The 176,410-nt window shown below is 72.1% G+C and carries 150 protein-coding genes, 1 pseudogene and 1 riboswitch (1 of these 152 cut by a window edge); of the genes and pseudogenes, 98 read left to right on the forward strand and 53 right to left on the reverse strand.

Translation table 11 applies throughout. The features are described 5' to 3' along the window. Positions 1 to 2,419 carry the 3' portion of a M20/M25/M40 family metallo-hydrolase gene (locus tag ACZ6B8_RS28250; protein WP_471080921.1) on the forward strand. It extends 773 nt beyond the left edge of the window, so 2,419 of the gene's 3,192 nt are visible here — the last part of the coding sequence; the start codon falls outside the window, past its left edge; the stop codon is at positions 2,417 to 2,419. 117 nt (positions 2,420 to 2,536) lie between these two features. Here the strand turns inward: ACZ6B8_RS28250 and ACZ6B8_RS28255 are convergent, their stop codons facing one another. Beyond that, positions 2,537 to 4,204: a hypothetical protein gene (locus ACZ6B8_RS28255; protein ID WP_471081381.1), complete on the reverse strand. Its 1,668-nt coding sequence runs from the start codon at positions 4,202 to 4,204 to the stop codon at positions 2,537 to 2,539. A gap of 182 nt (positions 4,205 to 4,386) precedes the next feature. Continuing rightward, a complete protein-coding gene (locus ACZ6B8_RS28260) occupies positions 4,387 to 6,594 on the reverse strand; it encodes an elongation factor G-like protein EF-G2 (RefSeq protein ID WP_471080924.1) in 2,208 nt (735 codons plus the stop codon). 258 nt (positions 6,595 to 6,852) lie between these two features. On the opposite strand from ACZ6B8_RS28260, the gene pgsA reads away from it, so the two are divergent. The 15 genes from pgsA (at position 6,853) to ACZ6B8_RS28335 (ending at position 22,608) form a co-directional block, all read left to right on the forward strand. Then, positions 6,853 to 7,524 (forward strand): phosphatidylinositol phosphate synthase, encoded by a 672-nt coding sequence (gene pgsA / locus ACZ6B8_RS28265; RefSeq protein WP_471080927.1) that lies wholly within the window; start codon positions 6,853 to 6,855, stop codon positions 7,522 to 7,524. Further along, positions 7,521 to 8,441: a phosphatidylinositol mannoside acyltransferase gene (locus ACZ6B8_RS28270; protein ID WP_471609093.1), complete on the forward strand. Its 921-nt coding sequence runs from the start codon at positions 7,521 to 7,523 to the stop codon at positions 8,439 to 8,441. Before pgsA ends, ACZ6B8_RS28270 begins: the two co-directional genes overlap by 4 nt. Beyond that, positions 8,438 to 9,601, forward strand: a complete 1,164-nt coding sequence (locus ACZ6B8_RS28275) for a glycosyltransferase family 4 protein (protein ID WP_471080934.1) — start codon at positions 8,438 to 8,440, stop codon at positions 9,599 to 9,601. The genes ACZ6B8_RS28270 and ACZ6B8_RS28275 overlap by 4 nt, the downstream gene beginning before the upstream one ends. Positions 9,602 to 9,923: 322 nt before the next feature. Further along, complete coding sequence (locus ACZ6B8_RS28280; protein WP_471080937.1) at positions 9,924 to 10,469, forward strand: LemA family protein; 546 nt, start codon at positions 9,924 to 9,926, stop codon at positions 10,467 to 10,469. 155 nt (positions 10,470 to 10,624) lie between these two features. Continuing rightward, a complete protein-coding gene (gene pdxS, locus ACZ6B8_RS28285; protein ID WP_471080941.1) occupies positions 10,625 to 11,539 on the forward strand; it encodes a pyridoxal 5'-phosphate synthase lyase subunit PdxS in 915 nt (304 codons plus the stop codon). Next, positions 11,539 to 12,156, forward strand: a complete 618-nt coding sequence (gene pdxT / locus ACZ6B8_RS28290) for a pyridoxal 5'-phosphate synthase glutaminase subunit PdxT (protein ID WP_471609094.1) — start codon at positions 11,539 to 11,541, stop codon at positions 12,154 to 12,156. The genes pdxS and pdxT overlap by 1 nt, the downstream gene beginning before the upstream one ends. Positions 12,157 to 12,236: 80 nt before the next feature. Then, positions 12,237 to 12,989: a YebC/PmpR family DNA-binding transcriptional regulator gene (locus tag ACZ6B8_RS28295; RefSeq protein ID WP_469254177.1), complete on the forward strand. Its 753-nt coding sequence runs from the start codon at positions 12,237 to 12,239 to the stop codon at positions 12,987 to 12,989. 125 nt (positions 12,990 to 13,114) lie between these two features. Further along, positions 13,115 to 13,744: a crossover junction endodeoxyribonuclease RuvC gene (ruvC, locus tag ACZ6B8_RS28300; RefSeq protein ID WP_471609095.1), complete on the forward strand. Its 630-nt coding sequence runs from the start codon at positions 13,115 to 13,117 to the stop codon at positions 13,742 to 13,744. Then, complete coding sequence (gene ruvA, locus ACZ6B8_RS28305; protein ID WP_471080950.1) at positions 13,741 to 14,352, forward strand: Holliday junction branch migration protein RuvA; 612 nt, start codon at positions 13,741 to 13,743, stop codon at positions 14,350 to 14,352. Before ruvC ends, ruvA begins: the two co-directional genes overlap by 4 nt. Positions 14,353 to 14,406: 54 nt before the next feature. Beyond that, positions 14,407 to 15,504 (forward strand): Holliday junction branch migration DNA helicase RuvB, encoded by a 1,098-nt coding sequence (ruvB, locus tag ACZ6B8_RS28310; protein WP_471080953.1) that lies wholly within the window; start codon positions 14,407 to 14,409, stop codon positions 15,502 to 15,504. 197 nt (positions 15,505 to 15,701) lie between these two features. Then, positions 15,702 to 16,163: a preprotein translocase subunit YajC gene (gene yajC / locus ACZ6B8_RS28315; protein ID WP_471609096.1), complete on the forward strand. Its 462-nt coding sequence runs from the start codon at positions 15,702 to 15,704 to the stop codon at positions 16,161 to 16,163. Positions 16,164 to 16,325: 162 nt separating this feature from the next. Next, the gene (gene secD / locus ACZ6B8_RS28320; RefSeq protein WP_471609097.1) at positions 16,326 to 18,104 is read left to right on the forward strand and encodes a protein translocase subunit SecD; all 1,779 of its coding nucleotides are present in this window, start codon (positions 16,326 to 16,328) and stop codon (positions 18,102 to 18,104) included. Position 18,105: 1 nt separating this feature from the next. Beyond that, complete coding sequence (secF, locus tag ACZ6B8_RS28325) at positions 18,106 to 19,230, forward strand: protein translocase subunit SecF (protein ID WP_471080962.1); 1,125 nt, start codon at positions 18,106 to 18,108, stop codon at positions 19,228 to 19,230. Next, a complete protein-coding gene (locus tag ACZ6B8_RS28330) occupies positions 19,227 to 19,775 on the forward strand; it encodes an adenine phosphoribosyltransferase (RefSeq protein WP_362371590.1) in 549 nt (182 codons plus the stop codon). Before secF ends, ACZ6B8_RS28330 begins: the two co-directional genes overlap by 4 nt. Before the next feature lie 295 nt (positions 19,776 to 20,070). Next, positions 20,071 to 22,608 (forward strand): RelA/SpoT family protein, encoded by a 2,538-nt coding sequence (locus tag ACZ6B8_RS28335; protein WP_471080971.1) that lies wholly within the window; start codon positions 20,071 to 20,073, stop codon positions 22,606 to 22,608. Positions 22,609 to 22,678: 70 nt separating this feature from the next. Here the strand turns inward: ACZ6B8_RS28335 and ACZ6B8_RS28340 are convergent, their stop codons facing one another. Together ACZ6B8_RS28340 and ACZ6B8_RS28345 are read right to left on the reverse strand one after the other, a co-directional pair. Continuing rightward, positions 22,679 to 23,911, reverse strand: a complete 1,233-nt coding sequence (locus tag ACZ6B8_RS28340) for a DUF349 domain-containing protein (protein WP_471609098.1) — start codon at positions 23,909 to 23,911, stop codon at positions 22,679 to 22,681. A 134-nt stretch (positions 23,912 to 24,045) separates the two neighbouring features. Continuing rightward, a complete protein-coding gene (locus tag ACZ6B8_RS28345; protein WP_471609099.1) occupies positions 24,046 to 24,870 on the reverse strand; it encodes a peptidylprolyl isomerase in 825 nt (274 codons plus the stop codon). Between the two features lie 164 nt (positions 24,871 to 25,034). On the opposite strand from ACZ6B8_RS28345, the gene ACZ6B8_RS28350 reads away from it, so the two are divergent. From ACZ6B8_RS28350 to rpsD, 5 genes are all read left to right on the forward strand, one after another. Then, positions 25,035 to 25,748, forward strand: coding sequence for an MBL fold metallo-hydrolase (locus tag ACZ6B8_RS28350; protein WP_471080981.1), 714 nt, complete (start codon positions 25,035 to 25,037; stop codon positions 25,746 to 25,748). A 13-nt stretch (positions 25,749 to 25,761) separates the two neighbouring features. Beyond that, positions 25,762 to 27,024, forward strand: coding sequence for a histidine--tRNA ligase (hisS, locus tag ACZ6B8_RS28355; RefSeq protein WP_471609100.1), 1,263 nt, complete (start codon positions 25,762 to 25,764; stop codon positions 27,022 to 27,024). A 227-nt stretch (positions 27,025 to 27,251) separates the two neighbouring features. Continuing rightward, entirely contained in the window at positions 27,252 to 27,881 is a 630-nt protein-coding gene (locus ACZ6B8_RS28360; protein ID WP_471080987.1) for a vitamin K epoxide reductase family protein, read from the forward strand. A gap of 57 nt (positions 27,882 to 27,938) precedes the next feature. Then, positions 27,939 to 29,300: a replication-associated recombination protein A gene (locus tag ACZ6B8_RS28365; RefSeq protein ID WP_471609101.1), complete on the forward strand. Its 1,362-nt coding sequence runs from the start codon at positions 27,939 to 27,941 to the stop codon at positions 29,298 to 29,300. 359 nt (positions 29,301 to 29,659) lie between these two features. After that, positions 29,660 to 30,274 carry a 30S ribosomal protein S4 gene (gene rpsD / locus ACZ6B8_RS28370; RefSeq protein ID WP_355818996.1) on the forward strand — a complete coding sequence of 205 codons (615 nt, stop codon included), beginning with the start codon at positions 29,660 to 29,662 and terminating at the stop codon, positions 30,272 to 30,274. Here rpsD and ACZ6B8_RS28375 read toward each other — a convergent pair. Continuing rightward, positions 30,262 to 32,394: an ATP-binding protein gene (locus tag ACZ6B8_RS28375; protein ID WP_471080994.1), complete on the reverse strand. Its 2,133-nt coding sequence runs from the start codon at positions 32,392 to 32,394 to the stop codon at positions 30,262 to 30,264. The two genes, rpsD and ACZ6B8_RS28375, sit on opposite strands and share 13 nt — an antisense overlap. A gap of 185 nt (positions 32,395 to 32,579) precedes the next feature. Here ACZ6B8_RS28375 and ACZ6B8_RS28380 point away from each other — a divergent pair, with 185 nt between their 5' ends. The 10 genes from ACZ6B8_RS28380 (at position 32,580) to ACZ6B8_RS28425 (ending at position 43,446) form a co-directional block, all read left to right on the forward strand. After that, complete coding sequence (locus ACZ6B8_RS28380; protein ID WP_355818992.1) at positions 32,580 to 33,038, forward strand: DUF948 domain-containing protein; 459 nt, start codon at positions 32,580 to 32,582, stop codon at positions 33,036 to 33,038. Positions 33,039 to 33,045: 7 nt separating this feature from the next. Then, positions 33,046 to 33,405, forward strand: a complete 360-nt coding sequence (locus ACZ6B8_RS28385; RefSeq protein ID WP_362371617.1) for a DUF6167 family protein — start codon at positions 33,046 to 33,048, stop codon at positions 33,403 to 33,405. Beyond that, the gene (gene alaS, locus ACZ6B8_RS28390; protein WP_471081000.1) at positions 33,405 to 36,074 is read left to right on the forward strand and encodes an alanine--tRNA ligase; all 2,670 of its coding nucleotides are present in this window, start codon (positions 33,405 to 33,407) and stop codon (positions 36,072 to 36,074) included. The genes ACZ6B8_RS28385 and alaS overlap by 1 nt, the downstream gene beginning before the upstream one ends. An 11-nt stretch (positions 36,075 to 36,085) precedes the next feature. Next, the gene (ruvX, locus tag ACZ6B8_RS28395; protein ID WP_471081384.1) at positions 36,086 to 36,550 is read left to right on the forward strand and encodes a Holliday junction resolvase RuvX; all 465 of its coding nucleotides are present in this window, start codon (positions 36,086 to 36,088) and stop codon (positions 36,548 to 36,550) included. A gap of 124 nt (positions 36,551 to 36,674) precedes the next feature. Further along, on the forward strand, positions 36,675 to 38,393 hold the full coding sequence (mltG, locus tag ACZ6B8_RS28400; RefSeq protein WP_471609102.1) for an endolytic transglycosylase MltG: 1,719 nt from the start codon (positions 36,675 to 36,677) through the stop codon (positions 38,391 to 38,393). Beyond that, positions 38,390 to 39,220, forward strand: coding sequence for a shikimate dehydrogenase (locus tag ACZ6B8_RS28405; RefSeq protein WP_471609103.1), 831 nt, complete (start codon positions 38,390 to 38,392; stop codon positions 39,218 to 39,220). Before mltG ends, ACZ6B8_RS28405 begins: the two co-directional genes overlap by 4 nt. Positions 39,221 to 39,437: 217 nt before the next feature. Beyond that, positions 39,438 to 40,622: a chorismate synthase gene (gene aroC / locus ACZ6B8_RS28410; protein ID WP_471609104.1), complete on the forward strand. Its 1,185-nt coding sequence runs from the start codon at positions 39,438 to 39,440 to the stop codon at positions 40,620 to 40,622. 44 nt (positions 40,623 to 40,666) lie between these two features. Next, on the forward strand, positions 40,667 to 41,149 hold the full coding sequence (locus tag ACZ6B8_RS28415; RefSeq protein ID WP_471609173.1) for a shikimate kinase: 483 nt from the start codon (positions 40,667 to 40,669) through the stop codon (positions 41,147 to 41,149). Beyond that, complete coding sequence (gene aroB / locus ACZ6B8_RS28420) at positions 41,146 to 42,243, forward strand: 3-dehydroquinate synthase (protein ID WP_471081014.1); 1,098 nt, start codon at positions 41,146 to 41,148, stop codon at positions 42,241 to 42,243. The genes ACZ6B8_RS28415 and aroB overlap by 4 nt, the downstream gene beginning before the upstream one ends. A gap of 162 nt (positions 42,244 to 42,405) precedes the next feature. After that, entirely contained in the window at positions 42,406 to 43,446 is a 1,041-nt protein-coding gene (locus ACZ6B8_RS28425) for an AAA family ATPase (RefSeq protein ID WP_471609105.1), read from the forward strand. On the opposite strand, the pseudogene ACZ6B8_RS28430 reads toward ACZ6B8_RS28425, so the two are convergent. Further along, positions 43,355 to 43,585, reverse strand: a pseudogene (locus ACZ6B8_RS28430) (hypothetical protein); the annotation flags it as partial. The gene ACZ6B8_RS28425 and the pseudogene ACZ6B8_RS28430 sit on opposite strands and share 92 nt — an antisense overlap. 219 nt (positions 43,586 to 43,804) lie before the next feature. On the opposite strand from ACZ6B8_RS28430, the gene ACZ6B8_RS28435 reads away from it, so the two are divergent. Genes ACZ6B8_RS28435 through nusB form a run of 3 tightly spaced genes read left to right on the forward strand, consistent with a single transcriptional unit; the run spans position 43,805 to position 45,973 of the window. Next, entirely contained in the window at positions 43,805 to 44,911 is a 1,107-nt protein-coding gene (locus ACZ6B8_RS28435; protein ID WP_471081020.1) for an aminopeptidase P family protein, read from the forward strand. Positions 44,912 to 44,969: 58 nt separating this feature from the next. Next, the gene (gene efp / locus ACZ6B8_RS28440) at positions 44,970 to 45,536 is read left to right on the forward strand and encodes an elongation factor P (protein WP_471081023.1); all 567 of its coding nucleotides are present in this window, start codon (positions 44,970 to 44,972) and stop codon (positions 45,534 to 45,536) included. A gap of 2 nt (positions 45,537 to 45,538) precedes the next feature. Beyond that, entirely contained in the window at positions 45,539 to 45,973 is a 435-nt protein-coding gene (gene nusB, locus ACZ6B8_RS28445) for a transcription antitermination factor NusB (protein ID WP_361168907.1), read from the forward strand. A gap of 234 nt (positions 45,974 to 46,207) precedes the next feature. Here nusB and bldD read toward each other — a convergent pair whose 3' ends face one another. Continuing rightward, entirely contained in the window at positions 46,208 to 46,708 is a 501-nt protein-coding gene (bldD, locus tag ACZ6B8_RS28450; protein WP_030787240.1) for a transcriptional regulator BldD, read from the reverse strand. A 225-nt stretch (positions 46,709 to 46,933) separates the two neighbouring features. On the opposite strand from bldD, the gene pyrR reads away from it, so the two are divergent. From pyrR to ACZ6B8_RS28520, 14 genes are all read left to right on the forward strand, one after another. After that, entirely contained in the window at positions 46,934 to 47,506 is a 573-nt protein-coding gene (pyrR, locus tag ACZ6B8_RS28455) for a bifunctional pyr operon transcriptional regulator/uracil phosphoribosyltransferase PyrR (protein ID WP_471609106.1), read from the forward strand. 87 nt (positions 47,507 to 47,593) lie between these two features. Further along, positions 47,594 to 48,580: an aspartate carbamoyltransferase catalytic subunit gene (locus ACZ6B8_RS28460; RefSeq protein WP_471081029.1), complete on the forward strand. Its 987-nt coding sequence runs from the start codon at positions 47,594 to 47,596 to the stop codon at positions 48,578 to 48,580. A gap of 2 nt (positions 48,581 to 48,582) precedes the next feature. Next, positions 48,583 to 49,869, forward strand: a complete 1,287-nt coding sequence (locus ACZ6B8_RS28465) for a dihydroorotase (RefSeq protein WP_471609107.1) — start codon at positions 48,583 to 48,585, stop codon at positions 49,867 to 49,869. Continuing rightward, the gene (locus tag ACZ6B8_RS28470) at positions 49,866 to 50,438 is read left to right on the forward strand and encodes a PH-like domain-containing protein (RefSeq protein ID WP_471081035.1); all 573 of its coding nucleotides are present in this window, start codon (positions 49,866 to 49,868) and stop codon (positions 50,436 to 50,438) included. The genes ACZ6B8_RS28465 and ACZ6B8_RS28470 overlap by 4 nt, the downstream gene beginning before the upstream one ends. Then, positions 50,435 to 51,607 (forward strand): glutamine-hydrolyzing carbamoyl-phosphate synthase small subunit, encoded by a 1,173-nt coding sequence (gene carA, locus ACZ6B8_RS28475; RefSeq protein WP_471081037.1) that lies wholly within the window; start codon positions 50,435 to 50,437, stop codon positions 51,605 to 51,607. The genes ACZ6B8_RS28470 and carA overlap by 4 nt, the downstream gene beginning before the upstream one ends. Next, positions 51,600 to 54,908 (forward strand): carbamoyl-phosphate synthase large subunit, encoded by a 3,309-nt coding sequence (gene carB, locus ACZ6B8_RS28480; RefSeq protein WP_471081039.1) that lies wholly within the window; start codon positions 51,600 to 51,602, stop codon positions 54,906 to 54,908. The genes carA and carB overlap by 8 nt, the downstream gene beginning before the upstream one ends. A gap of 65 nt (positions 54,909 to 54,973) precedes the next feature. After that, a complete protein-coding gene (locus ACZ6B8_RS28485; RefSeq protein ID WP_471081042.1) occupies positions 54,974 to 56,080 on the forward strand; it encodes a quinone-dependent dihydroorotate dehydrogenase in 1,107 nt (368 codons plus the stop codon). Beyond that, complete coding sequence (gene pyrF, locus ACZ6B8_RS28490) at positions 56,077 to 56,922, forward strand: orotidine-5'-phosphate decarboxylase (RefSeq protein WP_471081045.1); 846 nt, start codon at positions 56,077 to 56,079, stop codon at positions 56,920 to 56,922. The genes ACZ6B8_RS28485 and pyrF overlap by 4 nt, the downstream gene beginning before the upstream one ends. A gap of 301 nt (positions 56,923 to 57,223) precedes the next feature. Then, entirely contained in the window at positions 57,224 to 57,550 is a 327-nt protein-coding gene (locus tag ACZ6B8_RS28495; protein WP_055564204.1) for an integration host factor, read from the forward strand. Positions 57,551 to 57,588: 38 nt separating this feature from the next. After that, a complete protein-coding gene (gene gmk, locus ACZ6B8_RS28500) occupies positions 57,589 to 58,182 on the forward strand; it encodes a guanylate kinase (RefSeq protein ID WP_355818942.1) in 594 nt (197 codons plus the stop codon). Between the two features lie 60 nt (positions 58,183 to 58,242). Continuing rightward, positions 58,243 to 58,515 (forward strand): DNA-directed RNA polymerase subunit omega, encoded by a 273-nt coding sequence (rpoZ, locus tag ACZ6B8_RS28505; RefSeq protein ID WP_005319902.1) that lies wholly within the window; start codon positions 58,243 to 58,245, stop codon positions 58,513 to 58,515. Positions 58,516 to 58,572: 57 nt separating this feature from the next. Then, positions 58,573 to 59,829, forward strand: coding sequence for a bifunctional phosphopantothenoylcysteine decarboxylase/phosphopantothenate--cysteine ligase CoaBC (gene coaBC / locus ACZ6B8_RS28510; RefSeq protein ID WP_471609108.1), 1,257 nt, complete (start codon positions 58,573 to 58,575; stop codon positions 59,827 to 59,829). Between the two features lie 396 nt (positions 59,830 to 60,225). Further along, positions 60,226 to 61,434 (forward strand): methionine adenosyltransferase, encoded by a 1,209-nt coding sequence (gene metK, locus ACZ6B8_RS28515; RefSeq protein WP_471609109.1) that lies wholly within the window; start codon positions 60,226 to 60,228, stop codon positions 61,432 to 61,434. A gap of 102 nt (positions 61,435 to 61,536) precedes the next feature. After that, complete coding sequence (locus tag ACZ6B8_RS28520; protein ID WP_471609110.1) at positions 61,537 to 63,705, forward strand: primosomal protein N'; 2,169 nt, start codon at positions 61,537 to 61,539, stop codon at positions 63,703 to 63,705. A 143-nt stretch (positions 63,706 to 63,848) separates the two neighbouring features. Here ACZ6B8_RS28520 and ACZ6B8_RS28525 read toward each other — a convergent pair whose 3' ends face one another. Next, complete coding sequence (locus tag ACZ6B8_RS28525) at positions 63,849 to 64,457, reverse strand: hypothetical protein (RefSeq protein WP_471609111.1); 609 nt, start codon at positions 64,455 to 64,457, stop codon at positions 63,849 to 63,851. Between the two features lie 291 nt (positions 64,458 to 64,748). Here ACZ6B8_RS28525 and fmt point away from each other — a divergent pair, with 291 nt between their 5' ends. Continuing rightward, the gene (gene fmt, locus ACZ6B8_RS28530) at positions 64,749 to 65,693 is read left to right on the forward strand and encodes a methionyl-tRNA formyltransferase (RefSeq protein WP_471609112.1); all 945 of its coding nucleotides are present in this window, start codon (positions 64,749 to 64,751) and stop codon (positions 65,691 to 65,693) included. A gap of 34 nt (positions 65,694 to 65,727) precedes the next feature. Beyond that, positions 65,728 to 67,182, forward strand: a complete 1,455-nt coding sequence (locus ACZ6B8_RS28535) for an RsmB/NOP family class I SAM-dependent RNA methyltransferase (RefSeq protein ID WP_471609113.1) — start codon at positions 65,728 to 65,730, stop codon at positions 67,180 to 67,182. A gap of 16 nt (positions 67,183 to 67,198) precedes the next feature. Here the strand turns inward: ACZ6B8_RS28535 and ACZ6B8_RS28540 are convergent, their stop codons facing one another. Further along, on the reverse strand, positions 67,199 to 69,346 hold the full coding sequence (locus tag ACZ6B8_RS28540; RefSeq protein ID WP_471609114.1) for an MMPL family transporter: 2,148 nt from the start codon (positions 69,344 to 69,346) through the stop codon (positions 67,199 to 67,201). Between the two features lie 134 nt (positions 69,347 to 69,480). Here ACZ6B8_RS28540 and rpe point away from each other — a divergent pair, with 134 nt between their 5' ends. The 9 genes from rpe (at position 69,481) to ACZ6B8_RS28585 (ending at position 79,019) form a co-directional block, all read left to right on the forward strand. Next, positions 69,481 to 70,167: a ribulose-phosphate 3-epimerase gene (rpe, locus tag ACZ6B8_RS28545; protein ID WP_471081077.1), complete on the forward strand. Its 687-nt coding sequence runs from the start codon at positions 69,481 to 69,483 to the stop codon at positions 70,165 to 70,167. A gap of 78 nt (positions 70,168 to 70,245) precedes the next feature. Beyond that, on the forward strand, positions 70,246 to 71,298 hold the full coding sequence (locus ACZ6B8_RS28550; RefSeq protein ID WP_471081080.1) for a sugar-binding transcriptional regulator: 1,053 nt from the start codon (positions 70,246 to 70,248) through the stop codon (positions 71,296 to 71,298). Positions 71,299 to 71,372: 74 nt separating this feature from the next. Next, on the forward strand, positions 71,373 to 71,765 hold the full coding sequence (locus tag ACZ6B8_RS28555) for a guanyl-specific ribonuclease (RefSeq protein WP_471609115.1): 393 nt from the start codon (positions 71,373 to 71,375) through the stop codon (positions 71,763 to 71,765). Next, positions 71,765 to 72,181, forward strand: coding sequence for a barstar family protein (locus ACZ6B8_RS28560; protein WP_471609116.1), 417 nt, complete (start codon positions 71,765 to 71,767; stop codon positions 72,179 to 72,181). Before ACZ6B8_RS28555 ends, ACZ6B8_RS28560 begins: the two co-directional genes overlap by 1 nt. Before the next feature lie 174 nt (positions 72,182 to 72,355). After that, the gene (locus tag ACZ6B8_RS28565; RefSeq protein ID WP_471081089.1) at positions 72,356 to 73,798 is read left to right on the forward strand and encodes a GuaB1 family IMP dehydrogenase-related protein; all 1,443 of its coding nucleotides are present in this window, start codon (positions 72,356 to 72,358) and stop codon (positions 73,796 to 73,798) included. A gap of 304 nt (positions 73,799 to 74,102) precedes the next feature. Continuing rightward, positions 74,103 to 75,572 carry an amino acid permease gene (locus tag ACZ6B8_RS28570; RefSeq protein ID WP_471081092.1) on the forward strand — a complete coding sequence of 490 codons (1,470 nt, stop codon included), beginning with the start codon at positions 74,103 to 74,105 and terminating at the stop codon, positions 75,570 to 75,572. 10 nt (positions 75,573 to 75,582) lie between these two features. Beyond that, on the forward strand, positions 75,583 to 76,038 hold the full coding sequence (locus tag ACZ6B8_RS28575) for an Lrp/AsnC family transcriptional regulator (RefSeq protein WP_356258781.1): 456 nt from the start codon (positions 75,583 to 75,585) through the stop codon (positions 76,036 to 76,038). Positions 76,039 to 76,455: 417 nt separating this feature from the next. Beyond that, positions 76,456 to 77,253, forward strand: a complete 798-nt coding sequence (locus ACZ6B8_RS28580) for a carbon-nitrogen hydrolase family protein (RefSeq protein ID WP_471609117.1) — start codon at positions 76,456 to 76,458, stop codon at positions 77,251 to 77,253. A gap of 56 nt (positions 77,254 to 77,309) precedes the next feature. Beyond that, a complete protein-coding gene (locus ACZ6B8_RS28585; protein WP_471081099.1) occupies positions 77,310 to 79,019 on the forward strand; it encodes a flavin monoamine oxidase family protein in 1,710 nt (569 codons plus the stop codon). A 105-nt stretch (positions 79,020 to 79,124) separates the two neighbouring features. Here ACZ6B8_RS28585 and ACZ6B8_RS28590 read toward each other — a convergent pair whose 3' ends face one another. The 5 genes from ACZ6B8_RS28590 to ACZ6B8_RS28610 all read right to left on the reverse strand — a co-directional run bounded on the left by ACZ6B8_RS28590 (position 79,125) and on the right by ACZ6B8_RS28610 (position 85,109). Continuing rightward, the gene (locus ACZ6B8_RS28590; protein WP_471609118.1) at positions 79,125 to 80,057 is read right to left on the reverse strand and encodes an LLM class F420-dependent oxidoreductase; all 933 of its coding nucleotides are present in this window, start codon (positions 80,055 to 80,057) and stop codon (positions 79,125 to 79,127) included. 142 nt (positions 80,058 to 80,199) lie between these two features. Beyond that, complete coding sequence (locus tag ACZ6B8_RS28595; RefSeq protein ID WP_471609119.1) at positions 80,200 to 80,904, reverse strand: DUF5995 family protein; 705 nt, start codon at positions 80,902 to 80,904, stop codon at positions 80,200 to 80,202. A 35-nt stretch (positions 80,905 to 80,939) separates the two neighbouring features. Continuing rightward, a complete protein-coding gene (locus ACZ6B8_RS28600) occupies positions 80,940 to 82,154 on the reverse strand; it encodes a Cmx/CmrA family chloramphenicol efflux MFS transporter (protein WP_471609120.1) in 1,215 nt (404 codons plus the stop codon). Positions 82,155 to 82,374: 220 nt separating this feature from the next. Next, complete coding sequence (locus ACZ6B8_RS28605) at positions 82,375 to 83,769, reverse strand: uracil-xanthine permease family protein (protein WP_471081112.1); 1,395 nt, start codon at positions 83,767 to 83,769, stop codon at positions 82,375 to 82,377. 128 nt (positions 83,770 to 83,897) lie between these two features. Further along, positions 83,898 to 85,109, reverse strand: a complete 1,212-nt coding sequence (locus ACZ6B8_RS28610) for an MFS transporter (RefSeq protein WP_471081115.1) — start codon at positions 85,107 to 85,109, stop codon at positions 83,898 to 83,900. Between the two features lie 95 nt (positions 85,110 to 85,204). On the opposite strand from ACZ6B8_RS28610, the gene ACZ6B8_RS28615 reads away from it, so the two are divergent. Continuing rightward, positions 85,205 to 86,380 (forward strand): ROK family transcriptional regulator, encoded by a 1,176-nt coding sequence (locus ACZ6B8_RS28615; protein ID WP_471609121.1) that lies wholly within the window; start codon positions 85,205 to 85,207, stop codon positions 86,378 to 86,380. A 29-nt stretch (positions 86,381 to 86,409) separates the two neighbouring features. Here the strand turns inward: ACZ6B8_RS28615 and ACZ6B8_RS28620 are convergent, their stop codons facing one another. The 3 genes from ACZ6B8_RS28620 to ACZ6B8_RS28630 are packed head-to-tail and all read right to left on the reverse strand — an operon-like array spanning position 86,410 to position 90,466. After that, positions 86,410 to 87,156 carry an SDR family oxidoreductase gene (locus ACZ6B8_RS28620; RefSeq protein ID WP_471609122.1) on the reverse strand — a complete coding sequence of 249 codons (747 nt, stop codon included), beginning with the start codon at positions 87,154 to 87,156 and terminating at the stop codon, positions 86,410 to 86,412. 41 nt (positions 87,157 to 87,197) lie between these two features. Beyond that, positions 87,198 to 88,088, reverse strand: a complete 891-nt coding sequence (locus ACZ6B8_RS28625) for an RNA polymerase sigma-70 factor (RefSeq protein ID WP_471081124.1) — start codon at positions 88,086 to 88,088, stop codon at positions 87,198 to 87,200. Positions 88,089 to 88,132: 44 nt separating this feature from the next. After that, positions 88,133 to 90,466 (reverse strand): chitinase C-terminal domain-containing protein, encoded by a 2,334-nt coding sequence (locus ACZ6B8_RS28630; RefSeq protein ID WP_471609123.1) that lies wholly within the window; start codon positions 90,464 to 90,466, stop codon positions 88,133 to 88,135. Positions 90,467 to 90,758: 292 nt separating this feature from the next. Next, positions 90,759 to 90,889, forward strand: a riboswitch (FMN riboswitch). 186 nt (positions 90,890 to 91,075) lie between these two features. Between ACZ6B8_RS28630 and ribD the strand changes: the two genes are divergently transcribed. The 10 genes from ribD (at position 91,076) to ACZ6B8_RS28680 (ending at position 99,591) form a co-directional block, all read left to right on the forward strand. Continuing rightward, the gene (gene ribD / locus ACZ6B8_RS28635) at positions 91,076 to 92,176 is read left to right on the forward strand and encodes a bifunctional diaminohydroxyphosphoribosylaminopyrimidine deaminase/5-amino-6-(5-phosphoribosylamino)uracil reductase RibD (RefSeq protein ID WP_471609124.1); all 1,101 of its coding nucleotides are present in this window, start codon (positions 91,076 to 91,078) and stop codon (positions 92,174 to 92,176) included. A gap of 1 nt (position 92,177) precedes the next feature. Further along, complete coding sequence (locus ACZ6B8_RS28640; RefSeq protein ID WP_471609125.1) at positions 92,178 to 92,798, forward strand: riboflavin synthase; 621 nt, start codon at positions 92,178 to 92,180, stop codon at positions 92,796 to 92,798. A gap of 56 nt (positions 92,799 to 92,854) precedes the next feature. Beyond that, positions 92,855 to 93,442: a nicotinamide mononucleotide transporter family protein gene (locus ACZ6B8_RS28645; RefSeq protein WP_355819574.1), complete on the forward strand. Its 588-nt coding sequence runs from the start codon at positions 92,855 to 92,857 to the stop codon at positions 93,440 to 93,442. After that, positions 93,439 to 94,728, forward strand: coding sequence for a bifunctional 3,4-dihydroxy-2-butanone-4-phosphate synthase/GTP cyclohydrolase II (locus tag ACZ6B8_RS28650; protein WP_471609126.1), 1,290 nt, complete (start codon positions 93,439 to 93,441; stop codon positions 94,726 to 94,728). The genes ACZ6B8_RS28645 and ACZ6B8_RS28650 overlap by 4 nt, the downstream gene beginning before the upstream one ends. A gap of 60 nt (positions 94,729 to 94,788) precedes the next feature. Beyond that, a complete protein-coding gene (ribH, locus tag ACZ6B8_RS28655) occupies positions 94,789 to 95,274 on the forward strand; it encodes a 6,7-dimethyl-8-ribityllumazine synthase (RefSeq protein ID WP_355819387.1) in 486 nt (161 codons plus the stop codon). Positions 95,275 to 95,309: 35 nt separating this feature from the next. After that, a complete protein-coding gene (locus ACZ6B8_RS28660; protein ID WP_355819390.1) occupies positions 95,310 to 95,582 on the forward strand; it encodes a phosphoribosyl-ATP diphosphatase in 273 nt (90 codons plus the stop codon). Between the two features lie 53 nt (positions 95,583 to 95,635). Further along, positions 95,636 to 96,484, forward strand: a complete 849-nt coding sequence (gene hisG / locus ACZ6B8_RS28665) for an ATP phosphoribosyltransferase (protein WP_471609127.1) — start codon at positions 95,636 to 95,638, stop codon at positions 96,482 to 96,484. Positions 96,485 to 96,505: 21 nt separating this feature from the next. Further along, on the forward strand, positions 96,506 to 96,955 hold the full coding sequence (locus ACZ6B8_RS28670; protein WP_471081142.1) for a PH domain-containing protein: 450 nt from the start codon (positions 96,506 to 96,508) through the stop codon (positions 96,953 to 96,955). A gap of 207 nt (positions 96,956 to 97,162) precedes the next feature. Continuing rightward, positions 97,163 to 98,509 (forward strand): hemolysin family protein, encoded by a 1,347-nt coding sequence (locus ACZ6B8_RS28675; protein ID WP_471609128.1) that lies wholly within the window; start codon positions 97,163 to 97,165, stop codon positions 98,507 to 98,509. After that, on the forward strand, positions 98,506 to 99,591 hold the full coding sequence (locus ACZ6B8_RS28680) for a hemolysin family protein (RefSeq protein ID WP_471609129.1): 1,086 nt from the start codon (positions 98,506 to 98,508) through the stop codon (positions 99,589 to 99,591). Before ACZ6B8_RS28675 ends, ACZ6B8_RS28680 begins: the two co-directional genes overlap by 4 nt. 40 nt (positions 99,592 to 99,631) lie before the next feature. Here ACZ6B8_RS28680 and ACZ6B8_RS28685 read toward each other — a convergent pair whose 3' ends face one another. After that, positions 99,632 to 101,578 carry an AAA family ATPase gene (locus ACZ6B8_RS28685; protein WP_471609130.1) on the reverse strand — a complete coding sequence of 649 codons (1,947 nt, stop codon included), beginning with the start codon at positions 101,576 to 101,578 and terminating at the stop codon, positions 99,632 to 99,634. Between the two features lie 508 nt (positions 101,579 to 102,086). After that, positions 102,087 to 102,737 carry a uridine kinase family protein gene (locus ACZ6B8_RS28690; protein ID WP_471609131.1) on the reverse strand — a complete coding sequence of 217 codons (651 nt, stop codon included), beginning with the start codon at positions 102,735 to 102,737 and terminating at the stop codon, positions 102,087 to 102,089. Positions 102,738 to 103,056: 319 nt separating this feature from the next. On the opposite strand from ACZ6B8_RS28690, the gene ACZ6B8_RS28695 reads away from it, so the two are divergent. After that, positions 103,057 to 104,421, forward strand: coding sequence for a peptidase C39 family protein (locus tag ACZ6B8_RS28695; protein WP_471609132.1), 1,365 nt, complete (start codon positions 103,057 to 103,059; stop codon positions 104,419 to 104,421). A 103-nt stretch (positions 104,422 to 104,524) separates the two neighbouring features. Here ACZ6B8_RS28695 and ACZ6B8_RS28700 read toward each other — a convergent pair whose 3' ends face one another. Next, complete coding sequence (locus ACZ6B8_RS28700; RefSeq protein WP_471081159.1) at positions 104,525 to 105,100, reverse strand: MmyB family transcriptional regulator; 576 nt, start codon at positions 105,098 to 105,100, stop codon at positions 104,525 to 104,527. A gap of 425 nt (positions 105,101 to 105,525) precedes the next feature. Here ACZ6B8_RS28700 and ACZ6B8_RS28705 point away from each other — a divergent pair, with 425 nt between their 5' ends. Continuing rightward, on the forward strand, positions 105,526 to 105,675 hold the full coding sequence (locus ACZ6B8_RS28705) for a hypothetical protein (RefSeq protein WP_471081162.1): 150 nt from the start codon (positions 105,526 to 105,528) through the stop codon (positions 105,673 to 105,675). 182 nt (positions 105,676 to 105,857) lie between these two features. Here ACZ6B8_RS28705 and ACZ6B8_RS28710 read toward each other — a convergent pair whose 3' ends face one another. Together ACZ6B8_RS28710 and ACZ6B8_RS28715 are read right to left on the reverse strand one after the other, a co-directional pair. After that, entirely contained in the window at positions 105,858 to 106,049 is a 192-nt protein-coding gene (locus ACZ6B8_RS28710) for a CsbD family protein (protein WP_471081165.1), read from the reverse strand. 79 nt (positions 106,050 to 106,128) lie between these two features. Next, on the reverse strand, positions 106,129 to 107,616 hold the full coding sequence (locus ACZ6B8_RS28715) for a M1 family metallopeptidase (RefSeq protein ID WP_471081168.1): 1,488 nt from the start codon (positions 107,614 to 107,616) through the stop codon (positions 106,129 to 106,131). 220 nt (positions 107,617 to 107,836) lie between these two features. Here ACZ6B8_RS28715 and ACZ6B8_RS28720 point away from each other — a divergent pair, with 220 nt between their 5' ends. Next, entirely contained in the window at positions 107,837 to 107,983 is a 147-nt protein-coding gene (locus ACZ6B8_RS28720; protein ID WP_355819425.1) for an SCO1431 family membrane protein, read from the forward strand. Here ACZ6B8_RS28720 and ACZ6B8_RS28725 read toward each other — a convergent pair. From ACZ6B8_RS28725 to ACZ6B8_RS28735, 3 genes are read right to left on the reverse strand one after another with little or no spacing between them, the layout of a single operon-like run. After that, positions 107,961 to 108,863, reverse strand: coding sequence for a hypothetical protein (locus tag ACZ6B8_RS28725; protein WP_471609133.1), 903 nt, complete (start codon positions 108,861 to 108,863; stop codon positions 107,961 to 107,963). The two genes, ACZ6B8_RS28720 and ACZ6B8_RS28725, sit on opposite strands and share 23 nt — an antisense overlap. Before the next feature lie 10 nt (positions 108,864 to 108,873). Next, entirely contained in the window at positions 108,874 to 109,854 is a 981-nt protein-coding gene (locus ACZ6B8_RS28730) for a DUF6114 domain-containing protein (RefSeq protein ID WP_471609134.1), read from the reverse strand. Next, positions 109,845 to 110,402: a DUF6230 family protein gene (locus tag ACZ6B8_RS28735; protein ID WP_471081176.1), complete on the reverse strand. Its 558-nt coding sequence runs from the start codon at positions 110,400 to 110,402 to the stop codon at positions 109,845 to 109,847. The genes ACZ6B8_RS28730 and ACZ6B8_RS28735 overlap by 10 nt, the downstream gene beginning before the upstream one ends. A gap of 199 nt (positions 110,403 to 110,601) precedes the next feature. Between ACZ6B8_RS28735 and ACZ6B8_RS28740 the strand changes: the two genes are divergently transcribed. After that, on the forward strand, positions 110,602 to 111,225 hold the full coding sequence (locus ACZ6B8_RS28740; protein ID WP_471609135.1) for a TetR/AcrR family transcriptional regulator: 624 nt from the start codon (positions 110,602 to 110,604) through the stop codon (positions 111,223 to 111,225). 63 nt (positions 111,226 to 111,288) lie between these two features. Here the strand turns inward: ACZ6B8_RS28740 and ACZ6B8_RS28745 are convergent, their stop codons facing one another. Then, positions 111,289 to 112,536 (reverse strand): glycoside hydrolase family 18 protein, encoded by a 1,248-nt coding sequence (locus ACZ6B8_RS28745; RefSeq protein ID WP_471609136.1) that lies wholly within the window; start codon positions 112,534 to 112,536, stop codon positions 111,289 to 111,291. 347 nt (positions 112,537 to 112,883) lie between these two features. Between ACZ6B8_RS28745 and ACZ6B8_RS28750 the strand changes: the two genes are divergently transcribed. Continuing rightward, positions 112,884 to 114,056, forward strand: coding sequence for an acyl-CoA dehydrogenase family protein (locus tag ACZ6B8_RS28750; protein ID WP_471081185.1), 1,173 nt, complete (start codon positions 112,884 to 112,886; stop codon positions 114,054 to 114,056). Here ACZ6B8_RS28750 and ACZ6B8_RS28755 read toward each other — a convergent pair. Further along, a complete protein-coding gene (locus ACZ6B8_RS28755; protein WP_471609137.1) occupies positions 114,019 to 114,504 on the reverse strand; it encodes a hypothetical protein in 486 nt (161 codons plus the stop codon). The two genes, ACZ6B8_RS28750 and ACZ6B8_RS28755, sit on opposite strands and share 38 nt — an antisense overlap. 235 nt (positions 114,505 to 114,739) lie before the next feature. Between ACZ6B8_RS28755 and ACZ6B8_RS28760 the strand changes: the two genes are divergently transcribed. Together ACZ6B8_RS28760 and ACZ6B8_RS28765 are read left to right on the forward strand one after the other, a co-directional pair. Then, positions 114,740 to 115,867, forward strand: a complete 1,128-nt coding sequence (locus ACZ6B8_RS28760; protein WP_471081191.1) for an Rv3169 family protein — start codon at positions 114,740 to 114,742, stop codon at positions 115,865 to 115,867. 29 nt (positions 115,868 to 115,896) lie between these two features. After that, a complete protein-coding gene (locus tag ACZ6B8_RS28765; RefSeq protein WP_471609138.1) occupies positions 115,897 to 116,997 on the forward strand; it encodes a phosphotransferase family protein in 1,101 nt (366 codons plus the stop codon). Between the two features lie 52 nt (positions 116,998 to 117,049). Here ACZ6B8_RS28765 and ACZ6B8_RS28770 read toward each other — a convergent pair whose 3' ends face one another. Beyond that, positions 117,050 to 117,478 (reverse strand): hypothetical protein, encoded by a 429-nt coding sequence (locus ACZ6B8_RS28770; protein ID WP_471081198.1) that lies wholly within the window; start codon positions 117,476 to 117,478, stop codon positions 117,050 to 117,052. 272 nt (positions 117,479 to 117,750) lie between these two features. Between ACZ6B8_RS28770 and ACZ6B8_RS28775 the strand changes: the two genes are divergently transcribed. From ACZ6B8_RS28775 to fxsA, 4 genes are all read left to right on the forward strand, one after another. After that, entirely contained in the window at positions 117,751 to 118,191 is a 441-nt protein-coding gene (locus ACZ6B8_RS28775) for an Lrp/AsnC family transcriptional regulator (RefSeq protein ID WP_030789227.1), read from the forward strand. Between the two features lie 42 nt (positions 118,192 to 118,233). Next, entirely contained in the window at positions 118,234 to 119,877 is a 1,644-nt protein-coding gene (locus ACZ6B8_RS28780; RefSeq protein WP_471609139.1) for an amidohydrolase, read from the forward strand. Between the two features lie 527 nt (positions 119,878 to 120,404). Beyond that, positions 120,405 to 121,220, forward strand: coding sequence for a polyprenol monophosphomannose synthase (locus ACZ6B8_RS28785; protein ID WP_471081394.1), 816 nt, complete (start codon positions 120,405 to 120,407; stop codon positions 121,218 to 121,220). 131 nt (positions 121,221 to 121,351) lie between these two features. Then, on the forward strand, positions 121,352 to 121,924 hold the full coding sequence (gene fxsA, locus ACZ6B8_RS28790; RefSeq protein ID WP_471609140.1) for an FxsA family membrane protein: 573 nt from the start codon (positions 121,352 to 121,354) through the stop codon (positions 121,922 to 121,924). Between the two features lie 119 nt (positions 121,925 to 122,043). On the opposite strand, the gene ACZ6B8_RS28795 is transcribed toward fxsA, so the two are convergent. The 4 genes from ACZ6B8_RS28795 to yczE form a co-directional block, all read right to left on the reverse strand. Next, positions 122,044 to 122,418, reverse strand: coding sequence for an RNA polymerase-binding protein RbpA (locus tag ACZ6B8_RS28795; RefSeq protein WP_030360404.1), 375 nt, complete (start codon positions 122,416 to 122,418; stop codon positions 122,044 to 122,046). Between the two features lie 256 nt (positions 122,419 to 122,674). Continuing rightward, entirely contained in the window at positions 122,675 to 124,027 is a 1,353-nt protein-coding gene (locus tag ACZ6B8_RS28800; protein WP_471609141.1) for an MFS transporter, read from the reverse strand. A 43-nt stretch (positions 124,028 to 124,070) separates the two neighbouring features. After that, positions 124,071 to 124,838 carry a glycerophosphodiester phosphodiesterase gene (locus ACZ6B8_RS28805; RefSeq protein WP_471081210.1) on the reverse strand — a complete coding sequence of 256 codons (768 nt, stop codon included), beginning with the start codon at positions 124,836 to 124,838 and terminating at the stop codon, positions 124,071 to 124,073. Then, positions 124,835 to 125,509 carry a membrane protein YczE gene (yczE, locus tag ACZ6B8_RS28810; RefSeq protein WP_471081213.1) on the reverse strand — a complete coding sequence of 225 codons (675 nt, stop codon included), beginning with the start codon at positions 125,507 to 125,509 and terminating at the stop codon, positions 124,835 to 124,837. Before yczE ends, ACZ6B8_RS28805 begins: the two co-directional genes overlap by 4 nt. Positions 125,510 to 125,611: 102 nt before the next feature. Here yczE and ACZ6B8_RS28815 point away from each other — a divergent pair, with 102 nt between their 5' ends. Then, positions 125,612 to 127,111, forward strand: coding sequence for an SCO1417 family PLP biosynthesis transcription factor (locus ACZ6B8_RS28815; RefSeq protein ID WP_471609142.1), 1,500 nt, complete (start codon positions 125,612 to 125,614; stop codon positions 127,109 to 127,111). Positions 127,112 to 127,141: 30 nt separating this feature from the next. On the opposite strand, the gene ACZ6B8_RS28820 is transcribed toward ACZ6B8_RS28815, so the two are convergent. Next, positions 127,142 to 128,821 carry a hypothetical protein gene (locus tag ACZ6B8_RS28820; protein ID WP_471081220.1) on the reverse strand — a complete coding sequence of 560 codons (1,680 nt, stop codon included), beginning with the start codon at positions 128,819 to 128,821 and terminating at the stop codon, positions 127,142 to 127,144. Positions 128,822 to 128,858: 37 nt separating this feature from the next. After that, positions 128,859 to 129,053, reverse strand: coding sequence for a hypothetical protein (locus ACZ6B8_RS28825; protein WP_160503705.1), 195 nt, complete (start codon positions 129,051 to 129,053; stop codon positions 128,859 to 128,861). 275 nt (positions 129,054 to 129,328) lie between these two features. Between ACZ6B8_RS28825 and ACZ6B8_RS28830 the strand changes: the two genes are divergently transcribed. Then, complete coding sequence (locus ACZ6B8_RS28830) at positions 129,329 to 129,721, forward strand: ankyrin repeat domain-containing protein (RefSeq protein ID WP_471081223.1); 393 nt, start codon at positions 129,329 to 129,331, stop codon at positions 129,719 to 129,721. Between the two features lie 301 nt (positions 129,722 to 130,022). Further along, positions 130,023 to 131,438, forward strand: coding sequence for a HEAT repeat domain-containing protein (locus ACZ6B8_RS28835; protein ID WP_471081224.1), 1,416 nt, complete (start codon positions 130,023 to 130,025; stop codon positions 131,436 to 131,438). Between the two features lie 58 nt (positions 131,439 to 131,496). Here the strand turns inward: ACZ6B8_RS28835 and ACZ6B8_RS28840 are convergent, their stop codons facing one another. From ACZ6B8_RS28840 to ACZ6B8_RS28860, 5 genes are all read right to left on the reverse strand, one after another. Then, positions 131,497 to 132,366 carry a 5-oxoprolinase subunit C family protein gene (locus ACZ6B8_RS28840; protein WP_471609143.1) on the reverse strand — a complete coding sequence of 290 codons (870 nt, stop codon included), beginning with the start codon at positions 132,364 to 132,366 and terminating at the stop codon, positions 131,497 to 131,499. After that, positions 132,363 to 133,073, reverse strand: a complete 711-nt coding sequence (locus tag ACZ6B8_RS28845; RefSeq protein WP_471609144.1) for a 5-oxoprolinase subunit B family protein — start codon at positions 133,071 to 133,073, stop codon at positions 132,363 to 132,365. The genes ACZ6B8_RS28840 and ACZ6B8_RS28845 overlap by 4 nt, the downstream gene beginning before the upstream one ends. After that, positions 133,070 to 133,834, reverse strand: a complete 765-nt coding sequence (locus ACZ6B8_RS28850; protein ID WP_471609145.1) for a LamB/YcsF family protein — start codon at positions 133,832 to 133,834, stop codon at positions 133,070 to 133,072. Before ACZ6B8_RS28850 ends, ACZ6B8_RS28845 begins: the two co-directional genes overlap by 4 nt. Positions 133,835 to 133,948: 114 nt before the next feature. Continuing rightward, on the reverse strand, positions 133,949 to 134,734 hold the full coding sequence (locus ACZ6B8_RS28855; RefSeq protein ID WP_471609146.1) for a putative hydro-lyase: 786 nt from the start codon (positions 134,732 to 134,734) through the stop codon (positions 133,949 to 133,951). Further along, a complete protein-coding gene (locus ACZ6B8_RS28860; RefSeq protein ID WP_471609147.1) occupies positions 134,731 to 136,032 on the reverse strand; it encodes an MFS transporter in 1,302 nt (433 codons plus the stop codon). The genes ACZ6B8_RS28855 and ACZ6B8_RS28860 overlap by 4 nt, the downstream gene beginning before the upstream one ends. 148 nt (positions 136,033 to 136,180) lie before the next feature. On the opposite strand from ACZ6B8_RS28860, the gene ACZ6B8_RS28865 reads away from it, so the two are divergent. The 4 genes from ACZ6B8_RS28865 to ACZ6B8_RS28880 all read left to right on the forward strand — a co-directional run bounded on the left by ACZ6B8_RS28865 (position 136,181) and on the right by ACZ6B8_RS28880 (position 144,231). Further along, positions 136,181 to 136,885: a GntR family transcriptional regulator gene (locus tag ACZ6B8_RS28865; RefSeq protein WP_471081239.1), complete on the forward strand. Its 705-nt coding sequence runs from the start codon at positions 136,181 to 136,183 to the stop codon at positions 136,883 to 136,885. 58 nt (positions 136,886 to 136,943) lie between these two features. After that, complete coding sequence (locus ACZ6B8_RS28870) at positions 136,944 to 138,470, forward strand: hypothetical protein (protein WP_471081242.1); 1,527 nt, start codon at positions 136,944 to 136,946, stop codon at positions 138,468 to 138,470. Positions 138,471 to 138,558: 88 nt separating this feature from the next. Further along, positions 138,559 to 139,452, forward strand: a complete 894-nt coding sequence (locus tag ACZ6B8_RS28875) for a hypothetical protein (protein ID WP_471081245.1) — start codon at positions 138,559 to 138,561, stop codon at positions 139,450 to 139,452. Between the two features lie 87 nt (positions 139,453 to 139,539). Next, complete coding sequence (locus tag ACZ6B8_RS28880) at positions 139,540 to 144,231, forward strand: hypothetical protein (protein ID WP_471609148.1); 4,692 nt, start codon at positions 139,540 to 139,542, stop codon at positions 144,229 to 144,231. Here the strand turns inward: ACZ6B8_RS28880 and ACZ6B8_RS28885 are convergent. The 5 genes from ACZ6B8_RS28885 to ACZ6B8_RS28905 form a co-directional block, all read right to left on the reverse strand. Then, positions 144,224 to 145,345, reverse strand: a complete 1,122-nt coding sequence (locus tag ACZ6B8_RS28885) for an aromatic ring-hydroxylating oxygenase subunit alpha (RefSeq protein WP_471609149.1) — start codon at positions 145,343 to 145,345, stop codon at positions 144,224 to 144,226. The genes ACZ6B8_RS28880 and ACZ6B8_RS28885 overlap by 8 nt on opposite strands. 34 nt (positions 145,346 to 145,379) lie before the next feature. After that, on the reverse strand, positions 145,380 to 146,534 hold the full coding sequence (gene solA, locus ACZ6B8_RS28890) for an N-methyl-L-tryptophan oxidase (RefSeq protein ID WP_471609150.1): 1,155 nt from the start codon (positions 146,532 to 146,534) through the stop codon (positions 145,380 to 145,382). A 16-nt stretch (positions 146,535 to 146,550) separates the two neighbouring features. Then, positions 146,551 to 148,995, reverse strand: a complete 2,445-nt coding sequence (locus tag ACZ6B8_RS28895; RefSeq protein WP_471609151.1) for a GcvT family protein — start codon at positions 148,993 to 148,995, stop codon at positions 146,551 to 146,553. Further along, positions 148,992 to 150,077, reverse strand: a complete 1,086-nt coding sequence (locus ACZ6B8_RS28900; protein WP_471609152.1) for an S-(hydroxymethyl)mycothiol dehydrogenase — start codon at positions 150,075 to 150,077, stop codon at positions 148,992 to 148,994. The genes ACZ6B8_RS28895 and ACZ6B8_RS28900 overlap by 4 nt, the downstream gene beginning before the upstream one ends. A 272-nt stretch (positions 150,078 to 150,349) precedes the next feature. Next, positions 150,350 to 151,180 (reverse strand): IclR family transcriptional regulator, encoded by an 831-nt coding sequence (locus tag ACZ6B8_RS28905; RefSeq protein ID WP_471609153.1) that lies wholly within the window; start codon positions 151,178 to 151,180, stop codon positions 150,350 to 150,352. A 189-nt stretch (positions 151,181 to 151,369) separates the two neighbouring features. Between ACZ6B8_RS28905 and ACZ6B8_RS28910 the strand changes: the two genes are divergently transcribed. Together ACZ6B8_RS28910 and ACZ6B8_RS28915 are read left to right on the forward strand one after the other, a co-directional pair. Beyond that, positions 151,370 to 151,747 carry a bifunctional 3-phenylpropionate/cinnamic acid dioxygenase ferredoxin subunit gene (locus ACZ6B8_RS28910; protein ID WP_471609154.1) on the forward strand — a complete coding sequence of 126 codons (378 nt, stop codon included), beginning with the start codon at positions 151,370 to 151,372 and terminating at the stop codon, positions 151,745 to 151,747. Continuing rightward, positions 151,744 to 152,952 (forward strand): NAD(P)/FAD-dependent oxidoreductase, encoded by a 1,209-nt coding sequence (locus ACZ6B8_RS28915; protein WP_471609155.1) that lies wholly within the window; start codon positions 151,744 to 151,746, stop codon positions 152,950 to 152,952. Before ACZ6B8_RS28910 ends, ACZ6B8_RS28915 begins: the two co-directional genes overlap by 4 nt. Positions 152,953 to 153,049: 97 nt before the next feature. Here ACZ6B8_RS28915 and ACZ6B8_RS28920 read toward each other — a convergent pair whose 3' ends face one another. Further along, the gene (locus tag ACZ6B8_RS28920) at positions 153,050 to 153,562 is read right to left on the reverse strand and encodes a hypothetical protein (protein ID WP_471081397.1); all 513 of its coding nucleotides are present in this window, start codon (positions 153,560 to 153,562) and stop codon (positions 153,050 to 153,052) included. A 420-nt stretch (positions 153,563 to 153,982) separates the two neighbouring features. Between ACZ6B8_RS28920 and ACZ6B8_RS28925 the strand changes: the two genes are divergently transcribed. From ACZ6B8_RS28925 to ACZ6B8_RS28945, 5 genes are read left to right on the forward strand one after another with little or no spacing between them, the layout of a single operon-like run. Beyond that, on the forward strand, positions 153,983 to 156,973 hold the full coding sequence (locus ACZ6B8_RS28925; RefSeq protein ID WP_471609156.1) for a sensor histidine kinase: 2,991 nt from the start codon (positions 153,983 to 153,985) through the stop codon (positions 156,971 to 156,973). After that, positions 156,970 to 157,410 carry a roadblock/LC7 domain-containing protein gene (locus ACZ6B8_RS28930; protein ID WP_471081278.1) on the forward strand — a complete coding sequence of 147 codons (441 nt, stop codon included), beginning with the start codon at positions 156,970 to 156,972 and terminating at the stop codon, positions 157,408 to 157,410. The genes ACZ6B8_RS28925 and ACZ6B8_RS28930 overlap by 4 nt, the downstream gene beginning before the upstream one ends. Before the next feature lie 9 nt (positions 157,411 to 157,419). Continuing rightward, positions 157,420 to 157,866 carry a DUF742 domain-containing protein gene (locus ACZ6B8_RS28935; RefSeq protein WP_471081281.1) on the forward strand — a complete coding sequence of 149 codons (447 nt, stop codon included), beginning with the start codon at positions 157,420 to 157,422 and terminating at the stop codon, positions 157,864 to 157,866. A gap of 25 nt (positions 157,867 to 157,891) precedes the next feature. Continuing rightward, positions 157,892 to 161,587, forward strand: a complete 3,696-nt coding sequence (locus tag ACZ6B8_RS28940; RefSeq protein WP_471609157.1) for a hydantoinase B/oxoprolinase family protein — start codon at positions 157,892 to 157,894, stop codon at positions 161,585 to 161,587. Next, a complete protein-coding gene (locus tag ACZ6B8_RS28945; protein ID WP_471081287.1) occupies positions 161,568 to 162,173 on the forward strand; it encodes a GTP-binding protein in 606 nt (201 codons plus the stop codon). The genes ACZ6B8_RS28940 and ACZ6B8_RS28945 overlap by 20 nt, the downstream gene beginning before the upstream one ends. 62 nt (positions 162,174 to 162,235) lie before the next feature. Here ACZ6B8_RS28945 and glpK read toward each other — a convergent pair whose 3' ends face one another. From glpK to ACZ6B8_RS28970, 5 genes are all read right to left on the reverse strand, one after another. Beyond that, positions 162,236 to 163,756: a glycerol kinase GlpK gene (gene glpK, locus ACZ6B8_RS28950; RefSeq protein WP_471609158.1), complete on the reverse strand. Its 1,521-nt coding sequence runs from the start codon at positions 163,754 to 163,756 to the stop codon at positions 162,236 to 162,238. 22 nt (positions 163,757 to 163,778) lie between these two features. After that, entirely contained in the window at positions 163,779 to 164,534 is a 756-nt protein-coding gene (locus ACZ6B8_RS28955; protein WP_471081294.1) for an MIP/aquaporin family protein, read from the reverse strand. 346 nt (positions 164,535 to 164,880) lie between these two features. Beyond that, positions 164,881 to 166,071, reverse strand: coding sequence for a lipid-transfer protein (locus ACZ6B8_RS28960; RefSeq protein ID WP_471081400.1), 1,191 nt, complete (start codon positions 166,069 to 166,071; stop codon positions 164,881 to 164,883). Further along, a complete protein-coding gene (locus ACZ6B8_RS28965) occupies positions 166,068 to 166,493 on the reverse strand; it encodes a Zn-ribbon domain-containing OB-fold protein (protein ID WP_471081403.1) in 426 nt (141 codons plus the stop codon). The genes ACZ6B8_RS28960 and ACZ6B8_RS28965 overlap by 4 nt, the downstream gene beginning before the upstream one ends. 225 nt (positions 166,494 to 166,718) lie before the next feature. After that, positions 166,719 to 167,525, reverse strand: a complete 807-nt coding sequence (locus ACZ6B8_RS28970; RefSeq protein ID WP_471609159.1) for a M15 family metallopeptidase — start codon at positions 167,523 to 167,525, stop codon at positions 166,719 to 166,721. A gap of 73 nt (positions 167,526 to 167,598) precedes the next feature. Here ACZ6B8_RS28970 and ACZ6B8_RS28975 point away from each other — a divergent pair, with 73 nt between their 5' ends. Next, a complete protein-coding gene (locus ACZ6B8_RS28975; protein WP_471081300.1) occupies positions 167,599 to 168,129 on the forward strand; it encodes an NUDIX domain-containing protein in 531 nt (176 codons plus the stop codon). 16 nt (positions 168,130 to 168,145) lie between these two features. On the opposite strand, the gene ACZ6B8_RS28980 is transcribed toward ACZ6B8_RS28975, so the two are convergent. Further along, positions 168,146 to 170,509: a glycoside hydrolase family 31 protein gene (locus ACZ6B8_RS28980; protein WP_471609160.1), complete on the reverse strand. Its 2,364-nt coding sequence runs from the start codon at positions 170,507 to 170,509 to the stop codon at positions 168,146 to 168,148. A 213-nt stretch (positions 170,510 to 170,722) separates the two neighbouring features. Between ACZ6B8_RS28980 and ACZ6B8_RS28985 the strand changes: the two genes are divergently transcribed. Together ACZ6B8_RS28985 and ACZ6B8_RS28990 are read left to right on the forward strand one after the other, a co-directional pair. Further along, entirely contained in the window at positions 170,723 to 172,708 is a 1,986-nt protein-coding gene (locus tag ACZ6B8_RS28985; protein ID WP_471609161.1) for an acetoacetate--CoA ligase, read from the forward strand. 87 nt (positions 172,709 to 172,795) lie between these two features. Beyond that, positions 172,796 to 173,686, forward strand: coding sequence for a hypothetical protein (locus ACZ6B8_RS28990; RefSeq protein WP_471081309.1), 891 nt, complete (start codon positions 172,796 to 172,798; stop codon positions 173,684 to 173,686). Positions 173,687 to 173,746: 60 nt separating this feature from the next. Here ACZ6B8_RS28990 and ptsP read toward each other — a convergent pair whose 3' ends face one another. Further along, positions 173,747 to 175,417, reverse strand: a complete 1,671-nt coding sequence (gene ptsP / locus ACZ6B8_RS28995; protein ID WP_471609162.1) for a phosphoenolpyruvate--protein phosphotransferase — start codon at positions 175,415 to 175,417, stop codon at positions 173,747 to 173,749. A 77-nt stretch (positions 175,418 to 175,494) separates the two neighbouring features. Continuing rightward, the gene (locus tag ACZ6B8_RS29000; RefSeq protein WP_471081315.1) at positions 175,495 to 175,944 is read right to left on the reverse strand and encodes a PTS sugar transporter subunit IIA; all 450 of its coding nucleotides are present in this window, start codon (positions 175,942 to 175,944) and stop codon (positions 175,495 to 175,497) included. Positions 175,945 to 176,410: the final 466 nt, after the last annotated feature.

The raw sequence follows: 176,410 nt of genomic DNA on the forward strand, positions 1-176,410 counted from the left end.
CCGCGAGACCGGCTGCGTCGACGTGATGTTCGCCGCGCAGAAGCAGTCGAACATGCTCAAGGAGTGGCTCGGCCGCAACGGACACAACGGCAACGGCGGCAGCTGGCCGGTGAGCGTGGGCCTCAACGACCTCAACGCCTACTGGGACGGCTCCTCCGTCACCATCGGGCACAACAGCGCCAACCAGTGGATCGCCGGAGTGGACGTCGTCGCCCACGAGTTCGGCCACGGCCTGGACTCCTTCACCCCCGGAGGCGCGAACCACGAGAGCGGCCTGGGCGAGGCGACCGGCGACATCATGGGCGCCCTGACCGAGGCGTACATCAACGAGCCCGCCCCGTACGACACCCCCGACTACACCGTCGGCGAGATGATCAACCTCCAGGGGCGCGGCCCGATCCGGAACATGTACGACCCGAGCCGGGTCAACAACGACCCCAACTGCTACTCCGCCTCGATCCCGAACACCGAGGAGCACAAGGCGGCCGGCCCCATGAACCACTGGTTCTATCTGCTCGCCGAGGGGTCCAACCCCGGCGGCGGCAAGCCCTCCAGCCCCACCTGCAACAACCAGCAGGTGACCGGCGTGGGAGCCAAGAACGCCGGCAAGATCTTCTACGGCGCCATGCTGCTGAAGACCAGCGGCATGACGTACAAGCGCTACCGCACCGCCACGCTCACCTCGGCGAAGAACCTGGACGCGAGCTGCGACCTGTTCAACGCCACCAAGGCCGCCTGGGACGCCATCAGCATCCCCGCCCAGAGCGGTGACCCGAGCTGCTCCGGGCAGCAGAACGACTTCTCCCTCGGCCTCAGCCCGGCCTCGGGCCAGGTCGACGCGGGCTCCTCGGCCACCGCCACGGTCACCACCACGACCGTCACCGGCAGCGCCCAGCAGGTCGCGCTGACCGCCGCGGGCGCGCCGACCGGCGTCACCGTCTCGTTCGACCCCGGCACCGTCACCTCCGGCGCCAGCTCCACGATGAAGATCAACACCTCGGCGTCCACCACGCCCGGCACTTACCCGATCACCGTCACGGGCACCGCGGGCACCAAGACCCACACTGTCCAGTACACGCTGACCGTGGGCGGGGGCGGCAACCCGACGCCCCCGCCGGACATCGACGTGGAGAAGGTGCGGGCGCACCTCGCGCAGTTCAACACCATCGCCTCGCAGAACGGCGGCAACCGCCGGGCCACCGGCGCCGGTTACCGGGCGTCCCTCGCGTACGTCAAGGGCAAGCTGGAGGCCGCCGGCTACCAGGTCACCGAGCAGAGCTGCGCCTCCGGCTGCTCCGCGGGCGCGGGCAACAACCTGATCGCCGAGTGGCCGCAGGGGGACGCGAACAACGTCCGGATGTTCGGCGCGCACCTCGACGGCGTCGCCGCCGGACCCGGCATCAACGACAACGGCTCCGGGTCCGCCACGATCCTGGAGGCCGCGCTGACCCTGGCGCAGAACAACCCCACCATGAAGAACCGCGTCCGTTTCGCCTGGTGGACCGACGAGGAGCAGGGCCTGAACGGCTCGGACTACTACGCCGGTTCGCTCTCGGCCGGTGACCGCGCCAAGATCAAGGCGTACTACAACTTCGACATGGTGGGCTCCAGCAACGCCGGGTACTTCATCAACAACCTGACCTCCACGGCCTCGGTGCCCCTGCGGGACTACTGGAACTCCCTCAACCTCGCGCCCCAGGAGAACGTCGAGGGGCAGGGACGCTCCGACGACGCCTCCTTCCAGCGCGTCGGCATCCCCACCTCCGGCTACGCCACCGGTGCCTCGGCCGTGAAGTCGGCGGCGGAGGCGGCGAAGTGGGGCGGCACCGCGGGCCGTGCGTACGACGCGTGCTACCACTCCGCCTGCGACACCACCGCCAACGTCAGCGCCACCTCGCTCGACCGCAGCGCGGACGGGGTCGCGTACGCGGTCTGGAAGACGGCCGTCGGCGACAAGCCCGCCCCGACGGACGACTTCTCGCTCTCGGCCGACCCGGCCTCGGGCACGGTCGAGCGCGGTTCCGCCGCGAAGGTCACCCTCGCCACCGCCACCACCAGTGGTACGGCGCAGAAGGTGGGGCTCACGGCCTCCGGCGCCCCGGCCGGGGTGAGCGTCTCCATCCGCCCGGAGTCGGTGCTCTCGGGCGAGTCCGCGACGGCCACCGTGGAGGTCGGGTCGGGCACCGCGCCCGGCACGTACACACTGACCTTCACCGGCAACGGGCAGGTCAGCCACACCACCACCTACACGCTCACCGTGCCGGGCGGCGGCGGTGAGACGACCTGGCAGCTCGGTGCCACCTACGCGGCGGGGGACGTGGTCACCTACGAAGGCGTCCGCTACCGCTGCATCCAGGGCCACACCGCGTATCCGGGCTGGGAGCCGCCGAACGTGCCCGCCCTGTGGCAGGCCATCTGATCGCCGGCCGGCACCGGTAGCCGCCCAGGCGCGGCAGGGGGGCCGGTGACGCACCCGGGGCGGTGGGCCGCACGCGGTCCACCGCCCTTCGCCGCGCGCGGCGGTGCCGGGCCCGCCTCACGCGTCGTACACGTCCGCCTTGCGCGGCGTCGGGTCCTGGATCGCCCCGCTGAGGAAGCCGGAACGGGCGCCGAACTTCTCCGTGTTCACGCCGTTCTCGTCGAGCACCTTGATCGCGGCGGAGTGCACCACGCGCAGCACCGGAGTGGCGGCGCGCAGCGCGTCGTCGGCCATGAAGCGGTGCCGCCACGGCTTGTCCGCCCACGCGTGCCGCAGGCCGAACGGCTCGGGCAGGACCAGCCTGCCGCCGAGGTGGTCGAGCAGCGGCGGGTACCAGGTGAAGGGGGCGCGGACCGCGAGCCGGACGACCTCGTCCGCGTCGATCAGCGGGAGGTTGCGGGTGGTGGTCTCCCAGAACTTGATCGGCTTGGTCACCGTCTTCGTCTTGGGGGAGGGCTTGGTGGTGAACAGCGGGTGCACCGGGCCCAGGGCGTGGCCGGTGACCTCGATGCGCAGCGTCTCGTGCAGCACGGTCACCGTGATCAGCATCGTGATGACCAACTGGCCGTCCCAGAGCGTGAACTGCACGCCCAGGTAGTGACGGTTGCCGCTGCCGAACTGCTGTTCGTTGCAGATGCGCTGTATCTCGTGGCCGCGGATCTGGAAGGCCTCGACGTCCGTGCCGGTCGGGCGGGAGACCGCCTTGGCGTTCTCCCCGATGGGGGAGACGATCCAGTGCTTTATGTCCGGGGTGGGGAAGCCGCCGGTGTGCAGCGGGCCACGCTCCAGCATGCGCAGCTGGTCGTGCACCGCGCGTATGACATCCCAGCTGCGGAAGGGGTGGATCTCCTTGTCGGGGTCGGCCGGCACCAGCTCCTCGGCCAGCTGCCAGCTGCCCCAGCGCGTGCCCATGCCCAATATGCCCTTGGGCCCGGCGTAGAACACGGAGTTGCTCTGCTGCTCCGCGGAGAGCCTGGCCAGGGCCTGGCGGAGCCGCTCGGCGGGCGTCTCGCCGGGGCTGCCGGGCACCGCCTCGGGGATCTTGGCGCCGATGCCGCCGCCCGCGAGCAGGCTCGACCAGCGCTCGCGCAGGTCCCGGGCGGTGCGCTCGGCGATCTGCTTGGCCCAGAACCAGCCCACCACCGGCAGCACGATCGCCGCGCGCAGATACCAGGCCCAGAAGCCGTCGAACGGCAGCTTGAGCACGGCGAGGGCGGCCAGCACGCCCACCGCGACCAGCACGGCCGTGGCGAGCGCGCCCGCCCGCTTGTCGTCGCTCTTGGCGACCTGCCGCCTGATGGTGAAGACGACCAGCCACAGCAGCAGCCCCGGCAGGAAGAGCACCCCGCACAGCACCGTCACCGCGGTCAGCCAGCTGTCGCGCTCCTTGCGGATGCGGCTCGCCGCGAGGCAGTGCTCGACGACGGCCTGCGGCTCCGTCCCGAACGACTGGATCAGCGGACTGCGGCCGCCGCCCAGCATCCGCACCTGCACGGTGCGCGCGAAGGCCTCGCCGAGATTCGGCCTGAACAGTTTGAAGAGGCCGGGCTTCACCTCGGACGTGTGCCACTCGGTGTTGGCCGCGAGGATGCCGTCCACGTCGCCGTCGCGATACGCGGCCGAGGCCAGGGCCTGGGTCGCCGCCGTCTGCCCAGCGGTGCCCGAGAGCGGGACCTGGGCCCCCGGCCTGAAGTCGAATACATCGTCCGCCACTGCCGCCCCCATCGCCGCGACGCCTTCGCTGCTGCGGCTCTTCCCGACTTCCTTGTCCGGCACACCTGTTGTCGACCGGCACATCCGTTGATCAGGTCATCAGCGTATCCGGGCGCACCGACATCCGTCAGGGGGCGGCCGAATGCCGCCCGCCCGCCGCGCGGCGAGCGGGCGGGCCCGCGTCGGTCCGTCAACTACGGGGTGCGCTGCGCCTGTTCGCGGATCTTCTCGGAGAGCTGCGCGGGCATCGGCTCGTGCCGCGCGTACGTACGGCTGAAACGCGCGGTGCCCTGCGACAGGGAGCGCAGATCCACCGCGTACCGGCCGATCTCGATCTCGGGGACCTCGGCCCGCACCAGGGTCCGCCCACCGGGCGCCTGCTCGGTGCCGAGCACCCGGCCGCGGCGGCCCGACAGATCGCTCAGCACCGCGCCGACATGGTCGTCGCCGACGAGCACCCGCACCTCGGCGACCGGTTCGAGCAGATGGATCTTCGCGCCGGCCGCGGCCTCGCGCAGCGCCAGCGCGCCCGCCGTCTGGAACGCGGCGTCGGAGGAGTCCACCGAGTGCGCCTTGCCGTCGAGCAGCGTGATCCGCACGTCGATCAGCGCGTACCCGGCGGCCACCCCCTTGGCCGCCTGGGCGCGCACGCCCTTCTCGACCGACGGGATGAACTGCCGCGGGACCGCGCCGCCGACGACCTTGTCGACGAACTCGATGCCGCTGCCGCCCGGCAGCGGTTCGACCTCGATCTCGCAGATCGCGTACTGGCCGTGCCCGCCGGACTGCTTCACATGACGGCCCCGGCCACCGGACCGGCCCGCGAACGTCTCCCGCAGGGAGACCCTGTGCGCCACCACGTCGACCTGCACGCCGTACCGGCTGCGCAGCCGCTCCAGGGCGACGTCGGCGTGGGCCTCGCCCAGGCACCACAGGACCACCTGGTGGGTGTCCTGGTCCTGTTCGAGCCGCATCGTCGGGTCCTCGGCGACGAGCCGCGCCAGGCCCTGCGACAGCTTGTCCTCGTCGGCCTTGCTGTGGGCCTGGATGGCCAGCGGAAGCAGCGGGTCGGGCATGTCCCAGGGCTCCATCAGGAGCGGGTCGTCCTTGGCGGAGAGGGTGTCGCCGGTCTCCGCGCGGTTCAGCTTGGCCACGCACGCCAGGTCGCCCGCGACGCAGTGGGTGAGCGTGCGCTGCTGCTTGCCGAAGGGGGAGGACAGCGCGCCGACCCGCTCGTCGACGTCGTGGTCCTCGTGGCCCCGGTCGGCCAGGCCGTGCCCGGAGACGTGGACGGTCTGGTCGGGGCGCAGGGTGCCGGAGAAGACCCGGACGAGCGAGATCCGGCCCACGTACGGGTCGGACGCGGTCTTCACGACCTCGGCCGCGAGCGGCCCTTCGGGATCGCAGCTCAGCGCGGGCCTGGGCTTGCCGTCCGGGGTGGTCACGGCCGGCGCCGGGTGTTCGAGCGGGGTCGGGAAGCCGCCGGTGATCAGTTCCAGGAGCTCGACGGTGCCGATGCCCTGCCGGGAGCCCTCGGCGGCGGGCGCCGCGGCGAGCACCGGGTGGAAGATGCCGCGGGCCACGGCCCGCTCCAGGTCGTCCACGAGGGTCGTGAAGTCGATGTCCTCGCCGCCGAGGTAACGGTCCATGAGGGACTCGTCCTCGCTCTCCGCGATGATCCCCTCGATCAGCTTGTTGCGCGCCTCCTCGATCAGCGGCAGCTGGTCCTCGCCCGGCTCGGACTCCTTGCGCTCCCCGGAGGCGTAGTCGAAGACCCGCTGCGACAGCAGCCCGATCAGCCCGGTCACCGGGGCGTGGCCGTCCGGCCCCTGCTCGCCGTGGAGCGGCAGATACAGCGGCAGCACGGCGTCGGGGTCGTCGCCGCCGAACGCCTGCGCGCAGGTGGCCGTCATCGCGGTGAAGTCGGCGCGGGCCGACTCCAGGTGGGTGATGACGATGGCCCGCGGCATGCCGACCGCCGCGCACTCCTCCCAGACCATGCGGGTCGCGCCGGTGATGCCCTCGGCGCCCTCCGCCGCCGAGACGACGAAGAGGGCCGCGTCCGCCGCGCGCAGACCGGCCCTCAGCTCCCCGACGAAGTCGGCGTATCCAGGTGTGTCCAACAGATTGATCTTGTGGTCGCCCCAGGTGACGGGGACCAGGGACAACTGCACCGAACGCTGCTGCCGGTGCTCGATCTCGTCGTAGTCGGAGACGGCCGTGCCGTCCTCGACGCGGCCCGCCCTGTTCACCGCCCCCGCGGTCAGCGCGAGGGCCTCCACCAGAGTCGTCTTGCCCGAACCGCTGTGGCCGACCAGCACCACATTCCTCAGGGACGCGGGGTGGTCGGCCGATGCTGCCCTGCCGGCGGCTCCGGGGTGTGCGTTCGCCTTGTCGCCCATGCCTTGCCTCCCGGTCACGTGCACGGTGAGGAGGCTCAGCCCCCTCGGGGATGCTGGCTGCTCGCGGACGCGTGGGGGCCGAGTGCGGGGCGGCACCGGCGGCGCCCGTCATGCATTCGAGCTTTCCACTCGGGTCACTGTGCGTCCATACGTCGTACGCGATCGTGAGGGGGCGAGCCGGGCGGTCAGGGGCGTGACTACGATGGGTCGGCCGGTGGCCAACGGGGCCACGCGGCGCACCGAGCCCTCGGGAAGGCCATGCTGAACAAGTACGCGCGTGCATTCTTCACGCGTGTCCTCACGCCGTTCGCCGCGTTTCTCATCCGCCGTGGGGTCAGCCCCGACGCGGTCACCTTCATCGGCACGGCCGGTGTGGTGGCGGGAGCGCTGGTCTTCTTCCCCCGCGGAGAGTTCTTCTGGGGCGTGATCGTCATCACGTCGTTCGTCTTCTCCGACCTCGTCGACGGCAACATGGCCCGCCAGCTGGGCCGTTCCAGCCGCTGGGGCGCCTTCCTCGACTCCACGCTCGACCGGGTGGCCGACAGCGCGATCTTCGGCGGCCTCGCCCTCTGGTACGCCGGATCGGGCGACGACAACATCCTCTGCGCCGTCTCCATCTTCTGTCTGGCGAGCGGTCAGGTCGTCTCGTACACGAAGGCGCGCGGCGAGGCCATCGGCCTGCCCGTCGCCGTCAACGGCCTGGTGGAGCGCGCCGAGCGCCTGGTGATCACCCTGGTCGCCGCAGGCCTCGCGGGTCTGCACAAGTTCGGTGTGCCCGGCATCCAGATCCTGCTGCCCATCGCCCTGTGGATCGTCGCGGCCGGCAGCATGGTGACACTCGTCCAGCGCGTCGTGACCGTGCGCCGGGAGTCCGCCGAGGCGGACGCCGCCGCGGCCGCCGGGGCGCAGGAGAGTGAGGCCGCGCAGTGAAGGACCGACTCACCGACGCGCTGTACGGCCTCGGCTGGAGCACCGTCAAGAAGCTGCCGGAGCCGGTCGCCGAGCGCCTGGGCCGCACCATCGCCGACACCGCGTGGAAGCGCCGCGGCAAGGGCGTGCTGCGCCTGGAGTCCAACCTCGCGCGCGTGGTGCCCGACGCGAGCCCGCAGCGCCTCGCGGAGCTCTCCAGGGCGGGCATGCGCTCCTACCTGCGGTACTGGATGGAGTCCTTCCGGCTGCCCTCCTGGAGCAGGGAGCGCATCAGGGACGGCTTCGACGTCAAGGACGTCCACCACCTCACCGACGGCCTCGCCGCCGGCAGGGGCGTGGTCCTCGCGCTGCCGCACCTCGGCAACTGGGACCTCGCGGGCGCCTGGGTCACCACGAAGCTGGAGACCCCCTTCACCACGGTCGCCGAGCGCCTCAAGCCCGAGACGCTGTACGACCGCTTCGTCGCCTACCGCGAGAGCCTCGGCATGGAGGTGCTCCCGCACGAGGGCGGCGCCGCCTTCGGCACGCTGGCCCGGCGGCTGCGCGCGGGCGGCCTGGTCTGTCTGGTCGCGGACCGGGACCTGTCGTCCTCCGGCGTCGAGGTGAAGTTCTTCGGGGACACCGCCCGGATGCCCGCGGGCCCCGCCCTGCTCGCCCAGCAGACCGGCGCGCTGCTGCTCCCCGTCACTCTGTGGTACGACGATTCCCCCGTCATGAAGGGCCGCGTCCACCCGCCCGTCGAGGTCTCCGAGACAGGTACCCGGGTGGAGAAGACGTCCGTCATGACACAGGCGCTGGCCGACGCCTTCGCCACCGGTATCGCCGACCACCCGGAGGACTGGCACATGCTGCAGCGTCTGTGGCTCGACGACCTGGAACCCCGCGCCGACCAGGGCCGGGCGGGGGAGTCCGCGTGAGGATCGGCATCGTCTGCCCGTACTCCTGGGACGTGCCGGGCGGCGTCCAGTTCCACATCCGCGACCTGGCGGAGCACCTCATCCGCCTGGGGCACGAGGTCTCCGTCCTCGCCCCGGCCGACGACGAGACCCCGCTGCCGTCGTACGTGGTGTCGGCGGGACGCGCCGTTCCCGTCCCGTACAACGGCTCGGTGGCCCGTCTCAACTTCGGCTTCCTGTCGGCCGCGCGGGTGCGGCGCTGGCTGCACGACGGCACCTTCGACGTCATCCACATCCACGAGCCGGCCTCGCCCTCGCTCGGCCTGCTCACCTGCTGGGCCGCGCAGGGCCCGATCGTCGCGACGTTCCACACGTCCAACCCGCGTTCGCGGGCGATGATCGCCGCGTACCCGATCCTGCAGCCCGCCCTGGAGAAGATCAGCGCGCGCATCGCGGTCAGCGAGTACGCGCGCCGTACCCTCGTCGAACACCTGGGCGGCGACGCGGTCGTCATCCCCAATGGCGTCGACGTCGACTTCTTCGCCGACGCCGAGCCGAGGCCCGAGTGGCAGGGGGAGACGATCGGCTTCATCGGCCGCATCGACGAGCCCCGCAAGGGCCTGCCGGTCCTCATGAAGGCGCTCCCGCAGATCTTCGCCGAACGCCCGAACGCCCGCCTGCTGGTGGCGGGCCGCGGCGACGAGGAGGAGGCGGTGGCCTCGCTCCCCGCCGAACTCCGCTCCCGGGTCGAGTTCCTCGGCATGGTCAGCGACGAGGACAAGGCGCGGCTGCTGCGCAGCGTCGACCTGTACATCGCGCCGAACACCGGCGGCGAGAGCTTCGGCATCATCCTGGTCGAGGCGATGTCCGCGGGCGCGCCGGTCCTCGCCAGCGACCTGGACGCCTTCGCCCAGGTCCTCGACCAGGGCGCGGCGGGAGACCTCTTCGGCAACGAGGACGCCGAGTCCCTCGCCAAGTCGGCGGTCCGCCTGCTCGCCGACCCGGAACGCCGCGAGGGCCTGCGCGAGCGCGGCAGCGCCCACGTACGCCGCTTCGACTGGACGACGGTCGGCGCGGACATCCTCGCGGTCTACGAAACGGTGACGGACGGCGCGGCTTCGGTGGCGGAGGACGACCGGACGGGCCTGCGGGCGAGGTTCGGGCTGGCGCAGCGGGGCTGAGCCGGGGCTCGGTGCGGGGCGCGCGCAACAAGCCCGTCCGGCGTTTGAGGACGAGCGCGGAGCGCGATCGCCGGTACGAGGACGGGTGCGGCGCGCGATGTCAGCCGGTCCGGCGCTTGAGGACGAGCGCGCAGCGCGATGGGTGGTACGGGGGCGGGTGGGCGCGCGATGTCAGCCCGTCCGGCGCTTGAGGACACGCGCGGAGCGCGCCAGGGGGCTCGGGGGCGAGGCCCCCGAAGACGGCACCTTAGACCACCGCGCCCCGAGACTCCCCAAGGCGCCCCCGCCCGCTAACGGCCCCCGCCCGTTAACCTTGCGGCCCGTGACCTCGACACTGATCTGGATCGCCGCCGCCCTCTTCGCGATCGGCCTCTACCTGAGCTGGACCGCCGGCCGGCTCGACCGCCTGCACGCCCGTATCGACGCGGCCCGCGCCGCCCTCGACGCGCAACTGCTGCGCCGCGCCTCGGTCGCCCAGGAGCTGGCCACCTCCGGAGTACTCGACCCCGCCGCCTCGATCGTGCTCTACGAGGCGGCGCACGCGGCCCGGCAGGCCGAGGAGGAGCACCGCGAGGTCGCCGAGAGCGAGCTCAGCCAGGCGCTGCGGGCCATCTTCGGCGAGGTCCAGCAGGTCGAGGCGGTACGCGAGGCGCCGGGCGGCGACGAGGCGGCCACCGAGCTCGCCGCGGCCGTACGCAGGGTCCCGATGGCCCGCCGCTTCCACAACGACGCCGTACGCGCCGCCCGCGCCCTGCGCCGCCACCGCACGGTGCGCTGGTTCCGGCTCGCCGGTCACGCGCCGTTCCCGCTGGCCTTCGAGATGGACGACGAGCCTCCGGTGGCCCTGGCCGACCGCGCGACCGGGTGACGCGCACCAGCCCCGAAACACCGGCCTGTACGGTCCTGACCTGCCACGTCCCGGAAAAATGAGCCACCGGTCATCCATTGGCCCTTGCTGTGGCCTGGTGCCCCGGCGTTTCCTCGGAGCTGCAGAAATCCTCTTCAGCGAGTGAGGTCAACTCCGTGTCCAGCACCCCCGCCAGCAGCAACCAGACGCCCGAGACCGGCACCGCACGCGTGAAGCGCGGCATGGCCGAGCAGCTCAAGGGCGGCGTGATCATGGACGTCGTCAACGCCGAGCAGGCGAAGATAGCCGAGGACGCCGGCGCGGTCGCCGTCATGGCGCTGGAGCGGGTGCCCGCCGACATCCGCAAGGACGGCGGCGTGGCCCGGATGTCCGACCCGAACATGATCGAAGAGATCATCGAGGCCGTCTCCATCCCGGTCATGGCCAAGTCCCGCATCGGCCACTTCGTCGAGGCCCAGGTCCTGCAGTCCCTCGGCGTCGACTACATCGACGAGTCCGAGGTCCTCACCCCGGCCGACGAGGTCAACCACAGCGACAAGTTCGCCTTCACGACCCCGTTCGTGTGCGGCGCCACCAACCTGGGCGAGGCCCTGCGCCGCATCGCCGAGGGCGCGGCCATGATCCGCTCCAAGGGCGAGGCCGGCACCGGCAATGTCGTCGAGGCCGTCCGCCACCTGCGCCAGATCAAGAACGAGATCGCCCGTCTGCGCGGCTACGACAACAACGAGCTGTACGCCGCCGCCAAGGAGCTCCGCGCCCCCTACGAGCTGGTCAAGGAGACCGCCGAGCTCGGCAAGCTCCCGGTGGTCCTCTTCTCCGCCGGTGGCGTCGCCACCCCGGCCGACGCCGCCCTGATGCGCCAGCTCGGCGCCGAGGGCGTCTTCGTCGGCTCCGGCATCTTCAAGTCCGGCGACCCGGCCGCGCGCGCCGCCGCCATCGTGAAGGCCACCACCTTCTTCGACGACCCGAAGGTCATCGCGGACGCCTCTCGCAACCTCGGCGAGGCCATGGTCGGCATCAACTGCGACACCCTGCCCGAGACCGAGCGCTACGCGAACCGGGGCTGGTGATGACCGCTCCCGGAACCACCCCCGTCGTGGGCGTCCTCGCCCTCCAGGGGGACGTACGGGAGCACCTGATCGCCCTGGCCTCGGCGGACGCCGTGGCCAGGCCGGTCCGGCGCCCCGAGGAGCTCGCCGAGGTCGACGGCCTGGTCATCCCCGGCGGCGAGTCCACCACCATCTCCAAGCTGGCCACCCTCTTCGGCCTGATGGAGCCCCTTCGCGCGCGCGTGCGTGACGGCATGCCCGTCTACGGCAGCTGCGCCGGCATGATCATGCTCGCCGACAAGATCCTCGACCCGCGCTCGGGCCAGGAGACGGTGGGCGGCATCGACATGATCGTGCGGCGCAACGCCTTCGGGCGGCAGAACGAGTCCTTCGAGGCGGCCGTCGACGTCACGGGCGTCGAGGGCGCCCCCGTGGAGGGCGTCTTCATCCGCGCGCCCTGGGTCGAGTCGGTCGGCGCCGAGGTCGAGGTGCTCGCCGAGCACGGGGGCCACATCGTCGCCGTGCGCCAGGGCAACGCGCTCGCCACCTCCTTCCACCCCGAACTGACGGGTGACCATCGCGTCCACGCCCTGTTCGTGGAGATGGCGCGGGGGAACGCGCGCGCGGGATCCTTGTAGGATCTCCGGGGATCCCCCCGGGGCCTTAAGGTCTGGGAGAGTTCTTACTGGTTGTTGGGTAACGCGAAGGAGACAGGCAGATGTCCGGCCACTCTAAATGGGCTACGACGAAGCACAAGAAGGCCGTGATCGACGCCAAGCGCGGCAAGCTCTTCGCGAAGATGATCAAGAACATCGAGGTGGCGGCCCGCACCGGCGGCGCCGACGTCTCGGGTAACCCGACCCTCTTCGACGCCATCCAGAAGGCCAAGAAGAGCTCGGTCCCGAACAAGAACATCGACTCCGCGGTCAAGCGCGGTGCCGGTCTCGAGGCCGGTGGCGCCGACTACGAGACGATCATGTACGAGGGTTACGGCCCGAACGGCGTCGCGGTGCTCATCGAGTGCCTCACCGACAACCGCAACCGTGCCGCCTCCGACGTCCGCGTCGCCATGACCCGCAACGGCGGCTCGATGGCCGACCCGGGCTCCGTCTCGTACCTGTTCCACCGCAAGGGCGTCGTGATCGTGCCCAAGGGCGAGCTGGGCGAGGACGACGTGCTCGGCGCTGTCCTGGACGCGGGCGCCGAAGAGGTCAACGACCTCGGCGACACCTTCGAGGTGCTCAGCGAGGCCACCGACCTGGTCGCGGTCCGCACCGCCCTCCAGGAGGCCGGCATCGACTACGACTCGGCCGACGCCAACTTCGTCCCGACCATGCAGGTCGAGCTGGACGAGGAGGGCGCCCGCAAGATCTTCAAGCTGATCGACGCCCTGGAGGACAGCGACGACGTGCAGAACGTCTTCGCCAACTTCGACGTCTCCGACGAGGTCATGGCGAAGGTCGACGCCTGAGCGCTCCGCACAGACCTGCGCCCCGTGCGGGGTGCGAACGGGCCGACGGGACACACCCCCGTCGGCCCGTCGCGTTGTCAGAGGGACCCGATAGCCTGCACGGACAGGCGATGGGAGGGGCTTACGTGCGCGTGCTGGGGGTCGACCCGGGACTCACCCGGTGCGGTGTCGGTATGGTCGAGGGAGTGGCGGGACGGCCGCTCGCGATGCGCGGCGTCGGCGTCGTCCGCACGCCCGCCGACGCGGAGTTGGGCCACCGGCTCGTCGCCATCGAGCAGGGCATCGAGCAGTGGCTCGACGAGCACCGGCCCGAAGTCGTCGCCGTGGAGCGCGTGTTCAGCCAGCACAACGTCCGTACGGTGATGGGCACCGCCCAGGCCAGCGCCGTCGCCATGCTCTGCGCGTCGCGCCGCGGCATCCCCGTCGCCCTGCACACCCCCAGCGAGGTCAAGGCCGCCGTCACCGGCAGCGGCCGCGCCGACAAGGCCCAGGTGGGCGCGATGGTCACCCGTCTCCTGCGGCTCGACGCGCCGCCCAAGCCCGCCGACGCCGCGGACGCCCTGGCCCTGGCCATCTGCCACATCTGGCGCGCCCCCGCGCAGAGCCGCCTGCAGCAGGCGGTCGCCCAGAACCGCCTCCAGCAGGCCGTGGCCCGGCACGCCGCGCAGACCGCCGGGACCACCCCCGCACCGAGCGCCCCCACCCGGAACCCCAGGGCCACCGCCCCGACAGCACAGAAAGGCCGTACCCCATGATCGCCTTCGTCAGCGGCCCGGTAGCCGCCCTCGCCCCCGATGCCGCGGTGGTCGAGGTCGGCGGCATCGGCATGGCCGTCCAGTGCACGCCGAACACGCTCTCCACCCTCCGCGTCGGCCGGCCGGCCAAGCTCGCCACCTCCCTGGTCGTCCGCGAGGACTCCCTCACCCTTTACGGCTTCGCGGACGACGACGAGCGCCAGACCTTCGAGCTGTTGCAGACCGCGAGCGGCGTCGGCCCGCGCCTGGCCCAGGCCATGCTCGCCGTGCACAGCCCGGACGCCCTGCGCCGCGCGGTCTCCACCGGAGACGAGAAGGCGCTCACCGCCGTGCCCGGCATCGGCAAGAAGGGCGCCCAGAAGCTTCTCCTGGAGTACAAGGACCGCCTCGGCGAGCCCCTCGGCACCGGCGGCCCCGCCATCGGAACGCCCGTGACCTCCGGCTGGCGCGAGCAGCTGCACGCCGCCCTGATCGGCCTCGGGTACGCCACGCGCGAGGCCGACGAGGCCGTCGCCGCCGTCACCCCCCAGGCCGAGGCCACCGAGGGCACCCCCCAGGTCGGCCAGCTCCTCAAGGCCGCGCTCCAGACCCTGAACCGCACCCGCTAGCCACCGGGCACGCACACCCGCCGGCCCCTAGAACCGCATCGCGAGGCACACCGCATGAACTGGGACGACACGACCGACGACGCCGGCGCCGCGGCCGACCGGCTCGTCGGGCCCGCCGCGGAGCGGCTGGTGGACTCCGTCGCCGGCGGCGAGGACCAGGCGGTCGAGGCCGCCCTGCGCCCCAAGGACCTGGGCGAGTTCATCGGCCAGGAGAAGGTCCGCGAACAGCTCGACCTGGTCCTGCGCGCGGCCCGCGCGCGCGGCGCCACCGCCGACCACGTGCTGCTCTCCGGTGCACCCGGCCTCGGCAAGACGACCCTCTCGATGATCATCGCCGCCGAGATGGGCGCCCCGATCCGCATCACCAGCGGCCCCGCCATCCAGCACGCGGGCGACCTCGCCGCGATCCTCTCCTCCCTCCAGGAGGGCGAGGTGCTCTTCCTCGACGAGATCCACCGGATGTCGCGGCCCGCCGAGGAGATGCTCTACATGGCCATGGAGGACTTCCGCGTCGACGTCATCGTCGGCAAGGGTCCCGGCGCCACCGCCATCCCCCTGGAGCTGCCGCCCTTCACCCTGGTCGGCGCCACCACGCGCGCGGGTCTGCTGCCCCCGCCGCTGCGCGACCGCTTCGGCTTCACCGCCCACATGGAGTTCTACGAACCGGCCGAGCTGGAGCGGGTCGTCCACCGCTCCGCCCAGCTGCTCGACGTGGAGATCGACACCGACGGCGCCGCCGAGATCGCGGGCCGCTCGCGCGGCACGCCCCGTATCGCCAACCGCCTGCTGCGTCGCGTCAGGGACTACGCCCAGGTCAAGGCCGACGGATCGATCAACAGGGAGATCGCGGGCGCCGCCCTCGCGGTCTACGAGGTCGACGGGCGCGGCCTGGACCGCCTCGACCGCGCCGTCCTGGAGGCGCTGCTCAAACTGTTCGGCGGCGGCCCCGTCGGCCTGTCGACGCTCGCGGTCGCGGTGGGGGAGGAGCGCGAGACGGTCGAGGAGGTGGCGGAGCCCTTCCTGGTACGGGAAGGACTGCTCGCCCGCACCCCGCGCGGCCGTGTCGGTACCCCCGCGGCGTGGGCGCATCTCGGCCTCGTCCCCCCGCCCCAGGCGGGGGGAAAGGGACAACAGGACCTGTTCGGGACGTGACAAGGACGCAAGGACACCGCGGGGGAGGGGCAACGGCGCGGAGAGTCGCCCCCTCAGGAACTGCGGTGCCATGCTGAGCGTTGTTCGTTAGGTGCGGACTCGCTTAGACTCCGCCGATGCCGCCCTTGCGGGTGGCGTACCCACCCCCATCCCAATGGCCGCTTACCTGCGCGGTCGTGCGAAGGAAACTCCGTCCCGTGAATATCGTGACCCTCCTCCCCTTCATCGTGCTCATCGGGGCCATGTTCCTGATGACCCGGTCTGCCAAGAAGAAGCAGCAGGCCGCCGCGCAGATGCGTAACGAAATGCATCCCGGCACCGGCATCCGCACGATCGGGGGCATGTACGCCACCGTCAAGGAGGTTCACGACGAAGCCGTCCTCCTTGAGGTGGCCCCCGGTGTCCACGCCGTTTACGCGAAGAACTCGATCGGTGCCGTCCTCGAGGACGACGAGTACAACCGCATCGTGCACGGCACCGAGGACGACCTGAAAGAGGACACCCCCGTCGTCCCGGACGACGCCTCTTCCCTGACCGAGACCGACGAGCCCGCCGGCGCTTCCGACGACTCGCCCATCGACCTCGGCAAGAAGGACGCGGCCGCCGGGGCCGACGACGCGGAGCCGAAGAAGACCGACGGCGAGTCCGACGCGAAGTAGTCACGACCGGGGCCCATGGGGTGCGCCGCTCGCGCTCCTCGGGCCCCGGATCACGTGCATTTCGCGCCGAATCTCGACACCACTTCATGGCCGCCCGCCCGGACCTCCGACGCTTACGGGGGAAGACCGGACGCCGGGCGGTTGGACAGGGAGAACGAGAAGGTGGCAGCACCGAAGAAGGGCCGAAGGCAGAGCGCCCCGGGCAAGCCGGGACGCTCTCTGGTCTTCATCCTGATCGCCCTCGTGGCGCTGACCGGGGGCATGTTCCTCTCCGGGCACACCACGCCGCGCCTGGGCATCGACCTCGCCGGCGGCACGAGCATCACGCTCGAGGCCAAGAACGAGCCGGGCCAGAAGGACGCGATCAACCCGACCAACATGAACACCGCGGTTGACATCATCAACAACCGCGTCAACGGTCTGGGTGTCTCCGAGGCCGAGGTTCAGACCCAGGGCGACAAGAACATCATCGTCAACATCCCCAAGGGTTCGAACGAGAAGCAGGCGCGCGAGCAGGTCGGCACGACCGCTCAGCTCTACTTCCGTCCGGTGATCACGCAGGCCCCCGGCCAGCCCACGCCCGACCCGTCCGCCAGCCCCTCGTCCGGTACGGACAAGGAGAAGGGCAAGGACAAGGGCAAGGACGAGGTCACCGACAAGGCCACGGACAAGGCGACCGACAAGGCGAACTCCCCGTCCGGCGACCCCTCGCCGCAGGGCCGCGCCGTCAGCGAGGCCCTGAAGGCCGACCCGACGCCGTCGGGCGAGGCCAAGGACGGCCAGGACGGCAAGAAGAACGACAAGGCGCCGACACCGGACCCGGCCACCGCCAAGCTGCAGGAGAAGTTCACCAAGCTCGACTGCACGGACAAGAAGGCCCGCGCCGAGGCCGGCCGCGGTGTGAAGCCCTCCGACCCGACGGTCGCCTGTGGCAAGAGCCCCGACGGCAAGACCTGGGACAAGTTCATCCTCGCCCCCGCCGAGCTCAACGGCAAGGACGTCGACGACGCCAAGGCGACGATCAACCAGCAGTCCGGTGCCTGGGTCGTCAACATGGAGTTCACGAAGGGTGGCTCCAAGAAGTTCTCCGAGGTCACCAGCAAGATCAAGACGCAGCAGCCGCCGCAGAACCAGTTCGCGATCGTCCTCGACGGCGAAGTGGCCTCGGCCCCCAGCGTCAGCACGACCCTGAACAGCAACGCCGAGATCTCCGGCAGCTTCGACCAGGAGTCGGCGAAGGACCTCGCCAACATCCTGTCGTACGGCGCCCTGCCCCTCACCTTCCACGAGCAGAGCGTCACGACCGTCAGCCCCGCACTCGGCGGCGAGCAGCTCCAGGCCGGCCTCATCGCGGGCGCCATCGGTCTCGCGCTCGTGATCATCTACCTCGTGGCCTACTACCGCGGCCTGTCGCTCATCGCCATCGCGAGCCTCCTGGTCTCCGCGGTGCTGACGTACGCGATCATGACGCTGCTCGGCCCGACGATTAAGTTCGCGCTGAACCTGCCCGCGGTGTGTGGTGCGATCGTCGCGATCGGCATCACGGCGGACTCGTTCATCGTGTTCTTCGAACGCATCCGTGACGAGATCCGCGAGGGCCGTACGCTGCGTCCCGCCGTCGAGCGGGCCTGGCCGCGCGCCCGGCGCACCATCCTAGTCTCCGACTTCGTGTCGTTCCTCGCCGCCGCCGTGCTCTTCGTCGTCACGGTCGGCAAGGTGCAGGGCTTCGCGTTCACACTCGGCCTGACCACGCTGCTCGACGTCGTCGTGGTGTTCTTCTTCACCAAGCCGCTGATGACGCTCATGGCCCGCAAGAAGTTCTTCGCGAGCGGCCACAAGTGGTCCGGCCTCGACCCGAAGCGGCTCGGAGCCAAGCCCCCGCTGCGCCGCTCCCGCCGCACCGCTCCCCCCGCCGGCCCTGTCGACCCGAAGGAGGCGTGAGATGTCGAAGCTCGGCAATCTCGGCGCCAGGCTCTACCGCGGTGAGGTCGGCTACGACTTCGTCGGCAAGCGCAAGATCTGGTACGGCATCTCGATACTGATCACCATCACGGCCATCGTCGGCCTGGCGGTGCGCGGCCTGAACATGGGCATCGAGTTCGAGGGCGGCGCCGTCTTCAACACCCCGAAGACCAGCGTCTCGGTGGCGCAGGCCGAGGAGTCGGCGGAGAAGGCGTCCGGTCACGACGCGATCGTCCAGAAGCTGGGCGGCGACAAGCTCCGCATCCAGATCGCGGGCGTGGACATCAAGAAGTCCGACCAGATCAAGAGGGCGCTGGCCGAGGACCTGGACGTCAAGGCCGGCGACATCGACGCCGACCTGGTGGGCCCCAGCTGGGGCGAGCAGATCGCCAACAAGGCCTGGCAGGGCCTGGCGATCTTCATGGTCCTCGTGGTGGTCTACCTGGCCATCGCCTTCGAGTGGCGCATGGCCCTGGCGGCGCTCATCGCGCTCATCCACGACATCACCATCACCGTGGGTGTGTACGCGCTGGTCGGATTCGAGGTCACCCCCGGCACGGTGATCGGTCTGCTGACCATCCTCGGTTACTCGCTCTACGACACGGTGGTGGTCTTCGACAGCTTGAAGGAGCAGTCGAAGGACATCACCAAGCAGACCAGGTACACCTACAGCGAACTGGCCAACCGCAGCATCAACGGCACCCTGGTGCGCTCCATCAACACCACGGTCGTCGCGCTGCTCCCGGTGGCCGGTCTGCTCTTCATCGGTGGCGGCGTCCTCGGCGCCGGCATGCTCAACGACATCTCGCTGTCGCTGTTCGTCGGCCTCGCGGCCGGTGCGTACTCCTCGATCTTCATCGCCACGCCACTCGTCGCCGACTTCAAGGAGCGCGAGCCGCAGATGAAGGCCCTCAAGAAGCGGGTGCTCGCCAAGCGCGCGGCGGCCGCGGCCAAGGGCGAGTCGGCGGAGGCGCCGGTGTCCGCCGGTGACGAGTACGCGCGGGACGAGGAGCCCGGCGACGCCGCTCCGGCGGTCGTCGGCCCCCGTACGCAGCCGCCGTCCCGCAACCGCGGCAAGGGCCGTCCCTCGGGGAAGCGCCGATGACCGAGCTCGCGGGCGTCACGGAGCTGCTCGTCAGCCGCATCCGTGACGTGCCGGACTACCCCAAGCCGGGCGTGATGTTCAAGGACATCACCCCGCTCCTTGCGGACCCGGCCGCGTTCTCGGCGCTCACGGACACGCTGGCCGACCTCAGCGTGCGGCACGGCGCCACGAAGATCGTCGGTCTGGAGGCCCGGGGCTTCATCCTCGGCGCCCCCGTCGCCGTCCGCGCCGGGCTCGGCTTCGTCCCCGTACGCAAGGCGGGCAAGCTCCCCGGAGCGACGCTCAAGCAGGCCTACGACCTGGAGTACGGCAGCGCCGAGATCGAGGTGCACGCCGAGGACCTGGCCGCGGGCGACCGCGTCATGGTCATCGACGACGTCCTCGCCACCGGCGGCACCGCGGCGGCCTCGGTGGAGCTGATCCGCCGCTCGGGCGCCGAGGTGGCCGGGGTCGCGGTCCTCATGGAGCTCGGCTTCCTCGACGGCCGGCAGCGGCTCGAGCCCGCCCTCGCCGGGGCGCCGCTGGAGGCGCTGATCACCGTCTGAGACGGCTCGTGACACGACGCGACGGGCGCCCCGGTACGGACCGGGGCGCCCGTCGTCGTTTCGGCCGGTTCCTGCTCTGGACCCGGCCCACGCGGGTACGCGGAGCGGGAGGGGGACCGCGCCGGGCGACCGACGGACGCCGACGGCGGCGACCGCGGGAATCCATGGATCGTCCCGCACGTTTCTCCAGTACAGGGGCGTCTCACCGGCCGGAGGCGACCCTGCGGCCCAGGATCGATACCATGGGCTCTTCGGGGCCTGACCGGAGGACCCGGATCGCGCACAGGGAGCGCTCTTGCCAGACGAGTCCCAGCCACTCACCGCCGCCAAGGCCGCCCAGAAGGCCCAGCAGGCCTCGGCGGGCTCCGCCGCGTCCGCGAACAAGGCAGACGGCGCGCAGGCCGGCACGTCCGCGCAGCGCGCCAAGGAAGAGGTCTCCCGGGGCGACAAGCCGGCCGAGCAGCCCCGCCCGAAGCAGCCCGCCGACGACCACCCGACGGCCCCCGCCGTCCGCCCCGCCACCGGCCAGCCCGCGCGCTCGGGCTCGTCCAACCGCGTGCGGGCCCGCCTCGCCCGGCTCGGCGTCCAGCGCTCCAACCCGTACAACCCGGTCCTGGAGCCCCTGCTGCGCATAGTGCGGAGCAACGACCCCAAGATCGAGACGGCGACGCTGCGCCAGATCGAGCGGGCCTACCAGGTCGCCGAGCGCTGGCACCGTGGCCAGAAGCGCAAGAGCGGCGACCCGTACATCACGCACCCGCTCGCCGTGACGACCATCCTCGCCGAGCTCGGCATGGACCCGGCCACCCTGATGGCCGGGCTCCTGCACGACACCGTCGAGGACACCGAGTACGGCCTGGACACCCTCAAGCGCGACTTCGGCGACCAGGTCGCCCTGCTCGTCGACGGCGTGACCAAGCTGGACAAGGTCAAGTTCGGCGAGGCCGCGCAGGCCGAGACCGTGCGCAAGATGGTCGTCGCGATGGCCAAGGACCCCCGCGTCCTGGTCATCAAGCTCGCCGACCGCCTGCACAACATGCGCACGATGCGCTACCTCAAGCGCGAGAAGCAGGAGAAGAAGGCCCGCGAGACCCTGGAGATCTACGCTCCGCTGGCGCACCGCCTGGGCATGAACACCATCAAGTGGGAGCTGGAGGACCTCGCCTTCGCGATCCTCTACCCCAAGATGTACGACGAGATCGTGCGCCTGGTCGCCGAGCGCGCCCCCAAGCGCGACGAGTACCTGGCCATAGTGACCGACGAGGTCCAGGCCGACCTGCGCGCCGCCCGCATCAAGGCCACCGTCACCGGACGCCCGAAGCACTACTACAGCGTCTACCAGAAGATGATCGTCCGCGGCCGCGACTTCGCGGAGATCTACGACCTGGTGGGCATCCGGGTCCTGGTCGACACGGTCCGCGACTGCTACGCCGCCCTCGGCACCGTGCACGCGCGATGGAACCCGGTCCCCGGCCGGTTCAAGGACTACATCGCGATGCCGAAGTTCAACATGTACCAGTCGCTGCACACGACGGTCATCGGCCCCAACGGCAAGCCCGTCGAGCTGCAGATCCGCACCTTCGACATGCACCGCCGCGCCGAGTACGGCATCGCCGCGCACTGGAAGTACAAGCAGGAGGCCGTCGCCGGCGCCTCCAAGGTGCGCACCGACGTGCCGAGGAAGACCGGCAAGGACGACCACCTCAACGACATGGCGTGGCTGCGCCAGCTGCTCGACTGGCAGAAGGAGACCGAGGACCCCAGCGAGTTCCTCGAATCGCTGCGCTTCGACCTGTCGCGCAACGAGGTCTTCGTCTTCACGCCGAAGGGCGACGTCATAGCGCTGCCCGCGGGCGCGACCCCGGTCGACTTCTCGTACGCGGTGCACACCGAGGTCGGCCACCGCACCATAGGCGCACGGGTCAACGGCCGCCTCGTACCGCTCGAATCCACCCTGGACAACGGCGACCTGGTGGAGGTCTTCACCTCCAAGGCGGCCGGCGCGGGCCCCTCCCGCGACTGGCTCGGCTTCGTCAAGTCGCCCCGGGCGCGCAACAAGATCCGCGCGTGGTTCTCCAAGGAGCGCCGCGACGAGGCGATCGAGCAGGGCAAGGACGCCATCGCGCGGGCCATGCGCAAGCAGAACCTGCCGATCCAGCGCATCCTCACCGGCGACTCCCTGGTCACCCTCGCGCACGAGATGCGCTACCCGGACATCTCCTCGCTCTACGCGGCGATCGGCGAGGGCCACGTCACCGCGCAGTCCGTCGTCCAGAAGCTCGTGCAGGCCCTCGGCGGCGAGGAGGCCGCCAACGAGGACATCGCCGAGAGCGCGCCGCCCTCGCGCGGGCGCAGCAAGCGCCGCTCCAACGCCGACCCGGGCGTCGTGGTCAAGGGTGTCGAGGACGTGTGGGTCAAGCTGGCCCGCTGCTGCACGCCCGTCCCCGGAGACCCCATCATCGGCTTCGTCACCCGCGGCAGCGGCGTATCGGTGCACCGCAGCGACTGTGTCAACGTGGACTCGCTCTCCCGCGAGCCCGAGCGGATCCTCGAGGTCGAGTGGGCGCCCACCCAGTCCTCGGTCTTCCTGGTCGCCATCCAGGTGGAGGCCCTGGACCGCTCGCGGCTGCTCTCCGACGTCACGCGCATCCTCTCGGACCAGCACGTGAACATCCTGTCGGCGGCCGTGCAGACCTCCCGCGACCGCGTCGCCACCTCCCGCTTCACCTTCGAGATGGGCGACCCCAAGCACCTGGGGCACGTCCTCAAGGCGGTCAGGGGAGTGGAGGGCGTGTACGACGTCTACCGGGTCACCTCGACGCGCAGGCCCTGACTCCTGTCACACATGGGTCCGCCCCCGGCGTTCGGCGCCGGGGGCGGACCCATGTGTCGTGAGGACCCGGTCAGCCGCCGAACTCGTGCAGACCCTTGAGGGCCTGGTCGAGAAGCGCCTGGCGGCCGTCGAGTTCCTTCTGGAGCTTGTCGGCCTTGGCGTCGTTGCCCGCGGCGCGAGCCTTCTCGATCTGCTCCGTCAGCTTGTCCACGGCCGCCTGCAGCTGACCGGTGAGCCCCTCGGCACGCGCGCGTGCCTCCGGGTTCGTACGGCGCCACTCGGCCTCCTCGGACTCCTGCAGCGCCCGCTCCACGGCGTGCATCCGGCCCTCGACCTTCGGGCGGGCGTCACGCGGGACGTGGCCGATGGCCTCCCAGCGCTCGTTGAGGGAACGGAACGCGGCACGGGCCGCCTTCAGATCCGTCACCGGGACGAGCTTCTCGGCCTCGTCGGCCAGCTCCTCCTTGAGCTTGAGGTTCTCGCCCTGCTCCGCGTCGCGCTCGGCGAAGACCGAGCTGCGCGCCGCGAAGAACACGTCCTGGGCGCCGCGGAAGCGGTTCCACAGGTCGTCCTCGTGCTCGCGCTGGGCACGGCCCGCGGCCTTCCAGTCGGCCATCAGCTCGCGGTAACGGGCCGCCGTCGGGCCCCAGTCCGTCGAGTTCGACAGCGCCTCGGCCTCGCCGACCAGCTTCTCCTTGGCCTTGCGGGCGTCCTCGCGCTGCGCGTCGAGGGACGCGAAGTGCGCCTTGCGCCGCTTGGAGAACGCCGAGCGGGCGTGCGAGAAGCGGTGCCACAGCTCGTCGTCCGACTTGCGGTCGAGGCGCGGCAGACCCTTCCAGGTGTCCACCAGGGCCCGCAGCCGCTCGCCGGCCGCCCGCCACTGCTCGCTCTGGGCCAGCTCCTCGGCCTCGGTGACCAGGGCCTCCTTGGCGTGCCGCGCCTCGTCGGACTGCTTGGCCTTTTGGACCTTGCGCTCCTCGCGGCGCGACTCGACGGTCTCCACGAGCTTGTCGAGCCGCTTGCTCAGCGCGTCCAGATCGCCGACGGCATGCGCCTCGTCCACCTGCTGGCGCAGATGGTCGATGGCGGTCATGGCGTCCTTGGCGGACAGGTCGGTCGTCTTCACCCGGCGCTCGAGAAGTCCGATCTCGACGACCAGACCGTCGTACTTGCGCTCGAAGTAGGCGAGGGCCTCGTCCGGAGATCCTGCCTGCCACGAACCGACCACTCGCTCGCCGCCGTCGGCCGTACGCACGTACACGGTCCCCGTCTCGTCGACGCGGCCCCACGGGTCGCTGCTCACAGCGCCTCCTCCACATGATGCCTGCGCAGGGCCGTCGGGCCCCCGGCATCGTCCACAGTTTCGTCACCGCCAACATAGGCGACCGGCGGGGCGGCTGTCCGCATCCAGCGCGTTTGAAGTTTGCCCACCGGGCCTCAGGATTTCGTGACGGTGGCCTTGTCGATGACGACCGTCGCGTTCGGTGCGCCGTCGCCCCGACCGCTGCTCTCGCCGGCGGCCGCGATCTTCTTCAGAACCTTCATCCCGGAATCGGAAATGGTCCCGAACGGTGTGTAGTCGGGCGGCAGCTGACTGTCCTGGTACACCAGGAAGAACTGGCTGCCACCGGTGTCGCGCCCCTTCTTCTTCCCGGCGTTGTACTGGTTCGCCATGGCCACCGTGCCGGCCGGATAGACGTTGCCCTTCAGGCGCTTGTCCTTGAGGTTCTCGTCCGGGATCGAGTAGCCGGGGCCGCCCTCGCCGGTGCCCTTGGGGTCACCGCACTGCAGGACGTAGATCCCGCCGGTGGTCAGGCGGTGGCACTTGGTGTGGTCGAGATAGCCCTTGTTCACCAAAAAGTTGAACGAGTTGACGGTGTGCGGGGCCTTCGCCGCGTCCAGGTCGAGGCCGATGTCGCCGCACGTCGTCTCGAGGTTCATCCGGTAGTCCGCCGACTTGTCGATGTCGAGCGCCGGCTCCTTCTTGAAGCTCAGCGGCTTCACGGCGCCGGGCGCCGCCTTCTCGCAGGGGTCCTTCGGCGCGCTGGTGGGCCGCGCTGCCGCGTCGTCCTTCGTCGACTCGTCGCCGTCGAAGGCGCCCGCCGCGTACGACACCGCGGCACCGGCCACGACCACCGCGAGCGCCCCCGCGATCACCGCGTTGCGCATCCGGGCCCGGCGCCGCGCGGCCTCCCGCCGCTCCTGCTGGCGCGCGAACTTCTCCCGGGCGAGCTGCCGCCGCCGCTGCTCGTTGCTGACCACCGGGTCTCTCCCCTTGTCCTGGGACCCATTCCGGGACCACCTGAATGTGCCCCGTACCGTATATGGGTTACCTGTGGAATCGGCAGCGCCGGTAGGCTCTGATCTGCCGCGTTCTCCCGCCGGGGACCGCGGTTCCCCCGCCGGACGACGAACGAAGGACGATCGTGCTCATTGCCGGGTTCCCCGCCGGGGCCTGGGGCACCAACTGCTATGTGGTCGCCCCCGCCGCAGGCGAGGAGTGCGTGATCATCGACCCGGGCCACCAGGCCGCCCAGGGAGTCGAGGACGCACTCGCCAAGCATCGGCTCAAGCCCGTCGCGGTCATCCTCACCCACGGCCACATCGACCATGTCGCCTCGGTCGTCCCGGTGTGCGGAGCGCACGACGTCCCCGCGTGGATCCACCCGTCCGACCGGTACATGATGAGCGACCCCGAGAAGGCGCTCGGGCGTTCCATCGGGATGCCGCTGATGGGCGAGCTGACCGTGGGGGAGCCCGACGACCTGCGGGAGCTGTCCGACGGCGCCGACCTGAAGCTGGCGGGCCTCGACTTCTCCGTCGCGCACGCGCCGGGCCATACGAAGGGGTCGGTGACCTTCCGGATGCCCGAGACGTCCGAGATCCCCTCGGTCTTCTTCTCGGGCGATCTGCTCTTCGCCGGCTCCATCGGACGCACCGACCTGCCCGGCGGCAGCCACACCGAGATCCTCGAGTCGCTGGGCCGCGTGTGCCTGCCGCTCGACGACTCGACCGTGGTGCTGTCCGGCCACGGCCCCCAGACATCCATCGGCCAGGAGCGCGCCACCAACCCGTATCTGCGGCAGGTGGCCGCCGGCTTGGGCGCGGACGACATGTCCGCCCCGCGACGAGGAATGTGACGAGAGAAATTCCGTGAGCACCTTCAAGGCCCCCAAGGGCACCTACGACCTGCTGCCGCCCGACTCCGCGAAGTTCCTCGCGGTGCGCGAGGCCATCGCGGCGCCGCTGCGTGACTCCGGCTACGGCTACGTCGAGACACCCGGGTTTGAGAACGTCGAGCTCTTCGCCCGCGGTGTCGGTGAGTCCACCGACATCGTCACCAAGGAGATGTACGCCTTCACCACCAAGGGCGGCGACGAACTCGCGCTGCGCCCCGAAGGCACCGCCTCCGTGCTGCGCGCCGCCCTGGAGGGCAACCTCCACAAGGCCGGCAACCTCCCGGTCAAGCTCTGGTACTCGGGCTCGTACTACCGCTACGAGCGCCCCCAGAAGGGCCGTTACCGCCACTTCTCCCAGGTGGGCGCCGAGGCCATCGGTGCCGAGGACCCGGCGCTCGACGCCGAGCTGATCATCCTGGCCGACCAGGCGTACCGCGCCCTGGGCCTGCGGAACTTCCGGATCCTGCTCAACTCGCTGGGCGACAAGGAGTGCCGTCCCGTCTACCGGGCCGCGCTGCAGGAGTTCCTGCGCGGGCTCGACCTGGACGAGGAGACACGTCGACGTATCGACATCAACCCGCTCCGCGTCCTCGACGACAAGCGTGCCGACGTCCAGAAGCAGCTGGTGGGCGCACCCTCGCTGCGCGACTACCTCTGCGACGCCTGCAAGGCGTACCACGAGGAGGTCCGCGAACTGATCACGGCGGCGGGCGTCGCCTTCGAGGACGACGAGAAGCTGGTCCGCGGCCTGGACTACTACACGCGCACCACCTTCGAGTTCGTCCACGACGGCCTCGGCTCGCAGTCCGCGGTGGGCGGCGGCGGCCGCTACGACGGCCTGTCCGAGATGATCGGCGGCCCCTCGCTGCCCTCGGTCGGCTGGGCGCTCGGCGTGGACCGCACGGTGCTGGCCCTGGAGGCGGAGGGCGTCGAGCTCGAACTCCCCGCGTCCACCAGCGTGTTCGCGGTACCGCTCGGCGAGGAGGCGCGCCGCGTCCTGTTCGCCAAGGTGACGGAGTTGCGCAAGGCCGGTATCGCGGCGGACTTCAGCTTCGGCGGCAAGGGCCTCAAGGGCGCGATGAAGAACGCCAACCGCAGCGGCGCGCGCTTCACGGTCGTCGCGGGCGAGCGCGACCTCGCCGAGGGCGTCGTCCAGCTCAAGGACATGGAGTCCGGCGAGCAGGACGCGGTCGCGGTGGACGAGCTGGTGCCGACGCTGAAGGCGAAGCTCAAGTAGGAGCGTCGCTGAGGCTCTTGGGGAGCGGGGCCCGGGGCAGGCGCCCCGCGACCTCGCTCCGGGGCGCAGCCGGGTCCAGAGCCGCAGAGTCCGGTTCCCGATGTCGGAGTTCACGCCCCCGTACGTGCCTCCTTATGTCCATCGAACGGTGGACACACAGGCGCGTGCGGCACAATGTGCGTGCCCGCGGCCACCACAAGCGACGGAACGGCGTGATGAGCAAAACGATGTCAGCGAAGGACGGCGCCCTGGACGGCCAGGAGCGCACGGGTTCTCCCGGTGCCGTCGGCGGCAGCCGTGCGCTCGCCCTGCTGCTGGTGATCACGGGCGCGGCCGGTCTGCTCGCCGCCTGGGTGATCACCCTCGACAAGTTCGAGCTCCTGAAGGACCCGAACTTCCAGCCCGGTTGCAGCATCAACCCCGTCGTGGCCTGCGGCAGCATCATGAAGAGCGAGCAGGCGGAGGCCTTCGGCTTCCCGAACCCGATGCTGGGCCTGGTCGCCTACGGCATCGTCATCTGCGTCGGCATGAGCCTGCTGGGCCGCGCCCGCTTCCCGCGCTGGTACTGGCTCACGTTCAACGCGGGCACGCTCTTCGGCGTCGGATTCTGCACCTGGCTGATGATCCAGTCGCTCTACCACATCAACGCGCTCTGCCTGTGGTGCTGCCTGGCCTGGGCGGCCACCATCATCATGTTCTGGTACGTGACGTCCGCCAACGTCCGCGCCGGCTTCCTGCCCGCGCCGAACTGGGCCAAGAGCTTCCTCGCGGACTTCACCTGGGCCCTGCCCGTGATGCACCTCGGCGTCGTCGCGATGCTGATCCTCACCCGCTGGGGTGCCGACCTCTGGGCCTGAGCGGGCGGAACCGCCTCCCCGGCGGGATTGTCAGTGGGGTGACATAGGGTTCTTGACGTGGAGCCCGACCTGTTCACCGCCGCAGCCGAAGACCGCCAGGAGAAGGACCCGTCCAGCAGTCCCCTGGCCGTCCGGATGCGCCCCCGCACCCTCGACGAAGTAGTCGGCCAGCAGCATCTGCTCAAGCCGGGCTCGCCCCTGCGCCGCCTGGTCGGCGAGGGCGGGGGAGGCCCCGCCGGACCCTCCTCGGTGTTCCTGTGGGGCCCGCCCGGCATCGGCAAGACCACTTTGGCGTACGTCGTCTCCAAGGCGACGAACAAGCGCTTCGTCGAGCTCTCCGCGATCACCGCGGGCGTTAAGGAGGTGCGCGCCGTCATCGACGGGGCGCGCCGGGCGATGGGTGGCCACGGCAAGGAGACCGTCCTCTTCCTCGACGAGATCCACCGTTTCAGCAAGGCCCAGCAGGACTCGCTGCTGCCCGCCGTCGAGAACCGCTGGGTGACGCTGATCGCGGCGACCACCGAGAACCCCTACTTCTCGATCATCTCCCCGCTGCTCTCGCGCTCCCTGCTGCTCACCCTCGAACCGCTCACCGACGACGACCTGCGCGGCCTGCTCCGCCGGGCGCTCGCCGACGAGCGGGGGCTCGGCGGCGCGGTCGAGCTGCCCGAAGAGGCCGAGGAACACCTGCTGCGCATCGCGGGCGGCGACGCCCGGCGCGCCCTCACCGCCCTGGAGGCGGGCGCGGGGTCGGCGCTCGCCCAGGGCGAGAAGACGATCACCCTCCAGACCCTGGAGGAGTCCGTCGACCGGGCCGCCGTGAAGTACGACCGGGACGGCGACCAGCACTACGACGTGGCGAGCGCCCTCATCAAGTCCATCCGCGGCTCGGACGTCGACGCGGCCCTGCACTACCTGGCCCGCATGATCGAGGCGGGCGAGGACCCCCGCTTCATCGCCCGACGCCTGATGATCTCCGCGAGCGAGGACATCGGCCTCGCCGACCCGACCGCCCTGCCCACCGCGGTCGCCGCGGCCCAGGCCGTCGCCATGATCGGCTTCCCGGAGGCCGCGCTCACCCTCAGCCACGCCACGATCGCCCTCGCCCTGGCCCCGAAGTCGAACGCCGCGACGATCGCGATCCAACAGGCCCAGGCCGACGTCCGCGGTGGACTCGCCGGCCCCGTTCCGCCCCACCTGTGCGACGGCCACTACAAGGGCGCGGCCAAGCTCGGCCACGCCCAGGGGTACGTGTACCCCCACGACGTCCCCGGCGGCATCGCCGCCCAGCAGTACGCGCCGGACACCATCGAGGGCAAGCGCTACTACCAGCCCACCCGGTACGGCGCCGAGGCGCGGTACGCCGACGTGGTCGACCGGGTCCGCGCCCGCCTCAAGGGCGACCAGCCCGAGGGGTAGGCCCCGCCGCGGAGCCGGGTGGGAGGCACCCCCGGCCACCCGGTACACTGGCCCGAAGCGCTGCGTCCCGTGCCGGTCCCGTACCGGCGCCACCAGATCGGGACATCCAGCCGGAACCCCACCGCCGTAAGGCACCGGGGATCCAGGAGCGTCGCGCACCGTCGAAGGTGTCGCGGGCAGCCCACCACCACCCGGAGCCCGGGAATCGGTCGGTGGGCCACTCGCGTGCTGCACATAGTGCCCAGACCAGGGAGCGGCTGCCTTGCGAGCCCATGGCTCACGAGGTTTCCCAGGCTGCGGATGCGACCTCCCCTAACCACTGGTGAAGCCGAATTCACAATGAACAGAGAGGTTGGTTCATGCCGAACCAGTCCCGCCCCAAGGTCAAGAAGTCGCGTGCCCTCGGCATCGCGCTGACCCCGAAGGCCGTCAAGTACTTCGAGGCCCGCCCCTACCCGCCGGGCGAGCACGGCCGTGGGCGCAAGCAGAACTCGGACTACAAGGTCCGTCTGCTCGAGAAGCAGCGTCTGCGCGCGCAGTACGACCTGTCCGAGCGCCAGCTCGTCCGTGCCTACGAGCGCGCGTCCAAGACGCAGCTCAAGACCGGTGAGGCCCTGGTCATCGAGCTGGAGCGTCGTCTCGACGCCCTGGTTCTGCGTTCGGGCATCGCCCGCACGATCTACCAGGCCCGTCAGATGGTCGTGCACGGCCACATCGAGGTCAACGGCGGCAAGGTCGACAAGCCGTCGTACCGCGTCCGTCCCGACGACGTCGTGATGGTCCGCGAGCGCAGCCGCGAGAAGCCGCTGTTCCAGGTCGCCCGCGAGGGTGGCTTCGCCGCCGACGGCGAGACCCCGCGCTACCTCCAGGTGAACCTGAAGGCCCTGGCCTTCCGCCTGGACCGCGACCCGAACCGCAAGGAGATCCCCGTGATCTGCGACGAGCAGCTCGTCGTCGAGTACTACGCCCGCTGACCCGGACGTAGCTCACCCTGCTTCAGCCCGTCGCCTCCCCGCCCCTCAGGGCGGGGCAGGCGGCGGGTTCGGTCGTTTCCGGGGCCGGTGCACAGCGCCCGCGCCACCGCCGCGTCCAGGTCGAGCCCGGCCCCCGCCCGGACGCACTCCTCGTACCGCTCGTCGCCGAGCGCCTCGCGGGCCCGCTCCTCGCACAGCGCGTGCGGTCCGCCGAAATGGGCCGAGCCGAACAGCGGCAGGCCCACCGACGGCCACACCCGGGCTGCCGCCCCCTGCAGCACCGCGGCCTCCGCGGGATCGCCCTCCGCCACGGTGAACAGCGCCAGCAGTTCGAGGGAGAGGACCGTGCCCAGCAGATCGTGGAAACGGTGGTCGAGAGCGAGCGCCTCGGCGAGCAGCTCGCGCGCGGTCCGCGCCTCACCGCGGATCCAGGCCGCGTAGCCGAGGACGTAGAGCGCGTACGCGAGGGCCCAGCGCTCCCCGTGGTCCTCGCAGACGAGGCGCACGTGCTCGCAGAGCTCCACCGCGTCCGCGAGCTCGCCGCGGAAGGCCAGTGCCATGGCGAGCTCGGCCTGCCCCATCAGGACGTTGCTGTTCAGCTCGCCGATCGTGCGGTAGCGGTCGAGCGCCGAGCGCAGCAGCGTCTCCGCGCGCGGCAGGTCGTCCGTCACCAGGGCCAGACAGCCGATGCGGTGCTCCGCGTACGCCGCCGCGACCGGGCTGCCCGCCTGTTCCGCGCCGTCCCGGCACTCGTGCAGAGCGGCGAGCGCCGCGACCGCGTCGCCCTGGAGCACCGCCACGTAACCGAGCACCCACAGCGCCTTGAGCCGCGAGTCGTCGTGGCCGCCGTCGAGCTCCAGGGCCCGGTCGAGCCAGTGCCTGCCCTCCGCGAGCCGCCCGCACCCCACCCAGTAGAACCAGAGCGTGCCCGCGAGGTACTGGCCGAGGTGGGCCTCGTCCGGCTCGGTCAGGCAGAACTCCAACGCGGCCCGCAGATTGGGCAGTTCCGCGTCGACGAGGGCGGCGACCTGCGGCTGGCGCGGCGAGAACCAGTCCAGCTCGCACCAGGTGGCGAGCCCCATGTACCAGTCGCGGTGCCTGCGCCGCATCCGCTCGCTCTCGCCCGCCGCCTCCAGCCAGTCGGCGCCGTACGCCCTGACCGTGTCGAGCATGCGGTAGCGCACCCCCGCGGGCCACTCCTCGCGGGTCACCACGGACTGCGCGAGGAGTTCGTCGAGTACGTCGAGCACCTCCTCGGCGCACAGGCCGTCCCCGGCGCAGATGTACTCGGCCGCCTCCAGGTCGAACTGGCCCGCGAACACCGTGAGCCGCGACCACAGCAGCCGTTCCCGCGGCGCGCACAGCTCGTGGCTCCAGCCGATGGCGGTGCGCAGCGTCTGATGGCGCGGCGGCGCGTCGCGCCGGACGCCGGTGAGCACTCGGAACCGGTCGTCGAGCCGGGCGAGCAGCTGCGCGGGGGAGAGCGCCCGCAGCCGGCCCGCGGCCAGCTCCACGGCGAGCGGGATCCCCTCCAGGCGGCGGCACAGCTCCATGACGTCCGCGCGGTTGCCGTCGTCGACGACGAAACCGGGCAGGCCGCCCGCCGCCCGCTCGGTGAAGAGCGCCGCCGCGTCCGGCCCCGGCAGCGGCGCGAGCGGCAGGAGCCGTTCACCCCCGGTCTCCAGCGGCCGGCGCCCCACGGCGAGCACCCGCAGCCCGGGGGAGTGCGCCAGGAGCTCGCGCACCAGACAGGCGCAGGCGTCGACGAGGTGCTCGAAACCGTCGACGACGAGGAGGAGCTCCCGCTCCACGAGGTGCCCGAGCAGCACCTGGCGCGGCGGCCGGCGCGTGTGGTCGGTGAGCTCCAGCGCCTCGGCGACCGCGTGCTCCAGGAGGTCGGGGTCGCGCAGCGTCGTGAGATCCACCAGCCAGGCGCCGTCGCGCAGCCGGGTGCGGGCCGCGGCCCGCAGGGCGAGGCGCGACTTGCCGACCCCGCCGACCCCGGTCACCGTGACCAGCCGCCCGGCCTCCAACGCCGTGGCCAGCTCGGCGAGTTCGGTCTCGCGCCCGACGAAGGAGCTCAGTTCCAGGGGGAGATTCCCGGGCGGAAGTGGTCGCATGGGGTACGGAGCGTACTCATTCGTATGCGGTCCGTACAATCACTTCGCGCAACTCCTGTGACGGCGACGGGGAATGCGGTACGGAGCGGAGCCCCCGGCGCGATAGGGTCGGAGGACGACTTTTCGATGTTCGGGTACGAAGTCAGGTACGAAGTTCAGGGACGAGATTCAGGGAGCGGTGCCAAGTGTCCGGTGGAGAGGTTGCCGGGGTCCTGGTGGCCGTCTTCTGGGCGATCCTGGTCTCCTTCCTCGCGGTGGCACTGGCGAGGCTGGCCCAGACGCTCAGGGCGACCACCAAGCTCGTCGCGGACGTGACCGAGCAGGCGGTCCCCCTCCTGGCCGACGCCTCCACCGCGGTGCGCTCCGCGCAGACCCAGATCGACCGGGTCGACGCCATCGCCTCCGACGTCCAGGAGGTCACGTCGAACGCCTCGGCGCTGTCCACCACGGTCGCCTCGACCTTCGGCGGCCCCCTCGTGAAGGTGGCCGCGTTCGGCTACGGCGTGCGCCGGGCCATCAGCCGCAAGGCGGCGCCCGAAGCAAAGGAAATGCCCAGCAAGCAGCCCCGTCGTACGGTGATCGTGGGTCGCACCGTCCCGTCCGCGCGGCGGACCAAGCGGGCCAACCGGAGTAAGAGGGACTGACGCAGCGATGTTCCGCCGTACGTTCTGGTTCACCGCGGGCGCAGCCGCCGGCGTATGGGCCACCACCAAGGTCAACCGGAAGCTCAAGCAGCTGACCCCCGAGAGCCTCGCCGCGCAGGCCGCGAACAAGGCGATCGAGACGGGGCACCGCCTGAAGGACTTCGCGCTCGACATCCGCGACGGCATGGCCGAGCGCGAGGCGGAGCTGGGCGAGGCGCTGGGCCTGCAGGACCACCCCGACGCCGAGCTCCCCGCACCGCGGCGTTTCGCGGTCATCGAGAACCACAGCAGCAACAAGTACGACACGAAGAAGACGCAGTACGTCGAGAACCCGGCGCACTCGTACAACCGGAATGAGGACCACTGATGGAGTCGGCTGAAATCCGCCGCCGCTGGCTGAGCTTCTTCGAGGAGCGCGGGCACACCGTCGTCCCTTCGGCGTCGCTCATCGCGGACGACCCGACTCTGCTGCTCGTCCCCGCCGGCATGGTGCCCTTCAAGCCCTACTTCCTGGGTGAGGTCAAGCCGCCCGCGCCGCGCGTCACCAGCGTGCAGAAGTGCGTGCGCACGCCCGACATCGAAGAGGTCGGCAAGACCACCCGGCACGGCACGTTCTTCCAGATGTGCGGCAACTTCTCCTTCGGCGACTACTTCAAGGAGGGCGCCATCACGCTCTCCTGGGAGCTGCTGACCAGCCCGGTGGAGAAGGGCGGCTTCGGCCTCGACCCCGAGCGCCTGTGGATCACGGTCTACCTCGACGACGACGAGGCCGAGCAGATCTGGCGCGAGAAGGTCGGCGTCCCGGCCGAGCGCATCCAGCGCCTGGGCAAGAAGGACAACTTCTGGTCCATGGGCGTGCCCGGACCCTGCGGCCCGTGTTCCGAGATCAACTACGACCGTGGCCCGGAGTTCGGTGAAGAGGGCGGCCCGGCCGTCAACGACGAGCGGTACGTGGAGATCTGGAACCTGGTCTTCATGCAGTTCGAGCGCGGCGCGGGCGACGGCAAGGAGGACTTCCCGATCCTCGGCGAGCTCCCGTCGAAGAACATCGACACGGGCCTCGGCCTGGAACGCCTCGCCATGATCCTGCAGGGCGTACAGAACATGTACGAGACGGACACCCTGCGCGTCGTCATGGACAAGGCCACCGAGCTCACCGGCGTGCGCTACGGCGCCGAGCACGGCTCGGACGTCTCCCTGCGCGTGGTCGCCGACCACATCCGTACGTCCGCGATGCTCATCGGCGACGGCGTCACCCCCGGCAACGAGGGCCGTGGCTACGTCCTGCGCCGCATCATGCGCCGCGCCATCCGCAACATGCGGCTGCTCGGCGCGACCGGCCCGGTCGTCCTCGACCTCATCGGCGTCGTCATCGACACGATGGGTCAGCAGTACCCGGAGCTCGTCACCGACCGCAAGCGCATCGAGACCGTCGCCCTCGCCGAGGAGGCCGCGTTCCTCAAGGCCCTCAAGGGTGGCACCAACATCCTCGACACCGCCGTCACCGAGACCAAGGCCGCGGGCGGCCAGGTCCTCTCCGGCGACAAGGCGTTCCTGCTGCACGACACGTGGGGCTTCCCCATCGACCTCACCCTGGAGATGGCGGCCGAGCAGGGCCTCTCCGTGGACGAGGACGGCTTCCGCCGCCTGATGAAGGAGCAGCGCGACCGCGCCAAGGCGGATGCCAGGGCCAAGAAGACCGGCCACGCCGACCTGCACGCCTACCGCGAGATCGCCGACGCCTCCGGCGCCACCGACTTCACCGGCTACTCCCTCACGGAGAACGAGGCGCAGATCGTCGGCCTGCTGGTCAACGGCGTCTCCTCGCCCGCGGCCACCGAGGGCGACGAGGTCGAGATCGTCCTCGACCGCACGCCCTTCTACGCGGAGGGCGGCGGCCAGATCGGCGACACCGGCCGCATCCGCCTGGACAGCGGCGCGATCGTCGAGATCCGCGACGTGCAGAAGCCGGTGCCCGGCGTGCACGTGCACAAGGGTGTCGTCCAGGTCGGCGAGATCACCGTCGGCGCCCCGGTCTGGGCCTCGATCGACGCCCACCGCCGCCGCGCCATCGCCCGCGCCCACTCCGCCACACACCTCACCCACCAGGCGCTGCGCGACGCGCTCGGCCCGACGGCCGCCCAGGCCGGTTCGGAGAACCAGCCCGGCCGCTTCCGCTTCGACTTCGGCTCGCCCTCCGCCGTGCCCACGGCCGTGATGACGGACGTCGAACAGAAGATCAACGAGGTCCTGGCGCACGAGCTGGACGTGCAGGCCGAGGTCATGTCGATCGACGAGGCGAAGAAGCAGGGCGCCATCGCCGAGTTCGGCGAGAAGTACGGCGAGCGGGTCCGCGTCGTCACCATCGGCGACTTCTCCAAGGAGCTGTGCGGCGGCACGCACGTGCACAACACCGCCCAGCTGGGCCTGGTGAAGCTGCTCGGCGAGTCCTCCATCGGCTCCGGTGTGCGGCGCATCGAGGCGCTGGTCGGTGTGGACGCGTACAACTTCCTCGCCAAGGAGCACACGGTGGTCGCCCAGCTCCAGGAGCTGGTCAAGGGGCGCTCCGAGGAGCTCCCCGAGAAGATCTCCGGCATGCTCGCCAAGCTGAAGGACGCCGAGAAGGAGATCGAGAAGTTCCGCGCGGAGAAGGTCCTCCAGGCCGCCGCCGGTCTCGTCGACTCCGCCAAGGACGTCCGCGGCGTCGCCCTCGTCACCGGTCAGGTGCCGGACGGCACGGGCGCCGACGACCTGCGCAGGCTGGTCCTCGACGTGCGCGGCCGCATCCCCGGCGACCGCCCGGCCGTCGTCGCGCTCTTCACCACGGCGAACGGCCGCCCGCTGACGGTCATCGCCACCAACGAGGCCGCCCGTGAGCGCGGTCTCAAGGCGGGCGAGCTGGTCCGTACCGCCGCCAAGACCCTCGGCGGCGGTGGCGGCGGCAAGCCGGACGTCGCCCAGGGCGGCGGTCAGAACGCGGCCGCCGTGCCCGAGGCGATCGCCGCGGTCGAGCGCCTCGTCACCGAGACGGCCTGATGTCCGCAGGAATGCGCAGGGGCCGGCGTCTGGCAGTCGACGTCGGTGACGCCCGGATCGGGGTCGCCTCGTGCGACCCCGACGGGATCCTCGCCACGCCGGTGGAGACGGTGCCGGGTCGGGACGTCCCGGCGGCCCAGCGCCGGCTGAAGCAGCTCGTCGAGGAGTACGAACCGATCGAGATCGTCGTCGGCCTTCCTCGTTCCCTGAACGGGGGCGAGGGCCCGGCGGCCGCCAAGATCCGTGCCTTCACCCAGGAGCTCGCCCGCATGGTCGCCCCCATTTCGGTGAGGCTGGTGGACGAGAGGATGACCACAGTGACGGCCAGTCAGGGGCTGCGCGCCTCCGGTGTGAAGTCCAAAAAGGGCAGGTCCGTCATCGATCAGGCCGCGGCCGTGATCATTCTTCAGCAGGCCTTGGAGTCCGAACGGGCGTCAGGTAATGCTCCCGGCGAGGGCGTCGAAGTGGTCATCTGATCGCGATACGGTAACGTTCCGCGCGATGCGGCGGTGTTCGAACAGCTGCCGCACAGCATCAAGAGGCGGAACGGTTGCCCGGCCATCCAGACGGCGGCCCCGCCTCGCGGCATGTAGGGGATCGATGACTGAGTATGGCCGGGGCCCAGGCTCCGAACCGTGGCATCCGGAGGACCCGTTGTACGGGGACAGCGGATGGGGAGGACAGGCGCCCGCGACCGGCACGTCCACCTACGGCGGCCAGGGGCAGTACGACCCTCAGCAGCCGCACCAGCATCAGCCGCCGCACCAGTCGGGTTACGGCGGTGACTGGAGCACCGGCCGGCAGCAGACCTACGACCAGCAGCAGTCGTACGGCGGGCAGCAGCAGTTCCACGGGGACCCGGGACAGGGGTACCACGGCGATTCCGCTCAGGGGTACGGCGACGGTGCCGGCCAGGGCTACAACGGTGGCTGGGACACCGGTGGCCAGGGTCAGGTCCCCTACGGCGGCGATCCGATGGACCCCTACGCCGGCCAGCAGAGCGGCTACGGCGCGGAGAACCACGACTACTACGCGACTCCGGACGCCTACGCGCCGCCGGAGCCGCCGACCCGTCGCCGTACCGCGAACCCCGATTCCGAGGCAGAGAGGCAGGACTGGGACCCGGGCCCCGACCAGGGAGAACACGCGTTCTTCGCGGGCGGCGACGGTGACGAGGACGACGATCACGGGCCCGGCGGGCGCGGTGGCCGAGGCGACCGGCGCGGCGGCCGCGGCGGGAAGAAGTCCAAGAAGCGCCGCAGCGGCTGTGCCTGTCTGGTCGTCACCATGGTCTTCGGCGGAGGGCTGGCAGGAGTCGGCTATTTCGGCTACCAGTTCTACCAGGATCGTTTCGGCACGGCCCCGGACTACGCGGGCGAGGGCTCCGGGACGGCCACTGTCGACATCCCGAAGGACTCCGGCGGTTACGCGATCGGGCAGAAGCTCAAGGAAGCCGGCGTCGTCAAGAGTGTGGACGCCTTCGTGTCCGCTCAGGGAAAGCATCCGCAGGGCCAGTCCATTCAGGCGGGCGTCTATGTGCTGAAGAAGCACATGTCCGCCCAGGCCGCCGTCGATTTGATGCTCAGCCCGAAGAGCCGCAACAACCTCATCATTCCCGAGGGCATGCGGAACGCCTCGGTCTACAAAATGATCGACAAGCGTCTTCACCTGGACAAGGGCACCACCGAAAACGTCGCCAAGACGCAATGGAAGAGTCTCGGACTTCCCTCCTGGGCGAATACGAACAAGGACATCAAGGACCCGCTGGAAGGCTTCCTCTTCCCGGCCAGCTATCCCGTCGCCAAGGGCCAGAAGCCCGAGGACGTCCTCAAGAAGATGGTCGCCCAGGCCAATGAGAAGTACGACGAGATGGGCCTCAAGTCGAAGGCCAGGGAACTCAATCTGAAGGACCCGCTGCAGGTCCTCACGGTGGCCAGCCTCGTCCAGGCCGAAGGCAAGTACAAGCACGACTTCGAGAAGGTCGCGACCGTCGTCTACAACCGTCTGAAGCCCAACAACACCGAGACGTACGGTCTTCTGGACTTCGACTCGACGGTCAACTACCTGCGTGGCGAGTCCAAGCTGGGCACCGGTACGGTCGATGAACTGCGCAAGCTCAACGACCCGTACAACACCTACAAGATCAAGGGTCTGCCGCCCGGACCGATCAGCAACCCGGGCGAGGTGGCGCTGAACTCGGCGCTGCAGCCCGCAAAGGGCGACTGGTACTACTTCGTCTCCATCGACGACAAGACGTTGTTCGCCGAGACCAACGAAGAGCAGAACCGGAACCGCGAGAAATACCTGAAGGGGCAATGAGCGCGCAGAAGCGACGAGCCGCGGTCCTCGGCTCACCGATCGCCCATTCCCTCTCCCCGGCGCTGCATCGCGCGGCATACGAGGAGCTGGGACTGAGCGACTGGTCCTACGACCGATTCGAGATCGACGAGGCGGCGCTGCCCGGATTCATCGGGGAGCTCGGTCCGGAATGGGCGGGACTCTCGCTGACGATGCCGTTGAAGCGGGCGATCATTCCGCTGCTCGACGAGATCAGCGGGACAGCGGCGTCCGTCGAGGCCGTCAACACCGTGGTCTTCCGGGAGGACGGCAGGAAGGTCGGTGACAACACCGACGTGCCCGGCATGGTCGCCGCGCTCCGCGAACGCGGCATCGAGCAGGTCGAGTCCGCCGCGATCCTCGGCGCCGGCGCCACCGCGTCGTCGGCGCTCGCCGCCCTGGCGCGCATCTGTACCGGCGAGGTCGTCGCGTACGTACGCAGCGACACCCGCGCCGCCGAGATGCGGCAGTGGGGCGAGCGGCTCGACGTGGAGGTCAGGACCGAGGCCTGGGAGGACGCGCGCGAGGCGCTGGAGGCCCCCCTGGTGATCGCCACGACCCCGGCGGGCACCACCGACGCGCTGTCCGCCCTGGTCCCCGAGCGCCCGGCCACCCTCTTCGACGTGCTGTACGACCCGTGGCCGACCGAGCTCGCGGCCCGCTGGTCGGCGTACGGCGGCGCCGTCGTCAGTGGCCTCGACCTGCTCGTGCACCAGGCGGTGCTGCAGGTCGAGCAGATGACGGGCCACGGCCCGGCGCCGCTCGACGCGATGCGCAAGGCCGGGGAGCACGCGCTCGCCGCCCGCTAGGGCCTTCCACCCTCCGGGCAGGCCCCGCGCAGCCCCGGGCCGCAGGTCGCGCCCCGGTCGCGGCCCGGTGGAGGAAGCGGTCCGAGCCGTCCGCCAGATGGACCGGACACCGGATCGCGTCCCGGGTCGTGGGAGGATCAGGGTGGCGGGCCAGGGCCGCGCACCCGGCCGCGCCGTCGAAGACCGCAGTTCGAGGCGCGAGCATGAGGAGCATCCGTTGAGCAGGTTGCGTTGGCTGACCGCGGGGGAGTCGCACGGACCCGCGCTTGTCGCGACGTTGGAGGGTCTTCCCGCCGGCGTGCCGGTCACGACGGAGATGGTGGCCGACCATCTGGCGCGGCGGCGGTTGGGGTATGGCCGTGGTGCGCGGATGAAGTTCGAGCGTGATGAGGTCACGTTCCTGGGTGGTGTGCGGCACGGTCTGAGCATGGGCTCGCCGATCGCGGTCATGGTGGGGAACACGGAGTGGCCGAAGTGGGAGCAGGTGATGTCGGCCGATCCGGTGGACCCGGATGTGCTGGCCGATCTGGCCCGCAACGCCCCGCTGACCCGTCCGCGTCCCGGTCACGCGGACTTGGCGGGGATGCAGAAGTACGGGTTCGACGAGGCCCGTCCGATCCTGGAGCGTGCCTCGGCGCGTGAGACGGCGGCGCGCGTGGCGCTGGGCGCCGTCGCCCGGTCGTACCTGAAGGAGACGGCGGGGATCGAGGTCGTCTCGCATGTCACGGAGCTGGCGGGGGCGAAGGCGCCGTACGGGGTGTACCCGACGCCGGCGGATGTCGAGAAGCTGGACGCGGATCCGGTGCGGTGCCTGGACGCGGACGCGTCGAAGGCGATGGTCGCGGAGATCGACCAGGCTCACAAGGACGGCGACACGCTGGGTGGTGTCGTCGAGGTCCTCGCCTACGGGGTGCCGGTGGGCCTCGGCTCGCACGTGCACTGGGACCGGCGGCTGGACGCGCGGCTGGCTGCCGCGCTGATGGGTATTCAGGCGATCAAGGGTGTCGAGGTCGGTGACGGCTTCGATCTGGCCCGGGTGCCTGGATCGAAGGCGCACGACGAGATCGTCACCACGGATGACGGCATCAAGCGCACCTCCGGCCGCTCCGGTGGTACCGAGGGCGGCCTGACCACCGGCGAGCTGCTGCGCGTACGCGCCGCGATGAAGCCCATCGCGACCGTGCCGCGCGCCCTGGCCACCATCGACGTGGCCACCGGCGAGGCCGCCAAGGCGCACCACCAGCGCTCCGACGTGTGCGCCGTGCCGGCCGCCGGGATCGTCGCGGAGGCGATGGTGGCGCTGGTCCTCGCGGACGCGGTGGCGGAGAAGTTCGGGGGCGACAGCGTGCCCGAGACGCGCCGCAATGTGCGGTCCTACCTCGACAACCTGCAGATCCGGTGACCGGGACCGGTACCGAAGGCCCCCGCGTCGTCCTGGTGGGCCCGATGGGCGTGGGCAAGACGACGGTCGGAGAGCTGCTGGCCGAACGGCTCGGCGTCTCGTTCCGGGACACCGACGCCGACATCGTGGCCGCTCAGGGCCGCGAGATCTCGGACATCTTCGTCGATGAGGGTGAGCCGTACTTCCGTGCGCTGGAGAAGGCCGCCGTCGCCACGGCCCTCGCCGAGCACACCGGGATCCTCGCCCTCGGCGGCGGCGCCGTCCTGGACGCGTCGACGCGCACGCTGCTCGCCGAGCACTCCGTCGTCTGTCTGTCGATGGACGTCGAGGAGGCCGTCAAGCGCACCGGCCTCAACCAGGCGCGCCCCCTGCTCGCGGTCAACCCCCGCAAGCAGTGGCGCGAGCTGATGGACGCCCGCCGGCATCTCTACGCCGAAGTCGCCCGCGCGGTCGTCGCCACCGACGGCCGCACCCCCGATGAGGTCGCGCAAGCGGTCCTCGACGCACTGGAGTTGAAGGAAGCATGACGGCTGAGCAGACCCCCACCCGTATCCACGTCGGCGGCACCGCCGGCTCGGATCCGTACGAGGTCCTGGTCGGTCGGCAGCTCCTCGGCGAGCTGCCCGGCCTCATCGGCGACCAGGCCAAGCGGGTCGCCGTGATCCACCCCGAGGCGCTCGCCGAGACCGGTGAGGCGCTCCGCCAGGACCTCGCCGACCAGGGGTACGAGGCGGTCGCCATCCAGGTGCCGAACGCCGAGGAGGCCAAGACGGCCGAGGTCGCCGCGTACTGCTGGAAGGCGCTCGGCCAGTCCGGCTTCACGCGCAGCGACGTCATCGTCGGTGTCGGCGGCGGTGCCTCCACCGACCTCGCCGGGTTCGTGGCCGCGACCTGGCTGCGCGGGGTGCGGTGGATCGCCGTGCCGACCACGGTGCTCGGCATGGTGGACGCGGCGGTCGGCGGCAAGACCGGCATCAACACCGCCGAGGGCAAGAACCTCGTCGGGTCCTTCCACCCGCCGGCCGGTGTCCTGTGCGACCTCGCGGCGCTCGAATCGCTCCCGGTGAACGACTACGTCTCCGGGCTCGCGGAGATCATCAAGGCCGGCTTCATCGCCGACCCGGCGATCCTCGAACTCATCGAGGCGGACCCGCAGGCGGCCCGTACGCCCGCGGGACCGCACACCGCCGAGCTCATCGAGCGCTCCATCAGGGTCAAGGCCGAGGTCGTCTCCGGCGACCTCAAGGAGGCGGGCCTGCGCGAGATCCTCAACTACGGGCACACCCTCGCGCACGCCATCGAGAAGAACGAGCGCTACAAGTGGCGGCACGGCGCCGCGGTGTCCGTGGGCATGCACTTCGCGGCCGAACTCGGCCGTCTGGCGGGCCGTCTCGACGACGCCACCGCGGACCGGCACCGCACCATCCTCGAATCGGTCGGCCTGCCCCTGACGTACCGCTACGACCAGTGGCCCAAGCTTCTGGAGACCATGAAGGTCGACAAGAAGTCCCGCGGCGACCTGCTGCGCTTCATCGTCCTCGACGGCCTCGGCAAGCCGACCGTCCTGGAGGGGCCCGACCCGGCCGTGCTGCTCGCCGCGTACGGCGAAGTGGGCCAGTAGTCCCGATAGGGCACGTTTTACGTGGTCGAGGAATCCGGCCATGGGCACGTCTCGGCCTCCCCGGCCGTTCACACAACGGCGGCCGGGGACGGTACCGTTCGGTAACGGGCGGCTCGGCTGCCGTCCGACCAGCGTCAGTCGCACGAGACGGAGTGGCACCGGATGCAGCACGCAGTGGGATCTCCGCTGCCGCCGCCCCACCAGCCGGGGCACGGACCGGCCTCCGGCTGGTCGCCGGCCGCACACCACCCGAGCGCTCCGCACCCCGGAGCGCCGGCCCAGGGAGCGGTGGCCGCCGTTCCCGTTCCCGGTTTCGCGGAGGCTCCCGGCCCGCACGCGCCGGGACAGCCACCGCAGGCCGCCCACGCGCCGGGCCGGCCCCCGATGCCGCAGGCGCCCGCGGCCCCGCAGCCGCAGCCTCCGGGGCACGCGCACCCGGCACAAGCGCCGCAGCCCGCGCAACCGGCGCCCCCGGTTCCGCCCGCGCAGCCCGCTCAGCCGGCCCAGAACGGTCAGCCGCATCAGGTCCCGGGGCCCGCCCCCGTGCCCCCGCCGCCGGAGAGTACGGGCCACGTCCAGCTGCCGCCGGGCGGCCCCGTCGGGATGCCCAGCCCACCGCAGGGCGCGGCACCCGCGGACACGGGCGCCACCACCCTCGCCGTGCTGCTCATCGGCCCGGCCGGGGCGGGCAAGACCAGCGTCGCCAAATACTGGGCCGAGCACCGGTGCGTGCCGACGGCCCACATCAGCCTCGACGACGTACGGGAATGGGTGCGCTCGGGGTTCGCCGACCCCCAGTCGGGGTGGAACGACCACTCCGAGGCGCAGTACCGCCTGGCCCGCCGCACCTGCGGCTTCGCCGCGCGCAACTTCCTGGCCAACGGCATCTCCTGCATCCTCGACGACGCGGTCTTCCCCGACCGCCCGGTCGTCGGCCTCGGCGGCTGGAAGCGGCACGTAGGCCCCGGCCTGCTGCCCGTGGTCCTGCTCCCCGGCCTCGAGGTCGTCCTGGAGCGCAACGCCGAGCGCAGCGGCAACCGCCGCCTGACCGACGAGGAAGTGGCCCGCATCCACGGCCGCATGGCGGGTTGGTACGGCTCGGGCCTGCCCATCATCGACAACTCCCAACTGGACGTCCCCGCCACCGCCCGCGTCCTCGACGAGGTCCTGGCCCGCGCCATCGCGAGCCCGCCGAAGTGGTAGTCCGGACCGTCGGTCGCGGTTGAGACACCGCATCCCCGAACCGCCTCCACACCACCGCCACCGGGTCTACGGTCATGCCCCTGGGCATCGCCCGGTGGAGGTGCCTGCCGTAGCCGGGTTCGCCGCGATGGATCGGGGCGGCGCCGGCGGCGCGTGCCTCGGAGCAGTTCGCGTAGGAGACGGAGCCGCCCCCCGCCGGACCCGGAACCGCCGCCCGGGCCGCCGTTGTCGACGGGCGACGGGGTCGGCTGCGACAGCTGAGCGCCGAGCGGGGGGCCGGCGCGGGCCCGGCGCTGGGGACCGCCCGGTCGGACGCGCCCGCCGGGCCGTGCGGCCGTCGCGCTCGTAGGCTCGGGCCATGTCAGAGGTGTACGCGGTCCGCAGGGAACGGGTCAGGGAGCGCTGTGCCGCCGGTGGTGGCGCCGCGGCGTTGGTCTCCCGGCCCGCCAACGTCCGCTATCTCGCCGGTGCCGCGCCCGCCGGCGCCGTACTTCTCGTCGGCAAGGACGAGGACGTACTGCTGTGCGGACGCCCGCCCGGCGACCAGGAGTGCGAGGGGCGGCCCGACGAGGCGCTGCGGGTGCAGCAACTGCCCACACCGGGCGCCGACCCGGCCGTCGCCGGCGCGGGCCTGGCCGCTTCCCAGGGAGCCGAGGCGCTCTCCGTCGAGGAGCACCACCTGACCGTCGCCCGGCACCGCGCGCTCGCCTCGGTCGCGCCGCGGCTGCGGCTGACGGATCTCGGGACGGCCGTCGAGCAGCTGCGCCTGGTCAAGGACACCGACGAGCTCTCCTGTCTGCGGATCGCCGCCGAGATCGCCGACCAGGCCCTGAGCGAGCTGCTCGAATCCATTCTCGTGGGGCGTACGGAACGGCATCTCGCGCTGGAGCTGGAGCGGCGGCTCATCGATCACGGGGCGGACGGCCCCGCGTTCCCGACCTCGGTCGGCACCGGCCCGAACTCCGGCAAGGGCGGCCACCGGCCCTCGGACCGCCGGGTGGAGGAGGGGGACTTCCTCTCCGTCTGCCTGGGGGCGAGCTACCGGGGATACCGCTGTGAGATCGGCCGTACCTTCGTCATCGGCACCTCGCCCGCCGACTGGCAGATCGAGCTGTACGACCTCGTCTTCGCCGCCCAACGGGCGGGCCGGGAGGCGCTCGTACCGGGTGCGGCCTGCCGCGACGTGGACCGCGCGGCACGTCAGGTGCTCGACTCCGCGGGCTATGTGGAAGGGCTCTCTCCGGTCACCGGACATGGGGTCGGGCTCGAAATCGACGAGGACCCGCAGTTGGCGCCCGCGGCCATGGGTAAACTGGATGCCTGCGTGCCGGTCACCGTCGAGCCGGGGGTTCACCTCCCGGGCAGGGGCGGTGTCCGGATCGATGACACGCTCGTCGTGCGCCCCGAGGCGGACGGCGGACCCGAGCTACTCACCATCACGACCAAGGAGCTGCTCGCGCTCTAGCTTTCCGCTGTGCGCGTGCGCCGGGGTCGTCCACGTCAGTCCAGGAGATTCCGCAACCGTGGCTTCCACGAACGACCTCAAGAACGGCCTGGTGCTCAAGCTCGAAGGCGGCCAGCTCTGGTCCGTCGTCGAGTTCCAGCACGTCAAGCCCGGCAAGGGCCCGGCCTTCGTGCGCACCAAGCTCAAGAACGTGCTCTCCGGCAAGGTCGTCGACAAGACGTTCAACGCCGGCGTCAAGGTCGACACGGCCACGATCGACAAGCGCGACATGCAGTTCTCCTACATGGACGGCGACTACTTCGTCTTCATGGACATGGAGACGTACGACCAGCTGCACGTCGACAAGAAGGCCGTCGGCGACGCCGCCAACTTCCTGATCGAGGGCTTCACCGCCTCCGTCGCGCAGCACGAGGGCGAGGTGCTCTACGTGGAGCTGCCGGCCGCCGTCGAGCTCACCATCCAGGAGACCGAGCCGGGCGTCCAGGGCGACCGCTCCACCGGTGGCACCAAGCCCGCCATCCTGGAGACCGGCCACCAGATCCAGGTGCCGCTCTTCATCACCACGGGCGAGAAGATCAAGGTCGACACCCGTGACAGCGGCTACCTCGGCCGGGTGAACAGCTAACCGTGGCTGCTCGTAACACGGCCCGCAAGCGCGCCTTCCAGATCCTCTTCGAGGCAGACCAGCGCGGTACCGACGTCCTGACGGTCCTCGCGGACTGGGTGCGCCACTCGCGGTCCGACACCCGGCAGCCGCCGGTGAGCGAGTACACGATGGAGCTCGTCGAGGGCTACGCCGAGCATGAGCGCCGCATCGACGAACTCATCGCCCAGTACGCCGTCGGGTGGACCCTGGACCGCATGCCGGTCGTCGACCGCAACATCCTGCGGCTCGGCGCCTACGAGCTCGTCTGGGTCGACGGGACGCCGGACGCCGTGGTGCTCGACGAGGCGGTCCAGCTCGCCAAGGAGTTCTCCACGGACGAGTCGCCGTCCTTCGTCAACGGCCTGCTCGGACGCTTCAAGGACCTGAAGCCGTCCCTGCGCCGGGACGAGGCGTAAGGCGTCGTCGTACGTCATCGGAGGGCCCGCAGCGATCCGCTGCGGGCCCTCCGATTTTTTCCCGTACCCGGCCCCCTTGAGGCGTGCGCCCTCCGTCGTGCGGAGAAAGGCGCCGGGGGCGAAACGCTCTCAGGGGCAAATGGGCCGGGAATACGAAAAACCGCCGGGGTGGCCGCGCCTTTCGGCTGCGGCCACCCCGGCGGCACGTTTCTTCTGATGTCGTCCGCGGCGGGATCAGACCTCTTCGTGGGCGACGGCCCGGCGGGCGTCCGCGTCCAGGACGCCCCAGCTGATCAGCTGCTCGGTCAGGACCGAGGGGGACTGGTCATAGATCACGGCGAGGGTGCGCAGATCGTCCTGACGGATCGAGAGCACCTTGCCGTTGTAGTCGCCGCGCTGGGACTGGATCGTCGCCGCGTAACGCTGCAGGGGGCCCGCCTTCTCCTGCGGGACGTGGGCGAGACGCTCCAGGTCGAGGACGAGCTTCGGCGGGGGCTCGGCGGCACCGCCGGGAGCCGTACCCGGAAGGAGCTCCTGCACCGGGACGCCGTAGAAGTCCGCCAGCTCGGCGAGGCGCTGCACGGTCACGGCACGGTCACCGCGCTCGTACGACCCCACGACGACCGCCTTCCAGCGTCCCTGGGACTTCTCCTCGACACCGTGGAGGGAAAGGCCCTGCTGGGTACGGATCGCGCGGAGCTTGGCCCCGAGCTGCTTGGCGTATTCGCTGGACATATAGCTCCCCGGACGCTGCGACAATCATGCGGCTCCGCCGCGTGGCTGGTAACTCACTGTGAGGTTACGCAGCGTTACTTGCCTGCGTCAAGCCGAATGGTCCTTACCGCCCCATCGGTGGAGCCCGATGACGTGCCAGGTCACAGGTGCTGGTACTGTGGATGGCGCAATTTCGACGTCCTTTAACGTCCGTCCTGTGAGGCGGAGAAGGAGGTCCGTTTTCATATGGACACGCAGGAACCGAAAGACTCCGCTGTCGCGCGCCCCGTGCTCGAGGGGCCCGACATCGCGCGGGTGCTGACCCGCATCGCCCACGAGATCGTCGAGCGCGCCAAGGGCGCCGACGACGTGGTTCTGCTCGGCATCCCCACCCGAGGCGTCTTCCTCGCCCGCCGGCTCGCCGAGAAGCTCGAAGAGATCACCGGACGCGCGATCCCGGTCGGCTCCCTCGACATCACCATGTACCGCGACGACCTGCGCATGCACCCGCCGCGCGCACTCGCCCGCACCGAGATCCCCGGTGACGGCGTCGACGGCCGCCTGGTCGTCCTCGTCGACGACGTGCTCTTCTCCGGCCGCACCATCCGCGCCGCCCTCGACGCGCTGAACGACATCGGGCGCCCGCGCGCGGTGCAGCTCGCCGTGCTCGTCGACCGCGGCCACCGCGAACTGCCCATCCGTGCCGACTACGTGGGCAAGAACCTCCCCACGTCGCTGCGGGAGACGGTCAAGGTGCAGCTCGCCGAGGAGGACGGCCGGGACGCCGTGCTGCTCGGCGCCAAGCCCGCCTCCGCCTAGCCGGACCCGTCTCCTCCCCCACGGGCCCGGGGCACACCCCTGCGCGCCCGCGCGCCCGCAGACCTCCACACACCGGAGTACACGCAGATGATGCGACACCTCATCTCGGCCGCCGACCTCTCCCGCGACGACGCCGTCCTCATCCTCGACACGGCCGAGGAGATGGCGCGCGTCGCCGACCGGCCGATCAAGAAGCTGCCCGCCCTGCGCGGCCGCACCGTGGTCAACCTCTTCTTCGAGGACTCCACGCGGACCCGGATCTCCTTCGAGGCGGCCGAGAAGCGCCTCTCCGCCGACGTCATCAACTTCGCCGCCAAGGGCTCCTCGGTCTCCAAGGGCGAGTCCCTCAAGGACACCGCGCAGACCCTGGAGGCGATGGGCGTCGACGCCGTCGTCATCCGGCACGGCGCCTCCGGCGCCCCCTACCGCCTGGCGACCTCCGGCTGGATCGACGCCGCCGTCATCAACGCCGGCGACGGCACCCACCAGCACCCCACCCAGGCCCTGCTCGACGCCTTCACCATGCGGCGCCGCCTCGTCGGCCCGGACGCCGGGCTCGGCCAGGACCTCGCGGGCCGGCACATCACCCTCGTCGGCGACATCCTGCACAGCCGCGTCGCCCGCTCCAACGTCGACCTGCTGCACACCCTCGGCGCCGAGGTCACCCTCGTCGCCCCGCCCACGCTGGTGCCGGTCGGTGTCGAGCAGTGGCCCTGTGAGGTCAGCTACGACCTCGACCGGGTGCTGCCCAAGTCCGACGCCGTGATGATGCTGCGCGTGCAGCGCGAGCGGATGAACGCCGCGTTCTTCCCCACCGAGCGCGAGTACTCGCGCCGCTACGGCCTGGACGGCGAGCGGATGGCGAAGATGCCCGAGCACGCCATCGTCATGCACCCGGGACCGATGGTCCGCGGCATGGAGATCACCGCCGAGGTCGCCGACTCCGACCGCTGCACGGTCGTCGAGCAGGTCGCCAACGGCGTCTCCATCCGCATGGCCGTCCTCTACCTGCTGCTGGGCGGCAACGAACCCGCCGTCACCCACACCCGCCCCACCGATTCGGAGACCAAGTAACCATGAGCAAGATCCTGATCCGCGGTGCGAAGGTGCTCGGTGGCGAGGCGCGGGACGTCCTGATCGACGGCGGGACCATCGAGGCCGTCGGCACGGACCTCTCCGCCGAGGGCGCCGACGTCGTCGAGGCCGGCGGCAAGGTCCTCCTGCCGGGCCTCGTCGACCTCCACACCCATCTGCGGGAGCCGGGCCGCGAGGACTCCGAGACCGTCCTGACCGGCACCCGCGCCGCCGCCTCCGGCGGCTTCACCGCCGTCTTCGCCATGGCCAACACCTTCCCGGTCGCCGACACCGCCGGCGTCGTCGAGCAGGTCTACCGGCTCGGCAAGGAGTCCGGGTACTGCGACGTGCAGCCCATCGGCGCCGTCACCGTCGGCCTGGAGGGCAAGAAGCTCGCCGAGCTCGGCGCCATGCACGAGTCCGCCGCCGGGGTGACCGTCTTCTCCGACGACGGCAAGTGCGTCGACGACGCCGTGATCATGCGCCGCGCCCTGGAGTACGTGAAGGCCTTCGGCGGCGTCGTCGCCCAGCACGCGCAGGAGCCCCGCCTCACCGAGGGCGCCCAGATGAACGAGGGCGTTGTCTCCGCGGAGCTGGGCCTCGGCGGCTGGCCCGCCGTCGCCGAGGAGTCGATCATCGCGCGTGACGTGCTGCTCGCCGAGCACGTCGGGTCGCGGGTGCACATCTGCCACCTGTCGACCGCGGGCTCCGTGGAGATCGTCCGCTGGGCCAAGTCGCGCGGCATCGACGTCACCGCCGAGGTCACCCCGCACCACCTCCTCCTCACGGATGAGCTGGTCCGCTCCTACAACCCCGTCTACAAGGTCAACCCGCCGCTGCGCACCGAGCGCGACGTCATGGCGCTGCGCGAGGCCCTCGCCGACGGCACCATCGACATCGTCGCCACCGACCACGCCCCGCACCCGCACGAGGACAAGGACTGCGAGTGGGCCGCGGCGGCCATGGGCATGGTCGGCCTGGAGACCGCGCTCTCCGTCGTCCAGCAGACGATGGTCGAGACCGGCCTGCTGACCTGGGAAGCCGTCGCCGACCGGATGTCCTTCAAGCCCGCGCAGATCGGCGGGGCCACCGGCCACGGCCGCCCCGTCTCGGCAGGTGAGCCCGCGAACCTCGTCTTGGTCGACGCCGATTACCGTGGGGCAGTGGACCCCGCGGGCTTCGCCTCGCGCAGCCGCAACACTCCCTACGAGGGCCGTGAGCTGCCGGGCCGCGTCACGCACACGTGGCTCCGGGGTCGGGCCACGCTCGTCGACGGGAAGCTCACGTGACATCACTCCTGGAACTGGCCGCCGAGAAGGAATCGGCGGAAGTGACCGACTGGGCCGCACGGCTCGGCTGGGTCGTCGGTCTGCTGCTCTTCATCGCGCTCGTCTACTGGCTGATGCGCGAGGGCTGGAAGTGGCGCGGCACGCTCCAGGGCGACCTGCCCGAGCTGCCCGCCGCGCCGACCGAGCCGGGTCCGGCGAGACTTGAGCTGAGCGGCCGCTACCACGGCTCCACCACGGCGGGACAGTGGCTCGACCGCATCGTGGCGCACGGCCTGGGCACCCGCAGCCGTGTCGAGCTGACGCTCACCGACGCGGGCCTGGACGTCGTACGCCCCGGCGCGCACGACTTCTTCATCCCGGCCGCACAGCTGCGCGAAGCCCGCCTCGACAAGGGCATCGCCGGAAAGGTCCTCACCGAGGGCGGTCTGCTGATCGTCACGTGGGAACACGGCGGCAAGCTCCTCGACTCCGGTTTCCGCTCGGACCACGCGGCCGAGCAGGCGGAGTGGGTCGAGACGCTCAACAACATGATCGACACGAACAGCACTACGGAAGGCACCGCACGATGACGACCTCCAATCAGGGGAGCCCCTCGAAGAGGACACAGGTGCTTTCCGCCGTACTCGTCCTGGAGGACGGCCGCGTCTTCCGCGGGCGCGCCTACGGGGCCGTGGGGGAGACCTTCGGCGAAGCGGTGTTCTCCACCGGCATGACCGGCTACCAGGAGACCCTCACCGACCCCTCGTACGCCCACCAGATCGTGGTCGCCACCGCTCCCCAGATCGGCAACACGGGCTGGAACGACGAGGACGACGAGTCGGCCCGCATCTGGGTCTCCGGCTACGTGGTCCGCGACCCCGCCCGCATCCCCTCCAACTGGCGCTCCGCCCGCCCGCTCGACGACGAGCTGGTGCGCCAGGGCGTCGTCGGTATCTCCGGCATCGACACCCGCGCCCTCACCCGCCACCTGCGCGAGCGCGGCTCCATGCGCTCCGGCATCTTCTCCGGCGAGACGCTCCCGTCCGACGCCGAGCTCGTCGAGCGCGTCAAGGCGCAGCCCTCGATGAAGGGCCTGAGCCTGTACGAGGAGGTCGCCACCAAGGAGGCCTACGTGGTCCCCGCGGTCGGCGAGAAGAAGTTCACCGTCGCCGCCATCGACCTCGGCATCAAGGGCATGACCCCGCACCGCATGGCCGAGCGCGGCATCGAGGTGCACGTGCTGCCCGCCACCGCCACCGAGGAGGACGTGTACGCCGTCGCCCCCGACGGTGTCTTCTTCTCCAACGGCCCCGGCGACCCGGCCACCGCCGAAGGACCGGTCGCGCTGATGACCGCCGTCCTCAAGCGGAAGACCCCGCTCTTCGGCATCTGCTTCGGCAACCAGATCCTCGGCCGCGCCCTCGGCTTCGGCACGTACAAGCTGAAGTACGGCCACCGCGGCATCAACCAGCCGGTGCAGGACCGCACCACCGGCAAGGTCGAGGTCACCGCGCACAACCACGGGTTCGCCGTGGACGCGCCGCTGGACAAGGTCAGCGACACCCCCTTCGGCCGCGCCGAGGTCTCCCACGTCTGCCTGAACGACCAGGTCGTCGAGGGTCTCCAGCTGCTCGACCAGCCGGCCTTCTCCGTCCAGTACCACCCCGAGGCGGCTGCGGGCCCGCACGACGCCGCGTATCTGTTCGACCGCTTCACGTCTTTGATGAACACCGCTTCGATGGAGGGCCAGCGTGCCTAAGCGCACCGATATCCAGTCCGTCCTGGTCATCGGCTCCGGCCCGATCGTCATCGGCCAGGCCGCCGAGTTCGACTACTCCGGCACCCAGGCGTGCCGCGTCCTCAAGTCCGAGGGCCTGCGCGTCATCCTCGTCAACTCCAACCCCGCGACGATCATGACCGACCCGGAGATCGCCGACGCCACGTACGTCGAGCCGATCACCCCCGAGTTCGTCGAGAAGATCATCGCCAAGGAGCGCCCCGACGCGCTCCTGCCCACCCTGGGCGGCCAGACGGCCCTCAACACGGCGATCTCCATGCACGAGCAGGGCGTGCTGGAGAAGTACGGCGTGGAGCTCATCGGCGCCAACGTCGAGGCCATCAACAAGGGCGAGGACCGCGACCTCTTCAAGGGCGTCGTCGAAGAGGTCAAGAAGAAGATCGGGCACGGCGAGTCCGCCCGCTCCTACATCTGCCACTCCATGGACGACGTCCTCAAGGGCGTCGACGAGCTCGGCGGCTACCCCGTCGTCGTGCGCCCCTCCTTCACCATGGGCGGCGCCGGCTCCGGCTTCGCGCACGACGAGGAGGAGCTGCGCCGCATCGCAGGCCAGGGCCTCACCCTCTCGCCGACCACCGAGGTGCTCCTTGAGGAGTCCATCCTCGGCTGGAAGGAGTACGAGCTGGAGCTGATGCGCGACAAGAACGACAACGTCGTGGTCGTCTGCTCCATCGAGAACTTCGACCCGATGGGCGTGCACACCGGTGACTCGATCACCGTCGCCCCGTCGATGACCCTGACCGACCGCGAGTACCAGATCCTGCGCGACGTCGGCATCGCGATCATCCGCGAGGTCGGTGTCGACACCGGCGGCTGCAACATCCAGTTCGCGGTGAACCCCGAGGACGGCCGGGTCATCGTCATCGAGATGAACCCCCGTGTCTCGCGCTCCTCCGCCCTCGCCTCCAAGGCCACCGGCTTCCCGATCGCGAAGATCGCCGCGAAGCTGGCCGTCGGCTACACGCTGGACGAGATCCCGAACGACATCACCGAGAAGACCCCGGCCTCCTTCGAGCCGACCCTCGACTACGTCGTGGTCAAGGCCCCGCGCTTCGCCTTCGAGAAGTTCCCCTCGGCGGACTCGACCCTGACGACGACCATGAAGTCGGTCGGCGAGGCCATGGCCATCGGCCGCAACTTCACCGAGGCGCTGCAGAAGGCGCTGCGCTCGCTGGAGAAGAAGGGCTCGCAGTTCACCTTCGTCGGCGAGCCCGGCGACAAGACCGAGCTGCTCGCTGAGGCGATCCGGCCGACCGACGGCCGCATCAACTCCGTCATGCAGGCGATCCGGGCCGGCGCCACCCCCGAGGAGGTCTTCGACGCCACGAAGATCGACCCGTGGTTCGTCGACCAGCTCTTCCTGATCAAGGAGACCGCCGACGAGCTGGCCGCCGTCGAGCGCCTGGACGCCGGCCTGCTGGCCGAGGCCAAGCGGCACGGCTTCTCCGACGCCCAGATCGCCGAGATCCGCGGCCTGCGCGAGGACGTCGTACGCGAGGTCCGCCAGGCCCTCGGCGTCCGCCCGGTCTACAAGACGGTCGACACCTGCGCCGCCGAGTTCGCCGCGAAGACGCCGTACTTCTACTCCTCCTACGACGAGGAGTCCGAGGTCGCGCCCCGCGAGAAGCCCGCGGTCATCATCCTGGGCTCCGGCCCGAACCGCATCGGCCAGGGCATCGAGTTCGACTACTCCTGCGTCCACGCCTCCTTCGCGCTGAGCGAGGCGGGCTACGAGACCGTGATGGTCAACTGCAACCCCGAGACCGTCTCCACGGACTACGACACCTCCGACCGGCTCTACTTCGAGCCGCTCACCCTTGAGGACGTCCTGGAGATCGTGCACGCCGAGGCGCAGGCAGGACCGATCGCGGGCGTCATCGTCCAGCTCGGCGGCCAGACCCCGCTCGGCCTCGCGCAGGCGCTCAAGGACAACGGCGTGCCCGTCGTCGGCACCTCCCCGGAGGCCATCCACGCCGCCGAGGACCGCGGCGCCTTCGGCCGCGTGCTCGCCGAGGCCGGCCTGCCCGCGCCCAAGCACGGCACCGCCACCACCTTCGCCGAGGCCAAGGCCATCGCCGACGAGATCGGCTACCCGGTCCTGGTCCGCCCCTCGTACGTGCTCGGCGGGCGCGGCATGGAGATCGTCTACGACGAGACCCGGCTGTCCGCGTACATCGAGGAGTCGACCGAGATCAGCCCCTCGCGGCCGGTCCTCGTCGACCGCTTCCTCGACGACGCCATCGAGATCGACGTCGACGCGCTCTACGACGGCGAGGAGCTCTACCTCGGCGGCGTGATGGAGCACATCGAGGAGGCCGGCATCCACTCCGGCGACTCGGCGTGCGCGCTGCCCCCGATCACCCTCGGCGGCTTCGACATCAAGCGGCTGCGGGCCTCCACCGAGGGCATCGCCAAGGGCGTCGGCGTGCGTGGCCTCATCAACATCCAGTTCGCGATGGCGGGTGACATCCTCTACGTCCTGGAGGCCAACCCGCGCGCCTCGCGCACCGTCCCCTTCACCTCGAAGGCGACCGCGGTGCCGCTGGCCAAGGCCGCCGCGCGCATCTCGCTCGGCGCGACCGTCGCCGAGCTGCGCGCCGAGGGCATGCTCCCGGCCGTCGGCGACGGCGGCACGCTCCCGATGGACGCGCCGATCTCCGTCAAGGAGGCCGTCATGCCGTGGTCGCGCTTCCGCGACATCCACGGCCGCGGCGTCGACACCGTCCTCGGTCCGGAGATGCGCTCCACCGGCGAAGTCATGGGCATCGACTCGGTGTTCGGCACCGCGTACGCCAAGTCGCAGGCGGGCGCCTACGGTCCGCTGCCGACCAAGGGCCGCGCCTTCATCTCCGTCGCCAACCGCGACAAGCGCTCGATGATCTTCCCGGCGCGTGAACTGGTCGCGCACGGCTTCGAGTTGTTCGCCACGTCCGGCACGGCCGAGGTGCTCAAGCGCAACGGCATCAACGCCACGATCGTGCGCAAGCAGTCCGAGGGCGAGGGTCCGAACGGCGAGAAGACCATCGTCCAGCTCATCCACGACGGTGGCGTCGACCTCATCGTCAACACCCCGTACGGCACCGGCGGCCGTCTCGACGGCTACGAGATCCGCACGGCCGCCGTGTCGCGCTCCGTGCCGTGCCTGACGACGGTCCAGGCGCTCGCCGCGGCCGTCCAGGGCATCGACGCGCTGGGCCGCGGGGACGTGGGCGTCCGATCGCTCCAGGAACACGCGGAACACCTGACCGCGAACCGCGACTAGCAGCCCACAAGGGGGACACCGAGGACACGGTGTCCCCCTTCTGGTGAGCACACCTGAGGACCCACATGTACAAGCTGTTCTTCAACCTCGTCTTCAAGCGCATGGACCCGGAGCGGGCCCACTACGCGGCCTTCCGCTGGATCCGGCTCGCCGCCCGCGTCCCGGTCCTGCGCACCTTCGTCGCCGCCGTCCTGGCGCCGCGCCACAAGGAACTGCGCACCGAGGCCCTCGGGCTGCGGATGCACGGACCCTTCGGGCTCGCGGCCGGCTTCGACAAGAACGCCGTCGCGATCGATGGAATGTCGATGCTCGGCTTCGACCACATCGAGATCGGCACCGTCACGGGCGAGCCGCAGCCCGGCAACCCCAAGAAGCGGCTCTTCCGCCTCGTGCAGGACCGCGCGCTGATCAACCGCATGGGCTTCAACAACGAGGGCTCCGCGGCCGTGGCCGCCCGCCTGGGGGCCCGCAAGGCCGTCTTCAGGACGGTCGTCGGCGTGAACATCGGCAAGACCAAGGTCGTTCCCGAGGAGGAGGCCGCCGCCGACTACGTGAAGTCGACCGAGCGGCTCGCCCGGCACGCCGACTACCTCGTGGTCAACGTCTCCTCGCCGAACACCCCGGGACTGCGCAACCTCCAGGCCACCGAGTCGCTGCGGCCACTGCTGACCGCCGTGCGCGAGGCCGCCGACCGCAGCGTCGAGGGCCGCCGGGTCCCGCTGCTCGTCAAGATCGCCCCGGACCTGGCCGACGAGGACGTCGACGCGGTCGCCGACCTCGCCGTCGAGCTGGGCCTGGACGGCATCATCGCCACCAACACCACCATCGCGCGCGAGGGCCTCGGCCTGACCTCCGACCCGGCCCTCGTCAAGGAGACCGGCGGCCTGTCCGGCGCCCCCCTCAAGGACCGCTCCCTGGAGGTCCTGCGCCGCCTCTACGCGCGCGTGGGCGACCGGATCACGCTCGTGGGCGTCGGCGGCGTCGAGAACGCCGAGGACGCCTGGCAGCGCATCCTCGCGGGCGCCACCCTGGTCCAGGGCTACAGCGCCTTCATCTACGAAGGGCCCTTCTGGGGCCGCGCGATCCACAAGGGCCTCGCCGCACGCCTGCGCACCAGCCCGTACGCCACCCTCGCCGACGCGGTCGGCGCCGACGTGAGGAAGCCCGCATGAGCCCCTTCGAGCCCTTCGGCACGCGCCTGCGCCAGGCCATGGACGAGCGCGGTCCGCTCTGCGTCGGCATCGACCCGCACGCCTCCCTGCTGTCCGCCTGGGGCCTGACCGACGACATCGCGGGCCTGGAGCGGTTCACGCGGACCGTGGTGGAGGCACTGGCCGGTACCGTCGCCGTGGTCAAGCCGCAGAGCGCCTTCTTCGAGCGCTTCGGCTCGCGCGGCATCGCCGTCCTGGAGAAGGCGGTCGAGGAGGTCCGCGCGGCGGGCGCCCTGGTCGTCATGGACGCCAAGCGCGGCGACATCGGCTCGACCATGGCCGCGTACGCCGAGACCTTCCTGCACAAGGACTCGCCGCTGTTCAGCGACGCGCTCACCGTCTCGCCCTACCTGGGGTACGGCTCCTTGAAGCCGGCCGTCGACCTCGCCCGCGAGAACGGCGCCGGACTCTTCGTGCTCGCCCTCACCTCCAACCCCGAGGGCGCCGAGGTGCAGCACGCGGTCCGCGGGGACGGCCGCACGGTCGCGGCCACCGTCCTCGGCCACCTCGCCGCGGAGAACGCCGGGCAGACGCCGCTGGGCTCCTTCGGCGCGGTCGTCGGCGCGACGCTGGGCGACCTGTCCTCGTACGACCTCGGGATCAACGGCCCGCTGCTCGCCCCCGGCATCGGGGCGCAGGGCGCGACGCCCGCGGACCTTCCCGGCGTCTTCGGCGCCGCCGTGCGCAACGTGGTGCCGAACGTCAGCCGCGGCGTGCTCCGCCACGGACCCGACGTCACGGGCCTGCGGGACGCCGCGGAGCGCTTCGCGGACGAGATCAGGGCAGCCGTCGAAGCGGCCTGAGCGGGGCAACCCACCTCGCGCGCGCACTCCGTTGACGGCCCGCCGACAGTCCACCGGCCCAAATCCGGGGAGAAATGCCCGATATGTACGGCTCGACAGAGGCTGACCAGGACTTTTCGTCTGTTCTCGCTGACTCCGGCGGCCATGCCCGCTAGTCTCCGTCGAGTGGGGGGAACCCCCACACCCTGTAGTTAGTGGGGGGACGACGGGCAAGCGCGTTGCACGTTGCTCCCCAGGTGTGGGGCGACTAGGTTCCTCACCGGTCCGTATCCGACAGTTCGACATCCGAGGTGACGTAGGCGTGGCTCTTCCGCCCCTTACCCCTGAACAGCGCGCAGCCGCGCTCGAAAAGGCCGCCGCGGCTCGCCGGGAGCGGGCCGAGGTCAAGAATCGACTCAAGCACTCCGGCGCCTCGCTTCACGAGGTCATCAAGCAGGGTCAGGAGAACGATGTCATCGGCAAGATGAAGGTCTCCGCCCTCCTGGAGTCGCTGCCTGGCGTGGGCAAGGTCCGCGCCAAGCAGATCATGGAGCGTCTTGGCATCTCCGAGAGCCGCCGTGTGCGCGGTCTCGGCTCCAACCAGATCGCGTCGCTCGAGCGAGAGTTCGGTGGCGGTGCCGCCGGCTGATGTTCTCGGGCACTCCTGAGAACCTGGATAATCGCTGCATGGCTGCAACACCCCGGGGGACGTCCCCCGTACCCCCGGACGTACGTCCGCGGCTGACCGTGCTCTCCGGCCCCTCCGGGGTCGGCAAGAGCACGGTCGTCGCTCATATGCGCAAAGAACACCCAGAGGTCTGGCTCTCGGTCTCGGCCACCACCCGCAAGCCGCGGCCCGGTGAGAAGCACGGAGTCCAGTACTTCTTCGTCTCCGACGACGAGATGGACAAGCTCATCGCCAACGGCGAGCTGCTCGAGTGGGCCGAGTTCGCGGGCAACCGCTACGGCACCCCGCGCCGCGCCGTGCTCGACCGCCTGGAGGCCGGCGAGCCCGTCCTCCTGGAGATCGATCTGCAGGGCGCGCGCCTGGTGCGCGAGTCGATGCCCGAGGCGCAGCTGGTCTTCCTCGCCCCGCCGAGCTGGGAGGAGCTGGTCCGCCGGCTCACCGGCCGGGGGACCGAGGCGCCCGACGTGATCGAGCGCAGGCTCGCCGCCGCCAAGGTGGAGCTGGCCGCCGAGGCCGAGTTCGACACCACCCTGGTCAACACCTCCGTCGAGGACGTGGCGCGTGAGCTGCTAGCCTTGATGAAAGTTCTTTAGATCTACACCCGTGTCCTGACTCCGGTCTCGACATCACTTGACCCCATCGGAAGGCGAAGAGTGTCCTCTTCCATCACCGCGCCCGAGGGCATCATCAACCCGCCGATTGATGAGCTGCTCGAAGCCACCGACTCGAAGTACAGCCTCGTGATCTACGCCGCCAAGCGCGCGCGCCAGATCAACGCGTACTACTCGCAGCTCGGTGAGGGCCTCCTGGAGTACGTCGGCCCCCTGGTGGACACCCACGTCCACGAGAAGCCGCTCTCGATCGCGCTCCGCGAGATCAACGCCGGCCTGCTGACCTCCGAGGCCATCGAGGGCCCGGCCCAGTAAGCGGTTCGTACGTTCACCACAGGCCCGGCAGCACGGCTGCCGGGCCTGTGGTGTGTCATGGAGTCGTACGCATCCGAGTACGGATCCGAGTGCGGGGAGTCGAAGGCAGTGGCCGAGAAGCCGAAGGTAGTCCTGGGGGTCAGCGGTGGCATCGCCGCCTACAAGGCATGCGAGCTGCTGCGCCGGCTGACCGAGTCGGGCCATGACGTACGCGTCGTGCCGACCGCGTCCGCCCTGCACTTCGTCGGCGCGGCGACCTGGTCCGCGCTCTCCGGCCACCCCGTGTCCACCGAGGTCTGGTCCGACGTGCACGAGGTCCCGCACGTTCGCATCGGGCAGCACGCCGACCTCGTGATCGTCGCCCCCGCCACCGCCGACATGCTCGCCAAGGCGGCCCACGGCCTCGCGGACGACCTGCTCACGAACACGCTCCTGACCGCGCGATGTCCGGTGCTCTTCGCCCCGGCGATGCACACCGAGATGTGGGAGCACCCCGCCACCCAGGAGAACGTGGCCACCCTGCGCCGCCGCGGCGCGCTGGTCATCGAGCCCGCCGTCGGCCGCCTCACCGGCGTGGACACCGGCAAGGGCCGCTTCCCCGACCCCACCGAGATCTTCGAGGTCGTGCGCCGCGTCCTCGCGCACCCGGACCGGACCCGAGACCTCACCGGACGCCACGTCGTGGTCAGCGCGGGCGGCACCCGCGAGCCCCTCGACCCGGTCCGCTTCCTGGGCAACCGCTCCTCGGGCAAGCAGGGCTACGCGCTCGCCCGCAGCGCCGCCGCCCGCGGGGCCCGCGTCACGCTCGTCGCGGCCAACGCCGCGCTGCCCGACCCGGCCGGCGTCGACGTGGTGCCGGTCGGCACCGCCCTCCAGCTGCGCGACGCCGTCCTGAAGGCGGCGGCCGACGCCGACGCGGTCGTCATGGCGGCCGCCGTGGCCGACTTCCGCCCCGAGACGTACGCGACGGGGAAGATCAAGAAGAAGGACGGCCAGGAGCCGGCGCCCATCGCGCTGGTCCGCAACCCCGACATCCTCGCCGAGATCGCGGGGGACCGGCCGCGCCCGGGCCAGGTGGTCGTCGGCTTCGCCGCGGAGACGGACGACGTGCTGGCCAACGGCCGCGCCAAACTCGCCCGCAAGGGCTGCGACCTGCTGGTCGTCAACGAGGTCGGGGAGCGCAAGACGTTCGGCTCCGAGGAGAACGAGGCGGTCGTGCTCGGGGCGGACGGCAGCGAGACGGCGGTCCCGTACGGCCCCAAGGAAGCCCTCGCGGACACGGTGTGGGATCTGGTGGCGCAGCGGTTGTCCTGAAGCGAACGGCCGGATGGTGAGACAGAAGTCCCGCCATCTCACCATCCGGACAACCGGACGCCGTCATGACCGATTCCTGGACGCCGCTTTCGCCTGTTGGCGGAACTTGGCCACATTTCCGCGCGTCTCTTGACTGTGTCTCCGTGCGCGGTGCTCAATGTCATCTTCGCCCCGTCGGGCGCCTCAAACCCGGGAAAATCGGGTGCGGCGCCCCGCGGCGGAGACCGATCGTCGTACCGCGCAAAGCAGTGCCGCAGGTCACAGGGCTCCCAAGTGGCGAGACATGTGGTCCGGCGGCCGAGTGTGACCGATAAACTGGTCTCGGACGACGCCGGGCGCAGCTCCCGGCCGTCCGCCCATGATCAGCCAGCAGCCGCTGCAACCACAGGGAGCGATGTGTCCCGGCGCCTCTTCACCTCGGAGTCTGTGACCGAGGGTCACCCCGACAAGATCGCTGACCAGATCAGCGACACGATTCTCGACGCGCTTCTGCGGGAGGACCCGTCCTCCCGGGTCGCCGTGGAAACGCTGATCACCACCGGCCTCGTCCACGTGGCCGGCGAGGTCACGACGAAGGCGTACGCGCCGATCGCGCAGCTCGTGCGCGACAAGATCCTCGAGATCGGCTACGACTCCTCGAAGAAGGGCTTCGACGGCGCCTCCTGCGGCGTCTCGGTGTCCATCGGCTCGCAGTCCCCCGACATCGCGCAGGGCGTCGACACGGCGTACGAGAAGCGTGTCGAGGGCGACGAGGACGAGCTGGACAAGCAGGGCGCGGGCGACCAGGGCCTGATGTTCGGCTACGCCTGCGACGAGACCCCGGAGCTCATGCCGCTCCCGATCCACCTCGCGCACCGCCTCTCGCGCCGCCTCTCCGAGGTGCGCAAGAACGGCACGATCCCCTACCTGCGCCCCGACGGCAAGACCCAGGTCACCATCGAGTACGACGGCGACAAGGCCGTCCGCCTCGACACGGTCGTCGTCTCCTCGCAGCACGCGAGCGACATCGACCTGGACTCGCTCCTCGCGCCCGACATCCGCGAGTTCGTCGTGGAGCCCGAGCTGAAGGCGCTCGTCGAGGACGGCATCAAGCTGGACACCGACGGCTACCGCCTGCTGGTCAACCCGACCGGCCGCTTCGAGATCGGCGGCCCGATGGGCGACGCCGGCCTGACCGGCCGCAAGATCATCATCGACACCTACGGCGGCATGGCCCGCCACGGCGGCGGCGCCTTCTCGGGCAAGGACCCGTCCAAGGTCGACCGTTCCGCGGCGTACGCGATGCGCTGGGTCGCCAAGAACGTCGTCGCGGCCGGCCTCGCGGCCCGCTGCGAGGTCCAGGTCGCGTACGCGATCGGCAAGGCCGAGCCGGTGGGCCTCTTCGTGGAGACCTTCGGCACGGCCACGGTCGACACGGACAAGATCGAGACGGCCATCGCCGAGGTCTTCGACCTCCGTCCGGCCGCGATCATCCGCGACCTCGACCTGCTCCGCCCGATCTACTCGCAGACCGCGGCGTACGGCCACTTCGGCCGCGCGATCCCCGATTTGACGTGGGAGCGCACGGACCGCGTGGACGCGCTGCGGAGGGCGGCGGGGCTGTAGTTCCGGTTCCCGCAGGCTCTGTCGAGGCCCGGTACCCCTTGCGGGGTGCCGGGCCTCGGCGTTCTCCCTGCGGTGTCAGTGCGGTCTGGTAGGAATGCAGCTGTGAGCAGGGAGAACGAAGAGGCCGGGGCGGGGGGTGCCGAGGAGCCGGAGCAGCTTGCGCTCATTCGGGAGTCGGTGCGCAGGGCCAAGGTGCCGCGGGCCAAGCCGCGGACCTGGCGGGGGGCCGCGCTGGCCAAGGAGTTGCCCGTGGCGCGGGTGCTCGTCGACAAGGGTGTGCTGCACCTCGACCGGTACTTCGACTACGCCGTGCCCGAGGAGCTCGACGCGGTGGCCCAGCCGGGGGTCCGGGTCCGGGTGCGGTTCGGCGCCGGGGCGCGGAACGTGCGCGAGGGGCGGCGCGAAGGGGGCGGGCTGATCGACGGGTTCCTCGTCGAGCGGCGGGCCGAGAGCGACTACAGCGGGCCGCTGGCCGCGCTCGCCCAGGTCGTGTCGCCGGAGCCGGTGCTCGACCCCGGCCTCCTCGACCTCGCCCGGGCCGTCGCCGACCGGTACGCGGGCAGCCTCGCCGACGTCCTGCAGCTGGCGATCCCGCCCCGGCACGCGCGGGCGGAGGCGCGTCGGTCGCCCGCTCCGCCGGCCCCGCCGCCTCCGCCCGACCCGGGCAGCTGGCGGCGGTACGGGCACGGGCCGCGGTTCCTGGAGGCGCTGGCCTCGGGCGGTGCGCCGCGCGCCGTGTGGACCGCGCTGCCGGGGCCGCAGTGGGCGGAGGAGATCGCCCGCGCCGTCCAGGCCACGCTCGCCTCGGGGCGCGGCGCGCTCGTCGTCATACCGACCGGGCGTCCCGCCGCGCGCGTGGACGCCGCGCTCACCGAACTGCTCGGGGAGGGGCAGCACGCGCTGCTGACTGCCGACGCCGGGCAGGAGCGGCGCTATCAGGAGTGGCTCTCGGTCCGGCGCGGCGCCGTGCGGGCCGTCGTCGGCACCCGCGCCGCCATGTTCGCGCCCGTACGGGACTTGGGCCTCGTCGTCGTCTGGGACGACGGGGACTCCAACCACAGCGACGACAACGCGCCCTTCCCCCATGTGCGGGAGGTGCTGGAGCTGCGCGCCTCGCGGGACAAGTGCGGGTTCCTGCTGGGCGGCTGGAGCTGCACGGTGGAGGCCGCGCAGCTCGTCGAGAGCGGCTGGGCCGCGCCGCTCGCCGCCGACCGCGAGCAGGTGCGGGGCGCCGCGCCGCTGGTGCGGACCGTGGGCGACGGCGACCTCGCCCGGGACGAGGCGGCGCGCGCCGCCCGCCTGCCGACGCTGGCCTGGCGGGTGGCGCGGGAGGGGCTCAAACACGGGCCCGTCCTGGTGCAGGTGCCGCGGCGCGGCTATGTGCCACGGCTCGCCTGCGAGCGGTGCCGCGAGCCCGCGCGCTGCCGTCGTTGCGCCGGTCCGCTGGAGGCGCAGGACGGCGGGTCCGCCCTGCGGTGCGGCTGGTGCGGGATCGAGGAGGCCCAGTGGCACTGCGAGTCCTGCGGGGCGTTCCGGCTGCGCGCCCAGGTGGTGGGCGCTCGCAGGACGGCCGAGGAGCTGGGGCGGGCGTTCCCGGCGGTGCCGGTGCGCACCTCGGGGCGCGAGCAGGTCCTCGACACGGTGCCGGGGACGCCGGCGCTGGTGGTGAGCACGCCGGGGGCGGAGCCGGTCGCCGAGGGCGGTTACGCGGCCGCCCTGCTGCTCGACGGATGGGCCATGCTGGGGCGGCCCGACCTGCGCGCGGGGGAGGACGCGCTGCGCCGGTGGATCGCGGCCTCCTCGCTCGTCAGGCCGCAGGGCGCGGGCGGCACGGTGGTGGCCGTCGCCGAGCCGACGCTGCGCCCCGTCCAGGCCCTGGTGCGCTGGGACCCCGTGGGCCACGCGGTGCGGGAGCTCGCCGAGCGGGCCGAGCTGGGGTTCCCGCCGGTGTCCCGGATGGCGGCGGTCACCGGGGCGCCCGAGGCGCTCGCGGAGTTCCTGTCGGCGGCCGAACTGCCGGGCGACGCCGTGGTGTTGGGCCCGGTTCCGGTACGGGAGGCCGGCCCCGCACCCGCCCGCCGGGGCGGGGGCGCGGTGGCCGGGGAGCAGGCCGAGCGGGTGCTGATCCGGGTGCCGCCGGGGAGCGGCTCCGCGCTCGCGGCCTCGTTGAAGGTGGCGCAGGCCGCCCGGATGGCCCGGGGCGCGAGGGGGGCCAAGGAGGCCGGGGGCGAGGCGGTACGGATCCGCGTCGACCCGCCGGACATCGGCTGACGCGGGCCCGGCCGGACGGAGTTGGGGGCCGCCGTGTCACCGCCGTGCGCCCCCCCCGTGGCTCTACGCCCGTACGCCCGTGGAACACGGAGCTGCCCCCTCGTCCCTGGCGGGGGACGAGGGGGCAGCGATCGGGGGGGGCGTCAGCCGTTGCGGGGGCCGGGGAAGGCGCTGGGCCTGGGGTCCTCGCGGAGTGCGGAGCTGCCCGCGGTGGGCTGGGTCGGCATCGCGCGGGCGGCGGGGACGGACGGCAGGGGGACCCCGACCGGCAGCGGCCGCGTGGCCGTTGCGGTTGCGGTGGCTGTGGCGCCCGCCGCGGCGGGTGCCACAGCCGGGGACGGCACGGTCGGACCCGGTGCAGGCGTCTCCGTGGCGCGCTCCGCCTCGGCCGCCGCCTGCGTGGTGGCCCGTCGCGCGCCGTAACGGCGGTGCACCGCCTGCTTGGTGACGCCGAGCGCCGAGCCCACCGCGTCCCACGAGAACCCGAGCGAGCGGTCGAAGTCCACCGCCGCGGTGACCAGCGTCTCGACGCTGTCCCGCAGTTCCTGGGCGAGGCGGACGGTCGGGGCGGGGGCCCGCCCGTACACGACGAAGCCCGCGGACGGGCTGGAGCGGCGCGGGCGGTAGACGTTCCCGAGCTGGGCGGTGAGCGTACGCAGTGCGTCCACCTGCCGGCGGACCCGCTCGATGTCCCGCACCAAGAGGTGCAGGCTGGCCCGAGCCTGGGCGTCGTGGGTTGCGTGGTCGGCCATGAACAAGCCTCTCGAACCGGCGTTGAAAAGGATGGGCCGCATCCGCGGCCCGGGGGTGGTCAACTCTTTCTTGACCAACGCGCTAGCTCGTGTGGGGTCACGGGGCGGGGGCGTATGTGCATATGCACAGGGCGCGCGCCATTTCGCGCGCCCCCGACACCGTCAACCTCAGGCCGCCGGAACGACCGTCCCGGGCGGCCCCGCGGAGCGGCCCATAGACTGGTGCGCCGCCGTCTCCGCCGGTCCATGGCCGTCGCTCCACCCCTGACCAGAGATCCGAGGTACCCCCCAGTGAAGCTCGTCTTCGCAGGCACTCCCGAGGTGGCCGTCCCCGCCCTTGACGCCCTGATCGCCTCCGACCGGCACGAGGTGGCCGCCGTCGTGACCCGGCCGGACGCGCCCGCGGGACGGGGCCGCAGGCTCGTCGCGAGCCCGGTCGCCGAGCGCGCCGCGGAGGCCGGCATCGAGGTGCTGAAGCCCGCGAAGCCGCGGGACGAGGAGTTCCTGGCCCGGCTGCGCGAGATCGGGCCCGACTGCTGCCCCGTCGTGGCCTACGGCGCGCTGCTGCCGAAGGTGGCCCTGGACGTCCCGGCCCGCGGCTGGGTCAACCTGCACTTCTCGCTGCTGCCGGCCTGGCGCGGCGCGGCCCCGGTGCAGCACGCGGTGATGGCGGGCGACGAGATCACCGGCGCCTCCACCTTCCTGATCGAGCAGGGGCTCGACTCCGGGCCGGTGTACGGGACGGTGACGGAGGCGGTCCGGCCCACCGACACCAGCGGCGACCTGCTCACCCGGCTCGCCTTCGCGGGCGCCGGGCTGCTCGTCGCGACCATGGACGGTATCGAGGACGGCAGCCTGCAGGCCGTGCCCCAGCCGGCCGACGGGGTCACCCTCGCGCCGAAGATCAACGTCGAGGACGCCGAGGTGGACTGGGCCGCCCCGGCCCTCCGCGTGGACCGCGTGGTGCGCGGCTGCACGCCCGCCCCCGGCGCCTGGACCGTCTTCCGCGGCGAACGCCTGAAGATCATCCAGGCCGCGCTGATCCAGGACCGCACCGACCTCGCGCCCGGCGAGCTGTCCGCGGCCAAGAACAACGTGTACGTCGGTTCCGGCTCGCACGCCGTGGAGCTGCTCTGGGTCCAGCCGCAGGGCAAGAAGCCGATGCGCGGCGCGGACTGGGCGCGCGGGGTGCGCATCGCCCCCGGCGAGCGGGTGGGCGCAGGCGACGTAGGCTAGGTGGGTTCGACCCACACCAGCAGCGGAGCACCTTGTGAACGACCAGCCGAAACGGCGTCCCGGCAAGCCGGCGGGCAAGCCGGGGAAGTCCGGCAAGCCCTACCGCCGCCCGCAGAAGGACCCCGTCCGCATCCTCGCCTTCGAGGCGCTGCGGGCGGTGGACGAGCGCGACGCGTACGCCAACCTCGTCCTGCCCCCGCTGCTGCGCAAGGCCCGCGAGAAGGACGAGAACTTCGACGCGCGGGACGCGGCGCTCGCCACCGAGCTGGTCTACGGCACGCTGCGCCGCCAGGGCACCTACGACGCCGTCGTCGCGGCCTGCATCGACCGGCCGCTGCGCGAGGTCGACCCGCCGGTCCTCGACGTGCTCAACCTGGGCGTGCACCAGCTGCTCGGCACCCGCATCCCCACGCACGCCGCCGTCTCCGCGTCGGTGGAGCTGGCGCGCGTGGTGCTCGGCGACGGGCGGGCCAAGTTCGTCAACGCCGTACTGCGCAAGGTCTCCCAGGACGACCTCGACACCTGGGTGGAGCGGGTCGCGCCCCCGTACGACGAGGACGCCGAGGACCGCCTCGCCATCGTCCACTCGCACCCCCGCTGGGTCGTCTCGGCGCTGTGGGACTCGCTCGGGGGCGGCCGCGCCGGCATCGAGGACCTGCTCGAGGCCGACAACGAACGGCCCGAGGTCACCCTGGTGGCACGCCCCGGCCGCGCCACGGCCGACGAACTCCTCGACTCCGTCGGGGCGGACTCCGCGCTGCCGGGCCGCTGGTCGCCGTACGCGGTGCGGCTCAGCGAGGGCGGGGAGCCGGGCTCCCTGGAGGCCGTGCGCGAGGGCCGCGCGGGCGTGCAGGACGAGGGCAGCCAGCTGGTCGCGCTCGCGCTCGCGAACGCGCCGCTGGAGGGCCCCGACACGAAGTGGCTCGACGGCTGTGCGGGCCCCGGCGGCAAGGCGGCGCTGCTCGCCGGGCTCGCCGCCCAGCGCGGCGCCGTGCTGCTCGCCGCCGAGAAGCAGCCGCACCGGGCCGGGCTGGTCGCGCAAGCGCTCGCCGGGAACCCCGGCCCGTACGAGGTGATCGCCGCCGACGGCACCCGCCCGCCGTGGCTCCCCGGCACCTTCGACCGTGTCCTGATGGACGTGCCCTGCACGGGACTCGGCGCACTGCGCCGCCGTCCCGAGGCCCGCTGGCGCCGCCGCCCGCAGGACCTGGAGGGTTTCGCTCCGCTGCAACGCGCGCTGCTGCGCACCGCGTTGGAGTCGGTGCGGGTCGGCGGCGTCGTCGGCTACGCGACCTGCTCGCCGCACCTGGCCGAGACGCGGGCCGTCGTGGACGACGTCCTCAAGCAGACCGGCGGGGCCGAACTCATCGACGCGCGCCCCCTGTTGGTCGACGTGCCGGCGCTGGGCGACGGCCCCGACGTACAGCTGTGGCCGCATCTGCACGGGACGGACGCGATGTACCTGGCGCTGATCCGGCGGACCGCCTGACGGCCGGTCGGTCCCGTCAGGGGAGGTCCGGGGCCGGTCCGTGGTCCTCGGGCCGGCGTGACAGCGCGTGCGGCCACCACACCTTCGGGCCCATGTCCAGGAACAGCGACGTGACCAGGACCGACCGTACGACGAACGTGTCGAGCAGGACGCCCAGGGCGACCGCGAAGCCGATCTCGGCGAAGGCCACCAGCGGGAGCGTGCCGAGCGCCGCGAACGTGCCCGCGAGGACCAGGCCCGCGGACGTGATCACCGCGCCGGTCGCCGCGAGGCCCGTCAGGACGCCCGCCCGGGTGCCCTGGCGGGCCGCCTCCTCGCGGATGCGGGTCGACAGGAAGATGTTGTAGTCGATGCCGAGGGCCACCAGGAAGACGAAGACGAAGAGCGGGAAGTCGGTCGGTTCGCCCGCGTAGTCGAAGAGGTGGCGGAAGGCCAGCGCGCTGAGGCCGAGCGCCGTCGCGAAGGACAGCACCACCGTCGCGATCAGCAGCAGCGGGGCGAGGACCGCGCGCAGCAGCACGCCGAGGATCAGCAGCACCACGAGCAGGACGAGCGGGATGACCAGCTTGTTGTCGTGGGCCGTGGCGCGGTCCATGTCCAGCAGGGCCGCGGTGCCGCCGCCCACCTTTGCGTTCGCGTCGGGCACGGCGTGCACCGCCGCGCGGACCCGTTCCACCGTCCGCTTGGCCGCCGCGCTGTCCGGCGGGTCCGTGGGCGTCGCCTCCAGCAGCACCCGGCCCCCGTGCTCGGCCTTGGTCCCCGGGGGGACGCCGACGCTGCCGGGCTGCACGCCCCGGGTGTCCGCGACGAGTGCGCCGACGCGGTCGGCGCGCGCCCGGTCCGCCACGATCACCAACGGGTCGCCGGAACCCGCGGGGAAGTGCCGCGCGAGCACCTCCTGGCCGGTGATCGAGTCCGGCTTGTCGGTGAACGAGTCGGCGTTGCCGAGCCCTTCGGCCCGCAGTTGCAGCAGACCCAGCGAGAGCAGGGCGAGCACCGCGGCCGTGGTGGCCCAGACGAGCCGCGGGCGGCGGGCGATGCGCCGGCCCGTACGGCACCACAGGCCGCGCTCGGTCGGCTCGGGGGAGCCGACGTGGGGGATCAGCGGCCAGAACAACCACCGGCCGCAGATCACCAGGAGGGCCGGGAAGAGCGTCAGCATCGCCACGAGGCCGACGGCGACGCCGATGGCGGCGACCGGGCCGAGGCCCCGCGTCGAGTTCATCTCGGCGGCCAGCAGCACCAGCATGCTCAGGACGACGGTCGCGCCCGAGGCGAGGACCGCGGGTCCGGCCCGGTGCAGGGCGAGGGCCATCGCCTCGTGGCGGTCCTCGTGACGGCGCAGCTCTTCGCGATAGCGAGCGACGAGGAGCAGGGCGTAGTCGGTCCCCGCGCCGAAGACGAGGACGGTGAGGATGCCCGCGCTCTGGCCGTTGACGGTCAGGTCGGCGTGCGTGGCGAGCTGATGGACGAGGGCCTGGGCCGTGAAGAGCGCGGTGACCACCGCGAGCAGCGGGGCGAGCAGCAGCGTCGGACTGCGATAGGTGAACAGCAGGATCACCACGACGATGCCCGCCGCCGAAAGGAGCAGCGTGGAGTCGATGCCCTCGAACGCCTCGGCGGAGTCGGCGGCGGTGCCGCCAGGACCGGCGACGTGCACGGCCAGGCCTCCGCCGCCCTCGCCCACCCGCTCCCGGACGGCGTCGACGGCGGGACCGATGCGCTTCCAGCCCTCGGCGTCCATGGTGATCGGGACGGACACCTGTGCCGCCTCGGCGCCCGCCTTCTCGTCGTAGAGCGGGCCACGGGTCTCGGCGCCGCGGATCCCGTGCGCGCGCAGTGCCTTCGCCTCGCGCACGTCCTCCGCGATCCGGGCGCGGTCCGCCCCGGTGAGGCCGCCCTCGCGGGCGTACACCACGATGGTGGGTATCACCTCGGGCCTGAACTCGCCCGAGATGTCCAGGACTTGGGTCGACTCCGCGGAGCCGGGCAGCCAGGACTCCGCGTCGTTCTCCTGGGCGTCGGCGAGCTTCTGCGCCAGCGGCGCCGCGACGATCAGCACCACCAGCCAGAACAGCACCACCAGCCACTTGGTGCGCCGCCCGCACACCAGCCACGCGACCCCGCGCCGCCCCTGCCGTCGTCCGTCCGTCACATCCGCCATGGCTTCCCCCCGCTTGCCGTGCGCGGTGCCGTCGAGCCGTCCAGCATGGCACCCCGGGTGCGGCCGCGGCAGCCGCTGTGCCCATGCGGTGGACTGCGGTCAGCAACCCGCGTCGGACATGGCAGGCTTGGGGCATGGCCGTGCAGATCAATCCCAGCATCCTGTCCGCGGACTTCGCCCGTCTTGCCGAAGAGGCACAGGCCGTCGAGGGCGCCGACTGGCTCCACGTCGACGTGATGGACAACCACTTCGTCCCGAACCTCACGCTCGGCGTGCCGGTCGTAGAGTCCCTCGCCCGCGCGACGGACACGCCGCTGGACTGCCACCTGATGATCGAGGACCCCGATCGCTGGGCCCCGCAGTACGTCGAGGCGGGCGCCGGATCCGTCACCTTCCACGCGGAGGCCGCCGCCGCGCCCGTCCGGCTCGCCCGCGAGATCCGCGCCAAGGGCGCCCGCGCCTCCATGGCCCTGAAGCCGGCGACCCCCGTCGAGCCGTACGAGGATCTGCTCCCCGAGCTCGACATGCTGCTGATCATGACGGTCGAGCCGGGCTTCGGCGGCCAGGCCTTCCTGGACATCATGCTGCCCAAGATCCGCCGCACCCGTGACCTGATCGGCAAGTACGGCCTGGAGATGTGGCTGCAGGTCGACGGCGGCGTCTCGGCCGAGACGATCGAGCGCTGCGCCGAGGCGGGCGCCGACGTGTTCGTCGCCGGCTCGGCCGTCTACGGCGCCAAGGATCCGGCGGACGCGGTACGTTCATTGCGCACCCAAGCCGAGGCAAAGACGGCGTCAAGCGCCTGGGCGTGCGACCACTGAGCCAAGGGAACGTGAACGCAGTCCGCCAGGACTGAGCGACAAGGCCGGATCTGCAAGGATGAACGGCGAACCCAGTTTGTGAACAGCAGTGAGGAGAGCGCCGTGTCGGCCATGTCGGCGGGTCGGTCAGCCATGCGGATGGGACCCGCGGAGCTGGTGCAGGCGGCGGCCATGGCCCGCCGCTTCTACCTCGAGGGCAAGTCCAAGATCCAGATCGCCGAGGAGTTCGGCGTCAGCCGCTTCAAGGTGGCCCGGGTCCTGGAGACCGCCCTGGAGCGGGATCTCGTGCGCATCGAGATCCGGGTGCCCGCGGAGCTGGACGCGGAGCGCTCGGACGCGCTGCGCGCCCGCTACGGGCTGCGGCACGCCGTCGTGGTGGAGTCGCCGGCCCCCGCCGACGAGATCGACGAGTCCCCCGACCCGGAGAACCTCGGCGAGGTCGCGGCGGACCTGCTCGGCGAGCTGGTGAACGAGGGCGATGTGCTCGGCCTCGCCTGGGGGCGCTCCACCATCCACATGGCGGCCGCGCTCGACCAGCTGCCGCCGTGCACCGTCGTGCAGCTCACCGGCGTGTACGACGCGGGTACCGCGGAGCGCGGATCGGTCGAGGCGGTCCGCCGCGCCGCCCAGGTCTCCGGCGGCGAGGCCCACCCCATCTACGCCCCGATGCTGCTGCCCGACCCCGCCACCGCGGCGGCGCTGCGCAACCAGACCGGGATCGCCCGCGCCTTCGAGTACTTCGACAAGGTCACGGTCGCCTGTGTCTCCATCGGCTCCTGGGAGCCGGGCATCTCCACGGTCCACGACATGCTCAGCGACGAGGAGCGGGCGCACTACGCCTCGCTGGGCGTCGCCGCCGAGATGTCCGCGCACCTCTTCGACGCCGAGGGCCGCCGGGTCGGACGGGATCTGGGGGAGCGGTGCATCACCGTCGAGGCCGACCGGCTCCGGCGCATCCCCGAGGTCGTCGCCATCGCGGGCGGCCGGCGCAAGGCGGCCGCGATCGACGCGGTGCTGCGGTCCGGTCTCGTCACCAGCCTGGTCACGGACACGGCGGCCGCGGACCAGTTGCTCGTTGCCGGGCCCGCGCCTCGGCCCGCGTTGAACCGGGCGGACCCGGACGGGAGCTGAGCGGCTGCGGGTCGTGGGGGCCGCTCGCGCAGTTCCCCGCGCCCCTTGAGGGGCGCCATGGCAAGGTCGGACACATGGTGCACCGGCTTGTTCCCCGCGTCATGGGGGTGCTGCTCGTCTGCTTCGCGGTTTTCGTCGCGGGGTGCTCGTCCGGGGGCGGTGACGGGGACGCCCCCGACTGGGCCCGCGGCATGGCCACCGTCCGGGCCGACCGGCTGCCCGCCGAGGCGCGCGAGACGCTGCGCCTCATCGACGACGGAGGCCCCTTCCCGTACCGGAAGGACGGCACCGTCTTCGGCAACTTCGAGCGTGAGCTGCCGCGGCAGAAGCGTGGCTACTACCACGAGTACACCGTCCGCACGCCCGGCGAGCGGGACCGCGGGGCCCGCCGCATCGTCACCGGCGGCCACGACGAGGTCTACTACACCGACGACCACTACGCGTCCTTCAAGGCGGTGCTGAGGTAATGGCCCACGACGTCGGCGGGGATCCGCTCACGCCCGTCCTGGCGGCCGCGCGGGGCGCGGGCTGGGACACCACGGCGCTCTCCCTCGCGGGGGTGACGGACAAGACCGCCTTCATGGAGCGCTGCGCCCGCGGACTCGGCCTGCCCGACTGGTTCGGGCGCAACTGGGACGCCCTCGCCGACTGCCTCACCGACCTGTCGTGGGCGCCGCCCGCGCGCGGGCGGCTGCTCGTCGTCTCCGGGTGGCAGGAGTACGCCGACGCGGCGCCGGGGGAGTGGGAGATCGCGCAGGAGGTGTTCTCGGCGGCGGTCGCGTACTGGCGCGGGGCGCGGCCGGGGCTGGAGATCGTGCTCGCGCTCGGGCCCACGGCCACAAAGCCGCCAGGGCCGTCCGCCACGGAGCGTCGCGGGCCCTGAACCGAGTGTTCCGCTTCAGCCGTCGGCTTGGACGATGCCACCACCGCCCCCGTCGCCTGCCTGGGTGATCGTCCCAGGCGGCACAACCCCGGCGGCATGGGAGAATGAAGTACGTGCTTTTCCCTCGGCCTAACTGTCCGGGGGCCACCTCTGATCGACTGGGATGAGCAGCACGTGCGCTTCCTCAATGACATCCAGCCTGCGTACGACCTGACGTACGACGACGTCTTCATGGTCCCGAGGCGCTCCGCCGTCGGCTCCCGCCAGGGCGTGGACCTCTCGTCGCCCGACGGCACCGGCACCACGATTCCGCTGGTCGTCGCCAACATGACCGCGATCGCCGGCCGGCGCATGGCCGAGACCGTCGCCCGCCGCGGCGGCATCGTCGTCATCCCCCAGGACATCCCGATCGAGGTCGTCACCGAGGTCGTCTCCTGGGTCAAGACGCGCCACCACGTCCTGGACACCCCGATCGTCCTGGCCCCCACCCAGACCGTCGCCGACGCCCTCGCGCTGCTGCCCAAGCGCGCGCACAACGCCGGCGTCGTCGTCGACGGCGACCAGAAGCCCGTGGGCGTCGTCACCGACACCGACCTGAGCGGCGTGGACCGCTTCACGCAGCTCTCCGAGGTCATGTCCCGCGACCTGCTGCTCCTGGACGCCGACATCGACCCGCGCGACGCGTTCAACAAGCTGGACCACGCCAACCGGCGGTACGCCCCCGCCGTGGACAAGGACGGCCGTCTCGCCGGCATCCTCACCCGCACCGGCGCCCTGCGCGCCACCCTCTACACCCCCGCGGTCGACGCCAAGGGCGGCCTGCGCATCGCCGCCGCCGTCGGCATCAACGGCGACGTGGCGGGCAAGGCCAAGCAGCTCCTCGACGCGGGCGTCGACACGCTCGTCGTGGACACCGCGCACGGCCACCAGGAGTCGATGATCGCCGCGGTCAAGGCCGTGCGCGGCCTCGACCCGCAGGTCCCGATCGTCGCGGGCAACATCGTCGCCGCCGAGGGCGTGCGCGACCTCATCGAGGCCGGGGCGGACATCATCAAGGTCGGTGTGGGCCCCGGCGCCATGTGCACGACGCGCATGATGACCGGTGTCGGCCGCCCGCAGTTCTCCGCGGTGCTGGAATGCGCCGCCGAGGCCAAGAAGTACGGCAAGCACGTCTGGGCCGACGGCGGGGTGCGCCACCCGCGCGACGTCGCCATGGCGCTGGCCGCCGGCGCGTCGAACGTCATGGTCGGTTCCTGGTTCGCGGGCACGTACGAGTCCCCCGGCGACCTCCAGCAGGACGCCAACGGCCGCCTCTACAAGGAGTCGTTCGGCATGGCGTCGGCCCGCGCGGTGCGCAACCGCACCAGCGAGGAGTCGGCGTACGACCGTGCCCGCAAGGCGCTCTTCGAGGAGGGCATCTCCACCTCCCGGATGTTCCTCGACCCGGCCCGTCCGGGCGTCGAGGACCTGATCGACTCGATCATCGCGGGCGTCCGCTCGTCCTGCACGTACGCGGGCGCCGGCTCCCTGGAGGAGTTCGCCGAGAAGGCGACCGTCGGCGTCCAGAGCGCCGCCGGTTACGCGGAGGGCAAGCCGCTGCACGCCAGCTGGCAGTAGTCCGTACCCAAGCCCTGACGGCCCCCACGGCCCCCCTGCCGTGGGGGCCGTCGCGCTTTCCGGGCGAGGCCTCTGCGCGCAACGGACGAAACGGACGGCGCAACGAAGTGACGTGGATGACCGAAGTGCGCAATGATCATCTGGCGTTGCGCAAGGTTGCTGCATTACGGTCGGGAAGGCGTGGACTCTAGAGTCTGCGCTGTACGTGGTGTGGCGGGGACTGCCTGCTCGGTGGTCCCCGTCTCCTAGCGCGGGTGCCATGGGTCCTCGCCGCCCTGACCGGCAGCGATGAAGGAGCCAGCGCGTGCTCGACCAAGGCGCACCCCCGCAGAACCGCCCAAGCCCGCCGGGCGCCCCCGGCCTCGGCAGCCGCCTCATGCGCCGTAAGCCGGTCGAGAGCCTGGTCGCGGAGGGTGGCCACGGCGAGGGCGGCTCACTGCGGCGCACCCTCGGCATGTGGCAGCTGACCATGATCAGCATCGGTGCCACCCTCGGTACCGGCATTTTCGTCGTCCTCGGCGAAAGCGTCCCCAAGGCCGGTCCCGCCGTCACGATCTCCTTCGTGATCGCCGGCCTCACCGCCCTCTTCTCGGCCCTCTCCTACGCCGAGCTGGCAGGCTCCATCCCGGTCGCCGGCTCCTCCTACTCGTACGCGTACGCAACGATGGGCGAACTCGTCGCCTGGGTGTGCGGCTGGTGCCTGGTCCTGGAGTACGGCGTGTCGGTCGCCGCGGTCGCGGTCGGCTGGGGCGAGTACCTCAACGAACTGCTCGACGGCACCATCGGCGTCACCATTCCCGACGCGCTCTCCGCGGCGCCCGGTGAGACCAGTGGCGCGATCATCAACCTGCCCGGCCTCATCGTCGTGCTGCTCGCCATGGTCTTCCTGCTCGGCGGCGCCAAGGAGTCGGCGCGCGCCAACACGATCATGGTCGTCGTGAAGATCGTCGCCCTGGTGCTCTTCTGCACCATCGGCTTCATGGGCTTCAAGTCCGGCAACTACTCCGACTTCATGCCGCTCGGCATGGCCGGCGTCAGCGCAGCCGGAGCGAGCCTCTTCTTCTCCTACATCGGCTTCGACGCCGCCTCCACCGCCGGTGAGGAGGCGAAGAACCCGCAGCGCGACCTGCCCCGCGCGATCATGCTCTCGCTGATCATCGTCACGGCGCTCTACGTCCTGGTCGCGGCCGTCGCCGTCGGCGCCTGGAACTGGAAGGACTTCGAGGGCTCCGAGGCCACGCTCGCCGCGATCATGAACGATGTCACCGGACAGAGCGTGTGGGGCACGATCCTCGCCGCCGGCGCGGTCATCTCCATCGCCTCCGTCGTCCTCACCGTGCTCTACGGCCAGACCCGCGTCCTGTTCGCCATGTCCCGCGACGGCCTGGTCCCCAAGGCGTTCGGCAAGGTCAGCAAGAACACCGGGACGCCCCGCGTGAACACCGTCATCGTCTCGCTGTTCTGCGGCGCGCTGGCCTCCGTCATCCCGCTCGGCAAGCTCGTCGACGCCACCAGCATCGGCACGCTCTTCGCCTTCGGCCTGGTCAACATCGCGGTGATCGTGCTGCGCCGGACCCGTCCGGACATGCCGCGCACCTTCCGGGTGCCGCTCGGCTTCCTCTTCCCGGTGCTCGGCTTCGGGTTCTGCGCGTACAACATGTTCAGCCTCGACTCCGTCACCTGGGTCGTGTTCGGTGTCTGGATGGCCGTCGGCCTCGTGTTCTACTTCCTGTACGGCATGAGCCGCTCCCGATTGGCCACAGCAGAGAAGTGATCCACCCCCCGTGCGACTGAACGATCTCGACGAACGCATCGTGCACGCCCTCGCCGAGGACGCCCGCCGTTCCTACGCCGACATCGGCCAGCTGGTCGGACTCTCCGCGCCCGCCGTGAAGCGGCGCGTGGACCGGCTGCGGGCCACCGGGGCCATCACCGGCTTCACGGTCCGCGTCGACCCGGCGGCCCTCGGCTGGGAGACCGAGGGGTTCATCGAGATCTACTGTCGCCGGAACACCTCGCCGGAGGCGATCCAGCGGGGTCTCGAGCGGTATCCCGAGATTGCGTCCGCGTCCACCGTCACGGGGGACGCGGACGCGATCGTCCAGGTCTTCGCTGCGGACATGCGGCATTTCGAGCGGGTCCTGGAGCGGATCGCCGGGGAGCCGTTCGTCGAGCGGACGAAGTCCGTGCTCGTTCTCTCGCCGCTGATGCGGCGGTTCTCCTCCGGTGCGCCTGCCTAGTGCGGCCTGCTTAGCGCCGCCCGCCCGGCGCGGCCCGCCCGGCCGGAGCGCTCCTGCCTCCGGCGTCCGGATGGGCGTCGAAGGTGAGGGTCGCTTCGTCGCCGGGCGACCGGTCCGGCACGACGGTCGCGGTCAGAGCGGTGGCCGCCCGCCCGGGATGTAGGGGATCCGACGCGGCAGTCCTCGGCCGAGCGCGTCCGGGCGTCGGGGCTGGTCTCGGTGATGATCCTCCCGGTCGCCGTGACACCACCACGGCACCGGTCCCACACCGCCGCGCAACGAATCGCCGCCCCATGAGACACACGCGCAACAGATCGCCCAGTGGCCTGCAACGGTCGCGCCTTGTCGGCGTGCGGCCGCCGACCGTACCGTCATAGCGACCCCGCTTCCCCCCTCCGTACGCCTTGAGGTTCCGCCATGCCTGCGCTGCGCACCGCCCTGCTCCAGAGCTCCGGGCGGCTCGGATCCGTCGACGAGAACCTCGCGTCGCTGGACGGAGCCGCCGGACGGGCCGCCGCCGCGGGCGCCGGTCTGCTCGTGGCGCCGGAGCTGTTCCTCACCGGGTACGCGATCGGCGACGACATCGCCCGGCTCGCCGAGCCCGCGGACGGCCCGTCCGCCGGGGCCGTCGCCGAGATCGCCGCGCGCCACGGGGTCGGCGTCGCCTACGGCTACCCGGAGCGGGCCGGCGAGGTCGTCCACAACTCCGTCCAGCTGATCGGCCCGGACGGCGCCTCGCGGGCGAACTACCGCAAGACCCACCTCTTCGGCGGCTTCGAGCGTGACGCCTTCGCCCCCGGTGAACAGACCGTCGTCCAGGCCGAGTTGGGCGGCATCCGGATCGGCCTGCTGATCTGCTACGACGTGGAGTTCCCGGAGAACGTCCGCGCGCACGCCCTCGCCGGCACCGACCTGCTGGTGGTCCCCACCGCGCAGATGCACCCCTTCCAGTTCGTCGCCGAGTCCGTCGTGCCGGTCCGCGCCTTCGAGAGCCAGATGTACGTCGCGTACGTCAACCGGGTCGGCCCCGAGGGCGAGTTCGAGTTCGTCGGGCTCTCCACGCTCGCCGGGCCCGACGGCGTCGCGCGCGCCCGCGCCGGCCGTGGCGAGGAGCTCGTGTTCGGCGACGTCGACCCCGAGTTCCTGGCGGCCTCCCGCGAGAACAACCCCTACCTCCGCGACCGCCGCCCCGGCCTGTACGCGTCCCTCGGCTGACCCCGCCCCAGCCTCCCCGTCCTGTCCTTCAGTTCCGTGCAAGGAGTCCGTACCCCATGACGTCCACGGTGCCCACCGCCGTCCAGCACACCGACGCGCAGCCGCCGATCACCATGTTCGGGCCGGACTTCCCCTACGCCTACGACGACTTCCTCGCGCACCCCGCGGGCCTCGGCCAGATACCCGCGACCGAGCACGGCACCGAGGTCGCCGTCATCGGCGGCGGTCTCTCCGGCATCGTCGCCGCGTACGAACTGATGAAGATGGGCCTCAAGCCCGTCGTCTACGAGGCCGACCAGATCGGCGGCCGGCTGCGGACCGTCGGCTTCGAGGGCTGCGACGGCGACCTCACCGCCGAGATGGGCGCGATGCGCTTCCCGCCGTCCTCCACGGCGCTGCAGCACTACATCGACCTGGTGGGCCTGAAGACCCAGCCGTTCCCCAACCCGCTCGCCGAGTCCACCCCCTCCACGGTCGTCGACCTCAAGGGCGAGTCGCACTACGCCGAGACCGTCGCCGACCTGCCGCAGGTCTACCGCGACGTGGCGAAGGCGTGGAACGACTGCCTGGAGGAGGGCGCGGACTTCTCCGACATGAACCGCGCCCTGCGCGAGCGCGACGTGCCCACGATCCGCGAGATCTGGTCCAAGCTGGTCGAGAAGCTCGACAACCAGACCTTCTACGGCTTCCTCTGCGACTCCGCGGCGTTCAAGTCCTTCCGCCACCGCGAGATCTTCGGCCAGGTCGGCTTCGGCACCGGCGGCTGGGACACCGACTTCCCGAACTCCATCCTGGAGATCCTGCGCGTCGTCTACACCGAGGCCGACGACCACCACCGCGGCATCGTCGGCGGCAGCCAGCAGCTGCCCCTTCGCCTGTGGGACCGCGAGCCGCAGAAGATCGTGCACTGGGAGCCCGGTACGTCCCTGAGCTCGCTGCACGAGGGCGGTGCGCCGAAGCCCGCGGTGACCCGCCTCGACCGCACCGCGGGCAACCGCGTCACCGTCACCGACGCCTCCGGCGACATCCGCACCTACCAGGCGGCGATCTTCACCGCCCAGTCCTGGCTGCTGCTCTCCAAGATCGCGTGTGACGACACGCTCTTCCCCATCGACCACTGGACGGCGATGGAGCGGACCCACTACATGGAGTCCTCCAAGCTGTTCGTGCCGGTCGACCGGCCCTTCTGGCTGGACAAGGCCGTCGACGACATGGGGAACCCGACGGGGCGCGACGTCATGTCGATGACGCTCACCGACCGGATGACGCGCGGCACCTACCTGCTCGACGACGGGCCGGACAAGCCCGCCGTCATCTGCCTCTCCTACACCTGGTGCGACGACAGCCTGAAGTGGCTGCCGCTGTCGGCGAACGAGCGCATGGAGGTCATGCTCAAGTCGCTCGGCGAGATCTACCCGAAGGTCGACATCAGGAAGCACATCATCGGCAACCCGGTGACCGTCTCCTGGGAGAACGAGCCCTACTTCATGGGCGCCTTCAAGGCGAACCTGCCGGGCCACTACCGCTACCAGCGGCGCCTGTTCACCCACTTCATGCAGGATCGCCTGCCGGCGGACAAGCGGGGGATCTTCCTCGCCGGGGACGACATCTCCTGGACGGCGGGATGGGCCGAAGGCGCGGTGCAGACCGCGCTGAACGCGGTGTGGGGCGTCATGCACCACTTCGGGGGTGCGACCGATGCGACCAACCCCGGTCCCGGGGATGTGTACGACGAGATCGCTCCCGTGGAGTTGCCTGAGGACTGACCGCGCCGTTGCGGGTGCGGTGCGTGGGGGGCTGCCGGGCCGTTGTGGCTGGTCGCGCAGTTCCCCGCGCCCCTGAGGCCTGCCCCCTCGGGGCGGCCCCAGGGCCTATACCCCCGCCGCCCGCGCCGCCTCGTACACCTCCGCCGCCACGTCCGTCAGCTCCTGCGCGTCCCGCGTGCTGCCCTGCAGTTCGACGAGGATCTCCTCCACCGCGCCCGTCGACGCGTGGGCCTGGAGGTCCTCGACGATCTGCGCGACGTTGCCCCGGAAGGGGGCGCGCTCGTCGCCCTCGTACGCGGTCGGCGTGTACCGGGCGTTGGCCCGCATGACGCTCTGGAGCGGCCTCGTGCGGCCCCGCTCGGCGGCCAGTTCCTTGAGGGTCCGCGCCTGCTCGGCCAGCTGTTCCGCGCCCGTGCCCACCGGCATCCAGCCGTCGGCGCGGTCCACCAGCCTGCGCAGGGCCCGGGGGCTGTTCGCGGGCAGCAGGATCGGGATGGGCCGGGCCGGTTTGGGGCCGACCACGGCGGGCGCGATGGTGGTCAGCTCGCCTTCGTACGACACCGGGTCCGGGCCCCACACCGCGTGGCACACGTCGATCAGCTCGTCCAGGACCTTGCCGCGCCGCTCGAACGGGGCGACCGAGGCCGCGGCGTACTCGTCGTGGGACCAGCCCGTGCCGAGCCCCGCGACCACCCGGCCGCCGCTTGCCGCGTCCAACGAGGCCAGCGAGCGGGCGAGTTGGAACGGCACGTGCAGCGGCGCGACCAGCACGCTGGTGCCGATACGGGCGCGTTCGGTGGCCGCGGCGGCGAGCGTCAGAGTGATCAGCGGATCGGCGACGGAGCGGTAGCTGTCGGGCCAGGGGAGGCCCGGGATCCCGTAGAGCCCCTGGGTGGCCGGCTCGGGGTAGAGGATCCGCTCGTAGACCCACAGGCTGTCGTAGCCGGTGTCCTCGGCGGCCCGGGCCACCGCGGGGACGTCACGGCCGATGTCGTACTGCCTGCCCTGCGGGAGACTCAGACCGAGTCGGATCGCCATGCCGGTGCTCCTTCGCGTCGGGAACGGTGCCTTCCACGTACAACGATCGTGCGTTTCAACGTACAACGACCGCCCGGGAGTTACCGGGGGACCTGCTCCAGCCTGGCCGAAACGGTCCCTTCCCGATCCGCCGGGACGCCGGTCAGTCCGGCAGCGGCGTCAGCAGGATCCGCCCCACCAGGCCCACCGCCCCGTCCAGCCGCTCACCGAACTCCGCGGCGACACCCGGCAGATCGCGCAGCGCCCACAGCGCCCGCGCGGAGGCCCACGCGCCGTCCCTGGCGCGCTCCAGACTCCACGAGCCGGCCAGATGGGTCAGCGGGTCGCCGACCTGAAGGAGGTCGGGTCCGGGCATCAGCTCCTCTCGGATGTGCTCTTCGAGCGCCGCGAGTACGTCGCCCACGCGGTCGAACGCGTCCTCCAGGTCGGCCGGTTCGCAGCCGAGAGCGCGGCAGGCGTCCACGAGCGCCAGCGCCAGATCGTGCCCGATGTGCGCGTTGATGCCGGCGAGCGCGAACTGCAGGGGGCGCACCCCGGGATGGCGGCGGTACTGGAACAGCGGGCGCCAGCAGGCGGGCGGACGGCGCCCGTCGGACGCCGCGTCGACGGCGGCGAAGTAGCGCTCGGCGAAGCAGACGTCCAGGGCCACCGCCGATCGGGCGTCGGCGAACACTCCGTGCCCCAGGTGCCGGGCGACCTCCTCGGTCACCGCGAGATAGACGCGGTTGAAGACGGCCACCCCGTCCCGCGGATGCCACTCGTCGCCGAGCGCCCGCATCCGTGCCGCCACGCCGTCGACCCCGTACGAGGGGGTCCCCAACTCCGCGAACCGCTCCAACTGCGCCATGGGGGCAGGGTCCCAGCCCCGGGCCCGGCGGGGCGTCAGCGCACCGGGTGCTTCCCCGAAACGAGGGAACGCCCGGCGACGTCGCGGACGCGGTCCGGGGCGCAGGACCTGCGGCGCAGGCTGGCCGCGACCGACCCGGTGACCAGGGCCGCGGCCATCAGGAGCGCGCTGAGCCAGAGCGGCGAGCGGTAGCCGAGCCCCGCCGAGAGCGCCAGGCCGCCGAGCCACGGACCCACCGCGCCGCCCACGTTGAAGGCGGCGGTGGCGAAGCCGCCCGACAGGTGGGGCGCCTCGGCCGCCGCGTACAGCGCCTGCGAGATGAGCGTGGAGCCGACACCGAACGACAGCGCGCCCTGGACCGGGACCAGGACGAGCGCCGCCACCGGATGCGCGGCGGTCAGCGCGAACACGGCCCAGCCGGTGAGCAGCGCGAGCGACCCGGCGACCAGCAGCGGCACGGGCCGCACGTCGGCGACGCGGCCGCTCGCGGTGACGCCCACGAAGGAGCCGAGGCCGAACAGGGCGAGCACCACCGGCACCCACGCCGTGCCGAGCCCGGTGACGTCGGTGACCAGCGGCGCCAGATACGTGAACGAGCAGAACGTGGCGCCGTTCACCAGCGCGCCGAGCAGCAGCGTCACCGAGAGCCGCGGGGAGCGCAGCGCCCGCAGCTCACCGAGCGCGCCGGGGCCCGTGGGGCGCGGGCGTCCGGCGGGCACCGCGCGGGCGACGGCGAACACGGCGGGCAGCGAGATCAGGGCGACGGCCCAGAACGCCGAGCGCCAGCCCCACACCTCGCCGAGCAGCGCCCCCGCGGGCACCCCGGCGACACAGGCGACGGTCACGCCGCCGAGGAGCGTGGACGTGGCGCGGCCCTTGGCGTCGGGCGCCACCATGTCGGTGGCCGTGACCAGGGCGACGGCGAGGAACCCCGCGTTGGCGAGGGCGCCGGCGATCCGGGTCGCGAGCAGCACCGCGAAGCTCGTGGTGAGCGCGCCGACGACGTGCGCGAGCAGGAAGCCGGTGAGGAAGGCGAGCAGTGCGCTCCGGCGGGCGAAGCGGCGGCTCAGGGCGGCCATCAGGGGTGCGCCGACGACCATTCCGAGGGCGAACGCCGAGGTCAGATGGCCCGCGGTGGGGATGGACACGCCGAGGTCGCGCGCGATGTCCGGGACGAGGCCGGACAGCATGAACTCGGAGGTGCCTTGCGCGAACACGGCAAGGCCGAGCAGATGGAGGACAACGGGCACAGCGGAACTCCGCAACCATGGTGTGGATCAAGGGATCGGGACACGGTGCGGTGGTCCGGTGGTGAGGGTGCCGGGGTCGCGGACGGCCGCCGAGCGGCGGCGGGAACGTCAGCGCGAGCGCGCGGGAAGCCACCGGACGACCGGTGGCGGGAGTCTGTCGGACTCGGGGCTGGACATGATGCGCACCCTAGGCAGCGGGCGCGCACCACGTCCAGCGAATTCAGCGCTCCTTGGGCGCGGCGCTCTCGTCGTCGTACGCCGACGTGCCTGAATCCAGCAGCGGTTCCTGGGACTTGAGGTGCGCCGGGGCGAAGGCCCGCAGCACGTGGTAGCCGGTGATGACGACGATCGTGCCGAGCGCGATGCCGCTCAGCTCGAAGTTGTCGCTGATCTTCAGGGAGACGCCGCCGACGCCGATGATGATGCCCGCGGCGGCCGGCACCAGGTTGAGCGGGTTGCGCAGGTCCACCCCGGCGTTGATCCAGATCTGGGCGCCGAGCAGGCCGATCATGCCGTACAGGATGACGGTGATGCCGCCGAGCACGCCGCCGGGGATCGCGGCGACGACCGCGCCGAACTTGGGGCACAGCCCGAAGAGCAGGGCGAAGCAGGCCGCGGCCCAGTAGGCGGCCGTGGAGTAGACGCGGGTCGCGGCCATCACGCCGATGTTCTCGGAGTACGTGGTGTTGGGCGGGCCGCCGACCGCGGTGGAGAGCACGGACGCGGCGCCGTCGGCGGAGATCGCCGTGCCGAGCTTGTCGTCGAGGTTGTCGCCGGTCATCTCGCCGACGGCCTTCACGTGGCCCGCGTTCTCCGCGACCAGCGCGATGACGACGGGCAGCGCCACGAGGATCGCCGACCACTCGAAGCTGGGCGCGTGGAACGACGGCAGGCCGATCCAGTCGGCCTTGCCGACGGCGGACAGGTCCAGACGCCAGTGGTCGACGACCTTGCCCGAGGCGTCCGCGGAGTGGATCCGGCCGAAGACCTGGTCGAAGAGGTACGAGATGCCGTAGCCGAAGATCAGCCCGAGGAAGATCGCGACGCGCGACCAGAAGCCGCGCAGACACACCACGGCCAGACCGGTGAAGAGCATCACCAGGAGGGCCGTCCACTGGTCCTGCGGCCAGTACGTCGAGGCGGTGACCGGCGCGAGGTTGAAGCCGATCAGCATGACGACCGCGCCGGTCACGATCGGCGGCATCGCGGCGTGGATGATCCGCGCCCCGAACTTCTGCACCGCGAGGCCGACCACGAAGAGCGCGGCCCCGACCACCAGGACCGCGCCGGTCACCGTGGCGCTGGAGCCGCCCTGCGCGCGGATGACCGCGGCGACGCCCACGAAGGAGAGCGAGCAGCCGAGGTAGCTGGGCACCCGGCCGCGGGTGGCGAGCAGGAAGATGACGGTCGCGACGCCCGACATCATGATGGCCAGATTCGGGTCGAGCCCCATGAGGACGGGCGCGACGAAGGACGCCCCGAACATCGCCACCACGTGCTGCGCGCCGAGCCCGAAGGTGCGGGGCCAGGAGAGCCGCTCGTCGGGGCGGACGACGGCGCCCGGGGCGGGGGTGCGGCCGTCGCCGTGCAGTTTCCAGCGCACGCCGAGATCCATGGTGAGTGTCGCTTTCTGTGCGCTGGGCCGGGCCGCGCCGCTTGGCTCGATGGCCCGAAATGATCGACGCCATGTTAATGCGACATGAGTGCGGCTTCGCTCCCGTGCGGCTTCGCTCCCGCGCGGCGTCAGGTCCGCGGGCCGGGCGCCGCCGCGTCGGCGGGACTGGCCTGCGCCGCCTTGCGGCCGTCCGTGCGCAGCACGCCGGCGAAGACGGTGAGGCCGCAGGCGAGCAGCGTGACCAGACCGAACGAGACCACCAGGCTCGTCGCGTCCGCCAGCGTGCCGATCGCGGACGGGGCGATCAGGCCCGAGGTGTACGTGATGGTGGCGACGCCCGCGATGGCCTGGCTCGGGTTGGGACCGCTGCGCCCGGCCGCGGCGAAGGCGAGCGGCACCACGACCGCGATGCCGAGCCCGAGGAGCGCGAAGCCGCCCATGGCCATCACCGGGTGGGTCGCGAACACCACGAGGAGACCGCCGAGGACCGCGAGGACCCCGCCCGCCCGCACCGTGCGCACCGCGCCGAACCGGTTCACCACGGCGTCGCCGCCCAGCCGCGCGAGGGCCATGGTGAGCGTGAACCCGGTGGTGCACGCGGCGGCGGCACCGGCCGACGTGTCCAGCACGTCCCGCAGGTAGACGGCCGACCAGTCCAGGCTGGCGCCCTCCGCGAAGACCGCGCAGAAGCCGACCGCGCCGATCAGCAGGGCCGACTTGGGCGGCAGCGAGAACCGCGGCGGCGCCTCCTCCTCGGGCTCCGCCTGCAGATCGAGGACCTGCTGGCAGGCGAGGAGACCGAGCGCGGTGAGGGCGATGGCGGCCAGCACGTGGTGCAGCCGGGCGTCGGAGCCCAGGTGCGCGGCGACGGTGCCGGCCGCGGAGCCGATCAGGGCGCCGACGCTCCACATGCCGTGCAGGCCCGACATGATCGACTTCCGCATCAGCGTCTCGGTCTCGACGCCGATCGCGTTCATCGTCACGTCCGACATGCCGGAGGTCGCGCCGTACACGAAGAGCGCCAGGCAGAGGGTGAGCAGGTTGGGCGCGAGCGAGGGCAGGATCAGGGCCGTCGTCCACAGCGCGAGCAGCCCGCGCAGCGCGTTGCGGGCGCCGTAGCGGTGGCTGATCCGGCTCGCCAGCGGCATGGCGAGGGAGGCGCCGATCGCCGGGAAGGCGAGGGCGAGCCCGAGCGTGCCCGCGCCGACCGAGGCGTGCTCCTGGATCCAGGGCACCCGGGTCGCGAAGGAGCCGGTGACCGCGCCGTGCACACAGAACACGGTCGCCACGGCGATCCGCGCCCGCCTCAACCGGTCGTTGTCGTAGACCACTTCACTCATGTGCTCCGCCCCTCCCGAGTGCTGTCCGCTACGGCGACGTAAACTATCAGGAACCCTGCCTGATAAATAGAACGTTCCTGTGGGAGGATCCGGCCATGCCTGTCTCGCCTGCCTCACCGAGTACCGCCCGGGCCATCAACGACCGGCTCGCGCTGGGCCTCCTGCAGAGCGAGGGCCCACTGACCGCGAACCAGTTGAAGCAGCTCACCGGCCTGTCCCGGCCCTCGGTGGCCGACCTCGTCGAGCGGCTCCAGGGCTCCGGCCTCATCACGGTCGTCGGGGAGGCGGGCGCCCAGCGGCGCGGCCCGAACGCCCGGCTCTACGGCATAGTCGCGGACCGCGCCCACCTCGCCGCCCTCGACGTGCGCACCGACAGCGTCTCCGTCGTCGTGACCGATCTGCTCGGCGCGGTACTCGCCGAGGCCTCCGCCCCCATCGGCGGCGACACCGGCACCGAGCCCGCCGTCGAGCGCGCCGTCGCCCTCGTCGAGCGCGCGGCCCGCGAGGGCGGCGTCCAGCGGCTGCACACCGTCGGCATCGGCGCCCCCGGCCTCATCGACCCCGCCACCGGCGACCTGCACGACACCTCCGCGCTGCCCGCCTGGCACCGCCGCCTCTCCGGCGCCCTCCAGGAACGGCTCGGCGTGCGCGTCCTGGTGGAGAACGAGACCAACCTCGCGGCCCGCGCCGAGCGGCGCGACGGCGCCGCGCACGACCGGGACACCTTCGTGCTGCTCTGGCTCGGCGACGGCGTGGGCGCGGCCGTCGTCCTCGACGGCGTGCTGCGCCGGGGCGCGTCCGGGGGCGCCGGCGAGATCGGCTTCCTGCCGGTGCCCGGCACCGGCTCCCTGCCGTCCGCCACCGGCTGCGAGGGCGGCTTCCACTCGCTGGCCTGCGCCGCCGCGCTCCGCGAACTCGGCGCGGAACACGGCCTGTTGAAGCCCGACATGACCGCCGCCGAGCTGCTGCGGCACGCGGTGGAGAGCGGCGAGAGCGACTTCCTGGACGCCGTCGCCGACCGGGTCGCGGTCGGCGCGGCCGCGGTCTCCGCGATCCTCGACCCCGGCTGTGTCGTCCTGGGCGGCGAGGTGGGCCGGGCGGGCGGCCCCGCGCTCGCCGGCCGGGTCGCGGACCGCGTCACCGCGATGTCGCCGCTGCACACCGAGGTGCGCGCCGGCACGCTCGGCGGCGCCGCGGTGCTGCGGGGCGCGCTGCTGGCCGCGCGGGACGCGGCGCAGGACGACGTCTTCGGGCCGCGCCCGGGGCGCTGACCCCGCGTTCCGCCCGGACTCCGGCGTCCCTACCGCTGCCGGCCCGAGCGCACCGCCAGGTACTCCTCGAAGGTGCCCTTGCCCACGGCCCGGTCCGGCGCCAGATGGCCGCCCGCCCGCGCCGCGCGGTAGGTGGCGCCGGCGAGCCGCACCGGCAGCAGGCGGCGCCGCTTGCCGCTCGCCCGCAGATAGGCGCGGGCCAGGTCGGGGAAGGTGCGGATCTCCGGCCCGCCCATGTCGTCGACGCGCCCGGCCGGCTCCGCCGCGGCCAACTCCGCGAGCCGGGCCGCCACTTCGGCGACCTCGATGGGCTGATCGCTGACCCCGGCGGGCAGCACCATGACGGGCAGCTTCGCCGAGGCCTCCATGAGCCGCAGGACCAGATCGTGGAACTGCGTGGTCCGCAGCACCGTCCAGCCGAGCCCGGACTCCTCGATCAGCCGCTCCACGGCGAGCTTGGACGTGTAGTAGCCGAGCGGCACCCGGTCGACGCCGACGATCGAGATGTAGACCAGATGCGCCACTCCGGCCCCGCGCGCCGCCGCGATCAGGTTCCGGGCGGCCTGCTCGTCACCGCCGCGCACGGTGGTCGCGCAGTGCACGACCACGTCCACGCCCGCCAGCGCCGCGTCCAGGCCCGCTCCGTCGCGCAGATCGACCGCGTAGGGCTGGGTGTGCCGGCTGAGCACCCGCACCTCGTGCCCGTCCGCCCGCAGCCGTCCGGTCACGAGACGTCCGAGGGTGCCGGTGCCACCGGTCACGAGGATCATGCTCATCACCAAGTTCCTTCGCAGTGCGGGACGCCGCCGACGCGGCCCTAGGCGGCCAACTGACGCTCCACGAACGCCAGCTTGTCCGGGTTCACCACCGAACGTACCCCGGTCACCCGCTCGTCGCCGCCCTCGAACGCGGCGATGGCCGTAATCCGCCCCGCCACCCGCAGCACCAGCGCGGGCGCGCCGTTGACCTCGGCGTACGAGATGTCCGACGCGGCCTCGACCTTGCCCATGACGCCGAGGAGGAACCGCAGCACGTTCTCCCGTCCGAGGATCGGCGTGCGGGTCGCGGCCGCCTTGCCACCGCCGTCGCCCCACCACGTCACGTCCGTGGCCAGTATCCGCTCCAGGCGCGCCACGTCCCCCTCACGGGCCGCGGCGATGAACGACTCGACGAACCGCTGGCGCAGCTCGTGTCCCGGCTCGAAGCGGGGCCGCGCCTCGGTGATCGCGCGGGCGGCCCTGCGGTACAGCTGGCGGCAGTTGGCCTCGGTCGTGTCGAGGACGTCCGCGATGTCCCGGTGGCTGTACGCGAACGCCTCCCGCAGCACGTACACCGCCCGTTCCTTGGGGGTGAGGCGCTCCAGGAGGACGAGCAGGGCCATCGACACCGCGTCCCGCTGCTCGGCCGACTCCAGCGGCCCGAGCGTGCCGCCGGAGGTGATGACCGGTTCCGGCAGCCAGGTCCCCACGTACTGCTCGCGCCGGGCGCGGGCCGAGGTCAGCCGGGTCAGGCAGAGGTTGGTGACGGTCTTGGCCAGCCAGGCGGAGGGCAGCACGATGTCCTCGCGCCGCATCGCGTTCCAGCGCAGGTACGCGTCCTGCACGGCGTCCTCCGCCTCCTGGGCGGAACCCAGTATCCGGTAGGCCAGGCCGAACATCCGGGGGCGGTGGGTCTCGAACTCCTCGGCCAGTGCCGTCGCGGTGCTCACGCCCTCAGGGTGCCAAATCCCGGGGACGTGAGCACGTATGACGGTCAGCAGGCGCCGAGATCCTGCCAGACACCCCAGGCGCCACCGGCGCCCGGCTCGTCGCCCTTCGTCCACCACTTGGACTTCCAGGTGTGCGCCTTGTGGGAGACGGTCGTGCCACCGCCGTACTCGGAGCCCGCGCTCCAGGCGGGCGCGGTGCAGGTGCCGGGGCCCGGCGGGTCGGTCGGGTCCGGCGGGTCGGTCGGGCCGGTGCCGGTGCCCGGCTCGACGAGGGTGGTGCCGCGTGCCAGGTCGCCGGCGAGCGCGTACGTGGTGCCGCCGATGGAGACCGTCCAGTTCCACGGCGTGGACACCGGCAGGTAGTAGTTGAAGGAGAGGTCCACGGAGGCGCCGGGGGCGAGGGACTGCCAGGCGGGCAGCTTCAGCGAGACCCGGTGGAAGTCGCCCTTGAGTCCGCCGGCGTTGCTGCCGGTGTGGTCGCTGCTGATCACCTTCGTGCCGAAGCCGGACTGGTCGGAGGCGTTGCCGGGGGCGGCGGTCGCGTAGTCGAACTGGAACTCGGTGCCGCCGGGCAGCGCCGTCTTCGTGTTGTTGGTGATCTTCAGCTTCGGCGTGATCGGGTAGTTGGAGTCGCCGAGCTTGAAGTCGCCGAACTCCACGCCGATGTCGACCGCCTTGGTGGGCAGCTCCTTGTTCGCGACCTTGGCGCCGTACGGCTTGGCGGACTTGAACTTGTCGTACATCAGCGAGGTGAGCGTGGAGCCCGTCTCGTACTGGCCCTTCGTGGCGTTCCAGCGGTAGTCGCCCGCCATCTCCCAGATCATCGTGCCGCCGACGCCCCGGTCGACCACGTAGTCGGCCTTCTTCGCCACCGACTCCTCGTCCTCCGTGGAGAGGAAGACCTTCTTGTCGGCGTTCCACAGCCACGGCGCGACCAGCGAGGAGCTGTACTTGCGGGCGTAGGTGCCGGTCAGCTTCGTGTCGGCGGGGAAGCCGTACTTGGTGACGTAGTCGCCGACGATGCCCTTCTCCAGGTTCTTGGCGTGCCACATCGGGTTGGAGCCGGCGGGCGCCTCCTTGCCGTTGTCGTCCTTGTCGTGCCAGAGGTTGTCGATGCCGACGGCGCCGTCACCGCACTTGGTCAGGCCGGAGCCGGCCGGACAGCTGGTGGCGGGTGCCCTGCCCCAGAGCCCGTCGGTGCCGCCCTGCACGTTCTTGAAGCCCCGCGTGTAGTACGGCAGGCCGATGTTGATGCGGCCGGCCGGCATCGAGCCGCGGAAGTAGTGGTAGGCCCAGTCGGTGTTGAGGTAGCCGATGCCGCCGTACTGCTGGCTGCCGTACACGTTCGCCGCCGCGAGCTCCGCGTCCTTGCCGTCGTCGTAGAGCGAGGCGTTGGGGCCGACGTACTCGTTCCAGGCCCCGTGCAGGTCGTAGGACATGATGTTGACGTAGTCCAGGTACTTCTGGACCTGGAAGGTCTCCATGCCGCGCAGCAGATAGCCGGACGAGGGAGCCGCCACCGTCAGCATGTAGTGCCTGCCGTCGGCCGCGCCCGCCCGGTCGAGCTTCTGGCGCAGGGACTTCATGAGCGCCGCGTAGCCCTTGACCAGGCCCGCCCGGCGGGCGTTGGAGATCGAGTAGTCGAGCGGGTTGCCCGCGTCCTTCATCGTGGTCGGGTACTCGTAGTCGATGTCGACGCCGTTGAAGCCGTACTTCTTGATGAAGGCGACCGCGGAGTCGGCGAAGGTGTCGATGCCCGCCTGGTTCACCGAGCCGTCGGCGTTGGTGGCCATCGAGTAGAAGCCGCCGGAGTCCACGCGCTTGCCGTCGTCGCCGAAGTATCCGCCGGTCTCGGCCCAACCGCCCACGGAGATCAGCGTCTTGACGTTCGGGTGCTGCTTCTTGAACTTGTTGAGCAGGTTGAAGTGGCCCTTGTAGGGCAGCGCCGGGTCCATCTCGGCGCCCGCGACGCCCGGCCAGGTCATCCCGGTGGCGGCGTTCTTCTCGCCGTCGGCGCCGACCGAGACCTTGTTGTCCTTGTCGACGTGGGCGAAGGCGTAGTTGATGTGGGTGACCTTGTCCCACGGGATGTCCGGGGCGAGGTAGGCGGGCTCGCCGTTCTTGCCGGTGCGCCAGCCGGTGAAGTAGCCGATGACGCGCCGCTGGTGGTCGGCGCCCATCTTCTCGCGGCCGTCGCTGTCGTAGACGGAGCAGTAGGGGACGTCGACGCCGGGGGTCCGGTAGAGCCCGTCGGGGCGACAGGACGCGTCGTCGGCGGCGTGCGAGACGCCGCCGCCGGAGACCAGGCCGAGCAACAGACCGGCGACGGCGGTGCCGGCGGCGAACAGTGTGGGTCTCGCGCGGGTGAGGGACGGCAAGGGGGGCCTCCTGAGCGGTGCGGAACTCGGGACGGGGCGGAACAACACGACCGGGGACAAGGTGAATCGTTCTGGGGCCCCGGCGTGCGCACACCGTCGGCTCCGGCTCCTCTGAGGTGACGCAGAGATTAAGAGGACTAGACCAGTGCGTCAATAGGTCCGGACCAATGTGGTGCGAGATGGTTGAACGAGTGACGTGCGATGGTCGAACGGGGGCGGTTGTGAGCCAGGCCACAGCCGGTCGCCCATATGGCCCCCGACCAGGCGTGGCACACTGGCCTCGTACCAGAAGCAGCGCACTCCGGGGTCGGTGTAATTCCGAACCGGCGGTTACAGTCCGCGACCCGGCCGCCTCCAGCGGCCGGTTGACCAGGTGAAATTCCTGGACCGACGGTGAAAGTCCGGATGGGAGGCAGTGCGCGGCGGGCGGGCATCCTTGCGCGCCGCCGTAGTGACAGTGGCTCGTTCCTGGCATTCCCAGGGACGGTTTCCGGGACATCCGGGGACCATCTGTCGTTCGGCGCAGCGTCGCTATCGGTGTCGTCGTCCGTTCGTTCTGTCGTCATCGACAGGCCCCGGAGTCCGTGCCCGAAGAGGCAGGAGGACCCGGTGGCCACCGCCGCAGCCGAAGCAGCCGCCATGCAGCGTGCCGTCACGCTCGCCGCGCACGGACTCGGCTCCACCAGCCCCAATCCCGTTGTCGGCTGCGTCGTCCTCGACGCCGCGGGCGAGCCCGTGGGCGAGGGCTGGCACCAGCGCGCGGGCGGCCCGCACGCCGAGGTGAACGCCCTGCGCGCCGCCGGTGAGCGGGCCCGCGGGGGCACCGCCCTCGTCACCCTCGAACCCTGCAACCACACCGGCCGCACCGGCCCCTGCGCGCAGGCCCTCATCGACGCCGGGATCGCCCGCGTCGTCTACGCGGTCGCCGACCCCAACCCCACCGCGACCGGCGGCGCACGGACCCTGCGCGCGGCCGGGATCGCCGTGGAACAGGGCCTCCTGGCGGAAGCGGCCGCCGAGGGCAACGCCGCCTGGCTGACCTCCGTACGGCTCGGCCGCCCCCACGTCACCTGGAAGTACGCCGCCACGCTCGACGGCCGCACCGCCGCCGCCGACGGCACCAGCCGCTGGATCACCTCCGCCGAGGCCCGCGCCGACGTGCACCGGCTGCGCGCCGAGTGCGACGCCGTCGTCGTCGGCTCCGGCACCCAGCGCGCCGACGACCCGCACCTCGCCGTGCGCGGCGTCCCAGACACCGAAACGGCCGCCGTACAGCCGCTGCGGGTCGTCGTCGACACCAGCGGCACGGCCGTCGCCCCGGACGCCCGCGTCCTGGACGACGCCGCCCCCACCCTCATCGCCGTCGCCGACGACGTGACGCCCGCGTACGAAGGCGTGGAGACCGTCCGACTGCCGCGCGCCGAGGGCGGATTGGACGTGCCGGCCCTCCTCGACGCGCTCCACGCGCGCGGCGTGCGCTCCGTCCTCCTCGAAGGCGGCCCGACGCTCGCCGGGGCCTTCGTCGCCGCCGACGCCGTCGACCGCGTCGTCGGCTACCTCGCCCCCGCCCTGCTCGGCGCGGGCCCCGCCGTCCTGACCGGCGGCGGAATCACGACCATCACCGATGCGTTGCGGCTCGACGTGCGCGAAGTCCTCCGTATCGGCCCCGACCTGCGCATCACCGCGACCCTCGTAGCGAAGGAGCACTGACGTGTTCACCGGAATCGTCGAAGAGCTGGGCGAGATCACCGCCGTCGAGAACCTTCCCGACGCCTCCCGCTTCCGGCTGCGCGGCCCCGTGGTGACCGAGGGCGCGCGGCACGGCGACTCCATCGCCGTCAACGGCGTCTGTCTGACGGTCGTGGAGCACGAGGGCGAGGAGTTCACCGCCGACGTGATGGCGGAGACCCTGAACCGCTCCAGCCTCGGCGCGCTCGCCGTCGGCTCGCGCGTCAACCTGGAGCGCCCCACCGCCGTCGGCGCCCGCCTCGGCGGCCACATCGTGCAGGGACACGTGGATGGGACGGGCGAGATCGTCGAGCGCAAGCCCTCCGACAACTGGGAGATCGTCAAGATCTCGCTCCCCGCCGGGCTGTCCCGCTACGTCGTCGAGAAGGGCTCCATCACCGTCGACGGTGTCAGCCTCACCGTCGTCGACGCCGGCCCCGACTTCTTCACCATCAGCCTGATCCCCACGACCCTCGCGCTGACCACGCTCGGCATCAAGCAGCCCGGCGACCCGGTCAACCTCGAGGTCGACGTCATCGCCAAGTACGTCGAGCGCCTGCTCGGCGACCGCGCGCAGGTCCCGGCCCGGGAGGTCACCCAGTGAACTGGCTCAACGCCGAGGCCTTCACCGCCTTCGACCAGCACATCCTCTGGTCCGACATGATCGGCAACACCGTCGGTCTGATCGCCCTCGCGCTCGGCTGGCGGCGCTCCATATGGACCTGGCCCGCCCAGTTCCTCTCCGGCGTCATCCTCGTCGCCGCGTACGCCTCCGCGCAGCTGTCCGGCGGCGTCGGCAAGCAGCTGCTCGTCATCGGCGTCGCGGTGTGGGGCTGGCGGCAGTGGACCCGCGGCAGGCAGCAGGCGCAGGACGGTTCCATCGCCATCCGGTTCGCCACCTGGAAGGAGCGCGGACTGCTCCTCGGCGCCACCGCCGTGGGCACCCTCGCGGTCGGCGCGCTGTTCAGCGCCGTCCCCTCGCTCTCCTGGAACCCCTGGCCGGACGCCTACATCTTCGTCGGCACACTGGCCGCGATGGTCGCCCAGGCCCGCGGGCTCGTCGAGTTCTGGTTCGCCTGGCTGCTCGTCGACGTGGTCGGCGTGCCGCTCGCCTTCGACAGCGGCCTGGCCTTCTCCGGACTCGTGTACGTCGTCTATCTCGCCCTCGTCCTCTGGGGCCTGCGCGACTGGTGGCTGCGCTCCCGCGCGGCGGCCTCCCGGCCCGTCATGGAAGGAGCCCCGGCATGAGCGCGGCACCGATCTGGTACAGCACCGAAGGCCCCGAAGACCTCTCCCTCGACCCGGTCGAGAAGGCCGTCGCCGACATCGCCGCGGGCCGCCCCGTCGTGGTCGTCGACGACGAGGACCGGGAGAACGAGGGCGACCTCGTCATCGCCGCCGAGAAGGCGACCCCGGAGATCGTCGCCTTCATGATGAGCGAGTGCCGGGGCCTGATCTGCGCGCCGATGGAGCCCCTCGAACTCGACCGGCTCCGGCTCCCGCAGATGGTCGAGCACAACACCGAGTCGATGAGCACGGCCTTCACCGTCTCCGTCGACGCCTCCGCCGCGCACGGCGTGAGCACCGGCATCTCCGCCGCCGACCGCGCCACCACCCTGCGACTGCTGGCCTCCGGCGTGGCCGGCGCGGACGACTTCGTGCGCCCCGGCCACGTCTTCCCGCTGCGCGCCAAGCCCGGCGGCGTCCTGGTGCGCAACGGCCACACCGAGGCCGCCGTCGACCTCGCCCGGCTCGCCGGGCTGCGCCCCGCGGGCGCCATCGTGGAGATCGCCGGGGAGGACGGGAAGATGCTCCGCCTGCCCGAGCTGGTCCCCTTCGCCCGCAAGCACGGCCTGACGATCATCTCCATCGAGGACCTGATCGCCTACCGCCGCTCCTCGGAGCCCACCGTCCGCCGCGAGGCCGAGGTGCGCCTGCCGACCGCCTTCGGCGACTTCACCGCGTACGGCTACCGCTCCACCGTCGACGGCGTCGAGCACGTCGCCCTCGTCCACGGCGACCTCGGCGACGGCGAGGACGTCCTGGCCCGGCTGCACTCCGAATGCCTGACCGGCGACGTCTTCCACTCGCTGCGCTGCGACTGCGGGCCGCAGCTGGAGGCGTCCATGCGGCGCATCACCGCCGAGGGGCGCGGCGTCGTGGTCTACCTGCGCGGCCACGAGGGCCGCGGCATCGGCCTGCTCTCCAAGCTGCGCGCGTACGAGCTCCAGGAGCGCGGCAGCGACACCCTCGACGCCAACCTGGAGCTCGGCCTGCCCGCCGACTCCCGGGACTACGGCGCCGGCGCGCAGATCCTGCGCGACCTCGGCGTGCGCGGCGTCCGGCTGATGACCAACAACCCCGACAAGACCGACGCGGTCCTGCGGCACGGCGTGAAGGTCACCGGGCGCGAGCCGATGCCCGTCGAGGCCGGCGAACACAATCTTCGGTACCTGCGCACCAAGCGGGACCGGATGGGGCACGACCTGCCCTGGCTGGACACCCCCGAGGTGTCCGCCTGCGGCAACCAGTAACAGCGAACACCGGACACGGCACAGCACCGGACACGGTCAGAGGATCTGAAGGAGAAGCGCGTGAGCGGCAAGGGTGCACCCGAGCTGAGCGTCAAGAACTGCGGCGACCTCCGGGTCGCGGTGATCGCCGCGCAGTGGCACGAGAAGGTCATGGACGGCCTCGTCGACGGGGCCCTGCGCGCCCTGACCGAACTGGGGATCAGCGAGCCGACCGTGCTGCGCGTGCCCGGCAGCTTCGAGCTGCCCGTCGTCGCCAAGGTCCTCGCGGGGCGCGGCTACGACGCGATCGTCGCGCTCGGCGTCGTCATCCGCGGCGGCACCCCGCACTTCGAGTACGTGTGCCAGGGCGTCACCCAGGGCCTCACCCAGGTCTCCGTGGACACCGGCGTCCCGATCGGCTTCGGCGTGCTGACCTGCGACACCGAGGACCAGGCGCTGGACCGCGCGGGCATCGAGGGATCCCGCGAGGACAAGGGCCACGAGGCGGTCACCGCGGCCGTGGCCACCGCCACCACGCTGCGCACCGTCTCCGAACCCTGGCGCTGAGGGGGACCGTCCGGCCGCGTAGAGTGGCGACCATCATGTCCAAGAAGACTTTCGAGGAGCTCTTCTCCGAGCTCCGGCACAAGGCCGTCAACGGCGACCCCGCGACCTCCCGTACCGCCGAGCTGGTCGACAAGGGCGTCCATGCCATCGGCAAGAAGGTCGTCGAGGAGGCCGCCGAGGTCTGGATGGCCGCCGAGTACGAGGGCAAGGAAGCCGCCGCCGAGGAGATCTCGCAGCTCCTCTACCACGTGCAGGTGATGATGGTCGCCCGCGGCATCTCCCTCGACGACGTCTACGCCCACCTCTGAGCCGTACGTCCCCACCCTGACAACCCACCCTTCACGCAAAGGAATCCCGCCTCATGCTGCGCATCGCCGTCCCCAACAAGGGTTCACTGTCCGGACCTGCGTCGGCGATGCTCCATGAGGCCGGATACCAGCAGCGCAAGGAGTCCAAGGAACTCGTCCTCGTCGACCCCGAGAACGAGGTCGAGTTCTTCTACCTGCGGCCCAAGGACATCGCGATCTACGTCGCGACCGGCCGCCTCGACATCGGCATCACCGGCCAGGACCTGCTGATCGACTCCGGCGCCGACGCCGAGACGATCCTGCCGCTGGGCTTCGCCCGCTCCACCTTCCGCTTCGCCGCGAAGCCGGGCACCGCGGACTCCATCCAGGACCTGTCGGGCAAGACCGTCGCGACGTCCTACGAGGGCATCGTCGCCAAGCACCTCGCCGAGCAGGGCGTCGACGCCTCCGTCGTCCACCTGGACGGCGCCGTGGAGACCGCCATCGAACTGGGCGTCGCCCAGGTCATCGCGGACGTCGTGGAGACCGGCACCTCGCTGCGCAACGCGGGCCTGGAGGTCTTCGGCGAGCCGATCATGAAGTCCGAGGCGGTCGTCATCCGGCGCACCGGCGCGGACGGCGACGAGCCGAAGGTGCAGCAGTTCCTGCGCCGTCTGCAGGGCGTCCTGGTCGCCCGGTCCTACGTGATGATGGACTACGACTGCCGCGCCGAGCACCTGGAGCGGGCCGTCGCGCTCACCCCCGGCCTGGAGTCGCCGACGATCTCGCCGCTGCACAACGAGGGCTGGGTCGCCGTGCGCTCCATGGTCCCCGCCAAGGAGGCCCAGCGCGTCATGGACGACCTGTACGCCCTCGGCGCCCGGGCCATCCTGACCACGGCCATCCACGCCTGCCGCCTCTGACCCGGCCGGAGCCCCCGCCTCATGTCCGACGTACCCGCCCCGCCCGCCCTGCCCGTCACCTTCCGGCCGACGCGGACCCGCGCCGTCCTGCTCACCGCGGGCGTGGCGATCTTCGTGGTGATCACGGCGATCGCGTTCCTGCTGCCCGCGCTCAGCCCGGGGGAGCGGACCAGCTTCGTCTTCACCGGCGCCCTGCTCTTCGGCGTACTGGCGCTGCTCAGCAGGCCCAAGGTGGTCGCCGACGCGTCCGGCGTGACCGTCGTCAACATCGCGTCCAGCCGCCGCCTGGAGTGGGCCGAGATCGTCCAGGTCAACCTGCGGCCCGGCGACCCCTGGGTCTTCCTGAACCTCAGCGACGGCACCAGCCTGCCCGCGCTGGGCATCCAGCCGGGCATCGCCAGGCAGCAGGCGATCGCCGACGCCCGTGCCCTGCGCGCGCTCGCGGACGCCCGCACGGCTCGCGAGAACTAGGGCCTGGACGTTCCGCGGCCGGTCTTGATTAATCTGGTGACGGGGCAGCGCACGGTGCGCCGCCCCGCCCCTGACGGGCCCGCCCGGCTCCCAGGGGTCCCTGCTACCCGAGGAGTGACTCCCTCCGGCGATGGACGGATCGTCCTGTAGTACCTGCGCCGCCCCCTCCCGACACCACGGGACCGGCACGACCGGGGAGGCGGCGGCATGACAGTGCCCCTGCTGCTTCTCGGGGCGGCATTCCTGCTGATTCTCGCCAACGGCTTCTTCGTGGCGGCCGAGTTCGGTCTCGTCACCGTCGAGCGGCCGGACGCGGAGAAGGCCGCGGCCGACGGCGACCGACGGGCCCGTACGGTCGTCAGCGCCCTCAAGGAGCTGTCCTTCCAGCTCTCCGGCACCCAGCTCGGCATCACCATCACCTCGCTCGTCGTCGGCATGCTCGCCGAACCGGCCCTCGCGCGGCTGCTCGCGGGCCCGTTCACGGCCATCGGCGTCCCCGAGGGCGGGGTCGGCGGTGTCTCCGTGGTCGTCGGCATGCTGCTCGCGTCCGCCGTGCAGATGGTGATCGGCGAGCTCGTGCCCAAGAACTGGGCGGTGTCCCGGCCCCTGCAGGTCGCGCGGTTCGTCGCGGGCCCGCAGCACGCCTTCGCGCGGCTCTTCCGGCCCGTGATCGCGCTCCTGAACACCGTGGCCAACCGGCTGGTGCGCGCCCTCGGCGTCGAGCCCGCCGAGGAGCTCGCCTCCGCCCGCACCCCCGGCGAACTGGTCTCCCTGGCCCGGCACTCGGCCCGGGCCGGTGCCCTGGAGCAGGACACCGCCGACCTGTTCGTGCGCACCCTCTCGCTCGGCGAGCTGACCGCGCAGCACGTCATGACACCGCGCGTGAGGGTCAGCGCGCTGCAGTCCTCGGCGACCGCCGAGGACGTGGTCAACCTGACCCGCGCCACGGGTCTGTCCCGCTTCCCGGTCTACGCCGAGTCCATCGACGAGGTCGACGGCATGGTGCACCTCAAGGACGCCCTCGCGGTCGCCGCCCACGAGCGGCTCAGGACGCCCGTGCGGCGCATCGCGCGGTCCCCGCTGCTGGTCCCCGAGACGCTGCCCGTACAGCCCCTTCTGGAGCGGCTGCGCAGCGAGCAGCCGATCGCCGTCGTCGTCGACGAGTACGGCGGCACGGCGGGCGTCGTCACCCTGGAGGACATCGTCGAGGAACTCGTCGGCGAGGTCCGCGACGAGCACGACCGGCTCGATCTGCCCGAGCTCTGCGCCGCGCCCGCCGAGGACGGCGCGTCCGCGTGGGACGCCGACGGCAGCTGCCGGGTCGACACGCTGCAGCGCATCGGACTCGACGTGCCCGAGGGCCCGTACGAGACCGTGGCGGGCCTCGTCGCCGACCTGCTCGGCCGCATCCCGGCCCCCGGCGACCGGGCCGAACTCCCGGGCTGGCGGCTCTCGGTGCGCCAGGTCGGGCACTACCGCGCGGAGCGGGTGCGGCTCGTCCGCCTCCAGGAGGCCGGCGTGGTCGCCGCGGCCGGTGCGGAGGCGCTGCGATGAGTCTGCTGCAACTCCTCTTCGCCGTCCTGCTGGTGCTCGCCAACGGCTTCTTCGTGGGCGCCGAGTTCGCGCTCGTGTCCGTGCGCCGCAGCCAGATCGAGCCGCTCGGCACCAAGCGGTCCCGCCAGGTCCTTTACGGCCTGGAACACCTGCCGCAGATGATGGCCGCCGCCCAGTTCGGCATCACCGTCTGCTCGTTGACGCTCGGCGCCGTCGCCGAGCCGACCGTCGCCCATCTCCTGGAGCCGGTCTTCGAGGCGGCGCGGCTGCCCGAGGGCATGATCCACCCGCTCGGCTATGCGATCGCGCTCGCCGTCGTGGTCTTCCTCCACCTCGTGATCGGCGAGATGGTCCCGAAGAACCTCGCGATGGCGGCCCCGGAGAAGACCGCCCTCTGGTTCAGCCCGGGTCTCGTCGCCTTCGCGCGGCTGTGCCGCCCGGTGACCGCGGCGCTCGGGGCGTGCGCCCGGCTCGTCCTGCGGCTGTTCCGGGTGGAGCCCAAGGACGAGGTCGAGGCGGTGTTCACCAGCGTGCAGCTGGGCCGCCTCGTCGAGGACTCCGGCCAGGCCGGCCTGCTCGACCCGGTCGAGCAGGAGCGCCTGGAGGACGCCCTGGAGCTGGGCTCGCGCCCGGTCACCGACGTCCTGCTCGACCGGGCCTCCCTGGTGACCGTGGGCCCCTCGGTCACCCCGGCCCGGGTGGTCGAGCTCACCGGCCGCACCGGCTACTCCCGCTTCCCGGTCTGCGCGGAGAACGGCGCCTTCATGGGCTACCTCCACGTGAAGGACGTCCTGGACCTGGAGGACACCGACCGCGCAGTCCCGCAGCAGGTGTGGCGGCCGATGACCACGCTGGGGGCCGAGCTCCCGCTGGACGACGCGCTGACCGTGATGCGGCGCGCCGCGACCCATCTGGCGCAGGTCGCCGACGCGTCCGGCAAGGTGCTCGGCCTGGTCGCCCTGGAGGACGTCCTGGAGCTCCTGGTCGGCGAGGTGCGCGACCCGGCGCACCGGGTCACGGCGCAGCGGACGCCGCCGGCGGAGAGCCGGAACATCGCGCTCGCGGCCGGTTCGGCGCGCTGATCCGGGCCGGCCGCGCCGGTCCGCGGGGCCCCCGGGGGAGTCAGACCCCCGGGGCGTCCTGCGGGCCCCGGCCGGAGAGCACTTCGCCGTACGCCTGCATCAGGTCGGGCAGCCGCAGGGTCGACAGGTCGTCGCGGCCCGGCTCGCCGGGATAGCCGGAGAGCCGCAGGTCGCGGTAGGCGCAGCTCTTCTCGTACAGCGTGCGCAGGAAGCGGCCGTTGCCGAGCTCGTCGATCCAGGCCTGGTCGACGACGTGCCCGCTGATGGAGCGCAGCTCCTCCAGCGCCTCCTCGTCCCACACGTCGCCGTTGTCGGCGGCCAGCACCTCGCCGATGGCGGTGAGTTCGAGGGGGCGGTACGAGGGGAAGTCCACGCGGGTCGTGAAGCGCGAGGAGAGCCCGGGGTTGGCGGCGAGCAGCCGGTCCATGCCCTCGGGGTACCCGGCGAGGATCACGACGAGGTGGTCGCGGTTGTCCTCGGCGCGCTTGAGCAGGACCTGGAGGGCCTCGTCGCCGTACGCGTCGCCCTTGCCGTAGCCGGAGTTGGAGAGGGAGTAGGCCTCGTCGACGAAGAGGACGCCGCCGATGGCCGAGTCGATCAGCTCGTTGGCCTTCACGGCGGTCTGGCCCAGGTACTCGCCGACCAGGTCGGCGCGTTGGGCCTCCACCAGGTGGTCGCCGCCGAGCAGGCCGAGCGCGTAGAAGACCCGGCCCAGGATGCGGGCGACGGTGGTCTTGCCGGTGCCCGAGGGGCCGGAGAAGACGAAGTGTCGTTTCGGCGGCTGCACGGGCAGGCCCTGCGCGGCCCGCAGGCGCGCCATGTTCAGCTGTGCGGAGAGCGCCTTGACCTGGCGTTTCACCGGCTCCAGGCCGACCATGCCCTCCAGTTCGAAGAGCGCGGCCTCCAGGAGCGCGGGGTCGGTGGGGCCGGGCGGCAACTGCACGGGGCCCGGCTTGATCGGGATGATCGCCTTCTCGCGTACGCCGTCCGTCCCGGAGGGGCCGGGGGAGCCGGGGCCGGCGGGACCAGGGGCGCCCGGGGCGCCGGGAGAGGACGTGGGGCCGCCCGGGCCGGTGGGGGCGGGCGGCAGGTCGGGGCCGGTGACCTTCACGTCCCGCCCCTCGGTGCCGAACAGCGTGTCGATGCCGTCGGGCCCGTCCAGCACGTCCTGGCCGATCCCGGTCAGGCTGATCGCGGCGGCGAGGTCGGCCGCCTCGTCGTACCCGTCGCCCTCGGCGATCGCCGCGAGCCGGGCGGAGGTGTCCATGAAGGAGGCGTCGACCCGGTGCACCGCGCGGTACAGCGGCAGGGCGGCGGCCGAGCGGCCGGTGCCCTCGTGCGCACGGGCCAGCCAGTAGCGGAGCTCCTTGCGCTGGGGCTGTTCGCTGCGGCAGCGCATCAGGGCGGCGGACAGCAGCGGCTCGGCCTGGCCGTACGTCTCCAGGCGCACCCGCGCCATGCCGCCGAAGAGCCCCGCCTCGATGCCCAGCATCGGGTCGTCGATCAGCGGGTCGGTGTGCCGCACCAACTGCTCCCAGTCCTTGACCAGATAGGAGCGGCAGGCGTGCAGGAAGCGCACCTGGGGATCGGCGTCGACCGGCGGCAGGCCCGCCAACGCCCGGTCGAGCTCGGGGACATGGCGTCCGTCGAGCCAGTGCGAGGCGTGCGCGAGCAGCAGGTCGCGGGTGCTCTCCAGGACGGGCTGGACCCACCAGCCCAGCCAGTACCAGGAGTTGAGGGCGCGCGCGTGCCGGGTGCGCTGCTCGCCGAACCGGTCCCGGTGCTGGAACATCCGCAGCAACGCGGTCGTCGTGTCGATGCGCAGCGCGTGCAGCCCGAGCCAGCCGTCGGCCATCCCGGGATCCATCCGGACCGCCGTGCGGAACTCCTCCTCCGCCTGCGGATAGGCGCCCATCGTGTAGGCGTCGACGCCTCGCAGCCAGGCGAGGTCGGCCGGGGCGGGTGAGCCCACCGCGTCGAAGTCCATCAGGTCCCCCACAAACCGTGCCCCCGTTTGCGTACCGCCGGACTTGGTGCCCGCCGGCGTCTGCGCCGAACCACTGCGCCGAACCACCGCGCTCAATCACTGCGCCGAACCGCTGTGCCGAACCGCTGTGCTGGTGACGGGAGTTGACTCGATGCGCAGAGCATCCGTCCGAAAAGGCGCACCGATATGCATCGTACCTGCGGAGGAGCGGCCGGCCGTAGGGTGCGGCACCCACGGATCGGCCGGAAAGGGCCGACGGCGGACGGGGGCGAAGCCGGGCCGATGGTGACCGAACGTGAGCGGACGGCGGCCGACAGCGGTCGGAAAAAGGGTGCCGGAGGCAGAACGAAGCCCCCGATCACGGGGGAACAACCGGGGGCTTCGTGTCTGCGGGCGGTCCCGAAAGACCGCACATTCAGAACGTAAGTCCTGTAAGGGCCCTCGGTCAAGCAGAGTTGAGGCACTCGCCCGAACTTGCGAGATCAACTGGGAGCGCTCTTACGGGGGTTCAGCGGACCGCCGACGGTCCCTCACTCTGCGTGACATTCTGGGGGCCCGCAGGCGCCCCACCGGGCCCGGTCAGCACCTCGTATCCCTCCGGGCACTGCCGTACCAAAAGGTGGGCGAAGGGACGCGAGGGGTCCTCGGCGAAGTGTCGGCGTTCCGCCGGTTCCCAGCCGTCCCAGAAGTCACGCTGTCCCGCCCCGTCCCGGCGGCGCCCCCGCTGCCACGCCTCCTCCCGCGGCACGTCCATCCACAGCACCGCGGCGAGGTGCGGGCGCAGCGCCGCGCGGCCCGCCCCGACGCCCTCGACGACGACCACGGGCGCGGCCGGCAGGCGCGTGTCGGCGGGGCCGAAGCGCCGCTCGTGCCAGTCGTACGTCGCGTAGAGCGCCGTCTCGCCCCGGGAGAGCGGCTCGACGACCTGCCGCCGCAGCCGCTCCGTCCAGGCGAACAGTTCCGTGTGGCTGGCGATGTCGTCGAGCCGCAGGACGGGCGCGCCGCCGAGCGCGTCGGCGAGGCACCGGGCGAACGTGGACTTGCCCGAGCCGGCGTGCCCGTCCACGGCGATCAGCCGGACGGGGCCGCAGGAGGGCGGCAGCCGGCGCAGCGCGTCGGCGAGGCGGGGGAGCGGCGGGTGCGGGTGCTGTCCGGTCATCACGGGCAAGGGTACGGCCGCGCACGACGGGAGCGAGTAGGGCCGCGGAAGGATGTGTTCCGCGCGCCGCCGCAGGTCATGCCATTGGTTGAGGCCAATATTGATGGGCGCGGCAGTGCCCGGAGTGCTGGCAGAAGTCGGCCGGGAACCGCCATAGTTGGCCCACTTCCGCGCACCTGACCCGAGCTTCCGGATCCCGCCGGAAACCACGTCGACTGGGGGTCCCCTCATGGACCGAGCTGGCAGAGCAGGCAAGTCAGACCGAACAGACCGAGCAGACCGAGCGGCCGAACCGCACCGAGCAGACCGGGCGGACGACATGTCCCGCAGAACCGTCCTCGCCACGGCCGCCGCCGTGGCCGCCCTCGCCGCGACCGCCGCTCCCGCCCTGGCGGCCGGGGCCGCCGGCGCCGCGCCGGACCGCAGCCGCGCCCCGCGCGCGGACCGCCTCGTGGACAACCGCTTCTGGGTCACGGGCAAGGACTGGCACACCGGCACCGCCGAGGGCACCGCACCCGTCACCGCGGGCCGCCCCGGCCTGCGGATCGCGCGGCCCGCCGGCCGCACCGACTACACCGACCCGCACACCGGCAAGACCGCCACCTGGGAGTACGCGCGCTGGACGTCGCCCGTCCACCGCTCCACCGTCCCCGCGACGGAGGTCATCGCGTCCTGGAACGCCGCCACCCCGGCGGGCACCTGGCTCCAGGTCGAGCTGCGCGGCACGTACGCGGACGGGACGAAGACGCCCTGGTACGTGATGGGCCGCTGGACCGCGGGCGACGACAAGGAGACCGACATCCGGCGGACCTCGGTCGACGACCAGACCGACGGCAAGTCCACGGTCTGGACGGACACGCTCTCCCTGGACGACGCGGAGGCGGGGCCGCGCGTCGTCTCGTACCAGCTCCGCCTGACCCTGTACCGCAAGCCGGGCGCCAAGGCGACGCCCACGGTGTGGCGGCTGGGCGCGATGGCCTCGGCGGTGCCCGACCGCTTCACGGTCCCCGCGTCGGAGCCGGGCCTCGCCGAGGAGCTGGCGGTACCGCGTTACTCGCAGGAGATCCACGCGGGCCAGTACCCGGAGTACGACAATGGCGGCGAGGCCTGGTGCAGCCCCACGTCCTCGCAGATGATCATCGAGTACTGGGGGCGGAAGCCGACCGCCGAGCAGCTGGCCTGGGTCGACTCCTCGTACGCCGATCCGCAGGTGTGCCACGCGGCCCGCTTCACGTTCGACTACCAGTACAACGGCTGCGGGAACTGGCCCTTCAACGCGGCGTACGCGGCGACGTACCCGGACCTCCAGGGCGTGGTGACCCGGCTCGCCTCGCTCACCGAGCTGGAGTCGCTGATCGCCGCGGGCATCCCGGCCATAACGTCCCAGTCGTTCCTCAAGGAGGAGCTGACCGGGGCGGGCTACGGCACGGCGGGCCATCTGATGACGGTCATCGGCTTCACGGCGGACGGCGACGTGATCGCCAACGACCCGGCGTCGCCGAGCGACGCGGCGGTGCGCCGCGTCTACAAGCGCCGTGAGTTCGAGAACATCTGGCTCCGCACGAAGCGCTACAACGCGTCGGGCAAGGTCGTGTCGGGCACGGGCGGCGTCTGCTACCTGTACTTCCCGACGAAGCTGTCCGCGCGGCAGCGGGCCGCGCTGGCCGGCGTCGGGCTCGGCTGAGCCGTCCGGCAGCGGGCGCCTTCGGCGCGGGCGCCCGCCCCACCGGTCACACGAGCCGCACGTGCCACGCGTGTCGTAGGCGGTGCGTGCGGCTCCAGCGGAGTCATCGTCGGACCGTGTCCGTGCTCAGGGGCGGCGGCTGGTGGGGCCGGGTCGGGCCCGGCCGGTACCGCATCATCACGAACTGGGCGGCGATCTCCGGGAGCGGGCTCGCGGCGGTGGCGACCACCCAGCCGGGCCCGTCCACGGCGTGGTGGATCTGGCGCACGGCGCCGTCCGGGTGCAGGGCGTGCGAACGCGCCGTCGCCAGGTAGATGGGCCCGGCGACGGGGTCGTGGCGGACGTCGTGGGCCAGGTCCACGAGGGCGGGGTCGGCCGGGTGGTCGGTGACGGCCCGCCGGACGGCCGGGCAGGCGCCGCGCGCCCAGTCCTCGGCCCAGTTCAGGAGCGTCTCCTCGCGGGCGCGGGCGTCGAGCAGCATCCACCGCATGATGTTGGCCGGTGGCCGCCGGTCCGGGAAGAGGGACCGGAACTCGGCGTTGCACGCCATGACGTCCCAGTGCTGGTCGACGATGTAGGCCATCGCGCCGGTGACCCCTTCGACGACGGTCCGCCAGGCCGCCTGCACCGGCGCCCAGCCGTCCCAGCCACCGGTGTCCGGCCGCACTTGTCCGTGCACGTGCCCGCGCCCCTCGTCCGTGCCGCTCACGTGATGCCGTCGGCGGAGCGGCATCACTGCGACAGCGTAATGAGGAGCGCCCTGTCGTGGAGCGGGGCTCCGGCGGGGCTCGACCGAGCCACAAGCGGAACCTGACCTACCGGGGGCACAACACGCGCAATATGCGCACCGCGCCCGGAGGTGCCGCGTTCTACGGTCACGTCAGACCTGAACTACGAATGCGGGATTCCTATGGATGTGCAGCAACCCCCGGCCCTGTCGGAACTGAGTGATCTCCAGCGCCGTGGCCGCGCGTGTGTCGCGTGCGGGGTGGCTCTCGACAACGCCACCGCGGTCGACCTGGGCAGCCGCCCGGACGCGGCCGTCGACCACCGCGCCGACGTGTTCCCCCGGGCCTGCCCGTCGTGCGCGGCGGGAGGCGTGACGTGACGCGTGCGACCGTCGCCGAGCGGCAGGGGAAGCTTCTCGACCACCTCGACCAGTGCGGTGCCTGCCGGCGCCTTCAGTACTGCCCCAAGGGCAGGCTGCTGCGACAGCAGGTGCGGGAGGCCCGTGATGCTCTGCGCCCGCTGTGACCGGCCGATCCTTCCGGGGCAGCCGTACACCGTGCATGCGATCCACGGCGCGTCGGCGGGCGGGGCCACCGTCCGGCTCCACGTGGTCTGCCCGGGGGCCGGGGCGCGGCGGTGAGGTCCGGACGGGGTCCCGGGCATGCGTGTGCCCGCCCTCCCCGGAAGGAGGACGGGCACACACCGGGTCAGCGGTCGTCGCGGTCCCGCAGCGAATCGCGCACGCCCTCGGCCTTGTCCCGGACCTCGTCCGCGGCACCCTTGGCCTTGCCCTTGGCCTGATCGGTCTTGCCCTCGGCGGCCATCCGGTCGTTGCCGGACGCCTTGCCCATCATTTCCTTGGCCTTGCCCTTTGCCTTGTCCATGGCGTTGTCGCCCATGACGGCTCCTCTGGTCGGGGTTGCCCCCACGCTAAGAGCTACGGCGAAAGAGCGCATTTCGGGCGAGAGCGCGCCCGGGTCAGGTCGCCGGGGCCACCACCCAGTCCGGGTGCCCCGGCATCGGCGGGGTCTTCGGGCCGTACAGCCACGGGTGCAGGAAGCCCGCCAGGTCCTCGCCCGCGACCTTCGAGGCCAGCTCGACGAAGTCCTGTGTGCCCGCCGTGCGCCCCTGGAAGCCGGACACCCAGGCGCGCTCGATCTTCTGGAACGTCGCGTCGCCGACCTGCTCGCGCAGCGCGTACAGGACCAGGGCCGAGCCGTCGTACCGCATGCGCTTGAAGAGGTTCGGCTCGGTGGGCTCGGCCGGGGCGCCGTAGTCCTTGCGCCACTGGTCGTGGGCCTGGTAGGCGGTCTTCATGGCCGCCTCGAAGCTGTCCCCGCCGTGCTGTTCGGAGTACTCCCGTTCGTAGAAGCGGGCGTGCCCTTCGCTCAGCCACAGGTCGGACCAGCTCTTGAGGGCCACGCTGTCGCCGAACCACTGGTGGGTCAGCTCGTGCACCATGTTCCGCTCGGCGTCCACCCGGGTGCCGAGCAGGTCCGCCTTGGGGACGAGCGAGAGGGTCTGCGTCTCCAGGGCCACGGCGAGGTCGGTGTCGCCGACCAGGAGTCCGTAGCGGTTGAAGGGGTACGGACCGAGCTTCTCCTGCAGCCACTTGAGGTGGTCCGACGTGAGCTCGCGGTACGCGGCCGTCGGCTCGACCAGGTCGTCCGGGACGACGTCGCGCAGCGGGAGGCCACCCGGGCCCTTGCCGTCGATCAGCCGGAACTTGCCGACGGCCAGCTGCACGAGCTGTGTGGAGAGCGGCTGTTCGGAGTCGTACGTCCAGCGCACCCGGCCGTCGGGGCGCTCGGAGCGCGAGGTGAGCCGGCCGTTGGCGACAGCCGTCCGGTCGCCCGGCGTGGTGATGCGGAAGGTGATGGGCGCGCGCCGGCTCGGGTGGTCGTCGGCCGGGAAGATCAACCGGGCGCCGTTCGGCTGCGGATAGACCACCGTGCCGTCCGGCGTGGGGATCCAGCCGTAGTCCTCGATGGCGTCGTCGCGGTGCCGGGTCTGCGTCGGATCGGCGGTGTAGCTGACCTTGACCGTGAAGGAACTGCCCTTCGTGATCGGGGACTTGGGCGTGACCGTCAGCTCGTCGCCGGCACGCGAGGCGCCCGCCGCCGAGCCGTTCACGGTGACGGTGTGCAGCGTGTTGCCGCCGAAGTCCAGATTGAAGCGGGACAGTGCCTGGGTGGAGTGCGCCGTGATGGTCGTCGTCGCCTCGAACGGGGTCTTCGGCGCCTGCCAGTCGAAGTCCAGGTAGTAGTGGTCCACCCGGTACCCGCCGTTCCCGTCCAGCGGGAACATCGGGTCGCCGAGGCCGGGCGCGCCCGGCGAGGGCTTCTCGGCGGTTGCCGGGGCGGCCTGCGAGACCGGTGCGGTGAGGGCGGCCGCCGCGGTGATCGCGGCCGCGAGGGCGAGCCGGCCCCTGCGGCGCGGGCGGGGCGTCGTCCTGTTCGTGCTCATCGGGAACCTCTCGGTCGTACGGTGCGCGGGCGAACGGACGGGAGTGGCACCCCGCCGTCCGTGGTTAGACGCGCGGCACCACGTCCGAGTTGTGGCGTGACCAAGGTCTCTCCCGCGACGGGCGGATGCGGTGGCAAGGTGGAAGGGGTCCCGCGGGGGGAGTCACCGCCGAGGACCGCGTGGGGGACAGCCCTGCCAGCCGAACGTCAGTGAGACAGACATGACCGCGACCTCCGCCACCGCAGTCCGCGCGACCGCCCGCACCGGCGGCCCCAAGGACGACGCGCCGAAGATCCTCGAGCACCTCGCCGGCTGGGCCCTGGTCGTCGTCCTCGCGATGCTCGTCACCCAGACCGGTCTGCTCTGACGCCGCTCGCGTCCGCGTCGAGCCCGGCCCGCCAGTGCCGGCCGGGCACGCCCACCAGGCCGTAGAGCCACCGCACCGGCGAGCGCCGGTGCAGCAGGACCACGCCGGCCACCACCGCGAACAGCGGCAGGCCGAGCAGGCCGCCGACGAGACGCACCAGCACGCTCGCGAAGAGCGCGCCGACGAACGGCAGCCCGTAGACCCCGGCCGCCGCGATGGCGACGCCGAGCAGTCTCGGCACCTTGCGGTCCTCGTCCGCGCCCGGTAGCGACCAGCCCTCCATGAGCCAGCCGATCTCGGTGATCAGCATGGTGCCGATCACCGCGGCCCCGAAGAGCAGCAGCGCCAGGAACGTCCCGGACGTCACGAAGTCCAGTACGTGGTTGACGACGCTGTCCTTCGGCCAGTCGGCGAAGTCGCCCGCGCCGGGGGAGAGGAAGCGCTCGTACCCGCTGCCGTCCCAGCCGTGGATCAACGTCCCGAACAGCAGGAAGTACCCGCCGACACAACTCAGGTACGCCCCGTAGCCGGCGCCCACCAGCACCAGTCCCTGCGCCACCAGGAACCCGAGGACCGCGGCCACCGGGATGCCGCCCGCGTAGAACAGCACGAACCCCGCCCAGACGTCCTTGTGGCCCCCGGCCACGTGCATGGTCGCCCAGGCCGGGTTCTGCCAGAGCAGGAAGAGCCCCGTCGGCACCAGCAGGACGGCGGCGAAGAGCGCGGTGAGGGAGAGGTAGGGGTTGGCGGCGCGGCTGCGGGTGCGCGGGCCCTCGCCCGCGTTGATCCGCTCCCACACCTGCAGCTGCCGCCCGGCCGACACGGCGAACGTCGCGCCGATCGCGTAGGCCCAGAAGAGCGCGGCCTGGATCTGGATCATGCCGAGCCCCTCACGACGCGGCCTTCAGCGAGAGCCCGCCCGCCACGATCGAGTCGGAGGTGACCAGGGCCTGTTCGGCGCTCACGTCGGTCATGAAGACGAAGGGCGGCACGACGGGCGGCACCGGCAGCTTGTCGGGCGTGAAGGTGAGGCACAGGATGCCCTCCAGGCACCCCTTGAACTTGGTCAGATAGAGGGTGACGTCGCCGCTCAGGTCCAACGTGTCGGCGCCCAGGGCGAGTTCCTCGCTGCCGTCCCGCGTCGTGAGCGCGTAGTCGGTGAGCGAGGCGGCCCGCATCCGCAGCACCATGACCTTCAGCGGCCCGTCCGCGGTCGGGATCTCCCGGACGCCGGCCAGCAGGAAACCCTGCGGCGCGAAGAGCGTCGTGGTCACGGTCGGCGGCACCCGCGCCGCCACGATCGCCTCCGAGGGAGCCGCCCGCGCCGGACTCCCGTTCGCCACGAGCCCGGCGACCATCGCCACCGGCAGCAGCACGCCGAGCGTCCGCGTGCCCTGCCCGTCCCGGACCCTGGGGCGCGCCGGATCCTCCTCGGCGTCCTGTGGCACCGGCGTCCAGCCGAACCCCATGGCGCTGCCCGCGATCCCGAGCAGCATGCCGACCAGGAACCCGCCGAGGTTCGTGGCCGCGAACGAGATCACCGACAGGATCAGGGCGTTGACGCTCACGTAGTGGTGCGTGTGCGGCAGCAGCCACAGGAAGAGCCCCGCCACCACCAGCGCGATCCCGATGCCGAGCGCCGCGATCCCCCCGAGTCCCAGGCTGACGAGCACGGTGAGCGGCGAGAGCGGGATCAGGAGCATCTCGGCGCCGCCGAGCATCAGCAGCAGCCCGCCCCAGAACGGCCGGGTCCGCCGCCATCTGCGGACGACCCGGCGCTGCTCGGGCCACGGCAGGCGCCGGTCGAGCGGGCCGCCGCCGTCCTTGCGGAAGGCGCGGACACCGCCTCTGCCGCCGCCGGTCAGAAGCACTTCTTGCCGCCGAGGCTGACGTCGACCCGCATGCCCTTGAGCCGGAAGTTGCCGCCGGTGGCCGACCAGGCGTGCGACTTCACCCCGGCCACCTCGATGTCCCCGGCCTGCAGCCCGAACTTGCCCTTCTCGCCCTTCACCCCGGCCACCTCGTCGAGCGTCGAGGCGTCCCGGCCGATCTCGGCCGTGCCGAAGCGGGCGTCGCCGACCAGGTCCTCGCCGTCGATGATCAGGTTGCTCGCGGTGACCTTGCCCGCGTCGCCGCCCGCGGTCAGTTTGAACACGACGGTGCCGACGGGGGTCTTCACCTCGGCGGCCTGGCAGATGTCGGAGAGGGTCGCGTCACCGATCCCGAGGAGCGCCACCGGGTGCCCCTTGCCGTCGATGTCGCGGTCCGTCTGGACGTACGAGGACAGGCCCTCGCTGGTCAGTTTGCCGGACGAGACCTGGAAGCTGGTGCCGGAGACGGCGAAGGACGCGGCGAGCGCGCCCTCGGCCATCACGGAGGCCATCACACCGACGGCCAGGACGGCCGGCAGAGCCACCACGGCCGTCTTCTTCCAGGAGGTCCTGCCCTCGCGTAACGCGGTGCGTGCTGCGCCCACTGTCTTCCTCCCGTACGTCGTTCCGCGTCGTCAAAGCGTGCGTAAGGGGAGTGCGTGAAGTGCCGTCGTGAGCCCGGCCGGCAGGAGGCACTGGTCTGCCATACTGCGGACATCCCGAGGCAGTTGGAGACTAGGGCCGAAATTGAATAATAGTCAACAGCGCGATACCGGCCGCTCCGCGGCGCGCCGCGCCGAGCTCATCACCATCGGCCGGAAGCTGTTCGCCGACACGTCCTACGACGCCCTGTCGATGGACGACATCGCGAAGCAGGCGGGCGTCGCCAAAGGGCTGATCTACTACTACTTCAAGTCCAAGCGCGGCTACTACCTCGCGATCATCGAGGACTCCGTCGCCGATCTGGTGGCCCGCGCGGGACGCCACGACGACCTGCCGCCCGTGCAGCGGGTGCGGCGCACCATCGACGGCTATCTGCGCTACGCCGAGCACCACCAGGCGGCCTACCGCACGATCATCAGCGGCGGCGTCGGCTTCGACGCCGAGGTGCACGCCATACGGGACGGTGTGCGCGAGGCGCTGATCGCGGCGATCGCCGAAGGCGCGTACGGCCGCACGGACATACCGCGCCTGGCGCGCACCGCGCTGCTGGGCTGGCTGTGCAGCGTGGAGGGGGTCACGCTCGACTGGATCGGCCACGGCGAGCTGACGCGCGAGACGGTCGGCGCGCTCCTGGTGCGCACGCTCGGGGACACGCTGCGCGTCATCGAGGACTTCGAGCCCTCCTACCCCGCGCCCCCGCGCCCCTGAGCGGGCACACGGAAACGGGGCGGGAACCGGCCGGTTCCCGCCCCATGTCCGGTGTGGGCAAGGTCAGTTGATGGCCTTGATCAGCTCACCGCCGGACGTGTCGCCGCTCAGCTCCCAGAAGAAGGTGCCGCCGAGCCCCTGCTGGTTCTTGTAGTTCATCTTCCCCGCGATGGTCGCCGGGGTGTCGTAGCTCCACCAGTTGGTGCCGCAGTGCGCGTACGCGGTCCCGCCGACCGTGCCGTTGGCCGGGCACTTGGTCTTCAGTTCCTTGTAGTCGTCGATGCCCTGCTCGTACTTGCCCGCGGCGGGACCGGTCGCGGTGCCGCCCGGCTCCTTCTGCGTGACACCCGTCCAGCCGCGGCCGTAGAAGCCGATGCCGAGCAGCAGCTTCTGCGACGGGACGCCGAGCGCCTTCAGCTTCTTGATGGTGGCGTCGGAGTTCCAGGACGCCTTCGGGATGCCGGTGTACGCGGTCAGCGGCGAGTGCGGGGCGGTCGGGCCCTTCGCGTCCCAGGCGCCGAAGTAGTCGTACGTCATCGGGTTGTACCAGTCGACGTACTGGGCCGCGCCCGCGTAGTCCGCGGCGTCGATCTTGCCGCCCGGCTCGGCGTCCGCCGGTATCGCCGCGGTCACCAGGTTCTTGGAGCCGAACTTCGAACGGACCGCGGACATCAGGTTCTTGTACGCGGCGCGCCCGCTGGTGTCACAGGTCAGACCGCAGGCGTTGGGGTACTCCCAGTCGATGTCGATGCCGTCGAAGACATCGGCCCACTTGGAGTTCTCGACCAGGTCGTAGCAGGACTGGGCGAAGGCCGCCGGGTTCTTCGCCGCCTCGGTGAAGCCGCCCGACCAGGTCCAGCCGCCGAAGGACCAGAGGACCTTGAGGTTCGGGTGCTTCTTCTTCAGCTTGCGCAGCTGGTTGAAGTTGCCGCGCAGCGGCTGGTCCCAGGTGTCGGCGACGCCGTCCACGGACTGGTCGGCGGTGTAGGCCTTGTCGGTCGCCGCGTAGGCGTCGCCCATCGTGCACTTGCCGCCCTGGACGTTGCCGAAGGCGTAGTTGATGTGGGTGAGCTTGGCGGCCGAACCGGACGTCTCGACGTTCTTGACGTGGTAGTTCCGGTCGTAGACGCCCCATTCGGTGAAGTAGCCGACGACCTTGGAGCCGGCGGCGGCCTTCGTCGCAGCGGGGGCCTTGTCCTGCTCGGCGGCGGCGCTGCCCGCGCCGGCCAGCAGACCGGCGCCGAGGACGGCGCAACAGGTGGTGGCCAGGAGCGCCCGGAAGGGGGCGCGGGAGGTGTGCGGTCGGAGCATCGTGTCTCCTCGTGGGGGGAAACAGGGAGGGGGAAGTGGTGCTGTGGACCTGCGCGTGACACTTGGCATGAACGCGTTAAGACGCTCGGGGGAACAGTAGGAGGACTAGACCAGTGCGGTCAATGGTTCGTACCAATCGGGTCGCGGTCGTCGATCTTCGGCTATCTTTCGAGTAAGCGGTCGTTAACTAGTGACGGGCTGCCGCCGATCGGGCATACTCAACGCGCCACAGCCGCTGGTCAGCTGCTTCCGTGACCCGGGAGGAGACCCTGGCTCGGCACGTTTCCCGGCGGCGCCGCCCCACCCAGCGCGGGCGTCCGCCGCAGCCCCACAGGGAGGAGAGCGTCATGCCCGACCACATCACGCAGTCGGTGGAGCGGCAGCTGCCCACGGATGAGGCCAGGGATCTGCTCTCGCTGGTCCGGGACATCGCCCAGCGCGAGATCGCCCCGAAGGCGGCCGAGGAGGAGGACGCGGGACGCTTCCCGCGCGAGGTCTTCACCCTGCTCTCCGAGTCGGGCCTGCTCGGACTGCCCTACGACGCGGAGTTCGGCGGCGGCGACCAGCCGTACGAGGTCTATCTGCAGGTCCTCGAGGAGCTCGCCGCGGCCCGCCTGACCGTCGGTCTCGGCGTCAGCGTGCACTCCCTGTCCTGCCACGCGCTCGCGAACTACGGCACCAAGCAGCAGCAGAGCGACCATCTGGCCGCCATGCTCGGCGGCGGTCTCCTCGGCGCGTACTGCCTCTCCGAGCCGGCGTCCGGGTCGGACGCGGCGTCGCTGCGCACCAAGGCGGTCAGGGACGGCGACGACTGGGTCATCTCCGGCACCAAGGCGTGGATCACGCACGGCGGCATCGCCGACTTCTACACGGTGATGGCCAGGACCGGCGGCGAGGGCGCGCGCGGCGTCACGGCCTTCCTGGTGCCGGGGGACGCGGCGGGCCTGAGCGCGGCGGCCCCCGAGAAGAAGATGGGCATGAAGGGCTCGCCCACCGCCCAGGTCCACTTCGACGACGTGCGCGTGCCGGACGCCCGGCGCGTCGGGGACGAGGGGCAGGGCTTCGCCATCGCGCTCTCCGCGCTCGACTCGGGGCGGCTCGGCATCGCGGCCTGTGCGATCGGCGTCGCCCAGGCGGCGCTGGACGAGGCGGCCGGGTACGCCGCGCAGCGCCGGCAGTTCGGCAAGCCCATCGCGGACTTCCAGGGGCTGCGCTTCATGCTCGCGGACATGGCGACGCAGATCGAGGCGGGGCGGGCGCTCTATCTGGCGGCGGCCCGGCTCCGTGACGCGGGACGGCCGTTCGCCAAGCAGGCGGCGATGGCCAAGCTGCTGTGCACGGACGCCGCGATGAAGGTGACGACGGACGCCGTGCAGGTCCTCGGCGGGTACGGCTACACCGCGGACTTCCCCGCGGAGCGCCTCATGCGCGAGGCCAAGGTGCTGCAGATCGTCGAGGGCACCAATCAGATCCAGCGCATGGTCATCGCACGTCACCTCGTGGGTCCCGAGTCGCGGTGAACTGACCGCGATGCACCGGCGGCGCCACGAGCCGCACCCACTCCGGGTCGTGGCGCCCGGGCAGCGTGCGGCCGCGGTCGGCCCAGTGGCGCAGCAGCGCACCGTAGATCGGCGGATCCGGGAAGTGCGGCTGCTGGTAGGGCTGATAGGTCTGGTACGGCTGGTGGGGGGCCTGGCCCGGCTGCTCGTACGAGGGCGGCTGGTACGGCGGGGTCCGGTCCGGCGGGGGCTGATACGCGGGGGCCTGGCGCCCGGACGGGTGGGCCGCCTGAGGTGATGGCTGGTGCTGGGGCTGGTGCGCGGCCTGGTGGGACGACTGGTGCTGCGGCTGGTATCGCGGGGGTTCCTGAGGCCGCTGGGGAACCGATTCTGCGGAGGCGGGCAACGCCACCAGGGTCCGTCGTCGACGGCCGGTGGGCAGGTGTGCCGGGCCCGTGTCGGTACCCATGTCCGTGGGGGTCATGCACACCCAACGTCCCGGGATGCCGGGAAGTCACCGCCCCGGAGATTCGAGCATCCGTGCGTCGGGGGCGCTCCGCGCACGGCTCGCACCGCCGCGTGTGCGGCTCCGACCTGCCGCGTGTCTGGCTCCGACCCGGTAACTGACGTACCGTCAACTCCGCGCCGGAGGGCACCATCGCCTCCCGCCACCCTGAACTGCCGTGTGACCAGGGAGGTTTGACGTGGCAGACGACCGTCCGGTCCCGCTCGACGAATACCCCGTACACCAGGTCCCGCTCTCCATGAAGCACGTCGCGACCGGAGACCGCAACGCCTACGACCGGTGCATCTTCCACCTCTTCGACCACCGGGGCCGCGCCCTGCTCATCCTGGGCCTCGGCGTGTACCCCAACACCGGCATCATCGACGCCTACGCCACCCTGCGCACCGGGGACACGCTCCACGCCGTACGCGCCAGTGACGCCCTCGGTGAGGACCGGATGAACCTCCGCGTCGGTCCGCTGCGCATCACCGTCGACGAGCCGCTGCACCGCATCCGGCTGCGGTGCGCGGCCGACCCCGACGACCCCGCCTCCCTCTCGTACGACCTCACCTGGACCGCCGACTTCCCCGCCCTGTGGGAGCCGCACCACATCCAGCGGCGCGGCGACCGGCTCACCCTCGAAGGGCGCCGCTTCGTGCAGGCCGGACGGCCCTCCGGGGTCATCAGGGCGGGCGGCGAGGAGACCACCGTGACGGCGCGGGAGTGGACCGCGACGCGGGACCGCAGCTGGGGCGTGCGGCCCATCCCCGGCGAGGAACGCGGGCTCCTGGAGGAGGAGTTCGCCACCGAGGGCTTCCACTGGATCTGGTGCCCGGTGCGCTTCGACGACCGCTTCCTCATGGTCATCGCGCAGGAGGACGCGGACGGCTACCGCACCCTGAACGACGCCACCCTGGTCCGGCACGGCGTGCGCGACCGCCAACTCGGCTGGCCACGGGCCGACATCACCTACCGCTCCGGCACCCGCCACCCCGAGCGCGCGGTCATCCACCTCACCGACCCCGACGGCAAGGGGCCCCTGGAGCTCGGCGTGGAGGTGCTCGCCTCGCTGCCGCTGGCCGTGGGCGCCGGCTATCCGCCGGCCGACGACTGGCAGCACGGCACCTGGCGCGGCCGCGACTGGACCGACCGGCGCACCTACGACCTGTCGGACCCCGCGGCCCACCCCCTCGCCGCGTACGGAGTCATCGACCACGCCGCCCGCTTCACCCTCGACGGGCAGACGGGGTACGGCATCTTCGAGCACGGCAGCTTCGGCCGCCACGACCCGAGCGGCTTCACCGGATTCGACTCCATGGCGCCCTGAGGGCCCGGCCGGAGGAAGGAGTACGGAAGATGGCAACGGCACCCCGCCCCCGCACCACCACGCGCGAACCGCAGGATCTCGCGCGCCGCCTCACCGCCTGGCTCGGCACCCGGCTGCCCGGCGCCGAGGCGGTCGACGTGAGCGTGCCCGAGTCCAACGGCATGTCCAGCGAGACCCTGCTCTTCACCGTGGATCACCCCGAACCGCCGCTCAGGAACTGCGCGTTGCGCGTGGCGGCCGACCCGGCGGCGTACACGGTCTTCCCCGTCTACGACATGCCGCGCCAGTACCGCACGATGCGGCTCGTCGCCGAGCGCACCGATCTGCCGGTGCCGCGCGTGCTGTGGCTGGAGGAGGACCCGGGCCCGCTCGGCGCCCCGTTCTTCGTCATGGAACGGGTCGAGGGCCGCGTCCCGCCGGACGTCATGCCCTATACGTACGAGGGCAATTGGCTGCACGCGGCGACCGACGCCGAACGCGCCCGTCTGGAGGCGGCGTCCGTCGGGATCGTCGCCCGGCTGCACGACCAAGTGCCGCCCGCACAGGCCGAGTTCCTCGCCCCGCCGGGAGAGGGCAGCCCGCTGCGGCGGCACGTGGTCGCCCAACGCGCTTACTACGCCTGGGTCGTGAGCGGGGTGCGCGGCTCACCGCTCATCGAGACCGCCTTCGACCGCCTGGAGGAGCTCTGGCCCCGCACCGAGGGCGACCCCGTCCTCAACTGGGGTGACGCCCGCATCGGGAACATCATCTACGACGGCTTCGAGCCCGCCGCCGTCCTCGACTGGGAGATGGCCTCCCTCGCCCCGCGCGAGGTCGACCTCGGCTGGCTGGTCTATCTGCACCGCTTCTTCCAGGATCTGACCGTGGGTTTCGGCCAGCCCGGGCTGCCGGACTTCCTGCGCAGGGACCGCGTCGAGGAGGCGTACGCCCGGCTCACCGGGCACACGCCGCGCGACATGGAGTTCTACACGCTGTACGCGGCGCTGCGGCACGCCATCGTCATGCTGCGCGTCGCCTACCGCCAGGTCCACTTCGGCGAGGCCGAGGTGCCCGGGACCGAGGAGGCCGCGGACGCACTGATCCTGCACCACGGCAGTCTGACCGCCATGGTGCAGGGCAGTTACTGGTGATCCGGAGGCCGGCGCGGCGGCTGTCGGTGCGTCAGCTGCCGCCGCCGGGGCGTCAGGCCGCTCGCCGGTCCTGGCCCGGCACCCGCATGGGGCGCGAGCCCGGGCCGTTCACGTGCGAGAACGGCTGCGTCCGCCAGTCGAGTCCCTGAGGGAGCGTCAACAGCAGGGCGGTGTCCTGCTCCTGAGCCTCCATCGACTCGTCGGCGGGCGTGGCGTCGGTGGCCGCCCGGCCGGTGCCGGCGCAGACCGTCAGCCCGAACGGGTTCCACGGAGTGGGGCACAGCGCGTGCTCCGGCAGGACGTCCTCGTCCGCGAGGAGCGCGATGGGCTGCCCGCAGTCGGGGCAGTTCACCCGGTACATCTCAAAGGTGTCGTAGGAGTCGAGAAAGGCGTCAGCCGGTTCGACGCCCTCCGGCTCGGGCTCTGCGGCCGGCTGCTCCTTGGCGCGGGCGGACCGGCCGGAGCGCTTCACATTCTGCATGGGATTCTCCCCCTCGGGTGGGCCGACAAGGCGCTGCGGCCTCGACCACAGCAAGCACTTCCCGTCCCGTCGTAGAGGTAATCGTTGCATCCCTTCGGACACGGCTGCGGGACTGTGGTATTCGTCACATGCCGCGTGGAGTTGCCTGGTCGCGGGGAGGCGAGAGGGCCGGTCGCGCGGAGGTCCGGCAGGGCGCGCGAAACTCATCGGCGCGCGGGTCCGTTCGCGCGCTCAGGTATCCGCGGGGATCAAGAGCCCTGTAGGTTCGCCGCATGGAGGAGCTGGACCGACAGATCGTGCAGCTGCTCGTCAAGGACGGGCGGATGAGCTACACCGACCTGGGCAAGGCCACGGGCCTGTCCACGTCGGCCGTGCACCAGCGGGTGCGCCGCCTGGAGCAGCGGGGCGTCATCCGCGGCTACGCCGCGGTCGTCGACCCCGAGGCGGTCGGGCTGCCGCTCACCGCGTTCATCTCGGTGAAGCCGTTCGACCCCAGCGCCCCCGACGACATCGCCGAACGGCTCGCGGGCGTCCCGGAGATCGAGGCCTGCCACAGCGTCGCCGGCGACGAGAACTACATCCTCAAGGTGCGCGTCGCCACCCCGCTGGAGCTGGAGCACCTGCTGAGCCGGCTGCGCGCCCTCGCGGGCGTCTCCACCCGCACCACCGTCGTCCTCTCCACTCCGTACGAGGCGCGCCCGCCCCAGGTGTGACCCGCGCACTGGTCGCCCGCCCACAGGGGCGAGACTGGTCCCATGAGCCAGAGCACCGCCCCCGGGGACACCCCGCAGGATCCGCCGAGCCACCGCACCGTGCTGCTGCGCGGCGGCGACGTCCACAGCCCCGCCGACCCGTTCGCGACCGCGATGGTCGTCGAACGCGGCCACGTCGCCTGGGTCGGCTCCGAGGGCGCGGCGGACGCCTTCACCGACGGTGTCGACGAGATCGTCGACCTGGAAGGGGCGCTGGTCACCCCGGCGTTCACGGACACCCATGTGCACACCACGGCCACCGGCCTCGCGCTGACCGGCCTCGACCTGACCGGGGCCCGCTCCCTCGCCGACGCCCTCGTTCTCGTCCGCGAACACGCACACGCGCGTCCGCACGACACCGTCCTGCTGGGGCACGGCTGGGACGCCTCCCGCTGGGCCGACGGCCGGCCGCCCACGCGCGCGGAGCTCGACGAGGCGGCCGGCGGCCGCCCGCTGTACCTCTCCCGCATCGACGTCCACTCGGCGGTCGTCACCACCGCGCTCCTCGACCTCGTCCCCGGTGTCACCGAACGCGCCGGCTACCACCCCAACGCCCCCCTGACGGCCGACGCCCACCACGGGGTGCGCGCCGCCGCCCTCGCCGCGATCACCCCGCGGCAGCGCACCGAGGCCCAGCGCGCCGCGCTCGGCCACGCCGCCTCCCTCGGCATCGGCTCGGTGCACGAGTGCGCGGGCCCGGAGATCTCCGACGAGGACGACTTCACCGGGCTGCTGCGGCTCGCCGCCGAGGAGCCGGCGCCGCGCGTCGTCGGCTACTGGGCCGAACAGAACGTCGAGCGGGCCCGGGAGCTGGGCGCGGCCGGCGCCGCCGGGGACCTCTTCGTCGACGGCGCCCTCGGCTCGCACACCGCCTGCCTGCACGAGCCGTACGCGGACGCCGCCCACACCGGCACCGCCCACCTGGACGCCGCCGCCGTCGCCGCGCACGTCGTGGCGTGCACGGAGGCGGGCCTCCAGGCGGGCTTCCACGCCATCGGGGACGCCGCGGTGGCCTCCGTGGCCGACGGGATGCGCCGAGCCGCCGAGAAGGTCGGCCTGGCCCGCGTACGCGCCGCGCGCCACCGTGTCGAGCACGCCGAGATGCTCACCCCCGAAACCATCGCCGCCTTCGCCGAGTTCGGCCTCACGGCCTCCGTGCAGCCCGCCTTCGACGCGCTGTGGGGCGGCGAGGACGGCATGTACGTCCAGCGTCTGGGCGCCGAACGCGCCCGTACCCTCAACCCGTTCGCGGCCCTGCTGCGCACCGGCGTGCCCCTCGCCTTCGGCTCCGACAGCCCCGTCACCCCGCTCGACCCCTGGGGCACCGTCCGCGCCGCCGCCTTCCACCGGACCCCGGAGCACCGCGTCTCCGTGCGCGCCGCGTTCACCGCCCACACCCGCGGCGGCTGGCGGGCCGTCGGCCGCGACGACGCCGGCGTCCTGGTGCCGGGCGCGCCCGCGGACTACGCCGTGTGGCGCACCTCCGATCTGGTGGTCCAGGCCCCGGACGACCGCGTGGCCCGCTGGTCGACCGACCCGCGCTCCGGCACGCCGGGCCTGCCCGACCTGTCGCCGGGCGCCGAACTCCCCGTCTGCCTGCGGACGGTGGTGGGCGGCCGGCCGGTGTTCGTGCGGCCACAAGAGTGATGTACCGGCGGTGCGCGGCGCGGATTGCGGCCGGTCACGGGCTCGCACGACCTGGGAATCCTCGGCACTGACCTGGCGGTCCGTTAAGGAGCCGCAGCTCAGCGGGGTATTGACAGAGAGCCGCCGTGGGCCGGTAGGTTCGGCCGGGTCCACCACAGGACGTCCGAGAGGCGAACCTCCACGCGGTCGTCGAACGCCGCTGGGTCACGGGTGGTGTGCCGCACCGGCGCACCACCACTGGGAGCCAGGTCCAGCGCCCGCGACGCGGAGGCGAGGGAACGTATCAGCCGATCGGCAGGTGTGACCCGGGTGGGGCCCGGACGCTCAGTAGACAACGGCTCTCGGTCGATCCGCAGCCAGCGGGTCCCAGGCCGGCCCGAAGGGTGCCGGGCCCCGATCCGCAGTACGTCCCGTACGCCCGACGTCCCCGCCGCCCGGCGGGCCGGCGGGCGGTACCTGGCCGGTACATCCGCCCCCGGCCTCCGTGCCGCCGCTGCGCCGCAGGCCGGGGCCACTATGGTGGTCCTCTGCGTACGAACGAAGGGGCAGTAGTGAACGACGGCGGTCGGGTCTCCGAAGCAGGGGACCAGGGGAGGCAGTTCGGCTCGCTCGGCACGGCCTTGGTGATCATTCCGACCTACAACGAGGCGGAGAACATCCAGTCCATCGTCGGCCGGGTGCGGGCCACCGTGCCGGACGCGCACATCCTGGTCGCCGACGACAACAGCCCCGACGGCACCGGCAAGATCGCCGACGAGCTCGTGGCCGGCGACGACCACATCCACGTGCTGCACCGCAAGGGCAAGGAAGGGCTCGGCGCCGCCTACCTCGCGGGCTTCCGCTGGGGCCTCGAGCACGGCTACGGCGTGCTCGTCGAGATGGACGCCGACGGCTCCCACCAGCCGGAGGAGCTGCCCCGGCTGCTCACCGCGCTGAAGGGCGCCGACCTCGTGCTCGGTTCGCGCTGGGTGCCGGGCGGACGGGTCGTCAACTGGCCCAAGCACCGCGAGTTCATCTCCCGCGGCGGCAGCACGTACTCCCGGCTGCTGCTCGACGTGCCGATCCGCGACGTGACGGGCGGTTACCGCGCCTTTCGCCGCGAGACCCTCGAAGGCCTCGGCCTCGGCGAGGTGGAGTCGCAGGGCTACTGCTTCCAGGTCGACCTGGCGCGCCGCGCGGTCAAGGCGGGCTATCACGTCGTCGAGGTGCCCATCACCTTCGTCGAGCGTGAGCTCGGGGACAGCAAGATGAGCCAGAACATCGTCGTCGAGGCGTTGTGGCGGGTCACCGCCTGGGGCGTGGGGGAGCGCGTCGGCAAGGTCATCGGGCGCAAGCAGCCCTGAGCCCCGCGGGCGGGCCGAGGGCGGCGAGCCCCGCGTACCGGCACGTGGACGGCCCGGGGCGGTGCCGTCCGCCTGCCCGTCTTGATCATCCCCTTATGCCGGACTGAGGCGCTTCCAGGCACACTGGGACCATGACGAACGGCGCAACGCCCCTCCGCCCCGCCCGGCCCCGGCGCTCCGGCCCCCTCAGGTACCTGCCGCTGGGCATCGCCGCGTGGCTGGTCCTGGAAATCTGGCTGCTCACCGTCGTGGCGGGCGCCACGAGCGGGCTCGTGGTCTTCCTGCTCCTGGTGGGCGGCCTCGTGCTCGGTTCCGCGGTGATCAAGCGTGCGGGCCGCCGCGCCTTCCTCAAGCTCCAGGAGGCGGTGCAACAGCAGCAGAGCGGTGTGCCGCCGGAGCGCGAGCGGGAGAGCGGGGGCGGCGGCGCCCTGACGATGCTGGGCGGGCTCCTGATCATCCTGCCGGGGCTGATCTCGGACGCCCTGGGCCTGCTCCTGCTCGTCCCGCCGGTCCAGAAGGCCCTGGGGCGGTACGCGGAGCGGACCTTCGAGCGCAAGGTGCGCGAGGCGACGCCGGGCGGCCTCGGGGACGCCTATCAGCAGGTGCGCATGCACCGCCCCGACGGCAAGGTCGTCCCGGGCGAGGTCATCAGGGACGACGCGCCGCGCACCTCGCGCCCGGACGACCCGCAGCTGCCCCGCTGAGCTCGCGGGGTACGGGGACATACGGGGGCAGAAACGCAAAGGGCCGGGGCCACTGCTGAGCAGTGGCCCCGGCCCTCTGTGCTGCGTTGTGCGGTGCGGGTGAGCGCGAAAGGCCGCCGTCAGGCGGACTTCCGGCTGTCCCGCGGGTGCACCGCGATGTTCATGGCGCCCGACCGGAGGACCGCGAGACGCTCCTCCAGGACCTCTTCGAGTTCCTCTCGGGTGCGGCGCTCCATGAGCATGTCCCAGTGCGTACGCGCCGGCTTGCCCTTCTTCTCCTCAGGTCCGTCGCCGTCTACCAGGAGTGCCTGGGCCCCGCAGACCTTGCACTCCCACTCCGGCGGGATCTCCGCCTCGACCGAGAACGGCATCTCGAAACGATGTCCGTTCTGGCATGCGTACTCCACGGCCTGGCGCGGAGCCAGGTCGATGCCGCGGTCGGTCTCGTAGCTTGTCACCACGAGACGCGTGCCGCGAAGAGCTCGCTCACTCATGAATCGTGCCTCCCGGGCTTGTCGCCCACAGGACAGGTGTCGCTGTCGTCGTCATCCGGTCAACGTCCGGTCGGCGGTAAAGATTCCCGTTCAGGGTCATGCGTCGCCGTCGTATGCCGCCCCTTGTTGTACCCACCAGCGCCCGGTTTGTCACATCTAGTAGCAGATGTCACCCAGCGTTTCTGAATCCTCAGCTCGCAGTAACGGTCCGCCTGGCAGGCCAAACGCGTACACTACCGGCCTTTGGCCTCAGTTGCTAAATCCGGTCGGGTACGGGATTGCCCGCGTCGCGCACCGCGCGCCGTACAGGTACCCGCAAAAGCAGGATGAAACCCACCAAAAAGAACAAGACGAGCGAGACAATCGCGTCCCGGTAGCTTCCGGTGAGCTGATAGGTGAGGCCGAAGATCAACGGTCCGAGCCAGGCCATGCCCCGGTCGCTGATCTCGTACGCGGAGAAGTACTCGGCCTCCTTGCCGCGCGGAACCATGTGCGAGAAGAGCGAACGGGAGAGCGCCTGCGTGCCGCCGAGCACCAGACCGATGCCCGCGGCCAGGACGAAGAACCAGGCGGGCGTGCCGGCGGGCAGGAAATAGCCCGCTCCGATGGTGACCGTCCAGGCCACCAGCGAGCCGAGTACGGTCCGCTGGGCCCCGTAGGCCCGGGCGAGCCGCCCCATGGCGAGCGCGCCGGCGACGGCGAGCAGCTGGACGAGCAGCACCGCGACGATCAGCGCGGACTGGCCGAGCCCCAGCTCCTCGGAGCCGTAGACGGAAGCCTGCGAGATCACCGTCTGGACCCCGTCGTTGTAGACGAGGTACGCCAGCAGGAAGGCCAGCGTGTGCGGACGGCGGCGCATGTCCCGCAGCGTCTCCCGCAACTGCCGTCCGCCCCCGCGCGGCGGCCCGTCCTTCGGCGCCGGCGTCCCGCGGTCCCGCAGCCGCTTCAGGGGGACGAGGGTGAAGGCGCCCCACCACACGCCCGCCGACGCCAGACAGATCCGCACCGCGGTCGCCTCCGAGACGCCGAAGCTGTCGTGGGCGAGGAAGAGGACGAGGTTCAGGACCAGGACGAGGGCACCGGCCGCGTAGCCGAAGGCCCAGCCGCGCGAGGAGACCGCGTCGCGCTCGTGCGGAGGAGCGATCTGCGGCAGATAGGAGTTGTAGAGCACCATCGACACGGCGAGCGCGGCGTTGGCGACGATCAGCAGCAGCCCGCCGAGGAGATAGCGGTCGCCGGACAGGAAGAACATGCCCGCCGTGGCGGCCGCCCCCAGGTACGCGGAGACCGCGAGGAGCGGCTTCTTGCGGCCCGTGCGGTCGGCGGCCGCCGCTGCGAGCGGCATCACGAAGACCGACACGATCACGGACACGGACACCGTGTACGCGAAGAAGGAACCGGCGCGGACCGGGACGCCCAGCGGGTGCACGTAGCCGTCCGGGTCCGCGGCCGTCTTGGCGATCTCCGTGAGATAGGGCCCGAGGAAGACGGTCAGGACGCTCGTGGAGTAGACCGAGCACGCCCAGTCGTAGAAGTACCAGCCCCGCTGTTCGTGCCGTCTCGCGGCGGCCGTGTCGTCGGCCGTCGCCTTCAGGGTGTCGGTGCCCACCCGTGACCTCGCTGTTCCCCGTGGTGCGACGCGTCTCGGGCGGTCAGACCCAGGTCCCCCGGTCCTTCAGCACCCCGCGCAGCGTCTCGATGTGATCGGAAACTATGCCATCCACCCCGAGGTCGAGGAGAGCGGTCATCCGCTCGGCGTCGTTGACGGTCCAGACGTGGACCTGCAGCCCGCGCGCGTGGGCCGCGCGCACGAAGCGGCGGTCGACCACCCGGAGCCCGCCGTGTGTCTCGGGCACCTGGGCGCAGACCGCGGAGCGGCGCGGGGCGGCGGGGCCGCCGTAGGAGCGCAGCCGCAGCGCCGCCACGCCCCGCGTGCCCAGCGAGGTGGCGAGGCGCGGGCCCGCGAGCCGCTGGGCCCTGGCCACCCGGGCCTCGGAGAACGAACCGACGCAGACGCGGTCCCAGGCGCCGGTGCGGCGGATCAGGTCGAGCAGCGGCCGGAGCGCGGGCTCCGCCTTGACGTCCACGTTCCAGCGCACCTCGGGGAACGTCTCCAGGAGCTCGTCGAAGAGCGGCACCGGCTCGCTGCCCGCCACGCGCGCGTGGCGCACCTCGCGCCACGGCAGGTCGACGATGCGCCCGGCCGCGTCCGTCACGCGGTCCAGCGTCGCGTCGTGGAAGGCGACGAGGCGGCCGTCGGCCGTGGCGTGGACATCGGTCTCGATGTAGCGGTAGCCGAGGCCGACGGCGCGCCGGAAGGCCGCCGCGGTGTTCTCCAGACCGTCCGCCGCGCCGCCGCGGTGGGCGAGGGCGAGCGGGCCGGGGTGGTCGAGGTAGGGGTGGCGTACGGGGAGGGTCACCGCTGAAGTATCGCCTGCTCCGAGGGTCCGCCGGCGGCCACGACGGTTCCCGTGGCCGCGGGGGCGGGCAGGGCGAAGAGCCGCAGGAAGAGCTGGGCCAGCGGGCCGATGGCCAGCGCGTAGACGACGGTGCCGATCCCCACCGTGCCGCCGAGCGCGAACCCGGTGGCGACCACCACCACTTCGATGAGGGTCCGCATCAGCCGGATGGAGCGGCCGGTGCGCTGGTGCAGGCCCGTCATGAGGCCGTCGCGGGGGCCGGCGCCGAAGGCGGCCGCGATGTAGAGGCCGGTCGCAGCACCGTTCAGGAGGATCCCAGCCGCCATGAGGGGGACCCGCGCGAGCAGGCCGTGCGCGTCGGGGAGCAGTGCGAGCGCGGCGTCCATCGCGAGGCCGATGACGAAGACGTTCGAGACGGTGCCGAGCCCCGGGCGCTGCCGGAGCGGGATCCACAGCAGCAGGACCGCAGCGCCCACGATGATGGAGACGACCCCGATCGACAGGCCGCTGAGCTCCGCGATCCCCTGGTGCAGCACGTTCCACGGCTCCAGGCCGAGGCCCGCCACCACCAGGAGCGCCGAGCTCACGCCGTACAGAGTGAGGCCCGCGTACAGCTGCACCAGTCTGCGCGGCAGGTGCCGCCGTGCCGCCTCAGGTGTCGTCCTGGACATGTGGTGCCCCCCGCTGTGGTGGTAGTGGCCTGATGCGTGACACTCTGTGGCTTGTACGGCAGGGCCAACCATGGCCAATTCGGGGAAGGTGGACTGGGAATCGTGGCTCAGTGGACTTCGGCGATGGGTTCGACGCAGCTCGCCCGTCTTCTCGCCTCACAGCAGGACCGCCCCGCGGGCACCGGCACCCGCCGCCCGCCCGCCTACCGCGCCCTCGCCGACGGCATCCGGCTGCTCGTACTGGAGGGCCGGGTGCCCGTCGCCGCCCGCCTGCCCGCCGAGCGCGAACTCGCCGTCGCCCTCGCCGTCAGCCGCACCACCGTCGCCGCCGCCTACGAGGCGCTGCGCACCGAGGGGTTCCTGGAGTCCCGCAGGGGTGCGGGCAGTTGGACCGCGGTGCCGGCCGGGAACCCGCTTCCCGCACGCGGGCTCGAACCGCTGCCGCCCGAGGCGCTCGGCTCCATGATCGACCTGGGCTGCGCGGCGCTGCCGGCCCCCGAGCCCTGGCTCACCCGTGCCGTCCAGGGCGCCCTCGAAGCCCTCCCGCCGTACGCCCACACGCACGGCGACTACCCCGCGGGCCTGCCCGCCCTGCGCGAGATGCTCGCCGAGCGCTACACCGCGCGCGGCATCCCCACCATGCCCGAACAGATCATGGTGACCACCGGCGCGATGGGCGCCATCGACGCGATCTGCCATCTCTTCGCGGGCCGGGGTGAACGCATCGCCGTGGAGTCCCCCTCGTACGCCAACATCCTCCAGTTGATGCGCGAGGCGGGTGCCCGGCTGGTTCCCGTCGCGATGGCCGAGGGCCTGCGGGGCTGGGACATGGACCGCTGGCGCCAGGTCCTGCGCGACGCCGCGCCCCGGCTCGCGTACGTCGTCGCGGACTTCCACAACCCCACCGGCGCCCTCGCCGACGAGGACCAGCGCAGACAGCTCGTCGAGGCGGCCCGCTCGGCGGGCACGGTCCTCGTCGTCGACGAGACGATGAGCGAGCTCGGACTCGACGCGGACCTCGCCATGCCCCGGCCCGTGTGCGGCTTCGATCCCGCGGGCTCCACCGTCGTCACCGTCGGCTCGGCGAGCAAGGCCTTCTGGGCGGGCATGCGCATCGGCTGGGTGCGGGCCGCGCCGGACGTGATCCGCAGCCTGGTCGCCGCGCGCGCGTACGCCGACCTCGGCACTCCCGTGCTCGAACAGCTGGCCGTGAACTGGCTGCTGAACACCGGTGGTTGGCAGGCCGCCGTGGACGTGCGCAGGGAGCAGGCCAGGGAGAACCGGGACGCGCTGGTCGCGGCCGTCCGCCGGGAGCTGCCCGACTGGGAGTTCGAGGTGCCGCGCGGCGGGCTCACCCTGTGGGTGCGGGCCGGGGGCCTTTCGGGGTCCCGGCTCGCCGAGGTGGGCGAGCGCGTCGGGGTGCGGGTGCCGTCGGGGCCGCGCTTCGGCGTCGACGGGGCCTTCGAGGGGTACGTGCGGCTGCCGTTCACCGTCGGGGGAGCGGTGGCCGAGGAGGCGGCGGTGCGGCTCGCCGCCGCGGCCCGGCTGGTGGAGACGGGGGCCGGTGCGGGTGCGCAGGTCGCGCACCCGTTCGTGGCCTGACGACCGCGTAGCCGCGGCGCCGCCCCGCCCTCAGCTCTCGGCGGGGACCGGCTGCGCCGCCGCGGTCTCGGGGGCGGGTTCCAGCGGAACCGACTCGGCTCCGGCCGCCGCGGGGATGGTGTCGGCCACGGTGGTGTCCACCCGGCCGGAGTCGACGGCGGCGTCCGCCGTGGGCTCCGGGGCGTCCGGCGGAGTGATCCGGTCCGGCAGCAGGTCGAGGACAGCGCGGCGGTGCGCCTCACTGGTCGCGTCGTCGTACGGGTCGGGGGTCGCCGGCACCTGGAGGCGGTGCACCGGGCCGGTGCCGAGGCGGGCGTAGCCCCGGCCGGGCGGCACGTCCTGGGTGACCGTCGTGTGCGGCGGCACCCCGAGGACCTCCTCCAGCTGGTCGATCGTGGCGGGCCCGAGCAGCACGCGCGCGCGGGTGTGCTGGTGCACGGCGTCGCTCAGCGAGTCCAGGGTGTCCAGCTGGTCGGCGACGACGACCGTCACATTGGCCGCCCTGCCGTGCCGCAGGGGGACCTGCAGCAGTGTCTGCGGGTCCCGGCGCCCGTCGGCCGCGGCGAGGTGGCCGAGGGCGCTGGGGCGGTCGAGGAAGATCCACAGGGGGCGCTTGGTGTCCTCGGGCGGCGGGTGGCCCGCCTGCCGGGCCCGGTTCGCCGAGATCAGCCGGCGCTCGGTCTCGTGCGCCGCCCACTCCAGGCTCGCGAGGGCCCCGGTGAGCCCGCACTCGACGGCGAGGACCCCGCCGCGGCCGGTCAGACAGGCGTAGTCACCGGTGCCGCTGCCCTCGACGATGAGGATGTCGCCGTACTGCAGGGCCTGCAGCGCGATGGAGCGCAGCAGGGTCGTCGTGCCGCTGCCCGGCTGGCCCGCGATGAGCAGATGCGGTTCGGTGGAGCGGATTCCGGTGCGCCACACGACGGGGGGCACGTCGCGCGGCTCCTCGCCGTCGGCACCGTCGGTCACCGGCAGGGTGCGCTGGACGCCGGTCTCGTCGGTGAAGCCGAGGACGGTCTCCCCCGGCGCGGTGACGAAGCGCTGGGCGGCGATGTCGGTGGGGAGCGGGGCCAGCACCGAGACGGTGAGCTCGTTGCTCTCCTCGTCCCACGCGAAGTGGTATTCGCGGCCGCGGCCCGACTTGGCGTGCAGCAACTGCTCGATCCGCGCGCGGGCGTCGGGTTCGCCGTCCGTGAAGTACGCGGGGTAGTGCACGACGAGCCGGGAGATGCGCCCGGTGTCGTCGAACTCGTGGTCGGTGAGGGCCTTGTCCCACTCCCCGCCGTGCGCGAAGAGCGGGGCGGGGTCCTCGGGGACCGAGAAGTACGGGACGAGTGCTTCGTAGAGGGACTGCAGCCGCTGCGTCTGCGACTCGTCCGGGCCGGTCGGCTCCGGGGCGGGGCGCTCACGGCCCGTCCACGCGGCGGCCGCCATCAGGCAGATGGCGGCGAGCAGCGGTCCATAGGGGACGAGGGCCACGACCAGGATCACGGAGGCCGCCATGAACAGCAGCGGTCCGCGCTTGTCCTTGGGCGTGTCGGCCCACCTGCGCCGCCCGGCGGCAGCCAGCCGGCGCAGTCCGCGGGTGATCGTGATCAGCGGGTGGAGTACGTCGGTGGCGTTGTCGGCTGCCGACCGTGCCAGCTCCCGGCTCCGGGCGAGGGATGCGGTACCGGTGCTCAGAATGCGGGGGAGTGGGCGCCTGGCCACGTCAGTCTCCTGAAGGTGCGTGCGAACGGCGGGTACGTCAGAACTTGATCCCGCCCAGGAGGCTCGCCAGGCTCGCGCTGCCCGCCTTGATGCTCGGGGCGATGGCGGTGCCCGCCATGAAGAAGCCGAAGAGGGCGCAGACCACGGCGTGGGACGCCTTGAGTCCGTCCTTGCGGAAGAAGAGGAAGACGATGATTCCGAGCAGCACGACGCCCGAGATGGAAAGAATCATGACGGTTCTCCTGGTTGGTGGGGACAGTCACCATGAGTTCTTCCAGGTTCACAGCATGTATCCATACGATTAAAGGTGCAAATGGGTTAATTATTGAGGATTTCCCTCGAATGGCGGAGCCTCGTTGGGCCGCGCGGGAGCCGGTTCGTGCGGTCCGCCGGTCCCGCCGTGATCATTGCCTCGGGTGGGCCGCGTCATGTGCCGGCGGGGGCAGTACCCTGTCGGTTCACTCGTACGGCTGCACCGGCAGCGCACCCAGAAAGGCGGACGCCCCCATGAGCGAAGCCCCCGACCCGGAGGTCGTGGAGCTGGCGACCAAGATCTTCGATCTGGCACGTCAGGGCGATGCCCCGACGCTCGCTGCGTACGTCGACGCGGGTGTCCCGGCGAACCTCACGAACGACAGCGGCGACTCGCTGGTGATGCTGGCGGCCTACCACGGGCACGCCGACGCCGTCCGCGTCCTGGTGGAGCGCGGCGCCGACACCAACCGCGCCAACGACCGCGGGCAGACGCCGCTCGCCGGGGCCGTCTTCAAGGGCGAGGACGAGGTGGTCCGGGCGCTCCTGGCGGGCGGCGCCGATCCGGCGGCGGGGATGCCGTCGGCCGTCGACACCGCACGGATGTTCGGGAAGGTGGAGCTGCTTCAGCTGTTCGGTGCCGCCTAGACGGGGTACCTGACCAGCAGCAACGGGGGCGCTGGAAATGTGGTCGCGGCGGAGCTGACCGCCGGGTCATCATGACGACGTGATTCACGGACGCGACGGCGGGGCAGGTTTCGCCGCACCGCGCGGACCGTGAGCGGCCCGCCCCCGGACCTCCCGTCCGGGAACCCCTGGGCCATGGACGAGAGGCAGAGGAAGATGGTCTTCGACAAGCAAATGACGGCGGGCGGCCCGACGTGTTGGCGCACGGCCAGGTAATGCGTGATTCCCGGTTGCGTCGACGCTTGATGTGAGGCTGTTTCCCATGTTCGATCCGGTCATAGCGCCCAGCGGTACGCTGCTCGGCCTGCTGCAGAGGGGCCGCGGCGACGGCACGCTGCACGCGCTCACCGCCCCACGCTCCGAGGCGCTCGCCGCCCTCGACCACTGTGTACTCCACGACCCCCGCCACGACTGGCAGGTGGAGAACCGCTCGCTGTACTACGCCCGGCTCTACCTCGACCTGCACGGCGGGCTCGGCGAGATCGAGCGCCACCTCTTCGACGCCGAGGACGTCCTCACCACGGACGAGTCGCGCACCGGCCTGGCCCTGGCCGTCCTCGGACACCTCGCCTCGTACGGCAGGCAGGACGCCCTGGAGCTGCTGCGCAGGTACGCGGCGTTCGGCTCCAACTGGGCGTGGGCCCTCGACGAGCTGGCGCTGCGCGACGACGACGCGGGCCTGCGCGCCCTCGCCACCCCCGTGCTCGCCCGGTTCGCCCCCGACGCCGAGGGCGGGGCCGAGCTGGCCGCCGCCGTCCGCGACGCCTATGAACCCCGGCCCTGGCGCCTCTGGGAAGAGGACCCCCGCGCCGATGTCGGCGGCCGCGTGCGCGCCGCGCGCGAACAGGGCTCCTTCGACCGCTGGCAGCGTCAGATGCGGCCCTCCGGTCCGCGCCCCGGCTGGAGCGTCCAGGCCGTCTTCGACTGGGCGCAGGAAGGCCTGGAGCGGGGCGCCGTGCTGTACGTGCCCGCCGCCCGCTGCCTGACCGCGGTCGCGGGCCCCGAGGACCGGCCCGAGATCATCGAGGCCGCCCGCACCGGCTCGGACGGAGCGCGCGGCACCGCCCTGCGCTACCTCGCCGACACCCACGATCCCGCCGTGCTCGACCTCATCGAGTACGCCGCGCAGGACCCCTCCCACGTCGTGGTGGACGCCGCGACCGGCGCCTTCGAACGGATGCGCGGCGTCGCCGTCGTGGAGCGCGCCCGACGCTGGGCCCTCAGGCCCGACGCGCTCGGCGCCGCCGCGGGCCGGATGCTCGCCTGCCGGGGCGGCGCACAGGACAGCAAGCTCGTCCTCGCCGCGCTCCGCGAGGCCGTCCGGGGCGAGGGCCCCGACGCGCCGACGCTGTGGACCCTCGTGGACGGCGCGGGACGCCTCGGCATCGCCTGTGCCGCCCCCGTGCTGCGCCACGTCTACCGCGAGACCGCCTCCTCCCATCTCCGTGGCCGCGCCGCCCGCGCGCTGGCCGCCACCGACCCCTCCTTCGCCGCCGGCTTCGCCGTCGAGTGCCTGTGGGACTGCGAGGAGTCCACCCGCGAGGTCGCCGCACGGCACGCCGAGACCGGTGACGCCCGGGTGGTCAACCGGCTCCGGCGGCTCGCCGCCGACCCCGCCGAAGAGGACGACGTACAGAGCGCGGTACGCAGCAGGATCGGCCCGGACGCGGCCGTGTAGGGCGGTCGTCGAGCCAGGGCGCCGCCGTGCGGCGAGGGTACGGCCGCTCCTCACGGGGTCAGCGTCGGCCGGTCGCCACGAAGCGCACCGGAGTCCCCGGCCGCGCCTGGGCCGCCGCGGCCAGGTCGGCCTCCCGGACGACCGCCACCACCGGGTAGCCCCCGGTGGTGGGGTGGTCGGCGAGGAAGACGACGGGCCTGCCGTCCGGCGGCACCTGCACGGCGCCCAGCACCATCCCCTCGCTCGGCAGTTCGCCCTCGAACGCGCGCTCAAGGGCGGGGCCCTCGGTGCGCAGGCCGATGCGGTTGCTCGCCGCCGACACCCGGTACGCGCGCGTGGTGAGCGTGTTCAGCGCCGCCGCCGTGAACCAGTCGGCCCGGGGCCCGAGGGCCACCCGCAGCGTCAGCTCGTGCGGCGGCGCGGGGAGCGGGACGGTGTCCACGCGCGCGTGCGTGCCGCCCGGCGTTCCCAGGGGCAGGACCGCGCCGTCCGCCGGCGGGGGCGGGCCGAGCCCGGAGAGCAGGTCCGTGGAGCGGCTGCCGAGCACCGGTGCGACGGCGACGCCCCCGTCGAACGCGACGTAGCACCGCACTCCGCGGAGCGCGGCGCCGACGTCGAGGAGCGCTCCGGCGGGTACACGCACCGGCGCTCCCCAGGGCGCGGGGCGGCCGTCCACGGTCACCGGGCAGGGCGCGCCGACGATCGCGACGGTCACGGGGCGGCGCGGGCGCACGGCGACGCCGTCGAGGGTGGTCTCCAGGGCGGCGGCGTCGGGAGGATTGCCGACCAGCCGGTTGGCCAGGCGCAGCGTGGGCGGGTCGAGGGCCCCCGAGCGCGGCACCCCGAGATGGGCGTGGCCGGGGCGTCCGAGGTCCTGCACGGTGGTCAGCGCCCCGGACCGCACGACGGCGAAGGCACGGTCGGTCATCGCGTCTCCGGGGTGTGGGACGGGGCCTGACTGCCGAACGGGGGCCCCGGTGCGGGCTCCGGGCTGTCCGACGGGTTGCTCGGCGGGGTGTCGGTCGGCGGCTCCGGGACGAAGCGGACGCGTACGCCGGGGGAGAGCAGGGCGGCGGGCTCGCGCGCGTGGTCCCACAGCACCGCGTCCGTCGAGCCGATCAGCTGCCAGCCGCCGGGGGAGGCCCGGGGGTAGACGCCCGTGTACGGGCCGGCCAGGGCGACGCTGCCCTGGGGGACGGCGGTGCGGGGCGTGGCCCGGCGCGGCACCTCGTAGCGCTCCGGAAGCCCGGTCAGATAGCCGAAGCCGGGCGCGAACCCGCAGAAGGCCACCCGGAATGCGGCCGCCGCGTGGATCCGGCCCACTTCGGCCACGGGCACGCCCCAGTGCGCGGCCACGTCCGCCAGGTCCGGCCCGTCGTAGCGTACGGGGATCTCCAGGACCGCTCCCGCGCGCGGGGGCAGCGGCGGGATCTCCCAGCCGGACAGCTCCGCCCCGACCCGGGCGGGCTCGTCGAGGCCGTCGAGGAGCACCGTGCGGGCGGCGGGGACGATCTCCCGCACCCGCAGCGAGCCGGCCGCGCGGCGGCGGAGCAGTTCGGCGTGGAGGGCCTGGGCCTCGGTCCCGTCGGCGAGTTCGACGAGCAGGCCCCGGTCACCGACCGGCAGGACCCTCATGCGAAGGCCTCCACCCGTACACCCGCCGTCTCCAGCGCGGCCCGCACCCGGCGGGCCAGACCCACGGCCCCCGGAGTGTCGCCGTGCAGGCACAGCGAACGCGCGCGGACGGCGATCTCGCGGCCGCCGTGCGAGGTGACGAGTCCGGACCGGGCCAAGCCGACCGACCGCGCGACGACGCTGTCCGCCTCCGCGACGACCGCTCCCGGGGCGGTCCGGGGAACCAGAGTGCCCTCGTCGGTGTAGGCGCGGTCCGCGAACGCCTCGGTGACGACCGGCAGTCCGGCCTTCTCCGCCCTCTCCAGGAGGCGCGATCCGGGAAGCCCGAGGAGGGGCAGCGAGGCGTCGGCGAGGAGTACGCCGTCGACGACCGCGCGGGCCTGCTCCTCGTCGTGGACGACGCGGTTGTAGAGCGCGCCGTGCGGCTTCACGTACGACACACGGGTACCGGCCGCCCGCGCGAACACCTCCAAGGCGCCGATCTGGTAGGCCACTTCGGCGGCCAGCTCCGCGGCCGGCACGTCCATGGCCCGCCGCCCGAACCCCGCCAGATCGCGGTAGGAGACCTGCGCCCCGATCCGCACCCCGCGTTCGGCGGCGAGGTCGCACACCCGGCGCATGGTGACCGGGTCGCCGGCGTGGAACCCGCACGCCACATTGGCGCTGGTGACGACGGACAGCAGCGCGTCGTCGTCGGTCAGGCGCCAGTGGCCGAAGCCCTCGCCGAGGTCGGCGTTGAGGTCGATCGAGGTGGTGCTCATGTACGGAGGTCTCCAGGGTTCTCGGCTGTCGGGGTGGCGCTGTACGGCCGGTCGGACGGCGCGGAACGGCGGTCCAGCCACAGGGAGTTGGCGTCAGGCCGTGGGGCGCCGCCGTCACACCACGCGGTACTGGTCGTCCCGGGCGTCGGTGACGAACATCCGCCCCGGCGCGTGCGTGATCGCGAACGGCGGCCGCGACGCCATGACCGCGGCCTGCGGCGTGACCCCGCACGCCCAGAAGACCGGGATGTCGTCCGGTTCGGCGGCCACCGGATCACCGAAGTCGGGGCGGTCCAGGTCCTCGACGCCGAGCCCTGCCGGATGGCCGCAGTGCACCGGGCTGCCGTGCACCGCGGGCATCAGGGCGCTCTCCCTGATGGCGTCGGCGAGATGACGGGGCGGCACGGGGCGCATCGAGACGACCATGGGGCCGTGCAGTCGGCCCGCCGGACGGCAGGGGCGCGTGGTCACGTACATCGGGACGTTGCGGCCCTGCTCGATGTGGCGCAGCGGGACCCCGGCGGCGGCGAGCGCCCACTCGAAGGTGAAGCTGCAGCCGAGGAGGAACGTCACCAGGTCCTCGCGCCAGCGGCCGACGACGTCCGTGGGTTCGTCGGCGAGCTCGCCGTCCTCCCACACGCGGTAGAGCGGCAGATCCGTGCGGAGGTCGGCGCCGGGGGCGAGCGGGGTGGTCCACGCGCCCGTGTCCGTGACGTCGAGCACCGGGCAGGGCTTCGGGTTGCGCTGGCAGAACAGCAGCATCTCGTACGCCCAGTCGGCGGGGACGGAGATGAGGTTGGCCTGGGTGAAGCCCGCCGCCCAGCCGGCGGTGGGGCTCGTCTCGCCCGAACGGAACGCCGCGCGGGCCTCCGCGGCGCCGCGGATCACCGGAGTGGTCACAGGAGTTCCCTCCCTCGCGTCTCGGGCAGACCGAGGAGCGCCACGACGGCGAGGCCGTAACCGACCGCTCCGAAGACGAGCGCGCCGCCGACGCCCCAGCTGTCGGCGAGGAAGCCGACCATGGTGGGGAAGACCGCGCCGACCGCGCGGCCGGTGTTGTACGTGAAGCCCTGCCCCGTACCGCGCACCGCGGCCGGGTACAGCTCGCTGAGGAACGAACCGAAGCCGCTGAAGATCGCCGACATGCAGAAGCCCAGCGGGAAACCGAGCACAAGGAGAAGGCCGTTGGCACCGTCCGGGATGTTCGTGTACGCGAGGACGCTGGCCGCGGAGAGGACCGCGAAGAGCGTGATGTTCCGTTTGCGGCCGAGCTTGTCGGTGAGGTAGCCGCCGGTCAGATAGCCGATGAAGGCGCCCGATATGAGGAAGGTCAGATAGCCGCCGGTGCCGACGACGGTCAGGCCCCGGTCCTCCTTGAGGTAGGTCGGCACCCAGGTGGCCAGCGTGTAGTACCCGCCCTGCACACCCGTGGACAGGAGCACCGCGAAGAGCGTCACGCGCAGCAGCCCCGGCTTGAAGATGGCCGTGAACGACCCCTTGTGGGCGCTCCTGCGACGCTCCTCTGCGGCCTCCGGGGCGTCGTGCACGTTGCGCCGCACGTAGATCACCAGGAGGGCGGGCAGCGCGCCCGTCCAGAACATCACGCGCCAGGCCACCTCGTCGTCGAGGAACTGGAAGACCAGCGTGTAGACGACGACCGCGAGGCCCCAGCCCACCGCCCAGGAGCTCTGGATCGCGCCCAGCGTGCGCCCCCGGTTTTTGGCGGTGGCGTACTCGGCGACGAGGATCGCCCCGACCGCCCACTCGCCGCCGAAACCGAGCCCCTGGAGGGCACGGAAGAGCAGCAGTGTCTCGTAGTTGGGCGCGAAGCCGCAGGCGACGGTGAAGATCGCGTACGTGACGACGGTGATCATCAGCGCCTTGACCCGGCCGATCCGGTCGGCGACCACACCCGCGATGGCCCCGCCCACGGCGGAGACGACCAGCGTGACGGTGGTGAAGAGCCCGGTCTGTCCGCTGTCCAGGCCGAAGTACGCGGAGAGCGCCACCATGCTCAGCGGCAGCGTGAAGTAGTCGTAGGAGTCGAGGGCGTAGCCCCCGAAGGCGCCCGCGAAGGCACGGCGGCCGCGCGGACCGAGGGCGCGCAGCCAGCCGAACGCACCGCTGTCGTCGGGTATGTCCCCGGGCGCGGGGTGGGGTCCTGCCGGCGCGGTCCGGGGTGGCGGGGTCGTGCTCATGGGCACCTCGCAGAGGGGGGACGGGGGTGCTGGAGCCTGCGGTTCGGGGAACCGCCGGGGAGAGCCGTGCCCGACAAGGTAGAGGATCGTTGAACGATCCCTCAATACCCGTGTTGTTTCGTTCTTCGCTCTGCGATTGAATCCGGGCATGGCTGAGGCGATGGCTGACGTGAGCGGACTGGCCGACGACCGTGCGCTCCTGGGGCGCACCAGCACCGCCGAGCGGGTCTCGGACATCCTCCGGACCCGTATCGCCGAGGGCTTCTTCCCGCCCGGGACCCGGCTCTCCGAGGACAGCATCGGCGGCGCCCTCGGCGTCTCCCGCAACACCCTGCGGGAGGCCTTCCGGCTGCTCACCCACGAACGGCTCCTGGAGCACCAGCTCAACCGCGGCGTCTTCGTACGGGTCCTCACGGTCGAGGACGTACGGGACATCTACCGCACCCGGCGCCTCGTGGAGTGCGCGGTCGTCCGCGGTCTCGGCGAGCCGCCGTACGCCCTCGACGCGGTGGCCGACGCCGTCGCGGAGGGCGTGCGCGCGGCCGGCGAGCAGCGGTGGCGGGGTGTCTCCACCGCCAACATCCACTTCCACCGGGAACTCGTCGCCCTCGCCGCGAGCGCCCGCACCGACGAGCTCATGCGCAGCGTCCTCGCCGAACTGCGCCTGGCCTTCCACGTGGTGGACGACCCGCGCCGGCTCCACGAGCCCTACCTCGAACGCAACAAGCAGATCCTCGCCGCCCTGCGCGCGGGGGACGCGGGGAAGGCCGAACGGCTGCTCGCCGACTACCTGGAGGACTCCCTCGAGGGCCTCGTCGAGGTGTACGGGCGGCGCGTCGGCACGGGCGGCTGAGCCGGTCGCATCTGCGCCGTTTCGACCGTTGTCAGACCGAGGACCTAGTCTGTGCACCGTGACTTCGCCTGCCGTTACGGACACTGCTCCGCCCCAGCTCAGCGCGGGACCGCGGCCCGCTCCGGGCCCGGCCGCCGACGAGGGCCTGGCGCGCCGCCTGCGCGCCCTGGCCTGCACGGCTCCGCTGCACGACCTGGACGTGCGCAAGGCCAACCTCGCCGGCGAGTACTCGGTGTACGCGATGGCGGAAGTGGCCCTGTCCGCCATCGACCTCGTCACGCTCACGATGGACTTCGACACCGGCGCCGACCACGACCAGATCGTCACCCGGCTGCTCCCGCGCGTCGCCGCCCAGGCCCCGCACCGCCCGGCCGCCGAGCACGAGCGGGTGGCCCGCTGGGTCCTGGAGAACCTGATCAACGTCGGCAGCGTCGACCGTGGCTTCCGCGCGGTGTACGGCACCTTCGCGACGGACGGCACCTATGTCCGCAGGGACTACGACTTCAAGCTCCTCGAAGAGGTCCCCGGCTACGGCGGCAGCGTCTACCTGCGCACGACCGACGAAGCGGTCAACGTCCTGGTCGGCGCCCTCGACACCGACGTCACCAGCGCCCAGATCGCCGCCGAGGTCAAGCTGGAGGTCCTGATCCGCCGCGGCAGGCTCGCCGACGCCCAGCTCGCCGCCGAGCAGGCGCGCTACCGCACCGTGCAGTACTCGGAGACCCTCCGCAAGGCCCTCGACGCCACCCGGCGCAACGTCCGCGCGGTGGACTGGCTCCGGGCCGTCCCCGACATGATCGCGGAGGCGCTCGACCACGTCGCCGACCGCTACCGCCACGAGAACGCCATCCTGACCAACATCCGCAAGGCACGCGACGAGTCCGAGGACCCCGAGCAGAAGCGCCGCGCCGCCGAGCTGGTCGACATCGTCAAGGACTGCATCCGGCGCCACACCCAGCTGCAGTCCCGGCTCCTCGAAGCGGGCCCGCTCTTCCGCGCCGAACAGGACCGGCAGGCCTTTGCCGCCCCCACCGCGCGCACCGGCCTCGACCTCTACGGTCAGCTGGTCGCCCCCCTCCTGCCGCTCCCCGCCGAGCAGGCGATCCGCGTGACGGACGCCTTCTTCGCGCGCGGGACCGGACTGCGCACCCCCGTCTCCGTGCGCGTCGGCGACCTCGTCGACATACTGCTGACGCCGCCCCAGGAGCGCGAGCACCTCGGCGCGGAGATGCCCGAGCCCGACCTCATCGCCACCCCGGACGACAGCCGCTTCAGCGAGGAGCAGCTCGCGAGCGCCATGGAACTGCTCGACCTGCCCGCCGACGCCCCGCGCCGGCTCTCCGGACTCCTCGCCGACGCCCGCCGCCGCGACCCCGAACTGCCCTACCTCGTCGCCCTGTTGGCCGTGCACGCGGCCAGCCCGCCGGTCGGCACCGCCTACCGCCAGGGCGAGGAGAAGCTCCTGTTCGCCGTGGACGACGGAACCCAGCTCGAGGACGAGGAGTTCGGCGGCGCCGACCTCATCGTCGGCACGGCCCTCCTGGACGCCGTCGGCATGGCGGCCGACCGGACGGAGGCGGCCTGACCATGACCGGTACCCTCACGAGCCGCCCCGGCCCCCACACGCCGCCCCGGCCCCGCCCGCAGCACCACCCCCACAAGGAGCACACGCCGTGACCGACCACCCCGCAGAGCACGCCGCGTGGGGCGAGCCGGACTCCACGGCGGCGCCCGCCGCCCCCGCGCCCGTCACCCCGGCCGACGCCGCCGACGCCGCACGGCTCGTCTCCTTCGGCCTGCAGCCCAAGCTCCAGCCCGCCCGCGACCAGGAGTACGCCGAGCTGCTCCGCCGCTACCGCGAGGACCCGCCCTTCGCGCGGCTCGCCGACGCCGTCGCCACCGGCCTCGGGCTCGTCGTCCTGGAGGTGTCCCCGCGCGCGGGGATGGCCGTCACCGCCGAGGAGGGCTCCGTCTTCGCCGTCCGCATGGGCGACTACGCCCGCCGCGCCGCGACCGACTCCACCGACCGCTTCCTGCACGGCCTCGCCCACCTCGCCGTCGCCGCCATGGCGTTCCCGCGCCCCGAGGACCTCGCCGACGACGGCTATATCGGCCGCGTCACGGTCAACGGAGTCGACGCCTTCGTGCGCCAGGCCTGCCACCGCCTGGAGGAGCGCGCCGAGGAGCACGGCGAGAACACCGACCCCGCCACCGACGCCCCCGGGCTGGAGGCGGCCTGGCGGATCTGGGCGCGCCGCAGCTCCACCGGCGCCACCAAGGACGCCCGCAGGCTCGCCGGATCCACCACCGGCATCGTCGCCAAGGCCGTCGCCTTCCTCACCGACTCCGGCTTCCTGCAGCGGACCGGGGACGACTCCGGAGGCACGTACCGCACGACGGCCCGCTACCAGCTCCAGGTCCGCGACATGGCGGGCAGCGCGGCCATGGCGGAGCTCCTGGAGCTCGGCGTCGTCCCGGTCACCGACGGCTCGGCCACCCTGCTGCCCCCCGAAGACCCCGACGACCTGGAGCTGGCCGCCGACGCGGGGCTGCCGTTCCACTCCTGACACCGCCCCGCACCGCCCCCGGGCCCCGCGCCCCGCCGCCCTGAACTTCCTGCCGTTCCGCACGACTTACGACGAGAGTCCGCCGCCATGTACGAGCTGTCCCGGGTCCGCCTCTACTCCATCGGCCCCGCCGGCGCGCGCTACGCCGACACCGTGCTCGACCTGCGCGGCGTGGGCGCCGAGGTGCCCGACCCCGCGCCCACCCAGGCGGAGTTCTTCGAGGACGAGCCGGTCGGCCCGCCGCGCCGCCCCGCCCCCGCGGGCGTGCTCTTCCTGGAGAACGGCGGCGGCAAGTCCGTCCTGCTCAAGCTGATCTTCTCGGTGATGCTGCCCGGCCACCGCAACACCCTCGGCGGCGCCAGCTCCGGCGTGCTGCGCAAGTTCCTGCTGGCCGACGACTGCGGGCACGTCGCCCTGGAATGGCAGCACACCCTGACCGGCGAGTGCGTCGTCGTCGGCAAGGTCAGCGAGTGGCGCGGACGCCAGGTCTCCAACGACCCGCGGAAGTTCGCCGAGGCCTGGTACTCCTTCCGTCCCGGCCCCGGCATGAGCCTGGACTCGCTGCCCGTCGCCGAGTCCACCGCCGTGCGGTCCTCCGTGGAGGGCGCGTCCGGCGCGCAGGGCAGGCGCCGCACCATGAAGGGCTTCCGCGACGCCATGACCGAGGCGGTCAAGGCCTACCCGCACCTCGAAGTGCACTGGGAAGAGATCCACGACCGGTGGAACGAACACCTCGGGGACCTCGGCCTCGACCCCGAACTCTTCCGCTACCAGCGCGAGATGAACGCCGACGAGGGCGAGGCCGCCGGCCTCTTCGCGGTCAAGAAGGACTCCGACTTCACCGACCTGCTGCTGCGCGCCGTCACCGACACCCGTGACACGGACGGCCTCGCCGACCTCGTCCACGGCTTCGGCAACAAGCTCGGCCGCCGTGCCGAGCTGATGGCCGAGCGGGACTTCACCGCGGGCTCCGTCGACCTGCTCGGCCGCATCGTCGACGCCGCGGATGCCCGGGCACGCGCGCGTGACGTGCACGCGGGCGCCGAGCGCCGCACCAGGACCCTGGCCCGCAGGCTCTCCGCCCGCGCCGTCGAGGAGCGCGGCCGCGCCGCCGAACTCGCCGAGCAGGTCACCGCCGCCGCCCACACCGTCACCGAGGCCGAGCAGGCGCGCGGCAGAAGCGCCCTGATCTCCGCCGAACTGGCCTACCGGCACGCCTCCCTGGCGCTCACCGTCGCGGAGAAGTCCGCCGCCGCGCTGCGCCGCGAGCTCGCCGACGCGCGCACCCTGCACTCCGCCTGGCAGGCCGCCGAAGCCGTCCTGCGGCACCGCGCGGCCGCCGACCGCTCCGCGCGGGTGGCCGTCGCGATCCGGGAGGCCGAGCGCGACGCGGCACCCGCCCTCGCCGCCCGCGCGAAGGCCGCGTCCGACCTCGTCCGTGCCCTGCACACCGCCGCCGAAGGCGCCGAGAACCACGCCAACGAAGAGGAGGAGCGCTCCGCCGTCCTCCAGGAAACCGGCGAGACCGCGCACCGCGACGCGACCGCCGCCGCCACCGAGGCACAGCGCGCCCGCAGCGAGGCGGGGCACCTCAAGCAGCGCCTCTTTGAGGTCGAGCAGGAGACCGCGGAGGCCGTCCGCGCGGGCTGGCTCGACGACACCGCGCCCGACGCCGACCCGGCCCGCGCCGCGCTCGCCGCGAGCGACGCCGAGAAAACCACCGTCGCCGCCTGGGACACCGCCCGCGAGGCCGCCCGGCGCGCCGCCGACCACGCCAAGGAGACGGCCGCCGCGGAGGCCCGCGCCGAACTGACCGCCGCCCGCGCCTCGGACGCCGCGACCGCCGCCGAGACCGCCCACGACGCCGAGCGCCGCGCGGCGGAGTCCCTCGCCCAGGACCACCGGCTCGCCGAACTCCTGAGCCTGCCGGCCGAGGACGGCGGAGTGCCGCACCCCCGCCGCGGCGCCGACCCCGCGGAGACCGGCGCACAGGACACCGGTGGCGCGGACGGCGCCCTCACCGTGGCGGAGCTGGACCGCTCCGCCGACGACCTGCGGGCCCTCCTCGACGAGGGCGTGGCCTCTGCCGAACGCCAGCTCTTCGACCTGCGCACCGCGGCCGCCGACGACTCGCGCATCCTCGGCGCCCTCGGCGACGGCGGACTGCTGCCGCCCGGCCCCGACGTCCTCGCCACCGTCGAGTTCCTCGGCGAGCACGGCATCCCCGCGCTGCCCGGCTGGCGCTATCTGGCCCAGGCCGTCGACCCCGCCGACCACGCGCGCGTGCTCGCCGCCCGCCCCGAGCTGGTCGACGGCGTCGTCATCACCGACCCCGACACCCACGCCCGCGCCCGCGAGGCGCTCGCCGACGCCGCGCTGCTGCCCCGCTCCGCCGTCGCCGTCGGCACCGCCGCCGCCCTCCTCGCCCCCACGCCGGGCGAGCAGGCGGCCGACAGCGGCGTCTTCCTCGTACCGCCGAACCCGGCCATGCACGACGAGCACGCCGCCGACGAGGAGCGGCAGGCGCTGCGCGCCCGGGCCGCGCGGCGCGACGAGGAGATCCGGGCGCTCGCCGTACGGCTCGGCAAGGACCGCGAGCTCGCCGCGCGCCTGGCCTCCTGGCGGGCCGGCTGCCCGAGCGGCCGCCTCGCCGAGCTCGCCACCGCGGCGCACGACGCGCGCGCCTTCGCCGAGGAGGCCGAGGCCGAGCTCGCCGAGGCCCGCACCGCGCGCGTCGAGGCCGACGAGGCGGCGGCCGAGGCGGCACGCGTGCGTGACGAACGCCAGGAGGCTGCCCAGCGCGCCCGGCGTGCCGCCGACGCCCTCGCGGGCCTCGCGTTCCGGCTCAGGGAGCGGGCCGGCTGGCAGGCCAAGCTGCGCGAACTGGCCGACGACGCCGTCGAGTCCGAGGCCCGCGCCCAGACCTGCCTGGACCGCGCACGCGCCGCCGACGAGGACCGCCGCGCCGCCCAGCGCACCGCCGACGACGCCCGCCGCACCGCCCGCGCGCTGCGCGCCGAGCGCGCCGAGATCGCCGGCGCCCCCGAGGACGTGCCGGACGACAGCGAGAGCCCGAAGGCGTCGCTGCCCGCCCTGCGCGAGGCCTACCGCGCGGCCTCCCAGCTCTACGAGAAGGTGGGCGTCGGCGCCGACCTGCGCGCCGAGCAGGCCCGCGCCGAGAGCGACGAGAGCGCCGCCCTCGCCGAGCTCGACCGGCTCAGCAACAAGGTCCGCACCCGCGCGGCCCTGCTCCTCGAAGGCACCGACGGCTCCGACGGCCCCTCGCGGCAGGCCGCCGCCGCGCGCGCGGAGGCCCAGGTCCAGCTCATCGAGGCTCGCGCGTCCACCGCGAGCGAGCAGCTCGGCCGGCTGCGCGGCGAGGCCGAGCGGCACGCCCCCGAGGACGGCGACGCCCACACCGAGCTCCCCGAGGGGCTCGTCCCCGCCGACGCCGAGCAGGCCCAGGCGCTGCTGCGCACCGCCACCGGCGAACTGGCCGCGCACACCGATGCGTTGAGCCGCGCCAAGGAGGCCCACGCCGCCCTGCTGCACGCTCACCGCGTCACCGAGGACGCGGCCGGCGGCTTCGACGAGACCGCCGCCCTGCTCCGTGACCTGCTGCGCGAGCACCAGGAGGAGGACGCCGAAGAGGCTCCCGAGAGCTACCCCGGCACCATCGAGGAGGCCCGCCAGGCCGCCGCGGAGACCCGCCGCTCGCTGCGCGGGTGCGCCGCCGACCTCTCGACCGCCGAGTCCGCCGTCCGCGAGGCGAGCGACATCCTCGTACGCCACGCGAACTCGACCCGCTACGAGCAGGTGCGCACCCCGGCTCGGCAGCAGATCCGCGAGCTGCCCGCGTCCGCGCTGCCCGAGCACGCCAAGAAGTGGGCCGACGCCTTCGCGCCCCGACTGCGCGTCCTCACCGACGAGTTGGAGCAGCTGGAGCGCAACCGCGACTCCATCGTCGACCGGCTCCGCGGCCTTGTGGAGTCCGCGCTCGCCACCCTGCGGTCCGCCCAGCGCCTCTCCCGGCTGCCCGAGGGCCTCGGCGAGTGGTCGGGCCAGGAGTTCCTGCGGGTCCGCTTCGACGAGCCCGACCAGGCCACGCTCGTCGAGCGGCTCGGCGAGGTCATCGACGAGGCCACCCGCGCCGCCGTGAGGAAGAACTCCGACATGCGGCGCGACGGCATGTCCCTGCTGCTGCGCGGTGTGCAGGCCGCCCTGGAGCCGCGCGGCGTCGCCGTCGAGATCCTCAAGCCGGACGCTGTGTTGCGTGCCGAGCGCGTCCCCGTCGGACAGATGGGCGACGTCTTCTCCGGCGGCCAGCTGCTCACCGCGGCCATCGCCCTGTACTGCACGATGGCCGCGCTGCGCAGCAACGACCGGGGTCGCGACAAGCACCGGCACGCCGGCACGCTCTTCCTGGACAACCCCATCGGCCGCGCCAACGCGACGTACCTCCTGGAGCTCCAGCGGGCCGTCTCGGACGCGCTCGGCGTGCAGCTGCTCTACACGACCGGGCTGTTCGACACCACGGCGCTCGCCGAGTTCCCGCTGGTCATCCGCTTGCGGAACGACGCGGACCTGCGGGCGGGCCTGAAGTACATCAGCGTCGAGGAGCATCTGCGCCCAGGTCTGCCGCAGCGAGACCCCGACGACCCGGACGGCGAGACGGTGCACGGCGAGATCACCGCGACGCGGATGTACAAGCGGCCCACGGCCTCCGCGCCCGTGGTCCCGGCGCAGGCGACCCCCACCCCGACGACGTCCGCTACGTAGCGAGCTGTTTCGTCAGCCACTCGTGGAAGAGCCCGATGTGGTGCTCGGTCGGCACCAGCACCCCGCCCGCGCGGTAGGCGCGTGACCCCATCGCGGGCTGGGTGCGCTCGCAGGCCGCGAAGTCCTGCGTGTTGACCCGGTGGAAGAGCTCCACGGAGTGCGTCAGGTCGGCGCCGGAGGCGACGACGTCGGGTGCGTACAGCCAGTCGCACTCGACGACCGTGCGGTCCTCGGCCAGCGGGAACATCCGGTGCAGGATGACGTGGTCGGGGACGAGGTTGACGAACACCGTCGGCTTCACGGTGATCGCGTAGTAGCGGCGGTCCTGGTCGCCCAGGACGCCGGGCAGGCGGTCGAAGCCCGCGCTGCCGTCGACGGTGAACCCGCCGACCTCCTCGCCGAACGCGGCGCCGTGCCCCACGTAGTACTGCGCGGCGAAGCCGTCCGCGAACTCCGGCAGGACATCGGTCAGTTCGGGGTGAATGGTCGCGCAGTGGTAGCACTCCATGAAGTTCTCGACGATCAGCTTCCAGTTGGCCCGCACGTCGTAGCTGACGCGCTTGCCGAGCGCGAGGCGTTCGGTGCCGTACCGCTCGATGGACGCCGCGTCGCCGAGGCGTTCGACCGCCGCGCCCATGACGGTCTCCTCGAAGGAGGGCGGCTCGTCGGCCAGACACACCCAGGCGTAGCCGAGCCACTCCCGCAGGGCCACCGTCACCAGGCCGTACGCGGCGCGGTCCACGTCCGGCATCTTCACCAGGTTGGGCGCGGCGATCAGCCTGCCGTCGAGGTCGTACGTCCAGGCGTGGTACGGGCATTGCAGGGCGCGGCGCACCTGTCCGGACTCCTCGGTGCACAGGCGGGCGCCGCGGTGTCGGCACACGTTGAGGAAGGCGCGCAGCTCGCCGGTGCGTGAGCGGGTGACGAGCACGCTCTCCCGGCCCACCCGCACCGTGCGAAAGGCGCCGGGGGTGTCGAGGTCGGCGGAGCGCACCGCGCAGAACCAGAGCGCCTCGAAGACGCGTTCCTGTTCCTGCCGGAAGATCTCCGGATCGGTGTAGTAGCGGCCGGGGAGGGTCGCGATGAGACTCGGCGGCAGGGGGGTCGTCGTCACGGTTCTCGTACTCCTCGTGCGGGTCTCGTGTCCCTCAGGCGGGCGTGGCGGCGAGGCGGGTGGGGTCGAAGAGCTCGATGGGGTGCCCGGTCGTGCCGTCCAGGGCCAGGTCGGCGAGGATCTCGCCGACCACGGGCACGAACTTGAAGCCGTGTCCGGAGAAGCCGGCCGCGACGGTGACGGACGCGGGGTGCGCCGGGTAGCGGGCGATGACGAAGTGCTCGTCGGGGCTGTTGGAGTACATGCAGGTGGCGGCCTTGAGGAAACGGCCGGGAAGGTCCGGGATCAGCCGCCCCGCCTGCCCGGCCATCGCCGCGACCTCGTGGTCGTGGACGGTCCGTTCGATGGTCTCCGGGGTGCAGGGCGTGCCCTTGCGGAAGAAGGCGACCTTCGCGCCGAGGCCCGGCCCGTCGAGGGCGGGGAAGCCGTACACCTGGACGCCCTCCGGGTCCTCCCAGATATAGATCGGATGGCGTTCCGCGCGGAAGCGCTGCTCGTCGCCGTCCGGTTGGAACCAGTACATGACCTGCCGTTCGACGGTGAACGGCACACCCAGGTCGGTCAGCAGCCGCGGCGCCCAGGCGCCGGGGCAGATCACCAGCTGCCCGGCCGTGTAGGTGTTCTCCGCGGTGTGCACGCGCACGCCGTCCCGGTACGGCTCCCACCGGGTCATCGGCTCCTCGAAGTGCAGGTCAGCGCCCTGCCGGGTGGCCAGTTGGAGGTGGGCGGCCACGGTGTTCTCGGGGCGTACGAAGCCCGCCCGCGCCTCGTACAGGGCCACCTCGTCGTCGCGCGGGGTGAGGGTGGGGAAGCGGCGGCGGATCTCCGCGGCGTCGAGCATCTCGTGCGGCAGGTCCCACTGCTCGGCGGAGAGCCGGGAGCCGGAGACCGTGCGGCTGTCGGGGCGGCCGAGCATCACGCCGCCGCACAGGGTCGCGACGTCGCGGCCGGTGTCGCGTTCGAGGCGGTCGTAGAGCTCGTAGGCGCGCAGCAGCAGCGGTACGTAGGCGGGGTCCTCGAAGTAGGACTGCCGGGTGATGCGCGAACCGCCGTGGCTGGAGCCGCGGTTGTGCACCGGGCCGAACTTCTCCAGGCCGAGGACGCGGACGCCGCGCGCGCAGAGGTGGTGGGCGGCGGCACTGCCCATGCCGCCGAGGCCGATCACGATCACGTCGTAGGTGGGGGACACCGGTGCCTCCTGGCGGCTAGCGGCGGATGCGGGTCATCTCCGGGTCGAACAGGGGCTCTTCGGCGACCGTCGCGGGAACCTTCTCGCCGAAGTACTCGATGTGCACGCCGGCGCCCGTCTCCAGGGGCGGCAGCCAGGCGTACGCGACGCAGCGGCCCAGGGTGTAGCCGTAGGCGGCGCTGGTGACGTACCCGGCCGGGGCGCCGTCGACGTACACGGGCTCCTTGCCGAGGACGACGGCGGCGGGGTCGTCGAGGAGCAGCGCGGTCAGCTTCCGGGTGGGTTCCCCGAGGCCTTCGAGGGCCGGACGCCCCACGAAGTCGCCCTTGTTCATCCGGACGGCGAAGCCGACACCCGCCTCGTAGGGGTTGTGCTCGATGGTCATGTCGTGGCCCCAGGCGCGGTAGCCCTTCTCCAGACGCAGGCTGTTGAAGGCGGACCGCCCGGCGGCGACCACGCCGTGTGCGCGTCCCGCCTCCCACAGGGTGTCCCAGAGGCGCAGCCCGAGGTCGGCGCTGGTGTAGAGCTCCCAGCCCAGCTCACCGACGTACGACAGCCGCATGGCGGTGACCGGCACGTGCCCGATGTAGGTCTCCTTCGCCTTGAAATAGCCGAACGCCTCGTGCGAGAAGTCGTCGGACGTGAGCGGCTGGACGAGGGCGCGGGCCAGTGGACCCCAGACACCGACGCAACAGGTCCCCGAGGTGATGTCCCTGACATGCACGTCACCGGGCGCGTGGCGGAGCAGCCGGTCGAGGTCGGCGGGGGAGTTGGCGCCCACCTGGAAGCGGTCCGGGGCGAGCCGCGCCACGGTCAGGTCGGAGCGGATGCCGCCGGCCTCGTCGAGGAGGAGCGTGTAGGTGACCGAACCCGGCTTCTTGGCCAGGTTGTTGGAGGTCATGTACTGGAGGAAGGCGAGGGAACCGGGGCCGGAGACCTCCAGGCGGCGCAGCGGCGTCATGTCGTACAGGGCGACCCGTTCGCGGGTGGCGCGCGCCTCGGCGGCCGCGATCGGGGACCAGTACCGGGCGGACCAGGCATCGCGCCCCGGCACCTCGACGCCCTCGGCCAGCGGGGCGTTGGCCTCGTACCAGTGCGGCCGCTCCCAGCCGCCGCCTTCGAGGAAGACGGCGCCGAGTTCCTGCTGCCGGGCGTGGAAGGGGCTGACCCGTAGGGGGCGCGGCCGGTCCATCGGCTGGAGCGGGTGGATGACGTCGTACACCTCGACGAACTGCCGCGCGCCGCGCTCGGCCACGTACGCGGGGGAGCGCTGCGCGTCCTCGAACCGTGTCAGCTCGCATTCGTGCAGGTCGAGGGAGGGCCGCCCGTCGACCATCCACTCGGCAACCGCCTTGGCGACGCCCGCGGAGTGGGTGACCCAGACGGCCTCGGCCAGCCAGAAACCGCGCAGCGCACGGGATTCGCCAAGCACCGGCATGCCGTCGGGCGTGAAGGAGAAGACGCCGTTGAAGCCCTCGGCGATCTCCGCCTCCCGGAGCGCGGGCAGCAGCCGGCGGCACTCCTCCCAGCTGGGCGCGAAGTCCTCCTGGGTGAAGGGGTACGAGGACGGCATGTCCGCGGCGTCGTCGTAGGCCGGGACCGCGAACGGGTCCACGGGCAGCGGGCGGTGGGCGTACGACCCGATGCCGATGCGGTCGGTGTGTTCGCGGAAGTAGAGGTCGCGGTCCTGGAAGCGGAGGATGGGCCGGGTGGCCTCCGTGCGCGGGTCGTCGACGCCCGCGAGCCCGGGCAGGGGCGTCGTCTTCACGTACTGGTGGGCGAGCGGCTGCAGGGGGACGTCGACCCCGGCCATCCGTCCGATCACCGTCCCCCAGAACCCGGCCGCGGAGACGACGTGGTCGGCGGGGAAGGTGCCGCGGTCGGTGACGACGGCGGTGACGCGGCCGTCCTCCTGCTCGATGCCCGTCACGGTATGCCGGTCGAGGAAACGTGCGCCACGCGCGCGTGCCCGCTCCAACTGCGCCCGGCAGGCGGGCACGGCACGGGCCAGGCCGTCGTCGGGCGTGTACAGACCGCCGTACACCTGGGAGGCGTCGACCAGGGGCCACAGCTCCTTGCACCGTGCCGGGTCGACGAGCTCGGCGTGGACGCCCCAGGAGGCGGCGAGGCCGGCCTTGCGGTGCAGATCGGCCCAGCGCTCGGGGGAGGTGGCGAGCTCCAGGCCGCCGACGGGATGGAAGCAGGGGAGCCCGTCCACTTCGAGGGTGTTGAACTTCTCCACGGTGTACGCGGCGAACGCCGTCAGCGTCCTGGAGGGGCTGGTGCAAAAGACCAGGCCCGGCGCGTGCGAGGTGGAGCCGCCGGGGGCGGGCAGCGGGCCCTGGTCGAGGACGGTCACGTCGGTCCAGCCGCGGGCGGTCAGTTCGTCGGCGAGCGAGCAGCCGACGATGCCGGCGCCGATGACGACGACGCGGGGCCCTTCGGGCCGGCCGGCGCTCACAGGACGACCACCGATCGCAGCACCTTGCCCCGGTGCATCCGCGCGAACGCCTCCTCCACCTGGTCGAGCGTGATCGTCTCGGAGACGAAACCGTCCAGGTCGAGGCGGCGGCTGAGGTACTGGTCGACCAGGATCGGGAAGTCCCGGGTGGGCAGGCAGTCGCCGTACCAGGAGGACTTGAGGGCGCCGCCGCGCGAGAACAGATCGAGCAGCGGCAGCTCGACGGACATCTCCGGATCGGGCACCCCGACCTGCACGAGCACCCCCGCGTGATCACGCATGAAGAAGGCCTGCCGATACGTCGACGGGGTGCCGACCGCGTCGATCGCGACGTCGACGCCGTGGCCGCCGGTCAGTTCGCGCACCGCCGCGACCGGGTCCGTGCCACGGGAGTTGACGGTGTGCGTGGCGCCGAACCGGGTCGCACCGTCGAGCTTCGCCTCGTCGATGTCGACGGCGATCACCCGGCGGGCCCCGGCCAGCGACGCCCCGGCGACGGCGGCGTTCCCGACGCCGCCGCAGCCGATCACCGCGACGGTGTCCCCGCGGCTCACCCCGCCGGTGTTCACCGCGGCCCCGTACCCCGCCATCACACCGCAGCCGATCAGGGCCACCGCCTCGGGGCGGGCCGCGGGGTCGACCTTCACGGCCTGCCCGGCGGCGACCAGCGTCTTCTCGGCGAAGGCGCCGATGCCGAGTGCGGGGCTCAGTGGTGTGCCGTCCAGGAGCGTCATGGGCTGCGCGGCGTTGCGCGAGTCGAAGCAGTACCAGGGGCGGCCGCGCAGACACGACCGGCACGCCCCGCAGGGCGCCCGCCAGGCGATCACCACACAGTCACCGGGGGCGAGGCCGGCGACGTCCGGGCCGACCGACTCGACGGTGCCGGCCGCCTCATGGCCGAGCAGGAACGGGAACTCGTCGTTGATCGCGCCTTCCCGGTAGTGCAGATCCGTGTGGCAGACCCCGCAGGCCTGTACGGAGACGAGCACCTCTCCCGGGCCGGGATCGGGCACGACGATCGGCTGCACCTCGGCGGGAGCGCCCTTCTTCGGGGCGACGACGGCACGGACCTCGTGGGGCACGGCCAGACTCCTCTGCTGTTGCGCACGGCGTGGCGGAGTTGTTGCGTACTGCACGTTCGGTTGCGCGATGAGAGACATACTGGGAAGGCCATCAAGAGGCCGTCAAGGGGGCGGAGTCAAGCCTTCGCCCTTGCGTGGGGGCACCAGGGGGCGCACGCGGCACACGAAGGGGCGAGGCCGGAACCCCCGGCCTCGCCCCTTCGCGCGTGTACGCTGCGGAGTTCAGCGAGCGAGCGTCGGCTCCGCCCGCGTCGGGCCGGGCGGACGGCGTCTCAGAAGCCGTACCCCATCCGCCGGGAGAGCTCGACGGACGCCGCGACGGTCCGCTTGGCCAGCTCGGTCAGCCGGTCCTCGGTCAGCCGGTAGACCGGGCCCGACGCGCTGAGCGCGCCGATCACCTTGCCGTCGTGCGCGCGCACCGGCGCCGCGACGGCGGCGAGGCCGACCTCCAACTCCTCGACGGCGACGGCGAAGCCCTGCTCGACCACGGTCTCCAGCTCGCCGCGCAGCGCCGCCGTGCCCGTCACCGTCCGGTCGGTCAGGCGCGGCAGGGTGCGTGCCATCAGGCCCTCGCGCAGGGTCGTCGGCAGGTGCGCGAGCAGCACCTTTCCGCTGGACGTGGCGTGCAGCGGGGTGCGCCGGCCCAGCCAGTTCTGCGCGGTCACCGAGGCGGGGCCGCGGGCCTGCATGATGTTGACCGCGGCGTCGTCGTCCAGGACCGCGATGTTGACCGTCTCGCCCAGTTCGTCCGCCAGCTCGCGGCAGACCGGGCCACCCTCCTGCGAGATGTCCATGCGCACTGCCGCCGCCCCCGCGAGGCGGAGTACACCCGCACCCAGGAAGTACTTCCCGCGGTCCTTCGCCTGGCCGACCAGGCCGCGGTTCTCCAGCACTCCGAGCAGCCGGAAGGCGGTCGACTTGTGGACGCCCAACTCGTCGGCGATCTCGGTGACTCCGGCCTCCCCGTGCCGCGCGAGGATCTCCAGAACGCTGACCGCGCGGTCCACGGACTGGACGGATCCGGCCGCCCCCTTCGGCTGCCGCTCGTGGGTTTTCCCGCTCGGCGCCCTCTCCTGATCAGCCTGTTTCCGCTCGCCCGTCATAACTGAACTCTCACCACCTGGCGGCCCGTTGAAGCCGCGTGTTCGGGAAGCCCTTGACGCGATGGGCACCCCACCCGGATTCTGTTGCGCATAGCGCTCCCTCGTGCGCCATGCGAAACATCATGTTACCGAAGGGTCCTGGCCCCCAGAGGGCCCAGGACCGGGCCGAATGACACCAGAGGGGGGCCCATGATCCCCGTATGCCGCCTTGAAGACCTCCCCGCGGGCGAGTCCGTCCGCCTCGACACCACGCCGCCCGTCGCGGTGTTCAACGCCGACGGCGAGCTCTTCGCCATCGACGACACATGCAGCCACCAGGACGCTTCCCTCTCGGAGGGCTGGCTGGAGGGCTGCCAGGTCGAATGCCCGCTGCACGCCGCGACATTCGATCTTCGGACCGGCAGGCCCACCTGCCTGCCCGCGCGCCGCCCCGTCCGCACCCACCAGGTGTACGTCGAGGACGGTGTCATCCAGGTACGCCTCGCCACCGACGAGCTGGTCGGCCAGGGCGCCTCCCACGGCCTCCCCACCGACGCGGGAGCCGCCGAGAAGGGATCCGCGGCATGAGGACCGTCATCGTGGTGGGCGCCTCGCTCGCCGGACTGTACGCCGCGCGGGAACTGCGCGCCCGGGGGTTCGACGGCCACCTCGTCCTCGTCGGCGCCGAACCGCACCGGCCGTACGACCGACCGCCCCTCTCCAAGGGCTTCCTGACCGGCGACGCGGACGAGGGGCAGCTCGCCCTCGGCGACGCGGAGGAGACGGCGGAGCTCGACGCCACCTGGCATCTCGGCACGCGGGCGCGGGCCCTGGACGCACGCGGCGGCGCCGTGGTCCTCGACGACGGCCGCACCCTGACGGGCGACGGCGTCGTCATCGCCACCGGGGCGTTTGCCCGGCGCCTTCCCGGGGCGTCGCTCACGGGGGTCCACACGCTGCGCACCCTGGACGACGCCCGCGCCCTGCGAGCGGAGCTGATCCGGGGGCCGCGGCGGGTGGTGGTGATCGGCGGCGGCTTCATCGGGGCCGAGACGGCGTCCTCGTGCGCGGCGCTCGGCCATGAGGTCACGGTCGTCGAGGCCGCGCCCCTGCCCCTCGTGGCGCAGCTCGGGCAGCAGATGGCGCAGGTGTGTGCCGGGCTGCACGCCCGCGGCGGAGTGCGGCTCCTGACGGGAGTGGGTGTGGCGGGGCTGCGGGGCGGGCCGGTCAGCGGCACGGTCACCGCGGTGGAGCTCTCCGACGGGCGGCGACTTGCCGCCGACGTGGTCGTCGTCGGCATCGGCGCGGCCCCCGCCACCGACTGGCTCGCGGGCTCACCGGTGGCCGTGGACGCCGGCGTCCTGTGCGACGACGGCTGCGTCACCTCGCTGCCCCAGGTCGTCGCGGTGGGCGACGTGGCCCGGGTGGGCGGGATCCGCGCGGAGCACTGGACGAGCGCGACGGAGCAACCCCGCGTCGCCGTACGGAACCTGCTCGCCGGGCACACCGTGGAGTCGGTGCGCACGCTGCCGTACTTCTGGTCCGACCAGTACGGCTCCCGTGTGCAGTTCGCGGGGCGGCGCCGCGAGGACGACACCGCACGGGTGGTCGAGGGGACGACGGACGGGATGGACGAGGGTGGATTCCTCGCCGTGTACGAGCGTGCCGGCCGGACCACGGCGGTCCTCGCGGTCGATCGCGCCCGGCCGTTCATGAAAGTGCGCAGAGGCCTGGCGGCGGAGTCGGCGGGGGAGCGTGGCGCGGAGCGGGTGACGCAGGGCGTCGTGGTCTGAGGACGCGACGGCGTCACGGTGGTGTATGTGCGGGCGGGTCTTCACGGCCTGTCGCTCGAACGCCTCAGGGACCTTCCTCGGGAACCTCCCTCAGGGCTCAGGGATGCGACAACTGCCCTGCCCCGCTGTGTCCTTGTATACGGTCCTTGCCGCCCGTACGGCCCTCTATGCGGTCCTTGCCGCGCGCCGTGGCCCGCGCCTGACGGCGGGCTCGGCGCCGCTCCCGCCGCAGCCGCCGCGCCGTACTGCTCGGCACCGACACCACGCCGTGCCGCTGGTTCCACACCTGGCGGGTCACCCACACGTCGAGCACGCCCCACGTCGCCACGACCGTGCTGGCCACGCTGCTCAGGACCATGGGGAAGGACAGCCAGGAGCCCGCGAGCGCGGCGAGGAAGGCGACCATCGCCTGGACGAGGGTCAGCGCCACTATGATCACGGCCCGCACGGCGACCGTCCGCACCGGATCCGGCAGCCGCCTCCTGCGCGCGGGCTCCTCGACCCACAACGGCGGGCGCTGCGCCTGCTGTTCCTCGGCGACCTCGGCCCACCGCGGCGCCGGCCGCTCGGCCCGGCCCCCGGACGCCTTGTGGCGCTCTGCCGTACCCATCATGTCGTCACTCCCCCCACTGCTTCGCGGCCGTTCACCACTGGCTGCCCGTTTTGCTGCCCGTCATGTCGGCTGTCCAGAGGTCCACCCAGTGACGTGTGCCCGGCTCCGCGACTCTCTGTCCGATGGACGAACGAGAGATCCGAAAGATTCCCGCTCCGATTCCGTGCAGCGAAGAAATCCGGCCAACTGGCGTACCAGGAACGACGGATGGGCCCCCACGGCAGGTGCCGCATGCTGGGACGCAATCTCCCGTAATGGAGGGACAACTAGGGATGTCCCTTTCGCGTCACGGCTGAAAAGCGTTCGGATGCGCCTTCGAGTTGCTCGTGAGTCAGTAGTAGGCTCGCGCCGTTTGTTGACGCACATGTGTGCCCCTGGCCCGTGCAACGGCCGCAGGGGGCCGATCTGGGGGAGGCCATGCGCTTTCGCGGGAAGTCCATCCGCCGGAAGATCGTGGCGCTGCTGCTCGTGCCGCTGCTCTCCCTGACCGCCATCTGGGCGTTCGCGACCGTCGTCACGGGCCGCGAGGCACTGAGCCTGATCGACACGGTGAACGTCGTCGACAAGCTCGCCTACCCCGTCGAGGACACGGCGCGCGTCATCCAGCAGGAGCGCCGCCAGACCCTCGTCTACCTCGCCGACCCCCGGGCGTCGGACGCCCTCGCCGCGCTGCGCCGCAGCCGCACCGCGACCGACGACATGATCGCCAAGATTCGTACGAACGCCGAGGACCCGGACGTCCGCGACGGCGTCAGCGGCGACTCCCGGAAGCGGCTCGACGAGCTCGTCGAGGCCTTCGACGGCATCGGACCGCTGCGCCAGGGCGTCGAGGAGGGCACCCTCACCCGGGCCGGCGCCCTGAAGATGTACACCAAGCTGATCGACCCCTACTTCGACCTGCTGAGCACGCTCAACGGCTTCTCGGGGCTCGACGACACCGAGTACGACCAGCAGGGCCGCGCCCTCGTCGGCGCCACCCGCGCGCGTGAGCTGCTCTCCCGCGAGGACGCGGTGATCGGTTCGGCGCTCGTCGCGGGCCGGCTCACCAAGGCCGAGATCCGGCAGGTCACCGAACTCCGGGCGCAGCGCACCCTGCTCTTCGAGGTGAACTTCCCCCAGCTCTCCGAAGAGGACCGCGGCCGCTACGAGCGCTACTGGAACGGCACCGAGGCAACCCAGCTCGACAAGGCCGAGAACGATGTCATCGAGGCCGGCACCAACGCCCCGCGCCTGCTGACGTCGAGCCACTGGGACGAGGTGGCGAGCCGGGTCCTCAAGCAGCTCTCGGCAAGCAACATCGAGGCGACCGACAGCTTCCAGGACCGCGTCGAACCGGCGGCCGTCCGCGTCGTCGTGCGCGTCATCGCGGCCGGCGTGCTCGGCCTGCTCGCCCTCCTCGTCTCCCTCTTCCTGTCGGTACGCATCGGCCGCAGCCTCGTCCGCGACCTGCGCCGCCTGCGCCTGGAGGCCCACGAGGCGTCCGGCGTCCGGCTGCCCGGCGTACTGCGCAGGCTGGCGGCCGGCGAACACGTCGACGTCGAGACCGAGGCGCCCCGCCTGACCTACGGCAAGGACGAGATCGGTCAGGTCGGCCAGGCCCTCAACACCCTGCAGCGCGCCGCCGTCGAGGCCACCGTCAAACAGGCCGACCTGCGCCGCGGCGTCTCCGAGGTGTTCGTCAACCTCGCCCGGCGCAGCCAGGTGCTGCTGCACAAGCAACTCACCCTCCTCGACACCATGGAGCGCAGGACCGAGGACACCGACGAGCTCGCCGACCTCTTCCGCCTCGACCACCTGACCACGCGCATGCGCCGGCACGCCGAGGGCCTGGTGATCCTCTCCGGCGCCGCCCCCTCGCGGCAGTGGCGCAAGCCCGTCCAGCTCATGGACGTGGTCCGCGCGGCCGTCGCCGAGGTCGAGGACTACGAGCGCATCGAGGTCCGCCGCCTGCCCCGCATCGCCGTCACCGGCCCCGCGGTCGCCGACCTCACCCACCTGCTCGCCGAACTCCTGGAGAACGCCACGGTGTTCTCGCCCCCGCACACCGGGGTGCAGGTCCTCGGCGAGCACGTCGCCAACGGCTTCACCCTGGAGATCCACGACCGCGGCCTCGGCATGACGGCCGACGCGCTCCTGGACGCCAACCTGAGGCTCGCGGAGACCCCCGAGTTCGAACTCTCCGACACCGACCGGCTCGGCCTGTTCGTGGTCAGCCGGCTCGCGCAGCGCCAGCGCGTCCGGGTCTCGCTGCAGCCCTCTCCGTACGGGGGCACCACCGCCGTCGTCTTCATCCCGGAGTCGCTGCTCACCGACGACGTGCCCGACACCGGCGGCTACCGCCTCGACCGGCCGCAGAGCCGCGAGGTCACGGCCGGCCAGGACAAGGCGGCCGACCGCACGGCGGCGCTCTCCCAGGTGCCCGTGCAGCTCCCCGGCCTGCCGGCCTCCGTCCTCGACGGACCCGTCGAACTGGAGGCGCCCGTGGGCCTCGGGGACCTCGACGGCTTCCCCGGCGCGCTCGACGACGAGGACAGCGAACGCGGCGGCCTCTTCCGGCCGCGCCGCCGGGTGGCCGGCGCGCCCGGCGAACAGCACCAGCAGGCCCGCGACGACCGCGAGGCGGGCCGCGCCGAGCCGACCCGCAGGGACGCCGCCCCCGCCCACCTCGACGACGACCCGGCCGACGACGCGCACGGCGGCCCCGTACCGCTGCCGCGCCGCAGGACGCCCAAGCTGGTCCGCTCGAACGGCCGCCCGGTGACCCACCCCAAGCCCCAGGACAGCCGATTCCCCGAGGGCAGGACCCAGGACAGCCGTTTCCCGGAGGGCAGGACCCAGGACAGCCGGTTCTCCGAAGGCCGCTCCCAGGACAGCCGGTTCCCGGACGACAGTCCGCTCGCCCCCGCCGCCGAGGACGGGCTCCCCGAGCGCCCGCGACAGCCCGCATGGCCGGATCTGGCCCCGCCGCACCGCGACGTCACCGCCCTCGACGACGGACCCGGCTCCGGGCTCCCGCGCCGTGGCCCGAGGACCGCCCCCCAGGACCACGCCGCCCAGGACCGTGCTCCCCGCACCGGGAACGGACTCCGCCCCGCTGCGGCGCCCGACCCCGCCCCGGCGCGGCCCGCCGCCCCGGGCCGCCGGGAGCGCGACACCTCCACGACCGCCCCGGGCGGACTGCCCCGCCGGGTCCGGCAGGCCAGTCTCGCCCCGCAGTTGAAGGCCGGACCCGACCGCCGCCCCGAACGCGCCGAGACCCGGCCGGAGGAGCGCGACGCGGAAGAGGTCCGCAGCCGCATGGCCTCGCTCCAGCGGGGCTGGCAGCGCGGCCGCGACGAGAACGCCGCGGGCGACGACGCCACGCACGGCACAGCACCAGGAACGACACCCGAGGGGGACGGTCGATGACCGCACCGAACGCCGACGCACGCACCACGACTACCGGGGGACACGGAGAGCTCAATTGGCTCCTCGACGACCTGGTGCAGCGCGTCGCCAGCATCCGCAAGGCGCTCGTGCTCTCCGGGGACGGCCTGCCGACCGGCGTGTCGAAGAACCTCACCCGGGAGGACAGCGAGCACCTCGCCGCCGTCGCCTCCGGCTTCCACAGCCTCGCCAAGGGCGTCGGCCGGCACTTCGAGGCGGGCAGGGTCCGCCAGACCGTGGTCGAGCTCGACGACGCGTTCCTCTTCGTCACGGCCGCGGGCGACGGCAGCTGTCTCGCCGTCCTCTCGGACGCGGACTCCGATGTCGGACTCGTGGCGTACGAGATGACGCTGCTGGTCAAGCGGGTGGGTGTGCATCTGGGGACGGCTCCGCGCACGGATCTGTCCGCCGGGGGGTAGTGGGAGGTCATGAATGACGACGGTCGAGGGACGCAGAGAACGACAGAGGCCGAGCGGACGTTAGCGGGAGCGCAGGCGTCACCCCGCTGGTTCGACGACGACGCCGGGCCCGTGGTGCGCCCGTACGCGATGACGCGCGGCCGCACCACGAGCACCGGACAGCACCGGCTCGACCTGATCGCGGTCGTCGTCACCGAGGCGTGGGCCTCCGGCGTCCCCGAGGCCGACCAGACGCTCTCCCCGGAGCACGTGGACATCGTCGAGCTCTGCCGCGACACGCCCCAGTCGGTCGCCGAACTGGCGGCCGAGCTCGACCTGCCCATCGGCGTGGTCCGCGTTCTCATCGGCGATCTCGTCGAGGACGAACTGGTGCACGTGACCCGCCCCGTGCCCCCCGCCGAGCTGCCGGACGAGAGTATTCTGCGCGACGTGATCGACGGCCTCCGGGCGCTCTGAACAGCGCGGAAGCGGGAGTGGGAACGTGACTGGCTGGCAGTTCTGGGTCGACAGGGGCGGCACCTTCACCGACATCGTCGCGCGCCACCCGGACGGCAGCCTCCGCACCCACAAGCTCCTCTCGGAGAACCCCGCGCGCTACCGCGACGCGGCGGTCGCGGGCATCCGCGAACTGCTCGCCACGGCAGGCGGCGAGAGCGGTGCGGAGACCGGACGCGGCGGGGGAGAGGCGGGCAGCACGGACGCCGGCACCACGACCGTCGACGCCGTCCGCATGGGCACCACCGTCGCCACCAACGCCCTCCTGGAGCGCAAGGGCGAGCCCACCGCCCTGATCATCACCCGCGGCTTCCGCGACGCCCTGCGCATCGCCTATCAGAACCGCCCGCACATCTTCGCCCGCGAGATCGTCCTGCCCGAACTCCTCTACGAGAGGGTCATCGAGGTCGACGAGCGCGTCACCGCCGGCGGTGACGTCCTGCGCGCCCCCGGCCTGGACGGCCTCGCGGAGCCCTTGCGCACCGCCTACGCCGACGGAATCCGTTCCGTGGCGGTGGTCTGCATGCACAGCCACCTCTACCCGGCCCACGAACAGGCCATCGGTGACCTCGCCGCCCGCACCGGCTTCCCGCAGGTCTCGCTCTCCAGCGAGGTCAGCCCCCTCATGAAGCTCGTCCCGCGCGGCGACACCGCGGTGGTCGACGCCTATCTGTCACCCGTCCTGCGCCGCTACGTCCAGCACGTCGCCGACGAACTCCACGGCGTACGGCTGATGTTCATGCAGTCCAACGGCGGCCTCGCCGAGGCGAGCCAGTTCCGCGGCAAGGACGCGATCCTCTCCGGACCCGCGGGCGGCATCGTCGGCATGGCCCGCATGTCACGGCTGGCCGGCTTCGACCGCGTCATCGGCTTCGACATGGGCGGCACCTCCACCGATGTCTCGCACTACGCGGGCGAGTACGAGCGGGTGTTCACCACGCAGATCGCCGGGGTACGGCTGCGCGCCCCGATGCTCGACATCCACACCGTCGCCGCGGGTGGCGGGTCCGTGCTCCACTTCGACGGCAGCCGCTACCGGGTGGGCCCCGACTCGGCGGGCGCCGACCCGGGGCCCGCGAGCTATCGGGGCGGCGGCCCGCTCACCGTGACCGACGCCAACGTCGCCCTCGGCCGCGTCCAACCCGACTACTTCCCCCGGGTGTTCGGGCCCGAGGGGGACCAGCCGCTCGACGGCGACCTCGTCCGGGAGCGCTTCGCGGCCCTGGCCGACGAGATCCGCGCGGCGACGGGCGACGACCGCACGCCCGAACAGGTCGCCGAGGGATATCTCCGGATCGCGGTCGCCAACATCGCGGGCGCCGTCAAACGCATCTCCGTCCAGAAGGGGCACGACGTCACGCGGTACGCCCTCACCACGTTCGGCGGCGCGGGCGGCCAGCACGCCTGCATGGTCGCCGACTCGCTCGGCATCCGCACCGTGCTCGTACCACCGATGGCCGGGGTGCTCTCCGCCCTCGGCATCGGACTCGCCGACACCACGGCGATGCGCGAACAGTCCGTGGAGACGCCGCTGGAGGCGTCGACGATGGAGCGCGTCCGCACGACCGCCGACGACCTGGAGGGCGCCGCACGCGACGAACTCCTCGCCGAGGACGTACCGGCCGACCGCATCCGCGTCACCCGCCGCGCCCAGCTCCGCTACGACGGCACGGACACCGCCCTGACCGTCGAGCTCACCGACCCGGCCACCATGAGCGACGCCTTCGAGGACCGCCACCGCGCCACCTACTCCTTCACCCTGGACCGGCCCCTCGTCGTCGAGGCCCTCTCCGTGGAGGCCACCGGCGTCACCGAACCGCCCGACCTCTCGGCCCTCGCGGGCGCCGTCACCCCGGGCGCCCCGCTCCAGGTCCGCCTGCACACCGGCGGCGCCTGGCACGACGTACCGCTGCACCGCCGCGTGCAACTGCCGCCCGGCCAGACCGTCACCGGACCGGCGATCATCGTCGAGGACGGCTCCACGACGGTCGTGGACGAGGGCTGGCGGGCGGCGATCACGGACGCGGGGCACCTGGTCATGGAACGCGTCGCGGAGCCGGAGAGTTCCACCGCGAGCACCGCCGCCGACCCCGTCCTCCTCGAGGTCTTCAACAACCTCTTCATGTCCATCGCCGAACAGATGGGCGCCCGTCTGGAGTCCACCTCCCAGTCGGTGAACATCAAGGAGCGGCTCGACTTCTCCTGCGCGCTCTTCGACCCCGAGGGCAACCTCGTCGCCAACGCCCCGCACATCCCCGTGCACCTGGGATCGATGGGCACCAGCGTCAAGGAGGTGATCGAGCGCCGCGGCGCCGCCATGCGCCCCGGGGACAGCTACGCCGTCAACGACCCGTACCACGGCGGCACACACCTCCCCGACGTCACCGTCATCACGCCGGTCTTCGACCGGCCGGGGGAGCACGGCACCGACCGGGAGCGGATCCTCTTCCACGTCGCCTCGCGCGGCCACCACGCCGAGATCGGCGGCATCGCCCCCGGCTCCATGCCCGCAGGCAGCCGCACCATCGACGAGGAGGGCATCCTCTTCGACAACTGGCTCCTGGCCGAAGAGGGCCGCTTCCGCGAGGCCGAGACCCGCGCGCTGCTCACCGACGCCCCGTACCCCTCGCGCAACCCGGACACCAACCTCGCCGACCTGCGCGCCCAGATCGCCGCCAACCAGAAGGGCGTCGACGAAGTCACCCGCATGATCGACGACTTCGGGCTCGACGTGGTCCAGGCCTACATGCGGCACGTCCAGGACAACGCGGAGGAAGCCGTACGACGCGTCATCGACGTCCTGGAAGAGGGCGAGTACGCCTACCGGACCGACTCGGGCGCCACGATCCGGGTCCGGGTCACCGTGGACCGCGCGGAACGCTCGGCGACCGTCGACTTCACCGGGACCTCCGCGCAGCTCGACACGAACTTCAACGCGCCCTTCGCGGTGGTCAACGCCGCCGTCCTGTACGTCTTCCGCACCCTCGTGGACGACGACATCCCGCTCAACGACGGCTGCCTGCGCCCCCTGCGGATCATCGTGCCGCCCGGCTCCCTGCTCTCGCCCGAGCCGCCCGCGGCCGTCGTCGCCGGCAACGTGGAGACCTCTCAGGCGATTACCGGGGCCCTCTACGCCGCCCTGGGCGTCCAGGCCGAGGGCTCCGGCACGATGAACAACGTCACCTTCGGCAACGACCACCACCAGTACTACGAGACCGTGGCCTCCGGCTCGGGAGCGGGCGACGGCTTCGCCGGGGCGCCCGTCGTGCAGACCCACATGACCAACTCGCGGCTCACCGACCCCGAGGTCCTGGAGTGGCGCCTGCCCGTCCTCCTGGAGGAGTTCGCCGTGCGGCGGGGCAGCGGCGGCGCGGGACGGTGGCGCGGCGGCGACGGAGCCGTGCGCCGCATCCGCTTCCGCGAGCCGATGACGGTCTCCACCCTTTCGCAGCACCGCGCGGTCGCGCCGTACGGCATGGCGGGCGGCGCGGGCGGCGCACTCGGAACCAACCGGGTGGAGCGCGCGGACGGCACCGTCGTGGAGCTCGCCGGCAGCGACTCGGCCGAGCTCGGCCCCGACGACGTACTCGTGATCGAAACCCCCGGCGGCGGCGGATACGGACCGGCGCCGCGCGACACCACCGATCCAGGAGAAGTGAGCGATGATCTTCAGGCGTTCTGAGCGCGGCAAGGCCCCCGTGGAGCCGGTCACGCTGAAGATCCTCGTGGCGGGCGGCTTCGGCGTCGGCAAGACGACGCTGGTCGGCGCGGTCAGCGAGATCAAGCCGCTGCGTACGGAGGAGACCCTCAGCGAGGCCGGCCGGCCCGTCGACGACACGAGCGGCGTCGCCGGCAAGCACACCACCACGGTGGCCATGGACTTCGGCCGCATCACCCTCCGCGAGGACCTCGTCCTGTACCTCTTCGGCACGCCCGGGCAGGACCGTTTCTGGTTCCTCTGGGACGAGCTGGCCACCGGGGCGCTGGGCGCCGTCGTCCTCGCCGACACCCGCCGCCTGGAGGACTGCTTCGCCGCCGTCGACTACTTCGAACGGCGCTCCATACCCTTCGTCGTCGGCGTCAACTGCTTCGAGGGCGCCTCCCGTTACCCCGCGGACACCGTGCGCCAGGCGCTCGACCTCGACTCCGACGTGCCGGTGGTGCTGTGCGACGCCCGCGACCGCGAGTCCGTCAAGGAAGTCCTCATCGACGTCGTCGAACACGCGATGGCGGCGGCCGCGGCGGCCAGGGAGCCCGCCACCACGTAGCCGCCCCGCGCGAGCGGCCCGTACCCCCGCCGACCGGGGTACGAGCCGCGGCTCCGCTCGGCTCAGCCCTCTCCGTCCTCCAGCCAGCCGAAGCTCCGCTCCACCGCCTTGTGCCAGTTGTGGAACTCCCGGTCCCGCGATGCGGCGGCCATCTGCGGCGTCCACTCCACGTCCCGCTGCCAGTGCGCCTTCAGCTCGTCGAGGTCGTGCCAGACGCCCGTGGCGAGCCCGGCCGCGTACGCCGCGCCCAGACAGGTCGTCTCGGAGACCTTCGGCCGGATCACCGGCACCCCCAGGACGTCCGCCTGATGCTGCATCAGCAGATTGTTCTTGGTCATGCCGCCGTCCACCTTGAGGTGGGTGAGCCGCACCCCGGAGTCCTGGTACATGGCGTCCACGACCTCGCGGGTCTGCCAGCTGGTCGCCTCGAGCACCGCGCGCGCGAGATGCGCCTTCGTCACGTACCGGGTGAGCCCGGTGACGACACCGCGAGCGTCGGAGCGCCAGTACGGGGCGTAGAGGCCGGAGAAGGCCGGCACGATGTACGCCCCGCCGTTGTCCTCCACGCTCGCCGCGAGCGGCTCGATCTCGTCGGCCGAGCGGATGATGCCGAGCTGGTCCCGGAACCACTGCACCAGGGCGCCGGTGATCGCGATGGACCCCTCCAGGCAGTAGACCGGCGCCTCGGAGCCGATCTTGTAGCCCATCGTCGTGAGCAGCCCGCTCTTGGACGGGACGGGGCGGTTGCCGGTGTTGAGCAGCAGGAAACTGCCGGTGCCGTACGTGTTCTTGGCCGAGCCGGTGTCGTAGCAGGCCTGCCCGAAAATGGCCGCCTGCTGATCGCCGAGCGCGGAGGCGACGGGCACCCCGGAGAGCTGGCCCACGGCCGTGCCGTACACCTCGGCCGAGGACCTGATCTCCGGCAGGACCGCCTCGGGGATGTTCATCGCCGACAGGATCGACCGGTCCCACTGGAGCGTTTCCAGGTTCATCAGCATGGTGCGGCCCGCGTTGGTGACGTCGGTGACGTGCTTGCCGCCGTCGGTGCCGCCCGTGAGGTTCCAGATGAGCCAGGAGTCGATGGTGCCGAAGGCGATCTCGCCGCGCTCGGCACGGGCCCTGAGCCCCGGCACGTTGTCGAGCAGCCAGGCCGCCTTGGGGCCGGAGAAGTAGCTCGCCAGCGGCAGCCCGGTCTGCTCGCGGAAGCGGTCCTGGCCGTCCGCGCCGCCCAGTTCGTTGCAGAGAGCCGAGGTGCGGGTGTCCTGCCAGACGATCGCGTTGTGCACCGGCTTGCCGGTGGCGCGGTCCCACAGGACCGTGGTCTCCCGCTGGTTGGTGATGCCGAGTGCGCTGACCTGGTCGGCGCGCAGTCCTGCCTTGGCTATCGCCCCCGCGACCACCGCCTGCACCTTCGACCAGATCTCGGTGGCGTCGTGCTCCACCCAGCCCGGCTTGGGGAAGATCTGGCGGTGTTCGCGCTGGTCGACGGCGACGATCGCGCCGTCCTGGTCGAAGATGATGCAGCGGCTCGACGTGGTGCCCTGGTCGATGGCGGCGACGAATTTCCCTGAGCTGTCCGGCATGGCTACCCCTTGACGAGAAGACTCAGAAGGCTGCGTTGTAGATGGCGCCCGCGAGGGCTCCGCCGATCAGCGGACCGGCCACCGGGATCCAGGCGTAACTCCAGTCGGAGCCGCCCTTGTTGGGAATCGGCAGGAAGGTGTGCACGATGCGCGGGCCGAGGTCGCGCGCCGGGTTGATGGCGTACCCCGTGGGCCCGCCCAGGGAGAGGCCGATGCCGACGACCAGGAAGGCCACGATGAGCGTCTGCGTGCCGGACTCGCCGAGCCCCTTGGTCAGGCCGAAGGCGAGGATCGGCAGCACCAGCGCGACCGTCGCGATGACCTCGGTGATGATGTTGGCGACCGGGTTCCGGATCTCCGGGATGGTGGAGAAGATGCCGAGCGTCGGCGTCGGCTGGTTCCCGCCTCCCGCGTCGCCCTTCGTGCCGCCCGTGACGTTGGCGTTGAACTGCGCGAGGTAGACGAGGTACGCGAGGACGGCGCCCAGCATCGCGCCGACCATCTGCCCGAGCAGATAGACCCAGACCTGGTCCCAGTCTCCGGTGTCGATGGCGATGCCGAGGGTGACGGCGGGATTGAGATGACCGCCGGAGAGCGGACCCGCGGTGTAGGCCCCGGCGAGCACACCGAAGCCCCATCCGAAGGCGATGACCACCCACCCGGAGGCCTTCGCCTTCGAGTGGCTGAGCGTGACGGCGGCGCACACGCCGGCGCCGAGAAGAATCAGGATCGCGGTGCCGATGACCTCACCGACGAAGACGTCCCCGTTCGAGTACATGGCGGCTCCTAGGCCCTCGCCCGGGGCGGTGCGCCCCGGTCCTCCGTGCAGGGTGCGGTTCCCACGACCGTTGCCTGGATACGCCCGGCTGCTGCAACCGGAGGCAGGGGTCTCCCGCGCCCCGCCCGGCGTCCATGACGAGCGTGCCGTCGTCGTCGGATCGCCCGGGGGGATGACCTGTTGACCAGGCCCTTCACAGGAACCCGTCGCGCTCAGAGGATCTGGGCGCCGGGGCCGGGGTGTGGCGACGCCGACTGACACCGGAAGTGTTCACCGGTGGTGATGGAGCGTCAAGGTCGCGGACGGCAACGGTTCACCCGCGCGACACCGGCCAGGACGAGCGGCGTCAGCGCACCGCTACGACCGACGAGCCGTGCCCGAACAGCCCCTGGTTCGCGGTGATGCCCACCCGCGCCCCATCGATCTGCCGCGCCCCTGCCGTCCCCCTCAACTGCCAGGTGATCTCGCAGACTTGGGCGATGGCCTGGGCCGGCACGGCCTCCCCGAAGGAGGCGAGGCCCCCGCTGGTGTTCACCGGCACCCGTCCGCCCGGCGATGTCGCCCCGTCGCGCAGCAGCTTGGCCCCCTCGCCCTCGCCGCACAGCCCGAGATCCTCGTACCACTGGAGCTCCAGCGCGGTCGACAGGTCGTACACCTCGGCCAGGGATATGTCCTCCGGGCCGATGCCCGCCTCCTCGTACGCCGCTCGTGCGATGGACGCCCGGAAGGTGGCGTCGGCGGGCTCGACGGCCGCCGCCGAGTCGGTGGCGATGTCCGGCAGGTCGAGCACGGTGGCCGGATAGGTGGGCGTGACCGTGGACACCGCGCGGATGCGCACCGGATCCGGCGCCCCGTGCCGCCGCGCGAACTCCATGCTGCACAGCACCAGGGCCGCCGCACCGTCCGAGGTGGCGCAGATGTCCAGCAGCCGCAGCGGATCGGCGACGACGGCCGACGCGGCCACCTCGTCGGCGGTGACGCGCTTGCGGTAGCGGGCGTTGGTGTTGAGCGCGCCCGCCGCGGCGTTCTTCACCTTGACCTGGGCGAAGTCCTCCAGGGTGTCGCCGTGCACGGCCATGCGGCGGCGTGCGTAGAGCCCGAAGTAGGCGGGGTTGGTCGCGCCCAGGACCCGGAAGCGCAGCCAGTCGGGATCGTCCGCCCGGTCCCCGCCGGCCGGCCGGAAGAAGCCCTTGGGCGCCGCGTCGGCGCCCACCACCAGGACCACGTCGGCCAGGCCCGCGAGGATCTGGGTACGCGCGGTGTTGACGGCCTGGGCGCCGGACGCGCAGGCCGCGTACACGCTCGCCACGCGCGCGCCCTGCCAGCCGAGGGCTTTGGCGAAGGTGGCCCCCGCCACGTACCCGGGATAGCCGCCCCGGACCGTGTCCGCCCCGACGATCGAGCCCACGTCCCGCCAGTCGACCCCCGCGTCCGCGAGCGCCGCGCGCGCGGCCACCACTCCGTACTCCACGAAACCGCGTCCCCACTTGCCCCACGGGTGCATGCCCGCCCCGAGCACCGCCACCTCGCCGTTCACGCACCCACCCCCACGGGCCGCCAGTGCCATGTCGTCCATGTCGTCTCGTCGTCCTCGTTCAGCACGCCCGGGACGACCTCCACCTCCATGCCGACCTCCAGGTCGGCGACGGAGACCCCGGGAGCCCCCTGCCCGAGCACCACCATGCGCTCCGCCGCCAGCTCCACAGCGATCAACGTGTAGGGCTGCCACGGAAGTTCCGGGTCGGAGACATACGGAGCGGGCGGCCGGTAGCGCCCGTCGGTGTACGACCAGACGCGTCCGCGCCGCGAAAGACCCACCTCGACCAGCTCCCCGCCCGGGCAGCCGGGGTTGCGGCAGAACCCGTCCTCGCGGGGGAAGAAGACGGCGGCACACGCCGAACAGCGCGTGCCCAGCAGGCGGAAGGCGTCACCCTCCCCGGCGAACCAGTGGGGCACCACGGGTGTGTGCGTACGGGGCAAGGCTCCTCCAGGCAGTCGATCTGACGGAACGTCAGAAGTGTGCCACGGGCAACCGGATAACGTCAGGGGGGTGCGCGTCCCGGGAGCGGTGAACCGGACAGCCCTCTTTCGCGTCCGAGTATCGGAGAGGTCGTCCGGGGCCGACGGGGGTGGTCCCAGGCGGCCTCTCCTTGTGCCCCCCTGCTTTCTTTGCCGCCGCTCCGCTCACTTCCTCCGCAACGACCCGGGCGCGACGGGGAAGTCGAAGTAGGTGTCCGGGAACAGCTCGGGCTTGTGGGTGAAGTGCCACCATTCCTCGGGAAGGTTGGTGAAGCCCTGCCGGGAGAGCACCGAGCGCAGCAGGTCGCGGTTGGCCCGCTGCTTCCCCGTGATCCGGGGATCGTCCGTGTGCGCCAGGGGGTCGAAACAGTCGAACCCCGTCCCCATGTCCACGGAGTTGTCGGGGAAGCGCTCGCCCCGCGGCCCGAAGCAGGGCCTGAGCCGCTCGCCGGGGACGTACGGGCGGGTCGGCAGGGCGGGCAGCCGCACCACGGTCAGATCCACCGTCGAGCCCCGGCTGTGCCCGGACTTCTCCGCGATGTAGCCGTCCGCGAAGAGCTGCGACTTGTCGACATGGGGATAGAACTCCGCCTTCATGCGCTCGTCGCGCAGATCCTTGGCCCACCGCACGAAGTGGTCGACGGCCCGCTGGGGCCGGTAACAGTCGTACACCTTCAGGGAGTAGCCCTTGCGCAGCAGCGTCCGCTGCGCCTTGTGCAGCGCCTTCGCGGTGGGCCCGGTGAGGAGGCACATCGGCTTGCGGTAGCCGTCGACGGGCTCGCCCATGAAGTTGTGCGGCGTGATGTAGCGCATCTCCTGGATGATCGTCGGGTCCACGTCGCGCAGCGCGACGAACTCGGGCGGAGCCTTCGGCTCCGGCTTCGCGTGCGCGGGGGAGGGGGCGGCGGCCACGGCCAGCAGGGCGGCGGCACCGAGGGCGATGCTCCGCAGCGCGGGGACAAGTCGGGTCATGCTCCCTGCGTCTACCAGGCACCTGGGGGCCCGCGAAAGACCGGCGCGTCGACGATCGGATACAGTCCGCGGCGTGTCCGCATCCCCACACCAGACCAACTCCCGTCCGCACTCCCACTGTTCGAGCTGTGGAGCCTCCTTCGGAGACCGGCCCGCGGACGGGCCCCGCACCTGCGCCGCCTGCGGCGCCGTCACGTACCGCAACCCGCTGCCCGTGGCGGTCGCCCTCCAGCCCGTGTACGACACCCAGGGCACCGGCCTGGTCGTCGTGACCCGCACCATCGCCCCCGCGCGCGGGGGCACCGCCCTGCCCGGCGGGTTCATCGACGACCGGGAGGACTGGCGCCACGCGGTCGTCCGCGAACTCAAGGAGGAGACCGGCATCGGCGCGGACAGCCGCGACGTCCACCTGGCCGACGCCATGAGCGCCCCCGACGGGTACCTGCTGCTCTTCGGCCTGCTCCCCGAACGCCCCGCCGCCGACCTGCCGCTCCCCGTGCCGACCGACGAGACCGACGGCTGGAGCGTGCTGCGCCGCCCGGACGAACTCGCCTTCCCGCTACACACACTGGCGGCCCGGGCGTGGTTCGAGGGCCGTTACTGAGCCCTCCGGAGCCCGCTCAGCCGCCGAGCCCGCGCACCCGCACCGGACGATCCGGAGCGGGCCCGGCGCCGCCGTCCTCCCGCTCCACGACCACACGCCCGCCGCTCCACCGCGTCGTGTACCGCTCCCATTCACCCTCCTCCCACCCGTCGCCCGCGTCGGCCACCACGAGACCCCCGCCCGAAGCCCCCGCGGCCGGCGCCCACACCTCCAGCTCCAGAGCGCCGTCGGCGCCCCGCACCGGCACCACAGAGCCCGCACGCGCCAGTACCGGGACGCGCGACAACGGGGCGTCCAACAGCACCCTCCCGGGCCCCTCGTACGCCGCGCCCGTCACCGTGTCGTACCAGCGGCCCCGCGGCAGCTGCACCGTCCGCCGCACCGCACCGCTCTCGAACACCGGCGCCACCAGCAGGCAGTCACCGAGCAGGAACGCGTCCTCGCAGCCCCGCAACGCCCTGTCCTCCGGGGCGCCCCACCACAGGGGCCGCACATAGGGAGCGCCCGTCCGCCGCGCGAGATGCGCCAGCGTCACGAAGTACGGCAGCAACCGCCTGCGCTCGGTGAGCACCTCACGCGCGTGCCCCAGCACCTCCTCGCCGAACTCCCACGGCTCGCGCCGCCCCGCCGTGATCGCCGCGTGCGTGCGGAACAACGGCAGATACGCCCCGAGCTGGAACCACCGCAGATACAGCTCCGGCGACGGACTGCCGTCGAACCCGCCCACATCCGGACCCGAATACGGCACCCCGCACAACCCGAGCCCCAGGACCAGGGAGAGCGACGCCCGCAACCCCGCCCAACTCGTCGAGACGTCGCCGGACCACGTCCCTCCGTAGCGCTGCATTCCCGCCCAGCCGGAACGCGAGAACAAGAAGGGCCGCTCCTCGGGGTGCGGCCGGCGCAGCGCCTCGTACCCGGCCCGCGCCATCGCCAGGGCGTACACGTTGTGCGCCTCCCGGTGATCACCGCCCCGCCCCTCCAAGGAATGCCGCGCCGAGCGGGGCAGCGTCGCCTCACCGAACGCCGCGAACGACACCGGCTCGTTCATGTCGTGCCAGAAACCCGAGAACCCCTGATCGAGGCGCTCCGCATAGAGCCCGCCCCACCACTCCCGCGCGCGCGGGTCGGTGAAATCCGGATACACCGCCTCACCGGGCCAGACGACCCCCCGCACCTGCCGCCCCGCGGCATCCCGCACGAAGGCGTCGGCCGCCACCCCGCCGTCGTACACCGCCACCCCCGGCTCGGCCTTCACCGCGGGGTCGACGATCGTGACCAGTCGCGTGCCCGCCCGGCGCAACTCCTCGGCGAACTGCGGCAGCTTGGGGAAGCGCTCCTTGTCGACGGTGAACACCTTGTGCGCCTCGTAGTGGTCGATGTCCAGGTGCACGGCGTCCAACGCGAGTCCGTGCTCCTGATAGCCCGCGACGACCCGCCGCACCTCCTGCTCACTGCCGAAGCCCCACCGCGCGTGATGGTGTCCGAGCGCCCAGGACGGCGGCAGCGCCGGGGGACCGGTGAGCGACGCCCAGGAGTGCAGCACGCGCGCGGGAGGCCCGACCATCGCCCAGTACCGCAGCGGGCCGCCCCCCATCCGCACCTCGCACGAACCGGCCCGGTCGTGCCCCGACCCGTCACCCACCACCCCCTCGCACACCACGACCTCGCCCTCCCACGCGTTGTCGTGGAACACCAGATGCGTGCCGGCGTCGGCCACCACCATCTGCACCGGCATGGTGATGTACAGCGGATCGTCGTCAGGCCCGAACGAGCCGCCCGGGTCGGTGTTCCACAGCCGGTACGTCCCGTCCCGCAGCCGGGGCCCGCCCGAGCGCCCACCGAGGCCGAAGAACCGCGCGTCCGCCGCCACCTCCGACCGCTGCACCCACCGCACCGCCCCACCCGCGACCGGCTCCCACCAGCGCGGCGGCAGATCGCGCCGCAGCAGCACCCCGCCCGGCGTGTACAGCGCGACGGCCCCGAGCCGCGAGACGACGACGGTGACCCGCTCCGACACGACCCGCCAGCCGCCGTCCTTGTCGGGCTCGAGGACGGCCCGCGGATCCGGCTCGGGACTCCGGCCCGACAGCGCGTACGACGGCTCCGGCTCCGCCCCGTCCCAGCCCAGGAAGACCGCACCCCCCGCGGTCACCCGCACCCGCAGCTCCGCGCGGGCGAACCGCACCACGCCACCACCGGGCGCCGGCTCCATCGCCGTCCCGGCACCCGGCACCCGCGCCCGCTCCGCGCCACCCCTGGGCAACGCCCGCGCGTCCGACCGCCACCTGCGCCACGAGGAGCGCACCGTGCGCATCCTCTGCGCCGTGCCGACCATGCCGACCGCCTTCACCGAACGCACCAGGTCACGACCGTTCATGCTGCTCACCCTGCCACCGAAGAAGCCGCGTGTGTGCCGCGTTCAGCTGCCGTTCACCTGGGGCGACGCCACACAGCGGCGAGGCCGACTGTGTGGGGCCAACCCTGGTGCGGAAGTCGATCACATGGCATCGTCCCTTTCAGCCGTGTTCACGCGCACACCCAGCACGTGCGCACTCCACGCATACGACGCGTACAGTCCGGGAGCCGCCCCATGACGTCCTCAGCGAACCCTGCGCCGCTCTGGCAGCCGAGCCCGGAGAGGATCGCCGCCGCGCAGGTCACCCGGTTCCAGGCGTGGGCGGCCGAGCACCATGGAGCCCCGGCCGACGGCGGGTACGCGACGCTGCACCGCTGGTCCGTGACCGAGCTCGAGACGTTCTGGAAAGCCGTCACCGACTGGTTCGACGTCCGCTTCTCGACGCCGTACGCGCGCGTGCTCGGCGACCGCGCCATGCCCGGCGCCGCCTGGTTCCCCGGCGCCACCCTCAACTACGCCGAGCACGCCCTGCGCGCGGCCGACGACCCCACGCGCGCGAACGAGCCCGCGATCCTCCACGTCGACGAGAGCCAGGACCCGCGACCGGTCACCTGGGCCGAACTGCGCCGCCAGGTCGGTTCGCTCACCGCCGAGCTGCGTGCCCTCGGCGTCCGCCCCGGAGACCGCGTCAGCGGCTACCTGCCGAACATCCCACAGGCCGTCGTCGCCCTGCTCGCCACCGCCGCCGTCGGCGCCGTCTGGACCTCCTGCGCCCCGGACTTCGGCGCACGCAGCGTCTTGGACCGCTTCCAGCAGGTCGAACCGGTCGTCCTGTTCACCGTCGACGGCTACCGCTACGGCGGCAAGGAGCACGACCGCCGCGACACCGTCGCCGAACTCCGCTCCGAACTGCCGAGCCTGCGGGCCGTCGTCCACATCCCGCTGCTCGGCACCCAGGCCCCCGAAGGCGCCCTGGAATGGTCGGCCCTCACCTCCGCCGACCTGACCCCCACCTTCGAAGCGGTGCCCTTCGACCACCCCCTGTGGGTGCTCTACTCCTCCGGCACCACCGGACTGCCCAAGGCGATCGTCCAGTCCCAGGGCGGCATCCTCGTCGAACACCTCAAACAGCTCGGCCTGCACTGCGACCTCGGACCCGACGACCGCTTCTTCTGGTACACCTCGACCGGCTGGATGATGTGGAACTTCCTCGTCTCCGGCCTCCTGACGGGCACCACGATCGTCCTGTACGACGGCAGCCCCGGCCACCCCGACACCGGCGCCCAGTGGCGCATCGCCGAGCGCACCGGAGCCACGCTCTTCGGCACCTCCGCCGCGTACGTCATGGCCTGCCGCAAGGCGGACGTCCACCCCGCCCGCGACTTCGACCTCTCCCGCGTCACCTGCGTCGCCACCACCGGATCCCCGCTGCCCCCCGACGGCTTCCGCTGGCTGCACGACGCGTTCGCCGACACCCCCGGCGGGCTGTGGACCGCCTCCGTCAGCGGCGGCACCGACGTCTGCTCCTGCTTCGCGGGCGCGGTCCCCACCCTCCCCGTCCACATCGGCGAGCTCCAGGCCCCCTGCCTCGGCACCGACCTGCAGTCCTGGGACCCCCAGGGCAAGCCACTGATCGACGAGGTCGGCGAGCTCGTCGTCACCAACCCCATGCCTTCCATGCCGATCCGCTTCTGGAACGACCCGGACGGCACCCGCTACCACGACAGCTACTTCGACACCTACCCCGGCGTCTGGCGGCACGGCGACTGGATCACCCTCACCTCACGAGGCTCGGTGGTCATCCACGGCCGCTCCGACTCCACGCTCAACCGCCAGGGCGTGCGCATGGGTTCGGCCGACATCTACGAGGCCGTCGAACGCCTCCCGGAGATCCGCGAATCCCTCGTCATCGGTGTCGAAGAACCCGACGGCGGCTACTGGATGCCGCTCTTCGTCCACCTCGCCGAAGGCGCCACGCTCGACGACACCCTGCGCGACCGCATCAAGCGCACCATCCGCGCCGAGCTCTCCCCGCGCCACGTGCCCGACGAGGTCATCGAGGTCCCCGGCATCCCGCACACCCTCACCGGCAAGCGCATCGAGGTCCCCGTCAAGCGCCTCCTCCAAGGCGCGTCCATGGACAAGGCGGTCAACCGAGGCTCGGTCGACCGCGTCGAACTCCTCGACTTCTACGCCGACCTGGCCCGCAAGCGCGCCTGACGTCCCGCCTTTTCCCTGCTCAACGCCGGTTGTCAGTGGCTCTGGTTACTGTGAGTGAGCATTGATCGACCGAATGCAGGGGGAAGCATGACGCACGCTCGACACGACACGATGCGCCGCGCACTGCGCCGCGAAGTCGCCGGAACCATCGGCCTGCTGGCCGACGAGGAGGACTTCGCGGCCATGCGCCGCTATCGCACCTTCACCTTCGACGACCACCAGACCTACCTCCAGCAGGTCGAAGGCCTCCTCAAGACCTTCGCCTCCCAGGGCAGGCACACCACGGTCGCCCTCTTCGACCCCGAGGACTACGCCCAGTACTGCGCGGAGAGCGGCCTGGACCCGGACGCCCCGGCCAGCCGCACCCGCTTCACCGCCGAGCTGGCCTCCGGCGGCCCCACCGTGCCGTACGAGGGCCAGCCCCTCGCCGACCTCGTCCCCGACCTGGTCGACGAGGCGGTCCGCCAGGCCACCTGGGAGTACGCGACGATGACGCTCGCCCGCGCCGGAACCTGCGCGACCTGCGGCGAGGACATCGGACGCGCCGCCTTTGCCCGGGCCTCCCTACTGATCACGCGGGCCCTCGACATCCCCGGCCCGGGCACCCGGCACCTGGTGTGCAGCGTGCCCTGCGACCCCGAGACCCTCCTCGCCGCACTCCACGTCGAGATCGACGCCGAGGGCCGCGCACTGCTCGACGACACCGAGGCCATGGAGTTCGCCACCGTCCTCGCGGTCGGCATCGCCACCCACCGAGCGGCCGGCATGGTGCTGCGCTCCAGCGCCGACGGCGCCCGCGACCGGGTCCAGGGCTGGCGCATGGACGGCGGCAGGCTCCAACCCCTCACCGCGGCCGAGGTCTTCGACGCGTACTGCACCGACGCCCTCTCGGGAGAGCTCGTCTCCCCGGAATCCAACGTCGACTACTGCGCGGCACCCGATCTCGACGACACCCCCGACACCGGCCACACCCACTGAACGCACCAGGGGCGCCCCACCGATGCGGTGGGGCGCCCCTGGGACAGGACAAGCGGACGACTACTCGCCCGACAGCACCGCCTGAGCGGCCTTGCGGGCCTCCTCGGCGCTGTCGGCGGCGCGCGCCGCCGACGCGGCACGCTCGCACTGCGCCAGCGTGTACTTGCCGAGCGTCGCACGCACGTAAGGAATGGACGCCGCACCCATCGAAAGGGAGGTGACACCCAGACCGGTCAGCACACAGGCGAGCAGCGGATCCGAAGCGGCCTCACCGCACACGCCACAGCTCTTGCCCTCGGCCCGCGCCGCCTCGGCGGACAGCGACACCAGGTCGAGCAGCGCCGGCTGCCACGGGTCCTGCAGCCGGGACACGGCACCGACCTGCCGGTCGGCGGCGAAGGCGTACTGCGCGAGGTCGTTGGTGCCCAGCGACAGGAACTCGACCTCCTGGAGGATCGAGCGCGCCCGCAGCGCGGCCGACGGAATCTCCACCATCGCGCCGAACTTCGCCTGCAGCCCCGCCTCGCGGCACGCGTCCGCGAACGCCTTGGCGTCGATGCGGTCCGCCACCATCGGGGCCATGACCTCGAGGTAGACGGGCAGCCCCTCGACGGCCTTGGCCAGCGCGGTCAGCTGCGTACGCAGCACCTCGGGGTGGTCGAGCAGCGACCGCAGACCCCGCACGCCCAGCGCCGGGTTCGGCTCGTCGCCCGGCGTCAGGAAGTCCAGCGGCTTGTCCGCACCGGCATCCAGCACACGGACGACGACACGGCCCTCGGGAAAGGCCTCGAGCACCTTGCGGTACGCCTCGACCTGCTTCTCCTCGGACGGCGCCTTCGTGCTGTCGTCGAGGAAGAGGAACTCGGTACGGAACAGACCGACACCCTCGGCACCGGCCTCGACGGCGGCCGGCACATCGGCGGGACCGCCGACGTTGGCCAGCAGCGGCACCTTGTGCCCGTCGGACGTCGCACCCGGACCGGTCGCCGCGGCCAGCGCCGCCTTGCGCTCGGCGGCGGCAGCCTCGAGCTGCTCCCGCTTCTCGGCGCTCGGGTCCACGAAGATCTCACCGGTGCTGCCGTCGACGGCCACGACCGTGCCCTCGACGAGCTCGCCGGCGCCCGGCAGCGCGACGACGGCCGGCACCCCGAGCGCCCGCGCGAGGATGGCGCTGTGACTCGTGGGCCCACCCTCTTCGGTGACGAACCCGAGCACCAGCGCCGGGTCGAGCAGCGCGGTGTCGGCGGGCGCCAGGTCACGCGCGATCAGCACGTACGGCTGGTCGCTGTCCGGGACACCCGGCATCGGCACGCCCAGCAGGCGCGCGACGATGCGGTTCCGCACGTCGTCGAGGTCGGCGACTCGGCCGGCCATGTACTCACCGGCACCGGCGAGCAGTTCGCGGTAGTGGGAGAACGCGTCGTAGACGGCGCGCTCGGCCGTGCTGCCGACGGTGATGCGCCGGTCGACGTCCGACATCAGCTCCGGGTCCTGGGCGATCATCGCCTGCGCCTCGAGGACCGCCTGGGCCTCGCCACCGGCCAGATTGCCGCGCGCATTCAGGTCGGCCGCCACAGCTTCCACGGCCTGGCGAGCGCGCCCCTGTTCACGCTCGGCCTCCTCCGCGGGAATCTGCTTCGCCGGCGGCTCGAGAACCGCCGTGCCCATGTGCCGGACCTCGCCGATCGCCACACCGTGGCTCACACCGACGCCTCGCAGCGTTGTCTCCATTTCACCCGTCTCCGGTAGTGCGACGGGCCGAGCCGTCGCGGTGGTTGTCGTGCCTGCCGTCAGCGACGGCGATGACGTCACTGCCAGCTGAAGAGCGCGTCGCCGGACTTCACTTCGCCGTCCTCGACGAGTTCGGAGAGCGATTCGGCCGTGGCCTCGAGCGCCACGATCGGGCACACCGGGGACTTGCCGGCGGCCTCCACGGCCGACGGGTCCCAGCGCACCACGGCCTGGCCGCGCTGCACGGTGTCGCCCTTGTTGACGAGGAGCTCGAAGCCCTCGCCGTTGAGCTGCACGGTGTCGATGCCGAGGTGCGTCAGCACACCGTGACCCTGGTCGTCCACCACCACGAACGCGTGCGGGTGAAGAGAGACGACGATGCCGTCCACGGGAGAGACGGCCTCGGACGGCTCGCGCACGGGATCGATGGCCGTGCCAGGCCCGACCATCGCGCCTGAGAACACGGGATCCGGTACAGCAGAGAGCCCGATGGCGCGTCCTGCAAGCGGGGACGAAACACTGGTCATGGCATGCCTCCCAGGGGGTGGAGATTCGTAGTCGCCGCCACTACCTGTCCTGGACGACGCACTGTTCAGAAGCGTAAGTCATAAGAAGTCCCGGTTCCGCACGATGGGTCCCGGTTGCGGGACGTAGAGGCAGTGCACAAACGATTTGCGCCCACCGGGGACCCGATGTAGAGTCGGACTCCTGCCTGAGGCCGTGGGGCGCGGTAAGCGCCCGGCTTCGGCGGCAACCTTCACGTCAGATCCTATCCCCGGGTCCGCCTCCGCATGTCTGCGGTGGGTGTGGTCAGGGAGTCGAATAAGACCTGATAAAGTCGGAACCGCCGGAAAGGGAAACGCGAAAGCCGCAAGGCCGGAGCGGGAACCGGAAAGGTACCGAGGAAATCGGACACGAAAGAGTCTGATAGAGTCGGAAACGCAAGAACGAAGAACAAAAAGAAACACCGAAGGGAAGCGCCCGGAGGAAAGC

The sequence above is a fragment of the Streptomyces sp. NPDC041122 genome (assembly GCF_055592445.1).

Excerpts from the sequence above, each read along its gene's own strand:
- ACZ6B8_RS28295 (WP_469254177.1), top strand. The coding sequence starts at position 12,237 with ATGTCCGGCCACTCTAAATGGGCTACGACGAAGCACAAGAAGGCCGTG.
- ACZ6B8_RS28770 (WP_471081198.1), bottom strand. The coding sequence starts at position 117,478 with ATGCAGAATGTGAAGCGCTCCGGCCGGTCCGCCCGCGCCAAGGAGCAG.
- ACZ6B8_RS28880 (WP_471609148.1), top strand. The coding sequence starts at position 139,540 with ATGTACGAGCTGTCCCGGGTCCGCCTCTACTCCATCGGCCCCGCCGGC.
- ACZ6B8_RS28425 (WP_471609105.1), top strand. The coding sequence starts at position 42,406 with ATGCAGCACGCAGTGGGATCTCCGCTGCCGCCGCCCCACCAGCCGGGG.
- bldD (WP_030787240.1), bottom strand. The coding sequence starts at position 46,708 with ATGTCCAGCGAATACGCCAAGCAGCTCGGGGCCAAGCTCCGCGCGATC.
- secF (WP_471080962.1), top strand. The coding sequence starts at position 18,106 with ATGTCGAAGCTCGGCAATCTCGGCGCCAGGCTCTACCGCGGTGAGGTC.
- ACZ6B8_RS28555 (WP_471609115.1), top strand. The coding sequence starts at position 71,373 with ATGGTGCACCGGCTTGTTCCCCGCGTCATGGGGGTGCTGCTCGTCTGC.
- ACZ6B8_RS28775 (WP_030789227.1), top strand. The coding sequence starts at position 117,751 with ATGGAGGAGCTGGACCGACAGATCGTGCAGCTGCTCGTCAAGGACGGG.
- rpsD (WP_355818996.1), top strand. The coding sequence starts at position 29,660 with ATGCCGAACCAGTCCCGCCCCAAGGTCAAGAAGTCGCGTGCCCTCGGC.
- ACZ6B8_RS28405 (WP_471609103.1), top strand. The coding sequence starts at position 38,390 with ATGAGCGCGCAGAAGCGACGAGCCGCGGTCCTCGGCTCACCGATCGCC.
- ACZ6B8_RS28255 (WP_471081381.1), bottom strand. The coding sequence starts at position 4,204 with ATGGGGGCGGCAGTGGCGGACGATGTATTCGACTTCAGGCCGGGGGCC.
- pyrF (WP_471081045.1), top strand. The coding sequence starts at position 56,077 with ATGAGCCCCTTCGAGCCCTTCGGCACGCGCCTGCGCCAGGCCATGGAC.
- ruvA (WP_471080950.1), top strand. The coding sequence starts at position 13,741 with ATGATCGCCTTCGTCAGCGGCCCGGTAGCCGCCCTCGCCCCCGATGCC.
- ACZ6B8_RS28415 (WP_471609173.1), top strand. The coding sequence starts at position 40,667 with ATGGGCGTGGGCAAGACGACGGTCGGAGAGCTGCTGGCCGAACGGCTC.
- ACZ6B8_RS28615 (WP_471609121.1), top strand. The coding sequence starts at position 85,205 with ATGCCTGTCTCGCCTGCCTCACCGAGTACCGCCCGGGCCATCAACGAC.
- ACZ6B8_RS28675 (WP_471609128.1), top strand. The coding sequence starts at position 97,163 with ATGACAGTGCCCCTGCTGCTTCTCGGGGCGGCATTCCTGCTGATTCTC.
- ACZ6B8_RS28560 (WP_471609116.1), top strand. The coding sequence starts at position 71,765 with ATGGCCCACGACGTCGGCGGGGATCCGCTCACGCCCGTCCTGGCGGCC.
- rpe (WP_471081077.1), top strand. The coding sequence starts at position 69,481 with ATGGCCGTGCAGATCAATCCCAGCATCCTGTCCGCGGACTTCGCCCGT.
- ACZ6B8_RS28435 (WP_471081020.1), top strand. The coding sequence starts at position 43,805 with ATGTCAGAGGTGTACGCGGTCCGCAGGGAACGGGTCAGGGAGCGCTGT.
- ACZ6B8_RS28945 (WP_471081287.1), top strand. The coding sequence starts at position 161,568 with ATGATCTTCAGGCGTTCTGAGCGCGGCAAGGCCCCCGTGGAGCCGGTC.
- pdxT (WP_471609094.1), top strand. The coding sequence starts at position 11,539 with ATGACCGCTCCCGGAACCACCCCCGTCGTGGGCGTCCTCGCCCTCCAG.
- ACZ6B8_RS28715 (WP_471081168.1), bottom strand. The coding sequence starts at position 107,616 with ATGAGCACGAACAGGACGACGCCCCGCCCGCGCCGCAGGGGCCGGCTC.
- ACZ6B8_RS28845 (WP_471609144.1), bottom strand. The coding sequence starts at position 133,073 with ATGAGGGTCCTGCCGGTCGGTGACCGGGGCCTGCTCGTCGAACTCGCC.
- ACZ6B8_RS28780 (WP_471609139.1), top strand. The coding sequence starts at position 118,234 with ATGAGCCAGAGCACCGCCCCCGGGGACACCCCGCAGGATCCGCCGAGC.
- coaBC (WP_471609108.1), top strand. The coding sequence starts at position 58,573 with ATGGAGTCGTACGCATCCGAGTACGGATCCGAGTGCGGGGAGTCGAAG.
- hisG (WP_471609127.1), top strand. The coding sequence starts at position 95,636 with ATGCTGCGCATCGCCGTCCCCAACAAGGGTTCACTGTCCGGACCTGCG.
- ruvB (WP_471080953.1), top strand. The coding sequence starts at position 14,407 with ATGAACTGGGACGACACGACCGACGACGCCGGCGCCGCGGCCGACCGG.
- ACZ6B8_RS28765 (WP_471609138.1), top strand. The coding sequence starts at position 115,897 with ATGGCAACGGCACCCCGCCCCCGCACCACCACGCGCGAACCGCAGGAT.
- ACZ6B8_RS28360 (WP_471080987.1), top strand. The coding sequence starts at position 27,252 with ATGTCAGCGAAGGACGGCGCCCTGGACGGCCAGGAGCGCACGGGTTCT.
- ACZ6B8_RS28930 (WP_471081278.1), top strand. The coding sequence starts at position 156,970 with ATGACCGCACCGAACGCCGACGCACGCACCACGACTACCGGGGGACAC.
- ACZ6B8_RS28460 (WP_471081029.1), top strand. The coding sequence starts at position 47,594 with ATGATGCGACACCTCATCTCGGCCGCCGACCTCTCCCGCGACGACGCC.
- ACZ6B8_RS28670 (WP_471081142.1), top strand. The coding sequence starts at position 96,506 with ATGTCCGACGTACCCGCCCCGCCCGCCCTGCCCGTCACCTTCCGGCCG.
- ACZ6B8_RS28525 (WP_471609111.1), bottom strand. The coding sequence starts at position 64,457 with ATGGCCGACCACGCAACCCACGACGCCCAGGCTCGGGCCAGCCTGCAC.
- ACZ6B8_RS28330 (WP_362371590.1), top strand. The coding sequence starts at position 19,227 with ATGACCGAGCTCGCGGGCGTCACGGAGCTGCTCGTCAGCCGCATCCGT.
- aroB (WP_471081014.1), top strand. The coding sequence starts at position 41,146 with ATGACGGCTGAGCAGACCCCCACCCGTATCCACGTCGGCGGCACCGCC.
- ACZ6B8_RS28910 (WP_471609154.1), top strand. The coding sequence starts at position 151,370 with ATGATCCCCGTATGCCGCCTTGAAGACCTCCCCGCGGGCGAGTCCGTC.
- ACZ6B8_RS28745 (WP_471609136.1), bottom strand. The coding sequence starts at position 112,536 with ATGCTCCGACCGCACACCTCCCGCGCCCCCTTCCGGGCGCTCCTGGCC.
- mltG (WP_471609102.1), top strand. The coding sequence starts at position 36,675 with ATGACTGAGTATGGCCGGGGCCCAGGCTCCGAACCGTGGCATCCGGAG.
- carA (WP_471081037.1), top strand. The coding sequence starts at position 50,435 with ATGACGACCTCCAATCAGGGGAGCCCCTCGAAGAGGACACAGGTGCTT.
- ruvX (WP_471081384.1), top strand. The coding sequence starts at position 36,086 with ATGCGCAGGGGCCGGCGTCTGGCAGTCGACGTCGGTGACGCCCGGATC.
- ACZ6B8_RS28865 (WP_471081239.1), top strand. The coding sequence starts at position 136,181 with ATGGCTGAGGCGATGGCTGACGTGAGCGGACTGGCCGACGACCGTGCG.
- ACZ6B8_RS28750 (WP_471081185.1), top strand. The coding sequence starts at position 112,884 with ATGCCCGACCACATCACGCAGTCGGTGGAGCGGCAGCTGCCCACGGAT.
- ACZ6B8_RS28835 (WP_471081224.1), top strand. The coding sequence starts at position 130,023 with ATGTTCGATCCGGTCATAGCGCCCAGCGGTACGCTGCTCGGCCTGCTG.
- ACZ6B8_RS28465 (WP_471609107.1), top strand. The coding sequence starts at position 48,583 with ATGAGCAAGATCCTGATCCGCGGTGCGAAGGTGCTCGGTGGCGAGGCG.
- ACZ6B8_RS28585 (WP_471081099.1), top strand. The coding sequence starts at position 77,310 with ATGACGTCCACGGTGCCCACCGCCGTCCAGCACACCGACGCGCAGCCG.
- ACZ6B8_RS28375 (WP_471080994.1), bottom strand. The coding sequence starts at position 32,394 with ATGCGACCACTTCCGCCCGGGAATCTCCCCCTGGAACTGAGCTCCTTC.
- ACZ6B8_RS28260 (WP_471080924.1), bottom strand. The coding sequence starts at position 6,594 with ATGGGCGACAAGGCGAACGCACACCCCGGAGCCGCCGGCAGGGCAGCA.
- ACZ6B8_RS28610 (WP_471081115.1), bottom strand. The coding sequence starts at position 85,109 with ATGAGTGAAGTGGTCTACGACAACGACCGGTTGAGGCGGGCGCGGATC.
- ACZ6B8_RS28595 (WP_471609119.1), bottom strand. The coding sequence starts at position 80,904 with ATGGCGCAGTTGGAGCGGTTCGCGGAGTTGGGGACCCCCTCGTACGGG.
- ACZ6B8_RS28985 (WP_471609161.1), top strand. The coding sequence starts at position 170,723 with ATGACGTCCTCAGCGAACCCTGCGCCGCTCTGGCAGCCGAGCCCGGAG.
- ACZ6B8_RS28660 (WP_355819390.1), top strand. The coding sequence starts at position 95,310 with ATGTCCAAGAAGACTTTCGAGGAGCTCTTCTCCGAGCTCCGGCACAAG.
- gmk (WP_355818942.1), top strand. The coding sequence starts at position 57,589 with ATGGCTGCAACACCCCGGGGGACGTCCCCCGTACCCCCGGACGTACGT.
- ACZ6B8_RS28970 (WP_471609159.1), bottom strand. The coding sequence starts at position 167,525 with ATGACCCGACTTGTCCCCGCGCTGCGGAGCATCGCCCTCGGTGCCGCC.
- ptsP (WP_471609162.1), bottom strand. The coding sequence starts at position 175,417 with ATGGAGACAACGCTGCGAGGCGTCGGTGTGAGCCACGGTGTGGCGATC.
- ACZ6B8_RS29000 (WP_471081315.1), bottom strand. The coding sequence starts at position 175,944 with ATGACCAGTGTTTCGTCCCCGCTTGCAGGACGCGCCATCGGGCTCTCT.
- ACZ6B8_RS28980 (WP_471609160.1), bottom strand. The coding sequence starts at position 170,509 with ATGAACGGTCGTGACCTGGTGCGTTCGGTGAAGGCGGTCGGCATGGTC.
- ACZ6B8_RS28920 (WP_471081397.1), bottom strand. The coding sequence starts at position 153,562 with ATGGGTACGGCAGAGCGCCACAAGGCGTCCGGGGGCCGGGCCGAGCGG.
- ACZ6B8_RS28685 (WP_471609130.1), bottom strand. The coding sequence starts at position 101,578 with ATGGACTTCGACGCGGTGGGCTCACCCGCCCCGGCCGACCTCGCCTGG.
- ACZ6B8_RS28680 (WP_471609129.1), top strand. The coding sequence starts at position 98,506 with ATGAGTCTGCTGCAACTCCTCTTCGCCGTCCTGCTGGTGCTCGCCAAC.
- alaS (WP_471081000.1), top strand. The coding sequence starts at position 33,405 with ATGGAGTCGGCTGAAATCCGCCGCCGCTGGCTGAGCTTCTTCGAGGAG.
- ACZ6B8_RS28935 (WP_471081281.1), top strand. The coding sequence starts at position 157,420 with ATGAATGACGACGGTCGAGGGACGCAGAGAACGACAGAGGCCGAGCGG.
- ACZ6B8_RS28990 (WP_471081309.1), top strand. The coding sequence starts at position 172,796 with ATGACGCACGCTCGACACGACACGATGCGCCGCGCACTGCGCCGCGAA.
- ACZ6B8_RS28915 (WP_471609155.1), top strand. The coding sequence starts at position 151,744 with ATGAGGACCGTCATCGTGGTGGGCGCCTCGCTCGCCGGACTGTACGCC.
- ACZ6B8_RS28650 (WP_471609126.1), top strand. The coding sequence starts at position 93,439 with ATGAGCGCGGCACCGATCTGGTACAGCACCGAAGGCCCCGAAGACCTC.
- ACZ6B8_RS28825 (WP_160503705.1), bottom strand. The coding sequence starts at position 129,053 with ATGATTCTTTCCATCTCGGGCGTCGTGCTGCTCGGAATCATCGTCTTC.
- yczE (WP_471081213.1), bottom strand. The coding sequence starts at position 125,509 with ATGTCCAGGACGACACCTGAGGCGGCACGGCGGCACCTGCCGCGCAGA.
- ACZ6B8_RS28955 (WP_471081294.1), bottom strand. The coding sequence starts at position 164,534 with ATGTACTCGAACGGGGACGTCTTCGTCGGTGAGGTCATCGGCACCGCG.
- ACZ6B8_RS28905 (WP_471609153.1), bottom strand. The coding sequence starts at position 151,180 with ATGACGGGCGAGCGGAAACAGGCTGATCAGGAGAGGGCGCCGAGCGGG.
- ACZ6B8_RS28645 (WP_355819574.1), top strand. The coding sequence starts at position 92,855 with ATGATCGGCAACACCGTCGGTCTGATCGCCCTCGCGCTCGGCTGGCGG.
- ACZ6B8_RS28720 (WP_355819425.1), top strand. The coding sequence starts at position 107,837 with ATGACCGCGACCTCCGCCACCGCAGTCCGCGCGACCGCCCGCACCGGC.
- pgsA (WP_471080927.1), top strand. The coding sequence starts at position 6,853 with ATGCTGAACAAGTACGCGCGTGCATTCTTCACGCGTGTCCTCACGCCG.
- ACZ6B8_RS28840 (WP_471609143.1), bottom strand. The coding sequence starts at position 132,366 with ATGACCGACCGTGCCTTCGCCGTCGTGCGGTCCGGGGCGCTGACCACC.
- ACZ6B8_RS28580 (WP_471609117.1), top strand. The coding sequence starts at position 76,456 with ATGCCTGCGCTGCGCACCGCCCTGCTCCAGAGCTCCGGGCGGCTCGGA.
- ACZ6B8_RS28850 (WP_471609145.1), bottom strand. The coding sequence starts at position 133,834 with ATGAGCACCACCTCGATCGACCTCAACGCCGACCTCGGCGAGGGCTTC.
- ACZ6B8_RS28795 (WP_030360404.1), bottom strand. The coding sequence starts at position 122,418 with ATGAGTGAGCGAGCTCTTCGCGGCACGCGTCTCGTGGTGACAAGCTAC.
- ACZ6B8_RS28690 (WP_471609131.1), bottom strand. The coding sequence starts at position 102,737 with ATGACCGGACAGCACCCGCACCCGCCGCTCCCCCGCCTCGCCGACGCG.
- ACZ6B8_RS28830 (WP_471081223.1), top strand. The coding sequence starts at position 129,329 with ATGAGCGAAGCCCCCGACCCGGAGGTCGTGGAGCTGGCGACCAAGATC.
- pyrR (WP_471609106.1), top strand. The coding sequence starts at position 46,934 with ATGGACACGCAGGAACCGAAAGACTCCGCTGTCGCGCGCCCCGTGCTC.
- ACZ6B8_RS28695 (WP_471609132.1), top strand. The coding sequence starts at position 103,057 with ATGTCCCGCAGAACCGTCCTCGCCACGGCCGCCGCCGTGGCCGCCCTC.
- ACZ6B8_RS28710 (WP_471081165.1), bottom strand. The coding sequence starts at position 106,049 with ATGGGCGACAACGCCATGGACAAGGCAAAGGGCAAGGCCAAGGAAATG.
- ACZ6B8_RS28485 (WP_471081042.1), top strand. The coding sequence starts at position 54,974 with ATGTACAAGCTGTTCTTCAACCTCGTCTTCAAGCGCATGGACCCGGAG.
- ACZ6B8_RS28860 (WP_471609147.1), bottom strand. The coding sequence starts at position 136,032 with ATGAGCACGACCCCGCCACCCCGGACCGCGCCGGCAGGACCCCACCCC.
- fxsA (WP_471609140.1), top strand. The coding sequence starts at position 121,352 with ATGACGAACGGCGCAACGCCCCTCCGCCCCGCCCGGCCCCGGCGCTCC.
- ACZ6B8_RS28925 (WP_471609156.1), top strand. The coding sequence starts at position 153,983 with ATGCGCTTTCGCGGGAAGTCCATCCGCCGGAAGATCGTGGCGCTGCTG.
- ACZ6B8_RS28385 (WP_362371617.1), top strand. The coding sequence starts at position 33,046 with ATGTTCCGCCGTACGTTCTGGTTCACCGCGGGCGCAGCCGCCGGCGTA.
- ACZ6B8_RS28755 (WP_471609137.1), bottom strand. The coding sequence starts at position 114,504 with ATGGGTACCGACACGGGCCCGGCACACCTGCCCACCGGCCGTCGACGA.
- ACZ6B8_RS28620 (WP_471609122.1), bottom strand. The coding sequence starts at position 87,156 with ATGAGCATGATCCTCGTGACCGGTGGCACCGGCACCCTCGGACGTCTC.
- ACZ6B8_RS28590 (WP_471609118.1), bottom strand. The coding sequence starts at position 80,057 with ATGGCGATCCGACTCGGTCTGAGTCTCCCGCAGGGCAGGCAGTACGAC.
- glpK (WP_471609158.1), bottom strand. The coding sequence starts at position 163,756 with ATGCCGGACAGCTCAGGGAAATTCGTCGCCGCCATCGACCAGGGCACC.
- ACZ6B8_RS28605 (WP_471081112.1), bottom strand. The coding sequence starts at position 83,769 with ATGGATCTCGGCGTGCGCTGGAAACTGCACGGCGACGGCCGCACCCCC.
- ACZ6B8_RS28725 (WP_471609133.1), bottom strand. The coding sequence starts at position 108,863 with ATGATCCAGATCCAGGCCGCGCTCTTCTGGGCCTACGCGATCGGCGCG.
- ACZ6B8_RS28540 (WP_471609114.1), bottom strand. The coding sequence starts at position 69,346 with ATGGCGGATGTGACGGACGGACGACGGCAGGGGCGGCGCGGGGTCGCG.